Source organism: Planomonospora sp. ID82291, from assembly GCF_015711645.1.
Taxonomy (GTDB): Bacteria; Actinomycetota; Actinomycetes; order Streptosporangiales; family Streptosporangiaceae; genus Planomonospora.
Map to the genome: position 1 here is coordinate 1 of NZ_JABTEX010000003.1, position 230,686 is coordinate 230,686.

Consider the following 230,686-nt stretch of genomic DNA (forward strand, 5'->3'; position numbering starts at 1 on the left):
CTGAACGGTGATCTTGTGACTGGCTGACACCGTCACGATCACCGTTCAGGGGCATGCCCGCCCCACGACACACCGGCAAGCACACGAGGGCGTGGGGACTTAAAACTGGCCACCAGCGGTGACCTCAACCCGGCCACCTGCGGCTACTTTTGCACGGCCACGGACATCGGAGAAGGCGCAGCAGGTCCCATTCGGTCTCGCAGACGCGGCGGCCGATCGCGGCGAGTTCGACCGACCGGGCGCCCCCGGTCATGTACCGCATGGCCTGCATGACGCAGATGACGCCCCACTTGAGCACGCCGAAGGACTCCCACCAGCGCAGCGCCTCCCGATCCACCCGGTATCCGCTCGCCTTCTCGTAGGCCTCGACGAGCTCGCCGTACTCACCGAACCCGCCGACCGGCAGGGGCGAGCCGAACCTCCATGACTTCACGCACAGCCATCCCAGGTCCTCCAGGGGGTCTCCCGCGTGGGCCAGCTCCCAGTCGAGCACCGCCCGGACGCCGTCAGGGCCGACGATGAGGTTGCCGTTGCGGAAATCGCCGTGCACGACGGTGATCCGGTCACACGGAGGGCGGGAGGAGGCCAGGCGCCGGAAGGCCAGCTCGAATACCGGGTGCGGTCGACCGGTCAGGTCCAGCAGGTCGCGCCAGGTCGTCAGCGGATCACCTGGGACGGCCTGCGGACCGGGGACGGCCCGGGGCGACGGTGCGGAGGCGTCGGGCAGGCAGGAGAGCGGCATGCGGTGGATCGCGGCCAGGATCTCCCCGCACCGGGCCGCCAGGCGCGGGCGCACGGCGGCGAACGCCTCGTCCCGGAGGATCTTGCGGGGGATCGTCTCCCCGGGCACCCGGGTCATCAGGATGTGCGCCCCACCGGCCGACAGGATCCGGGGGACCGGGACGTCCCCCGCGGTGGCGGCCCGCATCAGCGCGGCCTCCCCGGCCAGCCCGATCCCCGACCCCGGAGCGGAACCGGGTGAGTCGAGGCGCAGGATCAGCTCGTGGACGCCTCCGGCGGGGTCCACCGCGTCGAGCGCCCACGTCTCGCGGGACGCCCCGCCCGGCAGCCGGACCTCCGCCGTGACCGTCGTTCCCTCGCCGAGCGCGTCGGCGAGGATCTCGTCTCTGTCCATCCGTCCTCTCCTCGTGGAGTGCCCGGCCCCGCACAGCCCGGCCCCGCACAGCCCGGCCCGGTGCCCGTCGGTCGCTCCCGCAGGGCGTGCCGGTCGCTCCCGCAGGGCGTGCCGGCCCCTACCGGAGGCCGAACTCCCAGTTGCCGCCGGCGGCGTACGCGCCGAGGATCCGGCGGCCGACCGAGTCGATGTGCACCTCGTCGGGACCGTCGTAGATGCGGCCGGCACGGGCGTGCCGGTACATCCGGTCCAGCGGGGTGTCGGGCGTCAGGCCGGCGGCGCCGTACACCTGGACGGCCCGGTCGATCACGTTGTGCAGCATCCGCGCGGCGGCCACCTTGACGGCGCCGATCTCCACCCGTGCCTGCTCTCCCCGGTCGATCGCCTGGGCGGCGTGCAGGGTCAGCAACCGGGCCGACTGGATCTCGGTGTAGGAGTCGAACACGTGCTGGCGCATCAGCTGCCGGTCCGCCAGCGGCCGGCCGGAGGCGCTGCGCTCGTGCAGGCGGCGGCACATCAGGTCGAAGGCCCGCTGGGCCTGGCCGAGCCAGCGCATGCAGTGGAAGATCCGGCCCGGGCCCAGCCGCCGCTGCGCGATGAGGAACCCTTGACCGCGCGGGCCGAGGAGGTTGGCGGACGGGACGCGGACGTCCTCGTAGCGAACCTCGCAGTGGCCGCCGTCGAGGCCCAGCACGGGTGTGTCGCGGACGATCGTGTACCCGGGCGTGTCGGTCGGCACGAGGATCATCGAGAACGCCAGGTGCGGCGGCGCGTCCGGCTCGGTGCGGCACATGACGGTCGTGTAGGCGGCCCGGTTCGCGCCGGTGGTGAACCACTTGTGCCCGTTGATCACCCACTCGTCGCCGTCCAGCACGGCCTCGGTCCGCAACTGGGTGGGGTCGCTGCTGGAGACGGCCGGTTCGGTCATCGCGAAGCTCGGCCAGATCTCCGCCCGGACCAGCGGTTCGAGGAACCGCTCGCGCTGCTCGGGCCCGGCGAACTCGTGGAGCATCAGCGAGTCCTGCAGGGTGAACGTGCCGAGCGCCAGCTGGCCGAACTCGCTGCGCCCCTGGACCTCGTTGACGTAGACGTAGTCGAGGAAGGGCAGGCCCCCGCCGCCCAGCTCGGCCGGGTGGCCCAGAGCCCACAGCCCGGCCTTCCGCGCCTCCTCCTGGAGCTCGCCCAGGACCGCCGAGGCCTCGGGCCCGCCCCGGTGCAGGACGCCCTCGGCGGGCTCGACCCGCTCGGTCATGAACGCGTGGACGGCGTCGCGGAGCGGGCGCACGCTGTCGGGAACGGCGAAGGTCATGCAATGATCTCACCGGAGATTCGTTGCCCAGTCAACGGATAAGGAGTCCTTTATGTCGCAGCCCGGAGCGCCGCAGGATCCGCAGAGCGCGGAACGGCCATCGGCCGGTCCCGCTCCCGGTCCCGCTCCCGGTCCCGGTCCCGGTTCCGGTCCCGGTTCCGGTCCCGGTCCCGGTCCCGGTTCCGGTTCCGGTTCTGTTCCCGGTTCCGGTCCCGGTCCTCATGACGTTCCGTCGGCGGCCCGGCTCGTCGCCGCGGTCCGTGACTTCCTGGAGGACGACGTGCTCCCCGCGGTCCAGGGCAGGGTGCGCTTCCACACCAGGATCGCCGTCAACGTGCTCGGCATGGTCGAGCGGGAGCTGGAACTCGGCCCGGGGCAGGCGGCCGGGCACGCGGCCCGCCTCGGCGAGCTGGGATTCGCCTCCGACGCCGAGCTCGCCGCCGCCGTCCGCGAAGGGCTGGACCATCCCGCGCTCGTCGCCGCCCTGATCGAGGCCGTCCGGGACAAGCTCGCGGTGGCGAACCCGGCCTACCTGAACGGCTGACGCGCCGCGGCGGGGCCGGCCGGGGAACGCCGCGGCGCTCCCCGGGACGGACGCCCGCCGCGTCGCCGGTACGGCCCGGATGACCGGGGGTACGGCTCGCGCCGCCGCCGCGAGGCGCGAGCCGTACCCCGTCGCGGAGCGGGTCAGTGGGCTCCCGGCGTGAGGTCGAGGTCCTTGATGCGGGGGTCGCCCTCGTCGGCGAGGTAGTGGTCGGGGTGGGTGGCGTCCTCGCCGTCGGCGAGCCCGGCGGCGCGTGCGACGAGCGTGCCGAGGGCCGCGACGGCCAGGTTGACGGCCAGGGCGAGGACGCCCGCGTAGACGGTCATCTTCGTGTCCAGGCCGAGTTTGCCCAGCGGGAACGCCGATCCGGCGAAGTGCAGCTTGCCGGTGGCCGGGTTGCCGATGTTGTAGAGCAGCAGCATGCCCGCGCCCATGCCGGCGATCCAGCCGGCGATCAGGCCGACGCGGTGGAACCAGCGGGTGTACAGGCCCAGTGCCACGGCCGGGAGCGTCTGCAGGATGATGACGCCGCCGATGAGCTGGAGGTCGATGGAGAAGCCGGTGTCCAGGAAGAGGATGCAGGCCACCGCGCCGACCTTGACCAGCAGTGAGGTGATCTTCGAGACGCGGGCCTCGTCGGCGTCGCTCGCGTCCGGCTTGAGGTACTCCTTGTAGACGTTGCGGGTGAACAGGTTCGCCGCGGCGATCGACATGATCGCTGCGGGGACCAGGGCGCCGATGCCGATCGCGGCGTAGGCCACGCCGGTGAACCAGTCGGGGAACATCTGGTCGAACAGCCGCGGCACGATCGTGTTGTTGTCCTTGCCGATCGGCGTGGTCCCGGCCGCGATGGCCATGAAACCGAGCAGCGCGATCAGGCCGAGCAGCAGGCTGTAGGCGGGCAGCGCGGACATGTTCCGCTTGATCACGTTGCGGTTCTTCGACGCCAGCACGCCGGTGACGCTGTGCGGGTAGAGGAAGAGCGCCAGCGCCGAGCCGAAGGCCAGTGTGACGTACTGCAGCTGGTTTCCGGCGTTGAGCAGGATGCCGTCGCCGGGTGCGGGGGAGGCGGCGAACTTGGCCTGCGCCCTGTCGAAGATCACGTCCCAGCCGCCCAGCTTGGCCGGGATGACGATGACCGCGGCCAGGATCACGACGTAGATCAGCGTGTCCTTGACGAAGGCGATCAGCGCGGGGGCGCGCAGGCCCGACTGGTAGGTGTAGGCGGCCAGGATCGCGAACGCGATGATGATCGGCAGGTGCCCGGTCACGCCCATCGACTTCAGCACGGCCTCGATGCCGACGAGCTGCAGGGCGATGTACGGCATGGTCGCGACGATGCCGGTGATCGCGATCAGCAGGGCGAGGGTGGGGGAGCCGAAGCGGGCCCGGACGAAGTCGGCCGGGGTCACGAAGCCGTGGATGTGCGAGACCGACCACAACCGGATCAGCACCAGGAACACCATGGGATAGATGACGACGGTGTACGGCACGGCGAAGAAGCCCATCGCGCCCGTGCCCCACAGCAGGGCGGGCACGGCCACGAAGGTGTAGGCGGTGTAGAGGTCGCCGCCGACCAGGAACCAGGTGACCCAGGAGCCGAAGCTCCGGCCGCCCAGGCCCCACTCGTCGAGGCTGGCCAGGTCCTTGGGCCGGCGCCAGCGCGAGGCGACGAACCCCATGCCGCTGACGACCAGGAACAGGACGGTGAAGATGACGATCTCGGTCAGGTGCTCCTGCACGACGTCACCGCCCCCGCTTGGTCATCTGGTAGACGATCGTGGTGCACGTGACGCCGACCGCGATGAAGGCGAGCTGGAGCCAGTAGAACATCGGGAAGCCGAGCAGCCGGGGCTCGTCCGAATTGAACAGGAAGGGGAGCAGGGGCAGGACGATCGGCACGATCAGCAGCCAGTTCCACGGACTGCGGTCGCTCCGATCCTGCTTCGGTGCGGTCAACACGAGCTCCTCGTGACGGAGGGAACCGGTCGGCCGGAGGCCGACCCTTCGGGGTGACCGGCAGGGTAACCACGTGATCATTTCATCGCGGTCACCGAGCGCCGAACGGACCCGTTGGCGCGCCGAGTGGTCGGTCGTCCCGGTCCCGGGTGCGCCCAGGAGGTCGGCCGGCGCCGGCGTCGTCGGCGTGCCGGCCGTCCAGATGCCCGCGGCACGGTCGGCGTGCCGGCCGTCCAGATGCCCGCGGCACGGTCGGCGTCGAGCGTGGCGGGGTAGAGCGGTCTCCGGCCGAGTGAGATCGGAACGGGTGAGATCGGAACGGGTGAGATCGAGGGCTCCGAGGTCCTCGCCGGAGCGCCGGTCCCACGGCCGCATCCGCTGGTGGGATGAACCTCGGTACCGCCATGATCCCCCTTTTGTGTGACATCCGAATGATCGGGGCGACACGTACCGTTCGGCTATGGCATCCCCTTCCCGGGCTCCGAGCCGTCATATCGCTCCGCGCACTCCCTACGAGGAGGTCATCGCGGGAATCTGGCGCGATGTCCTCGACCGTTCGCATCTGGGCGTGTCCGACGACTTCTTCGAACTGGGCGGGCACTCTCTGCTGGCGCCCAAGGTGACAGCGCGCATCAGGAAGATCCTGGGTGTGCGGGTCTCCGTGAAGGAGTTCTTCGCCGCTCCCACCGTGGCGGGGCTGGCGGCGGCGGTGGCGGCGCGGGCGTCGTCCGGGGCCTCCGCCGCCGAGCCGCGGGCCGCGGATGCCGGGCCGCGGGCCGCGGACGCCGAGCCGGTGCTCTCGTTCGACCAGGAGCGGCTGTGGCTGGAGAACCAGCTTCGGCCGGGGACCGCGTACAACGTGCACGGGCGGCGGCGGCTGACCGGGCCGCTCGACGTGGCCGCGATGGAGGGCGGCATCCGCGCGATCCTCTTGCGGCACGAGACGCTGCGCACCCGCTTCCCCACGGTGGACGGGCGGCCGGTCCAGGTGGTGGACGACCTCGGCGAGGACTGGCGGCTGGAGGTCGTCGAGGGCGCGGACGAGGACGAGGCCCGCCGGCTGGCGGACGAGCAGGCCACCGCTCCTTTCGATCTGGCGCGGGGGCCGCTGTTCCGGTGCCTGCTGGTCAAGCTGGGCGACACCGAGCACGTGCTGGCCGTCACCATGCACCACATCATCTCCGACGCCTGGTCGGTCGGCCTGCTCGTGCGCGAGCTGTCGGCACTGTACGAGGCGGGCGGTGACGCGGAGCGGGCGGGGCTGGCCGAGCTGCCGATCCAGTACAGGGACTACGCGGTGTGGCAGCGGGCCGCGCTGACCGGTGAGGCGCTCCAGCGGGAGGTGGGCTACTGGCGCGAGCACCTGGCCGACGCCCCGCCGCCGCTGGTGCTGCCGCTGGCCCGGCGGTTCTCGCCGGCCCGGGGCGCGCGGGGGGAGCGGCTGCGGTTCGACCTGTCTCCGGAGGAGACCGGGGAACTGCACGCGCTGTGCCGTGAGCACGGTGTGACGCCGTTCATGGTGGTGCTGGCGAGCCTGGCGACCACGCTGAGCCGGTGGTCCGGACAGCGGGACATGGTGATCGGCGTGCCGGTCGCCGGCCGGACGGACGAGGGAACGGACCGGCTGATCGGGTTTTTCGTCAACACGCTGCCGTTCCGCGTGGACCTGTCGGGCGAGCCGACCTTCGCCGACCTGCTGGGCCGTGTGCGCCGGGTCGCGCTGGACGGGTACGCGCACTCCGACGCGCCGTTCGACGTGCTGGTGAAGGAGCTGCGGGTACCGCGGGACCCGCGCCGGACGCCGCTGTTCCAGGTGCTGCTCAACGTGATCGACGGCCCCGTGACTGAGGAGATCACCGGTGTCGCGGTCGAGCCCATGGAGACGCCCGCGCTGGACAGCAAGTTCGATCTCATGGTCAGTGCGCAGGAGGTCGGGTCCGCGCTGCAGGTCCATCTGGAGTTCAACGCCGAGCGGTACCAGCCGGCGATGATGCGGGTGCTCGCGGAGCATCTGCGCGTGTTCCTGCGCGCCGCGGTGGAGGATCCCGCACGGGAGCTGCCGGACTACCCGCCGCACGCGGTCGAGGAGGCGCCCGCCGGCGACTGGCCTGTGGCGGAGCCGCATCGGGCCGTGGATCGGTTCGCGCGGGGCCGGGATCGCGTCGCGGTGGTCGACCGGGACGGCGAGTGGAGCTACCGCCGGCTGAGCCGGGCGGCCGATCGGGTGGCCCGGGTCCTGTCGGAGCGCGCCGCGTCGCAGACGGAGCATTTCGGGGTGGTACGGCGGGCCTCCGCGGCATTCGTGGCCGCTGTCCTGGGCTGCGGGAAAGCGGGTGCGACCTTCTCGGTGATCGAGGAGGCGGGCCCGGTCGCGGCGCGGTACCTCGGGGTCTCCGCGGTGGTCGACGTGCGTCCGGGGAGCGAGGCGGACATCGATCTCAGTCCGATCTTCGCCGACGTGAACGACACGGACGGCACGCCGGCGCCAGGGGATCCGGGGCGGGCGGAGACCGACTGGGCGGTTCGGCGGTTCGGGCTGGACGAGGACGATCGGTTCGCGGTGCTGTCGGCTCTGCCCGGCCACCTGGCCTCGGCGATGTCCAGCGCGTTGAGCGCCGGAGCGGTGCTGCTCCTGCCGGAGCGCGGCGACCTCGCCTGGCTGAGGGAGAACGCCGCCACCGTCGCCTACCTGACCCCGGCGATCCTGCGCGGTCTGGACGCCGCCCACGAGACGCTCCCGGCGCTGCGGTACGCCTTCATCGAGAACTCCGGCGAGCTGATCTCCCACGACCTCGTGGCGCTGCGCCACCTGGCGCCCCGCTGCCGGGGGGTCGGCGTCCACCGGGTGGGCCGCGACGGGCGGCCCCTCGCCGCATACCCGGTCCCGGCCGACTGGCAGCCGCAGACCGCGGGCGTGCGGGTGCCGCTGAGCGGCGATCCGGCCGACGACCGGGCCGAGCTGCGTCACCCCGGCGGACGGCCGGCCGCGGTCGGGGAGGTGGCCGAACTCTGCTCCGGCTCCCAGCGCACCGGAGACCTCGCCCGCCGCTGGACGGACGGCACACTCGAATTCGTCGGACGGGCGGACGCCGATCCCGTCGAGACGCTGGCCGCGCTGCGCGACGGGCCGGACGTCCGCGACGCGCTGGTGACCGAGCACGTCGCCGCGGACGGCCGGATCGTGCTCGTCGGCTACCTCGCCGGCCCCGACCCCGCGCTCGGCACCGTCAGGATCCGGCAGTATCTCCTCACGGTGCTGCCCGACTCCTCGATGCCCGAGCGGCTGTTCGTCCTCGACCGGCTGCCGCGCACCCGCGACGGCGACTACGACCTCGACGCCCTTCCCGTTCCCGACGGCAGCGGCCCGCCCGACGACTACGCGGCCCCGAGCACGCCGATAGAACACCGCCTGACCGCGATCTTCGAGGAGCTTCTCGGCATCGATCGGGTCGGCGTCCACGACACCTTCTTCGAGCTGAGCGGCTTCTCGCTGCTGGCCACCCAGCTCGCCTCGCGCATCCGCGACACGTTCGGCATCGAGCTGTCCCTGCGGGAGGTCTTCGGCTCGCCGACGGTGGAGAGCCTGGCCCAGCTGGTCGTCCGCGCCCAGGGGGAGCTGTACGGCGCCGACGACCTCGAAGCGCTGCTGAACGAGATCGAGTCGGCCGACCGGGAGCACGACCGGTGATGACACGGGAACCGGTGACGACACGGGAACGGCCCGCACGGGAGACCGAGCACCACACGCCGCTGGGCGGGTCCGGCTGGCTGCTGTGGCGGGAGTGCGCGCTGCGCGGCACGGGGTTCCCGGCTGACTGGTTCGCCGAGCTCTGCGACGCCGAGCTGGCCGCCGCGGCCGACCGCCTGGACGAGCGGGTGCCCGCCACCGGGGAGCAGTGGGAGAAGACCTTCGCCGCCGCGGCCGACCGGCGGACCGCCGTCATGCGCCGGGCCGCCGCCGACCCCCTGTTCCGCGAGGCGGTGGCGTGGCAGAACCCGCAGGTGGTCCGGGTCTGCCTGGACAAGACGGCCGGCGGTGAGCCTCGATCGCAGCGCGAAAGCCGCCGCCACGAGCTCACCATCACGACCTACCTGCAGCGCTACTGCCTCAAGAACGACACCGTGGGCTTCTTCGGCCCCCTCGGCTGGGCCCGGATCGGCGCCGAGGACACGGGCCTGGAGCTGGCTCCGGGACCCGGCCTGCTGGCCCGGCGCACCGTCTACTTCGAGGGCTGGGCGATCGACGCCGTCGCGGAGGCGGTCGCGGCCCGCCCCGAGGTGTGGCCCTGGCTGCGCCCCAGGCGGGACTCGGCCGCGACGCTCACCAAAGGGGTGCTCCGGTTGCCGTTCCGCAAGCCGGTCACGCTGCAGGCCGCTGAGCTGCGCGTCCTCGGCCGCTGCGACGGCCGTCACACGATCCGCGACATAGCGGGCGACCCGCCCGACCCGGCGGCGGTCGCCGTCCTGCTGCGGCTCCGCGAGTGCGGGGCGGTGCGTCTGGACTTGAACGGCAAGCTGGTCACCTGGCCGGAGCGGGAACTGGCCGAGCGCATCGACCTGATCGCCGACCCCGCGGTACGCGCCCGTGCCCGTGCCTCACTCGACGAGCTGGTCGGTGCGCGTGATGCCATGGCGGCGGCCGCCGGGGACGCGGAGCGGCTCATGGAGGCGCAGCGGGAACTGGCCGAGACGTTCGAGCGCATCACCGGCCGCCCGGCCGTCCGCCGCTCCGGCGGCGTGTACGCCGGCCGTACCCTCGTCTATGAGGACACCGTCCGCGACCTCGGCGTACGGCTGGGCCGGAAGGCGACCGACGCGCTGGCCGCGCCTCTCGGGTTGGTGCTGGACAGTGCGAGGTGGCTGGTCAACAGCGTCGCCGAGCGCTACGAGGCCGGAACGCGCCGGTTGCTCGACCGCGAGACGGCGCGCACCGGTGCCCGCACGATGCCGTTGCTCCAGGTGCTGACCTCGGTCATGCCCGAGCTGGGCGCGCTCACCCTGGCGCCGGGGTCGGAGGTCGTCGACGAGGTCGTGGGGGAGTTCCGCCGGCGCTGGCGGCGGGTGATCGGCCTGCCGCTGGAGGAGTTCGGCCGGACCCGGGACGTTCGTCTGACCGCCGAGGCGATCGCCGGCCGAGTGGCCGAGGAGTTCGCCACCGGCGCGCCGCGCTGGAGCGCCGCACGCTGCTTCTCGCCGGACCTCATGCTGATGGCCGCCGACGAGGCCGCCCTGGCCCGCGGTGACCTGGACTTCGTGCTCGGCGAGCTGCACTGCGCCGCCAACACGCTGGAGAACAAGGTCTTCGTCAACCAGCACCCCGACCCGCGCCGCCTGCACGAAGCCGCCGTCGCCAGCCGCCTGGACGAGCGCGTGGTGATCGTTCCGCGGGTCGACTCCCCCCTGGCCACCACGCGGATGTCGCGGGCTGACGAGGTGATGCTGCCGAGCTACACCTACCTGTGCATCGGCGCCGAGTCGTTCGAGCCGCCGCCGGGTTCTCCCCTGGTGTCCGTACTGGACCTGGTGGTGGAACGCCGCGGTGACGATCTCATCGTGCGGCACCGTTCCGGGGGCGGCCGCGAGCACTCCTTCCTGGAGGTGGCGGGCGACCTGTTCAGCGTGCTGGTCGTCGACGCGTTCAAGCCGTTCGACGGCGCGCCGCACCGCCCGCGCATCACCGTCGACCGCCTGGTCGTCAGCCGCGAGGCGTGGACGTTCCCGGTCGCCGACGTGGCGTGGGCCTTCGTCAAGGACGAGCGGCGGCGTTACGTGCAGGCACGCCGCTGGCACGTCCGGCACGGCCTGCCCGAACGCGGCTTCGTCCGGCTCTCGATAGAGAGGAAGCCGATCGCCGTGGACTTCAGGAGCCTGTCGCTGGTGAACCTGCTCGGCAAGTTCGTCCGCCGCACCGCCGAGGCCGGATCCGGCGCGGTCACGATCACGGAGATGCTGCCGGACACCGACCGCCTCTGGCTGCGCGATGCCCGCGGTGCCCGCTACACGGCCGAACTGCGCATCATGGCCCTCGCCCACGCGTGACACGCGCCGCTCCGGCGGCGCGTGTCCGCGGTGCGGTCCCTCAGGGGTACGGCAGAGCCGCCCGGTCGACCTTGCCGGTGAAGGAGAGCGGAATCGCCGCCAGGGTCTCGTAGCGGGCGGGCACCATGTAGGCGGGCAACGACATCCCGCACTCCTCGCGCACCCGCCGGGCGTCGTAGTCGTCGCCGGCCACCACATAGGCGACCAGGAGATCCCCCAGCGCGCGGTCGGTGACCAGCCGCGCCACGGCGTCCCGCACCCCCGTGCACCTCCGCAGCACCGCCTCGATCTCCCCGAGTTCGACGCGCAGCCCGCGCAGCTTCACCTGCCGGTCGGCCCGCCCGAGATACTGCAGCTCGCCGCCGGCCGTCCGGCGCGCCAGGTCTCCGGACCGGTAGCAGCGCACGCCGTCGACGACGACGAACCGCTCGGCCGTCAGGTCGTCCCGGCGCAGATAACCCGCGCCGACCCCGCCGCCGGAGACCCACATCTCACCGACCTCGCCTTCCGGCACCTCCACACCGGCCTCGTCCCGCAGCACGACGTCCAGATGCGGGAGCGGGCGGCCGATCGGCGACCGGTCGGAGCCGCGCAGGACGTCCGGACCGAGCTCCTTGTAGGTGACGTGCACGGTGGTCTCGGTGATGCCGTACATGTTGACCGCCACAGGCCTGGCGTTCTCGGGCAGCGCGTCCAGGAAGGCGGCCGTGACGTCGAGGTCCACGGCGTCCCCGCCGAAGATCACGTAACGCAGCGCCAGCGGCGGGTGTCCCGCGTCGGCGTGCGCCTCCGCCAGCACGCGGAAGACCGGAGGCACCTGGTTGAGCACGCTCACCCGCTCCCGGATCAGCAGCTCCAGGAACTCCTCCGGGTCCACGGAGGTCTCGGCGTCCACGATCACCAGGGTTCCGCCTGTGACCAGCGCCCCCCACAGCTCCCACACCGAGAAGTCGAAGTTGATCGAGTGGAACAGGGTCCACCGGTCGTCGGCCCCGACGTCGAAGAGCGGCAGCGCGCCCGCGAGCAGGCTCAGGACGTTCGCATGGGTGATGACGCAGCCCTTCGGCCGCCCGGTGGAGCCGGAGGTGTAGATCACGTAGGCGAGGTCGCCGGAGGACAGCGGGGGCAGGCCGCCCGCCGGGGCCGGGCCGTGGCCGCGGACCGGCACGCTGCGCTGGACGGCCATGCCTTCACCGCCCACCACGTACCGGATCCCGGACTCCTCCACCATGAGCCGCAGCCGCTCGGCCGGGTGCTGGGGATCGAGGGGTACGTACGCGGCGCCGGCCAGCATGATCCCGAGCACGGCCACCGGAACGTCGGCGGACCGGCTCACCCGCAGGCCCACCGGTTCCCCGCGCTCGACACCCTGGCGCACGAGTTCGGCGGCGAGTGAGCGGGCTGCCGCGTTCAGCTCGCCGTACGTCAGGCTGCGCTCACCGCACACGACCGCGACCCGCTCCGGCTGCCGCGCGCTGACCTCCGCGAACAGCGCCGGGACCGAGCCGTCCGGCACGGCGGCACGGAGCCGATCAGCCGGTGCGGCGGGGGGAGGGGAGCCGCTCACAGCGGTACCCTGTCGTCCGCCGCCGGCGCCACCAGCTCCTCCACGGACGCCTCCGGCCGCGTGACGATCGCCCGCAGCAGCGCGAGGTAGCGGTCCAGCATCCCGCGCACGGTCGCCGCGTCGAACAGGTCGGTGCTGTACTCCAGCAGCACCGTGATCGTCTCCTCGCGCGACTCGGTCCCGGCGTCCTGGAAACGGTTCTCGGCATGCGGGATGATCACCGCGTTCAGGTCGAACTTGGCCGAGCGGTTGTGCGCGTTGAGGACCTCCAGCCGCACCCCTGGCAGCCGCAGCGTCGGCATCGGCGTGTCCAGGAAGCTGAACATCACCTGGAACAGCGGGGTGCGGCTCAGGCTCCGCACCGGTCGCAGGTGCTCGACCAGCTTCTCGAACGGCATGTCCTGGTGGGCGTAGGCCTCCAGGCAGGTGCCCCGTACCCGCTCCAGCAGCTCCGGGAACGTCGGCTCCCCGGACAGGTCCACGCGCAGCAGCACGGTGTTGATCATCATGCCGAGCAGGTTCTCCAGCTCGGTCCGCTGCCGGTTGGCGATGCCGCTGCCGATGACGATGTCCTGCTGGCGGCCGTCGCCGTACAGCATCATCGCGAACGCCGCGAACATCGTCATGAACAGGGTGGCGTCGCGGTCCCGCCCCAGGTCGCGCAGCTCCCGCGCGAGGTCCCCCCCGATGACCAAGGTCTCTTCACCGCCGCGCAGGGTCGGCACCTCAGGTCTGTCGCGGTCGGTTCTGAGCCGCAGCAGGGGCGGTGCGCCGTCGAGCCGGCGGCGCCAGAAGTCCAGCAGGGTCGTCAGCCGCCCGCCCTCGATCGCGCGGCGCTGCCAGACCGCGAAGTCGGCGTACTGGACGGGCAGCTCGGGCAGGCGCGGCTCGCGGCCGGTGGCGTGCGCCTCGTACAGTTCCAGGAAGTCGCGGAGGAACACCCCCTGCGCCCACCCGTCGTGGATCATGTGATGCTCCACGACGACCAGCACGTACTCCTCGGGCGTCAGGCGGACCAGCGAGACCCGGAGCAGCGGGCCCTCCGCCAGGTCGAACGGCTCCTGCCCGGCGGTCAAGATGTACTCGCGGATCCAGGCGTCGCGCTCATGCTCGGGCAGCCCGGTCTGGTCCAGCGTCGTCACCGGGATGCCGCGCGGCTCGTGGACCTGCTGCACCGGCTCGCCGTCGAAGTCGGGGAAGGTCGTACGGAGGATCTCGTGCCGCTCCTCGAGGTCGGCCAGCGCCCGGGTGACCGTCTCCAGGTCCACCTTCCCCCGCAGGCGCAGGGCGCGGGGCACGTTGTAGTTGGTGCTGTCCGGCTCGACCTGCTGCAGGAACCAGATGCGCTCCTGGACGAAGGACAGCGGCAGCGGCCGGTCCCGCGGGGCTCGCGGCACCCGTTCGGACCGGGCGGGCGGGGCGTCGGGGAGGCGGGCGGCGAGGGCGGCGAGCGTGGGCGACTCGAAGACCGCGCGCAACGGCAGGTCGAGACCGAGCGTGTCGGCCACCCGGGCCAGCACCTTGGTGGCCAGCAGAGAGTGGCCGCCCAGCGCGAAGAAGTCGTCGTTCCTGCCGACCTCCGGCACGTTCAGCACCTCGCGCCAGATCGCGGCCAGCGCGGACTCCTCCGGCGTGCGCGGCGGCTCGGCGGGGCCCTCCTGCACGGGGGCGGGGTCGGCCGCGGGCAGCCCGGCATAGTCGATCTTCCCGTTGACGGTTCGGGGGAGCGCGGGCAGGGAGACGTAGTGGGTGGGAACCATGTACCTGGGCAGGACGGCGCAGAGCGACGCGCGCAACTCCTCGGCCGGCGGAGTCGCCGCTCCGGCCGGCGTCACGTAGGCGAGCAGCCGGCCGGGGGCGTCCCGCCGCACCACGGCCGCGTCGGCGACGCCGGGCAGCCGGCGCAGCGCCGACTCGATCTCGCCCGGTTCGACGCGGTAGCCGTTCAGCTTGATCTGGCGGTCGGCGCGTGCGACGAACGCGAGCGAGCCGTCGGGAAGATGCCTGACCAGGTCGCCCGTGCGGTACAGCCGCCCGCCCGCGGGGCCGAACAGGTCGGCCACGAACCGCTCCGCGGTCAGACCGGGCCGGTTCAGGTAACCGCGGGCCAGCCCGGTGCCGCCGAGGTACAGCTCGCCCACCACGCCGGCGGGCACCGGCCGGCACGCGTCGTCGAGCACGTAGGCGCGGACGTTGGCGATCGGGCGGCCGATGGACGCTCCGGCCCCGGTCAGCTCGCCGGCCGTGGCCACGACGGTCGCCTCGGTGGGCCCGTAGGTGTTGACGAGCCGCACTCCGCCGCCGACCCGCTCGTGCCAGGCGGCGACCCGGTCCGGCAGCGCGCGCTCGCCGCCGATGACGACGAGCCTGAGCGTTCCGGGCAGTACGGCGCCGCCGTCCTCGAGCGCGCCGACGAGGTCGTGCCAGAACCCCGTGGGCAGGTCGAGCACGGTCACCCCCTCCGCCGCGCACGCGCGCAGGAACCCGGCCGGGTCGGCGAGCATGCGGTCGGTGCGCGGAACGAGGCAGGCGCCCCGGACGAGTGCGGGGTAGATCTCTTCGGCGCTGGCGTCGAACCCGATCGAGGCGAACTGCAGGACCCGGTCGCCGGGGCCGATGCCGTACATCTCGGCGGCGTGCAGCGTGTGGTTGGTCAGGGCCGCGTGCGGCACCTCCACGCCCTTGGGCGTCCCCGTCGAGCCCGAGGTGTAGATGACGTACGCCGCGTCACCGGGCTCGGCGCGCGGCGCCGTCGCGGGCCGCCGCAGGATCTCCGGCCGGTCCCCGTCGAGCAGGATCACCGGCGGCTTCGAGCCGGGCAGCCTGCCCGCCAGGCCGCGCTCGCTCAGGACGGCTCCCACGGAAGCGTCGGCGAAGGCGGCGGCGACGCGCTCCGGCGGGTTGAGCGGATCGAGCGGGACATAGGCCGCACCCGCCTTGAGGACCGCGAGCAGCGCCTCGAACACGGCCGGGCCTCTGTCCAGGTGGATCCCGACCCGGTCGCCCGGACCGACCCCCCTCTCGCCGAGCAGGTGCGCGAGCCGGTCGGCGCGCTCGTCCAGTTCCCGGTACGACACCCGCTCGCCGCCCGCCGCGATGGCGGTCGCGTCAGGGGTACGGCGGGCCTGGCGCTCGAACAGCTCCGCCACGGTCGCGCCCGTGTCCAGGGCGCGTTCCGTGGCGTTCCACTCCTCCAGGACCCGGACGCGCTCAGCGCCCGTCGCGGGCAGCAGCGTGCCGAGCCGGGCTCCCGGGTCGGTGGCGGCGGCCTCCAGCAGGGACAGGAACCTCTCGGTGAACCGCTGCGCCTCCGGACCGTCGAACACGCTGGTCCGGTAGCGGAGCAGTCCGTGGATCCCCCCGTCGATCTCGGAGAGCGACAGCTCCACGTCGAACGCGCTCTCCCGGAACTCGACCGGCAGCGACTCGGCCACCAGGCCGCCGCCGAACGGCCTCCGCACCCCCGGGTGCCCGAGCAGCACCGCGGGGAAGCACGACAGGTCGGCCGCGCTCGGCTGGTTGAAGACGAACATCGTCTGGAACAGCCCCCGGCGTGCGGCGGCGTGCCGCTCGGCCAAGAGCGCGCTGGGCAGGTCCTGGTGCTCGATCGCGCCGATGATCCGGCTCCTGGTCTGCTCCAGGAGCCGCCGGAAGGTCGGCGACCCGTCGGCGCGGCTCCTGATCGGCACCGGGTTCATGAGGTAGCCGACGATCTCCGCGAAACCCGGGCGGGTGCGTGCGGCCACCGGTGTGCCGACCACGATGTCGTCCTGGCCGGTGAGCCGGTGCAGGAGCGCCTGGTAGCCGGTGAGCAGCAGCACGTTGAGCGTCACGCCCTCGGCGGCGGCGCACCGCTTCAGCCTGCGGGCCAGCGCGTCGCTCATGCGGAAGCGCCGGACCTGACCGCGGCTCGACGCACCCGCCGAACCGCGCGGCGAGAGCTCCATCGGGGGAGCGCCCTCGCCCGCCTGCCGTTCCCAGTAGCGTTCCAGCTCACGTCCGGCCGGGCCGGCGATCAGCGCGTCCTGCCATGCGAGGACGTCCTCGACGTCCGCGCCCGGCGGGGCGAGCTCCGCGGGCGGGCCGCCGGTCCGCTCCGTGTACAGCGCCGCGAGCTCCCGGCCGAGGATCATCGTCGACCAGAAGTCGGTCACGATGTGGTGCGCCGTCACCAGCGCCACGTGCTCGTCGTCCGCACGCCGGTACAGGCGCAGCCGCACGAGCGGGCCGGAGGCGAGGTCGAAGGGCCGGTGCGCGTCCTCGGCCAGCCGCGCCGCCAGCGCCTCGTCGTCGAGCCCGTCCGCTTCGATGCGCTCGAAGGACCCGGGCAGGTCCGGCCGGATCATCCGCACCGGTTCGCCGTCTCTGCCGGCGAACACGGCCCGCAGCGCGTCGTGCCGGGACACGAGCGCCTCGAAGGCCCCCCGCAGCGCCGACGGGTCGAGCGGGCCGGTCAGCCGGAAGGCCGCCACCGTGGTGTGCGCGGTGCTCTCCGGCGCGAGCTGCTGCAGCAGCCACAGGGTGCGTTGGCCGGGCGTGAGGCCCGCCGGTGACGCCGCCGCCGTCCGGGCGGGCGGGCCCGGTACGGCGGCGGCGTCACCGGCGGACGCGGTGATCCGGGAGGCGACCTCCGACAGCGGGGCCCCGCTGAGGACGTCGGCGAGCGGAAGGCGCAGTCCCAGCCCTGTCTCGATCTCCTGCCGGAGCTGCTGCGCGCCCAGCGAGTCCAGCCCGGCGGCCGGCAGCGGCAGATCCGGCGTGAGGTCGGCGGCGGGCACGGCGCAGAGCGCGGCCAGCCGGGCGCGCAGGTACCCTTCGACGGCGCGGGCACGCCGGTCGGCGGGCATGGCGAGCAGCGCCTCCCGGTTCAGGACCGCTGCGTCGTCGTCCAGGGCCGGTGCATCGTCCGCCCGGTCCGGGGGACCGGAGCCGCCTCCGCTCCGGCCGATCTCCGGCAGGTCCCCCGCCAGGAGCCGCTGACGGCAGGCGTCGCGCCGTACTTTGCCGCTCGTGGTCTTGGGCAGGGCCCCGGCCGGGATCAGCACGACCAGGTCGACGGTCACCCCGTGTTCCTCCGCGACCCGGCGGCGGACCTCCCGGGCGACGGTGGCGACGTCCGCGCCGCCTGTGCCGCCTGTGCCGCCTGTGCCGCCTGTGTCGCCCGCGCCGCCCGTGTTCCGGGCGAGTTCGTGCACGAGGGTCAGACGCTCCCCGTGCTCGTCCTCGGCCAGGAAGGCGGCGGCCCCGCCGGGCCGCAGCGCGGGGTGAGCCCGCTCGGCGGTGGCCTCAAGGTCCTGCGGGTGGTGGTTGCGGCCCCGGATGATGATCAGGTCCTTGATGCGCCCGGTGACCACGAGCTCGCCGTCGCGCAGGAAACCGAGGTCGCCGGTCCGCAGGAATCCGGGGCCGTCGGAGCCCGCCATCCGCGCCTGGAAGACCTCGCGGCTCAGCTCCGGGCGGCCCCAGTACCCGTCGGCCACACTCGGGCCCCGCACCCACACCTCGCCCACCCGGCCGGGCGGGCAGGGGCGGCGCGTGTCGGGGTCGACGATCTCGAGCCGCTGGTCGGGCGCACCGCGGCCGCTGCCGACCTGGTCCCGTACGGACGAGGCGAAGCCGCCGCTGACGATGAGCGTGGCCTCGGCGAGGCCGTAGCAGGGGAAGAACGCCTCCGCGACGAAACCGGCGGGGGCGAAGGCCTCGGCGAAACGCTCCAGGGTGGCGCGCCGGATCGGCTCGGCGCCGTTGAAGGCCACCCGCCACGAGCTCAGGTCCAGCCGTTCCCGCTCGCTCGCCGTCGTCTTGCGGACGCACAGGTCGTAGGCGAAGTTGGGGCCGCCGCTGACCGTCACGCCCACCCGCGACAGCGTCTCCAGCCAGCTCAACGGCCGGCGCAGGAAGTCCAGAGGGGACATCAGCCACACCGGGAAGCCCGCGAACAGCGGCTGGAGCAATCCGCCGATCAGGCCCATGTCGTGGTAGGGGGGCAGCCAGCTCATGCCGCGGCTGTCGGCGGTGGTGCCGAAGAACCTGTGAATGAGCCGGGAGTTGTGCAGCAGGTTGCCGTGGGAGAGGATCACGCCCTTCGGCTCGGAGGTGGAGCCGGAGGTGTACTGCAGCACGGCGGTGGAGGAGGCGTCCGCCCCGGGCGGGGTCCACGAGGCCGCGTCATCCGAAGGGAGCGCGTCGGTCGCGATCCAGGCCGCCGGTCCGGGCAGGCCGCCGGGCAGGCCGCCGGGCAGGCCGCCGGGCAGGCCGCCGGGCAGGGCCAGCAGCGGCGTGATGGTCAGCACCACGCTCGGCTCGGCGTCCGCCGCGGTCGCCAGCAGCCGCGGCAGCGTGCGATCGAACCGGAGCGGGTCGGGGGGGAACGCGGGGACGGCGACCACGCCGGCGTAAAGGCAGCCGAAGAACGCCGCGAGGAAGTCGGGGCCGGGGGGGTAGAGCAGCAGCGCCCGCTCGCCCTCGGCGACACCCGCCCGCCGCAGCCGGACCGCGATCGCGCGGGCCCGCAGGTCCAGCTCGCCGTAGGTGAGGGGGCTCTCGGTGCCGTCCTCGGCGAGGAAGACATGGCCGACCCGCTCAGGCCGGCGTGCGGCCCGCCACCGGAGCAGCCACGCCAGCGTCTCCACCTCGGCAATCGTGCGGACGTCGGGGAAGTCGTCTCTGATCACGGGCCCTGTCCTCCGCGGCGGGGTTCAGTAGATGATGCGGTTGTCGGCAGCCGGCCGCCATGCGCGAGAGCCGCGGATGTTGCGGGTGACGTTGAGCCGCTTGAGCCACCGGTCCGACCCGTCGTAGCGGGGGCGGAACGACCTGCGGCCGTGCACGGCCCGGAAGTTGTCGATGAACACGCAGTCGCCGGGCCGCAGGCGCACGTCCTTCATGTTGGCCTCGATCTGGTCGCACAGCCCCTGGAAGGCGCGCAGCGACGGCTCCGGCCAGCCGTCGGTCTTCATGTGGTACGGGTCGAGCGCCATGTACGGCTGCGTGCGGTCGCCGAACAGGACCGGCCGCTTCACCGGGTGGTCGTTCCACGACTGGATGAGCGCGAAGCTCCTGGCCCGCAGCCGGTCGATGGTCGGGTCGCCGGTGGATACGGCGGCGTTCTGCGGCTGGTGCGAGTTGTCGGGCATCTGGGTGAACTCGGCGGCGAACAGCGCCTCGACGTCCACGGCCGACCAGTCGAGGTCGGCGGCGTCGCAGACCATCGTCTCCACCGCGTCCGGATTCTTCAGGCACATCAGCGCCACGTAATCGCCCCGGCAGGGATGGAACGCGTCCTCGGTGTGCCACGACAGGTGCTGCAGGCTGTTGGAGCCGATCTCGTAGTGCTCGTGCCCCTTGATGGGAAGGACGTCGTGCATGATGCGGCCGTCCTGCTGGGTCGCCCAGCCGAACACGTCGCCGAGCACGGAGGCGCACAGCAGGAAGACCACCTCCTGCGGAAAGGCCGACGAGTCGTACTGGCTGTCGCGCCAGTGCTCCGGGGTGGGGCCGAGCCGCGACTCGTCGACGTCGAGCCCGGAGATCACGCATAGGGCCGACGGCTCTCCGATCCGGTACTCCTCCAGGAACTCCAGCAGGTGGATCGGCAGAGAGCGGGCGAGCACCGGCGCCCGGCGGATCAGCTCGGGGTTCTCGATCGTGTCGTAGGCTTTGGTGATTTCGGCGACCAGCGGAGACAGCTCCGCGTTGTCCTCCGGCGTCAGCGTCAAGCGGTGCACCGCAGCGTCCTTCCGTATCGGTGACATTCCGGAGTGTAGGAGCCATTCACGTCCCGTATGGGTCCCCGTTAGAGGGGACATCCGGGTGAGCGCCGTCCTCGTTAGCTTTGCTGGTGGAGCGTAAGGAGAGGACGTCATGAACCCGTTCGATGACCCCGAGGGCAGCTTCACCGTGCTCGTCAACGACGAGGACCAGCACTCCCTGTGGCCGGCGGCGCTGGACGTCCCGGCCGGGTGGAGGGTCGTGCACGGAGAGGACACACGCCAGGCGTGCCTGGACTACATCGAGGCCAACTGGACGGACCTGCGCCCGCGCAGCGCCCGTCGCGAGCACCTCGCGGGCACCGCCCACGACTAGGAGTGGCGATGACCGACGCAGGAGCACCGCGGTGCGTCCACGAGATGGTGGCCGAGCAGGCCGCGCGCACGCCTGACCGGGTCGCGGTCGGTTTCCGCGGCGGCACCCTGACCTTCCGGAGGCTCGACGAAGCCGCGGACGCCCTGGCGCAGCGCCTGCGGACGGCCGGGGTCGGCGGCGGGTCGGTGGTCGTGGTGGTCCTGGGCCGCACGCCGGAGCTCATCGTCACCCTGACCGCGATCCTCAAGGCGGGCGGCGCCTACCTCTATCTCGACCCCGCGGAGCCGTCCGGCCAGCGGGCGCGGATCGTGTGCGACGCGCGGGCGCGTTTCGCCGTCGTCGGCTCGCGCTTCCGAGAGCAGGCGCCCGACGTGGAGCACGTCCTCTACGTCGAGCCCGACATGACCGAGGCGCCGGCGCCGGAGCGCGCCGGAGCACCCGAGCGGTTCCACCCCGACACCCCCGCCTACGTCTGCTACACCTCGGGCTCCACCGGCGAGCCCAAGGGCGTCGTCGTCTCCCACCGCGCGGTCTGGCGGCTGGTCAACGCCCCCACCTGGATCGACGTCCGCGACGACGACGTCTTCCTGCAGCTCACCCGGGTCGGTTTCGACGTCTCCACCTTCGAGATATGGATGCCGCTGGTGAAGGGGTGCAGGCTCGCGCTCGCGCCGACCGGGCACGCCGACCTCGAAGAGATCACCGCGACGCTCCGCGACGAGGGCGTCACGGTGCTGTGGCTGACGACAGGCCTGTTCCACAAGATCGTCACCCACCATCTCGACGGGCTGTCCGGCATCCGCCACCTGCTGGCCGGAGGCGATGTCCTGTCTCCCGCGCACGTGCGGCGGGTGACGGCCGCCTACCCCGGCTTGATCTTCACCAACGGCTACGGACCGACGGAGAACACCACGTTCAGCACGTGCTGGACCACCCGCACCGGCGGCGACGCCGTACGGGTGCCGATCGGCGTGCCCGTCGACGGCAGCACGGGCAGGGTCCTCGACGGGCGGTTGAACGAGGTCGCGCACGGGGAGGTCGGTGAGCTGTGGGTGGGCGGCGACGGCGTCGCCATCGGCTACCTCAACCGGCCCGGCGCCACGGCTGAGCGCTTCGTCGCCGACCCCGATCCGTCCAGGCCGCCGGGCAGCCGCATGTACCGCACCGGTGATCTGTCCCGCTGGACCGAGGACGGCGTGCTGGACTTCCTCGGCCGCTCCGACCGGCAGGTCAAGATCCGCGGCTACCGGGTCGAGCTGAGCACGGTGGAGATGGAGCTGCTGAGCCAGCCGGGCGTCGAGCAGGCCGCCGTCCTCACCCGTACCAACGGGGCCGGTGACACCCGGCTGATCGCCTATGTGGCCGTGGGCGGTATGGATCCGGCCGAGTGGGCCTCTTTCGGCACGGCGCTGCGGGAGAGACTGCTGGCGACCGTGGCCGCCCACCTGGTGCCGTGGGCCGTCATCGTGGTGAGCGACATCCCGCTCAACCCCAACGGCAAGGTGAACCGCTCGGCGCTGCCCAGCGAGAAGATCCCGCGCAACGTCTGGAACGACTACGTCGAGCCGAGCCGCCCGGTCGAGCGCCGCCTGGCCGAGATCTGGAGCGACGCGCTGGACATCGAGCCGATCGGGGTGGACGACAACTTCTTCGACCTGGGCGGGCACTCGCTGCTGGCCGCCGAGCTGCTGTCCGCGCTGCAGGCCGAGTTCGACGTCAACCTGCCGGCCCGCATCCTCTACCTGCGGCCGACGATCGCCGCCCTCGCCGAGGAGCTGCGACTGAAGCAGCGGCCCGGCACGACCAGGAAGGAAGGCGCGGATGCAGCAACCCCGTAGGGCCGACGAGCAGGCCGCGCCCGGCTGTCCCGTCGGCGCGGCCGCGCGAGGGCTGGCCGACCCGCTGCTCTACGCCGGCCTCGACTTCCGCTTCCGGGAGAAGTGGAAGGACCTGCGGAACCTGGATCGCCTGGAGTGGGAGCAGGTCGACGAGCGGAACGGGTTCTGGTCGGTGGTGAAGTACCACGACGCCGATCGGGTGCTGCGCGACGCCCACACGTTCACCTCCGAACGCGGCACGCTGCTGAACATCCTCGGCGTCGAGGACCCGGCGGGCGGTCGCCAGATCGCCGCGACCGACCCGCCCCGGCACACGGTCATGCGGGCCCGCCTGCAGAAGGCGCTGGCCATCAAGTCCATCGAAGCGCAGCGGGACCTGATCCGCGACCTGGTCCTGGAGGTGATCTCCCCGCTCGCCGACGGCGGCCCGTTCGACTTCGCCCAGGCGATGCTGGCCCTGCCGGTCGCGGTGGGCGGCGAGTCCATGGGGCTGCCGAGAGCCGACTGGCCGATGCTCGGCCACCTGCTCAACGCCTCGATCGCGGCCGAGGATCCGGAGTATCGGGTGCCCGGCGGCGCGCAGGCCACCCTCGACCGGGCGCACCGCGAGCTGTTCGCCTACTTCCAGGACATCTACCGGGAACGCCGCCGCAACCTCGGCGACGACCTCATCAGCATCCTGATCACCACTGAGGTGGACGGGCGCACCATGTCGCCCGGCGAGGTCATGTCCAACTGCTACAGCGTGCTGCTGGGGGCGGTGGTCACCACCCCGCACTCGCCGAACCACATGATGGCCGAGCACATCGGCGACGGCCTGCTGGACCGGTGGGCGGCCGACCTGAGCGTCACCCCCACCGCGGTCGAGGAGGGCCTGCGTCTGGGCTCCCCGGTCAGCCACTTCATGAGGTACGCCGTCCACGACACCGAGGTGCGCGGTACCGAGATCAAGGCGGGTCAGGCGGTGGTCACCTGGCTCGGCGCGGCCAACCGAGATCCGGAGGTCTTCCCGGACGCCGAGACGTTCGACCTGCGCCGCAAGCCCAACAAGCACGTCGCCTTCGGGATCGGCCCGCACTACTGCGTCGGCCACACCGTCGCCCGGGTCACCCTGCGGATCCTGTTCGACGAGCTGCTGTCGCGCTTCACCGCCTTCGAGCCGGCCGGTGAACCGATCCGCCTGCACTCCAACTTCATCTCCGGCTACAAACACCTGCCGATCACCGCTAAGACGGTCTGATTCCCGGAGGGCCGCACATGGCGAATCGTCCGAAGCGCCGCAATCCATGGCTGCCGCACGAGCCGTCGGCCACGGCGACCGGCCGGATCTTCCTGATCCCGTATTCGGGCTGCGGCGCCAGCATGTACCGCCAGTGGCCGCGGCGGCGCGCCGGCGTCGAGTTCCTGCCGGTCGAGCTGCCCGGCCACGAGACCCGCTTCGCCGAACCGAACTTCGAGACCTACCAGGAGCTCGCCAAGAGCATGGTGATCGGGCTCGGAGACCATCTCGACGTGCCGTTCGGCTTCTTCGGCCACTGCGGGTCCGCGCTGGCGGCCTACGAGGTGTCGGCGGAGCTGATCAGGAGCGGCATGCCCGCGCCCGCCCGGGTCTACGTCTCCTCGGAGGTCGCCCCTCAGGACGGGCCCGCCGGCCGGTTCCTGTCCATGGACGACGCCGAGCTCGGCGCCGAGCTGGCGAAGCTGATCACACAGCTCGGGGGCAAGCCCGGCGCGGAGCTGATCGAGCTCTACCTGGAGGTGCTGCGGGCCGATGTCGAGACCAACAAACGGTATGTGATGCCTGAGCCGTACCGGCTGTCCTGCCCGATCACGGTGATCGGCTGGACCGAGGACGACGAGATCCCGTTCTCCACCATGGGCGGATGGGGGGAGTGCGGTGAGACGACCTCGGTGCTCCTGGACGGACGCCACCACCGCTTCATCGAGGCGCCCGAGGATCTGCTGGACGTGATGTGCTCCGGGCTCGGGACGGCGTAGGGAGGACAGGCGCGTGCGCGACGGTGACCCCCGCTGGCTGAAGCGTTTCGGGCGCGGCGCGCCCGCCGAGGTCCGGCTCCTGTGCTTCCACCACGCCGGCGGCGGCGCGGCGATGTACCGGCACTGGCCGCAGCTCATGCCGGGCTACGTCGAGCCGATCGCGGTGCAGCTCCCGGGCCGGGCCGACCGGTTCGCCGAGCCGCCCTTCGACCGGATGGCGCCGCTCGTGGACGAGCTCATCGCGGTGATCACGCCCTTGCTCGACCGCCCGTTCGCCTGCTACGGCGTCAGCATGGGGGCGCGGGTGGCCTGGGCGCTCGCGCACGAGTTGCGGGACCGCGCGCTGCCGTCGCCGCGCATGCTGTTCGTGGCGGCCAGCATCGCCCCCTGCCTGGACGACGGCACCTGGGCGTGGGAGGGCCGCGACGACGGGCTGGAGGGCTACGTGCGCGAGATGGGCGGCACGCCGGCCGAGGTGCTCGCCGAGCCCGAGCTGCTCGCGGGCCTGCTGCCCACGCTGAGCGCCGACCTCACCGTGCTGAGCACGCACGGCTTCCACCCGGACAAGCCGCTGGAGATGCCGATCCGGGCCTTCGCCGGCACCGAGGACGCCGAGTCGCCCCCGCCGCGGATGGACGGCTGGCGCGCGGAGACCTCGGCGCGCTTCGACCTCGACCCGGTGCCCGGCGGGCACTTCTTCGATTTCGACGGCGAGCAGCAGGTGATCAGGACGATCAGCCACGACCTCGCGTGAGCGGACGGTCCTGAGCGGACGACGAGCGGACGACGAGCGGACGGTCCTGAGCGGACGACGAGCGGACGACGAGCGGACGGTCCTGAGCGGACGACGAGCGGACGACGAGCGGACGGTCCTGAGCGGACGACGAGCGGACGACGAGCGGACGGTCCTGAGCGGACGACGAGCGGGCCGTGCCGACCAGGCCGGCCGGACCGTGCCGTGCGCGCGGGTGCGACCGGGCCGCCTCACCCTCCGGGAGGCCGCCTCACCCTCGGGGAGGCCGGGGAGCGCGGCGGCGGGTCACCGTGCAGGGCAGCGAGGTGAACCCGCACTGGTGAGGCGAGTGCGCCCGCCGCGCACCGGCCGGATCGATCTCGTATTCCGAGATCAGCGCTCCGATCTCCTCCAGCGCGATCCGCATCTCGAGCCGGGCCAGCGCCGCACCGAGGCAGTGGTGCGGTCCGTGGCCGAAGCTGATCATCCGCCTGGTGTCGCGGTCCAGGTCGAAGGCGTCGGGGTCGGGAAAGACCCTCCGGTCCCGGTTGGCGGAGGCGGGCAGGAGCGCGATCCGGGCGCCTTCGGGCAGTCGGACGCCGTGGACGACGGTCTCCTCGGTGAGCACGCGCGCCACCATCTGACTGGAGGAGTCGTAGCGCAGCGTCTCGCCGGCCCAGGCGTCGGCCCGCCCGTTGAGCCCCGCCCGCTGCACGTCCGGCCGGAGCCAGCCGTGGTACCAGGCGTTGCCGAGCGTCTTGCCGGTGGACTCGTTGCCCGCGCCGATCATCACGAACAGGAACGCGACGATCTGCGCGTCGGTGAGCCTGGCCCCGTCGACCTCCGCCTCGATCATGGCCGAGGTCAGGTCGCCGCCGGGGCGGCGGCGCAGCGAGGCGACCAGGGGGACGAAGCGGCCGGCCAGGCGCAGGGCGGCCATCGCCGACTCCGGGCTGCGGCCGTCCGAGCCGTCCACGTGGTGGTTCAGCAGGTCGGTGTCAGCGCGGACCTGGTCCCACTCGTCGGGCGGGAAGCCGAGCATCTCGCAGAGGACGTCGTTCGGCAGCGCGGCGGCGTAGTCGGCGCAGAAGTCGAACGCCGGCTCGTCCCGCAGCCGCTCCAGCCGGGCGCGGGCGAGCTCGCGGATGCGGGGTTCGAGCGCGGCCACCCGGCGGGCGGTGAAGGCCGATGTCACCAGGCCGCGGTACAGGCCGTGCTCGGGGGGGTCCATGGCCAGGAACAGGCTCGTCTTCTTCGCCTGCGGTCCCCACAGCTCCGGCTCCAGCGAGATGCCGCAGCCGTTGGAGAAGCGGAGCGGCTCGCGCAGCGCGGCGTGGACGTCGGCGTGGCGCGACAGCGCCCAGAAGTCGCGCTCCTCGTTGCGGTAGACCGGCGCGTGCTCACGCATCCACGCGTAGACGGGGTGCGGATCCTCCTGCACCTTGAAGTCGAACGGGTCGTAATGCGGCATCACCACTCCACTGCTGTCAGGGCGACCGTACGGCGGGGCCGCGGGTTCGTCGCGTCCCCGGAATCCGGGACCGCCCGAGCATGATCGGCGGAGGGCCGCAGTCGCTACACTCGCCGCCTATGAGCGACGTGGACGAGCACGGACGGCCCTTTCCTCCTCCGGCGGGCGACGAGACCGAGACTCTTCTGGGGTTCCTCGACCACCAGCGTGCGACGCTGGCCTGGAAGTGCCGGGGACTGGACGCCGCGGGGCTGAAGGCGACGGTCGGCGCCTCGTCGATGACGCTGGGCGGGATGCTCAAGCATCTGGCCTATGTGGAGGACGACTGGTTCTCCCGGTGGCTGCACGGGCGGGACCGGTCCGCTCCGTGGAACGCGGTGGACTGGCGCGCCGACCCCGACTGGGACTGGCATTCGGCCGCCGGCGACTCCCCGGACGAACTGCTGGCGCTGTGGCGGGAGGCCGTGGACCGCTCGCGCGAGGCGGTCGCCGAGGCGCTGGGCGACGGCGGGCTGGACCGCCTGGCCCGGCGGTCCTGGCCCGGCGGCCGGGCGCCGAGCCTGCGGTGGATCGTGGTCCACATGATCGAGGAGTACGCGCGCCACAACGGTCACGCCGACCTCATCCGGGAGTCGGTGGACGGGGAGACGGGGGAGTAGCCCGGGGTCACGTCAGCCGCGCGGACATCTCCGTGTACGACCGGACCAGCGTTCGCGCCGCCGCCTCCACCGTGCTGTACGGCCGCGCCAGCGACACCCGGATGAACCGCAGGCCGCCGTCCGGGTCGGCCCAGTGGAACGGCGCGCACGGCAGCACGTGGACTCCGCGCGCGACCATGTCCTTGTACAGCAGCGAAGAGTCGGGCCCGTGCGCGGGAAGCGCGATCCGCGCGACGCTGATCTGGGAGGCGGGGTCGGCCAGCTGCAGGTCGACCCCGCCGATCGTCTCCTGGAGGATCGCGCGGTTGCGCGTCACCAGTTCGCGGGCGCGCTCGTAGCCGCCGCTCACCCAGTCGCGGGCGAGGCCGGTGACGAGCAGGAGGACCACCGGCGAGGCGGACAGCAGCGACTCGGAGAACGCCCGGTAGACGGGCAGCTTCGTCCGCGCGCTGTAGGCCAGGAGCCCGACCTTGAGCTCGTGCGTGGGCCACAGCTTGCCGGTGTCCTCGATGACGATCCAGTCCGCCCCCGCCTTGTCGAGGACCGCGTAGGTGTCGTACTGCGCGTCGCGGACCTGACCGCGGAAGCTGGCGTCCACGATGACCGTCTGGCCGTGCCGTGCGGCATGCTCGGCGAGCGACCGCAGATGGCCCTCGGGGGTGACCAGCCCGGTCGGGTTGTTCGGGTGCGTCACGACGACGGCGTCGACCGGCGGCCCCGGCCAGTTCATGTCGAGGAGCGCCTCCTCCGTCAGCGGCACCAGCTTCAGCCCGCGGGTGAGGAACAGGTCGGCGATGTTGTCGAAGGTGGGGTGCAGCACCGCGATGGTCGACCCGGCCGGCAGCGCCCGCGCCACGATGTCGGTGGCGAGCGTCGAGGAGTAGCAGCTCAGGATGCGCCCGGTGCCGACCGGGGCGCTGTGCTGCCCGATCGCCTTCAGGAACGTGCCGTGCGCCTCGCGCTCGATGCTGGAGAAGGGGCGGCGGGACGCTTCGGCGAACATCTCGGGGATCCGCGCGACGACGGCCGCCTGCTGCTCGGAGAGGACCAGTCTCGCGTGGCCGTCGGTCAGATTGAGGCCGCCGTCGACGTCGGTCAGCGCGTCGACTTCCATCGTGGTGAGGTTGCCGACCTCGATCATCTGTGGCCCTCCCAGCGGCATGACATGGGGCTTCGCGGCAAGTGCCGCCGCACCGGCAGCCTAGGCGCGGTCGTGGTCGCCCACCTGTCCCCTCTACTGGGGACCTACCGGGGAGCCGCGGGGGGCCGCCGGGGAGGCGGCGGCTGAGACAATCCCGGAATGAAGCTCACCGCGCGGGCGCTCAACCGGGCCACACTCGATCGTCAGCTGCTGCTGCGGCGGGAGCCGCTGGACGTCGCCGAGGCGGTGCGCCGTGTGATGGCCCTGCAGGCGCAGCAGACGGCCTCGCCGTACCTGACGATGTGGAACCGGGTCACCGACCTGGACCCCGCGGACCTCGACGCCGCCTTCGCCGGGTACACGGTCGTCCGGGGGACGATGATGCGGATGACGCTGCACACCGTGCACGCCGACGACTACCCGGCCTTCCGCGACGCCATCGAGCCGACCATGTACGCCACGCATCTGGACGGCCGCTTCACGCCCGCCGGTCTCACCGTCGAGGCGGGCCGGACCCTGGTCGGGGACCTGCTGGAGTTCGCCGCCGAGCCGCGGACCGCGGAGGAGATGAAGGGCTGGCTGGAACCGCGTCTGGGCGGCCTGTCGGCGGCGGGCGTCTGGGCGATCCTGCGCTCGTACACGCCGCTGCTGCGGGTGCCGACCGGCGGGCCGTGGTCGTTCACCGCGCGAGTGTCGTGCGTGGCGCCCTCGCCGCGGCCCACGCTCGACCTGGACGCCGCGGCCGGGGCGCTGCGGGTGCTGACGCGGCGTTATCTGGAGGCGTTCGGGCCGGCGTCGGTGGCGGACGTCGCGCAGTTCGCACTCGTCCAGCAGGCCAGGGTCAAGGGCGCGCTGCGTGCCATGGACGGAGAGGTCGAGCAGGTGGAGGGACCCGACGGCAAGGTGCTGTGGGACCTGGCGGGTGCGCCCCGCCCGTCCGAGGACACCCCGGCGCCGCCCCGGCTGATGGCCATGTGGGACAACACGCTGCTCGCTCACGCGGGCCGCGACCGTCTCCTTCCGCCCGCCTACCGCGCGTTCGTCATCCGCTCCAACGGCGACGTGCTGCCCACGCTGCTCGTCGACGGTTACGTCGCGGGCGTGTGGCGGACGGTCGAGGGGGGGATCGAGGCGGCCGCGTTCCATCCCCTGCCCGACGAGGCATGGGAAGGGCTCGCCGCCGAGGCCGAAGGGCTGGTGGCGCTGCTGGCCGAGCGCGAGCCGCACCCCTACCGCCGCTACGATCGCTGGTGGGCCAAGCTGCCCGAGCTGGAGACGACCCTGCTTCCCGGATAGCCCCTCGTTCGGGTGACAGGCGACACGATCGGCATATCTGTACGTTCCGGATATGCGCAGTCTGGCACCGCAGACGGGTGAGTTCGTCTATGACCCGTTCTCCTACCGGATCCACGAGGACCCGTATCCGGTGTACGCCTGGATGCGCGACCACGCGCCGCTGTACCGCAACGCCGAGCGCGGCTTCAGCGCGTTGTCCCGCTACGAGGACGTGCTGCTCGCGCTGCGGGACCCGGCGCTGTTCTCGAGCCGCAACGGCATCTCCCTGGAGCCCGACCTATGGGGGCCGACGGCGGTCAAGACCAGCTTCTTCCTCGCCATGGACCCCCCCGACCACGGCACGATGCGCCGCCTGCTGGGCACCGCGTTCAAACCGCGGTGGGTGGCCGCGATGGAGCCCCGGGTGCGCGAGCTGACCCGGGCGAGGCTGGCACCCGTGCGGGACGGCGGTCCGTTCGACTTCGCCGACTTCGCGGCGGCCGTGCCGAACGACGTGATGTGCGACGTGGTCGGCATCCCCGCGGCCGACCGCGATCGGATCCGCGCCGACAACGACCTGCTCAACCACTGCGAGGACGGCACCGACGAGAGGTCCGGGGAGACCGTCGCCGCGGGGCTGCGCCTCGCGGTCTACTACGTGAACCTGATCGGGGAGCGGCGCAAGCGGCCGGCCGGCGACCTCACCTCCGCCATGATCGAGGCCCGGGCCGGAGGGGAGCCGCTGACGGACTCGCAGCTCGTCGCCTTCCTCTTCCTGCTCGTCAGCGCGGGCAACGACTCGACCGGCAAGCTGATCGGCAACGCCTGGTACCACGGCCGGCGCCTTCCCGACGTCGGGCGCGCGGGCCTGAACGGGCGGGCGGAGGCGTGGGGGGCCGAGACGCTGCGCTACGACTCGCCCAGCCAGATGACGGCCAGGACGCTCACCCGGGACATCGTCGTCCACGGGACCCGGCTCCGGGAGGGGGAGCGGGTGGCGCTGCTGCCCGCCTCCGCCAACCGCGATGGACGGGTCTTCCCCGACCCGGACACCTTCGACCTGGACCGTGATACGGGCAAGCACATCGCCTTCGGCCACGGTCCGCACTTCTGCCTCGGCGCGGCGCTCGCCCGGCTGGAGATCACGGTCGTGCTGCAGGAGGTCGGCGCGGTGGTGTCGGACTACGACATCGACCTGTCCGCCGCCCGGCGCGTCCACTCCCCGCACCAGCGCGGATTCGCCTCGCTGCCCTCCGAGGTCGCTCTCCGCCCCAAGCCGTTGCCCGCCGTCTGACCACTGCCCGCCGTCTGACCACTGCCCGCCGTCTGACCACTGCCCGGCGTCTGACCGTTGCCCGGCGTCTGAGGAGAATCTCCATGTCCACCTCGCCGATCTCCTTCGAGATCCGCCCCAGCGACCACCCCGTGCCGGACGCGGAACGGCGGGCCGTGCTGGCCTCGCCGGGATTCGGTGAGCACTTCACCGACCACATGGTCACGCTGCGCTGGTCGACCGAGCGGGGCTGGCACGACGCCCGCGTCGAGCCGTACGGGCCGCTGAGCCTCGATCCGGCGACCGTGGTCTTCCACTACGCCCAGGAGTTCTTCGAGGGCATGAAGGCGTACCGGCAGGACGGCGGGGCGATCGTGATGTTCCGGCCGGGGTGGAACGCCGCCAGGTTCAACCGGACGGCACGGCGGCTGGCGATGCCCGAGCTTCCCGAGGAGGTCTTCATCCGGATGCTGGAGCTGCTGGTCGTCCAGGAGCGCGACTGGGTTCCGTCCGGCGACGGCAACAGCCTGTACCTGCGCCCATTCATGATCGCGACCCAGCGCGGCCTCGGGTTCACCCTGCCCTCGCGCAGCTATCTGCTGTGCGCGATCGCCTCGCCGTCGAGCTATCTCGGCGGCGGGGACACGCCGAGGCCGCTCACCGTGTGGCCGTCGGAGGACTACACGCGCGCCGCTCCCGGCGGCACCGGAGACGTCAAGGCCTCCTGCAACTACGCGCCCGCGTTCGCCGCCCAGCAGGCGGCCGCGGCGCGCGGCTGCGACCAGGTGGTCTGGCTGGACGCCGCCGAGCACGTCTGGGTCGAGGAGATGGGCGGGATGAACCTGTTCTTCGTCTACGCCGCCGGGGGCGGCGGCCGCCCCCGGATCATGACGCCCGCGCTGACCGGCACGCTGCTGCCGGGGGCGACCCGCGACTCGCTGCTCCGGCTCGCGCCCACGCTCGGCATCGACGCGGAGGAAGGGCGGATCTCGCTCGACCAGTGGCGCGCGCAGTGCGAATCCGGGGAGATCGTCGAGGTGTTCGCCTGCGGCACGGCGGCGACCGTGATCCCGGTCGGCAGGGCCAGGAGCGCTTCCGGCGACTGGCTCGTCGGAGACGGCGGCGCGGGGCCGGTCACGCTCAGGCTGCGCCAGAGCCTCATGGACATCCAGTACGGACGCGGTCCCGATCCGTTCGCCTGGATTCATCAAGTTTGTTGATCTATGTAGTGATTACGGAGTGTCTGCAGATAAATGTCCCTCAAAGGAGGGACTGACCTTTTCTCGCGGCACCCGGGAAGCCCAGCGCATCATGAAGGGAGCATCGCGTGCGACTGAGTCCTAGGACGGTCCACCAGATCGACTCGCCGTTCGGCGCGGCGCGCGAACTGGCAGCCCGGCGGTGCGGGAGACGCGAACTGCTCGACCTGTCGCAGGCGGCGCCGCGGTATCCCGCGGCGCCGGCCGTGGTCGAGCACACCGCCTCCGTCGCGCGGGACGCCCACGGCGGGGAGTACACCGACATCGCCGGGCTGCCGCACCTCCGCGAGGCCTTCGCCGCCGAGCTCTCCCAGAGCTACCTCGGCCACGTGCGCGAGGAGCAGGTCGTCGTCACCGCGGGCTGCAACCAGGCCTTCTGCCTCGTGGTGTCCGCTCTCGCGGAGGCGGGCGACGAGGTGGTGCTGGCGCTGCCGTACTACCCCAACCACGACATGTGGCTGCGCCTGAACGGCATCCGGCCGGTCTATCTGGACCCGGGACCGGATCTCGTACCGGGCCCGGAGGCGGCCGAGGCGCTGATCACGCCGCGGACCCGGGCGATCGTCCTGGTGACTCCGGGCAATCCCAGTGGGGTGACGGCCGGTCCGGACGCGATCGAGCGCCTGGCCGAGGTGGCCGGGCGGCACGGCATCGCGTTGATCCTCGATGAGACCTACCGCTCGTTCCGCGACACCGCCGAACCGGCGCACCGGCTCCTGTCCGACCTGCGGTGGGAGCAGACGGCGGTGAGCCTGCACAGCTTCTCCAAGGACTATGCCATCCCCGGCTACCGCGTGGGGGCGGTGGTCGCCTCGCCGCGGCTCAACCGCGAGGTGATGAAGCTGCTCGACTGCGTGGCGATCTGTGCGCCGCGCATCGGGCAGGAGGCCGCTTGGGCGGGCGTGACCCGGGCTCAGGAGTGGCGGGCCGCACGGGCGTACGAGGTCCGGGAGAAGCGGCGGCACTTCGCCGCCGTGATGGCGGAGCGGCCGGGCGGATTCGAGCTGGTCTCCGCCGGAGGGTTCTTCGCCTGGGTGCGTCATCCGTTCGCCGGGCGCTCCACCGAGGAGGTCGTCCATGATCTCGTGATCACGTACGATACGTTGGTCATTCCCGGCACGGCATTTCTTCCCGAAGACGACCGGATGTTTCGGGTGAGTTTCAACAATGTCGATCGAAAATCATTTTCCGACTTCGCCGAACGCCTGACCGCCGCGGGAATTCCGCATGCCGCGGCACACCTGGAGTGATCACATCCGCAATCGCCGTACGGCGGCGCCGTTGCGTGATGGTGTGCACCGATCGGTCTTTCTGAATTCGCTCAAGAGAAAGTCTGCGGTGACCTGTGCCCGATATCGGCTGCGCGGACTGTACCACCTCCCGCGTGCCGTCGTCCATGGACTCCCGACCCGGTGCGACGGACCCTTTCCTGCTCGTCGGCGGGGGTCTCCGTGGGGGCGGGCCCCGTGAGCGGGGTGAAAGAACCAATGGTCTTCCGCGGCGTCACCGACCGACTCCAAAGAATCACCCAACGTGAAATCCGGTGCACGGCGGGGCCGGTCCCAGCGGTGAGAACGGCTCCCGGCGCCCCGAAAATCGATCATGGAAAAAGGATGTTTCCAAGGTTAAAGAAAGCCGATAAGGGCATTTCATGACTCATGGTGTCAAGTTGGGATACTGTCGGATTGACGGGATGTGCGGGGGCCCTGTGATCAGAGTCGACGTTCTTACTAGTTCGCCAATCTTCCTCGCCGGGATCGTCCAGGTTCTGACAAGCGCCGGTATTCAGGTGGTCGCCGAGAGGACCTCTCCCGACATGGAACCGTCCTGGATAGCCGACGCCGCCCTCATCGACGTGGAGGGGCTCCCGCTCTCCGACGACCTGGCCTACATCAGGGAGACGGCCAAGCACACCGAGGTCCTGGTCCTGAACAACGGGGACGGTACCGACAGCTATCTTCACGCCGGAGCGCTGGGCGTCATCGGCAAGCAGGAGACGGCTGAGCGGGTGGTCTCAGCGGTGCGCGCCGTGGCCTCCGGTTCCCGCGTCCTCCCCGGGGAGCGCGAGGCGCGGCTCATGCTCGGACACGGCGGCGAGGAGCCCCGCCACCACCTCTCCGAACGGGAGGAGCAGGTGCTCCGCCAGATCTCCAGGGGCCTGACGCATGGGCAGATCGCCACGCGGCTCGGCATCAGCCCGCACACGGTCGACACCTACGTCAAGCGGATCAGGACCAAGCTGGGGGTGGGCAACAAGGCCGAGCTCACCCGTGCGGCGCTGCTGGGCCGGCGGGCCGGCAGCGAGAGCGGAGGACCGAGAACGGCCGCGTGAAGGGCTTCGCGGTGGCGCACGACGGCTCGGCGAGCCGGGCCCGACGGCCCGCGTCCACCGGCCTGACGGGGGTCCCCCGGCTCCGGCGGCGAGGCACCGAGGGCCTCGGCCGCCGCCACGGCGGGCGGGAGCAGCCGCTCGATCACGCCGGCCCGGCGGAGCGGGGAAGGACCCGGAGCGGCGCGGTGCCGTCGGGCCCGCCGCGTCTGGCCCACTCGCGCGGATAGCCCACGGAGACCTCCATGAACGGCACGCCGTCGTGCCAGGTGGTCCTGCGGATGTGCAGGTGGCCGTAGACGACGGCGACGGCGTTGAAGCGCAGGTGCCAGTCGGCGGTGCGCCGCGTGCCGCACCACTGTGCGAACAACGGGTGGCGCAGGACCCGCGTGGGGTCGCGCACCAGCGGGAAGTGGTTCACCAGCACCGTGCGGACGCCGGGGCCCAAGCCGGCCAGGCGCTTCTCGGTCTCCTCGACGCGTGCCTCGCACCAGGCCTCCCGGCTCGCGTACGGGTCGGGGTGCAGCAGCAGCTCGTCCGTGCAGACGACACCCGACTCGTAGGCCTGTTCGAGCGCCTCCTCCTTGGTCAGCCCCTCGGGCAGGAAACCGTAGTCGTACAGGAGGAACATCGGCACCACCGTCACCGGCCCGCCCGGCCCCTCCCAGACCGGATAGGGGTCCTCGGGGGTGACCACGCCCATGCCCCGGCACATCTCGACCAGGCTCCGGTAGCGGTCTTCGCCGCGAGGGCCGTGCAGGTCGCCGGGCAGCGTCCACAGCTCGTGGTTGCCCGGCGCCCAGATCACCCGGGCGAACCTCTCGCTGAGCAGCCGCAGCGCCCACTCGATCTCGCCGGGCCGCTCGGCGACGTCGCCGGCGACGATCAGCCAGTCACGGGGTGAGCCGGGCCGGAGGTCGAGGAGCAGCCTGCGGTTGTCCCGGTGCCCGACGTGAAGATCGCTCACCGCCAGGAGCCCGGGGCCGGTCACCGCGTCCCCGCGATCGGCGCGGTTCCGAGCAGCGACCGCCGCACGCTCGACAGCCCGGCCGCCAGCTCCGCCGTGGTGCCGCCGAAGCCCAGCCGCGCGTAGCCGGTGAAGGCGTCGCCGAAACACTCGCCGGGAACCAGCAGGACCCTGTCCCGTTCGGCGAGACGGCGGCACAGCGCGGTGGCGTCGGGGTGGCCGGGGAACTCGACGAACGCGGTCACCCCGCCGTCCGGCGGGTTCACCCGCACCAGGTCCGGCAGGCCCTCCGCCCAGTCCATGAGCAGCCGCAGATTGCCGTGCGCGTGCTCGCGCTGCATCGCGACGATCCGGTCGGCGTTCCTGACCGCCTTTTCGGCGAAGAACTCCAGCACCGGGGAGACGTACAGCGCGATGTAGTCGCGCAGCACCGCCATCCGGGCCAGCAGATCGGGCGGCGCCAGGCACCAGCCGACCCGGAGGCCGGCCAGCCCGTAGCTCTTGGAGAACGTGCCGAACGTGATGCACTTGTCGTAACGGCCGAAGGGCAGCGGCAGCGGGGCCGCCGTGTGGGTCAGCTCGCCGAAGGCGTGGTCCCACACCAGCCAGGCCCCGGCCCCGGCGGCGATGTCGATCAGCTCCTGCTGCTGGGCGGGGGTGATGGAGACGCCGGTCGGGTTGTGCGGGAAGTTCACCACGATCATCCGCGGCCCGTTCGCCGCCAGCTTCCGCAGCAGCGGCAGGTCGGCGGCGAATCCCTCCTGCGCGCGCAGCGGCCACGGGGTGATCCGGCAGCCCATCCCGGCGGCGATGTCGTAGAGCTGCTGATAGGCGGGATCGACCACGATCACCTCGTCACCCGGGTCCAGCAGCGTGTGCATGACGATGTAGATCGCCTCGCTGGAGCCGTGGGTGACCATCACGCCGTCCGCGTCGCCGCCCGTCCACCGGTCGGCCAGTGCCGCCCGCAACGCGCCGCCGCCGAAGCTCTCGCTGTCATGAAAGATCATCGGGTTGAGCTCGGACAGGTCGAATCCGCAGATCGTCCCCAGCTCGCCGACGGTCAGGTCGCGCACGCCGCTGCTGCCGATGTCGTGGTCGACGTTGTGGTAGTAGAGGCGCATCCACTCTTCGAGCCTGGCGATCGCGAGTCGCATGAAGTGTCATCCTTTACCGGTCGGCACCAGGACGAGGACGTTCTCCGCCGTCGCCTCGATGCGCTGCCTCGTCCATTGCATGGGGATGTCCCGCCCGGTACGCCACAGATCCAGTTGGTCGTCGAAGTTGGGGTGGAACGCGTGCCCGGAGTTGCCGGCGAGCTGAACCCATCGCGACCCGTCGGGGTCGGCCATATCGACGATCATCCGCATCGTGGGCACGAAGACGACGTCGTCGTACCCGCCGGCGGCCGACCAGCTCGTGGAGTTGACGGCGTCGCCGCCGCCCGCGATCGGCACCGGGCCGCGGTTGAAGAGCCACTCCACCGGCGCGATGCCGGACCGGCCGGGGCCGTCCCCCTTCAGCGTCAGCGTGTGCAGGTCGCCCCAGCGCCAGGCGGCCGGGTCGTCGCCGAGCCGCTCGGTGAGCTCGGCCGTCGCCTCCTCCATCGCCGCGGTGAGGATGTCGGTCATCGACTCCCTCCTCCCGGTGCGCCGGTCGTCCCACCACGGCGACCCGGGCGACGCCAGCAGCGCGGCCATGACCTCCCACCAGCGGTCGCCGCCGCCCGGCTTGCGGTCCCCGGGCAGTTCGTCGAAGGTGCGCGCGAGCAGATGCCGCCAGGTGGCGTTGTAGAAGGCCGCCGCCGCCGACTCGGTGCCCTGCTGGAAGTCCCAGCCCTTCAGCAGGTCCCTCGCCACGGCCGCGGCGCTGTCGCCCAGGGGCACGGCCAGCAGCGCGCCCACCACCGCGGGGGCGCCGCCGTTGCGGTTGTCGAACTGCATCCGCCGCATGTCCGCGACCCCGAGCCCCCCGCGTGCCGACCGCTCGGCGATCAGGTCGAGGACGCGCCGGCCGCGGTAGCCGTACGTCCAGTCGGTGGTGATGACGTGCGGGTAGGACGGACCGGCCACCGCCTGGTTGGCGGTCACGATGGCACCGCCGGGCGGGTCGAACAGCGTCGGCAGCTCGGCGAACGGGATGAAACCCGTCCACTCGTAGGAGGGGTCCCAGCCCGGGACCGGCCAGGCGCCGTCGCCCTTGCCGCGGACCGGGACGCGTCCCGGCGCCTGGTAGCCGATGTGGCCGTCCACGTCGGCATAGACCAGGTTCTGGGCGGGCTCGTCGAAGAGCGCCGCCGCCGCCCGGAACTCCGTCCAGTTCGCCGCCTTGTTGATGCCGAAGAGCGCGTCCATCGTCCGGCCGGGTTCGAACGCCGTCCACCGCAGCGCGACCGCGTACCGCTCCGCCGCCGCCGGCGCGGGCACGCCGGGCTCGCCGGGGTCCAGGCTGGGCAGCGGTCCCGGTGCCGCGCTCTGCACCGCTCCGCCGGCCGGGTCCAGGGGAGGGCGGGCGGCCACCCCGAGCATGTCGGCCCGCCGGTCCGACAGCAGAGGGCCGTGCCCGGTGGCGCGCACCGTGATCGTCACCGGTCGGCCGCCCGCCACTTCGATGACCTCCTGCCGCGATTCGAGCGGGCGCCACGCCTTGCCGTCGAAGTACCGTTCGCCCTCGACCTTCTCCAGGTACAGGTCGGTCACGTCGGCGGGCAGGTTGGTCAGCCCCCAGGCGATCCGTTCGTTGCGTCCCGCGACCACGCCGGGCAGGCCGGGCATCGTTAAGCCCTGCACGTTGTACGAGCAGGTGCACCGCAGTCCGATCTGGTACCAGGTTCCCGGCAGCGACGCCGCCAGGTGCGGGTCGCCGGCCAGCATCGGCTTGCCCGATGCCGTCAGCGAGCCGCTCACCACCCAGGAGTTCGAGCCGATGCCCGCCGTGTCGCCGCCGGTCCGGAGCGGAAGCGAACGCAGTGCGCCGAGCGCGGGCGCGGCCTCCCGCCACACGTCGTCGGGAACCGGCCTGGCGGGTGCGGGCCCGGGCACGTCCACGATCGGATGGTTCTGAGCATACGGGTAGGGCGGGTAGAGCTGCTCGATCTGGCTCCTGCTCAGCCCCTGGGCCAGCAGGAGGGACCGGTCGATCTCCGCGTCCATGTTGCCCAGCAGTTCCCAGGCCATCGCCTTGAGCCACGCGAGCGAGTCCACCGGGTCCCACGGCTCCACCGTGTAGCCGGGGTTCTGCAGGCCGAGGACGGTGTACTCCAGACTCTTCGCCCCGGACGCCGCGGCGGCTCCGTTCGCGGCGATCCAGGCGTTGACCCCGTCGGCGTAGGCGCGCAGGTGGCTCCTGGCCTCCGGCGAGATCCGCCGCCACTCCCGTTCCGCGGTCCGCCGCCAGCCGAGCGTGCGCAGGAAGGCGTCGGTGGGGACGAGCGAGGGGCCGAACAGCTCGGCCAGGCGGCCCGAGGTCAGGTGCCGCCGGTAGTCCATCTCCCAGAAGCGGTCCTGGGCGGTGACATACCCCTGGGCCCTGAACAGGTCGGCCGCCGAGCCGGCGTACACCTGGGGGACGCCGTACGCGTCCCGGAAGACCGTCACCGGCGCGGAGAGACCGGGCAGCGGCGACCTTCCGTCATGCTGCGGGAAGCCGCGGCGCACCGACCACACCGCCAGCCCGGACGCCACCAGCGCGAGCACCGCGACCACGGCGCCCGTCCACCGCGCCACCCGTCGCAACCGGCGGCCGAGGCCGCCGCGGCGGCCCGGCACCGTGCCGGGGCCAGGCGGCTCGGGGCCGGCCTCCGGCCGGGTCCCGTCCGGGATCACGCGCGCCCGCCTCGGAGGGCTCTCACGTCTCGCCCGCATCGGCGACGAGCCGTGCGAGCTCGTCCACGGTCGGGGCCGCGAGCACGTCCACCAGCGACACGTCCACCGCGAACACCTCGCGGATCCGGGCGGCCAGTCGGGCCGCCACGATGGACGAGCCGCCCAGCGCGAAGAGGTCGTCGTGGATCCCGACCCCGCCGACGTCGAGGAGATCGGAGAAGAGCTCCGCCAGGCGACGCTCCACCGGCGTGCGCGGAGCCAGGCGGGCGCCGGCCGGGCCGAGGTCCGCGTCCGGCGTCGGCAGCGCGCTCAGGTCGTACTCGCCCTCCGGCGTCAGCGGGAGCGCGTCCAGCACGAACAGGTGCTCCGGTATCAGGTAGCCGGGCAGCCGGCTGCTGAGGTGCTGCCGGATCCGGACGGTGCCGGCCGCCGGATCCGGACCGGTGACGTAGCCGAGCAGCATCGCCCGGCCGTCCGCGCCGACGTACCCGGTCACCACCGCGCCGCGCACCTCCGGCACGCGGCGCAGGGCGGCCAGGGTCTCGACGGTGCCCGCCTGCGGGCCGGTGTGGCTCACCACGGGATCCCCCCTCCCCTCCGGCGGCGTTCTTCACCGCACCCTGCCGACGAACTCCAGCGTCCCGTCGGCCCAGCGGCGGCCCAGGTCGCCGGTGCGGTGGCCGCCGAAGCAGATCTCGGCGACCTCGCCGGTCGCGACCGGCCGGCCCGACGGGCGCCGCAACCGCGCGGGCAGGCCGTCCAGCGCCGTTCCGAGCGGCACCCGCAGGGGCGCCGCGTCGAGCCGCCAGTCGTCCGGCACCGCATACGCGGCCAGCGGCCGGCCGTCGAGGCCCGTCCGATAGACCGCGACGTACCGGCAGTCCGGCGAGAGCCGCCGCAGCGCGTCCAGATCATGGGAGATGAGCTCTCCCGGGTTGTCCACGAACACGCACCGCAGTCCCGGCAGCTCCGGCAGGCTCCCGCCGGCGGTGATCGTTCGCAGGATCGGCGCGTCGAGGTAGACGACGCTGACCGAATTGTCCTCCAGCCATGCCGCCAGCGCGGCGGGATCGCCGATGAAGGAGCGGTCCGGCACGACCAGCGTCGCCCCGGCGTGGAACGCGCTCGACATCGCCGACACCAGATGGGCGGAGCCGCCCGACAGCACCGCGAACCGGTCGTCGCCGCCGAGACCGAACCTGTCGACCGCCCAGTCCCCCTCCGCGGTGTCCCCCGTGGCGTCCTCTGAGGGCCGCCGCTCCGCCGCCGCGCGGTCGGCAGGGGAGCCGGGGGCGGACGTTCCGGCGGCCACGTCCAGTACCGCCGGGTCCCGCGCGTCGGCCGTGTCCACCACGGTGAACGCGGCCCCGGCCTTCATGCACCCCAGGATCGCCGCCACGAAAGCCGCCGTGGGCCGCCGGACGACGCGGATCCGCTCCGCGTCGGGGAGCGCCTGCGCGATGCGCCCGGTCGCCGCGCCGAGCCACCGGTAACCCCACTCGCCGTCCCGGTCCGCCACCGCGACCCGATCAGAGGTACGGCCGTGCCGCTCGACGGCCAGGTGCGGTGCGGGCGGCGGCCGGTCGCCGGGCGGAGCGACGGCGCCCTCCTCGGCCTCCTCCAGCGGATAGTCCAGGATCCCCTTGGACGGGTCGCGCACCACCGCGTTCAGCATCGTGCGCAGATGCTCCAGCAACGTGTCCATCATCGGCGCCTGGTACCGTTCGGCGTCGTACTCCAGGCGGAGCTGGAACGCCCCGAACGCCTCCAGCGCGGTGAAGACGAGGTCGAAGCTGCTGAGCAGCTCCGGCAGCGGCATCACCTCGAGGCCGACGTCCCCGATGCGCCGGATGGGCGGCAGGTCGAACACGTTCAGGACCACCTGGAAGATCGGTGTCCTGCGGGGGTCCCGGGGTATCCGCAGTTCCTTCACGAGCACGTCGAACGGCGTGTCCGAGTGGGCGTGGCCGTCCACCGCGACCTGGCGCGCCCGCCGCAGCAGCTCGGTGAAGTCAGGGTCGCCCGACAGATCGAGGTGGAGCGGCATGGTGTTGATGAAGCAGCCGATGAGGCTCTCCAGCGCGACGTCGGTCCGCCCGCTGACCGAGGTCCCGATCACGATGTCCGACTGCCCGGACCAGCGCCGCAGCACCGTCCCCAGGCACGCCAGCACCAGCATGAACGGGGTCACGCCGAGACTGCGGCACATCTTGTGCAGCGCGGCCGTCTGCTCCCCGGTCATCTTCAGAATGCTGCGGCCGCCCCCGGCTCCCAGGGTCCGCGGCGCGTCCGGCATGGTGATCGCGGGCGGCGCCCCGGCCAGATGGCCGCGCCAGTACTCGACCTTCTCCGCGAGCACGTCCCCGGTCAGGCGCTCGCGCTGCCACACCGCGAAGTCGCGGTACTGGACGGGCAGCTCGGGCAGGTCCGCCCGCGCCACGTCCCCGCCGGCCTCGTACAGGGCCAGCAGCTCCCGCCCGAACAGGCCGATCGACCAGTTGTCCGAGACGACGTGATGCGAGGTGATGTTGAGCAGGTGCTCGGTGTCGCTCAGCCGGACCAGCGTGCAGGTGAACAACGGACCGGCGGCCAGGTCGAAGGCGGCACTGAACTGCTCGTCCAGCATGCGCGTGCCGGCTTCGAAGCCGTCCTGGGCGTCGGAGAGGTCCACGAGGTCGAGCCGCCAGTCGTCCACGTCGCCGACGACGGGCACCGGCCGGCCGTCCACGATCGGGAACGTGGTGCGCAGTACCTCGTGGCGGGCGACGATCGCGCGGATGCCGGCCTCCAGCACGTCCACCTTGAGCGGGCCGGTCAGGCGGTAGCGCCCGCCGACGTGGTAGGCGGTCTTGGGCCGGAGCTGATGCTCCAGCCACAGGCGCTCCTGGTCGAAGGAGAGCACCGGCTCGGCGTCGGCCGGCCGCGGCCGGACGGCCCGGTCCGGGCCGGCGTCGGTGGCCGCCTGCGCCAGCAGCGCGATCGTCGGCTGCTCGAAGAAGTCGAGCGGCGACAGGCCGATCCCCTCCTCCTGGGCCCTGGCCACGACTTGGATGGCCTGGATCGAGTCACCGCCGAGCTCGAAGAAGTTGTCGTGGATGCCGACTTCGTCCACGCCGACGACGGCGGCCACGATATCGGCCAGCCTCCGCTGCAGCGGCGTGCTCGGCGCGACGTAGTCCTCGACCAGCTCCGGTCTGCCGCCGTCCGGAGCGGGCAGGCGCTTGCGGTCGAGCTTGCCGTTGGGGCTGAGGGGAAGCGCGTCGAGCTCTACGAGCGCCGAGGGCACCATGTAGGCGGGCAGCTCGCGTTCGAGGTACCGGCGCAGCTCGGTGAGGGACGGCGCGGCCCCGGCGCCCGCCGGGACGACGTAGGCGACCAGGCGGCGGTCGCCGGGCACGGGCTCGTACAAGGCCACCACGGACTCGCCGACCCGCGGGTGCCTGCCGAGCACCGACTCGATCTCCGCAGGCTCCACCCGGAAACCGCGGATCTTGATCTGCGTGTCCACGCGGGAGATGAACTCCAGGTTCCCGTCGGGACGCAGGCGGACCAGGTCACCGGTGCGGTAGAGCCGCTCGCCGGAGTTCGAGGGGTCGGCGACGAAGCGTTGCGCGGTCAGGCCGGGGCGGCCGAGGTAGCCGCGGGCCAGGCTGACGCCGCCGATGTACAGCTCGCCGACGCCGCCCTTGGGCACCGGCGCCAGCCGGCTGTTGAGGACGCGCAGGTCGGCCGAGGGCAGGGGGGTGCCGATCGGCAGGTTCGGCCAGTCGAAGTCGTCGTCCGGGTCGAGGCGGAAGAAGGTCGAGCTGACCGTGGTCTCCGTCAGCCCGTAGACGTGCATCAGAGGTACGCCGAGCCGCGGCCACATGGCCAGCCGTTCCGGCAGGACGCGCTCCCCGCCGATGATCACCAAGCGCAGGCAGCGCGGCAGCTCCCGGCCCAGCCGGTCGAGCTCGCGCACCCACTCGTGCCAGTACGCGGTCGGCAGTTCCATCACGGTGAGCCGCTCGCGCTCGACCAGGTCGACGAGGTCGGCCTCGCCGCTGACGAGGTGCCGGGTCGGGATGACCACGGCACCGCCGGCCAGCCAGATCGGGAACAGTTCCTCCACCAGTACGTCGAAACTCGGAGAGGCGAACTGCAGGAACCTGTCACCGGCGCCGAGCCCGAGCCGCTCGACGATGTCGCGGGCGAACGTCACCAGCGAGCGGTGCTCGATCATCGCGCCCTTGGGCCGCCCGGTCGAGCCCGAGGTGTAGACGATGTAGGCCAGCGAGGCGGGGTCCGGCGTCCCGTCCAGGTCGTGATCGGCGTGGCCGTCGGTGGCGGGGCCGTCGAGGAGGACGGTTTCGGCGGGAGGATCGGCCACGAGCGGTGCCAGCCGTTCCTGAGTGACGAGAACCTTCGCGCCCGCGTCGGAGAGGAGGAGGGAGATGCGCTCGGGCGGGTACGACGGGTCGATGGGGACGTAGGCGCCGCCGGCCTTGAGCACGCCGACGATCGCCACGGCCAGCGCGGGGGAGCGCTCCACCAGGATGCCGACGGGCGTCTCGCCGCCCACGCCTCTGGCCCGCAGCTCGCGCGCGAGCCGGTTGGCGGCCCGGTTGAGGTCGGCATAGCCGGTCGCGACGCCGTCGCAGACGACGGCCGGCGCCTTCGGCGCGAGTTCGACCCGGCGCTGGAACAGCTCGACGAAACCCACGTCGGCCGCAGGCGGACGGGCCTTCCGCACCGGGGCGGAGGCCGGCTCCACCTGGCGCACCGCGATGTCAGGCGAGGCGACGAGCCGCTGCAGGATCTCCTCGAACTTCCCGGCCAGCAGGACGATGGTCTCCCGGTCGAACAACTCGGTCATGTAGTGCCACTGGAGCTGCAGCGAGCCGGGGCGGGGGACGGCGGACAGGGTGAGGTCCACCGACACCAGCCCGAGATCGATCGGCTCCGGGGTGATGCGCAGGCCGGGCACCTCCAGGCTCTCGCCGGGCACGGTGAGGACGTTGATCCACAACCGGCTCAGCGAGGTCTGCGACGCCTCCCGGCCGAGGTCCAGCAGCTCGATCACGCGCTCGAAGGGCACGTCCTGGTGGTCCATGGCGGTGGCCATGGCCTCGCTCGCCCGCCGCACGACCTCGCGCAGCGTGAGATCGCCGCTCAACCGCACGCGCAGCGGGAGCGGGTTGGCGAAGCAGCCGATGATCTGCTCGGTCTCCAGCCGGTTGCGCCCGGAGACCAGTGAGCCGACGACGAGGTCGTCCTGCTCCAGGTAATGGTGCAACAGGATGGAGCAGCCCGCCAGCAGGATGGAGACCAGCGGGGCGTTCTCGCGCTCGCCGAAGGCGCCGAGCTCGGCGGTGAGCTCGGCGGAGAGGTCCACGATGTGCACGTCGCCGACGAACGACGGCCGCGCCGGGTAGGGCCGGTCGGCCGGCAGCTCGGGCGGCGCCGGGATGCCGTCGAGGGTCTCCCGCCAGTGCTCCAGCTCGGCGGCCACCCGCTCCTCGTCGAACTGCTCCCGCTGCCAGGCGGCGAAGTCGCCGAACTGGATGTCGGGGAGGGGCAGGCCGCCGCCGCCGTTCTTGAGCAGGCCGTACAGGGTGACGAGCTCGCGCACGATGATCGACAGCGACCACGCGTCAGAGGCGGCGTGGTCGGTGGTGAACAGGACGACGTGCAGATCCTCGGCCAGGCGCAGCAGCGTGACCCTCAGGCGGTGCGCGTCCCGGGAGTCGAAGGGACGCATGATCTCGGCCTTGCAGTGCCGGCGCACCGCCGCCCCCTGGTCCTCGGGCGCAACGTGCGTCAGGTCCACCACGGGGGTGAGCACCGGACCGGCCGGATGCACGATCTGCACCGGCGTCCCGTCCGCCCCGAGTTCCACGGTGGAGCGCAGCACCTCGTGCCGCTCGACGACCTTCGCCAGGACATCGTTCAGCAGCCCGGGATCGAGCCGGCCCTCGACGCGGAAGGCGCGGCTGATGTTGTTGGCCGACCGGAGGCGCTCGATGGCCCATTCCCGCTGCTGCGCGATGCCCAGCGGGGTGGGGAGGGAACGGTCGCGTGGCCGGATCCGTGCCTCGCGGGCGGGTCCGCGGGCCGCCATCAGGTCCGCGACCCGCGACTCCAGCGTCGCTCTCTGCTCCGGCGAGAGAGCCGCGATCCGGCTGTGCAGGTCGGTCACCAGGCCACACTCCTTACGGCATCGCAGCCTGAAGTCGACACAGGGAGGGTCATGAGATCTTCCCGTCCGCGCGTTCTTGCGCAAGAGCCATTACCGATGATTCGGGCTCGTTCTCCTTCGCGCCGCCGGAGGGCCGGTCGGGCAGGGCGCGCAGGTCGGGCTGCCGGTAGGCGACGAGCGCCGTCACGATCACGGCCAGACCGCAGATCAGGAGGAGTAGAGCCGTCCCCCTGCCCGGGCCCACCCCCAGGAACGTCCCCACGGAGCCGGTGAGCGCCCCGCCGTCCCGCAGAAGCGGCTCGAAGACCTGATCGGCCAGCGGGCCGGCGAGGGCGAAGGCCGCACACTGGACGGTGTTGGCCACCATGTTGAAGAAGGCGAACACCCGGCCCTGGACCTCCGGCTCGACCTCGACCTGGAGGACGCCCCTGGCCGTGCCGTCCACGATGGTGGAGAACAGCGAGTACCCGAAGGCCGCGACCATGATCAGGGTGACGCTCGGCCGCGCCACTCCCAGGCAGATGAACGCGCCGATCGGCAGGGTGAGGCCGGCCAGGGCATGGATGCGGCGGCGCGGGCCCCCCCAGACGGCCAGCACCAGGCTGCCCGCCACCGCGCCGAGGCCCGCGCCGCCCAGCACCAGGCCCAGCACCTCGGGGGAGGCGAAGGAGAGCACCACCGGCGTGATCAGCACGTCGGCGGGGGCCACCGCGACGCCGACCGCGCCGTACAGGACGACGAGCGCGAGCAGGCCGCGGCGCGCCAGCAGGTAACGCCAGCCCTGCCGGATCTCGCCGCCCAGGCCGCCTCCGCCGGCCGGGTCGGCGGCGGTCCTGCGCTGGTGCGGGACGGGGACGAGCAGCACGGCCAGCATGCTGACGACGAAGGAGGCGCAGTCGAGCAGGAGCACGCCGCCCAGCCCGACGGCCATCAGCAGCACGCCACCGGCGGCGAAGCCCAGGGTGCCGCCGAGGGCCTGGGCGAGGAGCACCATCCCGTTCGCGCGGCCGACCTGCTCCTTCGGCACGAGCAGGATGACGACGGAGTTCATGGCCGGCACCGTGAAGGCACGCAGCAGCGACTGGACGCCGACGACGATGAAGATGTGCCACGGCTGGAGTGTCCCGCTCAGGAACAGCCCCGCCAGCGCGAAGATCGTCACCGCGGACAGCGCGTTGCTCGCCGCCAGGGTGCTCCGCCGGCTCCAGCGGTCCACGAGCGCCCCGGCCGGTGGCGTCACCAGGATGCCCGGCAGGAAGCTCATGACGATGACCAGCCCGTACTGCGTGGCCGATCCCGTCTGCTGGAACACCCAGACACCCAGTGCGAGGCTGGTGAGCGAGGAACCGAGCACCGAGACCAGGTAGCCCGCCCAAAGGGTGGTGAATCCACGCATGATCGGTCGCTCCGTCCGCCGTCGGTAGCCGTCGCACGCGCCCATGCTCGTGGATCCGGCGGCCGCAATCACCTCCCCCCTTCAGGGGACACCCGTCCCGCGCGTAACCGGTGGCCAACCGCCGCGGCCTAGCCTCGGTGCGGCCACGATCCGTGAACCGCAGAGGCAGACCCATGGCGACAGCGCTCATCGATCTCGACGATCTCGATCTGTTCGTTTCCGGCGACCCGCACGCCGCCTGGGCGTGGCTGCGCGAGCATGCGCCGGTCTACTGGAACGCCACCGCCGACGGCGGTTACTGGGCCCTGACCGCGTACGCGGACGTGAGCGCGGTGTACCGGGACCCGGTGACGTTCTCCTCCAAGGACGGCACCGTGCTCGGCGGCTCGTTCCGCAGCGCGACCGACACCGCGTCCGGGCGGATGCTCATCTGCTCCGACCCGCCGGAGCACCGGCTGCTCCGCCATCACGTGCACAAGGCATTCGACCGGCGGATGATGGGAGAGGCCGCCGGGCACGTGCGCGCCTACCTCACGGAAGCACTCGACCGCCTCGCCGCGGACGGCGGCGGCGACTTCGCCGCGGACGTCGCCCCCACGCTGCCCGCAGGGCTCCTCGCGGCCATGTTCGGGATCGGCCGCGCCGACGCGCTCCATCTCCTCCGCCTCACCCGTACGATGATCGGTTTCCGCGACGGGGAGTACGTCAGGGGCAGCGGTGAGGCCATGACGCTGGTCGGCGCCCAGGTGGAGATCTTCGATTTCCTCACCGAACTGCTCGCCCGGCGCCGCGCCGCGCCGGGCGAGGACCTGATCAGCATCCTGCTCGCCGCCGAGACGAACGGGCGCGGCCTGACCGAGGACCAGATCCTGTACAACGCGCTCAACGTGGCCGTCGGCGGCAACGAGACCACCCCGTTCACCGCCTCGGCGATCGTCGAGACGCTGATCGGCCATCCCGAGGAGGAACGCCGGCTGCACGACGACCCGAGCCTGATCGGCACCGCGGTGGACGAGTTCTTCCGGTGGACCTCGACCAACGCCTACGTGCGCAGGACCACGACCAGGGACGTGACGCTGCGCGGCGTCCCGATCCCGGCCGGGCAGACGCTGACGCTGTGGAATTCCTCGGCCAACCGCGACGGGAGCGTCTTCCCGCACGCCGACCGGCTCGACCTCGGCCGGACCCCCAACCACCACCTGGCCTTCGGCGTCGCCAACCACCGCTGCGTCGGCATGCCGGCGGCTTGGACGGAGATCACCCTGCTGGTCGAGGAGCTGGTACGGCGCCGCCTCCGCTTCGCGCTGTGCGGTGACGTCGAACGGCTGGCCTCGAACTTCATGCTCGGCATCAAGCACCTGCCCGTCGAGGTGGTGGCCTAGCGGCCGGGCGTCAGGCGGTCGGGCGCAGCAGCGAGGGCCGGCCTTCCGGCTGCAGTTCGCGCCGCCACACCTGGGGGTCGATGGCGCGGCCGGTGAACGTGCCGTGCGCCGCGCGGGTGTAGAGCCGCCGGGTGGCCGGGTCCGGCGCCATCTGCAGCCGGTCGTGCAGCCGCCCCGCGCACAGGCGGTACCAGCGCTGGACCTGCTCCAGCTGCCCGAGATGACCGTGGACCAGCATCAGCGCCCGGAAGGCCTCCTCGTGGAACGGCTCCACCTCCAGCATCCGCTGGCACCACCTGATGACGCCGACGTGGTCGCCGTGCAGGATGTTCGTCTCCGCCAGGTAGGTCAGGCCGCACAGCAGCCGGCTGCGCAGCCATTCCCGCTGTGCCGCCGCCCACTCGTACGGCTCGTCCGGCAGGAAATCACCCGCGTACAGCCCTTCGGTCCGCAGATACAGCGCCGCCGCCTCCGCCCGGTCGCCGCGGAGCTGCGCCGCGTGCGCCTCGTCGGCCAGGCGGATGAAGACCTCGAAGTCGAGCGGCACGTCGACCGCCTCCAGGAGGTAGCCGGACTCGCGGGTGAGCAGGCGCAGCGCGGGGCCGCCCACCGGCTGTCCTGCCAGGATCTTCCTGAGCATGTGCGCGGCGACCTTGAGCGAACTGGAGCCCTTGGACCACGAGGCGTCGGGCCACAGAGACTCGTGCAGCACGTCGCGCGAGACGATCCGACCGTGCCGCAGGAGGAGGAACTGCAGGAGGCTGCGGGCCTTGCCCGCCTTCCACCGCTCCACCGGGTGGCCGCCGAACGCCAGCTCGAACGTGCCGAACGTGCGAACAGAGATGGGTTCTTCCACGTCTTCTCCCCGTCTCGCCGGGGACTCGAAGCTACCCGCGGGCACGGGGCCGTGGATGTCACATGAAGAAGGGATGCCTGTGGGACAGGGCCGCGGTTCATCCTGTGCGTATGTCATACGTACCGCAGTCGCCTGTCAGCCCGATACAGGCCGGCGGCGAGGAGCGGGACGGCCACCCCGGCCGTACTACCCGTCAGCGGCGGCTCGGCGGTCGCATCGCCCTCGGAGTGCTCGCGATCGCCGTCTGCGTGTTCGTGGGCCTGTCGATCCCGCGATATCTCACCTTCGACCCGGACGTGGGCAGGCTCTCGCCGGAGGAGCACCCCCTGTTCTTCCCGGTGCTCATGACGCATGTGCTCGGCGCGACGGTGGCCATGACCGGCTGCGTCTTCCAGATGTGGCCGTGGCTGCGCCGCCGGCACCCCCGGGCGCATCGCCGCATCGGCCGGGCCTACGTCGTCGCCGGCGTGTGGCCGGCCGCGATCGCCGCGCTCGTGATCTCGGTGGTCTGGCCGTTCGGCCCGGTCAGCGCGCTGAGCGACATCGTGCTGGCGCTGCTGTGGTTCAGCGTCACGACCTACGGCTTCGTGTACGCCCGACGGGGCCGCTACGCCGCCCATCGCCGGTGGATGGTGCGCAGCTTCACCCTGACCATCTCGATCATCTTCAACCGGCTCCTCGGCCTCCCGATCGGAATGATCCTCGCCAACCAGCTCGACACGACCTTCGGCGGTGACAGGCACGCCCTGGAGCAGGCGGTCTCGGCCAGCGTCACCTGGCTGCCGTGGACGCTCGCCTTCATCTTCGTGGAGTGGTGGCTGGACCGTGAACAACGCCGCACCGTACGGGAGATGTGATGAACGGGCTCGACTGCGTGGTGATCGGATACAACGAAGGCGACTTCGACGACTACCGGATCATGTGCGAGCGGGCCGGCCCCGGGACGCCGGAGTTCCAGATCATGCGCTCCGAGCACCTGGTGGTCGACGGTACGGCGATGCCGTGGCTGGACGCGTTCAGCCGGATCAGGAACCGCGGCACCGGCCGCGCCGACAGGTACCACGTCGGCGAGGTGTTCAACCTGGCGGCGCTGTATCTGACCAGCTACCTGCGCAGGCGCGGGCTGCGCGCCGAACCCGTCTCGCTGTTCACCGGCGAGCGGGATCGGCTGGCCGCGCTGCTCGCGCAGCGGCCCGCCGTCGTCGCCGTCACGACCACCTTCTACGTCAACATCCTGCCGGTCGGACCGATCGTCGAGTACATCCGGCGGCTGTCGCCGACCAGTCACATCGTGGTCGGCGGCCCTCTCATCGACAACCTGTGCCGGTCGGGCGTGAACGGCGCCGTGCAGGACTTCTTCTTCGCCATGGGCGCCGACTCCTACATTCAGGAGTCGCAGGGCGAGCACAGCCTGGCCCAGCTCTGCCACGCCGTACTCGCCGGCGGCGACCTCGCCGGCGTGGACAATCTGATCTTCTGCCCGGAAGACAGGTGGGTGCGCACCAGACGCCGCCCGGAGGCCAACGACCTCGACGAGTGCTCGATCGACTGGGCCGGCTTCGGCTCCGACCTCATCGGCCCGACCGCGCAGCTTCGCACCGCGCGCAGTTGCGCGTTCACGTGCAGCTTCTGCGACTATCCGACACGTGCCGGCGCGCTCGCCACGGCGTCGGTGGAGACGGTGCGCAAGGAGCTTCGCGCGCTGGCCGAGCTCGGCGTCCGCAACGTGGTCTTCGTGGACGACACCTTCAACGTGCCGCCGAAGCGGTTCAAGCAGATGTGCCAGATGATGATCGACGAGGACCTCGGCCTGCGCTGGTACTCCTACTTCCGCTGCTCCAACGCCCGCGACGAGGAGTCGTTCGACCTGGCCGCCGCCAGCGGATGCGCCGGCGTCTTCCTGGGCATCGAGTCCGGCGACAGCGACGTGCTGGCCAACATGCACAAGCTCGCGCAGGACAGCCAGTACAGGACCGGCATAGCCCGGCTCAAGGAGCGCGGCGTCACCACCTTCGCCTCGATCATCGTCGGATTCCCCGGCGAGACCGAGAAGACGGTGGGCAACACCATCGACTTCCTCAACGAGACCGCCCCCGACATGTGGCGGGCTCAAGCGTGGTGGGCCAACCCCCGCTCACCGATCTACCGGCAGAAGGAGCTGCTGGGCATCGAGGGCGAGGGCTATGACTGGTCGCACTTCAGCATGTCCTCCTCACGGGCCGCCGACCTCACCGACGAGATGTTCGAGCGCGTGACGGAGTCGGTGTGGTTGCCGTTGTACGACTTCGACTTCTGGTCGCTGCCCTACCTGGACGGCAAGGGCGTCAGCGTGCAGGAGCTCATGGGGCTTCTGCGGACGGGCCAGGAGCTGATGGGGGTGCGCAACCGGGGCGGTGACCCGGTACGGCTGGCCGCCCTGGAGCAGCGATTCGCCGACGGCGTGGCCGCGCTGGACGTGGCACCGGCCAAGTTCGGCTACTGACGCCCGGGAGGGCCGTATGACCTTGCCCGCGACCGCCGCGACCGCCGCGACCGCCGCGACCGCCGCGACCGCCGCGACCGCCGATCCGGCGGCCCGGGGCTGGCGTTCGGTGGTCAGCCGTTTCGAGGAGGTGGCGGCGGCCTGCCCGGACCGCACCGCGCTGGTCCACCGCGGCGGCGCGCTGACCTACGGCGAGCTCGCCGCACGCAGCGCCGCGGTCGCGGCCGGGCTGATCGGCCGCGGAGTCGGCGCCGAATCCCTGGTCGGACTGCTGCTTCCGCGCGGGGTCGACCTCGTGGTCGGCCTGCTCGGCGCGTTGCGCGCCGGAGGCGGCTACCTGCCGATGGACCCGGCACTGCCCATCGACCGCCTGCGCTACATGTGCGAGCGGTCCGGCACCGCGCTCGTCCTCTCGGACGCCGCCACCCGCCGCCGCGTCTCGCCCGCTCTCGGCAGGCGGGTGCTCACCGTGGACACGTGTGCTCGCACCGTGGGCGGAGCGGTGCCCGCCCGCGCCGCGATCCTGCCCGGAGACCGGGCTTACGCGATCTACACCTCGGGCTCGACCGGGCGCCCGAAGGGCGTCGAGGTCACCCACGGATCGCTGGCCGCGCTGCTCGACGGCCTCGCCCACGTCGTCGGGCCGACGCCGGCCAGGATCGGCTGGAACGCGAGCCCGTCGTTCGACGCCTCCGTGCAGCAGTGGTCGCGCTTGTGCCGGGGCGACACCGTCGTCCTCGTGGACGACCGGGTGCGCGGCGACCCGCAGGCGCTCGCGGCGCTCATCGCCGAGAAGCGGCTGGACGAACTCGACATCACCCCGTCCCACCTGGCGCCGCTGCTCGACCATCTGCCGGAGCGCGCTGACGGCCCGCCGCTGCGGCTGCTCATCGGCGGGGAGGCCGTCACCCCCGCGCTGTGGGACCGTCTGGCGGAGCGGCGCGCGGCCGGGACCCTGGCACCGGTCAACCTGTACGGCCCGACCGAATGCACGGTCGATGCCACGTACGCGCCGATCGACCAGACCGGCGGACCGCACCTGGGCGACCCGCTGCCCGGCGTCCGGGTCCACCTGCTCGACGAGAAGCTGAGGCCGGTCGGCTCCGGCGCCGAGGGCGAGCTCTACGTGGCCGGCACGGGGGTGTCCCGGGGCTACCTCGGCGCTCCGGCGCTGACCGCGCAGCGGTTCGTCCCCGATGTGATCGCGGGAGACGGCCGGCGCATGTACCGGACCGGCGACCGGGTGCGGATGGGCCGCGACGGACGGCTGGAGTTCCTCGGCCGCAGCGATGACCAGGTGAAGCTGCGCGGGTACCGGATCGAGCTGGGCGAGGTGGAGGCGGTGCTGAGCCGTTGCCCCGGGGTGGTCCAGGCGGTCGCCGTGATCCGCGACGACCTGCCGGGCGGCGCCGGTCTCGTCGGCTACTGCATGCTTGAGCGGGCCGGTTCGTTCGACGCGGATCTGGTACGGCGCGCCGCCGCCGCCTCCCTGCCCGAGTACATGGTGCCCACCGCGCTCGTCGGGCTCGACCGCTTCCCCCTCACGGTCAACGGCAAGGCGGATCGTGCGGCGCTGCCGCCGCCGGCCAGGCCGGAGGGCTCCGCATCGGCGGATGCGGCGCCGATGACCCCGACCGAGCGGCTCGTCGCCAAGGCGTGGCGCGAGGTGCTGGAGATCGAGCACGTGGGCGTGGACGACAACTTCTTCGAGCTCGGCGGCCAGTCGCTGCTGGCGATCCGGCTGATGGCGCACCTGCGCCGCAAGGGCGTGGGGGCGATCCCGATGGTGGCCGTCTTCCAGCGGCCCGTGCTGAGCGCTCTCGCCGCCTACCTCGACGAGGTCAGCCTGACCGGCAGGTTGCACGTGCCGCCGAGGAAGTTGGAGTAGACGCGCCGGGGGTCACCCGTCACCTCGATGCCGCCGACCAGGTCACGGAGGGCGGCCAGGGTCGCTGCGAGCTGGATGCGGCCCAGCCGCGCCCCCAGGCAGAAGTGCGGCCCGTAGGCGAACGTCAGGTGCCGGTTCGGCGTGCGGTCCAGCAGGAACCGCTCGGAGCGGGCGAACTCCCGCTCGTCGAAGTTGGCCGAGGCCAGCCAGACCGTGACGATGTCACCCGCCTCGATCCGCCCACCGCCGATCTCCGCCGGCTCCACCGCGAGCCGGCCCAGATGCCGCGACGGCGTCGTCCAGCGCAGCACCTCCTCGACCGCGCTGCCCAGGCCGACCCCGCCCGCGCGCAGCGCCCGCCACTGCCCCGGATTCTCCACCAGTGCGAGGACCGCGCCGGTCATCGCCAGCCGGGTCGTCTCGTCACCGCCCAGGATGAGGCTGTAGCAGTTGAAGACGATCTCGTCGGTGCCGAGCGGCCGCCCCTTCACGCGGGCGTTGGCCAGGATGCTGACCAGGTCGTCGGCGTCGCCTCCGCGCCGCTCCTCGGCGAGTTCGATGAAGTAGGCGAGGAGCTCGTTCTTGGAGTTCCAACCGTCGGCCGAGGTGTGGGCCGGCCCGTGCGAACTGACCGAGTTCGAGCCGAGCCGATGGATGTAGGCGCGGTCGGAGTCGGGCACGGCGAGCATGTCGCAGATCGTGGCCAGCGGTACCCGGGCGGCCACGTCATCGCCGAAGTCGCAGTCCTCGCGCTCCAGCGCGTCCACCACGAGCTGTCGTACCTGCTCCTCGATCCGCCGGGCCAGCCGGTCGAAAACGGCCGGGGTCAGCGCGCCGGTGATGAGACGACGCACCTCGGTGTGGCGGGGACCGTCGGTCACCGCGAGCATCTTGCCCGTCGCGGAGTCGCCGCCCACGAGCAGGGTCTCCAGCACGTTGCCCGACGTCGAGGTGAAACGTTGGCCGTCGCGGAAGACGCGGACGGCGTCCGCATGCCGGGTGACGACCCAGAAACCCGGATTGCGGTTCATCGGCGGATGCCGGTAGAGCGGGTGCTCCGACCTCAAGCGCCGCCATACCGCGGACAGGTCGCGCTCGGCGTGCACCTCGGGGGAGGTCAGGTCCAGGGTCTCCACCTGGTCCGGGTCGAGTACGGGCAGCACCTGGGACACCTCGCATCCGCCTCCGGTTCGTGTGCCCACAACCATGACCCACCCCGGTTAGCCGCCGGTTACGCCGGTTCTCTCATGCTCGCACGCGTAACCGGCGGCTAACCCCTCCCGGCTAGCGTCTGCCGGCAGCCGATACTTCTGGAGGACCCGTGCGCCGACCATCCACGCGCTGGCTGCTGCAGGAGCCGTCGGCCGGAGGCGGTCTCCCGCTGTTCGCCTTTCCCTACGCCGGCTCCGGCGCGGCCTCGCTGCGCCGGTGGCCGGGGCGGATCGGGGAGGCCGAGGTGCATCCGGTGCAGCTCCCCGGCCGGGAGTACCGGATCAAGGAAGAGCCGTACCGCGACTTCGAGACGTTCGCCAGGGACGCGGTCGAGGCGCTCGGCCCCTACCTGGTGCGGCCGTACGCGGTCATCGGCCACTGCATGGGCGCACTGCTCGCGCACGCCTTCACCGCCCGCGTCCGGGAGATCGGGGCGCGGCCGCCTGAGCGGCTGTTCGTGTCGGCGTCCCTGACACCCGACCGCGGCTTCTACGGCTACTACCACCCGTGGATGTCCGACCGCCGCATCGAGCAGGAGCTGCGGCGCGTCGCCGGCGACCTCGGTGACGGCGCGATCCCGGACGAGCTGGTGGCGCTGTCGGTACGGGTGCTGCGCGGGGACGTGCGGATGTGCCTCGACCACGCGCCCCCGGCCAAGGCGATCGGCGCGCCGGTCAGCGCCATCGGCTGGGAGGACGACCTCGACGTGGGACCGGACGACCTGGCCGGGTGGCGGGAGTACGGCGAGACGCGCGTGCACGTCCTTCCCGGGGACCCGCTGAACTTCCTGGCCGCTCCCAGCGGGCTCAGGAAGGTCATCGAGGACGACCTCGAACTGTGACCGGACCCTGCTCCGACCCGACGACCCCGTTCTGCGAAGAGGATGAGCCCGTGTCTGTACCCGCGACGATCCACGACCTTCTCGCCAGGACCGTCGGCGCCCATCCGGACCTGAGCGCCGTCAGCGACCAGGAGACCAGGCTCAGCTACGCGGAGCTGGCCGACCGGGTGGACGCCGTCGCGCATGAACTGGTCAGGCTCGGCGTGCGGGCGGAGGACCGGATCGGCGTCTACGTGCCGCGTGGCGTGGGCGCCGTGGTAACGGTGCTCGGTGTGCTGCGCGCGGGAGCGGCGTACGTGCCGATCGACGTCGGCTATCCCAAGCGGCGGCGGGAGCGGATGGTGCAGGCCGGCCGCCTGCGCCTGCTGCTCGCCGATCCCGACACGGCCCGGCGGGCGGCCGGGTCGCCCGTGGAGGTGGCGGAGCTGGACTGGCGCGTGCTCGCCCCGGCCCCCGCCCCGGCGGTCCACGTCGATCCGCGGAGCGCGGCCTGCGTCCTGTTCACCTCGGGATCGACCGGACGGCCCAAGGGCGTCGTGCTGGAGCACCGGCACATGGTCGCTTTCGCGGAGGACGCGGTTCTCCCCGCGGTGGGCCCGGGCGACCGGATGGCGCAGGCGTCGAACCTGTCCTTCGACACCTTCACCTTCGAACTGCTGCGCAGCATGGCCGGCGGTGCCGAGCTGGTGGTGATGCCCGCCTTCGCCGATCTCCTCGGCGCCGATCTGCGGCGGCAGCTGCGGCGGTACAGGATCACCGTGATGCTGGCGCCGGCCATCGCGCTCAACCACGTGGCCCGCCACGACCGCGAGGCGTTCGCCTCCCTGCGGGTGCTGTGCTCGGGTGGGGACGTGCTGCTCGCCGACACCTGCCGTGAGCTGCGGGAGGGGGGTTTCGACGGCGACCTGCTCAACCTCTACGGCCCGACCGAGGCCACCGTGGCCTGCACCGCCCAGCGGGTCCGGAATCCGCCTGAGGACTGCACCCGGGTCCCCATCGGGCACCCGACGGCCTCAGCCCGTCTGTACGTACTGGACGACCGGCTCGCGCCCGCGTCCAGCGGGGAGCTGTACGTCGGCGGTGCCGCCGTCGGCCGCGGCTACCTGGATCAGCCCGGGCACACCGCGCAGCGCTTCATCGCCGACCCGTTCGCCGCGGACGGCAGCCGCATGTACGCCACGGGCGACCGCGTGCGGACCGGCCCCGACGGAGCCCTGGAGTACCTCGGCCGCGTCGACGACCAGGTCAAGATCTCCGGTCACCGGGTCGAGCCCGCAGAGGTGGAACGCGCGCTCTACGAGCACCCGCAGGTGCGGGAGGCGGCCGTGGCGGCGGCGGGGGAGGACGGCGGCCTGCGCCTGGTCGCCTTCGTCATCCCGGCGGCCGACGAGTTCTCACCGGCCCGCCTGCGCGCCTTCCTCACCGAACGCCTGCCCGCCGCCTACGTCCCCGCCGAGATCGTCGCCCTGGACGCCATGCCACTGGATGCGAACGGCAAGCGCGATTGGGCGCGGCTGCGGGAGGTGGCCGAGGACCGGTCTCGGAGACGGCGCGCGTACGAACCGCCGCGCACCGCGACCGAGCGATACCTCGTCCGGCTCTGGGAGGAACTCCTTCGGGTGGAATCCATCGGCGTCCGCGACGACTTCTTCGGCTTGGGCGGTCACTCCCTCCTCGCCGCCCGCGGCCGCATGTGCATCCGCCGTGATCTGCAGACCGATCTTCCCCCCGAGGTGGTCTTCGAGAACAGCGTGGTCGAAGACCTCGCCAAGGCGATCGACCAGGTCAGATCCGATCCCGCCGGAACCGCGGATGCGGCTCGCCGCGGCGGGGCGAGGGGCCGCTCGCTCCATACGCCTTGACCATGCGTGCCGACGCGTGCGGCGGGGCGCGGGCTGTTCGGGCTGCCGGGCGGCCGGCGCCTGCTGCTCGCCCCGGCCGGTGAGCACGTATGCCGTCGTCGCGGCGCCGGCGGTGACCGCGACGGCGGCGAGCACGGCGGGAGGCATCCGGGTGCGTCGATTCTCACGTTTCATCCATGGCCTCCGTGAGGATGGTCAGGGCGCGCAGCACGCCGGCGCGCTCGCCCTCGGGGACGCGGTCCAGAATGGCGGAGAACCGCTTCGCTCGGGCCTCGGCCAGCCGGCCTGCGGCCTGCACCCCGTGCGGAGTGAGCCGGACCAGCACGCCGCGCCCGTCGTCGGGCGCGGGGGTGCGCTCGGCCCAGCCGCGGTTGATGAGCTGCGTGACCAGGCGGCTGGTGGTGCTCTTCTCCAGCCGGAGCCGGTGCGCCAGATCGCTCTGGCGCAACGCGCCGTCCCTGGCCAGTTCGCCCAGCGCGTGGGCCTCCGAGGTCGGGACGGGCTGCCCGCAGGGGGTCTTGTCCGGCTGGTGGAGGCCGAACGCCCGGACGAACCGGACCACGGCCTCCTGGAGTTCGCGATCATCCGCCACGGTTCGACCGTACAACCAGATGGTTCGATGATGCAACCATACGTGGGAAGGGGCCGCTCCGGGCCGGGGTTCGGGAGTCCTCCGCCGGCGTGATCTCCGGCCCCACCCCGTCCTGTTCGAGGTGGCCTCGGCCGTCGCCACGGTGGGATCGTCCACCGGCATCACCGCCGACCTCACCTCCGCCTGGGCGGATCCTCGTCGCCGCGCTGATGTTCGCCGGACGGGTCGGCCCGGCCGCGCTGTTCTCCGCGCCGGCGCTGCGCGACCGCAGACGCCGCTACGAACCGCCCGAGGAGAAGGTCATCGCCGGCTGATCCCTGCGGCCGGCGGTGACGCCGGTCCCGGTCGCCGGCGTCACCGCCGGCTGAACGTCAGCCGGAATCTTCGGGGGGACGCCGGAGTCTTTAGGGTGATCGGTGTGGAATGTCGAACCGCTGGCCCGGCCGGCGCCGTCGACCGGCTGTGGCGGAAGCGGATGACGGACGTCCGGCAGCCGCGACGGCACTACGGCGAGGACGGCTCCTGATGGCGAGGCGCAGTGCGCGGGCCGCCCGGTCGATCGACGTGACCCGTCTTCCCGAGGACGTCGCGGCGCTCGTCGACGCCCTCGAACCCGGCGAGGAACTGGTCGTCACGCGGGGCGGCGAGCCGATCGCCGCGATCACCGGCACCCGGCGCGTGCTCCGCGGCGCCGTCGTCGATCCCGGAACCCCGAGGGAGGCCGACGAGCCGCCTCCGGCCGACTACGACGAGGCGACGGTCGTCGCCACCGCCATGAAGCTGTCGGCGTCTGCCCGGGTGGCGCTGGCCGACCGGCTCGGCCCGGACTACGTCGTGCTCGACATGCACGCGGCTCCCACGACGGCCGACGTACTGCTGACGCCGCCGGTCAGCCCTCAGCTGATCGCGAACCTCCGGTCGATGTTCCCGAAAGCCCGGGTCATCATCACCGAGATCGACGACGACGAGCTCGGGGTCAGCTACCACGGCCCGGTCCGGCGCCTGCTCGACGCCGGCGCGGAGGCCTATCTGCCGCCGGCCACCATCCCCCGCCTGGCCGGGCAGCTCGATCACATCACCCGGCTGCGCCGGCTCGCCGCCGACGACGCCGCGCCACCGGAGATCGAGCCCGCCACGGGACCGCCGGGCGACGACGGAGACGCGAGGTGAACGGATCACGGGCGCGGACTCCGCGCCCCCCGCCCGCAGGTGAGGCCTCCCCGGCGTGCCGGGCCCTGCGCGTCACCGGGAGGGCGGGAGCCCCCGGCCGGGGATCCGCCACCCGCTGAGGCGGTCCGCCGGGCGAGGCTCAGAGCCGCAGCCGGGCCAGGTGGTAGTCGAGCGTCTCGGCCGCCTCCTCCGCCGAGGTGTCCCCCATGAGCATGCCCGAGCTGAGCCCGCCCGCCAGCGCCAGCAGGACCCTCGCCTCCTGTTCCACGGCGATCCCGGCGGCGAGCTCTCCGGCCTGCCGGGCATCGCGCAGACAGCGGCTGATCGTCTCGAGCAGTTCGGCGGAGCCCTGCCGGAACGCGCCGGACAGCGCGGGCGTGGCCAGGGCGCGGATGAAGAACGCCACGTTGACCAGCGCACCGGTGCGGCTCTCCTCGTCCACGGGCAGAAGCGCCACGAGGAGCGCCCGCACCGCGGCCATCGGCGGGGGAGCGGCCTGCCCGGCCAGCTGCCGTCGCACGCGCTCGCGCAGCCGGTCGGCGGCGTGGCCTGCCGCGAAGAGCAGCATCTCCTCCCGGCTGGCGAAGTAGTGCTGCAGTCTGCCCTTGGAGACGCCCGCCTCGGCCGCCACCGCCGACAGGCTCACCGCCTCCAGCCCCTGGCGCATGGCCAGGCGCCACAGCGCTTCGGCGATCTCGCGCCGCCGCTCCCCGGCGTCCACGATCTTGGGCATTCCCGCCGTCCTTTCGCAATCCGATCGGATTGCCATAAGGTGGAGTCATTTCACAATCCGATCGTATTGCAAAGGGGTGCCATGAGTGCCACCCGCTCGCCCGTCATCACCCTGTTCCTGCTCGCACCCCTGGTGGCCGAGGTGCTGTCCGGCTCCACACCCCTGACGGGCATCGCCGGGCTGGTGTTCTTCGTCCCCATGTACGGCGGAGCCGCCGTGCTCATCCGCGAGACCGCCGTCCGCCGAGGGGGCGGCCGGTCGGCCGTCCTGCTCCTGGGGCTCGCCTTCGCCCTGCTGGAGGAGGGCCTGGTGGTCCAGGCGATCTTCCATCCTCAGGCTGTCGAGGCGGCGAGCTGGGGCGCCGCCGGAGGGCGCCTGCTCGGCGCCCACGTCACCTTCACCCTGGCGGTACTCGTCTACCACGCGGTCTGGAGCATCGCCCTGCCGATCCTGCTGTGCGACCTGATCTTCCCCGCCACCCGCTCGCGGCCGCTGCTGGGCCGTACCGGGCTGGCGGTGACGGCGGCGGCCTTCACGGCCGGGGTGGTCCTGGTGGCCGTGCTCGTCCGCAGCCGCATCGCGCCGGGCCTCCCCGTCCCGGTGGCGCGGTCCCTGGGCGTCGCGCTCGCCGTCGGGGCGCTCGTCCGCATCGCCGTCCGGCTCCCGGCGCGCGGCGGGCGGCGCGCCTCCCGCGCGGCGCGCGCGTCGAGGACCGCCCGGGGGACGGCCCGGACGCCCGCCCCCTGGGCGGTCGCCCTGGCGAGCGCGGCCGCGGGGTCGACGTTCCTCCTGGTGCTGATGGTCCCCGCCGCGTCCGGCCACCGCCCGGTGCCCGAGCCGGTGTCCGTCGGGGCGGCGGTCGCGATCGCCGCCGCCGCGCTGGTTGCGTCGCATCGGCGGATCGGCGACGGCGGCTGGGACGAGCGGCGCCGTTTCGCGCTGGCCGCCGGGCTGCTTCCCGTGCCGCCCGTGATCGGCCTGGTCCAGGCGGCCCTGCACGGCTACGGCACCGTCGCCGACCGGGTGGGGCTGGTCGCCCTCGAAGCCGGAGTGATCGCCCTGCTGGCCTGGACGGGAACCCGGAGCCCGGCCGGTGGCCGGCGGGACGGGCCGGAGGCCTGCTGACCGGAGGGGGCCGTGCCCGGCCGGTTTTCAGGCGAGGGCGGCCAGTGCGGCCAGCGCGGCCTCCACGGCGGCGGGCTTCACCTCCTCCAGGGGGAGGGGGGCGTGCTCCACCACGCCAGTCGGACATGCCGCCGAGCGCCACGGTCGCGTGGATCCGCGCGGCGGTGGAGGGAGCGGCTCGTGTTCCGCTCCGAGGACGACGGGCGCCCGTACGAACTGGAGCTGTCCAGGCTGATGCGCGCCGTCTCCGACCGGCACGTCGAGATCATGCGCGACGACCTCGCGGAGATCCTCCACCAGGCCACCCGGCACGACGCCGAGTACCTCTTCGACGACTCCGTCACGGCCCTGGCCGAGGACCCGGAGGGCGTCGACGTCACCTTCGAGCGGGCGCCCGCCCGCAGGTTCGACCTGGTGATCGGAGCCGACGGACTGCACTCCGACGTCCGGCGCCTGGTCTTCGGCCCCGAGTCGCGCTTCTCCACCTGGATCGGGGCCTACCTGGCCGTCATGTCGATCCCCAATTACCTGGGCCTGCGCAACCGGGTGGAGGGCGTCACGGGCGTGAACAGAATGGCCGCCGTGTACGGCGCGGCGCGTTCGGACGATGCCCGCGCGTTCTTCCTGTTCCGTCCCGGCGCCGAACTCGACTGCCACCACCGGGACGTCGACCGGCAGAAAGAACTGCTGCGCCGGCACTTCGCCGGGATGGGCTGGGAGGTCCCCCGGCTGCTGGGCGGGGAACCGGAGCGCGCCTCGGCGTTCTGCTTCGACTCGGTCACCCGGCTGCGGATGGCCGCCTGGTCGCGCGGCAGGGTGAGCCTGGTGGGCGAGACGCCGGCTACCGCCCCGGTCCCGCGGTCGGCGGCAGCACCAGCCTGGCCGTCGTGGGCGCCTACGTCCTGGCCGGTGAGCCGGCCGAGGCGGGCGGTGACCACACGCGCGCCTTCGCGGCCTACGAGCACCGGATCGGCGACTACGTGCGGGGCAGCCGGGCCTTCGCCGTCCGCGCCGCCGGACGGCTCCTGCCCGGCGGCCGCATGGGGCCGTGGGGCCTGATCCAGGGGGTGCGGTTGGTCGGCCATGCGCCCGTACCGCTCGTCCGGGCACTGGTGGGCTTCAACGGCAAGGGCGTGCGCCTGCACGACGAGGTCGCCCCGAAGGACTACCCGCACGGCGCCGCACGCCCGTCCTCGCGGGAGCGGCTCCCGAGGGAAACATGACACTAGGTGGCCTCTTTTCCCGGTGGCATCGTCGACATGGACACACCACTCAAGGGAAAGGTCGCCCTGGTCGCCGGGGCGACGCGGGGAACGGGCCGGGCGGTAGCGGTGGAGCTGGGCGCCGCCGGGGCCGTCGTCTACTGCACCGGGCGCACCACGCGGGAGCAGCGCTCGGAGATGGACCGGCCGGAGACCATCGAGGAGACGGCCGAGCTGGTGACCCGGGCGGGCGGCGAGGGGATCGCCGTCCAGGTGGACCACCTGGAACCGGAGCGGGTGCGGGCGCTGGTGGAGCGGGTCGACCGCGCGCACGGCCGGCTCGACGTGCTGGTCAACGACGTCTGGGGCGGAGACCGGTTCGCCGCCTGGGACACGCCGCTGTGGGAGCACCCGCTGGACGACGGCCTGCGCCTGCTCCGGCTGGCGGTCGACACCCACCTGATCACCAGCCACTTCGCGCTGCCGCTGCTGACCAGGAACCGCGGCGGCCTGGTCGTGGAGGTGACCGACGGCACCTGGGAGTACAACGCCGGCCACTACCGGGTCTCCTGCTTCTACGACCTGGCCAAGATCGCGGTGAACCGGCTGGGCTTCTCCCAGGCGCACGAGCTGCGCCCGTACGGCTGCACCGCGGTCTCCCTGACCCCCGGGTGGCTGCGCTCGGAGGCGATGCTGGAGATCTACGGTGTACAGGAGGCGAACTGGCGGGACGCGCTCGACAAGGAGCCGCACTTCGTGATCTCCGAGTCGCCCGCCTTCACCGGCCGCGCGGTCGTCGCGCTGGCCGCCGACCCGGAGCGGGAGCGCTGGTCGGGGCAGTCGCTCTCCAGCGGCGGGCTCGCCCAGGTGTACGGCTTCACCGACGTCGACGGCACCCGGCCGGACGCCTGGCGCTACCTGGTCGAGGTGCAGGACGCGGGCAGGCCCGCCGACGCCACCGGCTACCGCTGATCCGCTGAGCCGCCCGGCCGGGCCGCGCCGCCGGGACGCCGCTCCCCGGGGTCGCCGGCGGGCGGACCGTACAGGCGGGACATGCGGACGGCGGCCCCGGCCAGGAGGGCGCGCAGGGCGGGCGGATCGAGGACCTCGGCCTCGGGGCCGAAGCGCAGGAGCTGGCCGTAGGCGACCTCGGGGGACTCGACGGGCAGGACGAGCGTGGTCCGGCCGTGCTCGTCGGGCTCCCCGGCCGAGGCCAGGGCCTCGTCGAGGGCCGCCGGATCGGCCACGTGCCGGAGCAGGCGCAGGCCGTCGGGGCTGAGCCGTACCGTGACGCGGGCGGTGAGCAGGGAGCGGGTGAACTCCGCGGCCCGTGCGCTCCAGAAGGCGGCCAGGTCGAAGTCGCGGTCCCGGGCGAAGCGCCGGTCGGCGTGGACGGCCACGGTGGAGAAGCGGTCCACCCGGTAGATCAACGAACGGGTCGCCAGGTACCAGACCCCGGCCTTGAGCACGAGGCCGTACGGCTCCAGCGTGTGCTCGGCGCCGCGGTAGCGGGCGGTGACCGGGTGGTCGCCCCAGACCGCCCTGGCCAGCGGGACCAGTGCTTCCGGAGGCGGGCGATCGCCGGCGAACCAGCCGGGGGCGTCGAGGTGGAAGCGCTGCGCGGCGGACACCGGGGCGTCGCGCAGGCCGGGGGAGAGCGCCGCGGACGCCTTGAGCCTGGCGGCGGCCGCGACCCCGCCCAGGCCCATCTCCCGCAGCGCCTCCGGGACGCCGGACAGGAACAGGGCCTCCGCCTCGGCCCGGTCGAGGCCGGTGAGGCGGGTCCGGTAACCGTCCAGCAGCCGGTACCCTCCGCCGCGTCCCCGGTCGGCGTAGACCGGGACGCCCGCCTCGGACAGCGCGAGCACGTCCCGGTGCACGGTCCGCTCGGACACCTCCAGCTCCCGGGCCAGCTCGGCCGCGGTCATCCCGCCGCGCGACTGGAGGAGCAGCACCAACGACATCAGCCTGGCCGCACGCACCCGCCGACCCTAACGCCCCGATGCGCGCCGCGCGGCCGGGCGCGGTTCAGCGGGGGACGAGCGGGCGCGGTTCAGCGGGGGACGAGGGGCAGGACGACCGCCGAGGGGCGGGACGGGTCGTGGAAGACCTCCTGGTCGGCGATGACCATGGCGCTGCCGGTGCCCAGGGGGTCGCCGGTGCCGAGGTTGCGGGCGACGCGGGGGTAGGCGCCGCCGGCCACGTGCACCCGGATGCGGTGGCCGCGCCGGAAGCGGTGGCCGATCGGCCACAGGTCCACCTCGACCCGGCGGACGCCGTCGGCGTCGGCCGCCGGGTCGCCGGGGGTGAGCCGCCGCACCCCCTCGCACACGTTGTACGACGCGCCGCCGGGGTGCACGTCGCAGACCCGGACCACGACGTCGGTGTGCCCGGTGCTGGAGCGCAGGTACAGCTCGGCGGAGACGGGGCCGATCATCTCGGTGTCCTCGCGCAGCTCGGGGCCGGTGTAGACGAGCACGTCGCGCCGGGTCTCCAGGCGCCGGTTGTCCCGCGGCTCGGAGTTTCCCAGCAGCACCGGGCCGCCCAGCGCCGGGGTGGGGTGCGCCGGGTCGTAGCGGTAGCGGTCCGGCTCGGAGTCCTCCGGGCCGCCCGGGTCCAGCCCGCCGCCGGCCCGCAGGTGCCAGCGCTGCGGGCGCATGCCCGGCACCGGCCAGTCGGGGTGGTCGCGCCACTCGTCCGCACCGGTGACGAAGATCCGGACCGGCTGCTCCCGCAGGCCCGACAGGTCGCCCATGAGGTGGGCCCGGAACCAGGCCAGCGCGTCGGCGTTGGCCGCCCGCGTCTGCCGCACGTCCGCGTGGTACCACGGGCCGATGGTCAGCTGCGGACGCCGTCCCGCGGCCCGCATCGCCAGGTAGTCCTTCACCTGCCAGGGCAGGAAGACGTCGTACCAGCCGCCGACCATGGTGACCGCGGCCTCCACCTCGCCCACCGAGGCGGAGAAGTCGCGCCTGCCCCAGTAGGCGGCCGGGTCGGCGTGGTGGGTCAGCAGGTCCTGGAAGAAGGGCACGGCCCGGCCCGCCGACAGCACGTCCAGCTCCGCCAGCGGGCGCCCCGACAGCGTGGCCCGCCGGGTCCTGCGCGGGGCCGTCAGCGCGCCGAAGGGGCTGTCGATCGTGGCGGTCAGCGTGGTCCAGATCAGCGACGACTCCAGCGCGAACGCCCCGCCCACGTAGGCGGCGTCCCGGAACTGCGAGGCGGTCACCGAGGTGGCCATGGCCCTCAGGTCGGGCCCGGCCTCGGCGGCGATCGCCCACTGGGCGTAACCGAGGTAGGAGGGGCCGTGCATCGCCAGGCTCCCGCCGTACCAGGGCTGTCCGCGCAGCCAGGCCAGGGTGGCCAGCCCGTCGTCGTGCTCGTCGAGCGGGCTGGGCAGGCCGCCGGAGCCGAAGCTCCCGCGGCAGCTCTGCATGACCACCTGGAAGCCCCGCCGGGCGAAGGCGCGGCCGTACATGAGCCCGAACATGCCGCGCCTGCCGTACGGCGAGCGGATCAGGACGGTGGGCGGCCGGACGGCTCCCCGGGGGACGTAGCGGTCGGCGAGCAGGACCACCCCGTCCGGCATCGGGACCGGCAGGTCGCGCTGGACCTCCACCCGATGCGCGATCCGGGGCCCGGTGGACCGGCCCGGCCAACTCGACCATGTCGTAACCATATGTCCTCCTCATCCCGTTTCTTACCCGCTAGTAATAGAACAAAGCTCGCGGCGGGGGAGGTGAACCGGCAAGACATGGTGGATGATTTCATTTCAACATTCAGAGAATTGTAGTGCCTCCGTGATGACGCCGGGTGATCGGTGCAGGTCCGTCGGCCGCGCTCCGGCGGTGGCGCCGCCCTGGGGGCCTACGGTCGCGTAGGGAGCCGGCGTCGCGGCAAACTACTGCGCCATGTCATCGATAACCTCGTATGTCGCTCTTGGGGACAGCTTCACCGAGGGCTTGGACGACCACCTCGGCGACGACCGCTATCGGGGCTGGGCCGACCGGCTGGCCGAACTGCTGGCGGCCCGCGAACCGGGGTTCCGCTACGCCAACCTGGCGATCCGGGGCCGCCTGATCGCCCGGATCGCCGACGAGCAGGTGCCCCAGGCCGAGGCCCTGGCGCCGGACCTGGTCTCGCTCTGCGCCGGAGGCAACGACATCCTGCGCCCCGGCGGCGACCCCGACGCGATCGCCGCGCAGCTCGACGCCGCCGTGGCGCGGCTGTGCGCCACCGGCGCCCGGGTGCTGCTCTTCACCGGCTTCGACCTCCGCCAGGTCCCGGTGATGCGCCTGGTCCACCACAAGGTCGCCGTCTACAACCTGCACATCCACGACATCGCCACCCGGCACGGCTGCACCCTGGTGGACCTGTGGGCCATGGACGTGCTCCGCGACCGCCGCGCCTGGAGCGAGGACCGCCTCCACCTGTCGGCCGACGGCCACCGCAGGATCGCGCTGCGCGCCGCCGAGGCCCTCGGCCTGCCCGTCGAGGAGGACTGGCGCGAGCCGTACCCGCCGCTGGGACCGCCGGTGTGGGCCGAGGCCCGCCGGCAGGACCTGCGCTGGGCCCGCATGTTCCTGGCCCCGTGGGTCAACCGCCGTCTGCAGGGCCGCTCCTCCGGCGACGGACTGGACGCCAAGCGACCCGAGCTCGCTCCCGTGGGCGATGATGTTGCCTGACCACGGCTGACGCCGGTAGTCTGCGGGCATGCGAAACCCCGGAACCCTTCAGTGGTGGCGCCGCTTCTAGGCGGCGCAGGTTTCGCACACGCGAGCAGAGGGACGGCCGCCCGGGGAGGCGGCCTTTTCTGCGTCCGCCCCCCTGGCATCGGAAGACACCAACGAGGGGCGAGGCTGCAGTGGAGACGAGCGGATACACCACCGCCGGAGGCATCAGGGTCGAGGTCGCGACGGCCGACGTCCCGGAGACCGTGCTCGACGACGTCGTCGGCACGCTGGGCGAGCGGCGCGGCGGCGTCCTGTCCTCCGGGATGGAGTACCCCGGCCGCTACAGCCGGTGGCACCTGGCCTACGTCGACCCCTGCCTGGAGATCGTGGCCAGGGGCCGCACCGTCACCGCCCGGGCGCTGAACGCCCGGGGCCGCGTCGTGCTGCCCGCGGTCGCCTCCTGCCTGCTCGCCGCGGGCGAGCCCGTCTCCGCGCCGGCCGCCGACCGGGTCGAGGTGCACGTGCCGGAGTCGGCGGAGATCCTCCCCGAGGAGATGCGCAGCCGCCGCCCCACGGTCTTCACCGCGATCCGCGAGGTCATCGCCGCGTTCAAGGGCGAGGACGAGCACCTGGGCCTGTACGGCGCCTTCGGCTACGACCTGGCCTTCCAGTTCGAGCCGATCCGGCAGGTGCTCACCCGCGCCGCCGACCAGCGCGACCTGGTGCTGCACCTGCCCGACCGGATCATGGTGATCGACCGCAAGCGGGAGACCAGCAAGGAGTACCGCTACGAGTTCACCGTGGACGGCGTCTCCACCCGCGGCCTGCCCCGCGACGGCGAGAGCGTCCCGCTGCCGCCCGCCCCCGCCGAGCTCCCGGCCGACCCGGCGAAGGGCGCCTACGCCGAGGTCGTCGCCGCGGCCAAGGAGAAGTTCGTCCGCGGGGACCTGTTCGAGGTCGTCCCCGGGCAGGTCTTCCACGCCCCCTGCACCGACCCGGCCGCCTTCTACCGGGGGCTGCGCACGGCCAACCCCGCGCCGTACGAGTTCCTGTTCAACCTCGGCGAGGGCGAGCACCTGGTCGGCGCCTCCCCGGAGATGTACGTCCGGGTCAGCGGCGACCGGGTGGAGACCTGCCCGATCTCCGGCACCATCGCCCGCGGCGGCACCCCGGTCGAGGACGCCGAGGCGATCCGCACCCTCCTGTCGAGCGTCAAGGAGGAGTCGGAGCTGACCATGTGCACCGACGTGGACCGCAACGACAAGTCCCGCATCTGCGTGCCGGGCAGCGTCCAGGTCATCGGCCGGCGGCAGATCGAGATGTACTCCCGCCTGATCCACACCGTCGACCACATCGAGGGCCGCCTGCGCCCCGGGTTCGACGCCCTCGACGCCTTCCTCACCCACATGTGGGCCGTCACCGTCACCGGCGCGCCCAAGACCTGGGCCATGCAGTTCATCGAGGACCACGAGGCCACCACCCGCCGCTGGTACGGCGGGGCGGTCGGCTACATCGGCTTCGACGGCTCCATGAACACCGGCCTGACCCTGCGCACCGCGCAGATCAGGCAGGGCGTCGCCACCGTGCGGGCCGGGGCCACGCTGCTGTTCGACTCCGACCCCGACGCCGAGGAGCGCGAGACCGAGCTCAAGGCCAGCGCCCTGCTCGGCGCCCTGGCCGCGGTCGGTGCCCGGACCGCCGGGGAGGACGGCACGGCGCCCGCGTCGGCCGCCGAGCAGGACCGGGAGCGGCCCGGCGAGGGCATGAAGGTGCTCCTGGTCGACCACGAGGACTCCTTCGTCAACACCCTGGCCGACTACTTCCGCCAGCAGGGCGCCGAGGTCGTCACCCTGCGGCACGGCTTCCCGGCCGAGATGATCGACGAGATCGACCCCTCGCTCGTGGTGCTCTCGCCGGGCCCCGGCTGGCCGTCGGACTTCGGCCTGCCCGCCCTGGTCGACGCGCTCTACGCCCGCGACCTGCCCGTCTTCGGCGTCTGCCTCGGCCTGCAGGGCATGGTGGAGCAGGCGGGCGGCACGCTGGAGCTGCTGTCCTACCCCGAGCACGGCAAGCGCGGGCAGGTCAAGCGGCTGGGCGAGAGCGCCCTGCTGGACGGGCTCCCGGAGGAGTTCGTCGCCGCCCGCTACCACTCGCTGCACGCCAAGCAGCCGGGGGTCGACGGCTTCGCCGTCACCGCGCTCACCCCCGACGGCGCGGTCATGGCGATCGAGGACGTGGCGCGGCGCCGCTTCGCGGTGCAGTTCCACCCCGAGTCGATCCTCACCGCCGAGGGCGGCGCGGGCGCGCGCATCATCGCCAACGTCCTGAGGCTCTCCCGGCCGGTGGCCTGAAACGACGGCGCGGGCAGGTCCGGTGGCCTGAAACGGCGGCGCGAACACGCGGCGTGGTCGTACAGTTACTCCTGCAATGGGACTGCGGGCGGACCGGTCGGACCGGTCCGCCCGCGGGCGTATGAGAGGAGCCGACGATGCGACCGCAGGACGCGCTGCCCGACGGACTGCCCGTCGCTCTGCCCGACGCCGTCCGGGAGGCACTGCTGGCGCCGCTCGTCGACCACCACTGCCGCGGCGTGCGCCGCGACGACCTGGTGCGGGCCCGGTTCGAGCTGCTGATCACCGAGGCGGACACCCCCGCGCCACCCGGCACGACCCACTTCGACACCCCCGCCGGCGCCGCCGTCCGGCGCTGGTGCGCCCCGCTGCTGGACCTGGAGCCGCACGCCCCGCCCGCCGTCTACCTGGCCCGGCGCGCCGAACTCGGCGCGGAGGAGGTGAACCGCCGGATGCTGTGCGGTGCGGGGATCGCGGCCTTCCTGGTCGAGACCTCCCCGGAGGCGCCGGAGCTGCTGTCGGCGGCCGAGACGGGCCGGCACGGCGACGCCACGGCCGACGAGATCGTCCGGATCGAGCAGATCGAGCACGAGGTGGCCGAGACCTCGGGCGCCGGCGTCTCCTACATCTCGGCTCTGGAGAGCGAGCTGGCCGACCGCGCCGCGCGGGCCGCCGCTCTCGCCTCGGCCATCGCCCACCGGTACGGCCTCGACTTCGACCCGGCCCGGCCGAGCCGGGGCGCCGTCATCGCGGCGGCCAACCGGCGGCTGTCCGACCCCAAGGAACCGCTGGCCGATCCGGTGCTCCTGCGCCATCTGCTCTGGACCGCGGCGGAGGCGGCCCGGGCGGGCGGCCTGCCGCTGCAGTTCCACGCCGGGCACGGCGGGCCGGAAACGGCCCCGCACCGGGCCGACCCGGCGCTGATGGCCGGGTTCATCCGGGCGCTCCAACCCATGGGCGTGCCCGTCGTCCTGCTCGGCTGCCGCCCCTTCCACCGCCAGGCCGCCCACCTCGCCGCGGTCTTCCCGCACGTCTACGTGGACGTCGGAGGCACCCCGGCCCGCGCCGCCGCGGACGGCGTCGTCGGGGAGCTGCTGGAGCTGGCGCCCTTCCACAAGCAGCTGTTCGGCTCCCACGGCCGGGGTGTGGCCGAGGCCTGCTACCTCGGAGCGCTGCAGTACCGCAGGGCCCTGGCCGGAGCCCTGGCCCTCCGGCTGGCGGCCGGCGAGTGGAGCGCCGCCGACGCGGCCCGGGTGGCCTACATGATCGGCTCGGGCAACGCCCGCCGGGTCTACCGATTGTGACGGCCTTCTCTGAGGTGCTCAGGTGCGGCTCCGTCTCCGACGCAGGTGACGGGTTTCCCGAGGGCGAGGTCGTTCCTCGAGCGATGAGTCCCGAACCAGAAGTGATATCCGAGAGTGCCCTGGCGGTCACCGTGGGTTGTCAATGGTCGGCGCTAGGCTTGCCAACGTCCTGACCCCGACGCCGGAAGGCCTTGTCGTGCACGAAAATCAGCCGCACTTTCTCGATGATGTGACCGTGGAGTTGGTCAAGCACAGTGCTTCGGACGCCGACGTGCTGTGGGCGGCTCGCGTGTCCACGGCGGGAGAGCAGTCTCTGGAGGAGATCGGCAAGGATCCCGAGCGCTCCAAGGGACTGATCAACTATCTGATGCGTGACCGGCACGGCAGTCCGTTCGAGCACAACTCGATGACGTTCCTCGTCAGCGCGCCGATCTTTGTTTTCCGCGAGTTTCATCGTCACCGGGTCGGATGGTGTCTTCCTGGAGATTCTCGAATCCCCGTGGGAACTCTAAAGAACACCAACAACAAGAAGATCAAGGATATCTATTCGGATTGGCATGAAGGGGTCCGGGACTCCATGGGCCGCACCCGTATGCTTTCTTCATGCCGACATCTGAGCACTCGCACGGTGAATCTCGAGACGGGTCTCATCGAATGGACTCGCATGGTCGACGTGTTCAAGAGCGGAGTCAAACCCATCTTGAAGATCGAAACGGCTGCCGGAAAGACGCTGCGGTGCTCTCCTGACCATGCGATCTTATCGCGGGGCGAGTGGGTCAAGGCGAAAGACCTGACCTCTGGGGACCTCGTTTCGGTGCAGGCCACCGTACCTGTCGGAGAGTCCACCGGCATCCCCCGCCGCCTACGGGAAGAAATCCAGTTCTGGACCACTCGGATGAAGCCGGAAGTGGTGAGCGCGATCGATGCGTGCCATGTCTGCGGTGGAATTTTCGACTTCGGAGACCTTGAGGTCGATCACGTCGTTCCGGTGAGTCGGGAAATCAAGCTCGCTCTGGACAAGGACAACCTCGCTCCGATCTGTGCTCCGTGTCATGAGACGAAGTCCAGCAGAGAAGCATGGGAAGTCGAGCGTCGACCGTCCAGGCTCGGTATCCGCGACGAAAAGATCATCTCGGTCATGGCTGATGGCGAGGAGGAGACCTACGATATCTCCATGCCCGGCCCCTGGCACAATTTTATCGCCGATGGAATTGTGGTGCACAATTCGTACAACGAGGAGAGCGGAAGGTATCGCGAGCTTCAGCCTAAATTCTACGTTCCGGGCATAGAGCGCAAACTGGTACAGGAGGGGCGGCCGGGTAAGTACGTCTTCGTGGAGGGGAGCGCGGAGCAGCACAAGGTCGTCTCCGAGGCGATGGAGTCGGCCTACCGGCAGTCGTACGCGGCCTACCAGGAGATGCTGGAGGCCGGGGTCGCCCGCGAGGTGGCCAGGGCGGTGCTGCCGGTCGGGCTGTTCTCCTCGATGTACGCCACGTGCAACGCCCGCTCGCTGATGCACTTCCTGTCGCTGCGCACCAAGAGCGAGCAGGCCAGGGTGCCGTCGTTCCCGCAGCGTGAGATCGAGATGGTGGCCGAGAAGATGGAGGCCGCCTGGGCGGAACTGATGCCGCTCACCCACGCGGCCTTCGTCGCGAACGGCCGCGTCGCCCCGTAGGAGATCGCCGGAGGAGCGGGACGAGGCCGCCGGGAGGCGGTCGCCGACCGGCCGGTCGGCTCGCGGGGCGGCCTCGGCCGGGAACCTGGTGGTACGGACGGAACGCCGCGCTCAGCGCCGCGGGGAGGGCGCGGGGCTCCGCACGGCGGGCCGTACGGAGGACATGACGAAGCCGCCGGCCAGGCGGGCGGGGACGCGCCGCAGGGAGATGCCCAGGTCCTGGTCGGGGACGCGGTAGTCCAGGCGGGCCAGCCGTACCACCAGTGCCTTCAGCAGCGCGACGGTGATGGCCTCGCCGGGGCAGCGGTGTCCGGTGCGCGGGTCCCCGCCGCCCTGCGGGATCAGGTCGAACTCGCCGATCTCCCGGCCGGTGAAGCGCCCCGGGTCGAAGGTGTAGGGGCTCTCCCAGAGCCGGGGGTCGTGGTTGTGCCCGTAGACGTCGAGCAGCACCAGCGCGCCGGCGGGAATGCGCTCCCCCCGCCAGGTCAGGTCCCGCAGCGCCCGGCCGCCCACCAGGGGCGCGAACGGGTAGAAGCGGCGGACCTCGTGCACGAAGGCCTCGGTGAAGGCCTCGTCGCCGCCCGCCAGCGGCGCGCGGTGCCGCGGCCACCGGTGCAGGGCATGGGCGGCGAAGGTGACGAACCAGCACACGGCCACGGTCGGGCGCACGACGTTGAGCAGTTCCACCGCCGCCACGCGCGGGTCGAGCAGCTCACCGCCGGCGTCGTGGTGGAAGGCGACGACGTCGAGCGCGGAGCCCCGTGGCGCGGTGGCCGCGCCGTCGCGCACGTCCCGCACGAGGCCGCCCAGCCACGCCTCGCGGCGCGCGCGGGCCCGCCGGGCCCGCCAGTGCCGGGCTCCGGGGCCGCCGAACCCGTCCACCAGCGCCACCAGGTCCGACGCCGCAGCCGGTGCGTCGGCGTCGCGCAGGGGGATGCCGGCCCACCGGCACACACCGCGGGTGATGACCCGGGCGGCCTCGTCGAAGAGCACGACCTCCGGCGCGCCGGCCCAGGAGGCGACCGCCTCGTCCCAGGCCGCGGTGGTGCGGTCGACGAGGTCGGTGACGCCCTCGTCCGTCATCAGCGACATGAACATCGCCTTGCGCACCCGGTGGTCGGCGCCGTCGAGGGTGTGGACCGCCCCGTGGCCGAACAGGGTGCTCTTGACGGGGCCGGGCAGGGCCGTGTGCCGCTCGATGTGCTCCTCGTCGTAGAAGAACCGCGCCGCCTCCGGTCCGCCCAGTCCCACGGCGCGCTGACCCATCACCCGGGTGTGCACGACCTCGCCGGGGGCGCGCCGCCGCTGGGCGGGCAGCCAGCCGTAACCTTCGAGCAGCAGCAGAAGCGTGTGATCCGCGATGGGCATGGCGTACGGCCTTCCCGTGGCTCCCGGTGCGAAACCACCGGCCCGTCGAGCGGAGGCCCGCCGATCCGCGGAACAGGGGGGCTAGAGCACCGCGGCGCGTACGGTCAGCACGTCCGGCAGGTGCCGGGCGACGGTGAACCAGCTCTCGCCGTCGTCGCGGGAGCCGTACACCTCGCCGTCGCGGGTGCCGAAGAAGACACCGGCGGGCGAGGCGCACATCGCGTCGCGCAGCACGGTGGAGTGGACCGGGTCCTCGGGCAGGCCGGCGCTCAGGGCCTGCCAGGACCCGCCCGCGTCGTCGCTGCGGAAGACCCGGCAGCGGTGGTCGACCGGGGTGCGGTCCATGTCGGCCGTGAGCGGGAAGACGTAGACCGTGTCGGGCCGCTCGGGGTGCACGACGATGGGGAAGCCGAAGTCGGACGGGAGCGGGTCGCCGATCGAGGTCCAGGAGCCGCCGAAGTCGTCGCTGCGGTAGACGCCGAAGTGGTGCTGGAGGAAGAGCCGCTCGGGCCGGGCGGGGTGACCGGTGACCTTGTGCACGCACTGGCCGAACTCGGGGTACTGCGACCCCTCGGGCAGGAACGGCGCGCGGATCCCCCGGTTGGCCGCCTCCCAGGTGGTGCCGCCGTCGGTGCTGCGGTAGAAGCCGCCGGTCGAGACGGCGGCCCCGATGGTCTTCGGGTCGCTGGGATGGGGCAGCACGGTGTGCATGCAGAGCCCGCCGCCGCCGGGGTGCCACTGGGGCCGGTGCGGGTGGTTCCACAGCCCCTCGACCAGGGAGAACGTGATCCCGCCGCCCTCGGAGCGGAACAGCGCCCCCGGCTCGACCCCGGCCCAGACGACATCGGGCTCGCTGGGGGAGGGCTGGAGCTGCCAGACGCGCTCCAGCGTCGCGCCGGTCTCCTCGGGGAAGGCGATCGGGGCCTGCTCGGCCTCCTGCCAGGTGCCGCCGAGGTCGTCCGACCACATCACGGACGGACCGAAGTGGCCGTATTCGATGCCGGCGAGGAGGCGGGGCGCCGGGCCCCGGGTGTCGATCGCGACCGCGGCGACCCCGATGGTGGAGAAGCGGACCGGATCGGCCTCGAACGGGCCGCCGGCGGTGGAGCGGGCCAGGAACAGGCCCTTGCGGGTGCCGATGGCCAAGAGTGCATCGCGCATGTCGTCTCCTTGATCTCTTCGGCCCCATGGTTTCACGGCGCGAGCGATATCGCACGCTTTATCGGATCGGCGTTCCGGATTCGAACGGAAAGTCGTTTCGGAGGGGGAGGGAAAAGCGCGGGATGCGGTCAGAGCGCGCCCAGGGCGACGTCCCGGTGGATGCGGGCCGGAGGCACCCCGCCGCGGCGCAGCCGCCGGGCGGTCTCCTCGACCATGGCGGGAGGCCCGCAGACGTAGACCTCGTGCTCGGCCCACGAGTGGAACCGCTCCACCACCTCGGCCACCCGGCCGCGCATCCCGTCGTACCCGGGCTCGTCGGAGACCACGGGAAGCACGCGCAGCCACGGGAAGCCCGATTCCATCCGGATCAGGTCCGGCAGGTCGTAGAGGTCGCGCGAGCGGCGCACGCCGTGCAGCAGGTGGATGTTGGGCCGCCGGCCCGAGGCGATGACGTGCTCCACGATGGCCTTGATCGGCGCCAGGCCGGTGCCGCCCGCCACGCACAGCAGGTCGCGGCCGGAGTCGACGGGCGTCATCGTGCCGACCGGGGGGCCGAGCATCAGGGTGTCGCCGATCCGGGTGTGCTCGACCAGGGCGGTGGACACCCAGCCTCCGGGGACCGCCCGGACGTGCAGCCGGACGGTGTTGTCCTCGCGGGGGGCGTTCGCCAGCGAGAACGCGCGCCACACCCGGGGCCAGCGCGCGGTCTGCACGTTGACGTACTGCCCCGGCAGGTACGGCATGCGCCGACCAGGCTGGAGGGTGACCACCGCGATGTCCGGCGTGCGGCGCTCGTGGTCGATCACCTCTGCCGGCCACCAGGCGGGGGAGACCCCGGCGGCGGCCTCGGCGGCCTCGATCATCGTGTTGGCGGCGGCCGTGTAGGCGGCGACCCAGGCCGCCTCGATCTCCGCGTTCCAGATCTCGGCGGCGAAGCGCCTGATCGTGGCCAGCAGGGCGTTGCCGATCGCGGTGTAGTGCTCGGCGAGCACGCCGTACTTGCGGTGGTCGCGGCCGAGCTGGCCGAGGAAGGACGCCAGGCCGTCGGGGCTGTCGATGCTCCAGACGATCCTGGTCAGCGCGCTGAAGAGCCGGTCGCGCTGGACGTCCATGGCCGGCGGGAACATGCCCCGCAGATGCGGGTTCTCGGCGAACAGGCGGCCGTAGAAGTACGCCGCGGCCTTGTCCGCGACGGGCTCGACGAGGGAGAAGCTTTCTTTGACGAGACGCGGATTCAATGACATGTGACGGAACCCAACCTCATTGACCGGACCGGTGCCCGGTCGTGCGGATCCACCTCTCTGGCGGTTCCGGGTGAGAGCGGCCCGCGGCCCCGGCACCCCTGGTCGCTCGAATTTAAGTCTTCCATCACCCCCTTGGGCGTCACAACCGTTTCCCGGCAATATGATGCGGAAACTAACGACGCGTAGCCGATTGATCATTATCCGTGATAAGCCTGATCGATTTCTAGAAATAAGGGAATAAGAATCGCATTCGGCTGATAAGTGGTGAATTCATCCATGAGGAGAATGATCACCGGATCCGTCGAAACGCCCTTCGCGCCCGCAACCCCTCGCGGGCGGCGACGGAGGCGGCTTCCCGGCGAGACGACACCGATACCCGGGATGTGTGACATAGCGCAAATACTGTGCGCCATGATGGGAGGTGCTGCTGGAGAGGGGATGGGCACCGCCCGCGCCGGGCGGTGTGACCCCGCGCATGGCCCTGGAGGACGCATGTCCCGACCCCTGATCGGTATCACCGCCTACCTCGAGGCCGCCCGCTGGGGCGCCTGGGTCCGCGAGGCCGTCCTGTCGCCCGCGTCCTACGTCCGGGCGGTGGAGAAGGCCGGTGGCGCCCCGGTGCTGCTCCCGCCGCTGGGCCTGGGCGGGGTCGACGACTACACGGCGGGCCTGTCCGGGCTGATCCTGGCCGGCGGCACCGAGCTCGACCCCGGCCTGTACGGCGCCGCCGCCGACGACCGGCTGGACGCGCCCCAGCCGCACCGCGACCGCTTCGAACTGGCCGCGGCCCGCTCCGCCGTGCAGGCCGGGCTGCCGCTGCTCGCCGTCGCGCGGGGCATGCACGTGCTGAACGTCGCGCAGGGCGGCACCCTGATCCCCTGGCTCCCCGAGGTGGTCGGGCACGACCGGCACGGCGAGCCCGGCCGCCCGCACACCGTCCAGATCAGCGTCTCCAGCGTGCTGGGCAAGGCGCTCGGCGACCGGGCCGAGGTGACCGCGCCGCACCGGCAGGCCGTCAAGCGGCTCGGGACGGGCCTGCTCGCGGTGGCCTGGGCCGACGACCAGATCGTGGAGGGCGTCGAACTGCAGGGGCACCCCTTCGCGGTCGGCGTGCAGTGGCACCCGGAGCGGGGCGACGACAACCGCCTGATCGAGGCCCTGGTCGAGGCCGCCGCCCACTGAGCATTCCACCGGGCGTGTCACCGGGCACGCCACCGGGCGTGTCGCCGGGCGTGACCCCGGATGCGGCCCCGGGCGCGCTCCCCGGAGCCGCCGCCGGGAGGCCCCGCCCGCCGCGCCGGATCCCGGCGGGTAGGGTGCGGCCATGGCGTTGCATCCCCAGGCCGAGGCCTATCTGAAGCTCTTCCCCACCGACCTCGGCCCGCCCCTCGCCGAGCTCACCCCCGCCGTGATCGCCGAGATGCGGGCCCTGGACGGGTTCGCCGAGCAGCGGGGGCCGATCGTCGCGCTCCCGGTCGTGCGGGACGGGAGCGCGGGCGGCGTGCCCGTGCGCGTCTACCGGGCCGACGACGGCGACCGCCCGCTCCCGGTGATCGTCTACTTCCACGGCGGCGGCTGGGTGTTCGGCAGCGTGGCCCGCAACGACGCGCTCGCCCGGGACCTGGCCGTGCGCACCGGCGCGGTGGTGGTCTCGGTGGACTACCGGCTCGCTCCCGAGCACCCCTTCCCCGCCGCGGCCGACGACGCGCTGGCCGCGGTCCGGGACGTCTTCGCCCGCCCGGCCGCCTACGGGGCCGATCCGGAGCGGATCGCGGTCCTGGGTGACAGCGCGGGCGGCAACCTCGCCGCCGTGGCCGCCTGGCGGGCCAGGGACGCCGGACTGCGCCTGGCCCACCAGGTGCTGGTCTACCCGATCGCCGACGTCGCCATGGACACGCCCAGCTACCGGACCTACGCCTCCGGGTTCGGGCTGGGCGCCGACGAGATGGCCTGGTTCGCCGCGCAGTACGGCGGCGACCCGGCCGACCCCCGGCTGGCCCCGCTCCGCCTGGCCGACAAGGCGGGCCTGGCCCCCGCGACGGTGCTCACCGCCGAGTGCGACCCGCTCTGCGACGAGGGCGAGGCGTACGCCGCCGGGCTCGCGGAGGCCGGGGTCCCGGTCGAGTACCGGTGCTACGCCGGGGCGATCCACGGCTTCTTCGGCCTGCCCGGCTTCTTCGACCAGGCGGCCGAGGCGCGCGAGTACGCGGCCGCGCGGCTGAAGGAGGCCTTCGCCTGAGACGCCGGGCGGCGAGCACCCGTCAGAAGCTCCGCGGCAGGCCGAGGACCTGGGTGGCCAGGTAGTTGAGCAGCAGTTCCTCGGTGACCGGGGCCACCTTGCCGATGCGGGCGTCGGCCAGCAGCCGGGCGACGGGGTACTCCAGCGAGTAGGCCATGCCGCCGTGGGTCTGGAAGGCGTGGTCGGCCGCCTCCCAGGCCGCCTGGGAGGCGGTCAGCTTGGCGATGTTGGCCTCGGTGCCGCACGGCCGCTGCTCGTCGAAGAGCCAGGCGGCCTTGTACAGCATCAGCCGGGCCAGCTCGATCTTGGCCTTGACCTGGGCGAGGGGGAAGGCGACGGCCTGGTTGGCGCCGATCGGCCGGCCGAAGACCTCGCGCTCCTTGGCGTACCGCACGGCCGCCTGCAGCGCCACCTCGGCGCCGCCGACCGCGGAGGCGGCCAGCAGGATGCGCTCGGGGTTGAGGATGTCCCACAGCACCTGCGCGCCCCGGTCGACCTCCCCGACGACGTTGGCCGCCGGCACCCGCAGGTCGTCGATGAAGACCATGTTGGACGGCGTGGTGTTGGCGCCCATCTTGGGGATCGGCCGGTAGGAGAGCCGGCCCGCGGCGACGGCCTCGGGCACGTTCACCAGCAGGACGGTGATGCCGTGGGTGCGGGGGCGGGCCTCGGCGGCGGGGACGGTCCGGGTGACCAGGAGCATCCAGGTGGCGCGCTGCACGCCGGTGATCCAGATCTTCTGGCCGTTGACCACGAACTCCTCGCCGTCACGGCGGGCCGAGGTCGAGATGCCGAGCGCGTTCGAGCCGGCGTCGGGCTCGGTCAGGGCGAAGCAGGTCTCGATCTCACCGGTGGCCATCGCGGGCAGCAGCTCCTCGCGCTGGCGCGCGCTGCCGTGCCGGGCCAGGGTCATCGCGCCGAAGCCGGGGGTCAGGACGTAGGTGAACGCCGCCCCTCCGGCGGCGCCGGAGGCGGAGAGGGTCTCGGTGGCCACGGCCAGCTCCAGCAGGCCCTGGCCGCCTCCGCCGTACTCCTCGGGGACGGCCAGGCCCAGCCAGCCGCCCTTGGCCAGCTCCGCCCAGACCTCCTCCGGCCAGCGCTTGTCGGTCTCGCAGCGCTGCCAGTAGTCGAGGTCGTAGCGTGCGCAGATGTCGGCGACGCCGCGCTGTACGGCCAGCGCGCTCTCCGGAAGAGTGAAGTCCACCCTGGTCGGCTCCGTTCTGGTTGCGTGTGCAAAGAACCGGTTGCGCACGCAATAATAGAACGAAGTTCGGTCAGAAGGCGAGGGTCATCCGCGGGGACGTCGCGCGTGGTACACGAAGGCCGGCGGGACGTTGCCCCACACCGTGCGGCCCGTGACGACCTCCTCGAAGGTGTCGTGCAGGCGCCGCCGGAAGCGCCGCGCGGGCGGCAGGTGCTTGGCGAAGCTGTAGGCGAAGGTGGTGAAGGCCGTGTTCGGCCCCATGACGGCGGCGACGGCGTTCAGCAGGCTCGCCTGGGTCTCCTCGGAGAACGCGGCCCAGGGCAGGCCGCTCACGACCGCGTCGGCGTGGAGGAGGCCCCGCTGCTCCAGCAGGCCCGGCAGCCCCGCCGCGTCGGCGACCACGACGTCGACCTTGGGGTGGCGGTCCGCGAGGAAGTCCGCCAGCTTCGGGTTGATCTCGACCGCCAGATGGTGCCCCCGGCCGCCCAGCCGCCGCTGGATCTCCGCGGTGAACGCGCCCGTGCCGGGGCCGAGCTCGACGATCACCGGGTCGCCCCGGTGGGGGACCGGCGCGGTCACGGCCGCGGCGAGCCGGCGGGAACTCGGGGCCACGGCTCCGGTGGTCCCCGGAGCCCGCATCCACTGCCCCAGGAAGACCGCGGTGTCATTGGTCATGGTGTGAAGGTTAAGGGTTCTTTGGCCGTCCGTTACCGGTCATCCGGCCGATCTTCCGGCCAGTAGGAGGAGGCGCCGCCCTCCCCGGGGACGAGCGGATCGCCTGCGCGGGCGGATACCGTTTCGCTATGAGATCCCGCGGTCCGGTGCCGGACGTCCTCCTGGCGCTCGCCGGGGTCGCCCTGGGCCTCGTCGTCTCCGGCAAGACCGGCGAGCCCGCGCCGTGGCCGGCCGCGGTGGCGCTCGCCCTGTCGGCCGGGGCCCCGATGGGGTTCGTCCGGCGCGCCCCGCTGGCGGTCTGCGCCTACTACGCGGCCTTCCTGGTCGTCGGCGACCGGTTCCCCGCGTTCACCACCGACACCGCGCAGATCCTGCTCCCGGTGGCCGTGGGGATCCTCTCCCACCGCGGCACCTGGCGCCGGATCGTGCCCGGCGCGGTTCTGGCCGGCGCCGCCACCGCGGTCAACCTCGCCGACCCGGGGGCCGTCTCCACCTGGTACTTCCTGCTCGGGATGAGCGCCGTCCCGGTCGTGGTCGGCCGCTACCTGCGCAGCCCCATCGAGGCCGTGGCCGAGGTGGAGCGCCGCCCCGGCCTCGACCTGCTGCTGGCCGGCGGCGGGGTGGCCTTCATGGTCCTGGACACCTGGACCGGCTGGGACGCCGGGCCGTGGCCCGTCTGGGGGGTGGGCTGGTTCGTGATCGGCTGCGGGCTCACCGCCGGGCTGGTCCGCCTGCTGCCCGGCACGGCCTTCGCGCTGCAGGCCGTCCTGGTGCTGCTGGCCGACCAGAACGCGCAGTTCGCCGCGAACTCGCTGCAGGGCCTGTTCCTGGTGACGCTGGGCGCCTTCGCGATGTACGCCTCGTGGTCCTGGACGGCGGTCGCCTACCTGCTCGCCGCCGCGGTGACCGCGCTGAACGTCGTCGACGGCCTGCTGGTCGAGGTGACCCCGCCGCGGATCGCCGCCCTGATGGCGATGGTGGCCGCGCCCGTCATCATCGGCCGCTACCTCGGCATCCGGCGGTCCGCCGCGGACCTGCAGCTGGCCATGGCCGAGGAGGCCAGGCAGCTGGCCGCCGAGCGCGCCCGCGCCGACCTGCTGGCCGAGCGCGAGCGCATCGCCCGCGACGTCCACGACATCGTCGCCCACCACGTCGGCGCCATGGTGCTGCGGGCCGGAGCCGCCCGGTACGCCGCGCCGTCGGGACCGGTGGCCGAGGCGCTGGCCGACATCCGCGCCACCGGCCACCAGGTGCTGGAGGACCTGCGGGGCCTGCTCAACGTGCTGCGCGACCCCGAACTCGCCCACCTGCCCGTCGCCGACCCCGAGGAGGTGGTCCGCGACGCGGTGGAGCGGATGAGCGCCGCCGGTCTGGAGGTCGAGCTGCGCCTCCACCCCGGGGCCGAGTGCATCCCGCTGGTGACCCGCGCCTCGGCGGCCAGGATCGTCCAGGAGGGCCTGACCAACGTCCTCAAGCACGCCGGGCCCGGCACCCGCGCGACCGTCGAGCTGCGGGACGCCGGCGGCGCGCTGGAGGTGAACGTGCTCAGCGGTCCGCCGCCCGGTCCGCGCGACACGCCGGAGGCGGACGCGCTCAGCGGCCCGCTCGCGCATGCCCGCGACGCGCTGCCCTCCTCCGGCCAGGGCATCGCGGGCATGCGCGAGCGGGCCCGCGCCCTGGGCGGGGACCTGTCCGCCGGTCCCGGCCCGGACGGCGGCTGGCGGCTGACGGCGACGCTCCCGGTGGAGCGCCCCGGCCATCCGGCCGGACATTCGTGCGGGATGACGCCGCAGTACAGACTGCTGCCGTGGCGTCGCGAGGAGGAGGAGACGGCGTGAGCGGGCCTGCGGGCGGACGTATGGCCGGGTGTGCGGGCGGACGTGCGGGCGGGCGCGGTGCCGCCCCGTCCCGGCGGCCGGAGGAGGAGGCCCCGTGATCCGGGTCGTGGTCGCCGACGACCAGGCGCTCGTGCGCGCGGGCGTGCGGATGCTCCTGGAGGCGGCGGGGGAGATGGAGGTCTGCGGCGAGGCCGTGGACGGCGCGCAGGCCGTGCAGCACGCCGAACGGCTCCGCCCCGACGTGCTGCTGATGGACCTGCGCATGCCCCGGGTGGACGGGCTGGAGGCCACCCGGCGGATCCTGGCGGCCTGGCCCGCCGCGCGGATCGTCATCCTGACCACCTTCGCCGAGGACGAGAACGTCTACGCCGCGCTGCGGGCCGGGGCGATCGGCTTCCTGGTCAAGGACGACGAGCCGGAGCGGATGGTCGACGCCGTGCGCCGGGCCGCCGCCGGGGAGCCGCTGCTGGCCCCCTCCGTGCTGCGCCGCGTGGTGGAGCGCGCCCTGGCGGCCGAGGAGCAGGCCGTCCCGCGCGTCCCCGCGGGGCTCACCGACCGGGAGCTGGAGGTGCTCTCCCTGGTCGGGGCGGGGCTGTCCAACGGGGAGATCGCCGACGCCCTGCACGTGGGCGTGACCACCGTCAAGACCCACGTCTCCACCGCCATGGACAAGCTGGGCCTGCGCAACCGCATCCAGGCGGCGGTGGTCGCCCACCGGATCGGCCTGGTCGGCGCGGACTTCCGCCCGGTGCGCACCCCTCCCCGGAGCGGACGGAGCGGCCCGCCCCCGGCCTGAGGCCGGAGGCGGGGGAGGAGCGGGGCCGGAGGCGGGGAGGAGCGGATCAGACGCTCTCGACGGGCAGGTAGACCCGGCCGCCCTCGCGGGCGAACTCCTCGGACTTCTCCCGCATCCCGGCCTCCACCGCCTCGTCGTCGCTCAGCCCGCGCTCCTCGGCGAACCGGCGCAGGTCGTGGCTGATCTTCATCGAGCAGAACCTCGGGCCGCACATGGAGCAGAAGTGGGCGGTCTTGGCCGGGGCGGCGGGCAGGGTCTCGTCGTGGAAGGACCGTGCCGTGTCGGGGTCCAGGGACAGGTCGAACTGGTCCTCCCAGCGGAACTCGAACCGCGCGTCGGACAGGGCGTCGTCCCAGGCCTGCGCCCCCGGATGGCCCTTGGCGAGGTCGGCCGCGTGCGCCGCGATCTTGTAGGTGATCACGCCGGTCTTCACGTCGTCCTTGTCCGGCAGGCCCAGGTGCTCCTTGGGCGTGACGTAGCAGAGCATGGCGGTGCCGTACCAGCCGATCATCGCCGCGCCGATGGCCGAGGTGATGTGGTCGTAGCCGGGGGCGACGTCGGTGGTCAGCGGGCCGAGGGTGTAGAACGGCGCGTCGTCGCAGAGCTCGCGCTGCAGGTCGACGTTCTCCTTGATCTTGTGCATGGGCACGTGGCCGGGCCCTTCGACCATCACCTGGACGTCGTGCGCGTGGGCGATCGCGGTGAGCTCGCCGAGCGTGCGCAGCTCGGCGAACTGGGCCTCGTCGTTGGCGTCGGCGATCGATCCCGGGCGCAGGCCGTCGCCGAGCGAGAACGCCACGTCGTAGGCGGCCAGGATCGCGCAGATGTCGGCGAAGTGCTCGTACAGGAAGCTCTCGCGGTGGTGGGCCAGGCACCAGGCCGCCATGATCGAGCCGCCCCGGGAGACGATGCCCGTCTTGCGGCCCACGGTCAGCGGCACGTGGGCCAGCCGCACCCCGGCGTGCACGGTGAAGTAGTCCACGCCCTGCTCGCACTGCTCGATCAGGGTGTCGCGGTAGACCTCCCAGGACAGCTCCTCGGGGCGGCCGTCGACCTTCTCCAGCGCCTGGTAGAGGGGGACCGTCCCGATCGGCACCGGGGAGTTGCGGATGATCCACTCGCGGGTGGTGTGGATGTTGCGGCCGGTGGACAGGTCCATCACGGTGTCGGCGCCCCACCGGGTCGCCCAGGTCATCTTGTCGACCTCCTCGGCGATGGTGGAGGCCACGGCCGAGTTGCCGATGTTGGCGTTGATCTTCACGAGGAAGTTGCGACCGATGATCATCGGTTCGCTCTCCGGGTGGTTGACGTTGGCGGGGATGATGGCCCGCCCGGCGGCCACCTCGTCGCGGACGAACTCCGGGCTCACCCCCTCGCGGACGGCGACGAACCGCATCTCCTCGGTGATCACGCCGCGCCGGGCGTAGGCGAGCTGGGTCACCGGGGCGCCGGCCGCCCGCAGCGGCCGGTGGTCGTGCCCGTTCCGCGCCGGGTCCGCGCCGTGCCCGTTCCGCGCCGGGTCCGCGCCGTCGCCGGTGAAGACGGCGTCCAGCGAGCGCAGGTCGCGCGACCGGGACTCGGCGTCCCGGTGACCGTCGTCGCCGGGCGCGACCGGGCGGCCGTCGTACCGGACCACGTCGCCCCGGCCGGTGATCCACTCCTCGCGCAGGCGGGGCAGGCCGCGGGTGACGTCCACGGTCACGGCGGGGTCGGTGTAAGGGCCCGAGGTGTCGTACAGCGTGACGGTCTCGCCGTTGGTCAACCGGATCTCGCGCATGGGGACGCGGAGGTCACCGATGTAGATCTTGGAACTGGTCGGGCGCGCGTCGGACATCGCGCAAACTCCCTTCGCCGGCATTACCCGGAGCAGGTTCTGGCGGTCGGCGGCCGTTCCAGCCGTCCTCTCAGCCCGGTTCTCCGGGCTCCCGCGTTGGTCGGCGAAACCATAACGCGATCTTCCCGCCGACCGCCAGCCCGCGCGGCGGTGAGGGATATGTCACTCCTCTCAGAGAGAGGGACCGGTCCTGCTTCCCCGGGGATCGGCCCGCGAGGGGGCTCCGGCGTCTGGACCGAGGAGCGCGCGCAGCGAAGCGAGCACGCGACGAGGGAAGACGGCGGTCACCGGCCCCCGAGCCGCGGCGCTCAGCGTCGCCATGTCACAGCGAGCACGCGACGAGGGAAGACGGCGGTCACCGGCCCCCGAGCCGCGGCGCTCAGCGTCGCCATGTCACAGCGAGCACGCGACGAGGGAAGACGGCGGTTACCGGCCCCCGAGCCGCGACGCGTCAGCGTCGCCACCAACACAGTAGTGTCACCCTCAGGTACGGGGAGGGGGACGAACGGGTGAATGCGGAAGTTTCGGCGGCCGAGGACCGGATCTGGACGGTTCCCAACGCGCTGAGCCTGGCCAGGCTGCTGGGCGTGCCCGTCTTCCTGTGGCTCGTGCTCGGCCCCGAGGCCGACGGCTGGGCCGTCGCGCTGCTGATGCTCGCCGGGTTCTCCGACTGGCTCGACGGCAAGATCGCCCGGGCGTGGAACCAGACCAGCAGGCTCGGCCGGCTGCTGGACCCGCTGGCCGACCGGCTCTACATCCTGGCGACCCTGCTCGGCCTGGCGCTGCGCGACATCATCCCCTGGTGGCTGGCGCTGGTCATCCCGCTGCGGGACGTCATGCTGCTGGGCATCCCGCCGATCCTGCGCCGCCTGGGGTACGGCCCGGCGCTCCCGGTGCACTTCCTGGGCAAGGCCGCCACCGCCAACCTGCTCTACTCCTTCCCCCTGCTCTTCCTCGCCCACCACGACGCGTGGTACGCCGGACCCGCCCGGATCGTCGGCTGGGCGCTGGCCGTCTGGGGCGTAGGGCTGTACTGGTGGTCCGGGGTGCTGTATTGGGTACAGGTGCGGCAACTTCTCAAAGGAGCGGGAACGCCTTAATGAGGTGATGCGTGAAGGCCGTCGTGATGGCGGGCGGGGAGGGGACACGGCTCCGGCCGATGACCGCCAACCAGCCCAAACCGCTGCTGCCCGTGGTCAACCGGCCGATCATGGAACACGTGCTGCGGCTGCTGAAGCGGCACGGGTTCACCGAGACCGTGGTGACCGTGCAGTTCCTGGCCGCCCTCGTGCGCACCTACTTCGGCGACGGCGACGAGCTCGGCATGGACCTGTACTACGCCACCGAGGAGATGCCGCTCGGCACGGCCGGCAGCGTCAAGAACGCCGCGGACAAGCTCCGCGACGACCGGTTCCTGGTCATCTCCGGCGACGCGCTCACCGACATCGACCTGACCGACATGGTCCGGTTCCACCGGGAGCAGGGCGCCCTGGTCACCATCGGGCTCAAGCGGGTGCCCAACCCCCTGGAGTTCGGCATCGTCATCGCCGACGAGCGGGGCCGGGTCGAGCGCTTCCTGGAGAAGCCCACCTGGGGCCAGGTCTTCTCCGACACGGTCAACACCGGCATCTACGTGATGGAGCCCGAGGTCCTCGACGAGGTCCCGGCGGGGGAGGCGGTCGACTGGTCGGCGGACGTCTTCCCCCGCCTGCTGGCGCGCGGCGCCCCGATCTTCGGCTACGTGGCGGAGGGCTACTGGGAGGACGTCGGCACCCATGAGAGCTACCTGGCGGCCCACGCCGACGTGCTCTCCGGCCGGGTGGCGGTGGACCTCGACGCCTTCGAGCTCTCACCCGGCGTCTGGGCGGCGGAGGGCGCCGTGGTGGACCCGGAGGCCGTGCTCAAGGGCCCGCTGTACATCGGCGACTACGCCAAGGTCGAGGCCGGTGCCGAGCTGCGCGAGTACACCGTGCTGGGGAGCAACGCGGTGGTCCGCGAGGGCGCCTTCCTGCACCGGGCCGTGGTCCACGACAACGTCTACGTCGGCCCGGGAGCCCATCTGCGCGGCTGCGTCATCGGCAAGAACAGCGACCTGATGACGGGCTCCCGGGTCGAGGAGGGCGCCGTCATCGGCGACGAGTGCATCATCGAGGCCGAGGCCTACGTCTCCTCCGGCGTGAAGGTCTACCCGTTCAAGACCGTCGAGGCCGGGGCGGTGGTCAACACCAGCGTCATCTGGGAGTCCCGCGGCCAGCGCAGCCTGTTCGGCCCCCGCGGGGTCTCCGGGCTGGTCAACGTCGAGATCACCCCTGAGCTGTGCGTACGGCTGGCCAGCGCCTACGCCACGACGCTGCGCAAGGGCGCCTCGGTCGTCACCTCCCGCGACTCCTCGCGCGCCGCGCGGGCCCTGAAGCGGGCGGTGGTCAGCGCGCTGAACGCCAGCGCCATCAACGTGCTGGACCTGGAGGCCACCCCGCTGCCCGTCTCCCGCTTCCACACGGCCAAGGAGAGCGCCGTCGGCGGGATCGCGCTGCGCACCACCGCGGGCGACCCGCAGAGCGTCGACATCGTCTTCATGGACGACAGCGGCGCCGACCTGTCGCAGTCCGCGCAGCGCAAGCTGGAGCGGGTCTTCTCCCGGCAGGAGTTCCGCCGCGCCTTCCCCGGAGAGATCGCCGAGCTCGGCTTCCCCCCGCGGGTGGTCGAGGACTACACCCACGAACTGCTGCGCCGGGTGGACATGACCGGGGTGCGCGACGCCGACATGAAGGTCGTGGTCGACTGCGCCGGGGGCACCTCCTCCCTGGTGCTGCCGAGTCTGCTGGGCCGGGTCGGGGTCGACGTGCTGACCGTCAACAACCGGCTGGACGAGGCCTCGCCCACCGAGACCTTCGCCGAGCGCCGCCGCGACCTGCAGCGCCTGGCGGAGCTGGTCGGCTCCTCCCGGGCGGCGTTCGGCGTGCGGTTCGACCCGGTGGGCGAGCGGGTCGCGCTGGTCAACGAGGCGGGCCAGCTGATCAGCGAGGAGCGCGCCCTGCTGGTCGTGCTGGACCTGGTCGCGGCCGAGCGGCGCGGCGGCCGGGTGGCGCTGCCGGTGACCACCACGCGGGTGGCCGAGCAGGTCTGCCGCTTCCACGGCGTGCAGGTCGAGTGGACCTCCACCGCGCTCGACGCGCTCACCGCGGCCTCCCGCGGGCCGGACATGGTGTTCGCCGGGGACGGGCGCGGCGGGTTCATCGTGCCGGAGTTCGGTCCGACGGTGGACGGGGTGGCGGTCTTCCTGCGCCTGCTCGGCCTGGTCGCCAGGACCCGGCTCTCGCTCAGCCAGATCGACGCCAGGATCCCCGTCGCCCGGCTGCTGCGCCGTACGGTGCCGACGCCCTGGGCCGCCAAGGGCGCGGTGATGCGCTCGGTCATCGAGGCGGCCGAGCGCCAGCGCATCGACACCACCGACGGCGTGCGGGTGGTGGGCGAGGACGGGAGCTGGACGCTGGTCCTGCCCGATCCCGCCGAGGCGGTCACCCACCTGTGGGCCGAGGGGGCCGACGCCGACTCCGCGCAGGTCCTGCTGGAGCACTGGGCCCGGATCGTGGAGCGGGCGGCCGGCCCGTGAACCGGGACACGGGCCGGTCCGGATCCGGGACCCGCGGGGCGCGCGGGCCATGGGGCGGCCCGGAGGCGGGGCGGCCGGGGAGGCGGGGGAGTCCGGAGGCGGCGCGACGCGCCCGGCTTGGCGAAGATATGGACCTTGGGCCTTCCCCGCCTGTAACTTTGTCCCCGACCGAACCCGCGGTCCAGTGCTCGCCTTGACCTTTGCGCCTCAGGGGCGTAAGTTGCGGCATTCGCAGTTTGAGCAAACACTTGAGAAGCGAAGAAGCGAGGCGCGCATCCCCGAGCACCGTTGCCGCGCCTTCGCGGTAGGAGGCCGAGCCGATCGATGCCGAGCGTCTACTGCACGCAGTGCGGTCATGCCAACCCCGAGGACGCGCGTTTCTGTTCTCGATGCGGGTCGCCGCTGACCAGAGCCGAGACACCCGGAGACAGCACGTCGACGATCTCCCTCTCCGGGATCGAGGCCTACGAGGCGGAGACAGGGGAGGCGCTCCTCGCCGAGCGGCACGCCGTCGAGCAGTTGCCCCCGGGCACGGCCCTGTTGGTCGTCCAGCGCGGCCCCAACGCCGGCAGCCGCTTCCTGCTGGACAGTGACCTCACCACGGTGGGCCGCCATCCGGAGAGCGACATCTTCCTGGACGACATCACCGTGTCGCGGCGCCACGTGGAGTTCTACCGGCGCGGCGGCGGCGTGTTCACCGTCCGCGACGTGGGCAGCCTCAACGGCACCTACGTCAACCGCGAGCGGATCGAGGAGGTCCCGCTCTACGGCGGCGACGAGGTGCAGATCGGCAAGTTCCGGCTGGTGTTCCTCACCCGCGGCGCCGCTGGAGGATGATGAGCTCGCAGGCCGCTCGTGCGCACATGAGCATCGGGGAGGTGCTCGCCCTGCTGCAGGGCGAGTTCCCCGACGTCAGCATCTCCAAGATCCGTTTCTTGGAGGGCGAGGGGTTGATCGAGCCGGAGCGCAGTCCCTCCGGCTACCGCAAGTTCACCTACGCCGACGTCGAGCGGCTCCGCTACATCCTCAGCGAGCAGCGTGACCGCTACCTGCCGCTGCGCGTGATCAAGGACCGGCTGGAGGAGGCCGACCGCGAGGAGCGGCCCGTCGCCCGGCCGCGCGCCGTGCCGTCGGAGGCGCAGCCGGAGATCCGGCTCAGCCGTGCGGAACTCCTGGCCGCCGCCGAGATCGACGAGGAGACCCTGGCCGAGCTCGAGGACTACGGGCTGCTGGCGGCCGTGGCCCGGCACTACGACGCCGAGGCGCTGGCCGTGGCCCGCAGCGTCGGCGCACTGGCCGCCTTCGGCCTGCGGGCCCGCCATCTGAGGGCGGTCAGGGCCGCCGCCGAGCGGGAGGCCGGGCTCGTGGAGCAGGCCGTCGCACCGCTGCTGCGCCGCCGCGCACCCGGCGCGATCGACCGGGCCGACGAGACCGCCAGGGAGATCTCCGGCCTGCTCCTGGAATTGCACGCCTCGCTGCTGCGTTCCGGTGTTCGTGGGGTCCTGGGCCGGTGAGGGCCTGACCGGGCGCCCGCGCCTGCGCGGGTGTTACGTTGAATGAAACGGTTGAACCCAGCGAAAACGGAGCAGCCCGTGTTGCAGATGGAGGTCGTGGGCGTCCGGGTCGAGATGCCCTCCAACCAGCCGATCGTCCTGCTGAAAGAGGCACACGGGGAGCGCTACCTGCCGATCTGGATCGGGATGACCGAGGCGACCGCGATCGCCATGGCGCAGGCCGAGGAGCCGCCGCCCCGGCCGCTCACGCACGATCTGTTCCGTGACGTCATCGACGCGCTCGGCGCCCGGCTGACGACGGTGAACATCGTCGCGCTGCGGGAGGGGATCTTCTTCGCGAACCTGGTGTTCTCCAACGGGGCCGAGGTGAGCGCCCGGCCCTCGGACTCGATCGCCCTGGCGCTGCGCACCGGCGCCCGCATCTTCGCCAGCGAGGACGTGGTCAGGGAGGCCGGGGTGATCATTCCCGAGGACCAGGAGGGGCAGGAGGACGAGGTGGAGAAGTTCAGGGAGTTCCTTGACCAGATCTCGCCGGAGGACTTCGGCCGTGCGGGGTAGGAATTTCGGTGCATTTACGCTTCACGACGCGCCGAGTGGGGTCGTTGACTGAGGCAGATCCCAGTCTTACGGTGCGAGTGAACCTGTGGCCGTGTACAAACCCCCAGATCAGGCCACGGGATGAGAGAAAGCCGGAGGTCCGCAGTGGCGGTCAGCAGCGGCGAAGGAAAGGCGGCCGGCCAGGATGATCCGGGGCGGCGCCGGTCGGCGCGCCAGCGCGCCGGAGAAGAAGGCCTGCTGTTCGACGGGCGACCGGTGAGCCCGCCCGCCGACGTCGGCTATCGAGGCCCCACGGCCTGCACCGCTGCCGGGATCACCTACCGGCAGCTGGACTACTGGGCGCGCACCGGCCTGGTCGAGCCCACCGTCAGAGCCGCGCACGGCTCCGGCACCCAGCGGCTGTACGGCTTCCGCGACATCCTGGTGCTCAAGGTCGTCAAACGCCTGCTCGACACGGGCGTCTCCCTGCAGCAGATCCGGATCGCCGTGCACCACCTGCGCTCCCGCGGCGCCGCCGACCTGGCGCAGATCACCCTGATGAGCGACGGGGCCAGCGTCTACGAGTGCACCTCGCCCGACGAGGTCATCGACCTGCTCCAGGGCGGTCAGGGCGTGTTCGGCATCGCGCTGGGCCGGGTCTGGCAGGAGGTGGAGGGCTCCCTGGCGGAGCTTCCCGGCGAGCGCGCGGAGAGCGACCAGGGCCCTTTAGGCGGTCACCCCGGCGATGAGCTGGCCCGCCGTCGGCAGGCTCGGCGCACGGGGTAAAGTTGGTCGCGCTGACGACCCTGTGCGGGAGAGACCCCGACCACGATCGGGGCGCCGAAGGAGCAACCTCCCCGGAATCTCTCAGGCACCCTGTACCGCACGGACGAGGCAACTCTGGAAAGCAGGTGCGTCCGCCAGGCGCGTCTCACCGACGGTGAAAACCTCCCCGCCCGGGGCAGGTGAAGCTCTCAGGTCGAGATGACAGAGGGGGAGATCCGGCCCCGTACGCCCGCGCCCAGCGCCGGTCTCCACCGCCTCGGGAGGCTTTCCATGACCGACCTGTCGCCCCTCAGCGACCTCGTCCCCCCGCCGTTCGCCACCCGCCACATCGGGCCTGACGACGCCGACCGGACCCGCATGCTGGAGGCGGTCGGATTCGCCTCCGTCGCCGACCTGACCGCGGTGGCCGTGCCCGAGGCGATCCGCTCCGCGGACCGGCTGGAGCTGCCCCCGGCGGCGAGCGAGACCGAGGCGATCGGGGAGCTGCGCGCGCTGGCCGCCCGCAACACGGTGCTCACCTCGATGATCGGCCTCGGCTACCACGACACGGTCACCCCCGCGGTCATCCGCCGCAACCTGCTGGAGAACCCCGGCTGGTACACCGCCTACACCCCCTACCAGCCGGAGATCTCCCAGGGCCGGCTGGAGGCCCTGCTCAACTTCCAGACCGTCGTCTCCGATCTCACCGGCCTCGGCATCGCCGGCGCGTCCCTGCTGGACGAGGCCACCGCCGCCGCCGAGGCGATGACCCTGGCCCGCCGCGCCGGCCGGGCGAAGTCGGACGTGTTCGTGGTCGACGCCGACGCGCTGCCGCAGACCAAGGCGGTGCTGCGCACCCGCGCCGAGCCGCTCGGCATCGAGCTGGTCGAGAGCGACCTGTCGGCCGAGCTGCCCGAGTGCTTCGGCGTCCTGGTGCAGTACCCCGGCGCGAGCGGCCGGATCCGCGACTTCCGGGCGGTCGCCGAGGCCGCCCGCGCCCGCGGCGCCCAGGTCGTGGCCGCCGCCGACCTGCTGGCCCTGACGGTGCTCACCCCGCCCGGCGAGCTCGGCGCGGACATCGCGATCGGCTCCTCCCAGCGGTTCGGCGTCCCGCTCGGCTTCGGCGGCCCGCACGCGGCCTACATGGCGGTCCGCGAGGGCCTGCAGCGGCAGATGCCCGGCCGGCTGGTCGGCGTCTCGGTGGACGCCGACGGGCGCCCCGCCTACCGGCTCGCGCTGCAGACCCGCGAGCAGCACATCCGCCGGGAGAAGGCCACCAGCAACATCTGCACCGCGCAGGTGCTGCTCGCCGTGATCGCCGGCATGTACGCCGTCCACCACGGCCCCGACGGCCTGCGCCGGATCGCCCGGCGGGTCCACCGGCACGCCGTCGTGCTCGCCGAGGGCCTGCGCCAGGGCGGCGTGCAGGTCGTGCACGACGTCTTCTTCGACACGGTGCTCGCCCGGGTGCCCGGCCGCGCGGAGCGGGTCGTCGCGACCGCCCGCGACAACGGGGTCAACCTGCGCCTGGTCGACGCCGACCACGTGGGCGTCAGCTGCGACGAGAGGACCGAGATGCTCCACCTGGAGCAGGTCCTGGCCGCCTTCGAGGTCGGCGGCGCGGTCCTGGCCGACCTGGACGCCGCCGCGCACGACGCGCTCCCCGCCGAGCTGCTGCGCACGAGCGACTACCTCACCCACCCGGTCTTCCACGCCCACCGCTCCGAGACCGCGCTCCTGCGCTACCTGCGCCGGCTCCAGGACAAGGACGTCGCGCTCGACCGGTCGATGATCCCGCTGGGCTCCTGCACCATGAAGCTCAACGCGACCACCGAGATGGAGCCGATCACCTGGCCGGAGTTCGCCAGCCTGCACCCGTACGCGCCCTCAGACCAGGCCGAGGGCTACCTGGAGCTGATCAGGGAGCTGGAGCGCTGGCTGGCCGAGGTCACCGGCTACGACGCCGTGTCGATCCAGCCCAACGCCGGCTCCCAGGGCGAGTTCGCCGGGCTGCTGGCCATCCGCGCCTACCACCGGGCCCGGGGCGAGGCCGGGCGCGAGGTCTGCCTCATCCCGTCCTCGGCGCACGGCACCAACGCCGCCAGCGCCGTCATGGCGGGCATGAAGGTGGTCGTGGTCGCCTGCGACGACGACGGCAACGTCGACCTCGGCGACCTGACCGCCAAGATCGAGGCGCACCGCGACCGGCTCGCCGCGATCATGGTCACCTACCCGTCCACGCACGGCGTGTACGAGGAGGGCATCACCCGGGTCTGCGAGCTGGTCCACGAGGCCGGCGGCCAGGTCTACGTCGACGGCGCCAACCTCAACGCGCTGGTCGGCCTGGCCAGGCCGGGCGAGTTCGGTGCCGACGTGTCCCACCTGAACCTGCACAAGACCTTCTGCATCCCGCACGGCGGCGGCGGCCCCGGCGTCGGCCCGGTCGCGGTCCGCGCCCACCTCGCCGACTACCTGCCCGGCCACCCGCTGACCGGCGGCTCGCCGGTCGGGCCCGTCTCGGCCGCGCCGTACGGCTCGGCGGGCATCCTGCCGATCTCCTGGGCCTACATCCGGATGATGGGCGGCGAGGGCCTCAAGGCGGCGACCGAGCAGGCCATCCTGTCGGCCAACTACCTGGCCCGCCGGCTGGCCCCGCACTACCCGGTGCTGTACACCGGCCGGGGCGGGCTGGTCGCCCACGAGTGCATCGTCGACCTGCGCCAGATCACCAAGGAGACCGGCGTCACCGTCGACGACGTGGCCAAGCGCCTGGTCGACTACGGCTTCCACGCGCCGACCATGTCCTTCCCGGTGGCCGGGACGCTGATGATCGAGCCGACCGAGAGCGAGGACCTGGCCGAGCTCGACCGGTTCTGCGACGCGATGATCGCGATCCGGGAGGAGATCGGGAAGGTCGCCTCGGGGGCCTACGACCGGGCCGACAACCCGCTGCGCAACGCCCCGCACACCGCCGACTGCGTCGCCGCCGACGAGTGGTCCCACGCCTACACCCGCACCGAGGCCGCCTACCCGGTGCCCTCGCTGCGCGAGGGCAAGTACTGGCCGCCGGTGCGCCGCATCGACCAGGCCTACGGCGACCGCAACCTCGTCTGCTCCTGCCCGCCGCTGGAGGCCTACGAGGACTGACCCGCCCCCCCGCGCGGCCCGCGCAGGACCGCGGATCACCGTGTACGCCGAGACGCGGACGGCCCCGAGTCGTTAGGCTCGGGGCCGTTCCTTACCCGGGGAGGATCCCGAATGCCGGACGTCGACACACACCCCCTGGAGGTCGCCCGCAGGCTGGCCGAGCACGGCGACCTGGACGGCGCCGCCGCGATCCTCGCCGAGCTGGCGGCCGACGCCGACGGGCCCGACCGGGCCCAGGCGGCGGTGGGGCTGGCCGTGGTGCTCCAGGAGCGGGGGGACGTGCCGGGGGCCCGTGCCGCCGCGCGCACCGCGCTGGCGACGGGGCATCCGGAGTTCGCCGCCCAGGCGGCCTGCCTGCTCGCCGAGAGCTTCGAGAGCGAGGGCCGGACCGATCAGGCCCGCGCGGCCTGGCAGGCCGCCCTGGGCCTCGGGAACCCCGGCTACGCGCCGCCGGCGCACATGGCCCTGGCCCGGCTGGCCGCGGACGAGCGGGAGGCGGAGGAGGCGCTGCGGGCGGCGCTGGCCACCGGCGATCCGGAGATCGCCTCCCGGGCGGCCCAGCGGCTGGCGGAGTTCCTGCTGGAGGAGGGGGAGCCGGGGGAGGCGGCCGACGTGCTCCTGGAGGCGCTGGCCGTACCGGAGGTGGCGGATCCGCCGCGGCTGCGGGTGCTGCTCGGCGTGGCGCACCTGGAGCTGGCGTGCGCGGAGTTCCAGGGAGCGGTGGAGGAGGGCGGCGACGTGGAGACCAGTGCCCTGGCCATCGAGTTGCTGGCCCGGACGCTCCCGCTGCGGGGCCGCGACGAGGACGCCGAGCGGGTCTGGGACTACGGGCTCGGCCACGCCGACGAGCGGCTGGCCGTCCAGGTACGGCTGCGCCGCGACCGCGACCTGTGAGGGCGTCCGGCCCGGGGACCGGACGGGCGGCCCGGCGGCGGTCTCTCCTCCGCGGGACCGCGTGGCGCAGAGCGGCGCCGGGGCGGGATCAGTAGTCGCGGTGGTCGCGGAGGCGCCAGTTGCCCAGTGCGTGGGCGAGGTTGACCGCGACGATGCCGCCCCAGGCGAGCAGCAGGCCGACGATCCCGGCCTCGTTCGCGGCGATGCCGGTCAGCGGGATGCCGATGCCCAGCGAGCCCAGCGCGATCGCGGCCGGGGAACCACCGCTCCGGCGCTGCTTCCTCAGAGGCGGTTCGTACGGCGAGGGGCCGGCGGCGTGGACCTCGGCCCGCACGCGGGCGGCGATGGTCGCGTCCAGCCGCTCGACGAACGACTCGACGAGCGCCGCTTCGTACTCGGGGCCCAGGTCGCGCCGGGCGTCGAGGGTGGCGTGCATGTCCTGGCGGATGTCGTGGTTTTCGTGCACGTCCCCAGTCTGCATCCCGGAACGGGCCGCGGCATCGGCCATCTGGACGAGATCCGCGGGCGGCACCGGTAGCGTTCCACCGTGGAGATCCTGACATGGAGATCGTGACGCCGCACGGCCCGGCGCGGGCCGAGATCGACCGGGTACCGGATCCGCGGTTCCTGCTGGTCCTGACGCACGGCTCGGCCGGGGGAGTGGACGCACCGGACCTGCTGGCCGTACGGGACGCCGTGCTGGCGATCGGCGGCCTGGTCGCCAGGGTGACGCAGCCGTTCCGGCTGCGCGGCGCGCGGGCGCCGGGCTCGGCCGTCAAGCAGGACGAGGCGTGGGCGGCGGCGGTGGCGGAGATCCGCGGTCGTCGTCCCGGTCTGCCGCTGGTGCAGGGCGGGCGGAGCAACGGGGCCAGGGTCGCCTGCCGTACCGCCCGCACGGTGGGGGCCCGGGCGGTCGTCGCGCTGGCCTTCCCGCTGCACCCGCCGGGCCGGCCGGAGCGTTCCCGCGCGCAGGAACTGCGCGCGGCGGGCGTGGACGTGCTGGCGGTCAGCGGGGACCGGGACCCCTTCGGCGTGCCCGCGGTGGAGGACGCCGAACGGCTGGTGGTGCTGCCGGGGGAGGGACACGACCTGAAGAAGGACCCCGCCCGGGTGGGCGAGGCCGTGGCCGGGTGGCTCGACGCCAGAGCGTGGACCCGGCGCTGATGGGGTAGCGCGCGGACCCGGCGCTGATCGGGTAGGGCGCGGCCCGCCCCCGGATGACGCGGATGCTCAGAGGACGCCGGCCAGGGGGCGGTGCGGCTCGATGACGGCGCCGTCGGGCAGCAGCTCACCGGTGTCCTCGAACAGCACCACGCCGTTGCAGAGAAGGCTCCACCCCTGCTCGGGGTGGGCGACCACGGTGCGGGCGGCTTCGCGGCCCGGCCCATCGGCGGACGGGCAGGACGGCTCGTGCGGGCACATCGGCGTGCCTCCAGATCTCTCGTGTCGGCTCGCGGGGGTCGACATCGGCGATCGGTGGGCACCGTCACCGATGGGACCCCGTTCCCACGTATGACGAGGGGCGAGCGTTTGCGGTTGACATATGACGGCGCGCGCCTCGAACGGGGTGAGGCGCGCACACGGAACAGCTCAAGTGTGCGACGGGTCACACCCGTGCGACATAGTCAGTTAGGACCGTTTGAGGACCATTGGACGTGGCCCTCTGGTCCCGTTCGGGGGTGTGACCTATGACACAGCGTGCCGCATCCCCTGATAACCGGCCAAGTGCGACACGCCGGAGATTGTGTAAACGATCGGTTGCGAATCGGAGACCGGCTCCGCGCCTCCGGTGCCGCGAGGCGCCCGCCCGGGGTCGGGGCGGTCGGGACCCGGGCGGGAAGGCCCGGCTCCGGGCGGGCGGGCTCAGCTCCGGGCCAGGCCCGCCAGCAGGGCGTCGAGCCCTCGCTCGAAGTCCGCGTCGGCCGCCGCGTTGCCGCCGCCCCGGGAGGGCGGCAGCCACGGCTCGGCGTCGTCCTCCGGGCCGGCGGGCTCGGCCCAGCCCGACTGCTGCACCTCCACCGCCACCGCGCCGAAGACGTAGGCGCGCAGCGCCCGCACGGCCTCGGGCGCGTCCGGCAGCCCCGCCTCGGCCAGTTGCCCGGTCTGCTCCCGCACGGCCATCGCGGCCCGTCCCTTGGGCGGCTTGGTCAGGGCGAGGGCCAGCACCCCGGGGTGCTCCCGCAGCGCGGCCCGGCTCGCCCGGCACCACGCGCGCGCGGTCTCCCGCCAGTCGGCGCCCGGCTCGACGTGGACGGTGGTGACGTGCTCGGCCAGGGCGTCCATCAGCGCGTCCTTGCCGCGGGGCAGGTGGTGGTAGATGGCCATCGCCTCCACCTGGAGCGCGTCGCCCAGCCGCCGCATGGTCAGCCGTCGCAGCCCCTGGCTGTCGGCGATGTGCAGGGCCGCCTCGATGATGCGCTCCCGGGACAGGGGGATCGGTGGTCGCTTGGCAGGCATGGGGCCATCCTGCCATCGCCTGCCTTACTGCGTAAAGGACATCGCCGGTCCGATCGGCGGGCGTGTCGGCCGGACCCGGCCCGTCGGCCGCCCGCGGTGTCGTCCCCTGCGTGCGGGAGCCCGCGGCGGACGGCGTAGGCTACCGCTGTCACCAGCCGGGCAGTCAGGCGAGAGAGGGTAGAAGATGGCGTTTTTCCGACCGAGAGTGAGCCGGGAGGCGGAGGTTCGCCACCACGCCGACCAGGAGGTCGGGAAGGGCTTCCCCGAGCTTCTGCGCAAGGCCCGCCTGGCCGAGGCCGCGCTGCGCGAGGTGCAGGCCGCCACGTCCTCCTCCGCCGAGCGGCGGGCCGCCGCCCTGGTCCTGGACAAGGCCCTGACCGAGGTGCTGCGCGCGGCCGAGGCCAATCAGCGGGTGGCCTTCGGCATCCGCTCCTACGACGACCGGCTCCGCCGCCGCAAGGGCAGGGCGACCCCCGAGGGGGTCCGGTGGACCACCGAGGTCGAGCGCCTGCGCACGCTGCGTGAGCGCAACCGCCTCCTCGACATGCCGCGCGACGTGCTCCCCGTCGGCACCGCGCACCGCGCGGGCGCCGCGCACTGAGCACGCACTGAACGGGCGCTGAGCGCGCGCCTGAGCGCGGGCGCCGCGAAGCGCACCGGGTCCCGGTACGGCAGGCCGTACCGGGACCCGGTGCGTCGCGGGTTCAGCTGGCCCAGTCGAGCAGCGGGCGGGTGTTGCTGGGGTGGCGCAGCTTGGACAGGGACTCCTTCTCCAGCTGGCGGATGCGCTCCCGGGTCAGGCCGAGGTGCTTGCCGATCTCGTCGAGGGTGTGGGGCTTGCCGTCGACGAGGCCGAAGCGCAGGGCCATGATCCGGGCCTCCCGGGGGGAGAGGTTGCCGAGCACGCCGCGCAGCTGCTCGCCCAGCAGCTGGCGGTCCACCACCTCGGAGGCCTCCGGGGAGTCGACGTCCTCGATGAGGTCGCCGATGGTGGTCTCGCCGTCCTCGCCGATGGTGGCGTTGAGGCTGAGCGGCTGGCGGCTGGTGCGCAGCAGCTCCTCGATCTGGTCGGGGGTCCGATCCAGCTCGACCGCCAGCTCCTCGGGCGTGGGCTCGCGGCCCAGCCGCTGGTGCATGTCGCGCTCGACGCGGGAGAGCTTGGAGAGCATCTCCAGCACGTGCACGGGCAGCCGGATGGTGCGGGCGGAGTCGGCGAAGCCGCGCTGGATGGCCTGCCTGATCCACCACATGGCGTAGGTGGAGAACTTGTAGCCCTTGGTGTAGTCGAACTTCTCCACCGCGCGGATCAGGCCGAGGTTGCCCTCCTGGACCACGTCGAGCAGGGCCATGCCGCGATCGGTGTACTTCTTGGCGACGGAGACGACGAGCCGGAGGTTGGCCTCCAGCATGTGGTCCTTGGCGCGGCGGCCGTCCTCGGCGATCCACTCCAGGTCGTCGCGGACGTCGGCGGGCAGACCGGGCTCGGACTCCAGCTTGGCCTCGGCGTACAGGCCGGCCTCGATCCGCTTGGCGAGCTCGACCTCCTGGGCGGCGGTGAGCAGCGTGCGGCGGCCGATCGACTTGAGGTAGGTGTGCACCGAGTCGCCCATGACCGACGACTGGTCGTCCAGGTCGGCGGCCTGCTCCACCTCGGCCTCGAGCTCCGCCTCGTCGGGGGCGGTCCAGCCCTCCTCGGCCAGCTTCGCCTCGAGGTTCTCCGGCACGTCGTCCGGGCCCGGCGCGGCCCTGTCCGCCTCGTCCGCGAGGAGGCCCTGCGGAGCGGCCGTGCTGGTGTCCTCCGCGGTCTCCTCCGCGCCCTGCCGCGCGCCCTGCTGTGCGCCCTTCCCGGCGGTCCTGCCGCCGGCGGCCTTGGCCGTGCGCGGGGAGGTCGTCTTGCGGGCCGCCGTCTTGCGGGCGGCGGTCTTGGCCGCGGCCTTCCTGGTGGCCGCGGCGAGCGTGGGCTCGTCCTCGGCGGCCAGGCTCACACCGGCCTCGGTGAGCTCGCGCAGGATCGTCCGGCCCTCGGCCGGGCTGATGCCCGCGTCGGCGAAGGCGTGACGCAGCTCCGCGAGAGAAAGGTGACCCTGAACTCGCCCTCGGTCAAGGAGCTGCTCGAGGGTCGTCGGGGCCTCGGTCGAGGTCGCGGCGGCGGTTTGGGGCATGAGGACACCTCCTCCGTTACGGAGTCGTCTGTTTTCAGGCTGTGGGTGTTGACACGTTGCGGAGTGGGGCGGCCGGGGGGGCCGCTCAGCGCACCAGTACCAATAACCCCGTCGGCGACCTTTCTGTTCCCGGCTTGACGGGGAAAATATGATGGGATGGGCCGGTTCCAGCCGGACCATCCCATTCGACGTCGGTCTCGGCCGCCCGGAGCGGCCTAATCGGTCGAGTCGACCGGGCCCTCGGGGGCGTCCCCGGCCGGGCCCTCGACCGCGGGGAAGGGCCCCTCGACCACCGGGAGCGGCATCGGCAGGGCGTCCTCCATCCGGTGCTCGGTCCAGTAGCGCGCCGCCTTCTCGGGTTCGGGGTCGACCTCGGTGGAGACCACGAAGTCCTCCGGCGGGGCGGTCCGCTCCGGCGGGGCGGGCGGGACGGAGGCGGTCGGCGGGACCGGGCCCGCGGGGACCGGCGCGTTCGGCTCGACCGCGGGCACGGGCACGGGCACGGGCTCACCGGCCCGCTCGATCCCGCCGGCGGAGGCGGCCGCCGCGACGGACGCGCCGCCGGTGAGGATCACGGCGACGACTCCGGCGGAGGCCCACGTCTTGCGGGTCGGCTTCATCGGGCCCCTCCTTCCTGGTCGTGTCATCCCTTCGACGCTCCGGAGCGCCTCACGGTTCCCGCCGCAGACCGCGGCGGAGCGCGGCGAGGTCCGGCTTGCCGTTGGGCAGGAGCGGTATCCCGGGGACGACGACCACCTCGGCCGGGGCCGCGTAGGCGGGCAGCCGCTCCTTGACGAAGGCGCGGAGCTCGGCCGGCGACGGGGGCGCGGAGGAGACCACGACGGCGACCACCCGCTCGCCCCACTCGGGGTCGGGGCGGCCGACCACGGCGGCGTCGGCGATCGCCGGGTGCTCGGCCACGACGGCCGCCACGGCCGCCGCGACGACCTTCTCGCCACCGGTGTTGATCACGTCGTCGGCCCGGCCCAGCACCCGCAGCCGGCCGCCTTCCAGCGTGCCGAGGTCGGAGGTGACGAACCAGCCGCCGTCGCGGGCCGCGGCGGTCAGGTCGGGCCGGAGCCGGTAGCCGGAGAAGAGCACGGGGCCGGCGATGCGGATCCGGCCGTCCCGGGACCCGCCGCCGATCTGCAGATCTACATTGTCAAGGGGCCGGCCGTCGTAGACGCACCCGCCGCAGGTCTCGCTCATGCCGTAGGTGGTGACGACCCGGGCGCCGACCGTCCGGGCCCGGTCCAGCAGCCCCGCCGGGGCCGCCGCCCCGCCGAGCAGGATCGTCCGGAACGCCGACAGGTCCGCCGAGACGTCGAGGAGGCGGTGCAGCTGGGTCGGGACCAGCGAGACGTGGTCGGCCCCGGAGGCGAGCACCGCCTCCGGGGAGAAGCCGTCGTGGACGACCGGCTCGGTCCCGCTCAGCAGGGACCTGACCAGCACCTGCAGGCCGGAGACGTGCGAGGGCGGCAGGCAGCAGAGCCACCGCTCGCCGGGCCGGGCGCCCAGCCGCTCCAGGGAGGCCGAGGCCGAGGCGCGCAGCGCGGCGGCGGACAGCTGCACGCCCTTGGGGGCGCCGGTGGTGCCGCTGGTGGCGATCACCACGGCCACCTCCGCGGGGACGGGCTCGCCGCCGGCCTGCCGTACGCCGTCCAGCCGGGCCGGGCGCAGGGCCTCCAGCGCCGCCCGCAGCGCGGGACCGGGCAGGTCCGGCGGCAGGGGCAGGATCGCGGGGCCCGTGAAACCGGCGTCGAGCGCCGCGGCGACCGCCTGGAACAGCGCGGGTCCCGGCGGCAGCGTCACGGCGTGCAGCTCCCGGCCGGGGCCGGCGGCGGGCCGTCCGGCGGGCGGCTCCTCGTGCACGGGACCGGTCATCACGGTCGTAAGGTTAGTGCCGATGAGCCGGACGACGACCGAGGGGCCGGTGCAGCGGAAGGGGACGGAGCGATGTCGGCGGGGGCGGCGCTGCGGGTGTTCCGGATTCCGATGCGGACCCGCTTCCGCGGGCAGACCGTCCGCGAGGGCGTGCTGCTGGGCGGTCCGGCCGGGTGGGGGGAGTTCTCCCCCTTCCCCGAGTACGGCCCGGCCGAGTGCGCCCGCTGGCGCGCCTGCGCCGAGGAGGCGGCCTTCACCGGCTGGCCCGCGCCGCTGCGCGACCGGATCCCGGTCAACGCCATCGTCCCCGCCGTCGGCCCCGAGCAGGCGCACGCGATGGTACGGCGGGCCCGCTGCGGCACGGTCAAGGTGAAGGTCGCCGAGCGGGGCCAGGGCTTCGCCGACGACCTGGCGAGGGTCGAGGCCGTCCGTGACGCGCTCGGCCCGGCGGGCCGGATCCGGGTGGACGTCAACGGCGCCTGGGACGTCGAGGCGGCGGTGGCCCGGATCACCGAGCTCGACCGCCGCTTCGGCCTGGAGTACGCCGAGCAGCCCTGCGCGACCCTGGACGAGCTGGCCCGGGTCCGCAGGCGGGTCGAGGTGCCGATCGCGGCCGACGAGTCGATCCGGCGCGCGGAGGACCCGCTGAAGGTCAGGGCGGCGGAGGCGGCCGACATCGCGGTGGTGAAGGTGCAGCCGCTCGGCGGCGTGGCGGCCGCGCTGCGGGTGGTGGAGGCGTGCGGGCTGCCCGCCGTGGTCTCCAGCGCGGTGGAGACCTCCGTCGGCCTGGCCGCCGGGGTGGCGCTCGCCGCGGCCCTGCCCGACCTGCCCTACGCCTGCGGCCTGGGCACGCTCTCCCTGCTGGAGGGGGACGTGGTGGCCGACCCGCTCGTCCCGGTCGACGGGATGCTCCCGGTGCGGCGTCCCGACGTGGACCCCGGCGCCCTGTCCCGCTACGAGATCGAGTCCCCCGCCTGGGTGCGACGCCTGAAGGAGGCACGGTGAACCCCGCGACCGCGCTCGCGACCGTCCTGGTCGACGAGCTGGTGCGCTGCGGCCTCACGGACGTGGTGCTCGCGCCCGGTTCGCGCTCCGCTCCGCTCGCCCTGGCCGTGCACGCCGACAGCCGGGTCCGGCTGCACGTGCGCATCGACGAGCGGTCGGCCTCCTTCCTGGCGCTGGGCCTGGCCCGGCGCGGCGAGCGCCCGGTGGCCCTGGTCTGCACGTCGGGCACGGCGGCGGCGAACTTCCACCCGGCGGTCATGGAGGCGCACCAGTCGGGGGTGCCGCTGCTGGTGCTCACCGCCGACCGCCCGCCCGAGCTGCGCGACACCGGCGCCAGCCAGACGATGGACCAGCTCAAGCTGTACGGCACGGCGGTCCGCTGGTTCGCCGAGGTCGGCGCCCCCGAGGAGCGGCCCGGCCAGGTCGCCTACTGGCGCTCCCTGGCCTGCCGGGCCTACCAGCGCTCGCTCGGCCCCGCCGACCCGGGTCCGGTTCACCTCAACCTGGCCTTCCGGGAGCCGCTGGTCCCCGACGGCGACGACTCCTGGTGCGAGCCCCTGGACGGCGGTGCGGACGGGCCCTGGGTCCGTGCGCGGGTGGCGCCTCCGGCCGCCGCGCTGCACCTGCCGAAGACCCGCAGGGGCGTGCTGGTGGTCGGCGACGGCGCCGTCGGCACGCGCCGGTACGTCGCGGCGGCCGGCATGGCGGGCTGGCCGGTGCTGTCGGAGCCCAACGGCGGCGCCCGCTACGGCGACCACACGATGTCGGCCTACCACCATCTGCTGAGCACCCCGGAGTTCACCGAGGCGCACCGTCCCGAGGTGGTGGTCACCCTCGGCCGTCCCAGCCTGTCGAAGTCGCTGCTGCGGTGGATGGGCCGGGTCGGGGGCGAGCACGTCGTGGTCGCCCCCGACCTGACCCGCTGGCCCGACCCGACCCGCTCGGCCACCCAGGTGGCGCAGGCCGTGGAGATCCCGATCGCGGCCGGGGACGACGCCTGGCTGCACTCCTGGCGCCGCGCCGACGCGGCGGCCCGGGCGGCGATCGACGAGGTGCTGGACGACTCGGGCCTCAGCGAGCCGCGCCTGGCGCGGGACCTGGCGGACCTGCTGCCCAACGGGTCGCTGCTGACGGTCGGCTCCTCCATGCCGATCCGCGACCTGGACCAGGCGATGCGGCCCCGACGGGGACTGCGGATCCTGTCCAACCGGGGCGTCGCCGGGATCGACGGGGTGGTCTCGACCGCGATGGGCGCGGCGCTGGCCCACAACGGCCCGGCGTTCGCGCTGATGGGCGACCTGACCTTCCTGCACGACCAGAACGGGCTGATCCTCGGCCCGCTGGAGCCCCGCCCCGACCTGTGCCTGGTCGTGGTGAACAACGACGGGGGCGGGATCTTCTCGCTGCTGCCGCAGGCCGCGTTCCGCGATCCGTTCGAGCGGGTCTTCGGCACCCGGCACGGGGTGGACCTGGCCTACGCGGCCGCGGCCACCGGCACGCCGTACACCGCCGTGAGCGAGCCCGGGCAGCTGGACAAGGCGCTGCGCGGGCAGGGCGTGCGGATCGTGGAGGTGCGCACGGAGCGGGAGTCCAACGCGGCGCTGCACGTCACCATGCGGGAGGCGGCGAGCGCGGCGGTCCGCGCGGCCATGGCGGGGTGACGGGGGAGGCCCGACGCCCGTCCGACGGGCCGGCGGTGTTCCCGAGGCGGGCGGGCCGGCGGTGTTCCCGAGGCGGCTTGCGGTGTCCTCCCCGGGCCGGGATCGGACCTGTCCCGTCGGCGGCCGCAGGAATTGCCGGATCATTCCTGCCCGGCCCTGGAAATCGTGAAGGACCGTCCGCCTGTAAATGCTCACCCGCCGTATCTCATGTCACGCGGGCACCTGGCTCCAGAGAACATCCGACATTTCTATCAGGACGGTCCGGCGCGCGCCACGGGTGGATAAACGCAGTCGGCCGGTCGCGGACGGTGAGCCTCCAGGCCGGGGAAGGGGGCCGGGTTGACCGGTGTCTCCGCCCTCGTATAGGGTGCCCGAATTTTTTTCGGATATCCGGCCCGACCTTCTGGGACGGCCCCCGTCGGCGCATCCCCGTTGGGTGATCGCCTGGTGGCGGTGCGTCAGGTTTCGGTGCTTGTGCGATCTTCGGTCCGCCGTAACCCCGATGGATGCCTGGTTTTTGTCGTTCGGAGGCTGTCCGATTCGAGTGGGGGTCGAGGAAGGGGGCCGGTGGAGCCCGACATGACAGCCCGCTGCCGCGTATTGTTTCCAAGTCTGTAAACACCGGGTTCCGGTCATCCGTAACAGGGTCGTCAACGGTTCTCCGAGGTCGCGGCGGGAATCTTGACGCCTTCCCTTCCGGGTGTATATAAGAGTCATTGTTGTTTATGAGAGGTATGTAACAGGGTGGGGTACGACCCCGTATCACATCTGAATTCCGGGGCGTTTCAGCCTTGCAGGAGGGCGCCGTACATGGCGACCGGTCACCCGCCGCAGTCGACTCATGAATCTCCTCCGACATTGTTCTGCCTGCCCTATGCCGGAGGCGGCGCGAGCGCCTACCAGAGCATGCGGGCGGCGCTCTCGGGCACCGCGGAGGTCGTCGCGCTCAACCTGCCCGGCAGGGAGGGGCGCATCGCCGAACCGCCGCGCGTGTCGATCGGCGAGATCGCCGACGAGATGGCTCCCGCCACGGGCCGGCCGTACGCGGTCTACGGCCACAGCATGGGCGCGCGGATCGCGTTCGAGGTGGTCCGGGAACTGCGTCGCCGGGCGCTGCCCATGCCGGTGCGCCTCTACGTCGGCGGGGCGCATCCGCCGGACCGCCGGGTCCCGCTGGCCGCGGCCGTGGGACTCGCGGACGAGGCGTTCATCGAGCAGCTGGTCCGCCGCGCCGGTGCCCTGACGGAGCTGCGGGACGTGCCGGAGCTGCGGGAACTGCTCCTGCCCCTGCTGCGCAGCGACTTCACCTGGATCAAGGAGTACCGGTACGCGCCGGAGCCACCGCTGGACGTGCCCCTGGTGGCCTTCGCCGGCCTCGACGACGCGGAGGTCCCCGCACCCGTGATGCTCGGGTGGAGCCGGCACACCCGGTCCCGGTTCCGGCTGCGCACCGTGCGCGGCGGCCACCTGTTCCTGGCGGACGCGCACGCCGATCTTCCCCGGCTCATCGCCGAGGACCTGGCGGCGGGCGACCCGGCGGGCGGGCGCGCGGAAGGCCCGCCGGGTGCGGCGCCCCCCGCCGAGGACGAGGTGCACGTCTGGCTCGCCGCCCGGGAGACGTCCCCGGGACGCCTGGTGGAGGAGGTCCTGCGCCGGTACGGCACGGCCCGGCGGTCCCTGCGCCACGGCGCCGACCGGCACGACGGCCTGGCGCTGGCCGCCGTCTCCCGGGACTGCGCCGTCGGGGTGGCGGTCGAGCGCCTGCGCGTGCCCGGCGTCCCCGGTGACGCCTTCGACGACGCCCTCCTCCATGCCGACGAGCGGGAGCAGATCGAGGACGCCGCCGAGGAGGACCGGCCGTGGCTGGCGCTGCGCGCCCGTACGGCGAAACGGGCGCTCGCGGAGGGGAGCGGGGCGGCCCCGGACCGGATCGGCTTCGCCGACCTCACCGCCCCCGGTCCGTGGCGGCCCTTCGCCCACCGGGTCCCCGGGCCGCCCCCGCCGGACCGCGACACCCGCGCCGCGGGCGTCGCGGATCCCGTGCCCCCGCCCGGCGACGGCCCGCCCGTCCCGGACCTGACCGGGTGGCAGGTCGTCCACCTGCCGCTCCGGGTCCCCCGCGGGGAGGCGGTCGCGGCCGTGGCGCTGCCGCGCGACCGGATGCGGCTGCGCTTCGACACCCTGACGGACGGCCTGCGGTGAGCGGAGGCACGGCGGCGGCGCTTCTCCACGAACTCGTCGCCGTCCAGGCCGCCCGCACACCGGAGGCGACGGCCGTACGGCAGTGGCACCGGCGGCTGAGCTACCGGCAGCTCACCGACGCCGCCGACGCCTTGGCCGGACGGCTCCGCCGGGCGGGCGTGGGACCGGAGGTGCGCGTCGGCGTCTGCGCCCGCCGCACCCCCGAAGCGCTGGTCGCGATCCTCGGCGTCCTGCGGGCCGGGGGCGCGTACGTGCCGCTGGACCCCGGGCACCCGCCCGCGCGGCTGGCCGGGGTCGTCGAGGACGCGGGGATCCGGCACGTGGTCGCCGGTCCGGAGGCGGGCGAGCTGCTGGCGGGGGTCCCGGTCCGGCTCTTCCCGGCCGACGGCGACGCGGACGGCGCGGGTGGCGGCGCGGGCGGTGACGCGGACGGCGCGGGCGGCGACCCGGCGGCGCCCGATCGCGGGTCCGGCGGGAGCGGGGACGGGCCGCCGGCCCTCCACCCGTCCAACGCCGCCTACGTCCTGTACACCTCCGGTTCCACGGGCCGGCCGAAGGGCGTGGTGGTCAGCCACGCCGCCGCCGTCGCCTTCGTCGGGATGGCCGGTGCGTTCTTCGGCCTCGACGCCGCCTGCCGCAGCATCGGGTTCGCCGCGCTGGGGTTCGACGTGTCGGTGCTGGACGTCTTCGCCCCGCTGGCCAGGGGCGGCTCGGTCATGTTCGTCCCGGACGAGGACCGGGTCGATCCCGTGCGCCTGCAGCGTTTCCTGGAGGCGCACGAGGTCAGCTGGGGGACCGTTCCGCCCGCGCTGCTGCCCCTGCTCGACCCGGACCGGCTGCCCCGGCTGCGCGACGTGCTCACCGCCGGCGAGCCCGCGGGACCGGAGCAGGTCGCCCGGTGGGCCCGGCCGGGCCTGCGGCGCTTCCACAACTGGTACGGGCCCACCGAGACCACGGTGTGCGTGGTCGGGACCGAGCTGTCCGGCGTGTGGGACCGGCCGCTGCCGATCGGCCGCGCCCTCCCGGGGTGCACGGCGCACGTCCTGGACGACCGGCTGGAGCCGTGCCCGCCCGGCACGCCCGGAGAGCTGTGCATCGGCGGCCCCCAGCTGGCCCGCGGCTACCTCGGCCGGCCCGGCCTGTCGGCCGAGCGCTTCGTGCCGGACCCGTACGGCCCGCCGGGCGCGCGGCTCTACCGCACGGGGGACCGGGTCGTGGAGGAGCCCGGCGGGCGGATCGCGTTCCTGGGGCGGATGGACCGGCAGGTGAAGATCCAGGGGCAGCGGGTGGAGGCCGGCGAGGTCGAGTCGGTGCTCCGCACCCACCCGCACGTGCGCCAGGCCGTGGTGGACGTCGCCGACGGCGCGTCGGGACTGAGGCACCTGGTGGCCTACCTCGCACCGGAGGAGGCGGCCGATCCGGCGGCGATCCGCGAGCACTGCCTGACCCGGCTGCCCGCCTACATGGTCCCCACCCGGGTGGTCGGCCTGCCGGCGCTGCCTCTGACGACGGCGGGGAAGGTCGACATGGACCGGCTGCGCGCCCTCGGGCCGACCGGACCGGTGGGGTCCGCGGAATCCGCCGGGGCGGCCGTCGCCGTCGCCGACGCCGGGGCCGGGACCAGGGCCGATGCCGACGCCGGGGCCGACGCCGGGGCCGGGGCCGGGAGCGCGCCCCGCAGCGCGACCGAGCGCCGGGTCGCCGCGGTGTGGGCGCGGACCTTCGGAGGCGCGGAGCCCGGCGGCGACGAGGACTTCTTCACCGCGGGCGGCCACTCGCTGCTCGCGATGCGCCTGGTGGCGGCCCTGCGGGCGGAACTGGGCAGGGAGATCGGCATCGAGGACGTGCTGTCCGGCCGTACCGTGGCGGGCCTGGCGCGGCGCGTGGCGGCGGCCCCGCCGGCCGGCGACCCGCCCGCCCTCCCCCCGCCCGACGCCCCGCCCGCGCTCTCGGCGATCCAGCGGCGCATGTGGTTCGTGGAACGGCTCTCCCCGGGCACGCCCGCGCACAACATCGCGATGGCGCAGCGGCTGTCCGGCCCGCTGGACACCGGCGCGCTGCGCGACGCCCTGTCGGCGGTCGCGCTCCGCCACGAGGTGCTGCGCTGGCGGATCCCCGAGGCGGGAGGCGTCCCGGCGGTCGCCGTCGACCCGCCGGGCGAGGTGCCGCTTCCGGTGGAGGACCTGACCGGAGGTTCCGCCGGGAGCGCCGCCGAGGGCACCGCGGGGGAGGCCGCCGGGGTCTCCGCCAGGAGCGCCGCCGGGGACGTCCTGCGCCGACGGCTGGAGGCCGAGGCGCGCCGCACCTTCGACCTCGCCGCCGGACCGCTGTGGCGGGCGCGGCTGTTCCGCCTCGCCCCCGACGAGCACGTGCTCGCGGTGACCGCCCACCACATCGTCTTCGACGGCCTGTCCCAGGCGGTGCTGTACGACGACGTCGCACGGGCCTACCGGGGCGCGCCGCACCCGCCGCTCGCCACGTCGTTCGGCGGCTACGTCGCCTGGCTCGCCGGCCGGGAGACCGCGGCGGACCTCGACTGGTGGGCCGAGACGCTGGACGGGGCGCCCACCGTGCTGGAGCTGCCCGGCGACCACCCGCGCCCGGCCGTGCAGACGTTCGAGGGCGCCGAGTCGCGGGCCGAGACCGACGCCGGCACCGGTGAGGGCGTGCGCCGGCTCGCCGCCCGGCTCGGCGTCACGCCGTACGCCGTGCTGCTCGCCGCGTTCGCCCAGGTGCTGCGGAGGCTCGCCGGCACCGACGACCTGATCGTCGGCACCCCGGTCGCCGACCGGCGGGACCCGGCCTTCGAGCCGCTGGCGGGCTGCTTCGTGCACGTCCTGCCGCTGCGGCTGACCCTGCCGGACGCCGAGACGTTCGCCGAGCACGCGACCCGCTGCCAGCGGGCGCTGTCGGGCGCCTTCGCCCACCTCGACGTCCGGCTGGAACGCCTGGTGGAGCGGCTGGGGGCGGGCCGGGACCTGTCGCGCAACGCCCTGGTGCAGGTCCTGTTCAACATGTACGACTTCGCCGAACCCCGGCTCGACCTGCCCGGGATCACCGCCCGTCCGCTGCCTCCCGGGCTGCCCGGCTCGCTGTTCGACCTGACGATGTACGTCGCCGAGCGCGACGGCCGCTACGTCGTGCACGCGGTGCACAACCCCCGGCTCTTCCGCGCCGACCGGATCGAGGCCCTGCTCGCCGGCTACCTGCACCTGCTCGGCGAGCTGGTGGCCGCCCCGGACCGGCCGGTACGGTCGGCACGCCTGAGGCCGCCGGCGGTCCCGCGGGCCGGGCGTGCGGACCCGCGGGCCGGGCGTGCGGCGCCACCGGACGGGAGCGCCGGCCTGCCGGACGGGAGCGCCGGCCTGCCGGATGGGAGCGCCGGCCTGCCCGGCTGGGACGGGCCCGGACTCGTCGAGCGCGTGCTGCGCCGGGCGGCCGCGCACCCCGACCGGATCGCGATCACCGGCCGGGACGGCTCCCTGACCTACGCCGGGCTGGCCGGGGCGGCCGAGGGGACGGCGCGGGCCGTGGCCGCCGCGGGGATCGCCCCCGGGCAGACGGTCGCGGTCCTGGCCGCCCGCCACCACGAGCTGCCCGCCCTGCTGCTCGGGGTGCTGGCGAGCGGCGCGCGGTGGGCCGTGCTCGACGCGGCGCTGCCGCCCGCGCGGCTGGCGGCCCAGGCCGAGGCGGTCGGCGCCCGGGCCCTGCTGTGCTGCCCGGGCACGGCACCGCCGCCGGAGCTGGCACGGCTCCCGGTCCTCCGGCGCGGCCCGGCGGACGGACCCGCGGGCGGCCCGGTGAACGACCTCGCGGACGGCCCGGCGGACGGCCCGGCGGACGGCCGGGCGGGCGGATCCGCGGAGACGGGCGGGGGGCCGGTCCCGGCCGTGCCGCCGGAGGAGCGGGGCTACCTGTCGTTCACCTCCGGCACCACCGGGGAGCCCAAACCCGTGCGCACCGGCGAACGGCCGCTGGCCCGCTTCCTCGACTGGTACCCGCGCGCCTACGGCCTCACCCCGGACGACAGGTTCGCGCTGCTGGCCGGGCCCGCCCACGACCCGCTGCTGCGCGACGTCTTCACCCCCCTGGTGACCGGTGCGGAGCTGCGGGTCCCGGACCAGGACGCCGTCCGCGACCCGGCCGCCCTTGCCGCCTGGCTGCGCGACGGCCGGATCACCGTGGTCCACCTCACCCCGCCGCTCGCCGCGCTCGTGGCCGCCGCCCGCGTCCCCCTGCCCGACCTGCGGCTGGTGCTGTTCGGCGGGGACCGGCTCACCGGGGCCGACGTGGCCCGCTTCCGGCAGGTCGCGCCGGCCGCCCGGCTGGTCAACACCTATGGGACGACCGAGACGCCCCAGGTGCAGGCGGTGCACGAGATCACCGGGGACCCGGCCGGCGCGGGATCCGTGCCGGTGGGCCACGGGGTCGACGGCGCCGAACTGCTCGTCGTGACGCCCGGCGGCGCGCCGGCCGCCGTCGGAGAGCTCGGCGAGGTGGTCGTCCGCAGCCGCCGGCTGGCCGAGGGGTACCTCGACGGGCGGCTCACCCGCGAGCGCTTCACCGCGGAGGGCGGCGGGACCGCGCATGCCGGGGACGCCGGGGACGGGCATGCCGGGACCGCGCGAGCCGGGGCCGGGGGCGCGGGGAGCGCGCGCATCGAGGCCGGGGACGGCGGGATCCGCCGCTACCGGACGGGGGACCTGGGCCGCTACGACCCCGACGGCCGGGTCGTCCTGGCCGGGCGGCGCGACGGGCAGGTCAAGATCCGCGGTTACCGCGTCGAGCTCGGCGAGATCGAGAGCGTCCTCGCGGCGCACCCGGGGGTGCGGGCCGCAGCAGCAGCCGCCGCCGACCAGCCGGACGGGCCCGTGCTGCGCGCCTACGCGGTGCCCGCCGTGCCGGCCGTACCCGGGACGACCCCGGACGGGCTCCGGCGCCACCTGCGCGAGCGCCTGCCCGGCCATGCCGTGCCCGCGGAGGTGATCCTGCTGCCGGCCCTCCCGCTGACCCCGAACGGGAAGGTCGACCGGGCCGCGCTGCCCCCGCCGGCGCCGCGCCCGGCCCGGCCGCACCGCGAGGAGTCGGCGACCGCGACCGAGCGCCTCATCACCGCGGTGTGGCGCGAGGTGCTCGGGGTGCCGCGCGTCTCGGCGGAGGAGAACTTCTTCGACATCGGCGGGCACTCGCTCGCCACCGCCCAGGTCCAGGCACGCCTGACCGCCGCGCTCGGCCGCCAGGTGCCGATCGTGGACCTCTTCCGCTTCCCCACCGTCCGCGCCCTCGCCGCACATCTCGACGGCGACCGGCGTCCTCCCGGATCGGAGCGCGCCGCCCGGCGGATCGCCGCGCGCCAGGCCCGCCCCTCGTCGCGACGGCCGCACCCGGCCAGACAGGAGAACAAGGAATGACCGACCCGATGAGCACCGAAGGGGACCATGCGGTCGAACCGATCGCGGTCATCGGCCTGTCCTGCCGGCTGCCCGGCGCGGGCGACGTCCCGGCGTTCTGGGGCAACCTCGTGGACGGCGTGGAGTCGGTCAGGTTCTACACCCGGGAGGAGCAGGCGGCCCTCGGCGTGCCCGACTACCTGCTCGACGACCCGACGTTCGTCCGGGCCGCCTCCATCGCGGCCGACTACGGCGCCCTGGACGCCGCGTTCTTCGGCATGTCGCCGCGCGAGGCCGAGACGCGGGACCCCCAGCACCGGATGTTCCTCGAACTGGCCCACTCCGCCCTGGAGGACGCCGGGTACGACCCGGCCCGCTACGCCGGGGAGGTGGGCGTCTACGGGGCGGTCGGTTCCGACGAGTACCAGTGGATGTACATCCGGCGCGACAAGGGCGTGCACTCCTCCGTCGGCAACCTCGGCATCTACGTGGGCAACCACCCCGACTACCTGGCCACGCTGGTGTCGTACAAGCTCGACCTGCGCGGTCCGAGCCTGACCCTGCACACGGCCTGCTCGTCCTCGCTCGTCGCGGTCCACGTGGCGTGCGAGGCGCTGCGGGCCGGGGAGTGCGACATGGTGCTCACCGGCGGCGTGTCCATCGAGATGCCCCCCGAGTGGGGCTACCAGTACCACCAGGACGGCATCTACGCCGCCGACGGGCACTGCCGGGCCTTCGACGCCTCGGCGGCGGGCACGGTGTGGGGCGGCGGGGGCGGCGTCGCCGTGCTCAAACGCCTGTCCGACGCCGTCGCCGACGGCGACCACATCCGCGCGGTCGTGATCGGCAACGCCATCAACAACGACGGCGCCACCAAGGTGGGGTTCTCCGCGCCGAGCGCGGAGGGGCAGGCCGTCGCCGTCTCGCAGGCGCTCGGCGTGGCCGGCGTCGGCCCCCGCACGGTCACCTACGTCGAGGCGCACGGCACCGGCACCTCCATGGGCGACCCGATCGAGGTGGCGGCCCTGTCGACCGTGTTCGGCCGGGACACCGGCGAGGCGGGCTGGTGCGGGATCGGCTCGGTCAAGACCAACATCGGCCACCTCGGCCCGGCCGCCGGCATCGCCGGGTTCGTCAAGACGGTCCTGGCGCTGGAGAACCGGCTCATCCCGCCGAGCATCAACTTCGAGCGGCCCAACCCCGCGATCGGCTTCGGCACGAACCCGTTCTACGTCGTCAGCGCCCCGACGAAGTGGGAACCGGAGGGTTTCCCGCGCCGCGCGGGCGTCAGCTCCTTCGGCATCGGCGGCACGAACGCCCACGTCGTCCTGGAGGAGGCGCCGGCCGCCGAACCGCCGTCACCGCGGGACGGCGAGCGCCGTCCCGCCCACCTGCTGCGGCTGTCGGCCCGCACCCCCACCGCCCTGGCGGCCATGGCCGAGCGCCTGGCCGACCGGCTGGCGGAGCCGGGCCGCGACCTCGACCTGGCGGACGTCGCCTTCACCCTCGCCGTCGGCAGGCGGGAGATGAGGCACCGGGCCGTCGTGGTGGCCGCGGACGCCGCCGACGCGGTGAGCGCGCTGCGCGATCCCCGGCGGCTGGTCCGGGGGAGCGCGGGACGGCCGCGCGTGGCCTGGCTCTTCTCCGGCCAGGGCGCGCAGTACGCGGGCATGGGCGCCGGGCTCTACCGCACCGAGGAGGTCTTCCGCGCGGTCGTGGACGAGTGCGCGGAGATCCTGCGCGGGGAGATCGGCCTGGACCTGCGCACCCTGCTGATGCCCGCCGAGGGCGACCGCGAGGCCGCCGAGGAGCGGCTGCGCCGCACCGAGTTCACCCAGCCCGCGCTGTTCACCGTCGAGTACGCGCTCGCCCGCCTGTGGCGGTCGTACGGCGTGGAGCCGTCGGCGATGATCGGCCACAGCATCGGCGAGTACGCGGCGGCCGCCTGCGCCGGGGTGTTCGACCTGCCCGACGCGCTGCGCCTGGTCGCGGCCCGGGGCAGGCTGATGCAGGAGATCCCGCCCGGGTCGATGCTCGCGGTCCGCCTCGACCGGGACGAGCTGCGCGGTCGCCTGCCCGACGGCCTGTCGATCGCCACCGTCAACGGCCCCGGCGCCTGCGTGGTGGCGGGCCCGACCGACCTGGTGGAGGAGTACGCCGCCCGGCTGGAGGAGGAGGGCGCCGGGCACACCCGGCTGCGCACCTCGCACGCCTTCCACTCGCCCATGATGGACCCCGTCCTGGCGCGGTTCCACGAGCTCGTCGCGGGGGTGGACCGGCACGCGCCCGCCCTGCCCTTCCTGTCCAACCTCACCGGCACGTGGATCACCGCCGAGGAGGCGACCGACCCCGCCTACTGGACCCGCCACCTGCGCGAGACGGTGCGCTTCGGCGACTGCGTCGCCACCCTCCTGGCCGAGGGCGACTGGACGATGGTCGAGTGCGGGCCGGGCCGCCAGCTCGCCGGCCTGGCCAGGAGCCAGGTCCGGCAGGGCGGTACGGCGCCGCTGACGAGCCTGCCGGGACCGTCGGACACCAAGACGGACCTGCAGGTGCTCCTCGCCGCCGCCGGCGCCCTGTGGACGGCCGGCGCGACCGTGGACGCCGAGCGGCTGTGCGGGCCCGGCCGCCGTGTCCCGCTGCCGGGCTACCCCTTCGAGCGCTCCCGCCACTGGGTGCCGATCCTGCCCGACCCGGAGATGGTCTACCCCGCCCCGGCGCGCACGGGCGCGCTCCCGGTGGACGAGTGGTTCGGCGTCCCGGTCTGGCGCCAGCTCCCCGCCCCCGCCACCGGCACCGCGCCCGTCACCGGGCGCCTCCTGGTCTTCGCCGGGCCGGCGGCCGACCCGCTGGTCGCGGCGGTGCGCGCCGGGGGCGGCGACGTGGTGCGGGTGACGGCGGGGGACGCCTACGGGCGCGCGCCGGACGGGTCGTTCACCGTCCGGCCCGGGGTCCGCGAGGACTACGACGCGCTCGTCGCGGAGACCGGCGTCCCGCAGCGGGTGGTCCACGCCTGGGCCCTCGACGGTCCGTCCGGTGGTCCGGGCGAGGGTCCGTCCGGTGGTCCGGGCGACGGTTCGGGCGAGGGTCCGTCCCGCGGTCCGGGGGAGGGGGCGGCCGGCCGGATGTGGGCCGCGCAGGACCTCGGCTTCTTCAGCCTGCTCACCCTGGTGCAGGCGCTGGCCCAGGCCGACCGCGGGGCCGACCGCGAGACCGGGGCCGAGGCGGGCGTCCGCCTCGACGTGCTCACCTCGGGCACGCAGTCGGTCACGGGCGCGGACCTGTCCCGCCCCGAGCACGCCACGGTGGCCGGCATCGCCAAGGTGGTCCCGCTCGAGGCGCCCTGGCTGTCGGTGCGCCACATCGACCTCGCCGCCCCCGAGGCCCCCGGCGGCGCGCCGTACGACTTCGCGCCCGTGCTGGCCGAGCTGGCCCGCGACCCCGAGCCGGACCGGTCGCAGGAGGGCACGCCGCCCTCGCCGGTCGCGCTGCGCGGGGGACGCCGCTGGGTCCGGGGGTACGAGCCGCTCGACGTGGCCGCCGCACCGGGGGAGGCGGGCCTGCGGCGCGGCGGCGTGTACGTGATCACCGGGGGTCTCGGCGGGATCGGCGTCACCCTGGCCGAGGACCTGGCCGTGCGCCTGCGGGCCCGGCTGGTCCTGCTCGGCCGTTCGGGCCTGCCTCCGCGCGAGGAGTGGGACGCCCGCGCGGCCGGCGGTGACCGTACGGCCCGCGCGATCGCCGCGATCCGCCGGATGGAGGCGGCCGGGGCGCAGGTGGCGGTCCTGGCGGCCGACGTCACCGACGCCGCGGACCTGCGCCGGGTCCGGGAGGAGACGCTCGCCCGGTTCGGCCGGGTGGACGGGATCGTGCACGCGGCCGGACTGCCCGGCGGCGGCATGGCCGAGGTGAAGGAGCGCCGGGCGGCGGAGGAGGTGATGGCGCCCAAGATCCTGGGCGCGGTCGCGCTCCGCGAGGCCTTCGGCGACCTCGACCCGGACGTCGTCGTGCTCTGCTCCTCCGTCACCGCGGTCGCCGGCGGTTTCGGGCAGGTGGACTACTGCGCCGCCAACAACTTCCTCGATGCCTACGCCCAGACCTGGCCGGGCCGGGTGGTCTCGGTGAACTGGGGGGCCTGGCTGGAGGTGGGGATGGCGGCGGAGGTCGCCGCGCCGGTGGCGTTCCGCGCGCTCCAGCGGGGCGACCGGGTCGGCGCGCTGGAGCACCCCGTGCTCACCCACCGGCACGAGCCGTCCGCCGACCGGCTCCCCTGGTGCGGCGGCCGGATCTCCCCCCGGACCCACTGGCTGCTCGACGAGCACCGGATCTCGGGCGTGGCGGTGCTGCCCGGCACCGGCTACCTGGAGATCGCGCGGTGCGCCTTCGAGGAGACCGTGCCGGCCCCCGCCCCGGGCCACGTCGTCGAACTGCGCGACGTGGCGTTCACCACGCCGCTGTCGGTGGCCGACGAGGCGGAGACCGAGATCCGCGTCGGGTTCGCGCCCGGAGGCGACGGACTGGAGTTCGAGGTGACCAGCGTCACCGGCGGGCGGCCGGTCTCCCACGCCCGCGGCACCGCCGCCTGGGTCCCCGCCGCGGACCGCGCCGCCGGCGCCGACGGGCTCGCCGAGGCGCGCGCCCGGTGCGCGTACGGCACCAGCGCCGCCGCCGACGGCATGTTCGCCGCGTCCGCCTCCGGCCTGGTCTCCTTCGGGTCCCGCTGGAGCAGCCTGCGCGCCGTCCACCTGGGGCAGGAGGAGCAGCTGGCCCGGCTGGAGGCGGGTCCGGAGACGGCGGCCGAGCTGGACCGCCTGCCCCTGCACCCGGCGCTGCTGGACGAGGCGACCGCCTTCGTCAGCGCCACGGTCGGCGGCCGGTACCTGCCGCTCGGCTACGGGTCCGTGACCGTCCACGCCCCGCTGCCCGCCGCGCTGTGGAGCCACGCCCGGCACCGCGACACCGGGGGAGGCGAGGTGGTGGCGGTGGACCTGACGATGTACGACGACGACGGCGGCCTCGTGCTGGAGGTCACCGACTTCGTGCTCCGGCGCGTCGACGCCGGCGACGTCGCCCGCACCGTCGACGAGGCCGCCCGTGAGACCGCCGAGCTGCCGGCCGTCGACGAGCAGTCGGCCGCCGCCGGGGCGGCGCTCGACACCGAGGGGGCCAGGCGGGGCATCGCCCCGGCGGAGGGGGCCGACGCCTTCCGCCGGCTGGTCGCGGTGGACCTCGGCGGGCAGGTCGTGGTCAACGCCACCCCGCTGAAGGAGTTCGTCGCGGGCGTCCGCGGGCTGACCCAGGACACCGTCGCCGAGGAACTGGGCACCACCGCCGGGGAGGCCGCCGCGGACGACGCCGCGACGGGCCACGTCGCCCCGTCCGGGGAGCTGGAGACCGTCCTGGCCGGACTGTGGTGCGAGGTCCTGGGGGCCCGGCGGGTCAGCGTCGAGGACGAGTTCTTCGAGCTCGGCGGCAACTCGCTGGTCGCCGTGCAGCTCATCGCGCTGCTGCGCAAGAAGCTGGGCGTCCGGCTGCCCATGCGGAGCCTCTTCCAGGTGCCGACGGTCAGGGGGATGGCCGCGCTGGTCGAGGAGATGCGCGCGCAGAGCGCAGGCGCGGGCGGGGACGGCGACCGGGCCGCGGACGGCGGAGACGGAGGGCAGCGGGGCATCACCCGGCTGCCCCGGACGGAGAGGGCCTGACATGCGGGACGGGATGTACAAGGTCGTGGTCAACCACGAGGAGCAGTACTCGATCTGGTTCGCCGACCGGCCGGTCCCCGAGGGGTGGCGGGAGGCGGGCTTCTCGGGCGAGAAGCAGGACTGCCTCGACCACATCGACCGGGTGTGGACGGACATGCGGCCGCGCAGTCTGCGCGAAGCCATGGACGGATAGGGGCGGAGGGGCGGCAGGTGACGCGCCGTCACGTCCTGATCTCCCTGGAGACGGCGCGGCGGCTGCGCCGGGAGGGGCACGACGTCCCGCTCGTCGTGCTCTTGGGTGACCTGGTCGCCCGGTCCGGGGTGGACCATGACCAGCAGGTGCTGGGGGTGAAGACATCCCCGTCGGGTCTGCGGTAGTGCACCCGTACGCGGTAGCGGCCCGCGCCGGCCACGGCCAGGTCGGGCAGCTCCGGCGCGGCCAATGGTCGGAGATCCGCAGGTGGTCCGGCACACTGCCCACCAGGTCGCCGTGGATGACGGGCTCCTCCCGCGAGGTGTCCGCATGGTTCTCGTAGGACTCCAGGCCCATCTCGAGGAACTCGCGGCTGCGGACCGCGCGGACCGCCGTGATCCGGGGCCGGCGGCGGAAGCGGTCGCAGGCGGCCTGGCCGGCGGCCTCCCGGCGGGCGACCTCGGCCTCCGCGGCGTCGATCTCGCGCTGCACGTCGGCTGCGGCGGGCGGGCGGGAAACCCAGCCAGCCATCGACGACCGGCTCCTCGAACGCCGAACGCGGCTCCACGTCGTGAACCGCGAGCCACTCCTCACTCCAGCGCTTCAAGAAGGGCTTCCATGCCTCGCGGTCCACGCGGCACTCCTTCACCTCGATCATGCCGCGTCCATTCCAGCAGCGACCACTGACATTCAGCGTGCCGCTCATCTCCGCGGGCGCGGCAGAGCCGACCGCGGCGGGCGGTCGGGCTGCGGCCCGCGCCTGCTCGGTCGACGCGATCGGCAACGTCGACACCCTGCTGCAGACGCTGAACGGGCTGTCGGCCATGTTCGACGAGGACTGATCCGTCCCCGCGCGAAGACATGAGCGACACACCGCCTCGGGGTCCGCCGGTCGCGGCCGTTTGCCGTTTAGCCTGCGAAAACAGGGTCGGCTTCAGACTCCTGGCCGTGTGAGTCCCCGCTGGGCGGTCGACCTGGTGCAGGCAGGTCCTATACGGAGACGACTTTGATCAAGAGGTTCACCGCCGGTGCCGTCATCACCCTGGTCGCGTTGTCCGGGACCCAGATGATGGCTCAGCCGGCCAGCGCCGCCAAGCGGTACAGCAGCCCCTGCGAGGGCATCCGCAACTGCCAGGCAGGGTTTCAGGACGGCGAGGGGTGGATGGTGATAACCCCGAAGAAGAACTGGAAGAAGGCCATCTACCGGTTCAAGCGTTTGAAGAAGAGCGCCAAGCGGGTCTGCCCCCACGTGTATCCGAAGCTCACCATGTCCCTCAACAATCCGAGCTCCACCCGGCACAGAGCCGTCACGATCAAGGCGTCGGGCAAGCTGCCCCGCTCCCGATGCTTCACCTGAATCGCGTTCTCGCAGCTGCCGCGCGATCCCGTCGGTCTCCAGCGCCACCCAGGCCCGGTGCCGAGGCCGTCCTCATGCTTCGGGCCGCTCAGGAGTTGAGTTCGGCGAGCCAGCGGAGCTGTTCGAGGCGGTCGTCCAGGGTGGGCGCGTTCAGCCCGGCGATCAGCGTGGTGACGCCGGCCGCGCGGTAGGCGGCCAGCCGATCGCGCACCCGCGCGGGCGTGCCGCACAGGCTGAGCGTGTCCACCAGGGCGTCCGGGATCTCCTCCATGGCCTCGCCCAGGCCGCCGTCGAGGTAGGCGTCCTGCACGCGGGCGGCGTCGGCGGCGAAGCCCAGGCGGTGCGCGAGCCGGTTGTAGAAGTTCACCTGCCGGGTGCCCATGCCGCCGAGGTAGAGCGCGAGCATGGGCCGCACCAGGTCGCGGGCGTAGTCGGCGTCGTCGTCCACCACGGCCATGACCATGGGGGAGACGGCGATGCGCGACGGGTCGCGTCCGGCGCGGGCCGCGCCCTCGCGCAGGTATCGAAGCGAGTCCGCGACGTGCTCGGGCGGGAAGTGGATCGGCAGCCAGCCGTCGGCGACCTCCCCGGCGAGGGCGATCGCCTTGGGGCCCATGGCGGCCAGATGAACGGGGAGCGGCCGGCGGACCGGCTCGACCGCCAGGGTCAGCTCCTTGCCGCGGCCGCCGGGCAGGGGCAGCACCAGGGTGGGACCCTCGTGGCGGACGGGCCGGCCGTCCAGGGCCGTGCGCACGACCTGGACGTAGTCGCGCAGGTGGGCCAGGGGCCGCTCGTAGCGGTGGCCGTGCCAGCCCTCCGCCACCTGCGGCCCGGAGGTGCCGAGGCCCAGCCGGAACCGTCCGCCGGACAGGCGGTCGATCGTGGCCGCGGCCATGGCGGCGGCGATGGCCGTACGACCCGAGATCTGCAGCACGCCGGTGCCGAGGCCGATCCGCTCGGTGCCCGCGGCCAGCCAGGCGAGGGTCGTCGCGGGGTCGGCGCCGTAGCCCTCCGAGCTCCACACGGACTCGTACCCTAACCGCTCCGCCTCCTGGACCAGTTTCAGTTGGTCGTCGGGGGTGGACGCGGCGGATCCCAGGGTGCCGAGACTGAAGCCCAGACGCACGGTCGCCTCCTCGACGGGACATCTCGTGATCGCATCATCCCCGACGGAGACCGTCCGCGACAGCCCCCAGCCCCGGTCCGCTCTCGGTCCGCTCCCGCTCTCGGTCCGCTCCCGCTCTCGGTCCGCTCCCGCTCTCGGTCCGCTCCCGCTCTCGGTCCGCTCCCGCTCCCGCTCCCGGTCTCGCTCCGCTCCCGCTCCCGCTCCCGGTCTCGGTCCGCTCCCGATCCGCCGCCGCCCTTCCTCCGGGACGGCGGCGGACCGCGGCGTCAGCGGCGGGGGTGCCAGCCGCGGGTGTCGACGGCCAGGCCGTGCAGGCGGGCGACCGCCTCCCACCTGACGAACTTGAAGCCGGTGCTCTCCCGCTCGCCGTCGGCCGGGGTCTCCTGCCCGTCGTGGACCACCAGCAGGCCCTTGCCGAACCCCCTGCCGAGCGGCGCGTTCAGCACCATCGCGCCGTCGCTGTGCTCGGCGCCGTCCAGGCCGCCGCCCGCGCCGACGCGGAACCGCCCCAGGTGGGCGTTGGAGCCCTCGCGCCGGTAGACGGAGAAGGTGCTGTCGCCCTGGCCGGAGGCGAGCAGGTAGCCCTTGCCGCCCGCGCGGTGGTAGATGGTCAGGCCTTCGGCGTCGGCCGTCAGGTGCTCGCCGCCGAACCCGGGGTCCTCACCGTAGGTGCACTCCTCGGTCGCGGCGTCGTAGGTGCCCGGCACGCCGTACCCGCGGACCCGGTCCATGAGGACCGGCGCACCGGTCAGGTCGGCGCGCATCCTCCAGATGCCCACGGTCTCCTGGGCGGCGTAGAGCACGTCCCGGTCGGCGTCGACGACCATGCCCTCGACCTGCGGCAGCTCCCCCGGCTCCAGGCACGGGCTCCAGGAGGCGCCGCCGGGCAGGGTGAAGGAGGAGGGCAGGTCGATCTGGCGGACCTTGTCGTAGCCGACCCGCCCGCCCGCGGTGGTCTTGAGCCGCAGCAGCGCGACGGTGGTCGTGTGCCGCCGGCTGACCAGCACGTAGGTGCCGGTGGCGTCCTTCCAGGCGGCCAGGCCGTAGGCGGTCTCGGCCTCGTTGACCTGCCGCTGGGTGGCGTTGAAGACGAACGGCACGGCCGGGTCGGTCACGTCGGCCAGCGGGGCCCGGCCCGCGGCGGCCCGGCGGGCGTCGACGGCGTAGAAGCGGACGTGGTCGCGGCCCCGGTCGGAGACCACGGCCAGGTCCCGGCCGCCGAAGCCGTAGACGACGTCGACGTTGTTGAACCGGCCCGGCTCGTCGTCCGCGGCGGGGGCGGCCGGGGCGGGGACGTGCTGGACGCGGGAGGCGGACAGGTCGTAGGCGTACAGCCCGCCCTCCTTGGCGGTGGCGATCACCAGGCTCCGGGCCGGGTCGGCGGGGTGCACCCAGATCGCCGGGTCGTCGCCGTTGGCGTTGCCCCCGGCCTCGTCGTCGAAGAGCGCGGGGGTCTCGGCCACCGGGTGCACGGCGGGCACGTCCGCGGCCCGGACCGGTACGGCGAGCACGGTCAGGCCGCAGACCAGGGCGGTGGCGGAGGTCAGAGCGAGGCGGGGCAGGGGACGCATGGCGCCTCCGGGATGAGGGATCGGGTCGGTCGGCGCCCGATCATCGTGACCGGACGTTAACGTCCGGCCGACGACCGGGCAACGAGGCGGGCCGCCGCCGTGACGCGGTGATGAACATCGGGCGGCCCGGTGGCCCGGACCGGTGCGGCCATCCGGGCACGAGGCCGCCCGCGCCGGCCCGGCGCGGCACCCGGCCGGGCGGTCAGGACGGGCAGGGGGCGTTCGCGGTGGGGAACCGGAAGGCGGTGCGCGCCGGGGCGCCCACCAGGTTGTCCCAGAACCGGCCCGGGGTGAGCGGGGCCCGGGTGGCGTCCAGCAGGTCCCGGAACCGGCCGCGGGCCAGCTCGCCCCTGATCCGCTCCACCTCGGCCTGGAACCGCGCGTCCGGCAGCCGGGTCGCGGGGTCGGCGTAGTCGGCGAAGACGTACTCGGGGGGCAGCGGCTTCTCGTGCCCGACCCGCTGCCCGCACGCCGTCTCCATGTGGCTGCCGAGGGCGTTGGCCAGGCCGAGCCGGTCGATGACCAGGGCGTCCAGCGGGAACGACGCCCCCAGCGTGCCCATCACGTTGCCCGATATGCCCAGGCGCGCGGGCTGGTCGGCGCGGAGCGGGACGGGGCCGAACGGCGTGCCCGGCACGTACAGGCCGGTGGCGCTCTGCGTGCTCAGCGGGTCGGCGGCGGCGCGGACGTAGGGTTCGGCGCCGATCGGGTGGGGGTCGCCGGTCCAGGCCACGTAGAAGCCGCGCTCGTCGGCGATCCCGTCCGGGCCGATGGCCTGGCCGTACGGCACGTGCAGCGCGGTGGCGCAGAGCGCGGCCCACATCGCCACGGCCGTGCACGCCAGGGTGGTCACCGCGTGCAGCGGCAGGACCAGGGCGGGCAGCAGGACGAGCAGCAGGACCGGCAGCATCATCCGGCCGTGCATGAAGTCGCCGCCGACCCGCAGGACGTACAGCAGCATCAGCACCCCGGCGGTGAGCGGGGCCGCCGCCAGGACGAGGTCGCCGCGCCTGCGCAGGGCCCACAGCGCCAGCGGGACGACCGCCAGCAGGGGACCGGCGAGCTGGTAGGTCAGCACGGTGTCCCCGGCGTACAGCAGCCCGCGCGCCCACCGGCTCGCGCCGGCCTCCTTGGCCAGGGCCGTGTTGGGCACCAGGAGCCCGTAGTAGCCCATCCGGAAGACCTGGTAGGCGACCGGCAGCGCCGCGGATACGGCGAGCCAGCGGGCCGTGGCGCGCCATCCCGGCCGCCGCAGCACGAGCAGCGCGCCGAAGAAGACCGGGTGGACCAGGGCCAGTTCCGGCCGGACGAGGGGCGCCAGACCGAGGACGAACACCAGCGGGAGCACCGGCCCTCCCCGGGCCGCCCGGACCAGCAGCCACCAGGACGCGCCGATCCACAGGAACACCGGCCCGGTCTCCAGGCCGGAGGTGGCGAACTCCCGGAACGGCGGCAGCACGAGGACGACCAGCACCCCGGCCGGCAGGAACCAGTGCGCGCCGCCGTGCAGGAGCATGGCGCCGGACAGGGCGAACGCCACGGCGCCGACCGTGCACACCAGGCCGAGCACCACCGAGACGTGGGCCGGGTCCGCCCGGCCCAGCCAGGAGACCAGCGCGACCAGGTAGGTCCAGGCGGTGCTGGTGTTGGCCTCGACGCGCTCACCGGCGTTGAAGACCGGCCCGTTGCCCGCCAGCAGCTGCCGGACGGTCCGCACCGCGATCAGGCCGTCGTCGCTGATCCAGCGGCTCTGCCATCCGGTGAAGGCCGTCACGGCCGCGGCCGCCACCGTGATCGCGCCGTTCCACACCCGGGTCGGCTGCGACAGCCACGCGGCGGCGGAGGCCGGATCGGCGTACGCGGGCGGGAGCACGGCGCCCCGCGTGCCGGTCACCCCGTCGGGCACGTCGCCGGCCACCGCGTCGGTCACCCCGTCGGGCACGTCGCCGGCCACTCGTCGGTCACCTCGCACCGGTCCGGGGTCAGCGGGGGAACAGCTCGAAGCTCACGGCCGGCCGGCCGCCGAAGCGGGCCGAGGCCTCGGAGGTGGCCTGGCCGATGAGGGTGCGGCAGTACTCCTCCGGGTTCCGGTCGGTGAGCGCCTCAATGTAGGTGCGGTGCGCCAGCAGCGAGCGGACGGCGCGTTCCAGGTGGTCGCTCACGTCGACGGCGTGGGTCGGGTGGGGGGAGCCGTTCACGGCGACCCAGCGCACGCCGTTCCAGGGGGTGAAGCCCTCGGCGGCCAGTTCGGAGAAGATCCACCGGTTGCCCGCGTCGGCGGCGGCGTCCAGGACCGCCCGGCCCACGGCGCGGTGGTCGGGGGTGTTCCAGGAACTGCGGCCGTCCCAGGTGTCGTGGTGGTTGAGGGTGATCAGCAGCTCCGGACGGCGGCGCCGGATCTCCCGGGTCAGGTCCCGGCGCAGGGCGGGACCGTACTCGATCACCCCGTCGCGGTGGTCGAGGAAGTCCACCGCGGTGACGCCGACCACGGCGGCGCCGGTCCGCTGCTCGCTCTCCCGCAGGGGGGCGGCCTGGCCGGGGGGCAGCGTGTCGATGCCGGCCTCGCCCCTGGTGACCAGCAGGTAGGAGACCTCGCGGCCCTCGCCGGTCCAGCGGGAGATCGCCGCGGCCGCGCCGTACTCCAGGTCGTCGGGGTGGGCGACGATGGCCAGCGCCCGGGTCCAGTCGCCGGGCATCGGCTCGAACTGCTCGGTCATCGGTCCTCCCATAGTGGATCTACATCCTAAAGGCAGGGGGCGGCCCCGGCGCGAGATCGGGCGGTCCCGGGGTCCCCGTGCCGGGGCGGGGGTGCGCCCGCCCCGGCACGGGAGCGGGACGCCCGGCAGAAGTGAATCTACGTTGTAAAGGAGTGGGGCTGGATACCCTGATCCGGTGGCCGAGCCGTACCTGACCCTGAACGACCCCGTCGAACACGAGACCGAGATCAAGCGGTCGCGGTTCATCTGCGCGATCGCCCCGGCCTCCTCGGAGGAGGAGGCGCGCGGCTTCGTCGCCGGGCGCAGGGCGCTGCACCCCGACGCCACGCACAACTGCTCGGCCTACGTGGTCGGCGGCCGGCGGCTGCAGAAGGCCGACGACGACGGCGAGCCCGGCGGGACGGCGGGCACGCCGATGCTGGAGACCCTGCTGCGCCGGGGGCTCGGCGACGTGGCGGCGGTGGTCACCCGCTACTTCGGCGGGGTCAAGCTGGGCGCGGGCGGGCTGGTCCGCGCGTACGGCGGGGCGGTCGGCAGGACGCTGGACCTCGTCGTGCCGGTGGAGATGGTGCCGGCCAGGATCATGACCGTGACCGTGGACCACGTCCGCGCCGGGCGGCTGGAGAACGACCTGCGGATCTCGCCGTACGAGGTGCGTGCGGCGTCCTACGGCGCGCAGGTGGGGCTGCAGGTGGCGGTGCGGGAGTCGGAACTGGAGGTCTTTCCCGACTGGGTCGCCACGCTGACGGCGGGCCGGGCCGTCATCGAGCCAGGTGAGACGGTGTACCTCCGAAAAATCTGACGGATGCCTCCACGGGCCGTCGTCGGGGAAACTGTGAGATGAGTCACACCGGTCCGCCGGACGATCCGATGATCCGCCGCCCGGACCGCCCGGCCGTTCTTCCGCGGAGCGGAACGGCGGTCGGCCCGCCCTCCCCGTCCTCACCGCTTCCGTAAGGCCCTGACCTGGGAAGATGTCAGGAAGCGGGCGGCCGTTCCGGTGGACCGCCGAGGCGCAGGCGCCCGGTGGCCGGACCCTGGGGTTTTCCGCACCCTCCGGTTGCGGGCCGCGCCACCGGATGACGGCGCTCGGCCTCATGCATGGCATATCCCGCGTTCCCTAGCCTTGTCCCCATGAGTTCAACGACTGTCGACGGAGTCGCCGGGTGGGCGATCAACCTTATGGAGACCCTGGGAGCGCCCGGGGCCGGGATCGCGATCGCGCTCGAGAACCTGTTCCCGCCGCTGCCGAGCGAGGTGATCCTGCCGCTGGCGGGCTTCACCGCGAGCCGGGGGAACATGACCCTGTTCGACGCCGTGCTCTGGACCACCCTGGGGTCGGTGATCGGCGCGCTGGCGCTGTACGCGGTCGGCGCGCTGCTCGGCCGGGAGCGGGTGGTGTTCATCGCCTCGAAGCTGCCGCTGGTCAACGTCTCCGACATCGAGAAGACCGAGGCCTGGTTCGCCCGGCACGGTAAGAAGACGGTGTTCTTCGGGCGGATGATCCCCATCTTCCGCAGCCTCATCTCGATCCCGGCGGGCGTCGAGCGCATGCCCATCTCGATCTTCACCCTGCTCACCCTGATGGGCAGCCTCATCTGGAACACGGCCTTCGTGATGGCCGGGTACGCGCTCGGGGAGAACTACCACCTGGTCGAGCGGTACATGGGGATCGTCTCCAAGGCCGTGCTGGGCGTCGTCCTGCTGGCCGTCGTGGTCTTCATCGCGGTCCGGCTGATGGACCGGCGCAAGGGCAAGCACCACGCCGGATGACGGCGCGGACGGTCGGGCGCCGCGCCCGGCCGACGACGGGCGCGGCGCCGACGCGGCGGGGAGCGGCCCGGCGGGGGCCGGGCGGATCGCCGCGTCGGACGGATCGCCGCGCGTGGCGGTCACTCGTGGGCGGTGACCAGGGCCGTGGGGGAGGACCGGGTCGCCGCCAGGGCGGTCAGGGCGGCGGCGACGGCGGTGACGGCGAGCGAGGCGACGATCAGCAGGCCGAGGAGGGACCAGGGCACGGAGAGGACGCGCACGCCTCCCGGGCCCGGGTGGAAACCCGCCAGCGCGGCCGCGGCGACCAGGGTTCCCAGGAACAGGCCGATCAGGGTGACCGCGGCGGACTCGATGACGGCCATCCGGACGACCTGCCCGCGGCTCAGCCCGGTGACGCGGGCGACGGCGAACTCGGTGCGGCGTTCGGCGCCGGCGATCACGACGGCGTTGACCACCGCGATCGCGGCGTACAGGCCCGACATGCCCATCAGGACGGCCATGATCCCCGTGGTGCCGCGCTGCTGGGCCGCCACCCTGGCGTCGGCCCACTGGCGGAGGGTGTGCACCTCGCCGATCCCGGCGGCGCGGATCCGGTCGGCGACCGCCTGCGGTGAGGTGCCGGGGGCGACCTGGATCAGGGTCTCGGTCGGCGCGCCGGCGAGCATCTCGGCGGGGATGAGGTCGCGCGGCACCAGGAAGGTGTCGCTGCCGTTCTCCAGGACCTCCGGCAGACGCGCGACGGTGCGCAGCGTGAGCGTACGGGGGCCGATCCGCGCGGTGACCGCGCCGTCGCGGACGCCTTCGCCGGCCAGTCCGGGGCCGATCGCGACGGTGCGGCCGTGCAGGGCGTCCAGGGAGCCGGAGCGCAGGGTGAGGCGGTGGGTGCGCCGGTAGGCGGCGGCGTCGACCGCGGTGATGCCCGAATGGTAGGTCTGCCGGTAGGAGCGGTGGTCCACGCGGTGCCGGGCCGTCACCGACATCTCCACCCGGCTCTGCGGGGAGGCCAGGGCGACGCCGGGGATCCGGGGGATCCGGGCTGCGGCCGCGCCGGTCGAGGTGACGACCAGGTCGGCGGCGGTGGTGCGTTCGAGGTCGGCGCCGGTGGCGCGGGCCAGCGAGTTCAGCGCGCCGGTCAGGCCGACCAGCAGGCCGACCAGCACGATGACGGGTGCGGCCGTGGAGGCGCTGCGCCGTACCGCGTCGCGCAGGCCGGCCTGCGCCAGTTCGCCGAGAGTGCCGGCCCGCAGCACCGTCCCCAGCAGCCGGCCGACCAGCGGAACGGCCAGCGGGCTCAACGCGCTGAGGGCGATCGATCCGAAGACCGGGACGGCCATCGCGACCAGCAGGGCGCCCAGCAGATTCGCCCCGTGCCCTGCGGTGACGAGCATGACGGTCAGCGCGAGTGAGGACACGCCCCACAGCCAGCGGCCGACGGTCATCACGCGAGCGGCGCGGGGGGCGTTGCGCAGGGCGTCCAGCGGGCGCACCCGCGCCGCGCGGTAGGCGGCGGACAGCACCCCGAAGACCGCCACGCCGATTCCCACGGCCGGCGACAGCAGCAGCACCCCGGTGGACCAGCGGGCGGAGAAATCGCCGGGAAGCAGCCCGATCCCGATCAGCAGCCGGGCCTGGACCCAGGTGGCCGGCACGCCCAGCAGGATCCCGAGGGCGCTGCCGGCCAGCCCCAGCAGGAACGCCTCGCCCAGCAGCAGCCTGATCAGCTGGAGGCGGCTCCCGCCGAGCATCCGCAGCAGGGCCAGTTCCCTGCGCCGCTGGTCGACGGAGAAGGCGAACGTCGAGCCCACGATGAACACCGCCAGGAACATCGCCAGCGGTGTGGCCATGCCCAGCAGCGTCGCGGCTCCGACGTACCCCTCCCTGATCTGCTCGGCGACCCTGCCGGAGGCGCCCGGCGGGATCACGGGCTCGCTCGTGGAGACCAGCACGAGCACCGACGACTGGACCAGGGCCACGCCGAGGGTGACCGTCAGCAGGCCCCCGGCGAACAGCGGCCAGCGGTCGCGGACGGTGCCGGCGGAGATGCGCAGCACGGATCAGCCCTCCAACCGGGTGAGTCGTTCGGCCACCTGAGCGGCGGAGGGGCGCAGCAGACGGTCGGCGATCCGGCCGTCGGACAGGAACACCACCGCGTCGGCGCTCGCCGCCGCGACCGGGTCGTGGGTGACCATGACGACGGTCTGCCCGGCGGTGTCGACCATGCGGCGCAGCAGGCCCAGGACCGTGCGGGCCGAGCCGGTGTCCAGGGCGCCGGTGGGTTCGTCGGCGAACAGCACCGAGGGCCGCATCACCATCGCGCGGGCGATCGCCACCCGCTGCTGCTGCCCGCCCGACAGCTCCCGCGGCCGGTGCCGCGCGCGGTCGGCCAGTCCCACGTCGGCCAGCGCGGCCTGCACGTCACGGCGCGACGGCCGGGCCCCGGCCAGCCGCAGCGGGAGCGCGACGTTCTGCTCGGCGGTCAGCGAGCCGATCAGGTTGAAGTTCTGGAAGACGAACCCCACGGTGCGGCGGCGCAGCGCGGTCAGCGTCGCGTCGGTGGCGCGGGTGATGTCCTGCCCGGCCAGCAGGACGCGACCGGAGGAGACCTGGTCCAGGCCCGCGGCGCAGTGCAGCAGGGTGGACTTCCCCGACCCGGACGGGCCCATCACGGCGGTCCAGGAGCCGGCCGGGAAGGTCACGCTGACGTCGGCCAGCGCCTGCACCCGCGCCTCACCGGCCCCGTAGTGCCTGTTCACCTGGTGCATCTGCACCGGTGCGACGGGGACGCCGGCATGCGGATCCGCGGCGGCAGGGGTCCTCATCGCGAGGCCTCCGGGTCGATGCCGTGCGCCGGCGCCGGGAACCGCGCGTCCACCGGGCCGTCGGCCGGCGCCGCCTCGGCGGGGGCCGGCGGGGGAGCGGTGACGCGTACGGGAAGCCTTCGTCTCATGCCCCCCATCCCACCGCCGCGGCACCGGCGCCCGCATCACGGTGGTCCACCGACTTGGAGGTATGCCCAGCACTACCTCGGCGCCGGAGCGGACCGGCCGGGGCGCGGGGTCGACTAGCGTACGCCTGTGCCGAATGATCCACCGCCCACCCCGCTGGCCGCGATGCGGCGCCGCGGGTTCCTGCTGACCTCCTGGCCCTGGCGCGCCGCCGGCTACCTGCTGTCGACCGTGCCGGTCGTGCTCGCGGTGAGCCTGCCGCCGGTGCTGCTCGCACTGCCGGTGCTGCCGGCGGTCGCACCGGACGCCGCCTTCGGCGAGCGGGCGTTCCTCGCCGTCCTCGGCGTCCTGCTGGTCGCGGGGCTCGGGCCGATGGGGACCATCCCGCTGGCCGGGCTGGAGCGGCGCCGGCTGCGCCTGGTGGATCTCCGCTCGACGGGCTCGGGCCATCGGCGGCCGCCGGGCCGGGGCGTCCTGCCGTGGCTTCGCACCCGCTACACCGAATCGGTCACCTGGCGCGAACTCGGCTACTTCCTGCTGCTGGCCGCCACGACCCCCGTCCTGTACGCGGCGCTGCTGTCCGCGCTGGCCTTCCAGGTCGGCGCCGTCGCCGCCCCGCTGATCCTGCTGGGCGGCGGTGGCCCGATGGCGCTGGGCCCGGTGAAGGTCGCCGCCCCGGAGGCCGCGCTGCCGTACGCGCTGGCCGCGCTCGTGCTGCTGCCCGCCGTTCCGTACCTGCTGGCGCTGACCGCCGGTGCGCAGGCCGCGCTCGCCCGGGCGCTGCTCCAGCGCGGGTCCGGTGAACGGCTCCAGGCCGAACTCGTCGAGGTCGCGCGCTCGCGGGCCCGGCTGGTCGACGCGTTCGAGGCCGAACGCCGCCGCATCGAACGCGACCTGCACGACGGCGCCCAGCAGCGGCTGCTCTCACTCACGATGAAGCTCGGGCTGGCCCGCGTGGACCTGCCGCCCGGGTCTCCGGCCGCCGACAGCGTGGCCGACGCCCACCAGGAGGCCAAGCAGCTCATGACCGAGCTGCGGGAACTGGTGCACGGCATCCATCCCCGTGTCCTCACCGACCGGGGACTGGCGGCGGCGCTGGGCGAACTGGCCGACCGGTCCCCCCTGGCGGTCGCCGTCGAGGCCGACCTGCCCGGACGGCCGCCCCGCCACGTCGAGAGCACGGCCTACTTCACCGTCGCCGAGGCGCTCACCAACGCCGCCAAGCACAGCGGTGCCGATCGGGCCGGGGTGGCCGCGCGCTGGGACGGCGGTATCCTCACCTTGGAGATCATCGACGACGGCGTCGGCGGTGCCGATCCCGGTCGCGGCACCGGACTGACCGGGCTGGCCGACCGGGTGGCGGTGATCGACGGCAGACTGCTGGTGTCGAGCCCGGCCGGTGGCCCGACCCGTGTCCGTGTGGAGCTTCCGTGCGATCTGAACCGACCGCCGTCCGGGTAGTCCTGGCCGAGGACGGGGTCCTCCTGCGGGAGGGTCTGGCGGGCCTGCTGGCCAGGTTCGCCTTCGACGTCGTGGCCGCCGTGGGCGACGCCGCGGCCCTGCACGCGGCCGTCGCCGAGCACCGCCCCGACCTGGTGATCACCGATATCCGGATGCCGCCGGACTTCTCCGACGAGGGGCTGCGGGCGGCCGTGGAGCTGCGCCGCGCGGATCCGGACCTGGCGGTGGTGGCGCTCAGCCAGTACGTCGAGCTGAGCTACGCCGCCGACCTGCTGGACTCCGGCGCAGGCCGCCGGGTCGGCTACCTGCTCAAGGACCGGGTGGTCGACGTCGCCGACTTCGTCGCCGCGCTGCGCCAGGTGCTGGGCGGCGGCACGGTGGTGGACCCGCAGGTCATCCGCCAGCTCATCGCCCGGCGACGGGACCCGCTCGCCGCGCTCTCCCCGCGCGAGCGCGAAGTGCTCACGCTCATCGCCGAAGGCCACTCCAACGCCGCCATCGCCCGGCGGCTGGTCGTCACGGACGTGACCGTGGGCAAGCACGTCCGCAGCATCCTCGCCAAGCTCGACCTCCCCCAGACCGCCGACACCCACCGCAGGGTCCTCGCCGTCCTGGCCTATCTGCGCGGCCGGCCCGCGGACCCGGAACCCGGCCGGTCCGCCGCGGCGGGTCCCGCCGGATCCGGCGATCGGAGGCATGCGGGACTCCGGACCGCGGGGGACCCCTGAACCGCGGGGGAGGGACGTGACATCGCCGGTGCTCAGCCCTCCAGGGCGTACTGCATGACGCGGAACTTGGCCTGGGCCTCGGCGAGTTCGGCGGCGGGGTCGGAGTCGCCCATGATGCCGCAGCCGGCGAAGAGCCGGGCGCGGGCGCCGTCGACCTGGGCGCAGCGCAGGGCGATGCCCCACTCGCCGTCGCCGCGGGCGTCGATCCAGCCGACCGGGCCGGCGTATCCGGCGCGGTCCATGCCTTCGAGCTCGCGGATGACCTGCAGGGCGGTCCGGGTGGGGGTGCCGCCGACGGCCGCGGTCGGGTGCAGGGCGGCGACCACGTCCAGGACCGAGAGTCCGGCCGAGAGCCGGCCGGTGACCGGGCTGGCGAGGTGCTGGACGTTGGGGAGCACGAGCAGCTCGGGCTCTTCGGGGACCTTCAGCTCGGCGCAGAGCGGGGTGAGGGTCCGGCGGACGGAGTCGATCGCGCAGGCGTGCTCGCGGCGGTCCTTGGCGGAGGCGAACAGGGCGGCCGCGCGGGCCGCGTCGTCGGCCGGGCCGGTGCCGCGGGGGGTGGTGCCGGCCAGGACGAGGGACTCGACGGTCTCGCCGGTGCGGCGGACCAGGAGCTCGGGGGTGGCGCCGACCAGCCCGGAGCAGGAGAAGGTGTAGCACTCGGGGAAGCGCTCGGCCAGGCGGGACAGCAGGAGCCGCACGTCGATGGGGTGTTCGGCGACGGCGGTCAGGTCGCGGGCGAGCACGGCCTTCTCCAGGCGGCCGGACCGGATCCGGTGGGCGGCCCGCGCGACGGCGTGCTGCCATTCGGGGGCGGTGAGGCTGCCGTCGCCGTAGCTGATCCGGCCGGGGTCGCGGAGGGCGGTGATCTCGTCGAGACGTCCCTCGCCGATGGTGGTGAGCCAGGCCAGGCCGTCGCGGCGGGCGAGGACCGTCCGGGGGACGACGAGGACGGACCCGGGGGAGGCGGGGTCGAAGGTGAAGGAGCCGAAGGCGACGGGACCGGAGCCGGGGGTGTGCGCCTCGTCGTCGACGGCGGCTCCGTCGAAGACGGACGCGAGCCAGTCGCGGGCCCAGTCGAAGCGCCCCGGGCCGGGCGGCACGTTGACCCGTGCGGCCTCCCCCCAGGCGACCATGCCCTCGCCGTGCCGGACCCAGGCGTACGGGGCGGCGGAGGGAAGCCGTGTGAGCAGATCGCCGGGGTCGGCGACGAGGGCGGTTCTCACCACGAGGGGACGGGTCGATCCGAGCGCGGCTCTCACCCCTGACACTCTATGCGGAAACTGAACGTGTTCGACGGCCGCCCCCCGGGGGGCGGGCACGGCGTCGGCGGCCGGTCAAGGGAACCAAGGGAGTCGGTCAACCGGGAGCGCCGCCCTGGACTGCGGTGATAGATCGGGGAGCGGATGCGATCCTTCACCCGGAGGTGCCATGGCGCGCAGGACTGTGACCGTGTTCACAGGGAGGTCCGTACGGAGGCCCGCGGTGGGACGCGCGGCGGTGAGGTCCGCAGCGGCACGGACGACGGCACGGACGGCGGCGGCGGTGCTGACGGCGGCGGCCGTGCTGACGGCCGGGTGGGCGGGTCCGGCGGGGGCAGCGGCGGCGGAGGCGGCCGTGCCGTGGCGGCCGACGGTCATGGCCGCGCTGGGCGACTCCATCAGCGCCGGGTTCAACGTCTGCGGCTGGTACGTCCCGTGCACCTCGCGCTCGTGGGCGGCGGGGGACCACGCCGGGGTGCGCAGCCACTACCTGCGGCTGCTCGCCCGCGACGAGGCGGTCGAGGGGCACAACCTCAACCTCGCCGTCCCCGGCGCGACCAGCGCCGACCTGGCCGGGCAGATGGCGCGGGCGGTCGCCCGGCGGGCCGACTACGTGACGGTCCTGGTCGGCGCGCAGGACGCGTGCGTGCCGGAGGAGCGGCGGATGACGCCGGTCGCGGTCTACCGCGCCCGGGTGGCCGCCGCGCTGCGCCTGCTGAAGGAGCGGCGGCCGACGGCGCGGGTGTTCCTGGCCAGCGTCCCCGACCTGAAGCGGTTGTGGCGGGTGGGCAAGGACAACGTGGCGGCCCGCGGCTTCTGGGCGGTGGGCCGCATCTGCCCGACGATGCTGGCGCGGCCGGTCTCCGCCGCCCCGGCCGACCGGGCGCGCCGCGACCGGGTGCGGGCGCGGGTCGCGGCCTACAACGGGGCGCTGGCGGATGTCTGCGCGGAGTACGGCCGGGCGTGCCGGTTCGACGGCGGGGCGGTGTTCCGCCGGCCCTTCACGCTGGAGCACGTCAGCGGATGGGACTTCTTCCATCCCAACGCCGCGGGGCAGCGGCTGATCGCCAAGGTGACCTTCGCCGCGGCCCGCGGGTGGATCGACGAGCCCGTCCGGGAGCCGGCCGGAGAACGCTGACAGCGTCTGATCTACTTTGTACAGGCGCTGGCCGTTTGAAAAAACACCACCACCACGACCCCCGGAAAAGACCCTCAACACGCCCCGAGAACCCGCCCCGGCGCAGCCGCCTGCGGAGGAGGTCGCGATGGCTCATTCGTACGGCTCGTCCGGCGGGGCCGTCCGCTCGACGCGGGAAGCGGCCAGCTCAGGCGGAGTGTAGGCGTCCGTCGTGTGGTTCTTCCGCGGGATCCAGGTCCCGGTGACGCGCACCCAGGAGTCCGTCTCGGGTGCGGGAACGCCTCTCACCACGACCTGCATCGCCAGGGCGTCGGCGGCGCAGCAGCCGATCCGCATGCGCGTGAGGTGCCACGCGTCGCGTCGCCCGGACGGGACGACGAACCCGGTCAGCCGGACGGTCTTGCCCCGCAGGGAACCACCGGGGTCGTCCCAGTCCAGGTTGGCGAATTCGATCATGCTCAGATCGTTCACCCGGCCGTTCTCCAGCGTGACGGGGTCGGCCTCGACGATGACGGGCGGGGGCGCCTGGGGGGTCTGCTCGGCCTGCCGGACGGCGAACGAGCCGAGGGCCGGGGGCGCGGCCAGGAAGGCCACCGCGATCGGCACCGTCAGCAGCCAGGCCACCCGGCTCCCTCCCCGGTGCTCATGCCCGTGCTCATGCCCGTGCCCATGTTCGGGCTCGGGCTCGGGCTCGGGGGCGCGGGTCTGCGGTGACGCGGCGGGTTCTCGGCCGACCAGCAGGGCGAGGTGCCTCTCCTCCGCCGCGCGGGCGTCCTCCTCCTCCGCCGCGCGGGCGCGGCGGAGGTCGGCCCGGCGTGCGGTGCCCGTGCCCCTGTGCCGGTCGAGGGCCAGGGCGGCCACGGACAGGAGGACCAGCACCGCGCCCGCCGCGATCAGCAGCGGCCGGAATCCCGGCTTGACGTAGTTGGCGAAGTCCGCGGAGAAAGCGGAGATCTTCACCAGTGCTCCACCGAGCAGGAGGAGGACCAGGTTCTGTCCGGTCCGGTTCACCGGGACCTCCGGGGGATGCCCCGGCCGTCGGGGCGGGGGGCGGTCAAAGGAGCACCCAGCCCGCGGCGGAGCTGACCGCCGTCGCCAGGAGCAGGGTGAGCGGGGCGAACCGCCGGGTGAAGGCGCGGCCGAAGGTGCCCGCCTGCAGGGCGATGAGCTTCAGGTCCACCATCGGGCCGACGACCAGGAACGCCAGCTTGGCCGTCGGGGAGAAAGCGGTGAGCGAGGCCGCGACGAAGGCGTCGGCCTCCGAGCAGATCGACAGCAGCACCGCCAGCAGGGCCGACACCAGTACGGACACGACGGGCACCTCCGCCACGGAGGTCAGCCAGGACCGGGGGATCGCCACGTTCAGGGTCGCCGCGGCCAGGGCGCCGACCACCAGGAACCCGCCGGCGTGCATGAGGTCGTGGTGCATCGCGTCCAGGAAGGCGACCGCCCTGCTCCGGCCGGGCCCGGCGGTCCGGCGTGGCGCCGGCTGCCATGCGGTGCGCCCGAACCGCGCCCAGATCCAGCCGGCCAGTACGGCCGCCGTGAGCGAGGCGGTGAACCTGGCGACCACCATCGCGGGATCGTCCGGGAAGGCGACGGCGGTGGCCACCAGCACCACCGGGTTGATCGCCGGGGAGGCCAGCAGGAAGGTCAGCGCGGCCGGCGGCGCCACGCCTCGCGCCATCAGTCCCGAGGCCACCGGTACCGACGCGCACTCGCAGCCGGGCAGGATCGCTCCGGCGATGCCCGCCACCGGCACCGCCGCGTAGGTGCGCCGGGGCAGCGCCCTGGTCCAGAACGAGGCGGGCACGAAGGCGGTGATGGCCGCGGACAGCGCGACCCCGAACACCAGGAAGGGCAGGGCCTGCGCGCACACCGCCATGAAGACGGTCGCCCATGTCCGCACCGCCGGATCCGTCGGGTGCGGCGCCGTCAGGAGGCGTCCCGCCGCCGGCAGGGCCACGATACCGAGGAGGACGGCGAGGACGGCGAGGACGGCGAGCGCTCGGGGCGGCCGGAACCCCCCGGGGCGCCGGTCGGCTCCGGCCTCCGGTGGCGGGCCGTCCTGCGGGCCCGGCCGGTTCGCGGTGCTCGGCTGGGACATCACCCTCCCACCCGCATGCGGTCGCGGAGCGGCGGACCGGCTGGATCTCCCACCGCTTTCGCCCCGAGCGGGGACGGGGCATCCGTGATCGTACAGCTTTTCGGGAATGATTCTCATTCCATCGCGTACCTCGGAGAGGGGGCCGGGGACGGGCGACTGCTTGGCGCCCCGGTCGGGGGCGGGGTAGAAGATCATGAAATCCCGTACGCATCCGGACGGGTTCTGCCCGGATTCGCTCTTAATGTGGTTGCCATGACGACCTACGTACTCATCCCCGGTTTCTGGCTCGGCGCCTGGGCCTGGCGCCCGGTCACCGACGCGCTGCGGGCCCGCGGCCACGACGTCCACCCGCTGAGCCTCACCGGCATGGGTGAGCGGGCGCACCTCGCCCGGCCCGACACCGATCTGGAGACGCACGTCACCGACGTGCTCAACCTGCTGCGCTACGAGGACCTGACCGACGTCGTCCTCGTCGGCCACAGCTACGCCGGAGCGGTGGTGACGACGTCGGCCGCCGATCGCGCGCCCGAGCGCGTCTCCAGGCTCGTGTTCGTCGACACCGGCCCGCTGCCCGACGGCACGGCGCAGGCGGAGTTCGCCGATCCCGAGGAGCGGGCGCGCGACGCCGGGCTCGTCGCGCAGGCCGGTGACGGGTGGATGCTCCCGCCCCCGCCGTGGGCCGAGCTCGCCGCCGAGGTCCCGGACCTCGACCCTGCGGTCCTCGCGTCGCTGGCCGAGCGCGCGGTGCCGCAGCCGTGGGCGACGGCGACGACGCCGGTACGGCTCACCGGCGCGTGGGAGAAGCTGCCGCGCCTGGGCGTCCTGTGCGGGTTCACCGCGGAGCAGGCGCAGGGGATGGCGGCGGCCGTCCCGATGTTCCGGCACATGGCCGGCGAGCAGTGGCGGTACGAGGAGCTGCCGACCTGGCACTGGCCGATGTTCAGCAGACCGCTGGAGCTGGCGGAGATCCTGCATCGCGCGGGCTGAGCCGTGACGGCCGCGCGGGTGCTGGCGCTGCTCGAACTGCTGCAGGCCTCGCCCGGCCTGACCGGGCCGGAGCTGGCCGCCCGGCTGGAGGTCGACGAGCGCACGGTGCGCCGCTACGCGGTCCGGTTGGGCGAGCTCGGCGTGCCGGTGCAGGCCGAGCGGGGGCGTTACGGCGGGTACCGGCTGCTGCCGGGCTACAAGCTGCCGCCGCTGATGCTCACCGACGACGAGGCGACGGCGGTGGTGCTGGGGCTGGTGGCCGGGCGGCGGACCGGGCTGGCGGTGGGGGAGGCGGCGACGGAGAGCGCGCTGGCCAAGATCCAGCGGGTGCTGCCGCGGGCGCTGCGCGAGCGCGTCGACGCGGTCGCGCAGACCCTGGACCACACCCGCGCCCCGGCGGGCACGCCGGTCCCGAAGGCCGGGCCGCTGCTGGTGCTGGCCGACGCGGTCCGGCACGGGCGCACGGTACGGCTGGCCTACCGGTCGTGGAAGGGGGAGCCGTCGGAGCGGGAGCTGGACCCGTACGGCATCGTCTTCCACTCCGGGCGGTGGTACGTCGCGGGGTTCGACCACCGCAGCGGCGAGGTCCGCACCTTCCGGGTGGACCGGGTGGCGGACGCCGAGCGCACCGAGCGGGTCTTCGCGGTCCCGGAGGGCTTCGACGCGGCCGGGCACGTGACGCGGTCGCTGTCGGCGGTGCCGTACCGGCACGAGGTCCGGGTGCTGCTGGCCACGACGCTGGCGGAGGCGCGCGGGCGGGTGCCGGCGTCGGTCGCGGCGCTGGCGGAGACGCCCGAGGGGGTGCTGCTGACGACGCGGGCCGAGCGGCTGGACGGCATGGCGCAGCTGCTGGCCGGGCTCGGCTGGCCGTTCACGGTGCTCGAACCGGAGGAGCTGCGCGGGGAGGTGCGGGCGCTGGCCGCCCGGCTGGCGGGGTGGGCCGCGCTCTGACCTCCGTACGGCGGTCCGCGGCCGGGGCCGCGCGGGCGTGTGCGGTCGGCGGTTGCGCGGGTGTGCGGTCGGTGGCTGCACGCGTGTGCGGCGTGCGGCGGTCCCGGGCGCTCAGCGCGGCGGGAGCGGGGGGATGGAGAGCCGGGGCCGGTCGGCGGGGTTGGGCGTGTGCGGCGGGTGGGCGGCCAGCCGCTCCAGGGCCATCCGGATCGCGGTGTCCAGCTGGGTGTCGATCCCCGCGGCGTAGTCCTGCGGGGTGATGTCCACCTCGAGGTCGGGGTCGGTGCCGTAGTTCTCCACCCGCCAGCCCACGTCGTCGAAGGCGAAGGAGAACTCCGGCTGGGTGGTGACGGTCCCGTCGGCCAGCTGGTGGCGGGGCCAGATGCCGATGACCCCGCCCCAGGTGCGCTTGCCGATCAGCGGGCCCAGGCCCAGCAGTTTGAAGGTGTGGCTGAAGATGTCCCCGTCGGAGCCCGCCCACTCGTTGGTGATCGCGACCATGGGGCCGCGGGGCGACTCCTCGGGGTAGGGCTCGGGCATGCCCCAGCGGGGGTGGTTGTAGCCCAGGCGGCGCCGGGACAGCTTCTCCAGCAGCAGGGAGGAGACGTGGCCGCCGCCGTTGAAGCGGACGTCGACGATCAGGCCCTCGCGGTCGTACTCGGCGAGGAAGCCGCGGTGGAACTCGGCGTAGCCCTCCGGGCCCATGTCGGGGATGTGCAGGTAGCCGATCCGGCCGCCGGTGCGCTCGTGGCAGCGGGCGCGGTTGGCGCGGACCCAGTCGCGGTAGCGGCCCGGCTGCTCGTCGGCGATGGCCCGCACGGTGACGGTCCGCCGCTCCTCGCCGCGGGCGACGGTGAGCTGGACCTCCTCGTCGGCCTGGTTGACCAGGTGCTCGGCGGGCCCGGTGGCGGAGTTGACGCTCTGGCCGTTGACGGCGAGGATCGCGTCGCCGGGGCGGACGTCGACGCCGAGGCGGTGGAGCGGGGAGGTGGCCGCGGGGTCCCAGCGGTCGCCGTCGACGATGCGGGTGATGCGGTGCAGGCCGTCGGCGAAGGACAGGTCGACGCCGAGTTTGCCCTGGCGGTAGTGGGGGCGGGCGCGGTAGGCGCCGCCGCTCTCGTAGGCGTGGGAGGTGCCGAGCTCGCCGAGCAGTTCCCACAGCAGGTCGGAGAACTCCCCGCGGGTGGTGACGCGGTCCACCAGCGGCAGGTAGCGGCGGTAGACGCCCTCCCAGTCGATGCCGGACATGTCCTCGGCCCAGAAGTGCTCGCGCTGCAGGCGCCAGGCCTCGCGGAACATCTGCCGCCACTCGGCTTCGGGGCAGACGGAGACCTTGACGCGGGACAGGTCGATCCAGCCGCTCTCGCGGCCGGGGCTCTCGTCGTCCTCGGGGGTCTCGCCGGCCTTGACGACGCGCAGCCGTGAGCCGGAGCGGTAGAGCAGGGTGGCGCCGTCGCGGCCGAGCTGGAACTCCGACACGTCCGTGACCAGGGTCTCGTGCTTGTGCTTGGTGAGGTCGTAGGCGCACAGGGTGCCGTCGGAGGAGTCGGCGTGCTCGTCGCCGAGGGCGCCCTCGACGGGGTAGGTGAGGTAGACGACCTTGTCCTTGATCGCGGCGATGGCCTCGTAGCGGCATTCGGGGACGGGGAAGGCGGCGATGCGGTCCTCCAGGCCGTCGGTGTCGACGGTGAACTCGACCTCCTCCTCCTCGTCCTCCTCGTCCTCGTCGTCCGCGCCGGACAGGGGCCGGGGTTCGGGGACGAAGGGGGAGCCGGTGCCGGTGCGCAGGGCCAGGGCGTAGAGGCGGGAGCCGAGGGGGAAGCCCAGGTCGAAGCCGAGCTCGTCGTAGACGGGGTTGAAGACGCGCTGGCCGATGAAGTAGAGGTAGCGTCCGGCGGGGTCGAAGGCGGGGCAGGAGTCCCGCAGGACGGGGCGGGTGGCGGGGAAGGTCTCGCCGGTGGCGGCCCGGCACAGCCGGATCGCCATGGTCTGGGCGGTGTCGCGGAAGGCGTAGGCGAGCCAGCGGCCGTCGGGGGACCAGGCAGGGTCCTCGACGGCGCCGAACCGGCTGGAGTCGATCACGGTGGCCGTGGCGGGGTCGGCGGCGAGGTCGACGAGGAGCAGTTCGTTGCGGTGGTCGGTGACGGCGACGGTGTCGGCCGTGGGGGAGACCTGCAGGGCCGTGATCCGGCCGGTGTCGAGGTGGTCGAGTCGCAGGGGCGGGGCGGTGCCGTCGGCGGTCAGGACGGTCAGGGTCTCGCGGTCGCGGTCGTCGCTGGCGGCGGCGATCAGCCGCAGTCCGTCGTTGAGCCAGGTCAGCAGCCGGTAGCGGACGCCGTAGGGGGCGCCGTGCTGGCGGACGGGGCCCTCCCAGGCGGCGAAGGAGAACGCCTTGCCGCGGGTGGTGATCGCCAGACCGGTGCCGCCGGGGTCGAGGGTGGCGCTGTCGAGGAAGCGTCCGGCGGGGACGAAGCGGCGGTTGCGCTGGGTGCGGGAGCTGCGCAGGCTGACCTCGACGCGGTGGGACTCCCCGTCGTCGATCAGGTAGAGCTCGCCGCCGGCGTGGTAGACGAGCCGGCGGCCGTCGCCGGACAGGTTGCGGGCGTAGTAGTCGGTGTGGTCGGTGTGCCGGCGCAGGCCGGTGCCGTCGGCGGTGCAGGAGTAGACGTTGCCGACGCCCTCGTGGTCGGAGATGAAGTAGACGCGGTCCCCGGCCCAGCAGGGGGAGGCGAGGTTGCCGGGCAGGGCGATGAGCCGCCGGAAGGTGTCGTCGCCGATCCACAGGTCGCCGACGGTGCCGCCGCGGTAGCGCTTCCAGCGGGCAGGGTCGGCGGTGTTGCGGCCGATCACGATGCGCGGACCGTAGGAGATGGAGTTGGCCGGGCCGTACGGCAGGCGTTCGGGGACGCGGTGCGGCAGGACGCGGTGCAGCCATTTCTGGCCGTGGAAGGGCTGTCCGGCGTCGCTGGCGTAGAGGATCGCCTCCTCGGGGTCCCAGCCGGTGACGGTGGAGCGGGTGCCGTGGTAGGTGACGCGCCGGGCGGAGCCGCCGTCGGCGGGCATCACGTAGACCTCTTCGGGGCCCTCCTCGCGGCCGGCGAAGGCGATGCGGTCGCCGCGGGGGGAGAAGCGCGGGTAGCCGGCTTCGGCGACTCCGGCGGTGAGGCGGAAGGCGCGGCCTCCGGTGGCGGGCACCAGCCACAGGTCGTCCTCGGCCGCTAGGACGATGACGTCGCCGAAGACCGTCGGGAATCGCAGGTAGGCGGACATGGTGGCTCACTCCGTGGTCAGGTGCTCGGAAACGTCTCGCCGTGCGGCGCGGGCGTCTTCCGGCCGCCCGATCGGGTCCCGCGTCCGCGACGGGGAGGAGACGTTCCGGGGTGTCCCGGGATGTCGCGCGGCGCGACGCCGGTGGCCCCGGAGCGTCCCCTGGCGTGCGGTGTTATTCCGTGTTGTCCCGCGTCATCCGGTCATCCGGGGTCATTCGGCGCCCTCGGGACGTTTGCTCTGCCGTTTGGCCTGCTTGGCCTCGCGTGTGGCCTTGATGGCGGCCTTCTTCTGCTTGCCCGACGCCTTGGTGGGCTTCTTCTTCTCGGCCATCTTCTCCCCCTGATTTTTTGTACTGTGATGCGCCCGATCGGGAGCATCCAGCCTGTTCGTACCCTTTATAGGGGTCGGCCATCCATCGTCGGAGAGGGGACGGGCGATGCCTCCGGATCCGTCCCGTGATGTCGCCGGCCGTGCCCCGGTCATACTCCGATCGTGCTCCGGCGGGGACGGGAGCGGCTCCGTCGGCGGTCCCGCGCCGGGTGCGGCCATCAGGCAAAGAAGAGGTAAATCGCAGCCCTCGGAACGGATAACGATCTTCATGATTGGGCAGAACGTCGGCACACGCCTTGCATTCCGGGGAGGTGCGGCATGGCCTGGTCGAAAGACGAGGAGCGAATGCTGCTGCAGATCGAGCGTCACCTCGTCGACGAGGACCCGCGGCTGGCCGCGCGGCTGGAGTCGTTCAACGAGCGCGTCCAGCGCAGAGAGGGGGGCCGCCGCCGGGGGGACCCCGGGCCCGGGGCCGGGAGGTTGCTCAGGCGTCCGCGCCGTTCGACGGTCATCATCATGGTCAGTTGGCTGCTGATCGCGACTCTGATCGCGACGCTGCTGATCCTGGTCCTGAGGCACGACGCCGCCGCGCTTCCGCTCTGAGCCGCTGATCTGAGCCGCTGAATCGCCGCGCCCCCGGGTCACGGCGTCGCTGAAGTCTCCGAAGTCTCCGCGTCGCTGAGCGGAGACGCGCGGGACGGCCGGAGCGGGTTCAGTCCAGGGCGCGCAGGAACGCCGCGGCCACCGGGGCCGCGTCCGTGCCGCCGCCCGCACCCTCCTCGACGATCACGGCGAAGGCCAGGTCGCCCTTGAAACCGATGAACCAGGCGTGGGTCTTCAGATCGTCCTGAGGGCCGTACTCCGCGGTGCCGGTCTTGCCGCGGGTCCCCGCGGGAAGGCCCGCGCCCTCAGCGGTGCCCTTGGTGACCACGGCGGACATCATCCGGTGCATCGGGCCGACGACGCCTTCGGGCAGGGCCCGGGCCTGGAGCTTCTGCTCGGCCGACGGCACGAGGGTCGGCGGACGCCAGGTGCCGTCGGCGAGCGCGGCGGCGACCGAGGCCATCATCAGCGGGCTGGCGGTGATGCGTCCCTGGCCGAAGGACTCGGCGGCCAGTTCGGCGTCGCTCTCGGCCCGGGGGATCCTGCCGCCGTGGACCTCGGGGACACCGATGTCGAGTTCTTCGTTGAAGCCGAACAGCTCGGCGGTCCGCACCATCTCGTCGGCGCCCAGCCGCTCCTTGGCCAGCGGGGCGAAGGTGGTGTTGCAGGAGTGGGCGAAGGAGTCGGAGAAGGTCACCGAGCCGTAGGCGGCGTGGTGGGAGTTGCGGATCGGCAGCCCGCCGACGTTGACGTCCTTGGGGCAGGTGACCCTGTCGCCGGGGCCCACGCCGGCTTCGAGGAGTCCGACGGCGGTGACCGCCTTGAAGGTGGAGCCGGGCGGGTAGGCGCCGCTCAGGGCGCGGTTGAAGCCGCCCTTGTTGTTGACGACGGCGAGGATCTCGCCGGTCGAGGGCTTGACCGCGACCATCGAGGCGGTCTTGTCGAGGTCGCGTACGGCTCCGGCCGCGGCGTCCTGCACCCGCAGGTCCAGGCTGGTCTCCAGGGGCTCGCCCTTCTCGCCCTCGATGGTGCCGACGGTCGTGGCGGCGGCGGACGCGCCTCCGGTGCCGACGATCTGGATCTCGGTGCCGGGGGTGCCGGCCAGGCGCTGCTGGAAGCTCTCCTGCAGCCCGCCCCGCCCGATGGCCTGGCCGGTCTTGTAGGAGGGGCCGAGCTTCTTGACGTCCTTGTCGGTGGCCTTGTCCAGGAAGCCGACGAGCTGCTGGACCGAGCCGCCCACGCCGCCGCCGTCGATGCGCTCGCCGTCGGCGGCGGTGACGGCGGCCCGTTCGGGCCAGGTGGTCTTCAACGCGAAGGAGGACCCGGCGGTGAAGCGGGGGTGCAGCGCGGCGGGGGACCAGTCGACCTTCCAGTGCCGGTCGACGACCGCCAGGTCGATGGTCCCGGAGTAGCTCCACTCGCCGACGTTCTTCAGCCGGAGGGTGGCGGTGTAGGCGGCCTGGGCGGTGTCGTCACCGGTCGTGCGGACCGCGTCGAGCCGGATCGCGGTGCTCTCCACCGCCCAGCCCGTGCGCATGTCGTCGTAGGCGCGGGGGAAGGCGGGGTCGGGGGCGCCCAGCTCGGCGCGCATGGCGGCCTGGTCGCCGCGCTGCCAGGCCTGGGTGAAGCGCTGCGCGGTCTCCTGCGGGGTGCCGCGCGTGTGGAGGTACCACCAGGCTCCGCCGCCGGCGGCGCCCGCCACCAGCACGGCGGCCGTCGTGGTGATCGCTATCGTCCTGCCGCGCGGCATCTGGCCACCCCCGTTCGCCGAAGCTCAGCGCACCACCCTAGCGCGACCAATCCGACATATGCCGAAATATGATCAATTGTCGGTGGTGCGGCGGGGGGCGTAGGCGGTGACGTACTCCTGACCGGAGAGGCTCCGGATCGCCGCCATGATCTCGTCGGTCACCCGGCGGCGGTCGCGGGCGCTGGCCTCCGAGCCGGTGAAGGTCATCGGCTCGCCGATCCGCACCCCGACCCGGCCCAGCCGGGGGAGCGAGGCGCCGATCGGCAGCACCCGGTCGGTGCCGGACATGGCCACCGGGAGCACCGGCGCCCCGGTGGCCAGGGCCAGCCAGGCGACGCCGACCTTGCCGCGGTAGAGGCGGCCGTCGGGGGAGCGGGTGCCCTCGGGGTAGATGCCGAACAGGCCGCCGTCCTTGAGCACCCGGGCCGCGGCGTCGAGCATGTCCTGGGCGGCGGTGGGGCTCTGCCGGTCGATGGCGATCTGGCCGGTGGCCCGCATCCACGCGGCGGTGACGGGGTTGCCGGTGAAGTACTCCTGCTTGGCGACGAAACGCACCTGGCGGGGGACCACCAGCGGCAGGAAGGTCGAGTCGAGGACCGACAGGTGGTTGGAGGCCAGGATGGCCGGTCCGGCGGCGGGCACGTGCTCCACCCCCGTGGCCGTGGTCGGCCAGAGCAGGTGCAGGAAGGGAGAGCTGACGGTCTTGGCCAGGCGGTAGAGCACGGACTCTCCTCACGGTACGGAAGAACACCACAGTAGGCGGTGGCCTGGTGACCGGCGGGTGTGGACATCCTCACAAGCCAAGCTTTGATGTTTGTAGCCCTGGTCCAAAGCCGGGAACCCGAGGGGGCGCAGAAAGGGCACAGGAGGGCACTGCGGACGTCGAGGGAGAGGAAAACGCCCCGCGGGCGCCGGGCGCCCGCGGGGCGGAACGTTTAGTGCCGATGTGGCGGTCGCCTCCTCGGCGAGAGGCACAACACGGCTCCAGCCGAACGGTATTCCGTGAAGGCGGTAATTTGCGGCCCGGGGGACACAAACCACATCGGCACGATGACTCTAACGGACGCGGGGGGGTGGTTATTCCACTTCCCGGTTACCGGTGGGCCGGATGTTCCCGGCCACCGGTGGGCCGGATGCGCCGGATGCGGCGGTCCGCGCCGGTTCAGGCCGGTTCAGGCGGGGGAGGGGCCCACGGGCAGGCGGACGGTGAAGACGGTGCCGCCGCCCTCCCGGGGCGCGGCGGCCACGCTCCCGCCGTGCGCCTCGACGATCGCCCGGGTGACGGCCAGGCCCAGGCCGGTGCCCTTGATCCCGGCCTCCTGCGCGGTGGAGGCGCGGAAGAACCGGCCGAACAGGTGCGGGTACTCCCCGGCCGGGACGCCGATGCCGGTGTCGGCCACGGTGACGACGGCGGCCCGGCCCGCGTCGTCGCCGTGCAGGCCGACGGTGACGGCGCCACCGGCCGGGGTGTACTTGACGGCGTTGGACAGCAGGTTGTCGAGCACCTGGCGGAGCCGTACCGGGTCGGCGTGCACCGGCAGGTGCGCGGCCAGGTCGGTGGTGACGGTCAGGTCCTTGGCCGCGGCGGCGGCCCGGTGGTCGTCGACGGCCTGGCGGACCAGCCGGGTCAGGGAGACCGGCCGCGGATCGACGGCCACCTGCCCGGCGTCCAGCCGGGCCAGGTCCAGCAGGTCGTCCACCAGGTCCAGCAGGTGGGCGCTGGTCCGCTCGATGACGTCGGCGAACATGCGCTGGGTGCCGGTCAGCCCCGGCGCGTCGACGAGCATCTCGACGTAGCCGCGGAGCGTGCCGATCGGGTTGCGCAGCTCGTGGCTGACCAGGGCGACCAGTTCGTCCTTCATCCGGTCCCGCTCCTCGGCCAGGCGGTGGCGCTCGGTCACGTCGGTGGAGATGCCGTCGGCGAACAGCCGGCCGTCCTCGCGGCGCGGAGTGCTGCGGATCCAGATCCACCGGGTGGCGCCGTCCAGGCCCGTGACGCGGCACTCGATCTGCGCCGGAAACCCGGCGCGGACCTTCTCGTCGAAGGCGGTGTAGGCGGGCAGGTCCTCGGGGTGGACGTGCCGGAGCAGCAGGTCGGAGATGTCGGCGCCCGCGGGGACCCGGTCGCCGAACACCCCGGCGGCGTCCTGGCTCTGGTAGACCGAGCGGGCCCGGCCGTCAGGGGTGATCTCGATGCTCCACACGTTGTCGTCGATCTGGGAGACGACCTGGTCGAAGTGGCGGCGGCTGGCGGCCAGGGCCAAGGCGAGCTCCTCGGCCCGGCGGCGCTCCAGGTAGCGGCCGACGTGCGCGCAGACGCCGTCGAGCAGGGCGATCAGGTCGCCGTCGGGCTCCTGTACGGCGTCGCCGCAGAAGACCAGCACCCCCAGCACCTGGTCGCCGCTGCGGACCGGCAGGGCGACGGCCGAGAGCAGGCCCGCCTCCAGCGCGTCCCGCCTGTGCGGGAAAGGGCGGGGTTCGGTCCTCAGATCGCTCATCCAGACCGTCCGACCGGTGGCCCACACCCGCCCCGGCAGCCCCTGGCCCCGCCGGACGGTCTCCGCGGGGTCGCCGGTGAAGGCCAGCCCGGGCCTGTGCCACGCGCCGACGCGCACCAGCACGCTCCGGTCGGGGTCGATCTGCCAGTACTCCCCGTAGGACCAGTCCAGCGCCCGGGCGACCGCGCTGATCACGCGGGTGGCCGCCTGCTCGCTGCAGACCGCCTCGGCCAGCGCCTGCGCCACGGCGTGCTGGGCCTCGCGCAGCACTTGGGCGCGGTACTGGTCGGTGATGTCGTGCAGAGCGGAGACCGCGCCCAGGCGGCGACCGTCGGGAGTGGTGATGGGGCGGCCGTTGACGAGGCAACGGCGCGGTTCGCCCTCCGGAGGGCGGACCACCAGGTGCTGGCCGTCGACGTTCTCACCGGCGTGCGCCCGGGCCAGCGGTGCCTGCTCGGACCGGAGCCGGGTGTGTCCGTCGGGGGCGAACAGGTTGCGGTCCTGCGGCCAGTCGCCGTCGCCTCCGGCCGGCCGGTCGCCCGTCACGTGGTGCAGCTCGCGCGCCGCCCGGTTGAACAGGGTCAGCCGGCCGTCCCCGTCGCAGGCCATCACGCCGACCTGGAGGCTGTCCAGCAGCGCCCGCAGGAAGGTGCGTTCCTCCTCCAGTCGGCGCCGGGCCTCGTGGCGGTCACTGATGTCGTGCACGAACGCGTGCAGGAGCGGCCCGCCGTGCCGGTCGTCGACCTGCAGGGCCATCTCGATGGGGAACTCCCGGCCCGCGCGGTCGACGACGGCCAGCTCCAGGCGGTGGTCGGGCAGGTGGGAGGGGCCGTGCTCGCGAAGGCGGGCCAGGCCCTCGTCGTAGCGGCGGCGCAGCGAGGGCGGGGCGATCAGGGCGGTCACGCTCCGGCCCAGGGCCTCGGTCGCCGACCAGCCGAACAGCCGTTCGGCGGCGGCGTTCCACGCGCGCACGGTCCCGGCGGCGTCGAGGGAGATGAAGGCGTCGCGGGCCTGTTCCAGGATCGCCTGCAGTGCCTGCGCGTCGCCCAGATGCCCGACCGCTCCCATGACCCCGTCCTCTCCGGTTCCCCCGGCTGCGCCCGCCGTGTTCCCCTGTCCGATGTCACGTTATGCGCAAATCTCGTCTCCTGGAGTGACGGGGTCGCGGTGGGCGGCTTTCGCGTCCCCCGCCGGCATCTCCCCGCCGCCGGCCTCCCGCCGGCCCCCGCCGGCCGACGGCGGGGGCCGGCGGGAGGCCGGCTCGCGGCCGACGACCGCGGCTCCGGTGCGGCGGTCAGCGTTCCGTGCGGCGGAAGCCCGCTCGGTAGGCGCTGGGGGTGAGCCCGACCTTGCCGACCAGGTGCTTGCGCAGGGAGTCGGTGCCGCCCAGCCCGCTCCTCCAGGCGATCTCGTCCATCGGCAGGTCGGTGGTCTCCAGCAGCTCCCGGGCCCGGTCGACGCGCCGGTGCAGCAGCCACTGCAGGGGGCTGAGCCCGGTCTCGGCGTGGAAGCGGCGGGTCAGGGTGCGCACGCTGGTGCCCGCGTGCGCGGCGAGGTCCTTGAGGGTCAAGGGCCGGTCCAGGCGCGCCAGCGCCCACGCCCGGGTCTCCGCCAGCCAGGTGCCGCGCTCGGGTGGCAGCGGGGTGGTGATGAACTGCGCCTGACCGCCGGGCCGTACGGGGGAGACGACCGCGGCCCGGGCCGCGGCGTTGGCGGCGGCCGCACCGTGGTCGAGCCGCACCAGGTGCAGGCACAGGTCGATGGCGGCGGCCGCGCCCGCCGAGGTCAGCACCTGGCCGTCGTCGACGTAGAGCACGTCGGGGCGGACCTCGACGGCGGGGTGGCGGGCGGCCAGCGCATCGGCCAGGGCCCAGTGGGTGGTCGCCGGGCGGCCGTCCAGCAGACCCGCCTGCGCCAGCACGAAGGCGCCGGTGCACAGGGAGGCGATGCGCGTTCCGGCGGACGCCGCGTCCCGCAGTGCGCGCAGGGCCCCGGGGTGGGCGGGCCCGCCGCCGCTGCCGACCGCGATCACGGTGTCGGCCCCCGGCACGGCCTCCAGGCCGTGCGGGATGAACAGGTCGGGGCCGCCGGCCGTGGGCACGACGCCCGGCTCGGCCGTGCAGGCCTGGACGGTGTAGCCCGGGACCCCGTCGGCCTCGACGCCGTCGAAGATCATGTACGGCACGGACACGTCGAAGCCCAGGACGGGGGTCACGACGACGAGCACGATGTGATGCACTGGCCGGATCCTCCGGATATTTGGTATTCTGGCCACTGCCGTCAGCCTAGGCGGGTGGTGGACGGTGGGTCCATGACCTTCCACGTGATCATCGGCGCCGGTGCCGCCGCCTCCCGCACCGCCCTGCTGCTCGCCGCCGACGGCGAGCACGTCACGATCGTCAGCCGCGGCGGCGGCGGGCCCGACCACCCCCTGGTCGAGAAGGTGGCCGCGGACGCCGCCGACGCCGACCGGCTCACCCGGCTGCTGGAGGGCGCCGCCACCCTGTTCGGCTGCGCCGCACCGGCGTACCACCGCTGGCTGCAGGAGTTCCCGGCGCTGGCCGACGCCATGCTGACCGCCGCGGCGCGCACCGGCGTGCGCTACGTCATGCTGGGCAACCTGTACGGCTACGGCCTCGTGGAGGGCCCGCTCCACCCGGGGCTGCCCCTGCGGGCCGCCGGGCCGAAGGGCCGTCTGCGGGCCCGCCTGTGGGAGGAGGCCGCCGCCTCGGGTGTGCGGGCCACCGAGGTGCGGGCCGGGCAGTTCTACGGCGCCGGCGCGGTGTCGGTCTTCAGTCTCATGGTCCAGCCACGGGTGCTGGCGGGTGCGCTCGCCCTGGTGCCGCAGGAACTCGACCTGCCGCACAGCTATTCCTCCATCGGTGACACGGCCCGCACGCTGGTCGCCGCGAGCCGCGACGAGCGTGCCCCGGGGCGGGCCTGGCACGTGCCGGTCGTCACGCCGTCGGCGCGCGAACTGGCCGCGCGGCTGGCCCGGCTGGCCGGGGCGCCGGAGCCTCGGCTGGAGAGGCTGACCGAGCGGGACCTGGCGCTGCTGGCGCTCACCGACCCGTTCTGGGCCGAGCTCACCGAGGTCCTGGAGACTCCGGGCCTGCCGTACGTCTCGGATTTCACCGAGACCGAGAAGCTCCTCGGCGTCACGGCCACGCCGGTCGACGAGGTCCTGGCCGAACTGCTCTGAGGTCCGGAACCGGCCCCGGCTCCCGATTCCCCGTCGCATCCGGGCCTCCCCTCCTGGTACCGTCTCGATCATGATCTAGGAACTCGCCTGTCTCCGGGCCGTCTGAGACGGCGTCTCGCCGGACTCACCCGGTGATCGGCGGCGGCCGGGGCGGTCCCGGCCGCCGCTGGGCGCCGCGGACCGGACGCCTCGTTCCGCCCGACCGGCGCGCGACCGCGGCCGGTCCCCGGCGGACCTCCGCGGTCCGGACCTGCGCCCCCCGCGTCCCCGGTCGCCCGTGCCCTTCACCGGTTCCGACGGCCCGCCGACGGGACTCCGCCGCCCCACCGCGGGCGGCTCGACGCTCCGGCATCCGGCGCCACGCCGCATCCGCCGGTTTTCCAGCTGATTATCGATCTGATCGGACTGATCCGCATGTCATCCATCCCGACCGGCTCGCCGCACCCCCGACCGGAAGCCGGTGCCGCTCCCACGTTCGTGCTGGTCCACGGGTCCGGCTCCAACTCGTTCATGTGGTCCTCCGTCCAGCGCGAACTCGCGTTGCTCGGCCACCGCAGCTTCGCCGTCGACCTGCCGGGGCACGGCCTCGACGCGCAGTACCCCGTCGCCTACCAGGCCCCGCAGGACCTCGACGCGTGGGCGGCCGAACCGTCGACCCTGGCCGGGGTCACCCTGCAGGACAACGTCGACATGGTCGTCGACGTCGTCCGCCGGGTGGCCGAGCACGGGCCGGTGGTCCTGGTGGGCGCCAGCCTCGGAGGGACGACCCTCACCGGGGTCGGCAACGCGGTCCCCGGCCTGGTGGACCGGCTGGTGTACATCTCCGCCTGGGCGTGCGTGCAACTGCCGAACCCGATCGAGTACATGCAGGAGCCCGAGTTCGAAGACAGCCTGATGCCGTCTCTGTCCGCGTTCAACGTCGGGGATCCGTCGCGCCTCGGCGTCGGCCGGGCCAACTACCGCACCGCCGATCCGGAGCTGCTGGCCGGCCTCAAGGCGGCGACCATGGCCGACGTCACCGACGAGCGGTTCCGGGCCTTCCTCAACATCCTGCAGCCGGACGAGTCGCTGGCGGTGATGACGGCCGACGCCCGCGGTCACGCCGACACCTGGGGCACGGTCGCCCGCACCTACGTCCGCCTCACCGGTGACCGGTCCATTCCGGTCGCCATGCAGGACAGGCTCATCGCCGAAGCGGACGCGCTGACCCCCGGCAACCCCTACGACGTCCACACTCTGGACACCACGCATGCGGGGTTCGTGTTCAGAGCGGCGGAAGTGGCGGCCGTCCTCGACAAGTCAGCGGTCTAGCGGCACCTCTCAGAAGCAGATCAGCGGGACGGCCCGCGCCTGCAGGATGAAGGCCAGGCCGAGGCACCGGTTCCGCCCGATTTAATATAAATATCCACCGAAATATGAGTTTCGGTGGATATTTATATTTTTACTACCTTTGCGAGGTCGACGCAGCGGCCGGGCGGGCGATCGTCCCGTTTTCGGGTTTGAGTGACTCGTGTTGAATGTCCATTCGTGTCTAGGATGCGGACGAAATCCCCGCGGCCGAGAAAAGATGGCTGCCCTTTCCTTCCGGAACCGGATCCGGCTCCGGAAGGATCACCTCGAAGGGGGCTTGGCCTGGGTGTGGACGCCACATATTTCTTCCCTCTGTGCACGTTAGGGGGTAATTATGTGGCGCTTTGTCCGACATGATATACGGCTTTTGTTTCCCCTATCCATCGCGAGCCGCCGACTGTCTGGATCGGTAAAGGGTCTGGACGGAATCGAGGGACGGCTGTGAAACTCGGCCGTGTTCCCCGCACCACCGCCGGCGATCCCGGGTCGGCCGGCCGGTCGCGCGGAATCCGTCGGCATCCGCCGGCGTCCACCCGTTCGAGAGAAAGGGAATCGCATGAAGCGTTACGAGAAGCCCCGCCTGACGGCCGCCGGCTCCTTCCAGCAGGTCACCGGCCTGCTCGGGTTTTCGGGCAACGACCGGCTGATCCTCAGCAAGAACTGAGATCGGACACTCGTTGACCCAGCCCCTGCTGAGTCGGCCCGGCCACGGCGAGGCGTACTTCGCGGTCCTTCCCGACCGCGAGTCCGCGCCCGCCGTGGCCGCGGCCCTGCGCACCCCGACCGCCCGCATCCTGCACCACGCCTCCGGGCGGCCCTGGCTGATCGGGCACTGGCCGGATGACGGCATCACCCTGGCCGAGGCGGGCGCCACCCGGCTGGCGGTGATCGGCTCCTGTCCGGTCGGCGCCGAGCGGCTGGCGGCCGAGGCCCGCCGCCTGCGCGACCTGGCGCAGCTGGACCGGCTGGCCCGGTCCCTGCCCGGCAGCTTCCACCTGGTCGCCGCCCTGGACGGCCGGCTGCGCGTCCAGGGCACCGCCTCCGGACTGCGGCTGGTGTTCCACGCGCGGGTGGGCGATATGACGGTGGCCGCCGACCGGGCCGACGTCCTGGCCGCCGCCACCGGCGCCGAGCCGGACCGCCGGCAGGTCGCGGTGCGGCTGCTGTGGCCGGTGCCGCACCCGCTGCAGGACACGCCGCTGTGGCGGGGGGTGAGCGCCGTCGAACCCGGTCACTGCCTGCTGGTCCACGCCGACGGGCGGACCGCCCGGCACCGGCGCTGGTGGACCCCTCCCGAGCCGGTCCGCCCCCTGGCCGCCGGCGCCGAAGCCGTACGGCACGCGCTCGACGAGGCGGTCGCCGCACGCACGGCGGGCGGCGGCACGGTCAGTTTCGACCTGTCCGGAGGCCTGGACTCCACCTCGTTGTGCTTCCTGGCCGCGGCCCGGCCGCAGGCCCGCCTCATCGCCTCCACCTGGCCGGGCCGCGACCCGGCCGACGACGACCTGCTCTGGGCGCGCCGTGCGGCCGCCCACCTGCCCGGTGTCGACCACGTCGTGTGGCCGGCCGAGGAGTCGCCGCTGGTCTACGCCGACCTGCTGGACATCGACGACACGCTGGACGAGCCGACCATCGGGGTCATGGACCGCGCCCGGGCGCTGGCGCACGTGCCGCGGCTGGCCGCCCGGGGCAGCCGGCTGCACGTGACCGGGATCGGGGGCGATCACGTCGCCTGGTGCTCGGAGGCCGCCTACCACGGGTTGCTGCGGCGGCGCCCGCTGCTGGCGATCGAGCGGTTGCGCGGGTTCCGGGCGCTGTTCCACTGGCCGGCCGGGCCGATGCTGCGGGCCCTGGCCGACCGCCGCCCCTACCGGCGCTGGCTGGCCGACGCCGCCGCCGGCCTGCGCTCTTCCGCACCGCCGCCGGTCACCGCCGCACTCGGCTGGGGGACGCCACCGCGGATGTTCGGCTGGGTCACCGAGGAGGCGGTGGGCATGGCCGCCGAAGCGATCGCCGAGGCCGCGCGGACCGCCCGGCCGCTGGCGCCCGACCGGGGACGCCACGCCGACCTGCACGCCATCCGCGACACCTGCCGGATCATCCGGCAGTGGGAGCAGATGAGCGCCCGCGCGGGCCTGCCCATGGCCTCCCCCTTCCTGGACGACCGGGTGATCGAGGCGTGCCTGGCCGTGCGCCCGCAGGACCGCGTCACGCCCTGGCGCTACAAGCCGCTGCTGACGGCGGCGATGCGCAGCACCGTTCCCGACGAGTGCCTGCGGCGCACCAGCAAGGCGGAGGCGTCGATGGACGCCGCCGACGGGCTGCGCCGCCACGGCGGCCAGCTGCACGCGCTCTGGGAGGACTCCCGGCTGGCCGAGCTCGGGCTGGTCGACGCCGCCGCGCTGAAGGACCTGGCCGGCCGCCCGGACGCCCCGCACCTCCGTCACGCCATCGTGTATTCGACCATCGGCTGCGAGGTCTGGCTTCGGACCCTGCGACCGGCGACGAGAAAGGTCCCGTCATGACCCTGCGGCTGCGCGCCGGTGTGGCCACCACCGCCACCGACTACGGGGCGGTCCTGCTCGACGAACGCAGCGGTGCGTTCTGGCAGCTCAACCCGACCGCGGCCCTGGCCGTCTCACGGCTGTCGGCCGGTGACACGCCCGAGCAGGCCGCCGCGGCGCTGGCCGCCGAGTTCGAGATCGGACCCGAGCAGGCGCTGGAGGACGTGCAGGCGCTGGTGGAGGACCTGCGGGCCGCCGGGCTGGTGGGGCCGTGACCGTTCCCAGCGCACTGGAGCGGCCCTGCGGGGTGCCGTTCATCCGCCGGATGACGGCCCGGATCGCGGTCGCCGCGGCGTTCGCGCTCAGCCTGCTGCCTCCCGGACGGCTGCGCGCGGTCCTGGCGCTGCTGAGCAGAGGGGCCGGGCCCGCGCGGTACGTCCACGCCAAGGCCGCCCGGGACGCGGTGCTGGCGGTGAGCCTGACCTGCCTGGGCTCGCACGGCTGCCTGCCGCGATCGCTGGCCACCGCCCTGCTGTGCCGCATCTGGGGGGTGTGGCCGACCTGGTGCGCGGGGGTGCGGACGCGACCGCCGTTCGCGGCGCACGCCTGGGTGGAGGCCGACGGCCGCCCGGTGGACGAGGCCGCACCGCCGGGCTATCTCAGCCCGCTGATCACCGTCGCACCGCGCCCCTGACCGGTGACGCCGACGGGTTCCGGGGTCCAGACGTCTCCTCGGTGCCCGGCGGTGTGGCGGGCGGCTCCGGGGCGGCCGCGGCCGGCCGCGGGGACGACGGTGATCCGCCGCTCACAGGGGCTCGGCGGCGGGGAGGGTGATCCGGTCGACGGCCTCGCGGCGGCGCCGCTCGGGGCGGCGGTCGTAGCGGGCGGTGGTGGCGGGTGAGGCGTGGCCGACCAGGGCCTGGGCGGTGGCGAGGTCCACGCCCGTGTCGAGCAGCTCGCCGATGAAGGTGCGGCGGAAGTCGTGGGGGGTGCGCGGTGCGGCTCCGGCCTGGGTCAGCCGCCGGGCCAGGATGTCGGCGACGGCCTGGCCCGTCATGGCCGCCGGCCCGCCGTCGCGGAACCGCAGGAAGCCCGCCCTGCCGATGGGGCAGAACAGCGCCCCGGAGACGCGGCCCCGCACGGCCAGCCAGCGCTCCAGGCGGCCGACGGCCTGGGGGGTGAGATAGACCAGGCGCTCCTTGTCGCGCTTGCCGCGCACCCGCAGCGAGCGGGAGGCCGGATCGTAGTCGTCCAGCGTCAACCCGGCGATCTCCGCGCGGCGGCAGCCGGTGGAGTACAGCGCGGCGAGCAGGGCGGCGTCGCGGATGCCGGCGGGGGAGTCGTCGGCCTCGCAGGCGGCCAGGGCCGCGCCGACGACCTCGGCGGGAACGTGCTGGCCGGTGGGCAGACGGGTGTGCTCGACGGTCGGCAGGTCCGCGGCGCGCTGGTATTCCTCGGCGGTCATCCGCCCGAGCCGCCAGGCCTCCCGCAGCACCCTGCGCAGCGCGACGAGGTGCTTGTTGACGTAGGAGGGGGACCAGCCGCGTTCGGTCATCAGTGCACGCAGGCGCACGGTGTGCTCGTAGCGCAGCAGGTGCCAGGGCTGGCCGGCGCCGGAGACGGCCTCGTCGCCGGAGATGAGGACGGCCAGGCGGTCCAGGCAGCCCCGCATCGCGCGGCGGGACTCGGGACTGGCCAGGGAGTCGAGGTAGACCAGGTAGGGGTCGCGCGCGGGCTCGACGACGGGCCCGGTCGCTGCGGGGGGAACGGCTGGCAGGCTCATCGGGGAGATCCTAACCCTCGACGCGCGGCGTGATCCGGCGGTCCCGGCTCTCGGGAAAGAGCTTTCATAATCTACAATGTAAAGGAGCTTGGTACGAGCAGAAAGTCGATTCCTCACGTCTAAAAAACCCCGACGACCAGCACCCAGTCGATTGTTCGCCCTATTGGGGCTTGTAGTGAGAGAACACCTCCCGCACCTCCTGGGGTGAGCAGGCCAGTGCGGCCTCGTCGGGGTCGGCGCCGGTGACGTGGGGCAGATGGACGACGATGTCGTACGCGTCCAGCGCGTTCACCGGCGCGTAGAACGCGCCCAGGCCGGCGCGTTGCACGCTGGCGGTCCGGACGGCGTCGGCGTCGGCGGGCGACAGCCGCCGCAGGTCGGTGGCGAAGGGGCCGTCGTGGCTGGCGTGCAGGAGGGCGTCGAGGCTGCCGGGCTCCGGGGCGGGCATCGGCGCGAAGAGCGTGCCGGCCATGAACGCGGCGGCGTCGGAGTTGAGCATGTCGCCGGTTCCCGACGTGGTGCCCATGACCAGGTAGTCCTCGCCCAGCCGGTCTGCCAGGTGCATGCCCGCCGGGGTCACCGGGTCCATGCCGGGGAGTACGGCGGGCCCGCGCTGGATGTGGGCGTTGTGGGCGGCCAGGACGATCCGGTCGTGCCTGCGCAGAATCCCCTCGACCGTGTCGGCGATCTCGGCGTCGCGGTTGTAGAGCACGCTTTGATGGTCACCGCCGGTCATGCCGCGGATGACGGAGTCCAGGGTGAGCGCGTGGCGCATGGAGCACAGTGCGCGCTCGTATGCTTCGGCGGTGGTGCGCCTGATGTACTCCAGACGCCGGCCCTTCATGCGCGCGGCGAGGCCGGCGAGGCCCGCTGTCAGTGCGTTCTTCGTCTCGGGCGGAAGCTGCGCGTAGGCGGCCATGGTCGCGGGCGCGACGAACGGGGACGTGGCGGAGAAGGCCGAGGCCGTCTCCCGGATGGCCGGGTCGGCCTCGAAGCCGGGATCGGCCTGCGCGAGGAAGGTGAGCGCGGCGTCCAGGGCGGGGATCAGGGAGGCGTTCTGGCCTCCCAGGTCGATGCCGTAGAAGCCGACCGGGTGCTCGGCGGAGGCGTTGTGCTCGCGCATCCATTCCAGGTGGCTGCCCATCTGGCGCCACAGGCCCATCAGTGAGGTCAGGCCGCCCGCCATGACCTCGCCGAGCCGGTCGTGGCCGCCGCCGCGGACCCAGGTGTCGGCCTGCCATCCCTCCGTGAAACCGGTCTCCATCGCGTAGGCGCCGAAACCGTGCCGCTCGGTCAGGTGGCGCAGGAGGCGGTGGCGCAGTTCGTAGGACTCGCGGTTGTAGTGCGCGCTCTCGCCGATCGCCACCACCCGCGCGTCCCCGATCGCCTCGTCCAGCCATTCCAGGTCGTCCAGCGCTGCGGCCGGATCGAGCGTGCGCAGGGGGGTCACGGCTGCGTTGCTGAGCCGGGTCGGCGGTGCGGTCGTGTGTGCGGTCATCGAGATCCTTCGAATAGTTCCAACTTTGGGAACAGTACCATATATGGGAGTATCGGTTCGTGGACACCCTTGAACTGATCTTGCATCCGGTCCGGTTGCGCATCATGTGGGCGCTGTCGGGTGGTCGCACCCGGACCACGTCCGACCTGTGCGAGAGCCTGACCGATGTGCCGAGGACCACCCTGTACCGGCACGTCGGCATGCTCGCCGACGCCGGGCTGCTGGAAGTCGTCGGCGAGCAGCGGGTGCGAGGGATGATCGAGCGCCACTACCGCCTCCGGCGCGACGCCCTCCACGTCGACCTCGACACGGCCCGGGCCATGTCGAACGAAGACCACCGTCACGGGTTCGCGGTGGCCATGGCGGCGCTGCTCGCCGAGTTCAACGCCTATCTCGATCGGCCGGGAGCCGATCCGGCCGCGGATCGGGTGGGGTATCGGCAGGGAACGTTGTGGCTCAGCCCGGAGGAGATGGAGGAGGTCGCGGGTGAGTTGCTGGAGGTGCTCAGAGCCCGGGCGGGGAACGGGCCCGCACCGGGGCGTCGACCGCATGTGATCAGCGCGATCTTCTTCCCGACGGAACAGCGGAACCAGGAGGACGGGGGCTCGTGAACTCAGGCGATCGAGCCTCGCCGGCCGATTGGAAGGGATGTTTCGGTCCGATATGGTCTCCGGTGGCCGATCGAGAGGGGTCTCATGCCGGAGACGCTGAGCAGGCGGGCGCTCAACCGGGCGACGTTGGAGCGGCAGTTGCTGCTCTCCCGGGCGGGGCTGAGCGCCCTGGAGGCGGTCCGGCACCTGTACGGCATGCAGGCGCAGGCTCCCGCCCCACCGTACGTGGGGTTGTGGAGCCGGTTGGAGGGGTTCGCGCCCGATGACCTGTCGCGGTTGCTCTACGACCGGCGGGTGGTGCGGCTGGCGCTGATGCGTTCCACCATCCATCTGGTGACGGCGGAGGACTGCCTGGTGCTGCGCGCTCTGCTGGCGCCGACGCTGGAGCGGGGGCTGCGGGGGCGGAAGGGGCTGGCGGGTCTGGATCCGGCGGAGGTCGCGCGGGTGGGCCGGGAGCTGGTGGAGGAGCGTCCGCTGACCTTCCGGGAGCTGGGGGCGGCGCTGGCCGGGCGGTGGCCGGAGCGGGATCCCGCCGATCTGGTGGCGGCGGTGCGGGAGACGGTGCCGCTGGTGCAGGTGCCGCCGCGGGGCGTGTGGGGGGTGGGCGGGCAGCCGGCGCACACGAGTGCGGAGGCGTGGCTGGGCCGTGCGCCGGACGGGGCGGCGGGGCCGGCGGAGATGGTGCGGCGGTATCTGGCGGCCTACGGTCCGGCGTCGGTGATGGACGTGCAGCAGTGGTCGGGGATGACGAGGCTGGGAGAGGTCGTCCGGGGGATGGGGCTGCGGGTCTTCGCGACCGAGGACGGCGTCGAGGTGGTGGATCTGCCGGAGGCGGTGCTGCCGGATCCGGATGCGCCGGCGCCGGTGCGTTACCTGGCGGAGTTCGACAACGTGCTGCTGTCGTTCTCGGCGCGGACGCGGACGCGGATCATGGCGGACGAGTACCGGCGGCGGGTGTTCACGGTGAACGGGATCATCAGGGCGACGGTGCTGGTGGACGGGTTCGTGCGGGGGTTGTGGCGGGTGGTGTCGGGTCGGGGTGAGGCGGTGCTGGAGGTGGAGCCGTTCGCGCCGGTGACGGCGGTGCAGCGGGGGGAGCTGGAGGTGGAGGGGCTGCGGATGCTGGAGCTGTTCGCTCCGTCGGCGGAGGTGCGGGGGGTGCGGTTCGTGTGATCGGCCGCGTCTGATCGGCAGGGCCAATTGTGGGAATTGGCCGTTCTCCGGGTCGTGGTTCCCATCCATGATGGGCGCATGGTCTCTGCGGGCGCGGTGGCGGGCATGGCGGCGGTGGCGTTGGGGATGGTGCTGACCCCGGGGCCCAACATGATCTATCTGGTGTCGCGGTCGGTGGCGCAGGGGCGCCGGGCGGGGCTGGTCTCGCTGCTGGGGGTGGCGGGGGGTTTCCTGGTCTACCTGGCGGCGGTGGTCGCGGGGATCACGGCGGTGTTCGCCGTGGTGCCCGCGGCCTACACGGCGGTCAAGCTGGCCGGGGCGGCGTATCTGCTCTGGCTGGCCTGGTGCGCGGTGCGGCCGGGCGGGGGGTCGGTCTTCGCGCTGCGGGAGCCGGCGCCGGACCGGCCGGCGCGGTTGTTCGTGATGGGGCTGGTCACGAGTCTGCTCAATCCGAAGCTGGCGGTCATGTACGTGTCGCTGCTGCCGCAGTTCGTGGATCCGGCGCGGGGGGACGTGGCGGGGCAGAGCCTGGTCCTGGGGCTCACGCAGATCGCGGTGGCGGTGTCGGGCAACGGGATGTTCGTGCTGATGGCGGGGTCGGTGGCGGTGTTCCTGGCCCGTCGGCCGGTGTGGGCGCGGGTGCAGCGCCACCTGATGGGGGCGGTGCTGGGCGGGCTGGCGGTACATCTGATCGCGGACCGCTCCCCGGCGGGGGGCTGATCGCGGGCCGTTCCCCGGCGGGTGAGGGGCCTGGGGTCGCCCGGCCACCGGGGCGACGCGGCGGCGGCGGTGATGGCGGCGGCGGTGATGGCGGCGGCGAACGGATGTTACCAACAAGTCAGTAACTTGTAATGCGAGCTTGTAAATCCGGTGGTGCGGGCGGACATTCTGAGCATCCCAGCTGATCGGGGAGGACCCAGGAGGCCAGATTGAAGCTCCCGCGCCGGGCACTCGTCCTGCTCACCGCACTGAGCGCCGCGCTCGCCCCGGGGGCGGTCGCGGCGGGGACCGCGCAGGCGTCGCGGGCCGTCACGTCGATGGCCTCGATGGGCGACTCCATCACGCAGGGGTTCAACGCCTGCGGTTTCTACGTCGACTGTCCGTCCAGGTCCTGGTCAACCGGCTCGAGTTCGTCGGTGCGCAGCCACTATCGGCGGCTGCGGGAGGTCAACGCCGATCTGGTGGCCCACAACGTGAGCCGTTCGGGGGCCAGGGTCGCCGATCTGCAGGGTCAGGCCGAGCGGGCCGTCGCGGCCGGGGCGGGGTACGTGACGGTCCTGATCGGCGCCAACGACGCCTGCACGTCGTCGGAGGCGGGGATGACGTCGGTGGCCGACTTCGAGGCGAGGTTCCGTACGGCGATGCGGACGCTCGCGCAGGGGGTGCCGGAGGCGACGGTGTTCGTGGCGAGCATTCCCGACGTCAAGCGGTTGTGGGAGGTCGGGAGGGGCAGTTCCTCGGCCCGGGCGGCGTGGGCGGCGCTGAACATCTGCCAGTCGATGCTGGCGCGGCCGCGTTCGACGGATCAGGCGGATGCGGAGCGGCGGGATCGGGTGCGCCAGCGGGTGGCCGATTTCAACGCGGTGCTGGAGCGGGTCTGCGCCGAGCAGGCCGGGTGCCGGTACGACGGCGGGGCGGTGTTCGGTTATCCGTTCGAACTGTCGCACATGAGCCGCTGGGACTACTTCCATCCCAACGCGGCCGGGCAGCGGCTGCTGGCCGAGGTGACCTATCCGCCGGCGGGGCTCGACGGGTGATCCGCGGGCGGGTGCGTGCGGTGGTCGCCGGGTGCCGCGGGGCGGCGTTCAGCCGGTCGCCTCGCGGTAGCGGTGGGCGAGGGTGCGCAGGAGGTCGCGAAGTTCGGGCGGGTCCAGGACGGTGAAGGGCAGGCCGAGGGTGCCGAGGAAGGCGGCCACGTGGTGCAGGGACTCGCCGCCGGTCTCCAGGACGCCGTCGTCGTGCAGGAGGCCGGCGGTGGGCGGCAGGACCTGGGAGATCTGGTCCAGGGGGGCGTGCAGGCGGACCCGGGCCGGGTGGCTCCAGGCGGTGGAGGCGACGCCGCGGACGACGTGGGTGGCGGCGTCGTCGGGGGGAGTGCGGGGGGTGAAGCGGGGGCCGTTGGGGGTGCGCAGGGCGATGCGGTCGGCGCGGAAGGTGCGCCAGTCGGCACGGCCGGTGTCCCAGGCGAGCAGGTACCAGCGGCGGCCGGTGTAGACGAGGCGGTGGGGTTCGGCGGTGCGCGGGCCGGTGGTGCCGTCGTGGCTGCGGTAGTCGAAGCGCAGCTGCTCGTGGTCGCGGACGGCGGCGGCGACGGCGGTGAGCGTCGCGGCGTCGACGGTGGGGCCGCGGCGGGCGACGGAGACGGTGGCCGCGCCCACGGCGTCGATGCGGTGCCGTAGCCGGGAGGGGAGCGTCTGCTGGAGTTTGGCCAGGGCGCGCAGCGCGGTCTCCTCCAGCCCGGTGACGGTGCCGGCGGCCGCGGCGTGCAGGCTGACGGCCACGGCGACGGCTTCGTCGTCGTCGAGGATCAGCGGGGGCAGGGTGGCGCCGGCGCCGAGGCGGTAGCCGCCCGCGGGGCCGGTGGCCGAGTGGATGCGGTAGCCGAGGATGCGCAGCCGTTCGACGTCGTTGCGCACGGTGCGGGTGGTGACGCCGAGCCGGTCGGCGAGTTCGGGACCGGGCCAGTCGGGGCGTGACTGCAGCAGGGCCAGGAGGCGCAGGAGCCGGACCGAGGTTTCCACCACTTCTTCAGTCTGCCAGGAGTCGAGGAACCGTATGTTCCTCGATCGTTCCTAGAGTCCGGGGAGGGACAGCGAGAGGGGCAGTCGTATGTTGCGAGGACCGGCCACCGTCAACATCTGGGCCGACGACCTGGAGGCGGCCAGGACGTGGTACGCCGAGCTGCTGGGCGCGGAGCCGTACTTCGAGGCGCCGGGTGGCGGCCGGCCGGCCGCCTACTACGAGTTCAGGATCGGCGACCACCTGACCGAGCTGGGGTTGATCGACCGGCGCTACGCTCCGGCGGGCGCGGACGGCGCGGGTCCGGGGGGCGCGGTGCTGCACTGGCACGTCGACGACGTGCGGGCGGCGCTGGACCGGCTGCTGTCCATGGGGGCCGTGCCGTACATGCCGCTCACCGAGCGCGGTCCCGGGTTCGTCACCGCTTCGGTGGTCGACCCGTTCGGCAACGTGCTCGGCGTCATGTACAACCGGCACTATCTGGAGGTCGTGGGCCGATGATGCGTTTCGCGGATGCCGCGCAGTGGGAGTCGTGGCTTGCCGTGCACCACGCGACCGAGGGCGAGGCCTGGCTGGAGATCGCCAGGAAGGGGTCGGGTGAGGAGCTGGTCGCGATCGGGGAGGCGCTGGAGGTGGCGCTGTGCTACGGCTGGATCGACAGCCACCGCAGGTCCTGCGACGAGCGGCGCTTTCTGCAGCGCTACTCGCCGCGGCGCAGGCGCAGCCCGTGGTCGCGGGTGAACGTCGAGCGGGTGGAGGCGCTGACCGCGGCGGGGCGGATGCGTCCGCCGGGTCTGGCGGAGGTCGCCGCGGCGCAGGCGGACGGCCGCTGGGCGTCGGCGTACGCGGCTCAGCGGGAGGCGGTCGTCCCGCCCGATCTGGCCGAGGCGCTGGCGGCCGACGCGCGGGCCGCCGCGCGGTTCGAGGTGCTCGGTGCGACCGGTCGCTACCGGCTGGTGCTGCCGTTGCTGAAGGCCAGGACGGCGGCCGGGCGGGCGGCCCGTCTGGAGCGGGTGGTACGGGGGCTGGGCGGGGGGTGAGGGGAGGGCCGGTGGGCGGGGGTGCGGCACCGCGGGAGCGGGGCCGGGGGCCGGGGGTCGCTGGGGTCGGGGCGGGGCCGCGGGTTCGGCACAATGACCGGTGTGCGAGTCGAATTGCTCGGGCCGTTCGAGGTCCGCAGCCCCGAGGGGGCCGTGCTGCAGGTTACCGGGGTCCGGTTGAGGGCGTTGCTGGCCGCCCTGGCCCTGCAGCCGGGGCGGGTGGTGGCGCGGGCGAGGCTGGTGGACTGGATCTGGGGGCGGCGGCCGCCTGTGGACGAGGTGAACGCGTTGCAGGCGTTGGTGTCGCGGTTGCGCCGGGTGCTGCCGGGCGGTGTGGTGGAGGCGGTCCCGGGCGGGTACCGGCTGGCGGTGGCCGCTGACGCGGTGGACGCGTGCCGGTTCGAGGATCTGGTGGGCCGGGCCCGCGGCGCCGGGCCCGCGGCGCGGGCGGACCTGCTGCGTTCGGCGCTGGCGTTGTGGCGGGGCGCGGCCATGGCGGACCTCGCGCTGCCGGACAGCGACGCGTTCGCCGCCGCGGTGGCGCGGCTGGACGAGCTGTACGTCGCCGCGCTCGGGGACCGGGTGGAGGCGGACCTGCGTCTGGGGCGCGGTCCGGAGCTGGTCTCCGAGCTGACCGGGCTGGTCGCGTCGTATCCGCTGCGGGAGGGGTTCGCGGGGGCCCTGATGCGGGCGCTGGCCGAGGCGGGGCGGGGGAGTGAGGCGCTGGCGGTGTACCAGCGGACGCGTGAGCGGCTCGCCGAGGAGCTGGGCGCCGATCCGTCGGCGGAGCTGGCCGCGCTGCACACCGCGCTGCTCCGTGGTGAGCTGGGCGGGCGGGCGCAGGGCCGCAGGACGAATCTGCGCGCCGAGTTGACGAGTTTCGTGGGCAGGGACGCCGACGTCGGCGCGGTCGCGGATCTGGCCGCGGGCCACCGGCTGGTCACGTTGACGGGGGCGGGCGGCTGCGGCAAGACCAGGCTGGCCGGGGAGGTCGCGCGGACGATGCTCGCGGGGCTGCCGGACGGGGCGTGGCTGGTCGAGCTGGCGTCGGTTCCCGCGGGCGGCGAGCCGGTGCAGGCCGCTCTGTCCGCGGTCGGGCTGCGGGAGCAGGCGCTGCTCGGTGACGCGCGGGGCGGGGAGCCGATGGATCGGCTCGTGGCCGCGCTGCGTGAGCGTGCGATGCTGCTGGTCCTGGACAACTGCGAGCACATGATCGAGGCGGTCGCGGTCTTCGCGGACCGGCTCCTGGGGGAGTGCCGGGGGCTGCGGATCATCGCCACGAGCCGGGAGCCGCTCGGCATCACCGGGGAGGTGCTGTGGCAGGTCGAGCCGCTCGGGCTGCCGGCCGAGGGTGCGGGCCCGGCCGAGGTCGGGGCCTCGCCCGCGGTACGGCTGCTGCGCGACCGCGGGGGTCTGGTGCGCAAGGGCGTCGGGTCCGATGCGGCCGCGCTGTCGGCGATGGCGCGGATCTGCCGGGTGCTCGACGGGATGCCGCTGGCGATCGAGCTGGCCGCGGTACGGCTGCGCACCATGTCCGTCGATCAGCTGGCGCGGCGGCTCGATGACCGGTTCCGGTTGCTGACGGGCGGCAGCCGTACGGCGCTGTCGCGGCACAGGACGCTGCGTGCGGTCGTGGACTGGAGCTGGGATCTGCTGACCGAGGCCGAGCGCGGTGTGCTGCGGCGGTTGTCGGTGTTCTCCGGCGGGGCGGGCCTGGAGGCGGCCGAGCGGGTGTGCGGGGAGGGGCTGCCCGCCGGTGAGCGGGTGTTCGAGGTGCTCACCGCGTTGATCGAGAAGTCGTTGGTGCTCGCCGACGGCGGGGACGTGCCGCGTTACCGGATGCTGGGCACGATCAGGGAGTACGCGGCGGACCGGCTGGTCGAGGCGGGGGAGGGCGAGTCGGCGCGCCGGGCGCATCTGGCCTGGTTCACCGAGCTGGCCGAGACGGCCGATCCGCACCTGCGTGCGGCCGGGCAGTTGGAGTGGCTGGCGGTGCTGGAGGCCGAGCACGACAACATCGCCGCGGCGCTGCGCGGGGCGATCGCCGAGGGGTGGGCGCAGGAGGCGATGCGGCTGGTCGCGGCCGTGGGGTGGCACTGGTTCCTCAGTGGGCGCCGGGCCGAGGGCACCGGGTTGGGCGTCGCGGCGGCCTCCTTGGAGGGGGAGGTCTCCGATGGGGTGCGGGCGGTGGCGTACACCATCGTGGCGGTGTTCGTGTCCTCGGGGGTCGGTGGTGATCAGTATCAGGCGCGGGAGTGGATCCAGAAGGCGTCGCGGTTCGCGCGGCGCAGCGGGCGTCGTCATCCGGTGCTCGGGTTCGCCGCTCCGCTGGAGGCGATGCTGCGCGGGCCGGAGGAGTTCCTGCCGGCGTTCGAGCCGCTCATCGCCGATGGTGATCTGTGGGTGAGCGCGCAGGCCAGGCTCGCCCGCGGCCGGTTGCGGCTGGTGCTGGACGGTGATGAGACCGGTGTGGACCTCGACGCCGAGGTCGCCCTCGCCGCGTTCCGCCGGGTGGGGGATCGGTGGGGGATCGCGCTGTCGCTGGGTTTCCTGGGTGATCGGCTGGCCATGCGCGGTGAGTTCGCCCGGGCGTGTGAGCACTGGGAGGAGGCGGTGGCGGCGCTGGCCGAGCTGGGCGCGACCGAGGACCTGGTCGGGTTGCGGGCGCGGCAGGCGCAGCTGTACTGGCTGCTGGGCGACGAGCGGTCCAGTGCCTGCGCGATGGCGCAGGCGCAGCGGTACGCGGAGGGGATCGCCTGGCCGGACACGGTCGCCGAGTTGGCGATCGCGAAGGCGGAGCTGGCGCGCTGGCGCGGTGAGCCGGAGGTGGCGCGCCGGCACCTGGCCACGGTGCGGGCGATGCTGGACGATGAGCGGATCGGTCGGATCCGCGCCAAGGCGATGGACATGTACGGCTATCTCGCGGAGGATCTGGAGAGTTCCCGCGCCTATCGGGCCGAGGCGTTGCGCGCGGTGGCGGGGACGGCGTTTCCGCCGATGCTGGCGGGGGTGCTGGTCGGGATCGCGGATCTGGCGCTGCGCCGGGGGCAGGACGAGCAGGCGGTGCGGTTGCTGGCGGCGGGTGACGCCGTGCGCGGTGCGCCGGATCGTTCGCAGCCGGACGCTTGCAGGATCGCGGCGCAGGCGCGCGGTCGTCTCGGTGAGGCGCTGTTCGCCGAGGCGGTCCGTGAGGGTCGGCGGCGGGACTGGCGTGAGCTGGCCGAGATCGCGCTCGCTCCGTGAACGTCGTGCGTGCCGGCGGGCGGGTGCCGGCCCGGTGAGCGCGGTGAGGGCGGTGCGTGCGGTGTGTTCCGGCGGGCGGGGTGACCAGGTCCTCGCCTGCCGGGTTTCTGTCGGGGGAGCGGTCCGGTGTTAGAAATGCCGCGGTGCTGGTAGAAAAACAAGCGCCTGCCCTGGAATCCGCAGGTGTGAGGAGGGCCCGCCATGCTGTTCGCACCCGATCACGGCCCGGCGTTCACCGTCTCGGCCGGTCTGTACAACGATGCGGTCGTCGTGCGCGCCTGCGGGGCGCTCGACGCGGCCGGCGCCCCGGTCCTGCGTGAGCAGTTGCATCGTCTGTGGGGTCTGTCGGAGTTGCCGGTCGTCGTCGTCGATCTGACCGAGACCACGTTCTGCGACTCGACGGGGCTGGGTGTGCTGGTCGCCGCCCTGCAGCGCTGCGAGGGGCGGGGCACGCGGTTGGTGCTGGCCGGCGTCGACGGGGTGGTGGCGCGTGTGCTGGCCATCACCGGCCTGCGTACGACGTTCGAGATCTGCCCGACTCCCGCCGACGCCCTGCGGGTGGCCGCCCGCCGGGACACGCGGTCCGGTGAGGGGCACCTCAGTTCCGCGTAGGCGCGGGGGCGGGTGAGGGGCTGCTTGCGCCGTCAGGCGCCGGTCCGGTTCCGGGCCGCAGGGGGCGGAAGAAGGCGCGCACGTCGTGGACGAGCAGTTCCGGTTCCTCCATCGCCAGGAAGTGGCCGCCCCGGTCGAGTTCGGTCCACCGCACGATGGCGTGGTCGCGTTCGGCCCAGCGGCGGATGGTGACGTCGTGGGCGGAGACGAGCACTCCGGTGGGCACGGTTCCGCGGGAGGGGGCGGTCCAGGCGGCGGTGTCGCCGGAGGGGCCGTCTCCGCCTGGACCGGTTGCGGCGGTGTCGCCGGAGGGGCCGTCTCCGCCTGGACCGGTTGCGGCGGTGTCGCTCCAGGAGGGGGCGGAGATCTCCTCGTAGTAGATCTGCGCCGCCGATCCGGCGGTGCCGGTCAGCCAGTACAGCGAGACGTCGGTCAGGATGCGGTCGCGGTCGACGCTGTCTTCGGGCAGTCCCTCTTCGGGGTGGGTGAGCTCCTTGAACTTCTCCACGATCCAGGCGAGCTGGCCGACGGGTGAGTCGTGCAGTCCGTAGGCCACGGTCTGCGGCCGTTTGGCGTTGCACTGCAGGTAGCCGTCGTTGAAGTCCTGCATGGCCTGCCAGCGGCGCTGCTCGGCCGGTGTCAGGCCGTCGGTCTCGCCCTCGGCGCCGGTGGGGAAGGCGAGCAGGGCGTTGAGGTGGATGCCGGTGACGCGGTCGGGGTTCTGTTCGCCGAGGTGGGGGGCGACCCAGGCGCCGGTGTCGTAGCCCTGCACGCCGTAGCGGTGGTAGCCGAGCAGGTCCATCAGCCGGGCCAGCAGCGCGGCCATCCTGGCGGCGTCCATGCCGGGTCCGGCCAGCGGGGTGGAGAAGCCGAAGCCCGGCAGGGACGGGATGACGAGGTCGAAGGCGTCGGCGGCGTCGCCGCCGTGCGCGCGGGGGTCCGACAGCGGGCCGATGACGTCGAGGAAGTCCACGACGCCGCCGGGCCAGCCGTGCAGCAGCAGCAGCGGGGCGGCGCCGGGTTCGGGGGAGCGCACGTGCACAAAGTGGAGGGTCTGCCCGTCGATGGTGGTGCGGTACTGCGGGTGGGCGTTGAGGGCGGCTTCGTGTGTCCGCCAGTCGTAGCCGGTGCGCCAGTATGCGGCGAGGTCCTTCAGGTAGGCGACGGGCACGCCGCGGCTCCAGCCGACGCCGGGCAGTTCGTCCGGCCAGCGGGTGGCGGTCAGGCGGGCGGCGAGGTCGTCCAGGTGCGCCTGGGGGACGTCGATGCGGAAGGGCAGGATCTGCGGCCGGGGGCTTGCGGGGGCCGCGGGGCCGGTGGTGTGGCGGGGGTTGGTCATGCCGGAGAAGCTACGGGGCGCTTAGGACGGATCCGGTCCTAAGGATCGGGCAGTCTGGCAGGCATGGTGGACACCTCCGCGCGGCTGCTCCGGCTGCTGTCGCTCCTGCAGACCCGCCGGGAGTGGTCCGGCGCCGAGCTGGCCGGGCGGCTGGAGGTGAGCGTGCGCACGGTCCGCCGGGACGTGCAGCGGTTGCGCGGGCTCGGCTACCCGGTGCACGCCGTGCAGGGCTGTGCCGGTTACCGGCTGGGGGCGGGCGGGGCGCTGCCGCCGTTGCTGCTGGACGACGACGAGGCGGTGGCGGTGGCGGTGGGGTTGCGCACGGCGGCGGATGGTTCGGTCGCCGGGATCGAGGAGACCTCGCTGCGGGCGCTGGCCAAGCTGGAGCAGGTGCTGCCGTCCCGGTTGCGGCACCGGGTGGATGCGTTGAACGCGGCGACCGTGCGGGTCGGCGGCGTCGGGCCCGCGGTGAGTCCGCAGGCGCTGATGGCGATCGCCGAGGCCTGCCGCCGCCGTGAGCGGCTGCGTTTCGACTACCGCGGTCCGCGCGGCGGTGTGACGGTGCGGTGCGTCGAGCCGCACCGCCTGGTCAGTTTCGGCCGGCACTGGTATCTCGTGGCGTGGGACGCCGACCGCGATGACTGGCGGGTCTTCCGGGTGGACCGGCTGGCGCCCCGCACGCCCACCGGTCCGCGGTTCGCGCCGCGCGAGCCGCCCGACGGCGATGTGGCGGCCTATCTGGCGCGGCGGTTGTCGTGGCGGACCTGGCCGTGGCAGGCGAGCGTGGTGCTGCACGTGCCGGCGCAGGCCGCGGCGGGGCGGGTCTGGCCGGGCATGGGGGTGATCGAGGCGGTCGACGGCGACCGTTGCCTGCTGCACGTCGGTGCCGAGAGCCCGGCGGACCTGGTGTGGATGATCACTTCGGTCGGCGTCGGTTTCACCCTCGTCGAGGGTCCGGCCGAGCTCGCCGAGGAGCTGCGGGCCCACGCCGAGCGCTGCCTGCGGGCCGTGCGGGCGAGGTAGGGCGTGCCCCGTACGGCCCGCGGCGCCGGTCGTGGTCGCAGCGGCGGCCGGGGGTGGCCCACGGGGCGGGGCACGGGGGTGCGCGGCGGGCGGGAGGCGGGCGGGCGGGGTCCTCAGTCGTGCCAGGCGGGGGAGAAGCGCGCCCGCCAGCCGCCGGGCAGCTTCACCGTGCGCCAGCCGGCGGCGTAGCGGGGCGGGGCGGCGCCCCGGTAGACCAGCAGCAGCCGCTCGCCCGCGTCGATGGCCCGCCGGACGGGGGCCGGCGGGGTGCGGGGGAAGCCGCGGGCCAGTCCCCGCGAGCGGCAGCCCAGCAGGTAGCCGATCTGGACGCCGGACTGGCCGTAGACCGTGCACGGGGCCCGTACACCCCGGCGGCGCAGGTCCTCGGTGGCCAGCCGTACCCGTTCGCGGCCTTCGTGGGCGATGGCCGCCATGCGGTGCGCGTAGGCGCCCTGGAGCGCCAGGTGAGCCAGCAGGCCGGTGGCGGTGAACGCGATGGCGGTACGGCGCAGCGGCGGGCGGCTGCGCCGTACCAGGGCCAGGGCGCCCGCGGCGACGGGCAGGGCCAGCAGTGCGTAGGCGGGCATGAGGAAGCGGGGGGCGGCGTAGCCGACGTAGAACAGGTACGGCGCGGTGAGGGCGGCGGCGACGAGGGTGGCCAGCAGCAGGGGGCCGGGTCGGCGGCGGTCGCGCCAGGCGGTCCGCAGGCCGACCGCGGCCATCAGCGGGATCGCCAGCCACCAGGCCAGCGCCACGGGGGAGACGTCGCCGCAGTCGGCGCCCCACCGGCACAGGGATGGGCCGTCGAGCGCGGCGGCGTGCTCGGCGATCGAGACGGTCAGGCCCGTCAGGTTGGCCTGCCCGGCGGCGTGCAGGCGGGCGGCGGCCCCGCCGTGGCGCAGTTCGGCCTCCACCAGCCATTCGCCCCAGCCGACGGCCAGTCCGGCGGCGATCGCGGCCAGGGCCGCCGGGCGGCGCGGGCGGGCCAGGAGCGCCGCGGCGGCCAGGGGCACGGCGGCGACGAGCGCGTCGGAGGGGCGCAGCAGCGCCATGGCGGCCATCACGGCGGCCAGGCCCGCGAGCGCGGCCCGGGAGCGGCGCGACAGGCAGAGCAGGCCGGTGGCGGCGACGGCGGTCAGCGCCACGTACAGGTTGGGCATGGCCTCGTTGCCGTAGAACAGCGACAGCCAGCAGCCGGCGAACAGCAGCGCGGCCAGCGGGGCGGTGTGGCCGGGGCGCACCCGCGTCCAGATGAGGAAGGCGCCGTACAGGGCCAGGCACGACAGCGCGGTGAGGTACAGGCGCAGCGCGGTCACCGAGTCGGTCAGCGCGGTGACCGGGGCGACCAGCAGGGGGACGCCCCGGGCGCGGGGGGCGCTGAACTCGGCGGGCGGCGCGTGCGCGGCGAACTGGCTGGCGTAGATCGCCTCGTCCCAGCCGATGCCCATGCGGGGGGAGACGATCGTCAGCTGGGCCGCGCCGTACAGCGCGGTGACGAGGGCGAGCAGGACGGCGGGGCGGGGCAGCGGCGGGCGCGGCGGGGTGGGGGAGGAGGGCGTGCGGGCGAGGGTGCTCGTCATCGTGCCGGTCCGGTGCCGGGCCGCCGGCGGGGTGTCGCAGAGGGCGTCATGTCCGGTGTCTCTCCTGGTCGTCGGCGGTGGCCCGGCGGGCGCGGCGGGAGGTCCGGGCGGATGGAGGGATACCCGGGCGGCGCGGGGCGCACGGGGCGGGGCGCGTCAAGATTGGAGAAAACGGCTGGGAGCGGAGTCGGCGTCGGCCCGGCGGGCGCGGCGGGAGGCCGCGGCGGCGCTCCCCGCGGCCACGGCCAGGGCCAGGGCGGCGAGGAGCGCCGCGGCGGCGAAGGTCCAGCGGGTCGCGCGCGCCACGTCCGCCGCCGCGGCCGTGGCGACGTCATCGGTGCCGGAGGCCAGGGCGAAGAGCGCGCCCATGACCGACGCGCCGGTGACGAGGCCGAGGTTGCGCGAGAGGTTCAGCATCCCCGACGCCAGGCCGCGCCGGTGCGGGGGGACGTCCTTCATGACCGCGGTGGTGTTGGCCGCCTGGAACAGGGCGTAGCCGGCGGTGACGGTGACCAGGGGGATGACGTATCCGGGGACGCCGGCGAGGGCGGGCATCGCGGAGAGCGCCGCGGCGCCGCCGAGGACGCCGCCGAGCCCGGCGATCGTCGTCGCCCGGGTTCCGAAGCGGTCGGCGGCGCGGCCCGCGGGGACGCCGGCGAGGGCGGCGACCGCGGGACCGGCCGACATCACCAGGCCGACGGAGGCCGGGTCGAGGCCGAGCACCCGGGCCAGGTGGAAGGGGCCGACGACGAGAGTGGTCATCATGACCGTCGAGACCAGCGCGCTCGTCGTCAGGCCCGCGGCCAGGACGGGGTCGCGGAGCGCCGAGGGGCTGAGCAGCGGGGAGGCGACCCGGTTCTCGGTGGCGACGAACAGGCCGAGGCCTGCCCCGGAGGCGATGAGCAGTCCGATGGCGAGCGGCCCGAACGCGTTCCCCTCGACCGTCATGGCCAGGGCGTAGGTGCCCAGGGTGATCGCCAGCAACGCCGTGCCCGCGATGTCGAAGCGTCCTCGGGCGGGTCCGGCCGCCGGCGGGGCGCCGGGCAGCGCCCGTGCCGTGAGCGTGAGCGCCAGGAGGCCGAGCGGCACACCGGCGAGGAAGATCGCCCGCCAGTCGAAGGCGGCGATGAGGACTCCGCCGAGGGAGGGGCCCGAGGCGGTGCCGGCCGCCGACATCGCGCCGAGGAGCCCCATGGCGCTGCCGGTGCGGTCTTCGGGCACGGTCTCGCCGACGAACGCCATCGTCAGCGCCGTCATGCACGCGGCGCCGGCGCCCTGGAGCGCTCGGGCGGCGGCCAGGAGGGGAAGGTCGGGGGCCAGACCGCACAGCAGCGTCGCGATCGTGAACACGGTGATGCCGCCGAGCAGGAGACGGCGGCGGCCGAGGAGGTCTCCGAGCCGGCCGGCGACGGCGACCAGTGTCGTGACGGCCAGGAGGTAGGCGATCACGACCCACTGGACCTCGTTGAAGGGGGCGTCGAGGGCCGCGGCCATGTCCGGCAGGCCGACGTTGGCGATGCTGGTGCTCAGCGAGGGCAGGAGCACGGACAGCGACAGCGCGGTCAGCGCCCGGGCCGGCGACGGACGGCGGGCGGGGGGTGTCGGCTCGTGCGCGGCGGCCGGGTGCGTCGCGGGTCTCATGAGGGTGGTCTCTTCCTGGAGTCGAGGGGCGGCGGGATCACCAGGGTCCGCCGGGGGTCACCGGGGGGTCGTGACGACCGTAGGTCCCTCCGTGATCCGGCGGAAGGCGCAAAGATGGAAAGCCATCTGTGCATGGGACGCAATGCCCGGCGGGTCCGTGGGATCATGTGTGCATGGCGCGGCCCGATCTGAACCTGCTGGTCACGTTGGACGTCCTGCTCCAGGAGGGCAGCGTGACGCGGGCGGCGGAGCGGCTGGCGCTGAGCCCGTCGGCGATGAGCCGGGCGCTCGCGCGGTTGCGGAGGGCCACCGGTGACCCGTTGCTCGTGCGGGCCGGGCGCGGTCTGGTGCCCACGCCGCGTGCCGTGGAGCTGCGTGAGCGCGTGCGCGGCCTGGTCCGGGACGCCGAGGAGGTGCTGCGGCCGGCCGCCGGGCTCGACCTGGCGGCGCTGGAGAGGACCTTCGTGCTGCGCGGCAGCGACGGGTTCGCGGAACGGTTCGGGCCCGAGCTGGTGGCCGTGGTCGGCGCCCAGGCGCCCGGCGTGCGGCTGTGGTTCGTGCAGAAGACCGCGAAGGACACCGGTTCTCTGCGGGGCGACGGCGTCGACATGGAGACGGGCGTCGTCGAGGACGCCCTGCCGCCGGACGTGCTGAGCGAGCCGCTGTTCACCGACCGGTTCGTCGGGGTGGTGCGGAGCGGTCACCCGCTCAGCACCGGGAGGGTCACGGCGGCCCGCTACCTGTCCGCCCGGCACGTGCACGTCTCGCGGCGCGATCCGGCAGAGGGACTGGTGGACGAGGCCCTTCGCGCCGAGGGCCGCAGGCGGGAGATCGCGGCGGCCGTGGGCGGCTTCGGCGCGGCCCTGGCGCTGGCGCGGGCCTCGGACCTGGTCGCCACGGTTCCCGAGCACCACACCGCCGGCCTGCGGCGGGGGATGCGCTCCTTCGCGCTGCCCTTCCGCGCTCCCGAGGTCACGGTGTCGCTGCTGTGGCACGCCCGGCTCGACGCGGACCCGGCGCACCGGTGGCTGCGCGAGCGCGTGGTCGGTGTGTGCCGGCGGGTGATCGACCTCAAGGCGCCGGCGGCGGTGGCCGCCGCGGAGCTCCGCGACTGATCGGCGGGGCCGCCGCACGGTGATCCGGTGATCGCCGGCGGACCGCCGCGCCGGGCGGCCCGCCGTACGGCCGCGTGTCGTCCGGCGGACGATCGAGCCGACCGGATTTTCGGTGTTTTTCCGCCGGGTGGATCTCCGGGGTGAGCTGGTGGAAGGCGGCGGACGCCCGGAGCCGGCCGCCGGAGCGGTCGCATGGGCCGCGCGGGAGGGGGAAGTGCCTGCGGGTGCCCGCCGAAAGATCACTGTTACGGCGGATCCGCCGCGGTCGTCCTCCGCGGGGGAGCGAGCAGGCGGTGGTCGCGCGCCGTCCCGGCCGGCGGGCGTTCAACCGGATACCGCAGACGGGAGAACCTGGTGACACCGACCGATCACGACAGACGGAACGGGCGGAAGCGGGCCGGCGCGAGCGGGGCCCGCCGCGGGCTTCCACGGCCGCTGATCCTCACCACCGCCGCGGCGCTGCTGGCCTCGGGCGGCCTGGGAGCGGCCGCGGCCTCGGCGGCCACGCCCCCGCCGCCGCAGAGCCCGGCTCCGACGGGCACGTCCGCTCCGACGGGCACGCCCGCCCCGCCGCCGTCCGGCACCGCGGCGCCGGACCCGACCGCGAGCCCGACCGGCCCCGGGCGGACCGCCGTCCCCCTGCCTCCCGCGCCGGCGCCCGTGCCCCCGCTGCCCACCGTGCACCCGCTGGAGTTCGCGGGCGCGGCGCACGGCGAGTTCGTGGTGGGCACGGCGGATCCGTGCGTGTTCACGACGGTCTTCGCCCAGACCGGGCAGGCGACCGCCGTGTCCGACGGCTCGCTCACGGTGCGCAGCGCCGACGGGTTCGAGCAGGTGTACGCGCTCACCGACGACACCCGCGTCGTCGCCGGCAGGCGCGGCGACGGCCGGATCCGCCGGGACGACTGGGTGGCCCTGACCGCGACGCGCGGCGGGACCGGCGGGGCCGACGGGGCATCGGCCACGGCCGCCTACGTCTACGACCTGTCCCGGCCGGCCAGGAAGGACCGGCGCGGCTGGTGGTACCAGCGGCAGTGGCCGCCCGGCGCGGTCACGTGGCGGACCCCCGCGCCCTGCCCCACGCCGCCGCAGACCCCGCTCCCCACGCCCAGTACGACGCCCACGGCGATGCCGACCGCGACCCCGACGGTCCCCCCGGAGGCGACTCCCACAGCGACCCCCACCGCGACCCCCACGGGGTCCTCCACGGCGACCGCCCCGCCGTCTGAGCCCGGCCGAACCCCGACCGCGACCCCCGCCTTCTGACCCGGATCACGAGCCCCGCTCCCTGAGGCCGTACGCCCCGCAGGGCTGAAGGGCGGCCCGCACCCGCCGGGGTCCCGCTCCGCTCCGCCGCCGCGCGGTCAGTCGTCGTGCTCGGCGGCGGAGCGGGCCTCGGCGGCGGGCGCTCCGGACGGGCACGTCACGGTGACCGTGGTCGTGCGGTCGTCGGATTCGAAGACCACCGATGCGGCCGGAGCGGGGCCGCGCTCGACCTCCTCGACGCCGTGGCCCGGGGCGGGCGTCCACGACAGCAGCAGGGCCCGGCCCGCGTCGCAGGCGGCGGTCACCGACCCCTCGGCGTAGGAGAAGCCTCCGGTGGCCGCGTACGGCCCGTCCGCGGCGGCAGGCGGGACGGCCGGGGCCGCCGAGGCGGTGGCCAGGGCCTGCTCGACCTCCTGCAGGGTCATCGAGCGGACGGCCTGGCCGGTCAGGCCGGCGCCTGCCAGGGACAGGGCCCACAGGCCGGCGGCGGTGGCGGCGGCGGAGGCCGCGAGCCAGCCGCCCACGGCCGGCAGTGCGCGCAGGCTCGCGCGCAGGCTCGCGCGCAGGCGCGTCGGCGATGCGGGGTCACGCCGTATGCCGCGCCGCGTGCGGGGGTGCGCCGCTCCGGTCGCCCCGTCCGGTGCCGTCATCCGCCTGCCCGTCCGCATCGATCGGCCGCCCTTCGGTGTCGTCCGCGTTCCACGGGGAACTTCCCCTCCTCGTCGGAATCATCGCCGTTCTCGGAGAGGCGGGCGTGTCGCCGTGGTCCACCTGCTGCTCGTCGAGGACGACGCCCGGGTGCGCTCGGCGCTGACCCGCGCGCTGAGCGGCCACGGCCATGCCGTGACCTCGGTGGGCGCGGGGATGGCGGGGCTGACCCGGGCGCTGGAGGACCGCCCCGATCTGGTCGTGCTCGACCTGGGCCTTCCCGATCTCGACGGTTGCGAGGTGCTGCGCATGCTCCGGGCCGTCAGCGCCGTCCCGGTCATCGTGGCGACCGCGCGCGACGCCGAGCCGGAGATCGTCCGGGCGCTGGACGCCGGAGCCGACGACTACGTCGTCAAACCGTTCGGTGCGGCCCAGCTGGACGCGCGGATCCGGGCGGTGCTGCGTCGCGGTCGCGCCGCCGGGGCCGAGGCGGCGCCGGTGCGGGTGGGCGGGCTGCTCATCGAGGAGGCGGGCAGGGAGGCGTTCCTGGACGGGGTGCGCCTGGAGCTGACGCCCCGGGAGTTCGACCTGCTGCGCTACCTGGCGGCCCGGCCCGGCCAGGTCGTCTCCAAACGGGAGCTGCTGGCCGAGGTGTGGCGGATGGCCTACGGCGGCGGGGACAAGACCGTGGACGTCCACCTGTCGTGGCTGCGCCGAAAGCTCGGTGAGAGCGCCCACCGGCCCCGCTACCTGCAGACCGTCCACGGGGTCGGCGTCAAGCTCGTCGACCCGGGGGCGTGAGGAGCACGCGATGAGGCGACGCGTGAGGGGCACGCGATGAGGCGACGCGTGAGGGGCACGCGATGAGGCGACGCCTGGCCCTGCTCGCGGTGGCGACCACCTCGCTGGTCCTGATCGCCTTCCTGGTGCCGCTGGCCGCGCTGGTGCGGACGCTGGCGGCCGAGCGGGCCACGGCCGCCGCGACCACCTGGGCGCAGTCGGTCGCCACCGCGGCCGCCCTGGGCGGACGCGAGGCCCTGGAGGCCACCGTACGGCAGGCGCGGGGCTCCGGCGGTGTGCCGATCACGGTCTTCCTGCCCGGCCACGGATTCGTCGGGGTTCCCGCGCCCCGGGGCCCCGGAGTGGAACTGGCCGCGCGCGGGCGCAGCCTCACCGTCGACACCCCGCAGGGCAGGGAGATCCTGATCGCGGTGCAGGGCGGGGCGCGCGGTCCCGCGGTGGTGCGCGCGTTCGTCGCCGCCGACCGGCTGCGGCAGGGCGTCGGGTGGGCGTGGCTGGTGCTCGGCCTGATCGGGCTGGCGCTGCTGGCCGTCGGCCTCGCCGTCGCCGACCGGCTCGCGCGCTCGCTGACGGGGCCGGTCGGGCAGGTCGCGCAGGTCTCCCGGCGGCTGGCCCGGGGCGACCTGGCCGCCCGGGTGGAGCCGGCGGGCCCGCCGGAGGTCCGCGAGGTCGGCGCCGCCCTCAACCACCTGGCCGCCCGGATCCGGGAGCTGCTCGCCCACGAGCGTGAGGCGGTGGCCGACCTGTCGCACCGGCTGCGCACGCCGGTCGCGGCGCTGCGGCTGGAGGTCGACATGATGCGCGACCAGGAGGAGGCGGCCCGGGTGGGGCAGGCGGTGGCCGGCGTGGAGCGGATGGTCGACCAGGTCATCAGGGAGGCGCGCCGGTTCGACCGGGACGGGGCGCGGGGCTGCGACGCGGCCCGGGTGGTCGCCGAGCGGGTCGCCTTCTGGTCGGCGCTGGCGGAGGACCAGGAGCGGCCGCTGCGGTCCGACCTCGCCGACGGGCCGATCGCCGTGGGGGTCAGCGGGCCGGAGCTGGCGGCCTGCGTCGACCTGCTGCTGGAGAACGTGTTCGCCCACACCCCCGACGGCACGCCGTTCGCCGTCGTGCTGCGGGCCCGGCCGGAGGGCGGGGCCCGGCTCGTGATCGCCGACCGGGGGCCCGGCTTCCCCGATCCGGCCCCGCTGGGCCGCGGGGTGAGCGGAGGGGCGTCCACCGGTCTGGGGCTGGACATCGCACGCCGCACGGCGGAGGACTCGGGCGGGTGGCTGCGGGTCGGCTCCGCGCCTCCGGGGGGAGCCGAGGTGACCCTCGACCTCGGTCCGGGGGCGGCTTAACGATTCGTTAGGGACTCCGCAGCATCCCGCTATCGCCCGGCAGGGCAGTCTCGGAGGGTCGGTGCGGATCGCGGCAGGCCGGGGCGGGAACGCACCGGGGCCGCGGCCCCGCGGGTCGCTCCCGCGGACCCTTCTCGCCGATCTTTCACGGGCCCCTCTCACGAACTCTTCCCACGAACACGGAGAAACCCTGATGCGCAAGCCAGTGATCGTCTTTTCCGGTCTCGCCCTCGCCGCTCTCGTGGTCGGCGGAGGCGTCGCCTTCGCCGAGCGGGATGCGGCCGGCCCGGCCGCGGCGGCGCCGGCCGCGTCGGTCTCACCGGCGCCGCAGGCCGATGACGACGCGGCTCCCGCGGTCAAGCCCGCCGTGTCGGCGGAGCAGGCCCACAGGACCGCGCTGTCCCAGGTGAGCGGCGGCTGGGTCGTCTCCTTGGAGCTGGAGGCCGAAGGCGGGGCCGCCACCTGGGAGGTCGAGGTCGTCGACGGCAAGGGCGCCGAGCGGACGATCGCCGTCGACGCCGCGACCGGAAAGATCGTCCCGGTGGCGGCCGACCCCGAGGACGCCGGGCAGGACGACGACTGACCCGGCCCCGTCCGGCCCTCCCGACGGACCGCCCGCCCGTCCCGCCTCCCGCGGGGCGGGCGGTTCAGCCTGCCAGCTGCGTGCGGGCGGCCCGGATCAGGGACGAGTCGGCGTCGGGGGTCGCCACGGTGAGGGCGGTCGCGGGGGTGCGCTCGCGCACGTCTTGGGCGCGGATGGCCAGCACCGCGGGTGCGCTGCCCAGGTCGCCGTAGGCGGCGGCGACGGCCGTGGTGATCACCGTGCGGGCGGCGGCGAGCACGTCCCTGGCCGTCAGGCGCGAGGTCTCGGGTGCGGCCGACAGGAACCCGAGCAGTGCGGCGAAGCGCAGGTCCGCCGGGGCCGGGGCCGGGGCCGCGGGATCGGCCGGGGGCGTCGGCCGGTCCAGCCAGAACACCCGGCCGTGCAGGTGGCCGGGGTAGGGCGCGCCGGTGGGCGAGGGCAGGGCGGCGACCGCGCCGGCCAGCACGCGCCCGAAGACCGCCAGGTCCGTCTGCGGCGGCAGATCCGTGGTGACCAGCACGGGAACGCTCAGAAGATGGGTCATGGCGGCCTCCTCGTCGTCAGGACGCCGATGTTACCGACCGTCACCGACAACACGGCGTGAGCACGGCGTGCGGCCGGACGGCGCCGCCGGGCGGGGGTGCGGGCGGCTCGCCGCTCACCGCTTCAGGACTCCTCAGGATGCACGGCCATCTGCCGAAAAAAGGTCGTATATCAATTTTTTAGACCTGAGGAGACATTCGTGGTACGGCTATCCGACCTGGGGGTGGCGAAGCGGCTGGGACTCATCGTCGCCGTCGGCATGCTCAGCCTGGGCACCGTCGCCGGCATCGGCGCGGTGAGTCAGGACAAACTCAGCCACCAGTCCGAGCTGGTCAGCACCTTGGAGGCCGCCACCGCGGCGCTCAACCACCTGGACACCCGCGCGGTCGAGCTGAAGGTCGGCGGTTATCTCGCACTCGGCGGCAGCGACATCGGCCAGCTGGTCGACGAGGAGGTGCCCGGTGACATCGACAGCCTGAACAAGGCGGTGGCCGCCTTCGAGGAGCTGGAGCTGCCCGCCGATCTGGAGGCGAAGTTCGAGGAGGTGCGCCGCAACGTCGAGCCGATGAACCGGTTCATGACCGCGTTCGTCGCCGCGGCCCAGCGCGATCCGGCCTCCATGCAGGGCCGGATGGACGACATCCACGCGCAGAACGACCTCATCGACACGCCGCTGGACGCGTTGAAGGAGGAGCTCGGCCCGCGCACCGAGCAGGCTCAGAGCGAACTGCACGACATGGTCGCGTTCATGCGGACGCTCTCGATCGTGGTCGCCCTCGCCGCCGCGGCGCTGCTGGTGGGGCTGTCGGTCCCGCTGGTGAGGTCGATCACCCGGCCGATCGAGCGGGTGGGCCGGGTGGTGACCGCCCTGGCCTCCGGCGACCTGACCGTCCGCTCGGAGGTGTCCAGCGCCGACGAGTTCGGCCGGATGGCCGCCGGGCTGGACGGGGCGATCGAGGCGCTGAGCGCGTCGATGCGCCAGATCTCGGGCAGCGCGGCCACGCTGGCCGGCGCGTCGGCGGAGCTGACCACCGTGGCGAGCGGCATCGCCGGAGCGGTGAACGACACCAGCACCCGTACCCGCGCCGCCTCCGCGCAGTCGGAAGAGGTCTCCCGCCACGTGCAGACGGTCGCGGCCGGCTCGGAGGAGATGGGGCAGTCCATCCGGGAGATCGCCCAGAGCACCAGCGAGGCGGCGCGGATCGCCGGATCGGCGGTGAGCGAGGCGGAGCGGGCCACCCGGACGATCGCGGCCCTGGGCGAGTCGTCGGCCCAGATCGGGCAGGTGCTGAAGCTGATCACCTCCATCGCCGAGCAGACGAACCTGCTCGCCCTGAACGCCACCATCGAGGCCGCCCGTGCCGGTGAGATGGGCAAGGGCTTCGCCGTGGTCGCCGGCGAGGTCAAGGAACTGGCGCAGGAGACGGCCAAGGCCACCGACGACATCAGCACCCGGGTCGCGGCGATCCAGCGCGACACCGAGGGCGCGGTCGAGGTGATCGACAAGATCAGCAACGTCATCGCGAAGATCAACGAGTATCAGACGACGATCGCCAGCGCCGTGGAGGAGCAGACCGCCACCACCCAGGAGATGAGCCGCGGGATCACCGACGCCGCCACGGGATCGGACCGGATCGCCCACGACATCAGCGAAGTGGCGTCGGCCGGCGACCGATCCCTGCAGGGCGCGCTCCAAGCCGAGCAGGCCAGCGGGGAGGTGGCCCGCACCGCCGACGAGCTGCGGGAGCTGGTCGGGCGCTTCCGGCTGGGCTGAGCGGGGACGCCCCCCTCCGGCGTCACCGCCTCGGAGACGCCGGAGGGGGGCTGACGGCGGCCAGGGGCTCGGCCGGCCACCCGGGCGGCAGGTCGCCGCGGGTGGCCGGCCCTTCGTTTCCCCGGACCGGGTGACGGACCGGGTGACGGACCGGTTCCCCCGCCCCCGGCCCGGGGGCGGGGGAACCGGTTCTTTCGGCCGCGTGTCAGGCGGCGGTCAGGTCATTCCCCGGTGTCCACCACGCGGTACGTGATGGTGTACTCGCCCTCGCTCCCGGAAAGGGACTTGGTCTGCGTGGTGCCGTACTCTGCGCCGAAGGCGTCGAAGGTGCCGAGGGCGTCGTCCCCGCTCGTGGTGTCGTAGTCCCACAGCGAGAAGGACTTCATGGCGTACTTGGGGAACCGGAACGCCTCGATGCCGTTGGCGTCCTCCAGCGAACGGGTGTAGCCGGTGCCCATCGTCTGGTATTTCCCGGATCTCGGCCACACCTTCCCCCGGCCCATCTTCAGGTACGCCTCGTCGTGGTCGCCCTCGCTGTTCTTGACGCAGTAGATGCTGACCAGCTCCAGCGTGACGTAGTCGGTGCCGGGGTCCAGGGACTCGATCGGGTCGTCCTGGGCGGCGGCCGGTCCGGCGAGCATGATCGAGGTGGCGAGCGTGGCCGCGGCCGCCGCCGCGATGCGTCGGATGCGCATTGTCTTCCTCCGTCTGTGTGGTCGGAACGAACTTTCACCACGACCGTAGAAACGGCTTCTTGGAATGCACATGGAAGGCGCTTGGACATGACTGGACCGCGCCGGAGAAACGGCGGAATTCCGAGTCGTCCGGGCTCGTCAGGCATGCCGGGCCGCCCGGGGAGCGTGAATCCGGCGCAATTCCTGATGCGGTTTCCGGACGTGCGGCGGCCCTTGTATCGGATCGGCCCGAAACCGGTCCTGTGAATCTTCCCGTCAGAGGGCCGCCCGCGATTCGACGCCCCTTTTCCGTCGTCGGGATCGGTGAGGCGGCGGCACGGGCAGGCGGCGCATCCGCTATCCCGCGAAACTCACGACGAGTTCCAGCCCTCCCCCCGGGTGGGGGCTCGCCCGCACGTCGGCCCCGTGCGCCCTCGCGATCGACGCGACGATCGACAGCCCGAGCCCGGCGCCCTGCCCCCGCGTCGTGTGCAGTCGCCGGAAGGGCTCGAAAAGGTCGCCGAAACGTTCCCGGGGCACGTGCGGGCCGGTGTTGCGGACCGTCAGGACCCCGCCGGAGAGCGTCACCTCGACGGTTCCGCCGGGACGGTTGTAGCGGACCGCGTTGTCGAGGAGGTTGGTGACGAGCCGGTTCAGCAGGACGGGGTCCCCCTCGACGACGAACGGCTCGGCCTGCACCGTCACGGTGACGCCGGGCGAACCTCCTTCGGCCACGACGAGCCGTACCACCTGGTCCAGGGCCACCGGGCTCTTGTCGTCCAGGCCGTGTTCGGCCTGGGCCAGGACCAGCAGGGCGTCGATGAGGTTCTCCGCGCGGCGGTTGTGGAGCAGGAGCGTGTCGCGGATCTCGCCGACGTCCTGGGGCAGGCCGATCTCGATCGCCGCCCGCTGGACGGCCAGCGGGGTCCGCAGCTCGTGGGACGCGTTCGCGATGAACCGGCGCTGCCCCTCGACGGAGCGTTCGAGCCGGTCCAGCATCGCGTCGAAGGTGTCGGCCAGTTCCTTCAGCTCGTCCTGCGGCCCGCTGAGGGCGATCCGCTCGTGCAGGGTCGACAGGGACAGCCGCTGCGCGGTGGCGGTGATCCGGTGGATCGGCCGCAGGATCCGCCCGGCGACCAGCCATCCGACGACCAGCGAGACCAGTGTCAGGACCCCGACCGTCAGCCCGGTCACCTCCCACTGGTAGCCGATCACGTCCTCCACCAGATCGGGCAGCGGCGACCGGTGCGGCAACCGCTCGACCGGCCCCCCCTGCCCCCCCGGCGGCGGCGCCGCCGGGGCCACCGCCACTTCGGGCAGCCGCGCGATCCGCGTGGACAGCGCCCGGCGCAGCAGGAGGTTGACCGTGACCAGCAGCACGACCGAGGTCAGCAGGAACAGTCCCGAGTAGATCAGCGTGAGCCGTACCCGGATCGTCGTCACAGCAGGTATCCCGCGCCGGGGACCGTCCGGATGCACGGCGGGTCGCCCAGCTTGGTCCGCAGGCGGCTGACGACGACCCGCACCACCGTGGTGAACGGGTCGGTGTGCTCGTCCCACGCCTCCTCCAGCAGCCGTTCGGAGCTCACCACCGCGCCGTCCGCCCGCATCAGCACCTCCAGGACGGCGAACTCCTTGAGCGACAGGTGCAGGTGCCGGCCGTCCCGCGAGGCCTGCAGCCGGTGGGTGTCGAGCACGATCCCGTGCCGGGTCAGCACCGGTGGCGCCTGCGCCCGGCTGCGCCGTCCCAGGGCCCGCACCCGGGCGACCAGCTCGGCGTAGTCGAACGGCTTGGGCAGGTAGTCGTCGGCCCCCATGCCGAGGCCCGCCACCCGCTCCGGCACCGACGCCGCCGCCGTCATCATCAGGATCCGGGTACGGCTCCCGCGCGCCACCAGCTCACGGCAGACGAGGTCGCCGTGCACCTCGGGCAGGTCCCGGTCCAGCACCAGGACGTCGTAGTCGTGCACCGCCAGCCGCTCCACCGCGGCGGCTCCGTCATAGGCCACGTCGACGGCCATGGCGTGGCGGCGCAGTCCCACCGCCACGAGATCGGCCAGATCGCGTTCGTCTTCGACCACCAGAACCCGCATGCCGACGTTCTTACACGAACGGCGGTGACAGCGGTGTTAACGGGTGCGTTCACGGCCGTGCAACCCGCCTCCGGCCATGCTGGCGGCCATGATCAGAACACTGTGCGCCGCCGTACTGGTGACGGCCTGCTCCATGTCCGCGTCCGCGCCGGCCCTCCCGCCGGTCTCCGCCCCGGTCCTCCAACCGGTCTCCGCCCCGGTCCTCCAACCGGTCTCCGCCCCGGTCCTCCAACCGGTCTCCGCCCCGGGCGCCGGCTGCGCCGCCGTCACGGGGCCACCGCCGCGATCGGCGCCGGCGACCTCGGTGAACACGCTCCGGCAGGCGTACTTCTGCGTGCTGGACAACTACCACAGCGGCCCGGTCATGGATCCCCGGGCGCTGCTGAAGAGCGCCCTGGCCGCCTACACCCAGGATCTGGTGCGGCGCGGCGCCGACCGGGCCGACCTGCGGTCGCCCGCCCTGACCGGGAACCGCGACACCGACTGGGCCGCCTTCGCGAAGGTCCTCGGCACCGGTGACCCCGCCGCGCTGCGCGCCGCGATCACCGGCATGGTCGCCGGACTGCACGACAACCACGCCCGCTGGGTCGAGCCGACCCCGCCACCGCAGGGCGAGCCGGTCGGGATGGGCATCGCGGGCGTGTCGGCCGAGCAGGGCCCGCGGTTCGACCCGGCGGCCCGGCCGCCGCTGTTCATCACCCGGGTCCTGCCCGGCAGCCCCGCCGCCAAGGCCGACATCCGGCCCGGCGACATCATGGTCAAGGTCAACGGCGTGCCGACGGTCATCGGGGACACCGTCAACCACGGCATCATCGACCTCTTCGCCGCCGACCCGGTACGGCTCACGCTCAAGCGCCCCACGACGGGACGGACCCGCACCGTCGAGCTCAGGAAGGGCCCCATCACCCGGCGGCCCCCGAAGGTGACGTCCACGACGCTCCCCGGCGGCGCCGTCCACGTCCGGCTGCCCGGATTTCACGAAGGCGCCGCCGACGAGGTCATCGCCGAGCTGAAGGGCAGGCCGAAGGCGGTGGTCCTCGACCTGCGCGGCAACGGCGGCGGGTCGCCTCGCGAGGTGACCCGGCTGCTCGGCGCGTTCGCGCACGGCAAGGTCACCAGCTACTTCTGCCCGCTCAAGGGCGACTGCGTGCCCAACCGGACCGACGACGGCGTCCCGCTGCTCGGCTCGCGCCTGATCGTCCTCACCGACCGCGCGTGCGCCTCGGCCTGCGACGACTTCAGCGCGGCGGTCAAGGGCAACGGCCTGGGCACCCTCGTCGGGACCCGCACCGCCGGGGCCGTCTCCGGCCCCGGCGAGGGGTACCTCCTCGACGACGGCAGCGTCCTGATCCTGCCCAAGGTCCGGCACCTCGGCCCCGCCCGCGAGATCATCGACACGATCGGCGTACCGGTCGACCACTACGCCCCCATGACCGCCCTCGACCTGGCCACGGGGCGCGACCCGGCTCTGGCCAAGGCGCTCACGCTTCTTTGACCCGCTCGCCGGGGGAAGCGTGCTCGATGAGGATGACCCGGCCGTCCCCGCGTCCGCCCCGCCGCAGGGCGGGCGCCGGGCCGCACCCCGCAGATATGACAGCGCTATTGTATTTTGGGGCGATGTATCCACCCATCGAGCCCTACGACCACGGCCACCTCGACACCGGCGACGGCCACCTCGTCTACTGGGAGGCCTGCGGCAACCCCGCGGGCAAACCCGCACTCGTCGTCCACGGCGGTCCCGGCGCGGGCTGCACGCCGAACCAGCGCCGCGGCTTCGACCCCGAGCGCTACCGCGTCATCCTGTTCGACCAGCGCAACTGCGGCCGGAGCCTGCCGCACGCCGCCGACCCCGCCACCGACCTGACCGCCAACACCACCGCTCACCTGGTCGCCGACATGGAACGCCTGCGCGAGCACCTGGGCGTCGACCGGTGGCTGCTGTACGGCGGGTCGTGGGGGTCGACGCTGATGCTCGCCTACGCGCAGGCCCATCCCGAGCGGGTGTCGGAGATGGTGGTGTGCGGCGTCACCATGACCCGCCGCTCCGAGATCGACTGGCTCTACCGGGGCGTTGGGCGGTTCTTCCCCGAGCAGTGGGAGCGCTTTCGCGACGGCGCCTCCGCGGCCGGCCGCGGCGACCGCTCCCTGAACCGCCCGGACGGCCTGAACCATCCGGGCGACCCGGACGACCCGGACGGACTGTTCGGCCTGCTGGCGGCCTACGCGCGCCTGGTGGCCGATCCCGACCCCGCGGTGCGGGCCAAGGCCGCCCACGACTGGACGGCGTGGGAGGACACGGTCATCTCCCTGGAGGTCAACGGCAAGCCGGACGCCTACAGCGACCGCCCGCCCGCCGACCTGCTGGCCCTGGTCCGCATCTGCAGCCACTACTTCTCCAACGCCGCCTGGCTGGAGGAGGGGGTGCTGCTGCGCGAGGCGCACCGGCTGGCCGGCATCCCCGGCGTGCTCATCCACGGCCGCTTCGACCTGGGCTCGCCGCTGCGGACCGCCTGGCAGCTGGCGCGGGCCTGGCCCGAGGCGCGGCTCGTCGTCGTGGAGGACTCGGGCCACACCGGCAGCGGCACGATGGGCAAGGCGGTCCGCGCCGCCCTGGACGGCTTCGCGGACCGGTAGGCCCGGCCGGCTTCACCGGAGGCGGCGGCGTGCCGGTCCACGGCATGGCGGGGCGCCGCCGCCGGGCCCCGCCGGTCGCCGATCGACCCGTTCCGCTCGGGCGCCCGGCCCACCGCCGATCAGCCGGGTCCGCCCGGGCGCCCGGCCCAGGCGGGCGGGTCGCCTCCCCACCGGCCCGGCGGGCGGCTCCACGTCCGGGGTGCGCCGTCGTAGGCGACCGGGGGCAGAGCGTGGCGCAGCGCCCCGTACGGCGAGGCGGTCTCGGCCAGCCAGGGCCGCGGATCGTAGGAGCCGTCCTCCGCCGGCGCGCGGGGGACGCCGTGCAGGAGCCAGGAGGCGGTGCCCGCCAGGGAGAGCCGGAGCAGTCCCCCCTCCCCGGTGAGCTGCCGGTCGCTCAGCGCCCGCAGGATCGCGGCCGCGAGCAGGTAGCCGGTCCCGTGGTCCAGGGCCTGGGCGGGCAGCACGCCGGGGCGGCCGTCGGCCGCCGACTCGATCGCGGCGATGCCGCTCGCCGCCTGGACGAGGCTGTCGAAGCCGCGCCGGCCGGCCCACGGCCCCGTCCAGCCCCAGGCGCACAACTGGGCGACGATCAGGCCCGGGCGCCGTGCGAGCAGCGCGTCGGGGGCCAGGCCGTACCGGTCGAGGCTGCCGGGGCGGTAGCCGGTGACCACGACGTCGGCCGCGCCCAGGAGGCCGTCGAAGGCGCGCCGGTCCTCGGGGAGCGACAGGTCCAGCAGCGTCGAGCGCTTGCCCATGCCGGTGTCGGCGTGGGAGTCGGCGTCCTCCGGGATGCCGGGAGGGTCGACGCGCAGCACGTCGGCCCCCAGCAGCGCGAGCGTGCGCGTCGCGACGGGGCCGGCGATGACCCTGGTCAGGTCCAGCACCCGTACCCCGCCGGCCGGCAGCGGCGCGGCCGGCAGGACCCGCGGCCCGCTCCCGCCGGCGGCCCGGATCTCGGCGAGCGGGTGGACCGCGGCAGGGGAGGGGACGGCCACGGCCACGGCCAGGCCGCCGGCCGCGTAGGCGGTCTCCTGGACCTCCCGGGCCGGCCGCGTCGCGATCCGCGCGGCCAGCGCCTCGGTCAGCGCCCGGTCGTCCCCGGCGTCGTCGAGGTCCAGGGCGCGCAGCAGCCGGGAGCGGTGGTGCGGGTAGTTGGCGTGGGTGCGCACCCAGCCGTCGGACGCGCGCCAGAACCCGGAGAGCGGGGCGAAGGACGTCGGGGCCCGCCCGCCGATCCGCAGGCGCCGTTCGCTGGTGAACGCCGTGGCCACCGCCGCCTCCCGCACCCGCACCGCGGGGACCGGTACGGCGTTGCGCCGTGCCAGCAGTTCCGCGGCGGCCAGCGAGCACACGCCCACGCTCGCCCGCGCCAGTTCGCGGACCGGGAGGCGGGAGGCCAGCACGCCGCCCGCCCCTTCGTAGGACACCGCTCCGGCCGGTCCGTTCCGGCCGCCGAGGGCGGCCCACGCGTGGACGGTCGCCGCGTCGTCGCTCCATGCCATCGGGTCAGTCTGCCCGACCGGCCCGCCGGGGCTCCGCGGACCCCGGCGGGCCGGCGGGGCCCCGGCGGGCCGGCAGGGCCCCGGCGTGGTGACGGGCGGCGGCGCCGGTGACGGCGGCCCTTCGGCCCGGCACCGGACTTCAGCCCATCGGCAGCCGGAACTCGTGCACGGTGCCGTACCTGCGGCCGGTGGCCAGCCGTACCTCGCCGCTCCTGCCGCCGTAGACGATCGACCACTGGGTGTGGCCCTGCCTGAGGCGGGCGAGCAGGTCCATGGCCCGGTCCGCCGGCAGCCTGCCTCCGGCGGCCTCCAGCGCCCCGGCGGCCGTGCGGTAGCGGTGGTCGGCCTGCCGGCTCTGCTCGGTGGAGCCGGTGACGGTGAAGTTCACCATGGCCTGCCAGGGACCCCGCCCCCGGTGCACCACCATCTCGCCGCCGACGAACTCGATGATCGCCGACCGGCCGGCGGCGTCGGCGACCATGTAGTGCAGCGGCGGGCTGTCGGAGGGGTCGACGTTGTGGCGTCCGAAGACCGCGACGGCCTCGTCCACCGTCGCGGCCCCGTCCAGCACCAGCCGCATGATGCGGACACTGCCCACCGTGCGTCGCGCGGGGTCGGAGCCCGGCTCCCACGCCGGGACGGTGGCCATGCCCACGACCAGGCCCTTGGCGTTCATGCCGTCGAACGGCAGCAGCGGGGCCTTCAGCAGCGCCTCGCGGCCGGCGGCGGTGGTGAAGTCGGCCTCGGACGTCAGGCCGAGGTAGGAGACGTCCACCATCGACACCGACGCGTGGCCGTCCGGCGGCGCGGTGAACAGCAGCAGCGCGGGCTGGTGGGCGTAGTCGAAGTTGCGGCCGAACACCGGGGCGGCGGGGTCGCCGTGCGCGGCGAACAGCGAGCATCCGAAACCGGTCGGCGTCGGTTCGGGCGCGAGCTCCGCCAGGCGGTCGTAGCCGCCCTGGTAGCGCATGGTCCACAGCGGGTGGTCGTCGACCTTGCGCAGGCTCGCCAGGGTAGCGGCGTGCGCGGCGGACGGGGTCGTCCGGCCGCTCGCGGAGCTGTGCGGATCCGGAGCCGGGGGCCCTTCCCGCGGCGGCGCGGCCGCTCCGGTCGTGCAGCCGGCGAGCAGCGCGGCGGTGAGCAGGAGCACCGCCGCGGCCCGTGGGCGTCCGGCGGCCGCTGAGGACCCGGCCGGTGAGGGTTCGGCCATCGATGAGGGTTCGGCCATCCCGCCATGGTGACCCGCCACGGCGGGCCCCGCCAGACCCGTGCGGTGGATTTCCCGGACGGTGCAGTCGGTGGGGGAATCGGGTCCGCGCCCCGGGGGCCGGTGCGGCAGGCTGAAGGAGTGCGGTATGCGGACTGGGGTGAACGTTGCCCGCGGTGGGCCGGAGTCCACAGCCGGGTGATCGACGTCGCCGGCACCGAGGTCCACTACCTGAGCGCCGGCGAGGACCAGGGCGGGCCCACCCACCTGCTGATCCATCCCATGGCCGCCAGTGCGTCGATGTGGATGGACGCCATCGCCGAGCTGGGCGCCCACGCTCCGGTGATCGCGCCCGACCTGCCGGGCTCGGTCTTCGGCCACACCGGATCACCGCACCCGCGCGCGTCCACGGCCGGGCCGAGCGCGCGTTTCCTGCGCGCGTTCACCGGCCGCATGGGGCTCGAAGCCACCGTCACCCACGGCTGGTCCATGGGCGGCCTGGTCGCGGTGCACTTCGCGGCCTGCACGCCGGAGCGGGTCGATCGTCTGGTCCTGGCCTGTCCGGCGCTGCCCGGTCCGCTCGCGCCGGACGAGGTCGTCTTCTGGCGCGTTGCGGGCCGCCCGCTGCTCGTGGTCGGGCCCGGGCTGCTGCGGGGCGCGCTGCGGGTGGCCGGTCGGCGCATCATCGATGCCAAGCTGCGCGCCTACGCCGATCCCGGTGCCTGGTCCGGCAGCGTGGTCGGTGACGACCTCGAACGGCTCTCACCCGAGATGCTGGCCTTACTGGGCGACGAACTGCGGGCCACCGACCCGCGCCGCCTCGGTGACGCCGTCGCGGCCTTCACCTCGGTGATCTCCGCCCTCTACGTCAGCCGGAGCACGGTCCACCGGATGATCGACCGGCTCGGCGCGCCCACGCTGCTGCTGACCGGGGCGCAGGACAAGCTGATCACCGCGGCCACCGCCGGAGACCTGGTCGCCCGCCGGCCGGACTGGGCGTACCGCGCATTCCCGTCGGCCGGGCACCTCCTGCCCCTGTCGAACACGCGCGACTACGTCGCGACGGTCACCGACTGGCTGAATCGATCCGGCGGGGGACGGTGAGGCGCCTCGGCGGTGCAGCGGTGCCCCCGCGCCGGGCCGCCGATCGCCGGGATGTCTCGCCGTTTGAAGGTTAGACCCGGTGGAGCGGGAACGTCACGGGGAAACTTTAAACCATATCGTTCAACGATACCGTTGAAGGCATGGACATCGGGAACATGGCCAGGCCGTTCGACGGCGCGGGAGTCTCGGCGTTTCTGCGGTCGCTTCCCGCCGAGCCCCTGCTGCTCGGTCTGGGGGAGGCCAGGCACTTCGTGGAGGAGTTCGGCGAACTGCGCAACGAGCTCTTCCGGTACCTGGTCGAGCACGAGGGCTACCGGTCGTTCGCCATCGAGAGCGACTGCCTCAGGGGCCTCGTGGTCGACGACCACATCACGACGGGCGCCGGCGCGCTCGACGACGTCATGGAGCGCGGCTTCAGCCACGGTTTCGGCGCGCCCGCGGCCATCCGCGGGCTCGTGCGCTGGATGCGGGCCTACAACGACGAGCACGAGGAGAAGCTGCGGTTCTTCGGGTTCGACGGGCCGCTGGAGTACTGGGCCGAGAGCCCGCGCCAGGCGCTCACCGCCCTGTACGGGCTCCTCGACGGCCCGCTGCCCTGCACCCGGGAGACCCTCGACGCGCTGCTCGGTCCGGACGAGCGGTGGACGGACGAGGCCACGGTCATGGACCCGTCCCGGTCGATCGGCCGGTCCGCCGACGCCCGGCGGCTCCGGGTGATCGCCGACGACCTGGTGGCGCTGCTCGACACGCAGGTGCCGCGGCTGAGCGCGGCGGACCGGGAGCGGGCGGCGCTGTACGGGCGCACCGCCGTCGGGCTGCTGCGCTACCACGACGGGATGGCCGACGCGTCCCCGGCGCGGATCGCCAGGCTGTCGGGCCTGCGGGACGCGATGATGGCCGCCAACCTGCGGGCCGTGGCCGAGCACGGCCCTGCCCTGGTCTTCAGCCACAACCTCCACCTGCAGCGCAACAGGAGTTCCATGTCGTTGGGCGACCAGCCGCTGGAGTGGTGGAGCGCGGGGGCGATCACCGCGGCACACCTGGGCGACCGGTACGCCTTCCTGGCCTCGGCCCTCGGCACGGTGGCCGGCCGTGTCCCGCCCCCGGACACCGTCGAGGGCGTCCTGTCCGCCCTGCCGTGGGACCGCTGCCTCGTCGACGCCCGGAGCCTGGCCGAGGCCGTCGCGACGTCCGCCCCGCGCGTCTCCCACGATTTCGCCTACTTCCCGCTGGACCCGGCGCACCTCGGCCTGATCGACGGTCTCGTCTTCCTCAAGCGGGTCACCCGGCTGGGGTGACGAGCGCGTACGGGCGGACCCGCGTGGTCCGCCGCCCGGCGCCCTCGGACCAGCAAACAACTCCCAAACAAGTAGATAGTTCGCAAAAGGGACGTATAGTAATTAAAACGACTTCAATCGTCTGTCGTCGCCGCGGGTCCCCGCCGCCCCGCGCGTCCGGGGCCGCCTGAGGCGGTCCCGGACGCGCGAAGGGCTCCGGGCGCGCCGCGCAGGAGGAGACGGCAGACCGCGACCCCGAGGAGGCCGCCCATGCCGCCGCGTCCACCCGACCGTGTCCTCAGCCGCCGGGAGCGGTCGCGGAGCGGAGCCCGCGGCCGTTGCGGCGGCGGCGCGCGCCGGGTCCGGGGCGTCATCGCCGCCGGAGCGGCCGCCCTCGTGGCGGCGTCGGCGCTGGCCTGGCTGGCGACGGTGCTCCCGCCGCTGCCGGCGGACGGCGCGCGACCGCTGACCGACGCCGCCTGGACGCGGGTCTTCACCCGTCCCGTCCACGCCTACCTGACCGAGCACGCGGGCGGGCTGGTCGTCACCGTGGAGCAGATCGAGTGGGCCTGGGTGGTGACCGGCTGCGCGATGTGGCTGCCGGCGGTGCTGTGGCGGTCGTGGGGCACCCGGGCCGGATGGACGCTGTACGGGATCGCGGGCCTGACGATGGTGGCCGCCGGAAGCCCGCCGCAGACCCGCTGGGCGGCGACCGGCGTCACCGCGGCCTACTGGGCGATCCTCACGCTGCCCATGCTGTGGCGGGGCTCCCTGCGGGTCCCTGCGGGACGTCGTCGCTCCTCCGAGCCGTGGGCGGTCGCGCGCCGCCATCGGGAACTGGCCGCCGTGCACCGGCGGCTGGACCGGCTGGAGGCCACCGCCTGGCTCCCGGCTCCCGGCGCGCCCGCCGTACAGGCCCGGCACGTCTGGCCGTCCGGCCGCGCCGCCGCGGCGGGACCGGGCGCCATCGGGCACGACGCGGGGGAGACGGGCGCCGCGGGCGGGCTCACCGGCGGCATCGTGGCCGGGACCGCCTACCTGGTGCGCGTGCCCGACGAATTGTCACCCGGCGACGACCCGCACGGCGACCTGGGCGCCGCACTCCACCGGGAGTACGGCCCGCTGCGCGGCGGCACCTTCACGATGACGGTCACCGCCTGCGGCCCGCGCCTGGCCGAGGGGGTGCGCGTGGTGGAGTCCGGCGGCGTCGACCTCGCGCTCACGCCGGAGCAGGTCGACGCCTTCGGCCTGCAGCCGGGCGTCGCCTACCGGGTGCGGGGCGAGCTGTGCGACGACGCCGGCCGGGTGGTGGAGATGCCGCTGGCGGTGACGGTCCGGGTCCCCGTCCGGTGGCTGTACCCGCTCGGCGCCGTCTGACCGGCGCCGCGGTACCTGTCGAACCGGTTGGAACATCCGGCTACATGTGGTGTTCGTGGTGAGGCCCTGCGCCGGGCCATGGAGTGCTCACCGACCTCGTTGAGGACCACGAGCTCCTGTGCGCCGATGCCCCCGACGACAGGCAGCGTGCCTTCCTCACCCGGCTGGCCGAGTTCCGCACCTGCATCGACCGCAACCAGGAGGAGATCCCCAACTACGGCGAACGCCACCGCTGCGGCGAGGCCGTCTCCAGCGCCACCGCCGAAGCCACCGTCGACCACGTCATCAGCCGCCGCACGGTCAAGAAGCAACAGATGAGGTGGACACCCCGCGGCGCCCACCTGCTCCGGACGCCGCCGGCCTCGTTGTGGTGGAAGCGCGGCGCTGGGAGGATCTTCGCCATGCCTGTCTTCTCCGCATATGACGGAACCGATCTCGCCTACCACGTGTTCGGAGAGGGCACCCCGGTGGTCTGCCTGCCGGGCGGCCCGATGCAGGACTCCGCCTACCTCGGCGAGCTCGGCGGCCTGTCCGCGCACCGCCGGCTGCTCATGGTGGACCCTCGGGGCACCGGCCGGTCCGCGACGCCGGAGGACGCCGCCTCCTACCGCTGCGACCGGCTGGTCGGCGACGTCGAGGCCCTGCGCGCGCACCTCGGCCTCGACCGGCTGGACCTGCTCGCGCACTCCGCCGGCGCGAACCTCGCGGTGCTGTACGCCGCCCGGCACCCCGAACGCGTCGGCAGGCTCGCTCTGATCACTCCGAGCACCTTCGCCGTCGGCATCGCCGCCACCGGGGCGTCGCGGCTCCAGGTCGCGCGGCTCCGCGGGGACGAGCCCTGGTTCGGGCCCGCCTTCGCGGCCCTTGAGGCCGTCATGGCCGGGGACGCCACCGAAGCGGACCGCAAGGCGATCGATCCCTTCTTCCACGGGCGGTGGGACGCGGCGGCGCAGGCCCACCAGGCGGCCCAGGACGGCCGCCGGAACAGGGAGGCGGCGGCGGTCTTCGGCGCCGAGGGGGCGTACGACCCGGACGCCACGCGCGCGGCGCTCGCCGCGTTCGGCGCGCCGGTGCTGCTGCTCGCCGGAGAGGTCGACCTGAACACGCCTCCGGGCGTCGCGGCCGAGTTCGCCGGGTTGTTCCCGGACGCCGAGTTCGTCGTGCAACCGGGAGCGGGCCACTTCCCGTGGCTCGACGACGCCGACCGGTTCGTGGCGACGGTCGCGAGGTTCCTGGGGTGACGGAATCTCGGTCACATCGCGTCACCAAACGGGTATCGAAGGGATCATGCTCCGGGCGACGGATATACGGATACCGAGGCAAACCGTGCGAGTCGGCCCGAGGGCATAGAGGACTTCATCTCACCAGACGCAGCAAAACGCCCTCTGATAGGACCGCTGACCTGCAGCCGGCCCCTTTCCGGCTTACTCGGTCCGCCCCCCGTCGGGTCGCTGCGCGTGAGGGGGCCCGGGAGCGGGCGTTTCGGGGGTCCTGCCCGAAGACCCCATGGGGCCCGGCCGTCACGCAGTGGCGCCGACACGGACGCCCTCGGGAACACCGGGCCTGTCACCTGCGCGCGATGACGAGGAACTCCCCGTTCCCCTCCCCGACGGGCTGCCGATCCCATCCGCCGTAGATGCGCTCGACGCCGAACCCGGCCCTCCGCAGCGAGTCGTGCAGCTCACCTTCGGCCCGGAAGCGCAGGGTCATGACGCTGAGGAGTTCCTCCTCCGGGAAGACGTAGTGGTGGGTGAAGTCGACGACACCGTCCCGCACCGCGGTCACCTCGGTCCAGGTCTCGACCTCGCAGCCGTCCGGCAGGCGCACCCGGCGCCGGGAGTCGGCCGGGGTCCACCGCTCCCACCGGCGGTCGGCGGGATCGCGCGTGTCGAACACCAGTCGGCCGCCGGGCACCAGTGCGCGGACCAGGTCGGCGAGGACACGGTCCCACTCGCCGTCCTCGACGAAGAACTGCGCCACATGGCTCGTCATGACCGCCACGTCGAAGGTCCGCTCCGGCAGCGACGCCGAGGTGCCCTCGATCCACGTCACGTGCTCGGCGCCCGGCTTGGCACGGGCGGCCTCCAGCGACGCCCGGGCCGGGTCGACGCCGGTGACCGCGTGGCCGGCCGCCGCCAGGCCCAGCGCCAGCCGTCCGGTCCCGCAGCCCAGGTCGAGCAGCCGGGCGCCGGGAGTCTCGCCGACCACGGACAGGAAGAAGTCGTCGTCGCGGCCCCAGCCGTACTCGGCGTCGTAGACAGCGACCAGCCGGGGGTCGTTGAACTCCGCGTTCTTCATGGCCGGATCGTAGCCGCGTACCGGAGACGCCCTGAGTGCTCTGGCGGCGGCCCTCGACGCCGCCGCGTCCGCCGCCTCCTTGAGCGGCGCCAGGACATCCGCCGTGACGCCCTCCCCCGTCCGAAGAACCCTTCGCCACCCGCTCCCGGCCCGGGAGGATCCGTCATCCCCAGGTCGCATCCCGGGTTCCGCCTGTGGAATGATCCCGTCCCCAAAAGATCATCCCGATAGGTCATAAAAGTGGACAAGCCGCTCTTTAGGTTTGGATCACATCGGGGGCCACGGGGGCGGTATGAGGGGCGTGCGCAGCATACGCACGGTGATCGTGATCGCGGTGATCGCCGCTCTGGCGCCACCGCTCATGCTGTCGCCGGTCCGGGCGTACGGGCCGGGCGCACTGCTGCAGGACGCGGACGCGGCCGACAGCGGCGGCTCCTCCCTCCAGGTGGTGGCGCATCCCGACGACGATCTGCTGTTCATGAGCCCTGACCTGCTGCGGGGGATCGCCCGGGGGAGGAGCGCCGTCACGGTCTACCTGACCGCGGGGGAGGCGGTGGCCGGGCTGGAGGATGACCGCGATCCTGTCGGCTACATCGAGGACCGGGAGCGGGGCGTGCGGGCGGCCTACGCCTGGGTCGCCGGCTCCCCTGACCGCTGGCGGCGCGAGACGACGCGCCTGGGCGGGGTCCGGGTGGCCGTGGACACGCTCGTGGAGCGGCCTCGGATCAAGCTGGTCTTCGCCCGGCTGCCCGACGGGGGCGACCCCCGCGCGGACGGAGGCCGGAACGCGCTGGCGCGGCTGTGGGCGGATCGCTCCGGTACGGCCTGCGTGCGCGCCGTCCCCCCCGGCCCGGCCTGCCTGCGCCGGGCCGACGTGCTGGGCATGCTGCGCGCCGCGATACGGACCTTCCGGCCCGCCGTACTGCGCAGCCTGGACCCGGATCCGCCCGCCGGGCGGCGGCCCGACCATCCCGACCATGTCGCCGCGGCCCGGTTCGCCGCCGAGGCGGCGCCCGCGGACATCGAGGTGATCTCCTACCGCGGTTACCCGATCACATCGCTGCCGCCGAATCTCGACCTCGCCGAGCGCGAGGTCAAGCGGCGGGCCTTCGCCCTGTACCGGCGGCACGACTACCGGGTCGCCGGGCCCGGCTACGACGCCTGGATCGGCCGGATGTACCGCGGTCCCGCGGGACGGGGCCCGGCGTGAGAGGGGCCGGCGGGCCTCTGGCTCCGGCGCGCACCCGGACGGGGCGGACGCGAAGGCGCGCCTTCGCGTCCGCCCCGTCACAGGCATACGTCGATCGTGAGCGGTGCCGCGTCCGCCCGGACGCCGAGCCTGCAGGTCCCTCGGGGGGCAGGATCGGCCGGAGAGGGAGGCGGCGCCTGCGGCTCTGCGGCCGGATCTGCGGCCGGAGGGGGAGGCGGAGCGGTCGCGGGGCGCGAGGGCGCGTCCTGTTCACGCTCGCGTTCCGGCGGGTGCTCCCTGCCGGGCTCTCGCCCCCGGTCACGTTCGCGATCGGGTTCGCGATCGGGCTCTCGTCCCCGGTCGTGTGCGCGATCGGGTTCGCGGCCGGGCCCCGGCACCGGACGGGGAGCGGGACCCGGCCCGGCGGTGGAGGGCTTGGCCGGACGCGCGGCGGGAGAGGCCGCCGCCCTGGACGGGCGCGGTGAGGGCCGGACCTCGTCGGCGTTCTTCGGCAGGAGCACGGTCCCGGGCACGCGGAAGGGGTGGGGGGCGGGCGCCGGGGCGCTCGCCGGCACCATGGGGCGGTGCTTCCGGACCGCCGGCCCGGGAGGCGGGGGCGTCGGGACGGCGGCCACCGGGAGGAACGGCGGCGCCGCGGTCGCCCGGGCGGGAACAGGGCCGGAGACGGGGCCGGGGCCGGAGACGGGGGCTGACCCCGCAGGCGGGGGCGGTTCGGCGCCGCCGGTGGGGACGAGCACGCCCGTGCAGACGACGGCCGCCCCGGCCAGCACGGTGGCGGCCACGGCGCCGGCGCTCACCCGGGCCGGACGCCGATGAGCTCCCCGCCCGGTCGCCGTGCGCGGCGTCCGGGCGATCGGGACGGCGGCGGAGGGTTCCTCACCCGGAGAATCTGACATGAGCACCTCGAGACCCGATGGGACTGGGAGGGTTTCACTTTTGCCGCGTCGGCGGAACGTTGCCCACGAAGAGGACTTCTTGTAATCAGATGGTTACCTGGAGTGTCACGGGTCCGCCGACCGGGTCCGCCGACCGGGGGCGGAGGCCCGCGGACGGCGACGGCCCTACGGTCAAGCGCCCGCAGCCGCTCCCCGTCGCGGTCCGGTCCGCGGAGGGCGGGCCGGACGCGGTGCGGTGATCAGGGCGGTGAGCGGGCGGAGGCCGGCCGCGGCAGGGACCAGCGGCACACCGGCGCGAGGTGGAGGCACGGTCGGCGCCTGCATCCGCCGGGGCCATCCCGAGCCCTGCGTTTTACGTTCTCCTGGGCCGCCCCGCCCGCCCTCGGTCGTGCCCGCGTCAGGGTTCCGCCACCTGTCCGCGCGGCCCCGTGTCGCGCTTGAGCGCGGAGCACGGGTACACGACGATCACGCGTGACGGTGCGGCCTCCACCCGTCTCCCGCGAGCGGGACGGACGGGTGCGGGGACACCCGCCCGGCCGCCGCGCCGGCCGTCCGGATCCCGCTGATCGCGCCGCCCGTCCGGGCGGCCCGTCCAGGCGGGCCGGACCGTTCAGACGACCCGTCCAGACGACCCAGAAAAGGTGCCCGCAGCATGCGCCTGACCGTTCTCCGCCGAAACATCGCCATCGCCACGGCCGTCGCCGTCGGGGCGATCGTCGTTCCCGTCACGATCGCCTGGAGCACCTCTCCCGGCGGCTCCGTCGCGGTCGTACGGAACGCCCCGAACGCCGCCGCGCCGGACGCGCCGCGTGTCGCCGCGCCGCGTGTCGCCGCGCCGCGTGCCGCCGCGCCGACCGCATCCCGCGCCGCCGCACCCCGGAGCCGCCACGGCCACGACTCCGACCTCCAGCCATACCCCACCCCGCCGAGGGCCTACGACTTCGGGGAGACCCTGGCCGAACTGGAAGGCGATCTGCTGGAGATCGCGTTCTTCGCGCAGATGATCCCGCACCACCGCGCCGGGGTTGAGATGTCCCGATTGCACCTCCGTCGCGGCGTCGACCCGCAGCTGCGCACCCACTCCGAGAACATCATCGCCTTCCAGGACTTCCAGATCGGGCAGTTCACCCGCTGGCTGCGCGACTGGTACGGGCTCACCCCGCGGCAGGCCGTGCAGCGGCTGCCCCGCGAGGCCCGCCGGGAGGTCGAGGAACTGGACGAGGAACTGGCGATGATGGTCGCGGAACTGCGATCGGTCCCCGCGGGCAGGCGGTTCGACGTCGAGTTCGCACGGCTGATGATCCCGCACCACCTGTGGGGCATCCTGGAGTTCCTGGAGCCGGAGGCCCGCGCCGTCCACCCCGAGCTGCGGGTGGCGTCGTCCACCGGGATCGTCGCCCAGCAGGCGCAGGTCGCCGACCTGCGGACCTGGCTGGCCGGCGGGCGGGACGGACACGGCGGGCGGGACGGGCGCTGACGCGCCGGGCCGGGGAGGAGCGGGGATCCGCCCGCCGCCCGCGTCCTCGCGGTCGGGCCGGACGCCGGGATCCGCCCCTCAGGCGTTCGTCCGCGTCCTCGCGGTCAGCGCAGGTACCGGCGGACGGCGTGGCGGATCTGCTCGCGCGTCATCGGGTCGGTCGACAGGGCGCTGTGCAGCACGAGCCCTTCGATGAGCGCGTCGAGTTCCCGGGCGGTGGTGGGGTCGAAGTGGCGTTCCAGCGCCCGGCGGCTGCGCGCCATCCAGTCCTGGGTGACGGCCTTCAGGGCGGGGGTGCGCGCCGCGGCCCCGTACAGCTCCACGGCCAGGACGAGGTCGCGCTCCGAGCCGAGCAGGTCGTCCGCGATCAGCGCGATGACGGCCTCGATCGCCGCCTCCCGGTCCCGCGCGGCGCCCAGGCGTTCGTCGAAGAGGCGGGCCGCCGCCTCGGCGTGCCGGGTGAACGCCTCGATGAGGACCTCCTCCAGGGAGGCGAAGTGGTAGGTCGTCGACCCCAGCGGCACGTCGGCGGCGCGGGCGATCTCCCGGTGCGTCGTCGCGGCGACGCCGCGCTCGGCGATGACGGCCAGGGCCGCGTCGATCAGCCGGTCCCGCCGGCCGGGATCATGCCGCCGGGGCCGCCGCGGGGCCGGCGCGGGACCGCTCACGCCGTGCCCGGTGCGCCCGTCCCGGCGCCCGGCTCGATCGTGCGGATCACACGGGCGGGGTTGCCCACCGCCACGACGTTCGCCGGCAGGTCGCGGGTGACCACCGCACCGGCTCCGACGACGGTGTTCTCCCCGATCGTGACCCCCGCCAGGACGATCGCCCCGCTGCCCAGCCACACGTTGTCGCCGATGACGATCGGCGCGGCGGCCTCCCACTTGGCCCGGCGGGGCTCCGGATCGACCGGGTGCGTCGGGGTGAGCAGCTGGACGTTCGTGCCGATCTGCACGTCGTCGCCGATGGTGATCGGTGCGACGTCCAGCGCGACGAGGCCGAAGTTGGCGAACGACCGGGCGCCGATGCGGAGGTGGCCGCCGTAGTCGACCCGCAGCGGCGGCCGGATCTCGGTGCCCTCGCCGACGGCGCCGAGCAGTTCGGTGAGCAGCCGGCGCCGCTCCTGCGGATCGCGGGCCGACGTCGCGTTGAACGCGTCCATCAGGTCCATGGCCCGCAGGCTGTGCTCGGCCAGCTCCGGGTCGTCGGCGATGTACAGGTCACCGGCGAGCATGCGCTCGCGCATCGAGCGGCCGTCCCCATCGGATGTCATGTGTACCAGTGTACGCATGATGTGTACGGAAGTACATAAACGAGGGCCGGGTCCCAGGACCGGCCGCACGCCGCGGGTGGCCTGCTTCTTGCGCTCACGGCGGCCGGGGAGCGGCGCCGCGGAGTCCGCCGCGGCCGGGTGGTCGTCCCCGCCGCCCGCGGTGCGCCGGTCCGCCGCGCCCTTCCCCGTCACGGTCTTCATCGTGGGCGTTCAGGACCAGGCGACCGGCAGGGAGTGCACGCCGAAGATGAGCATCTCGTCGCGGAGCGGCACCTGGTCGGCGGGCACGGCCAGGCGCAGGCCGGGCAGGCGGGTGACGAGCTCGGCCAGGCCGATGCGCATCTCGACGCGGGCCAGGTGGTGCCCCAGGCACAGGTGCGCGCCGTACCCGAAGGCCAGGTGCGGCACGCGCGGGCGGCCGAGGTCGAGCCGGTCGGGCGTGGACCACTGCCCGGGGTCGCGGTTGGCCTCGGGGGTGGCGATCACCACGGTGGCGCCGGCGGGCAGGTCGACCCCGCCCAGGGCGACGGCCTGCGTGGTGACCCTGCTGACGCCGAGCTGGATGATCGACAGGTGACGCAGCAGCTCCTCGACGGCGTTGTCCGTCAACGACGGGTCGGCGCGCAGGGCGGCGAGCTGGTCGGGATGCTCCAGCAGGGCGAACGTGCCGAGGCTGAGCATGTTGGCGGTCGTCTCGTGGCCGGCGCCGAGCAGCACGAGGGCGATGTCGACGAGCTGGGCGTCGGTCAGCGGCGGGTCGGCGTCGTGAATGAGGCCGGACAGCAGGTCGTCGGCGGGACGGGCGCGTTTGCCGGCCACCAGCCGCTGCATGAACGCGTACAGCTCGGCGCCCGCGGTGGCCCGCTCCTCTGCGGTGGCGGTGGCGTTGAGGGAGACGGCGGTGCGTTCCTGGAACTCGGCCCGGTCGGCGTAGTCGACGCCGAGCAGCTCGCAGATGACCAGCGAGGGCAGCGGCAGCGCGAACGCCGGCACCAGGTCGGCCTCGGTGCCGGCCGCCTTCATCGCCCCGATGAGCCCGACGGCGATCTCGGTGACCCGCGACTCCAGCGCCCGCATCCGCCGTACGGTGAACTGGCCGGTCAGCAGCCGCCGGATCCGGGTGTGCTCGGGCGGGTCCATGAAGACGAAGAAGCCGTCCTCCCGGGCCGCGGGGGCCGTGTCCGGCGGGGGCGCCGTACCGGACGCGGACCCCACGGCGGCCATCTCGGCCACCTCGTGCGGCTGCAGCGACGTGGCGTCGCGGTGGCGGACCTTGTCGGCGCTGAAGCGCGCGTCCGACAGGACGGTGCGGGCCTCTTCGAAACCGGTCACCAGCCAGGCCCGGGCGCCGTTCAGCAGGTGCAGCGGCTGGACCGCGCCCCGGCCGCGCCGTGCGCGCAGGCCGGGCGGCGGGTCGAACGGGCACCGGCCGCGCTCGACCATGTCCGCGGGCAGGATCCGGCGCATCGCCGTGGGGCCCGCGCCGGGCGACTCCTCGACCACGCTGTCGTCGTTCATCGGCGCATCCTGTTCCCGGGCGCACCCGCTCACCGGCCCGCCCGTCGACGAAAGGTGTGCCTCGAAAATACACGGCGCGCATCGATGCGCGCCGTGCATGAATCTCCCGCGCTGCGCGCCCTGCGGCGCCGGCCCCCTCGCGTACGGCCCGACCGGGTCCGTGAACCGGAGCGGTCGCCGGGCTCGCACCCGGCGCCGGCGGCGGGCTCCCGGTGCGGGCCCGTCAGAGGGTCTTGACCAGGGCGACGAGCTGGTCGAGCGCCGCGCCCCAGCCCTCGATGAAGCCCATGTCGGCGTGCTTCTTGTTGTCCTCGGGGGTCTGGTGCATGGCGATGGCCCGGTAGCGGGTGCCGCCGGAGGCGGTCGGCTGGAGCTCGATGATCGCGGTGAAGGCCATCTCGCCGGGCTGCGGGCGGTAGCCGGGGGCCAGGGCGCTGGTCCACACCAGCCGCTCCTCGGGGATCACCTCCAGGTAGCAGCCGGCCCCGTCGAACTCCGCGCCCTCGGGGGAGCGCATCACGGTGCGGAAGACGCCGCCGGGGCGCAGGTCGATCTCGCAGTGCGGCGTCTCGTAGGGCTTGGGCGCGAACCACTGGGTGAGGAGCTCGGGCGTGGTCCAGGCCTTCCAGACGAGCGCGGGCGGCACGTCGACCTCCCGCTCGAGCTGGAGGTCGAGGTCGGCGTCGAGGGTGTGCGGCGTGAACGTCATCACTGCTCCTTCAGGGTGGTGAGGAAATGGTCGAGTTGGTCCAGGCGGCGTTGCCAGAGGCGGCGCTGCCGGGCCAGCCAGCCGTCGGCGACTTCGAGTGCGTCAGGGGTGAGCCGGTAGGTGCGGGTCCGGCCCTGTTTGGTCGAGGAGACCAGCCCGGCGCGCTCCAGCACGGCCAGGTGCTGGGTGAACGACGGGAGCGCCATGGCGAACGGCCGCGCCAGCTCCGAGGTGGTGGCCGGACCGGCGGCGAGCCGTTCGATCACCTTGCGTCGCGTCGGGTCGGCCAGCGCCTGGAAGACCTGGTCGAGCCGCGCCTGTTCGTTTAGGCACACACCTGAGTATGGCTCCTCCTGATACTTAGGTCAATACCTAAGTATCAGGAGGAGCCGGCCGCGCCGGCGGTCCTCTGCGCCTCCGGCGACCCTGCCGCTGCGAGCCGCCGCCGGTCTCGATGCAGAGCGGATCGGCTGTGTCGAGGGCGAGGGCGAGCCGGTGGCCGACGCGATCATCTCGGCCTCCCGGTGCAGCTCCGAGCGGACGGTACGCAGTACCGTGTCCGGCAGCCTCCCCAGAGCACGTGTCGTGACCGGACCGGAGCGAACCGGCCGGATCTGACGCCAGACCAGAACGGTGACCGTGGTGAACCTCGATGTGATCATGTGGCCGGACTCGCCGTGGCCGGCGATGCGCCAGGAGTGGCTCAGAGCGGAGGAGCTCGGCCTCGGCCGGGGCTGGCTGTACGACCACCTGAATCTGAACGGCCGGCCGGTATGGCACGAGGCCTACACCACGCTCGCGGCCGTCGCCGCGGCCACCTCGCGCATCGGGATGGGCACCATGGTGACCGCACCGAACTTCCGTCATCCCGTCACCTCCGCCAAGGCCGCGCTGAGCCTCGACGCCCTGGCCGAGGGCCGATTCGTGATGGGCGTCGGCGCCGGAGGGCCCGGCGGGGACTCCGACGCCCTCGGCGGCGGCCCGATCGGCCGCGCCGACCGCACGGCGAGGTTCGCCGAATGGGTCCGGCTCGTCGACCTGCTGCTGACCCGGGCCGAGACCGACTTCAGCGGTCGCCACTTCACCGCCCACCAGGTCGCCCTCGGCGGCGGCGAACCCCGCAGGCCGCCGCTGGCGGTCGCCGCCACCGCCCGGCGCGGCATGGAACTGGCCGCGCGCTTCGCCGACCTGTGGATCACCCAGGACGTCGGCCAGAATCCGGCCGTCTACGCCGGCACGCCCCACGCCGAGGTGCGGCGGCAGATCGCCCTGCTGGACGAGGTCTGCGCGGAGCAGGGGCGCGACCCCGGCACGCTGCCCCGGCTGGCGGTGCTGGGATACGGCGGCGAGCGCCCGCTGGCCTCGATCGAGGCGTTCCGCGACTGCCTGGGCCGGTACGCGCGGCTCGGCGTCACGACGCTGGCGGTCCTGTGGCCCCGCGGGGACCGGGCCCGCGCCCAGCTGGCGGTGCTGGAGCAGGCCGCCGCCGAGTGCCCGCGGCCGTGAACGGGACCGGGCGCACCGCCGGCCCGTCGAGTACGGCCTGCGGACCCTCGACAGGCCGGAGGCTCGACAGGCCGGAGAGCCGGTTTCTCCGCCCGGGATCGGTCGTGCGCCGGGGCGCTCCTCAGGCGGCCGACCAGCCGCCGTCCACCGGCAGGATCGCGCCGTTGACGAACGAGGCGGCGTCCGAGGCCAGGAAGAGGGCCGCGTCGGCCATCCGCTCGGGCTCGGCCATCCGCTCGCCGAGGGCCAGCACGGGGCCGAGCCGGGCGGCGCCGGCCGCGTCGAAGACCGCGTTCGCCGCGATATTGGTCATGGTGGGGCCCGGCAGGATGGCGTTGCAGCGGATGCCGTCCTTGGCGTAGGCCCAGGCCACGCTTCGGGTCAGGCCGACGACGCCGTGCTTGGAGGCGGTGTAGGCCGCCCCGGCCGCGCCGCCGCGGATGCCGGCCTCGGAGGCGGTGTTGACGATCGACCCGCCGCCCTGGCGCAGCATGTGCGGCAGCACCGCGTGGGTGACCAGGAACGTGCCGGTCAGGTTGACGCGCAGCACCCGTTCCCACAGCTCCACCGGGATGTCGGCGGGCAGGGCCATGGTGTCCATGATCCCGGCGTTGTTGCACAGGACGTCGACGCGGCCGTACGCGCCGAGCGCGGTCTCGGCCAGCGCGGCGACCGAGGCCTCGTCGGCGACGTCGGCGACCGCGGCGACGGCGCTTCCACCGCCGTCCGCGATGTCGGCGGCGGTCCGCTCGGCGCCGGCGGCGTCGATGTCGCAGGCCACGACACGCGCTCCGGCGGCGGCGAAGGCGACGGCCATCGCACGGCCGATCCCGGAGCCCGCGCCGGTGACGAGGGCGACGCGGTCGTGGAGGGGGGTGGCGGTCAAGGGGATCCTCTCGGTCGGGGCGGTCGCCGCCCGCCGGATGCTCGGCGGGCGGTGGGGGTGCCGGGGTCGGGACGGGTGCGGCCCGCAAGAGGGGCGGTGGACCGGTGATCGGGGAAGAGGGGAGCGGGGCGGCCCCACCCAACCGGACGGCTGTGTCCGGTTGGGTCGTAGTGTGCGCGATGACCGCTCGCCGGGTCAACAACCCGCACGGACCGCACCCGTGACGTCGGCGTCCACGGGTGCGTCCAGGCGGGATCCGCCCCATTGCCGCACCGGTACGGCGGTGTTAGCGTCTGTCCGCGGCAGCTGTGCACGCGTTGGTTCCATGTCGTCCGAACGATCCGCTCAACCGGAGAACACGGCGCCGGTTCTCTCCCGGTGCGCCGGGAAACGCGCCCTGTGTCCGTTGTGCGGGTGCCAGAGCACGTCTTCCGGCGAAACCGCCCCGCCCCGGCGGTCCGGCGTCTTTCCAGGAGGTCACGCGGATGGAACGGCTCACCGACCGGCGGATCCTGATCACCGGTGCGGCCTCCGGCATCGGCCGGGCGACGACGCTGCGCCTGCTCGCCGAGGGCGCCCGCGTGGTCGCCGCCGACATCGCCGAGGAGGGCCTGAAGGAGACCCTGGCCCTGGCCGGCACCGACCGCCTCACCGCCCGGGTGCTGGACATCGCCGACGAGGCCTCGGTGAACGCCGTCGTCGACGCGGCGGCGGCCGAGCTGGGCGGCCTGGACGCCCTGGTCAACACGGCGGCGATCCTGCGCGGCGCGCACACCCACGAGTGCTCGCTGGAACTGTGGAACCGCGTCATCGGGACCAACCTGACCGGCACCTTCCTGATGACCCGGGCGGCCCTGCCGTACCTGCTGGACAGCGGCAGGGGAGTGGTGGTCAACTTCAGCTCCACCGCCGCGTTCTTCGCCCACCCGCTCATGGCCGCCTACTCGGCCAGCAAGGGCGGGGTCTTCTCCTTCACCCACAGCATCGCCCAGGAGTACGCCAGGCAGGGGCTGCGCGCGGTGAACGTGGTCCCCGGCGGGATCCGCAGCGGCATCACCGACAACATCGGCGGGTCCGTGCCGAAGGACACCGACTGGGACATGTTCCTCAAACTCACCCCCGCCCTGCCGGGCGGCATGCCGGGGCCGGAGAAGGTGGCCGGGGTGGTGGCGATGCTGGTCTCCGACGACGGCGCGTTCATCACCGGCACCGAGATCCGGATCGACGGCGGCGCCCACCAGTAGCGGACGCCGTTCCGCCTACCGCAGAAGTCTCATGCAACGGCAGGGGAAATCAATCTGCAGGTTCATGCCCCCGATGTTTTGCTGAGATATTTTGAGCACCGAAGACATCCGCAAGCCGTTCGCCGCTTCTCGGCATGATCCACCAGGCCTTCCCTGCGCTCCACCCGCACCCGGAAACCGATCCGGCGAGCACGCGCGCCCGAGGGGCCACCATCGAGCCGCAAGGAACGCCTTTCGCCTGGTCGCTCCGTGCTCATCTTCGAGGGAGGCTTCATCCGGATGCGCGCCCTTCGTGCAACCGCCTTGTTGCTCACCGCGGTCCTGGCCGGTGCGTGCGGGGCCGGGGAGACCCCGGCCGGGCGGGCGGGGGAACCCGCCGTCCCGCCGGTGAACACGCCCGCTCCCGCCCGGTACGTGACCGAGGGGACGGTCGGCTTCCACACGGCGGAACCCTTCACGATCGCCGTCATGCCGGTCGAGCGCCACCCCGGGCTCACGGTGCTCCGCATGGAGATCACGACCACCGCCGACCGGAGCGCCAAGGGCGACTTCGGCTACGGTTCCGTGCCCAGCGACTTCGCCAGGTTCCGCCTGCTGGACCCGGTGGGCAGAAAGCTCTACAACACCCTGCGCGAGAAGGACGACAGCGGTGCGGCCTTCGGCACCAGGCACGTCCTGGCGACCTCCGGATATCCCGAGGACTTCACGCCCGGCGTGCGCTACCCGGTCGAGGTGTACTTCCCCCCGCTGCCCGGCGCCGTCGAAGCCGTGTCGGTCGTACCCGACATGCCGATCGGCCCCCTGACCGGCATCCCCGTCACCGACGGCGACGCCGCTCCGGTCGCCAGGGAGCGGGACCCGTCCGCCGCGCCCACGTCCGGCCAGGTGTTCCGGTGGCCGGTGGTGCCGCCCTCCGGCGAGGTCTGGTCCTGGGTCACCGACCTGACCGAGCTGGTGGAGAGCCCGCAGAAGACCACCACGCAGGAGGGCCCCAGGGAGACCGTCGGCCTCCGCACCGACGTGCTGTTCGCCTTCGACGAGGCCACGCTGAATCCCACGGCGGCCGCCGTACTGGACGAGGTGGCCGCCGAGACCCGGCGGCGGGCCGACCCGGACGAACCTCCGATCACGATCACCGGCCACACCGACGACAGGGGAGACGAGTCCTACAACATGGACCTGTCGCTCGAACGGGCGCGGGCCGTCAGGGACCGTCTCGCCGCCAGGCTCGGCGCCGGCTACCGGTACAGGACCGAGGGCAAGGGCGAGACCGCGCCGATCGCCGAGAACAGGAAGCCGGACGGCGGTGACGACCCCGCCGGGCGGGCCCGCAACCGGCGGGTGGAGGTCTCCTACACGATCAAACAGCAGGGGCCGGACACGACCGCGACCGCCCCTGCCGCCGGAGACGTGCGCGGCTCCGCCCTGGCCCCCGCGCCCTTCCGCGCGACCCCGGGGCCCGCGGCGGCGCACTTCGACTGGACGCTTCACGGAACAGAGCAGGCGATGGGGGTGGACGTGTTGCCCCTCTACCGCGACGGCGCCTACCTGGTGGCCTCCTTCGACATCACCAACCAGCGGCAGGAGGGCTTCACCCTGGTGGCCCCCCAGCCGTTCGGCAGGTGGGGGCACGAGTTCTCCGCCGGGGCGAATCTCAGCGCGTTCACTCTGCTGGACCCGCAGACCCAGACCCGGTACCACCCGGTGAAGGCGCACGGCTTCTTCGTCGAGAACGCGGTGCCCGCGCTGGATCCCGGCGAGGTCAGCCGCGCCTACGTCTACTTCCCGGCGCCTCCCGATGATCGCACCTCCATGACCGTGGAGGTGGCCGGCGGCTCGGCGTACCCCGGCATCCCGATCAGTCGCTGACGGTCTCGCCCCGCCGCCGGGGCACGGAGCCGGGCCGCCTCCAGCGGGTCGAGACGGCGGACGTCATCGGCGCATGGCGCGTGTCCGCCCGCTCGGGGCAGTCCTCCTCATCGGCCGGTCCCGTCCACCGGAGCCGGGTCCGGATCCTCGGCAGGCCCCTTCCCGCCGCCGGTCCGGGCGAGAGGAGGCTCGGGCGCCCCGAGCAGGGAAGCGCCGAGGGCGGTCGTCACGTACACGACGGCACGCCCGGACCGTTCACGCGCCACCAGTCCGCTCTCGCGCAGCACCCGGAGGTGCTGCGTTGCTCGGTCCGCCAGTGGGCTCCCTGCAGCAGCCGGCCACTGCGCCAGCGCAGGGCTAAAAGCTGTCACGGTGAGGCCCGGTGCCGGAGGATCCCGGCATGACATCGGATGCGACACCGGCGGCCTGACCGCCGCGCACATCATCGGCCGGGCCGGGGCGCTTCCCGCGCTGCTGGCCGGACTCGCGGTGAACGCCGCAGTCTTCGTGCGGGCTGGTGGCGCACGCGTTCGGGCTGCGCGCGCCGTACCCCGTCGCAGGCGTGCTGCGCGGGATCGCCTTGCTGATCGCGATGCCCGTCCTGATTCGCGCTCTCCGGAATCAGAGCCGGGCGCCGGCCGCGGTCGGCGTGGCTTCGGCCGTTGGAGGACGCTGTTGGCGAACATCTGCGGTTCGACCGTGTACTGCGGCTGCTCGGCGGCGTCGCCGGTGAGGAGCGCGGCCGAGTCCGCGGTGGATCAGGAAGGGGAGAAGGAGCCTGAAGGCGGCTGCGAAGGCAGTCCGACCTCGACGGCCGTGCCCTCGCCCGGAGCGCTGCGGATCCGTGCCGACCCTCCGTGGGCGTGAGCGATCGCCGCCACGATCGGCAGTCCGAGCCCGCTCCCGGACGACCCGCCGCGGCCGGCCGGCGCCACCCGGTAGAAGCGGTCGAAGGCCCGGTCGAGAGCCTCGGGCCCCATGCCGGGCCCCCGGTCGACGACCTCGATGACCGCCCCGTCCGCCGAGGTTCGCAGGACGATGCGAGCCGGCGTCCGGGGCGGTGTGTGCGCGCGGACGTTGCCGAGCAGGTTGGCGAGGATCTGCCGGACGGCGTCCTCGTCGGCGACCAGCGTGCACACCGCCGGCGCGTCGAGCGTGATCGGCCGGTCGGGTTCCACGGTCAGGGCGTCGGCCACCGAGTCGGCCGCGACCCGGCGGAGGTCGACGGGGCCCGGCTGCAGCCGGGGTTCCTGATCCAGGCGGGCGAGGTAGAGGAGACCGTCGATGATCTTCGCCATCCGGGCCGCCTCTTCGTCGGCCCGCCGCACCGCGTCCGGGCGGCCTTCCGGGGTCACGATGCCCTGGCGCAGCAGCTGCAGGTAGCCGCGGACCGAGGTCAGCGGGGTCCGCAGCTCGTGGGAGGCGTCGGCGACGAACCGCCTCAGGCGCTCCTCCGACCTGGCGCGGGCCGACAGGGCGCTTTCGATGCGGGCCAGCATCCCGTTGACGGCCTGTGCGAGCCTGCCCGCCTCGGTCCGGGGCGAGGTCTCCGGCACCCGGCGGCTCAGGTCGCCGTCGGCGATGGCCCCTGCCGTGTCCGCGATCCGGTCCAGCGGCCGCAGCCCGCGGATGATGGACAGCCGGGCGGCGGACGAGAGCACGAGCAGGACGGCCAGCGCGGTCAGCGACTCCACCAGGAGCAGCCGTACGACGGCGTCGCGCACCGGCTGGAGGGGCAGCGCGACGACCGCCCGGACACGGCCGCCGGGGCCGGTGAACGAGACGGTCCGGTACCGTCCGGCAGCACCGGTGTCGATCGTCTCGGGAGCCGAGCTCCCCCCGGCGGGTGGAACGGGTGCCCGCTCCAGGAGCGCGCCCGGCCGTAACCCGCCGGTGAACGCGGTGCCCGTGATCACCCCGTCCTCGCGACGGAGCTCCACCAGGTACTCGGTCGGGGCGATGGCCGTGCGCAGCAGTTCGACCCGGTCGGCGCCCGCCAGCAGCGGGCTCTGGCGCGCGATCGACGCGGCCCCCTGGAGCTGATCGTCGATCCGGCCGACCAGATGGGAGCGCAACGCGAACACGCTGGCCGCGCCGGTGACCGTCAGCGCCAGCGCGGTCAGCGCCACCATGAGGAGCAGCAGCCGGACGCGCAGCGTCATCCCGGCCTCCGCCCGGGAGCGCGCATGATGTAGCCGAAGCCCCGCTGGGTGTGGATGAGCGGCGGTCCCAGCGGGTCGAGCTTGCGCCGCAGGTAACCGACGTAGGTGTCCACCACGGTGGACATCCCGCTGTAGTCGTAGTCCCATACCGCGTCCAGGATCTGGGCGCGGGAGAGCACCCGGCCCTCGTTGGCCATCAGGAAGCGCAGGAGCTTGAACTCCGTCGGCGACAGCCGCAGCGGAACGCCGTTCCGGCTCGCCTGGCAGGTGTCCTCGTCGAGTTCCGCGTCCCCCACGCGCAGCGTGGCCGATCCGGGCCGGTCCGGGGCCGTCCCGACCCGTCTCAGGACGGCCCGGACGCGCGCCAGCAGTTCGTCCAGGGCGAAGGGCTTGGTGATGTAGTCGTCCCCGCCGTAGGTCAGCCCCGACACCAGGTCGGAACGGGAGTCTCGGGCGGTCAGGAACACGATCCCGGACCGGTGGCCCCGGGCCCGCAGGTCCCTGCACACGCTCAGCCCGTCGGCGTCGGGCAGCACCAGGTCGAGGACGATCAGCGCGGGCGCGTAGGCCTCGGCCTTGGCCAGCGCCTCCACGCCTGTGGCCGCGGTGGCCACCTCGAACCCGTGGAACTCCAGCACCGTCGTCAGGACGTCCCGGATGTTGGGCTCGTCGTCCACCACGAGGATCTTCTCTGCAACCATGACGCCCCCATGAAACCAGTGATTCATGGGAGAACGATGTGAGCTCGCGCCGAGGACGCGTGCAGGACGCGGAGCGGATCCCCCGCGGGGCCCGGCCACAGGCGATCCGCGACGACCTCACACGGAACTCCGGTGTTCCTCCCATGAGACGCACATCGCGGTCTGCTGGACTCCCGTGCCATGAGATCCCTCCCCCCTCCGCCGGGCCGGCGTCCGGCCACAGGCGTCGCGCTGCTGGCCGGAGCCCTTTTACTGAGCACCGGTGCCGCCCGCCCCGTTCCGGCCGAGCTCGTCGCCGCCACGCGCGGCTCGATCGAGACCCCGCCGGTCCAGCCCCCGCCCTTCGAACCGGTCGAGGTCGACCGGGAGATCGCGCTGCCGGCCGGGGTGCGGCTGTCGTCCTCCCAGGGCGTCAAGCTCGCCCCGGACGGCCGGCACCTGGTCATGGGCATCGTCTACCGGGGCGAGGAGCAGGTCGGCGTGATGCTGCCGGACGGCTCCGGCTTCTCCTGCGTCACCTGCGGCAGGCTGAAGACCGCGCGCGGCACCGAGATCTTTCCCGACGGCGGGAAACTGTGGGTGGAGCGGGTTCCGGCAGGCTCCGGCGCGCCCGGCGCCAGCGGCGGGACCGGCGACATCCACTACTCGGTGCTGGAGTGCGCGCCCAGCGTCTACGACTGCCGGACGTCGGAACTCGTCCCCGTCCGCTTCCCCGTCCCCGGTCTCAAGCAGGGCGCCCAGAACCGCGCCGTCCAGATCCACCCGGACGGGCGGCACCTGCGATGGACGGAGGTCCGCGCCCTCGAAGGCGCCCGCATGACCATCGGGCGGCTGGAGCGGCGCGCGGACCGCTACGTCGTGACCGGGCCGCGCGTGGCCAACCCCGCCTTCACACTGGGCGACGATCCCGCGGACTGGGTCGCGGCGGGCAGCTACTACGAGGCCGGGCAGTGGCTCGACGGCGGCAGGACCTTGAAGATCGGCGCCACCGGCAGCGCCCTGAACTACGACATCTTCACCCTCGATCTGGCGACCGGCGAACGCCGCCGGATCACCACCGACACCGACTACAACGAGGGCACCGACGGCTCGCCCGACGACCGCTGGCTGGCCTACACCTCGGCCCGCGGCCTGGACCGCATGGACGTCTTCACCCAGCTGCGGCGACCGCCGTTCATCGACATGGCGTCCTTCGCCCAGATCGGCCGTGTCGGGCTGTGGAACAACCGCCGGTGCATGAACGAGCGCTGGCTCATGGACCGCGAAGGCCAGCGCGGCACCTACGGCGGCCAGCCCGTCATCACCGAGGACGCGTGGGCCATCCGCTCCTGGTCGTGGTACCCCGACGGCACCCGCGCCCTGATCGCCGAAGAGCACGTCACCCCGCGGACGGGGACGGCCGGCCACCGGCCGGACATCCGCGTCCGGGTCCTGCGCCTCCCCTCCCGCACGCCGACCGAGCCGACCCCCGTCGTCGACCTCGACGACATCGACCTGGCCAGGTCCACGGTTCCCGCCGGCGACTACACGGCGGTCGCCGCACGCCAGGTCCGCGGCGAGGTGGTGCACGGCGAGCACTCCGGAACCGCGGAGCCGACCTTCACCGGCACCTTCCTGGCCGGGCGGTGGGCGGTCCGCTACGAGCGGTATTCCGATGACGGGCGCAGCTTCGTCACCGGCACCGAGTCGCTGACGACTCCGCTGGCGTCGTCGGTCGCGACCTGGAAGGCCGACCTGAAGGTCACCGGACGCGACAACGGGTACCTGCGCGGTGACCTGACCGTCCGGCGGCCCGCCACGTTCAGCGGCACCGTCGAGAGCGAGGTCAACGGCAGGCGGCTCGAAGGCGTCCCCACCCAGGCCGACTGCCCCGGCATCCAGCAGCCGCGGCTCTCCGTGACCCGCGCGGGCACCGGCCCCGGCGACACCGTCCGGGTCCGGGTCACCGCCCAGGTCGCCGAGGATCCCGTCCCCCGCCCCGTCCGCGACGCGCGGGTGACGGCCCAGGGCGCCACCGTGCGCACGGACGGCGACGGCCACGCCCTCGTTCCCGCGACCGCCCGGAGCGTGGCCGCCGCCGCGGGCGGCTTCAAACCGGCCGTCCTCCCGCTTCCCTGACACCCAGGAGCCGTCATGCGACCACGACACCGCCCGCGCATCGGCCGCACGGCCGTCGCGGGGATCCTCCTCACCGCCCTGGCCGCGTGGCCCCAGCCGGGCGCCTTCTCCGATTCACCGGCACCTTCCTGGCCGGGAGATGGGAGGTCCGCTACGACCGCTACTCCGACGACGGCCGGACCTTCCTCACCGGCACCGAGTCCCTCACCACGCCCGGTCCCACGCTCCTCGGCATCTGGCGGGCCGACCTCCAGGCGACCGGACGCCATTCCGGCCGCCTGCGAGGCGAGCTCACCGTCACCAGGCCGGCGAAGGTCACGGGCACGGTCACCAGCGACGTGGACGGCGTGCGCTCCAGCGGGCTGCCCACCCAGGCCGACTGCCCCGGCACGAAGCAGCCGCCGCTGATCCTCGGTCCCATCCGGATCGGCGATCCCGCGAACGGAAGGATCCCCCTCACCGTCGAGGTCACCGCCAGGGTCCCGGAGGATCCGACGCTCCGCCCGGTGACGGGCGCAACCGTCACGGTCGGCGGCGCCCAGGCCACCACCGACGATCAGGGCGTCGCTCGGCTCGTCCTCCCCGCAGGCGAAAGACTCCGCCTCACCGCCGCGGCGGGAGGCTTCCGCCCGGTATCCACCGAGCTGGGAGAGTGAGCCGGCGCCGTCCACCGGACGGCTCTCCTCGCGAGGGACGGTACCGCTTCCCGTCCCGGCCTCGGCCGCCGCTGGGACGTCCCGATGCCCTCATGTCAGGCGGGCGCGGTCGCCGCTGCTCAGTGGTCTTGTACAGACAACAACAACTCTGTCCTGTAATCGGACAGAACGCAGGTTTCGGTGGATTCGGCGGGCGGGTATCGCTCTCCTGCGTCCGGTCGCCGCCTCGCCCGAAGCCGACCGGGACGGACACCGGATGCGGTCCGGGTCCCGGCCGAACCAGAACGAGAGAAGGAAGTCCCATGGGCAGGATGTCGCGCATCACCCTCTTCGGGATCACCATGACGGCGCTGGCTTTCCAGCTCCCCGCCGCGGCCGCGGCGGGGGCCGGTGCCTCCTGCCACGGGAAGAGCCCGCTTCGCCACCTGTGCGGAAGCGACGGTCCCGCCCCCGGGACGGCGACCGGCCGCGGTCCCGAAAGCGGTCCCGAAAGCGGTCCCGGCCGCGGGGCGGGGACCGGCGGCGCTCCCGCCTCCGGTACGCAGGGCGCCGATGAGGGGCGGGACGCCGGCGGGGAGCAGGACGACGACGAGCCCACCAGCCGCAGCGGCGACGACTTCTACGATTCGTCGTCCACCACGGCGGGTCCGGACCGCGCCTCCAACTGACCCCTCTCCCGAGGCGGCCGTGGCGGGGCGTCGCAGGTCTCGCCCCGCCGAGGCGGCCGGGGCCGGTCAGCTCAAAGCGAGCTCCGTGACCAGCGGATCGCCCCTGAGCGCGGTCGCCGCCTCGTCCGGGTCGAGGGCCTCCGCGGCCAGGTGGACCCCGGGAGGGATCCGACCGGCGAGCACGGCCCGTGCGGCCAGCGCCGTCACCACCCCGCTCAGGGCGTAGGAGTCCTCCGCGGTCAGGAGCATGCGGGTGGGGCCCGCAGGCGCGCCACGGTGGGGGCGGGCGGTGAACAGCATCACGTAGAACGCCCCGACGTCGGCGTTGTCCAGCCGGGAGGCGTCCACCACCTGCGTGGCGTACGGCCGGAGCGTCTCCAGCGGAGCGGCGTGGACGTCGGGGACGTCCGCCCACGCGCCGGAGAGCGCCTCGGGGATCCTGCCGGAGACGAACACGTTGTAGCAGCGCACCTCGTCCGCGCCGCACGCCGCGGCCAGGGCCTGCGCCTCGGTGGTGAGGTACGGCCAGGCGTGCACCGGCACCGGGAATCCCGGCAGCCGCACCCCGTGCAGCGGCGCCAGCGGAGTGGCGGCTCCCTCCCGCCAGGCGGCCATCGGCACGCCGAACCTCGGGCCGCGGGTCAGGAGCGCGTCCACCGCGGACAGCGGGGTGAACACCGCCGCGCCTCCGACGTAGACGTCCAGCCTGCGGAGCGGGCGCCCGTTGGCGAGCAGCCGGGGCAGCAGACCGGACAGCCCCGGCATCACCCCGGCGGAGAACACCGCGGTCCGCTCCCCGGGGACGGCGGAGCCGGAGAGGGCGTCCTTGGCGGCGAGTTCCCCGCCGATGTCGACGTAGTCGGCGCCGGCCGCGAACGCGGCCCGCGCCACGGTGTCCAGCACCCGGTAGGTGGGGCCCGCGCAGTTCACCACGATCGTGCAGCCCGCGCAGAACCGGGCGAGGTCGTCCGGGTCGGTCAGATCCACCCGCACGGCCTCGGCCGGCGCGGGCAGCGTCCGCGCGAGGTCCGCGGCCCGCGCCGCGTCGCGTCCGCCGAGCCGCAGCCCGCCCGGCCCGAAGGCGGCCAGGCGCTCGGCCGCCGTGCGGCCCACGGCCCCGGTCGCGCCCAGCACGCCGATCACCGGGGGTCCTCCGTTCATCGGGAGTCCTCTGTCCTGGTGCGGGCGGCGTGCGCCACGCCGGCCACCGTCGGATCGGCCAGGAACTCGCGCACGGGCACGGTCACGCCGATCTCCTTGGCCAGCCGGACCACCGTCCGCACCGCGAGCAAGGAGTCGCCGCCGAGGGCGAAGAAGTCCGCGCCGCGGTCCAGTACGGGCACCTCCAGCAGTTCTTCGAACACCTCCGCGACGGTCTGCTCCAGTTCGTCCGCCGGCGGACCGCTGTAGCGCTCTGAGGCGGCTTCGGGCAGCCGGCCCAGCCGCGGCCCGTCCTCTTGGGCGGGCAGATCGGCGGGTTCCGGCAGCCGCGGCACCAGGTCCCAGCCGGAACCGTCGGCGAGGCCGTCCACCACCGCGACGAACTCGGTGAACGCCGCGGTCACCGCCGTCGCGTCGAACAGCTCGTCGACGAGCGAGAACACCGCGACCGCCTCGTCGCCGATCTCGAAGCAGCGCACCTCCAGCGCCACCTGCGGCGTGCGCAGCTGGTGGAAGTAGTCGCCCGCGATGATCCGGCCCAGCGGCCCGGCCTCCTCCGGAGGGCGGCCGCCCATGGCCGCGTCCACGCCCAGCACGCTCTGGAAGACCACCGGTCCCACCGGCCGCCACGTGCCGCGGCGCCGGGCCAGTTCGCGGCCCACCTCGACGCCGGTGACGAGGTTGTGCGCGGCGTGCTCGCCGGAGGTCCGCTGCGCGGCGGCGGCCAGTTCGGCGAAGGTCGCGCCGTGGGCGAGCTCGACGGGCAGCAGCATCGTCGAGGCGAAGGCCCCGACCACCCGGTGCAGATCGGGATGCAGGGGGAGCCGGTTGAGCTGGAGGGAGGTGAGCAGCATCCGGCGGTGGCCCGACCAGCGGGCGAGCACGATCGCGAACGCGGTGAACATGGCCGTGGAGGGGGTCACCTCCCGGCGCGCGCACTCCCGGCGCAGCGCGCTCCAGCGCTCGGCGCTCCAGCGGTGCTCGCGGTTGCCCATGGTGACGGGCCGCACGTCCTTCGGGTCGGCGGCGAGCGGCAGGGCGGGCGGCAGGGGCAGGTCGTCCAGCCGGGAGAACCACCAGTCGCGGTCGGCCCGCCACGCCTCGGTCTCCGGCAGGCCGGCCAGGGCCGTGACGTAGTCGCCGAAGTCCACCTCCAGCGGCGGCAGCACGGCGTTCCAGTCCGCCGCGTAGGCGAGCAGGTCCCTGCTCAGCACCCCCGACGACCAGCCGTCGAAGGTCAGCAGGCTGAACCCGAGGTGGAGCCGCCCCTCACCGCCGGGCAGCAGGGTCAGGCGGACGTCGAGACCGGGCCCGCCGGTGGGGTCGGGGCCGCGGACGCTCATCTCGTGCCGCACCCCGGCCAGTGCCGCCGCCGCGTCCTCGGGGGAGGACGCGCGCAGGTCGTACACCGTCAGCCGGGGAGCGCCGTCGGCCAGGATCCGCTGCCGGCCCTCGGGCGTGACCCTGACCCGCAGGGCGGGCTGGTGGACGGCGAGCCGTTCGATCGCGTCGGACAGGGCGTCGGCGGCCTCGTCGCCGTCCACGCCGCGCAGCGCGTAGTCCAGGTAGTAGTGGGCCGAATCGTAGGACAGCTCCCAGCCGTCCTGCTGGCCCACGAAGTAGCCCTGCTGCAGGGGGAGCAGGGGGAACTCGGCGTACGGGTCGGGGCGCCTGGTCACCTGGAGCGGCAGCGTGCGGGCCATCGGCTCGTCCGAGGCGCGCCGCCGCACCAGGTCGGCCAGCTGGTTCAGGGTGATCTCCACCCGCACGTCCGACAGCGCGAGCACCACGTTGAGGCGCCGGCGCACCAGCGCCGACATCCGCACCGTCAGCACGGAGTCACCGCCCAGCCGCAGGAAGCTGACGTCACCGGGCACGGCGTCGGGGGACAGGGCGAGCAGTTCCGCCCAGATGGCGGCCAGCTCCTCTTTCAGGTTCACGCTCTGCGGGGCGGTGGTCACGAGGGCTCCATCGGTACGGTGGCGACGAACAGACGCTGGGAGAGCGGAGTGAGCGGATCGCCGTCGGGGGGCAGGTCCGCCTCGACCCGCAGCCCGGCCCGGGCGAGCCGGTCCCGCCACTCCGCGCGGGTCAGGTAGGTGCGGGTGGTGCCGGCCCGCCCGTCGTGCCGCGGCGGCGGGCCGGGGCCCTCGCGCGGGGACAGCGCGGGCGGCATCGTGGTCAGGGACTGCGCGTGCTCCCTGACGGTCTCGATGAGCAGCACCCGCCCGCCCGGGGCGAGCCGCCGGGCCACCTGGTCGAGCAGCCGGCCGACGTGGGGCGCGTTGTGCGCCGCGGTCGCCGCCACCACCAGGTCCAGTCCGCCCGGCCGGCCCGGGAGCCCTCCGGCGAGGTCCAGCAGTCCGTAGCGGAGGAAGGGCGCGTCGAACCGGCGCCGGGCGACGTCGAGGAAGAACGGGGACAGGTCGGTGAACAGGTAGGACTCGACCGGTCTTCCGGCGAGCGCGGGCAGCAGGTCCGCCGTGGTCGCGCCGATCCCGGCGCCCAGCTCCAGCGCCCGCAGCGGTCGCGGTGAACGCTCGGCCAGGTCGCGGACCGCTTCGGCGGCGGCGAGGTTGAGGTAGCGGCTGACCGTGTTGTCCCGGTAGACGGCCTCGGCCGTGGCCGGTTCCCCGTCGGGGTAGAGCAGGGCCTGCACCCCGACCTCGTCCCGCAGCAGCTCGGGGATCAGGCGCAGCGAGCGGAGCAGCATCCCGGCCAGCGCGGGAGGGTAGCCGAGGACGGCTGCGGCGTTCTCCATGCGGGTGCGGGCGACGGCCAGCTCGGCCCGGGAGGGGCGGTGCAGGCCGTGGTAGCGGCCTTGCGCGTCCCGGCGGGCCAGTCCCGCCTCGTGCAGCGCGGCGAGCCAGTGGCCGACGATCCAGCGGTGCCGCACCGCGGCTCCCAGGTCCTCGGCGGCCGGCTCGGGCCGGTGCGCGCCGGGGGCGCCCAGCCGAGTGGCGCGGTGGAGCTCGGCCGCGATCCCGAGGAGGACGAGCCGGTCGAGGTCCTCGACCGCGGTGGAGACGGCGGAGGCGTCGATGCCGGTGGTCGCGGCCGAGCCCGCTGCGTGCGCGCGGGCGGACAGGTCGGCTGGCATGAGGGCCCTTCTGCGGAGTCCTGCTGTGGAGTCGTGACCGTGGAGTCCTGCTGTGGAGTCGTGACCGTGGAGTCCTGCTGTGGAGTCGTGGCGGCGGGGCCGTGACGGCGGGGCCGTGCCGCGGACGGCGGTCGGCCACACGCTAGACAAAACGGTAATCATTTTCAAGATCTAGACATGTCGGGATCGCAGTGCAAAAATGAAAACCGTTTTCGTACTCGGGAAGGACTCAGCGTTGGGTGAAAGCCAGCCCGCATCCATCGACGACGTGCTCGTCTGCCTGGCCGACGTGCTGGAACGCAGGCCGGAGGAGATCGACCCGGACGCCGACCTCATCGCCCTCGGTCTGGACTCCTTCACGGCCGTACGGCTGCGCCGCCGGCTCCGCGAGGACGTCGGACTGGACCTCCCGCTGACCGCGTTCCTCGACGCGGCCACCGCGCGCACCGTCGCGGCCGGGACGGTGCCGGACTCCGGCGCGTTCCCCCTCACCCCCATCCAGGCCGCGTACCTGGTGGGCCGCGACCCGGCCTTCCCGCTCGGCGGCGTCGCCACCTTCTACTACCAGGAGTTCGACCGGACCCCCGGCGGCGATCCCGAAGCCGACCTGGCCGGGCTCGCCGCCGCCTGGAACCGGCTGGTGCGCCGGCACCCGATGCTCCGCATGGTCATCGGACCCGACGCCCGGCAGCGGGTGCTCGCCGAGGCGCCCGACTACGCCATCGCCGTCACCGACCTGCGGCTCGCCGCGCCGGAGGCGGTGCAGGAGGCGCTGTACGCGCTGCGGGCCGAGTGCTCGCACCAGGTGCGGCCCACCGACCGGTGGCCGCTGTTCGACCTGCGGGCCGCGCTGCTGCCGGACGGACGGACCCGGCTGTTCGCCGGTGTCGACGTGCTCGCCCTGGACCTGATGAGCTGGATGCGGCTGATGCGCGAATGGGGCGCCCTCGTCGCCGATCCCGCTCTGAACCCGCCCGCCCCGCCGCTGACCTTCGCCGACCTCGTCCGGCGCCGCCTCGACGACCCGGCCGAGCAGCGCCGCCGGGAGACGGCCGCCGCGTACTGGGAGCGCCGCGCCCCCACGCTGCCCGACGGGCCCGGACTGCCCTGGACCCGCGGGCCGGCGGAGCTGGGCGTGCCGCACTTCACCCGGCACGAGGCCGAACTCGACGCCGATCAGTGGGACCGGCTGCGCAAGCAGGCCGCCTCCCACGGCCTGAGCCCCACCGGCCTGCTGCTGGCGGCGTTCGGCCTGGTGCTCCAGCGCTGGGGGAGCCACGACTCCTTCTGCCTGAACACCACGCTCTTCGATCGCGACGACTTCGCGACCGGCGACGACACCCCGGGGCTCGACACCGTCGTCGGCGACTTCACCAGCACCGTGCTCGTGGAGATCCCGGTCGCCGACCCCGGCGGCTGGTACGGCTTCGCGAGCTACGCCGCCGCGGTCAACCGCCGGTTCTGGGCGGACATGGACCACCGCGCGGTCTCGGGGATGGAGGCCCTGCGCGCCGCCGCCGAGTCGGGGCGGCGCGCCCGGAGCGTCGATGCGGCCACCGGCCTGCCCGTCCCGGTGCATCCCGTCGTCTTCACCAGCGGGATCGGGCTCGCCGGCGAGGGCGAGCCCCCCACCGCCTGGCTCGGCACGGAGGTGTTCGGCGTCTCCCAGACCCCGCAGGTCCTGCTCGACCACATCGTCCGCGAGGAGGGCGGCCGGCTCCGGATCGCCTGGGACGCGGTGGACGGGGCGCTTCCCGACGGCTTCGTCGACGGGATGCTCGCCGCCCACGCCCGGCTGCTGCGGCTGCTCGCCGCCGATCCCGGCGCGTGGACCGACCCCACGCTGGGCTGGGACCCGTCCTTCCGGCGGGACGAGAACCCGCCGGACGGCGCGTTCGGCGGGGCGGGCCCGCTGCTGGACGACCCGCTGCGGGCCCGCGCCGTACGGGCCCCCGCCGCACCCGCGCTGATCGACGCGACGACCCGGGTGGACGCCGGCCGCCTCGCCGAGCGCACCGAGCGCACCGGCCGGGCGCTCGCCGGAGCCGGCCTCGGCCCCGGCGACCTGGTGGCCGTGGCGGCCGACAAGGGGATCGCGCAGGTCACCGCGCTTCTCGGCGTGCTCGCCGCCGGCGCCGGATACGTGCCCGTGGAGCCGTCCTGGCCGCGGGCGCGCGTCACCGCCCTGTGCCGGCAGGCGGGCGTACGGCACGCGCTCGCCGCTCCCGGCACCGACGTCTCGGTCTGGCCCGAGGAGGTGACCGTGCACCGGCTGGACGCCGACGGCGTCCTCGCACTCCCGGCGGAGGCCGAGCCGCGCCGTCCCGCGCCGGACGACCTCGCCTACGTGATCTTCACCTCGGGCTCCACCGGGAGGCCCAAGGGCGTCGCGATCGAGCACCGGGCCGCGCGCACCACCCTCGACGACCTCGCCCTGCGCTTCCCGCTGTCCGGCGACGACCGGGTGCTCGCCCTGTCGGCCTTCAGCTTCGACCTGTCGGTGTACGACGTCTTCTCGGTGCTCGGCGAGGGAGGCGCCGTCGTCCTGCCCGACGCGCACCGCCAGCGCGACCCCGGGCACTGGCTGGAGCTGATGGCCCAGCACCGGGTCACGGTGTGGAACACCGCGCCCGCGCTGCTGGAGATGCTCGTCGAATACGCCGAACTGGAGCCGGAGGCGGTCCGGCGCGCGCTGTCGAGCCTGCGCCTGGTGCTGCTGTCCGCCGACTGGATCCCGGTCACCCTGCCCGACCGCCTGCGCGCCCTGGCCCCGCAGGCCGAGGTGGTGAGCCTCGGCGGCGCGACCGAGGCCTCCATCTGGTCGATCTGCCACCCGATCGACGCGGTGGACCCGGCCTGGCCGAGCATCCCGTACGGCAGGGCGCTGCGCGGCCAGTCCTTCCAGGTGCTCGACCCGCAGGGGCGGCCGTGCCCGGTCGGCGTCCCCGGGGAACTGCACATCGGCGGCGGCGGCCTGGCCCGCGGGTACGTGGGCGACCCCGTGCAGACCGCGGAGCGGTTCATCGTCCACCCCGTGCTCAGGCGCAGGCTCTACCGGACCGGAGACCTCGGCCGGTGGCGGCACGACGGGACGATCGAGTTCCTCGGCAGACTGGACCGCCAGGTCAAGATCCGCGGCCACCGCATCGAACTCGGTGAGATCGAGTCCACCCTGGACCGGCTGCCGTCGGTACGGCAGGCCGTGGCGCGCGCGGTGCCCGGGCCCGACGACCGGCCCCGGCTGGTGTGCTACCACGTGCCCGCCGATCCGGGCTCCCCGCCGGCGGACGACGCCCTGATCGAGGCGCTGCGGGAGAACCTGCCGTCGTTCATGGTGCCGAACCGGTTCCTGGTGATGGACGCGTTCCCGATCACCGCCAACGGCAAGATCGACTACGCGGCGCTGCCCAACCCGTACCGGCGCGCAGCCGGACCCGCCCCGGACACCGCGCCCGCCCCGCAACCCGCCCCGGACACCGCACCCGCCCCGCAACCCGCCCCGGACACCGCACCCGCCCCGGGGACGCACCCGGCGACACCGCCGGTTCCCGCGCACGGCGTCGCCGCGCCCGCCTCCCCCGGTCCCGGGCTCGCCGGCCTGCTCCACGCCCCCGGGCTGGAGGTCCGGCTGACCGCGTTCCGCGGGACGCTGTCCGCGAGCGACGCGCTGACGGCGGCGGGGGACTGGGCGCGGCGGCTCACGGCGGCGCTGGCCCCGCACGGCTTCACCGTGACCGGGCGCCTTCCCGCCGACGGCCTGATCGAGCTCGCCGTGACGGCCGGACCGGCCGGCGACCCCGGCGGGTGGGCGGGCGGCGCCGTTCCCGTGTCCGGCGCCGCCCTCCACCCCTCGGGGGGCGTGTCCGGTGCCGTCCTCCGCCCCGCCGAGGGAGAGGCGGTTCTCGCGCCCGCTCCCGTACCGGAGGCCGGGGAGGGACCGGACCCGCAGGTGGAGCGCGCGGTGGCCCGGGTGTTCAGCGAGCTCCTCGACGCGCCGGTGGACGTGACGACCCCCTTCTTCCGGCTCGGCGCCTCGTCGCTGACCGTCGTGCTCGCGCACCGCAGGCTCCGCGCCGAGCTGGACGCCGACCTCACCGTGGTGGACCTCTTCGCCCGCCCCACCGTCCGCGAGCTCGCCGCGTTCGTCACGACCCGCCGGGAAGACGGGACACGGGGGCCTGCCGCCGGGGATCCGGCGCCCGGCTCCGACGCGGACGCGGCGCCCGCCTCCGATACGGCCCCCGCGCCGGCCGGCGGGTCCCCCGGCCGGGCCGCGTCCCGCAGAGCGGCCCGTGCGCACGCCGCGGAGCTCGCCCGATGAACCCGACGAATCCGACGAACCCGACCACTCCGGTGAACCCGACCACCCCGACGGACCCGATGAACCAGACGGACCGGCAGCACCCGATGAACCGGCGGAACCCGACGGACCCGCAGGCCCCGCAGCGCCGGGAGAGCCCGCCGGACCCGGTGCGGCCGGGTCAGCAGGCCGCGGAACCGATCGCCGTCGTCGGCCTGGCCTGCCGCTTCCCCGGCGCGGCCGACGCCGACGCCTACTGGGAGCTGCTGCGCGACGGCCGCGACGGCCTGACCCGGTTCACCGACGAGGAGCTGATCGGCAGAGGGGTGCCCGCCGGTCTGCGCGGCGACCCCTGCTTCGTCCCCGTCGGAGGCCTGATCGAGGGCCAGGCCGACTTCGATCCGGCGCCCTTCGGGTTCACCGACGCCGAGGCCGCCCTGCTCGACCCGCAGCACCGGCTGTTCCTGGAGTGCGCCTGGCACGCCCTGGAACACGCCGGGCACGGGGGCGGCAGGGACGCCGGTGCGGTCGGCGTGTTCGCCGGCGCGGCCCAGAGCGCCTACCTCGCCGCCAACCTCGCCGGCCGCTGGGACCCGACCGGCGGCGGCGCCGACCCGCTCGGCAGCTTCCAGACCGCGATGGCCACCCAGACCGACTACCTGCCGCTGCAGACCGCCTACCGGCTCGATCTCACCGGCCCCGCGGTCGCGGTGGCCTCGACTTGCTCCACCTCGCTCGTCGCGGTGCACCTGGCCGCCCAGTCCCTGCTCGCCGGAGAGTGCGACACGGCCCTGGCCGGCGGCGTCTCGCTGATCGTTCCGCAGGGCCGCGGCTACCTCCACGTGCCCGACGGCATGTTCTCCGCCGACGGCGCGGTCCGCCCGTTCAGCGAGCGGGGCACCGGAATCGTCTACACGCAGGGCGTCGGCGTGGTCGTGCTGCGCCGCCTGTCGGACGCCCTGGCCGACCGCGACCCGGTCCTGGCCCTCCTGCACGGCTCGGCGGTGAACAACGACGGCGCCGCCAAGGCCGGATTCACCGCGCCCTCGGTCGGCGGCCAGGTCAAGGTGCTGGCCGAGGCGCTGGCCGTCGCCGGCGTCACCCCGCGTGAGATCGGCCTGATCGAGGCGCACGGCACGGCGACCCGGATCGGGGACCCCATCGAGGTGACCGCGCTGCGGCGGGCGTTCGGCCGCAGCGGCCCCGCCTGGTGCGGCCTGGGCTCGGTGAAGGGCAACATCGGCCACGCCAACACCGCCGCGGGCATCGCCTCGTTCATCAAGGCGGTCCTGGCCGTGCACCACCGGGTGCTGCCCGCCTCCCTGCACGCCCGTCCGCTCAACCCCCACCTCGGCCTGGCGGACTCGCCGTTCGAGGTGGTCACGGAGACACGGGGGTGGGACACCCCGCCCTACGCCGGTGTCAGCTCCTTCGGCATCGGCGGCACCAACTGCCACGCCGTCCTCGGCCCCGCGCCCGACCCGCCGCGGCCCCCCGCCGACACGCGGCCGCAGCTCCTGACCGTCTCGGCCGCCACCCCGCAGGCCGCGGTCGCGGGCGCGGCCGCCGTCGCGGACGCCGTGACCGCGGACGGAGCCGCCGACCTGGCCCACACCCTGGCCGCCGGGCGGGCCGCACTGCCCCACCGCGTCGCCGCCGTGGGACCGGAGCGGCTGGCCCGCACCGCGCCGGTCCAGGCCCTGGTGCCCGCGCCGCGCGTCGTGCTGGCCTTCCCCGGGGCGGGCAGCCCCTACCCAGGAATGGGCGGCGGCCTCCACCGCGACGAGCCGGTGTTCGCCGCGGCCTTCGACGCGTGCGCCGACCTCCTGCGCCCGCTGCTCGGCGCCGACGTCCGCGACGTCCTCGATCCGGGCCTGGAGCCGGAGCGGGTGCGCGACGCGGCCTTCGGGCTGCCCGCGCTGTTCGCCGTCTCCTTCGCGCTGTCGCGGCTGCTCGCCTCCTGGGGCGTGCAGCCGCAGGCCCTGGTCGGGCACAGCCTCGGCGAGTGCACCGCCGCCGCCGTGAGCGGGGCGCTGCCGCTGCCGGAGGCCGCCCGGCTGGTCGCGGCGCGCTGCGCCGCCGCCGCCCGCGCCGCCGGCGGCGGGTCCATGCTCGCCGTCCCCCTGGGCGAGGAGGCGGTGCGGGAACTGCTGCGCCGCCACCCCGACGTCGACCTCGCGGCGGTGAACGCCCCCGGAGCCTGCGTGGTGTCGGGCCCGGCGGCGGCCGTCCGGGCGTTCGCGGCCGGACTGCGCGGCGGGGGCGTGCCGCTGCGCGTGGACGCGGCGATGCACTCGCGGCTGATGGAACCCGAGCTCCCCGCCCTGCGCGCCGCGCTGGCCGGGATGACCGGCGGCGTGCCGCGGCCCCCCGTCTTCAGCACGGTCACCGGCGGTCCGGTCGGCGCCGAGCTGGCCGATCCCGAGCACTGGGTGCGGCAGCTGCGCAGCCCGGTGCGCTACTCCGACGCGCTGCGCGCCGCGCTCGGCGAGCAGCCCGCGCTGCTCGTCGAGGCGGGACCGGGCACGGCGCTGTCCACGCTGGCCAGGAGGCACGCCCTCCCCGGGCTGCGGGCCACCGTGAGCACGCTGACCCCCGACGAGCCCGAAACGGTCACGGTACGGCAGGCGCTCGGCGTGCTGTGGGCGCACGGCGTGCCGGTCGATCCGGTGGTGCTCTCCGGTCCGGGCCGGCGGCGGGTGGCGGCGCCCGGTTACGCCTTCCAGCGGCGGCGGCTGTGGATCGAACCGCAGGCGCCGGCCGCGCCGGACCCCGGGGTCGGCGCCGACGAGCCGCTGCAGCTTGCCGCGTGGCGGCAGGAGCCTCCGGCCGAACCCGCCTCCGCGCCCGCCGGCCGCTGGCTCGTGGCGGGGAGCGGTGAACTGCCGGACGCGATCCGCGCGGCGCTGGCCGCAGGCGATCGGCAGGAGGAACCGCTCGCCGGACTGGTGATCGTCGCGGCCGGGCCGGGCGGCGCGGACCGCCCCCTCGGCTCCGATCCTCTCGGCGCCGATCCCGTCGGCGCGGTCGTCGACGGCATGCTGGAGTTCGGCGCGCACACCGCCGCGCTGACCGGGAGCATGACCGGGAGCATCGTCGGCGGCACGACCGGCGGCACGGCCGGGGAGATGACGGAGAGCGCCGCGCCCGCCGTTCTCCTGGTGACCCGCCACGGCGAGCGGGTGGGCGACGACCCGGCTCCCGACCCGCGGCAGGCCGCGCTCCGGGCCCTGCCGCGCGTGCTCGGCCAGGAGCACCCCGGACTGCGCTGGGCCACCGTCGACCTCGGCGCGCCCGCCGCCGCACCCGCGGAGGCGTCCGCCGTACTGGGGGAGCTCGCCGCGCTCGCCGCCGGGGACGGCACGGGCGCGGAGTCCGTCCTGCGCGGCGGGGCGCGCTGGCGGCGGCGGCTGGTCTCCTGGCGGCCCCCGCCGACCGGAGGGACCGGCAGCGGGACCGGTGACGGCACCGGGACCGGGACCGCGCTGATCATCGGCGGACTCGGCGCGGTCGGACGGCTGTTCGCCCGGCACCTCGCCGGACGCGGGCACCGGGTCGTCGTCACCTCGCGCACCGGCGCCAGGACCGACGCGGCGCTCACGGAGGCGGGCGTGGAGGTCCGCCGCTGCGACGCCACCGACCCCGTCGCCACCGCCGGACTGATGCGGGAGCTGTCGCAGGACGGGCCCGTGGAACTCGTCGTGCACGCGGCCGGCGTCGTGGCGGGCGCCGAGCTGGACCCGGTGCGGGCGCTCGACCCCGGGCGGACCGCCGCGCAGGTGCGCGCCAAACTGGGCGGTGCGCTGGCGCTTCGCACGGCGGTCGAGGCGCTGCCCGAGGAGCGCCGTCCGCGCACCGTGGTGCTGATGTCGTCGGTCACCACACTGGTGGGCGGGATCGGCATGGGGGCGTACGCCGCCGCCAACGCCGCGATGGACGCCTTCGCCGCCTCCGCGGCCCCGGCTACGGCCCCGGCCCGGTGGTGCAGCGCCGTCTGGGACGGCTGGCGCGTCGGCGAGGAGGCGGTGGTGCTCGCCGAGGCCCTGGACGCCGCCACCGGCGTCCGCGCGCTGGACCGGCTGCTGGAGGCGGGCGCCCGCGGGGTCCTGCCGCCCGCCGTGGCCGTCGCGACGACCGACCTGAACCCGCGGATCGCCGCCGGCGGGCGGCCGAGGACGCCCGCCGGCGGTACGGGCGCCGAACCGGCGACCGCGGTGCAGGAGGCGATCGCCGCGCTCTGGTCCGACCTGTTCGGCACCGGCGTCGGCACCGCGGACGCCGACTTCTTCGCCCTCGGCGGGCACTCACTGCTGGCGGTGCGCATGCTCGGCGCGGTGCGCGACCGGTACGGCGTGCGGCTGGGGCTGCGGGACCTGCTGGAGGCCCCGACCGTCGCGGCGCTGGCCGGGCTCGTGGAGGCGAGGAGCGGGTCCGCGGCGGCGGACGCCGGAGCGGGCGGACGCCTGCCGCACCGGCCGTCCTCCGAACCCGGCCCGTCCTCCGAACCCGGCCCGTCCGCCGAACCCGACCCGTCCGCCGAACCCGACCCGGGCACCGGGCCCGGCGGCGACGGCACCTTCGCCATGACCCGCGTGCAGCACGCCTACTGGGTCGGGCGGGGCGGCGGCTACCGGTGGGGCGAGGTGCCCTGCCACTTCTACCTGGAGTACGACTGCCCCGGACTCGACCCGGACCGCTACGAGGACGCCTGGAACGGCGTGATCGCCCGCCATCCGATGCTGCGCGCGGTGACCACTCCCGAGGGGCGCTTCCGCGTCCTGGACGACCTGCCCCGCTACCGGATCAGGGTGCACGACCTGGCCGAGGCCTCCGAGGAGCACCGGGCCGCCAAACTGGCCGCGCTGCGCGACCGCCTCTCCACCCGGCCGGGTCCGCCGGACCGCTGGCCGCTGGTGCAGGTCCAGGCCGCCCGGCTGCCGGACGGGAAGGTGCGGCTGTTCATCGGCGTGGACGTGCTCGTCTGCGACGCGGCGAGCTGGTGGATCGTCGAGGCCGAGCTGCGCGCCCTCTACCGGGACCCGCACGCGCAGCTGCCGCCGATCGACGTGCACCCGGCCGAGTGCGCCCGCGCGATGGACGGCCGGGCGGACGGCGCCGCGGCCGAGTACTGGCGCGCCCGGCTGCCCGCCCTCCCCGGGCCGCCCGCGCTGCCGGTCGGCGCGCCGCCGCCGGGCCGCCCGCGGTTCGTCCGCCGCTCGGCGCGGCTGAGCCGCCGGGAATGGACGGCCCTGCGGGAGCTGGCCGCCGAGCACCGGGTCACGCCGACGGCGGTCCTGCTGACCGTCTACGCCGACGCGCTGACCCGCTGGTCGGGCTCGCCGGGGTTCAGCCTGACGCTCACCCTGTTCGACCGGCCGCCCGTCCACCCGCACGTCAACCGGGTGGTCGGGGACTTCACCTCGCTGGTGCTCCACGAGGTCCCCGCGGCTCCGGCCGCGGGCTTCGCCGAACGGGCCGGGGCCACCCAGGCGCGATTGTTCGAGGATCTGGACCACCGCGGGTTCTCCGCCCTGGACGTGCTCGCCGAGCAGGGCGCCTGCACCGGCGAGGTGCGGCCGGTGCCGGTGGTGTTCACCAGCGCCCTGGGCATGGACGGCCTGCTGGAGGAGCCCGGTGCGCTGGAGTGGGCGGGCGAGCAGGTGTACGCGCTCTCGCAGACCCCGCAGACGTGGCTCGACCACCAGGTGCTGGAGCACGACGGCGAGCTGCGCCTGCAGTGGGACGCGCTGGAAGGCGTGCTGCCCGCCGGTGAACTCGAGACGGCCATCGCCGACCACGTGGCGCGGGTGCGCGCGCTGGCCGCCGACCCGGGCGCGTGGACCGGCGCGCCCGCACGACCGGCCGCCGACCGCGCAGCCCGGGTGCGGGAACCCGCCGCCGACCGCGTGGCCCGGGTGCGCGAGCCGGCCGCGGACGCCCGCGCGCGGACCGGCGGGGCCGCACGGCCGGCGATCCAGGACATCCTGCTCCCGCTGCGGACGGATCCGGCGCCCGGGGACCGCCCCACCCTGTTCCTCGCCCACCCCTCGGGGGGCGACGTGCTGTGCTACGTGGAGCTGTCCACGCTCGTCGACCCGCGCGTGGACGTCGTGGCGGTGGCCGATCCCGAACTGTCCGGGGACGGCTCCGCGGGCCCCGAGTCGATCCCCGCCATCGCCGAGCGGTACGTCCGGGCCGTCAGGGCCGCCGGCCGCGGGCCGTGGCTGCTGGGCGGCTGGTCCATGGGCGGTTCGGTCGCCCAGGAGATGGCCGGGCGGCTGCACCGGGACGGCGAGCGGGTCGCGCTCCTGGTGATGCTCGACTCCAACGACCCCGCCCTCATCAGGCCGGTGCCCGGACGGAACGCCCGAGAGGTCGAACTGGCCGTGGCGCTGCGGCACGTGCACGCCCTGGAGGCCTTCCTCGGCATCGACCTGGACGCCGGTGACGCGCTCACCGCCCTGCCGGAGGAGCGGCGCCTGGCCGCCATCGAGGACCGGCTGCGCGCGCACCGCCTCCTCGGGCGGGGCGACGGCCTGGAGGCGCGCCTGCGCGTGTTCGCCCGGCACCTGCGGGCCCTGGCCGCGCACACCCCCGCCCGGGGGGGCGACCCGGCGATGCGCACCCTGCTCGTCCGCGCGGACAGGCCCTCCCCGCGCAACTCGGGGATCGGGATGGGCGTCGACGACACCCCGCCGGGTCGGGCGGACCTCGGCTGGGGCCGGTACCTCTCCGGGCCCGTCCGGGTCGCCGGCGTCGACGCGCACCACTACGGCCTGCTGCACCCGCCCGTCCTGCAGTGGGTCGCCCGGCTGATCAACGACGAGCTCGACCGCGTGCTCCCTTCAGAAAGGTCATGATGTCCCCCCGACTCTCCCGCCGGATCAGTGCGGCGGTCGCAGCGGCGACGCTGCTGACCGGTTGTTCCTCCGGCGGCACCGACACGGCCGCATCTCCGGCCGCGTCCCCGTCCACCGCGTCCGGTACGGCGTCGGACACGGTCCGCTACGCCGCCCCCGGCTCCCCGTCCAACGCCCCCCGCGACCCGCACGGCCTGCTGCCGGGCGAGAGCGACCTGGTGCGGATGGCCCTCACCTACGACGTGCTCACCCTCCCCGGGCCCGGCGGACGCACGCTGCCCCGGCTCGCGACCGCCTGGGAACCCGACAGGTCCCTCACCCGCTGGAAGATCACGATCCGCGGTGACGCGACGTTCTCCGACGGCCGGCCCGTCAGGGCGGCGGACGCGCTGTTCTCACTGCGCCGGATGGGGGAGAAGGCCGCGGAGAACTTCGGCCGGATGGAGATGTTCGACCTGGACGCCTCCACGGTGCTCGGCGCCACCTCCTTCGAACTGGTCACCGAGAAGCCCTACGCCGAGGTCGGCAAGGCCCTGGAGGGGGCGACCTTCGTCGTCCCCGAGGGCAGCACCGACTTCACCCGGCCCGTCCCCGGCTCCGGGCCGTTCCGCCCCGCCGGCGGTGACGCGCAGGCGGCGGTGTTCGAGCGCAACGACGACTGGTGGGGGCCGAAGCCGCCGAGCCGCCGCATCGAGGTCCGGGCGGTCCCCGACCCCCAGGCGCGGGGCGAGGCGCTGCTGTCCGGCCAGGTGGACCTGGCCGCGGCGGTGCCGGCCGCACTGGTGAGACAGCACGCGGAGAACCCCTCGGTGACGCTGGTCCGCAGACCCGGGGCGACCCTCTACCCGCTGGTCATGCGGACCGACCGCAAGCCCTTCGACGACCGGCGCGTCCGCGAGGCGGTACGGCTGACGCTCGACCGCGAGCAGTTGCTGCAGGTCGCCTTCCTCGGGTTCGGCGAGGTGGGCAACGACCTGCTCACCCCCAAGGACCCCACCAGCCCCGCCGGGCTGCCGCAGCGCACCCGCGACGTCGAGCGCGCCAGGAGGCTGATGGCCGAGGCGGGACACGCCGGCGGCGTCGACCTCACCCTGCACAGCACCACCGCCTACCCGGGGATGGACTCCGCGGCGACGCTGATCGCGCAGCAGCTGGCGGAGATCGGGATCCGCGCGAAGGTCGAGCTCGCCCCCGCCGACACCTATTTCTCGACGGTGTGGGGCAAGGAGCCGTTCTACCTCGGCTACCTGGGCGGCATCCCCTTCCTCGACGTGGTCCGGGTCGCGCTGAAGCCCGGCTCGGCGACCAACGAGACGGCCTGGGAGGACGAGACGTGGCACGCCGGCCTGGAGGCGGCCCTGGCCGAGGCGGACGAGTCCGAGCGCCGCACCCGGCTCGGCGCACTGCAGTCCCGGCTGCGCGACGAGGGCGGATACGCCGTGTGGGCGCTCAGCGACCGGCTCGACCTGGCCAAACCGGGCCTGACCGGGGTGCCCGAGGGGATCGGCTTCTCGGCGGGCTTCATCGACCAGGTGGCTCTTGGCGGCTGACCGGGCGCGGCTCGGCGGCGTTCTCCGGCTGATCGTGCGGGCCGGGGCGCCGCCGGCCTGCGCCTCCGTGGTGATCTTCCTGCTCGCCGAGGCGCTGCCGGGGGATTCCGCCGTCGTGCTGGGCGGCGGCCGGGCCACGGACGAGCAGCTGGCGCGGTTGCGCGCCGCCGCCGGGCTGGACCGGCCGCTCGCCGAGCGGTACGCGGACTGGCTCGCCGGGATGCTGTCCGGCGAGCCGGGGCACTCGCTCCTCACGGGTCGGCCGGTCGCCGAGCTGATCGGCGGGCGGATCCCGGTGACGCTCACGCTGGCCGGGGCCGCGCTGGCGCTCGCCGTACCGCTCATGGCGCTCCTCGCCTGGTCGGCGGTGCGGGGGCCGCGACCGCTGCGCCCAGTGATCACCGGGCTCGTCGTGGGCGGGGCGGCGCTGCCCCAGGTCGCGCTGGCGGCGCTGCTGGTGGCGCTGCTGTCCGCGGGGTGGCGGCTCGTGCCGCCCGTCTCGCTGCTCCCCGTCGGCGTGCCCGCGTGGAGCCGTCCCGACCTGCTGGTGCTGCCGGTGCTGACCCTCGCCCTGCCCGCCGCCGCCTACGGCGCCGCCCTGCTGCGCGGCGCGGTCGCCGACGCCGTCTCCCGGCCCTTCGTCCGGGACGCCGACCTGCGGGGGATGTCCGCGACCGCCGTCGCACTGCGATACGTGCTCCCGGCCGTCGCGCCCGCCGCCGCCCGGCTGCTCGCCGTGGTCGGGGGCGGGCTGGTCGCCGGGACGGCGGTGGTGGAGACGCTCTTCGGCCTGGCAGGACTGGGTGAGCTGCTGGTCTCGGCGATCGGCGGCCGGGACCTGCCCGTGGTGCAGGCGGTGGCCATG

At 73.9% G+C, this 230,686-nt stretch carries 172 protein-coding genes and 2 riboswitches (1 of these 174 cut by a window edge); of the genes, 99 read left to right on the forward strand and 73 right to left on the reverse strand.

The features are described from left to right. Nucleotides 1-124: 124 nt before the first annotated feature. Both HS045_RS19470 and HS045_RS19475 read right to left on the reverse strand, forming a co-directional pair. Complete coding sequence (locus HS045_RS19470; protein WP_196452887.1) at nucleotides 125-1,135, reverse strand: phosphotransferase family protein; 1,011 nt, start codon at nucleotides 1,133-1,135, stop codon at nucleotides 125-127. A 118-nt stretch (nucleotides 1,136-1,253) separates the two neighbouring features. Then, complete coding sequence (locus tag HS045_RS19475; RefSeq protein ID WP_196452888.1) at nucleotides 1,254-2,444, reverse strand: acyl-CoA dehydrogenase family protein; 1,191 nt, start codon at nucleotides 2,442-2,444, stop codon at nucleotides 1,254-1,256. A 280-nt stretch (nucleotides 2,445-2,724) separates the two neighbouring features. Between HS045_RS19475 and HS045_RS36220 the strand changes: the two genes are divergently transcribed. Beyond that, complete coding sequence (locus HS045_RS36220) at nucleotides 2,725-2,988, forward strand: DUF6285 domain-containing protein (RefSeq protein WP_307827607.1); 264 nt, start codon at nucleotides 2,725-2,727, stop codon at nucleotides 2,986-2,988. 143 nt (nucleotides 2,989-3,131) lie between these two features. Here HS045_RS36220 and mctP read toward each other — a convergent pair whose 3' ends face one another. Both mctP and HS045_RS19490 read right to left on the reverse strand, forming a co-directional pair. Further along, on the reverse strand, nucleotides 3,132-4,730 hold the full coding sequence (mctP, locus tag HS045_RS19485; protein WP_307827608.1) for a monocarboxylate uptake permease MctP: 1,599 nt from the start codon (nucleotides 4,728-4,730) through the stop codon (nucleotides 3,132-3,134). A 4-nt stretch (nucleotides 4,731-4,734) separates the two neighbouring features. Further along, a complete protein-coding gene (locus tag HS045_RS19490; protein WP_230884492.1) occupies nucleotides 4,735-4,947 on the reverse strand; it encodes a DUF3311 domain-containing protein in 213 nt (70 codons plus the stop codon). A gap of 460 nt (nucleotides 4,948-5,407) precedes the next feature. Between HS045_RS19490 and HS045_RS19495 the strand changes: the two genes are divergently transcribed. Then, nucleotides 5,408-8,635 carry a condensation domain-containing protein gene (locus tag HS045_RS19495; RefSeq protein WP_196452890.1) on the forward strand — a complete coding sequence of 1,076 codons (3,228 nt, stop codon included), beginning with the start codon at nucleotides 5,408-5,410 and terminating at the stop codon, nucleotides 8,633-8,635. A gap of 14 nt (nucleotides 8,636-8,649) precedes the next feature. Continuing rightward, nucleotides 8,650-10,986: a lantibiotic dehydratase gene (locus tag HS045_RS19500; protein WP_196452891.1), complete on the forward strand. Its 2,337-nt coding sequence runs from the start codon at nucleotides 8,650-8,652 to the stop codon at nucleotides 10,984-10,986. A 40-nt stretch (nucleotides 10,987-11,026) separates the two neighbouring features. Here HS045_RS19500 and HS045_RS19505 read toward each other — a convergent pair whose 3' ends face one another. Genes HS045_RS19505 through vioC form a run of 3 tightly spaced genes read right to left on the reverse strand, consistent with a single transcriptional unit; the run spans nucleotide 11,027 to nucleotide 20,280 of the window. Next, nucleotides 11,027-12,553, reverse strand: coding sequence for an amino acid adenylation domain-containing protein (locus HS045_RS19505; RefSeq protein WP_196452892.1), 1,527 nt, complete (start codon nucleotides 12,551-12,553; stop codon nucleotides 11,027-11,029). Then, on the reverse strand, nucleotides 12,550-19,227 hold the full coding sequence (locus HS045_RS19510) for a non-ribosomal peptide synthetase (protein ID WP_196452893.1): 6,678 nt from the start codon (nucleotides 19,225-19,227) through the stop codon (nucleotides 12,550-12,552). Before HS045_RS19510 ends, HS045_RS19505 begins: the two co-directional genes overlap by 4 nt. Nucleotides 19,228-19,251: 24 nt before the next feature. Next, a complete protein-coding gene (gene vioC / locus HS045_RS19515) occupies nucleotides 19,252-20,280 on the reverse strand; it encodes an arginine beta-hydroxylase, Fe(II)/alpha-ketoglutarate-dependent (RefSeq protein ID WP_196452894.1) in 1,029 nt (342 codons plus the stop codon). 136 nt (nucleotides 20,281-20,416) lie between these two features. On the opposite strand from vioC, the gene HS045_RS19520 reads away from it, so the two are divergent. Genes HS045_RS19520 through HS045_RS19540 form a run of 5 tightly spaced genes read left to right on the forward strand, consistent with a single transcriptional unit; the run spans nucleotide 20,417 to nucleotide 25,228 of the window. Continuing rightward, a complete protein-coding gene (locus HS045_RS19520) occupies nucleotides 20,417-20,638 on the forward strand; it encodes an MbtH family protein (RefSeq protein ID WP_196452895.1) in 222 nt (73 codons plus the stop codon). A gap of 8 nt (nucleotides 20,639-20,646) precedes the next feature. Continuing rightward, nucleotides 20,647-22,476, forward strand: coding sequence for a non-ribosomal peptide synthetase (locus HS045_RS19525; protein ID WP_196452896.1), 1,830 nt, complete (start codon nucleotides 20,647-20,649; stop codon nucleotides 22,474-22,476). Further along, the gene (locus HS045_RS19530) at nucleotides 22,460-23,716 is read left to right on the forward strand and encodes a cytochrome P450 (RefSeq protein WP_196452897.1); all 1,257 of its coding nucleotides are present in this window, start codon (nucleotides 22,460-22,462) and stop codon (nucleotides 23,714-23,716) included. Before HS045_RS19525 ends, HS045_RS19530 begins: the two co-directional genes overlap by 17 nt. 17 nt (nucleotides 23,717-23,733) lie before the next feature. Next, nucleotides 23,734-24,474, forward strand: coding sequence for a thioesterase II family protein (locus HS045_RS19535; protein WP_196452898.1), 741 nt, complete (start codon nucleotides 23,734-23,736; stop codon nucleotides 24,472-24,474). A gap of 13 nt (nucleotides 24,475-24,487) precedes the next feature. Next, entirely contained in the window at nucleotides 24,488-25,228 is a 741-nt protein-coding gene (locus HS045_RS19540) for a thioesterase II family protein (protein ID WP_196452899.1), read from the forward strand. 250 nt (nucleotides 25,229-25,478) lie between these two features. Here the strand turns inward: HS045_RS19540 and HS045_RS19545 are convergent, their stop codons facing one another. After that, complete coding sequence (locus tag HS045_RS19545) at nucleotides 25,479-26,678, reverse strand: cytochrome P450 (RefSeq protein WP_196452900.1); 1,200 nt, start codon at nucleotides 26,676-26,678, stop codon at nucleotides 25,479-25,481. A gap of 119 nt (nucleotides 26,679-26,797) precedes the next feature. On the opposite strand from HS045_RS19545, the gene HS045_RS19550 reads away from it, so the two are divergent. After that, a complete protein-coding gene (locus HS045_RS19550; RefSeq protein WP_196452901.1) occupies nucleotides 26,798-27,337 on the forward strand; it encodes a DinB family protein in 540 nt (179 codons plus the stop codon). A gap of 7 nt (nucleotides 27,338-27,344) precedes the next feature. On the opposite strand, the gene HS045_RS19555 is transcribed toward HS045_RS19550, so the two are convergent. Further along, nucleotides 27,345-28,478, reverse strand: a complete 1,134-nt coding sequence (locus tag HS045_RS19555) for an aminotransferase class I/II-fold pyridoxal phosphate-dependent enzyme (protein WP_196452902.1) — start codon at nucleotides 28,476-28,478, stop codon at nucleotides 27,345-27,347. Nucleotides 28,479-28,637: 159 nt separating this feature from the next. On the opposite strand from HS045_RS19555, the gene HS045_RS19560 reads away from it, so the two are divergent. The 5 genes from HS045_RS19560 to HS045_RS19580 all read left to right on the forward strand — a co-directional run bounded on the left by HS045_RS19560 (nucleotide 28,638) and on the right by HS045_RS19580 (nucleotide 34,617). Continuing rightward, nucleotides 28,638-29,774, forward strand: a complete 1,137-nt coding sequence (locus tag HS045_RS19560) for a winged helix DNA-binding domain-containing protein (RefSeq protein WP_196452903.1) — start codon at nucleotides 28,638-28,640, stop codon at nucleotides 29,772-29,774. 52 nt (nucleotides 29,775-29,826) lie between these two features. Next, nucleotides 29,827-31,047: a cytochrome P450 gene (locus tag HS045_RS19565; protein ID WP_196452904.1), complete on the forward strand. Its 1,221-nt coding sequence runs from the start codon at nucleotides 29,827-29,829 to the stop codon at nucleotides 31,045-31,047. Nucleotides 31,048-31,130: 83 nt separating this feature from the next. Next, nucleotides 31,131-32,246, forward strand: a complete 1,116-nt coding sequence (locus tag HS045_RS19570) for a branched-chain amino acid aminotransferase (RefSeq protein ID WP_196452905.1) — start codon at nucleotides 31,131-31,133, stop codon at nucleotides 32,244-32,246. Nucleotides 32,247-32,353: 107 nt separating this feature from the next. Continuing rightward, nucleotides 32,354-33,535, forward strand: coding sequence for an aminotransferase (locus tag HS045_RS19575; RefSeq protein ID WP_196452906.1), 1,182 nt, complete (start codon nucleotides 32,354-32,356; stop codon nucleotides 33,533-33,535). A 566-nt stretch (nucleotides 33,536-34,101) separates the two neighbouring features. Continuing rightward, on the forward strand, nucleotides 34,102-34,617 hold the full coding sequence (locus HS045_RS19580; RefSeq protein ID WP_196452907.1) for a response regulator transcription factor: 516 nt from the start codon (nucleotides 34,102-34,104) through the stop codon (nucleotides 34,615-34,617). Between the two features lie 142 nt (nucleotides 34,618-34,759). Here HS045_RS19580 and HS045_RS19585 read toward each other — a convergent pair whose 3' ends face one another. From HS045_RS19585 to HS045_RS19610, 6 genes are read right to left on the reverse strand one after another with little or no spacing between them, the layout of a single operon-like run. Further along, nucleotides 34,760-35,605, reverse strand: a complete 846-nt coding sequence (locus HS045_RS19585; protein WP_196452908.1) for a metallophosphoesterase — start codon at nucleotides 35,603-35,605, stop codon at nucleotides 34,760-34,762. Next, on the reverse strand, nucleotides 35,602-36,738 hold the full coding sequence (vioD, locus tag HS045_RS19590; RefSeq protein WP_196452909.1) for a capreomycidine synthase: 1,137 nt from the start codon (nucleotides 36,736-36,738) through the stop codon (nucleotides 35,602-35,604). The genes HS045_RS19585 and vioD overlap by 4 nt, the downstream gene beginning before the upstream one ends. A 6-nt stretch (nucleotides 36,739-36,744) precedes the next feature. Beyond that, nucleotides 36,745-39,405, reverse strand: coding sequence for a penicillin acylase family protein (locus tag HS045_RS19595; RefSeq protein WP_307827609.1), 2,661 nt, complete (start codon nucleotides 39,403-39,405; stop codon nucleotides 36,745-36,747). Between the two features lie 22 nt (nucleotides 39,406-39,427). Next, on the reverse strand, nucleotides 39,428-39,985 hold the full coding sequence (locus tag HS045_RS19600) for a phosphopantetheine-binding protein (RefSeq protein ID WP_196452911.1): 558 nt from the start codon (nucleotides 39,983-39,985) through the stop codon (nucleotides 39,428-39,430). Between the two features lie 30 nt (nucleotides 39,986-40,015). Then, nucleotides 40,016-45,583, reverse strand: a complete 5,568-nt coding sequence (locus tag HS045_RS19605) for a non-ribosomal peptide synthetase (protein ID WP_196452912.1) — start codon at nucleotides 45,581-45,583, stop codon at nucleotides 40,016-40,018. A gap of 49 nt (nucleotides 45,584-45,632) precedes the next feature. Next, on the reverse strand, nucleotides 45,633-46,979 hold the full coding sequence (locus HS045_RS19610) for an MFS transporter (protein WP_196452913.1): 1,347 nt from the start codon (nucleotides 46,977-46,979) through the stop codon (nucleotides 45,633-45,635). Between the two features lie 173 nt (nucleotides 46,980-47,152). Between HS045_RS19610 and HS045_RS19615 the strand changes: the two genes are divergently transcribed. Continuing rightward, nucleotides 47,153-48,361 (forward strand): cytochrome P450, encoded by a 1,209-nt coding sequence (locus HS045_RS19615; RefSeq protein ID WP_196452914.1) that lies wholly within the window; start codon nucleotides 47,153-47,155, stop codon nucleotides 48,359-48,361. A gap of 10 nt (nucleotides 48,362-48,371) precedes the next feature. On the opposite strand, the gene HS045_RS19620 is transcribed toward HS045_RS19615, so the two are convergent. Further along, complete coding sequence (locus HS045_RS19620; RefSeq protein WP_196452915.1) at nucleotides 48,372-49,217, reverse strand: BTAD domain-containing putative transcriptional regulator; 846 nt, start codon at nucleotides 49,215-49,217, stop codon at nucleotides 48,372-48,374. Between the two features lie 110 nt (nucleotides 49,218-49,327). Between HS045_RS19620 and HS045_RS19625 the strand changes: the two genes are divergently transcribed. The 3 genes from HS045_RS19625 to HS045_RS19635 are packed head-to-tail and all read left to right on the forward strand — an operon-like array spanning nucleotide 49,328 to nucleotide 53,587. Then, the gene (locus HS045_RS19625) at nucleotides 49,328-50,074 is read left to right on the forward strand and encodes a DUF2306 domain-containing protein (RefSeq protein WP_196452916.1); all 747 of its coding nucleotides are present in this window, start codon (nucleotides 49,328-49,330) and stop codon (nucleotides 50,072-50,074) included. Further along, a complete protein-coding gene (locus HS045_RS19630) occupies nucleotides 50,074-51,699 on the forward strand; it encodes a PhpK family radical SAM P-methyltransferase (protein WP_196452917.1) in 1,626 nt (541 codons plus the stop codon). Before HS045_RS19625 ends, HS045_RS19630 begins: the two co-directional genes overlap by 1 nt. Before the next feature lie 16 nt (nucleotides 51,700-51,715). Beyond that, complete coding sequence (locus HS045_RS19635) at nucleotides 51,716-53,587, forward strand: non-ribosomal peptide synthetase (RefSeq protein ID WP_196452918.1); 1,872 nt, start codon at nucleotides 51,716-51,718, stop codon at nucleotides 53,585-53,587. On the opposite strand, the gene HS045_RS36225 is transcribed toward HS045_RS19635, so the two are convergent. Then, on the reverse strand, nucleotides 53,527-54,759 hold the full coding sequence (locus HS045_RS36225; RefSeq protein WP_196452919.1) for a cytochrome P450: 1,233 nt from the start codon (nucleotides 54,757-54,759) through the stop codon (nucleotides 53,527-53,529). The genes HS045_RS19635 and HS045_RS36225 overlap by 61 nt on opposite strands. A 149-nt stretch (nucleotides 54,760-54,908) precedes the next feature. On the opposite strand from HS045_RS36225, the gene HS045_RS19645 reads away from it, so the two are divergent. Both HS045_RS19645 and HS045_RS19650 read left to right on the forward strand, forming a co-directional pair. Continuing rightward, on the forward strand, nucleotides 54,909-55,640 hold the full coding sequence (locus HS045_RS19645) for a thioesterase II family protein (protein WP_196452920.1): 732 nt from the start codon (nucleotides 54,909-54,911) through the stop codon (nucleotides 55,638-55,640). A 50-nt stretch (nucleotides 55,641-55,690) separates the two neighbouring features. After that, nucleotides 55,691-57,502 (forward strand): non-ribosomal peptide synthetase, encoded by a 1,812-nt coding sequence (locus tag HS045_RS19650; protein WP_196452921.1) that lies wholly within the window; start codon nucleotides 55,691-55,693, stop codon nucleotides 57,500-57,502. A gap of 163 nt (nucleotides 57,503-57,665) precedes the next feature. Here HS045_RS19650 and HS045_RS19655 read toward each other — a convergent pair whose 3' ends face one another. Further along, entirely contained in the window at nucleotides 57,666-58,094 is a 429-nt protein-coding gene (locus HS045_RS19655) for a MarR family winged helix-turn-helix transcriptional regulator (RefSeq protein ID WP_196452922.1), read from the reverse strand. A 525-nt stretch (nucleotides 58,095-58,619) separates the two neighbouring features. On the opposite strand from HS045_RS19655, the gene HS045_RS19660 reads away from it, so the two are divergent. Further along, a complete protein-coding gene (locus tag HS045_RS19660) occupies nucleotides 58,620-59,264 on the forward strand; it encodes a hypothetical protein (protein WP_196452923.1) in 645 nt (214 codons plus the stop codon). Between the two features lie 139 nt (nucleotides 59,265-59,403). Here HS045_RS19660 and HS045_RS19665 read toward each other — a convergent pair whose 3' ends face one another. After that, nucleotides 59,404-59,997 (reverse strand): TetR/AcrR family transcriptional regulator, encoded by a 594-nt coding sequence (locus tag HS045_RS19665; protein ID WP_196452924.1) that lies wholly within the window; start codon nucleotides 59,995-59,997, stop codon nucleotides 59,404-59,406. A gap of 81 nt (nucleotides 59,998-60,078) precedes the next feature. On the opposite strand from HS045_RS19665, the gene HS045_RS19670 reads away from it, so the two are divergent. The 4 genes from HS045_RS19670 to HS045_RS19685 all read left to right on the forward strand — a co-directional run bounded on the left by HS045_RS19670 (nucleotide 60,079) and on the right by HS045_RS19685 (nucleotide 63,296). Beyond that, complete coding sequence (locus tag HS045_RS19670) at nucleotides 60,079-61,122, forward strand: hypothetical protein (RefSeq protein WP_196452925.1); 1,044 nt, start codon at nucleotides 60,079-60,081, stop codon at nucleotides 61,120-61,122. 180 nt (nucleotides 61,123-61,302) lie between these two features. Then, a complete protein-coding gene (locus tag HS045_RS19675) occupies nucleotides 61,303-62,181 on the forward strand; it encodes a hypothetical protein (protein ID WP_196452926.1) in 879 nt (292 codons plus the stop codon). Then, the gene (locus HS045_RS19680; RefSeq protein WP_196452927.1) at nucleotides 62,163-62,345 is read left to right on the forward strand and encodes a hypothetical protein; all 183 of its coding nucleotides are present in this window, start codon (nucleotides 62,163-62,165) and stop codon (nucleotides 62,343-62,345) included. Before HS045_RS19675 ends, HS045_RS19680 begins: the two co-directional genes overlap by 19 nt. A 36-nt stretch (nucleotides 62,346-62,381) precedes the next feature. Next, nucleotides 62,382-63,296, forward strand: coding sequence for an SDR family oxidoreductase (locus HS045_RS19685; protein ID WP_196452928.1), 915 nt, complete (start codon nucleotides 62,382-62,384; stop codon nucleotides 63,294-63,296). On the opposite strand, the gene HS045_RS19690 is transcribed toward HS045_RS19685, so the two are convergent. Further along, nucleotides 63,287-64,306, reverse strand: coding sequence for a YafY family protein (locus HS045_RS19690; protein ID WP_196452929.1), 1,020 nt, complete (start codon nucleotides 64,304-64,306; stop codon nucleotides 63,287-63,289). The genes HS045_RS19685 and HS045_RS19690 overlap by 10 nt on opposite strands. Before the next feature lie 71 nt (nucleotides 64,307-64,377). Then, on the reverse strand, nucleotides 64,378-66,000 hold the full coding sequence (locus tag HS045_RS19695) for a CocE/NonD family hydrolase (protein ID WP_196452930.1): 1,623 nt from the start codon (nucleotides 65,998-66,000) through the stop codon (nucleotides 64,378-64,380). A gap of 232 nt (nucleotides 66,001-66,232) precedes the next feature. Here HS045_RS19695 and HS045_RS19700 point away from each other — a divergent pair, with 232 nt between their 5' ends. The 4 genes from HS045_RS19700 (at nucleotide 66,233) to thyX (ending at nucleotide 72,324) form a co-directional block, all read left to right on the forward strand. After that, a complete protein-coding gene (locus HS045_RS19700; RefSeq protein ID WP_196452931.1) occupies nucleotides 66,233-67,006 on the forward strand; it encodes an SGNH/GDSL hydrolase family protein in 774 nt (257 codons plus the stop codon). Between the two features lie 179 nt (nucleotides 67,007-67,185). Beyond that, nucleotides 67,186-69,345: an anthranilate synthase component I gene (locus HS045_RS19705; protein WP_196452932.1), complete on the forward strand. Its 2,160-nt coding sequence runs from the start codon at nucleotides 67,186-67,188 to the stop codon at nucleotides 69,343-69,345. Nucleotides 69,346-69,482: 137 nt separating this feature from the next. Then, a complete protein-coding gene (locus HS045_RS19710) occupies nucleotides 69,483-70,649 on the forward strand; it encodes an amidohydrolase family protein (RefSeq protein WP_196452933.1) in 1,167 nt (388 codons plus the stop codon). 235 nt (nucleotides 70,650-70,884) lie between these two features. After that, the gene (gene thyX, locus HS045_RS19715; RefSeq protein ID WP_196452934.1) at nucleotides 70,885-72,324 is read left to right on the forward strand and encodes an FAD-dependent thymidylate synthase; all 1,440 of its coding nucleotides are present in this window, start codon (nucleotides 70,885-70,887) and stop codon (nucleotides 72,322-72,324) included. A 111-nt stretch (nucleotides 72,325-72,435) separates the two neighbouring features. Here the strand turns inward: thyX and HS045_RS19720 are convergent, their stop codons facing one another. From HS045_RS19720 to HS045_RS19730, 3 genes are all read right to left on the reverse strand, one after another. Continuing rightward, on the reverse strand, nucleotides 72,436-73,692 hold the full coding sequence (locus HS045_RS19720) for a cytochrome P450 (RefSeq protein ID WP_196452935.1): 1,257 nt from the start codon (nucleotides 73,690-73,692) through the stop codon (nucleotides 72,436-72,438). A gap of 81 nt (nucleotides 73,693-73,773) precedes the next feature. Next, on the reverse strand, nucleotides 73,774-74,853 hold the full coding sequence (locus HS045_RS19725; protein ID WP_196452936.1) for an exo-alpha-sialidase: 1,080 nt from the start codon (nucleotides 74,851-74,853) through the stop codon (nucleotides 73,774-73,776). Between the two features lie 128 nt (nucleotides 74,854-74,981). Next, nucleotides 74,982-76,097 (reverse strand): globin domain-containing protein, encoded by a 1,116-nt coding sequence (locus HS045_RS19730; protein WP_196452937.1) that lies wholly within the window; start codon nucleotides 76,095-76,097, stop codon nucleotides 74,982-74,984. Between the two features lie 492 nt (nucleotides 76,098-76,589). On the opposite strand from HS045_RS19730, the gene HS045_RS19735 reads away from it, so the two are divergent. After that, nucleotides 76,590-77,279, forward strand: a complete 690-nt coding sequence (locus HS045_RS19735) for a gamma-glutamyl-gamma-aminobutyrate hydrolase family protein (RefSeq protein ID WP_196452938.1) — start codon at nucleotides 76,590-76,592, stop codon at nucleotides 77,277-77,279. 142 nt (nucleotides 77,280-77,421) lie between these two features. Then, nucleotides 77,422-78,336, forward strand: a complete 915-nt coding sequence (locus HS045_RS19740) for an alpha/beta hydrolase (RefSeq protein ID WP_196452939.1) — start codon at nucleotides 77,422-77,424, stop codon at nucleotides 78,334-78,336. A gap of 22 nt (nucleotides 78,337-78,358) precedes the next feature. On the opposite strand, the gene HS045_RS19745 is transcribed toward HS045_RS19740, so the two are convergent. Together HS045_RS19745 and HS045_RS19750 are read right to left on the reverse strand one after the other, a co-directional pair. Next, complete coding sequence (locus HS045_RS19745) at nucleotides 78,359-79,540, reverse strand: acyl-CoA dehydrogenase family protein (RefSeq protein ID WP_196452940.1); 1,182 nt, start codon at nucleotides 79,538-79,540, stop codon at nucleotides 78,359-78,361. A gap of 84 nt (nucleotides 79,541-79,624) precedes the next feature. Beyond that, entirely contained in the window at nucleotides 79,625-80,215 is a 591-nt protein-coding gene (locus HS045_RS19750) for a class I SAM-dependent methyltransferase (RefSeq protein WP_196452941.1), read from the reverse strand. Nucleotides 80,216-80,343: 128 nt separating this feature from the next. Between HS045_RS19750 and HS045_RS19755 the strand changes: the two genes are divergently transcribed. Then, on the forward strand, nucleotides 80,344-82,053 hold the full coding sequence (locus HS045_RS19755; RefSeq protein ID WP_196452942.1) for a sensor histidine kinase: 1,710 nt from the start codon (nucleotides 80,344-80,346) through the stop codon (nucleotides 82,051-82,053). A gap of 94 nt (nucleotides 82,054-82,147) precedes the next feature. After that, the gene (locus HS045_RS19760; protein WP_196452943.1) at nucleotides 82,148-82,849 is read left to right on the forward strand and encodes a response regulator transcription factor; all 702 of its coding nucleotides are present in this window, start codon (nucleotides 82,148-82,150) and stop codon (nucleotides 82,847-82,849) included. 46 nt (nucleotides 82,850-82,895) lie between these two features. Here the strand turns inward: HS045_RS19760 and thiC are convergent, their stop codons facing one another. Continuing rightward, nucleotides 82,896-84,683 carry a phosphomethylpyrimidine synthase ThiC gene (thiC, locus tag HS045_RS19765; RefSeq protein ID WP_255531891.1) on the reverse strand — a complete coding sequence of 596 codons (1,788 nt, stop codon included), beginning with the start codon at nucleotides 84,681-84,683 and terminating at the stop codon, nucleotides 82,896-82,898. Further along, nucleotides 84,676-84,788, reverse strand: a riboswitch (TPP riboswitch). Its footprint overlaps the gene before it by 8 nt. A 404-nt stretch (nucleotides 84,789-85,192) precedes the next feature. Here thiC and HS045_RS19770 point away from each other — a divergent pair. From HS045_RS19770 to HS045_RS19805, 8 genes are all read left to right on the forward strand, one after another. Further along, complete coding sequence (locus tag HS045_RS19770; protein ID WP_196452945.1) at nucleotides 85,193-85,783, forward strand: CDP-alcohol phosphatidyltransferase family protein; 591 nt, start codon at nucleotides 85,193-85,195, stop codon at nucleotides 85,781-85,783. An 11-nt stretch (nucleotides 85,784-85,794) separates the two neighbouring features. Further along, entirely contained in the window at nucleotides 85,795-88,296 is a 2,502-nt protein-coding gene (locus tag HS045_RS19775) for a mannose-1-phosphate guanyltransferase (RefSeq protein WP_196452946.1), read from the forward strand. Between the two features lie 324 nt (nucleotides 88,297-88,620). Further along, nucleotides 88,621-89,133 carry an FHA domain-containing protein gene (locus tag HS045_RS19780; protein WP_196452947.1) on the forward strand — a complete coding sequence of 171 codons (513 nt, stop codon included), beginning with the start codon at nucleotides 88,621-88,623 and terminating at the stop codon, nucleotides 89,131-89,133. A 26-nt stretch (nucleotides 89,134-89,159) separates the two neighbouring features. After that, entirely contained in the window at nucleotides 89,160-89,810 is a 651-nt protein-coding gene (locus HS045_RS19785) for a MerR family transcriptional regulator (protein ID WP_230884495.1), read from the forward strand. A gap of 78 nt (nucleotides 89,811-89,888) precedes the next feature. After that, a complete protein-coding gene (locus HS045_RS19790; RefSeq protein ID WP_196452948.1) occupies nucleotides 89,889-90,368 on the forward strand; it encodes a bifunctional nuclease family protein in 480 nt (159 codons plus the stop codon). A gap of 144 nt (nucleotides 90,369-90,512) precedes the next feature. Beyond that, on the forward strand, nucleotides 90,513-91,133 hold the full coding sequence (locus HS045_RS19795) for a MerR family transcriptional regulator (protein ID WP_307827610.1): 621 nt from the start codon (nucleotides 90,513-90,515) through the stop codon (nucleotides 91,131-91,133). Between the two features lie 15 nt (nucleotides 91,134-91,148). Then, nucleotides 91,149-91,241: riboswitch (glycine riboswitch) on the forward strand. A 162-nt stretch (nucleotides 91,242-91,403) separates the two neighbouring features. After that, complete coding sequence (gcvP, locus tag HS045_RS19800; protein WP_196452950.1) at nucleotides 91,404-94,259, forward strand: aminomethyl-transferring glycine dehydrogenase; 2,856 nt, start codon at nucleotides 91,404-91,406, stop codon at nucleotides 94,257-94,259. Nucleotides 94,260-94,370: 111 nt separating this feature from the next. After that, a complete protein-coding gene (locus tag HS045_RS19805; protein ID WP_196452951.1) occupies nucleotides 94,371-95,153 on the forward strand; it encodes a tetratricopeptide repeat protein in 783 nt (260 codons plus the stop codon). An 88-nt stretch (nucleotides 95,154-95,241) separates the two neighbouring features. Here HS045_RS19805 and HS045_RS19810 read toward each other — a convergent pair whose 3' ends face one another. After that, nucleotides 95,242-95,619, reverse strand: a complete 378-nt coding sequence (locus HS045_RS19810; RefSeq protein WP_196452952.1) for a hypothetical protein — start codon at nucleotides 95,617-95,619, stop codon at nucleotides 95,242-95,244. Between the two features lie 95 nt (nucleotides 95,620-95,714). Here HS045_RS19810 and HS045_RS19815 point away from each other — a divergent pair, with 95 nt between their 5' ends. Then, nucleotides 95,715-96,317, forward strand: coding sequence for an alpha/beta family hydrolase (locus tag HS045_RS19815; protein ID WP_196452953.1), 603 nt, complete (start codon nucleotides 95,715-95,717; stop codon nucleotides 96,315-96,317). A gap of 66 nt (nucleotides 96,318-96,383) precedes the next feature. Here the strand turns inward: HS045_RS19815 and HS045_RS19820 are convergent, their stop codons facing one another. Next, complete coding sequence (locus HS045_RS19820; protein WP_196452954.1) at nucleotides 96,384-96,575, reverse strand: DUF5999 family protein; 192 nt, start codon at nucleotides 96,573-96,575, stop codon at nucleotides 96,384-96,386. Between the two features lie 441 nt (nucleotides 96,576-97,016). Further along, on the reverse strand, nucleotides 97,017-97,610 hold the full coding sequence (locus HS045_RS19825) for a TetR/AcrR family transcriptional regulator C-terminal domain-containing protein (protein ID WP_196452955.1): 594 nt from the start codon (nucleotides 97,608-97,610) through the stop codon (nucleotides 97,017-97,019). A 184-nt stretch (nucleotides 97,611-97,794) separates the two neighbouring features. On the opposite strand from HS045_RS19825, the gene HS045_RS19830 reads away from it, so the two are divergent. Next, complete coding sequence (locus HS045_RS19830; RefSeq protein ID WP_196452956.1) at nucleotides 97,795-98,211, forward strand: hypothetical protein; 417 nt, start codon at nucleotides 97,795-97,797, stop codon at nucleotides 98,209-98,211. 103 nt (nucleotides 98,212-98,314) lie between these two features. On the opposite strand, the gene HS045_RS34755 is transcribed toward HS045_RS19830, so the two are convergent. The 3 genes from HS045_RS34755 to HS045_RS19845 form a co-directional block, all read right to left on the reverse strand. Further along, complete coding sequence (locus HS045_RS34755; protein ID WP_230884496.1) at nucleotides 98,315-99,772, reverse strand: RNA polymerase sigma factor; 1,458 nt, start codon at nucleotides 99,770-99,772, stop codon at nucleotides 98,315-98,317. A 215-nt stretch (nucleotides 99,773-99,987) separates the two neighbouring features. Next, complete coding sequence (locus HS045_RS19840; protein WP_196452957.1) at nucleotides 99,988-100,392, reverse strand: hypothetical protein; 405 nt, start codon at nucleotides 100,390-100,392, stop codon at nucleotides 99,988-99,990. Between the two features lie 49 nt (nucleotides 100,393-100,441). Further along, nucleotides 100,442-101,656 (reverse strand): AMP-binding protein, encoded by a 1,215-nt coding sequence (locus HS045_RS19845; protein ID WP_196453727.1) that lies wholly within the window; start codon nucleotides 101,654-101,656, stop codon nucleotides 100,442-100,444. A 72-nt stretch (nucleotides 101,657-101,728) separates the two neighbouring features. On the opposite strand from HS045_RS19845, the gene HS045_RS19850 reads away from it, so the two are divergent. The 9 genes from HS045_RS19850 (at nucleotide 101,729) to HS045_RS19890 (ending at nucleotide 119,166) form a co-directional block, all read left to right on the forward strand. Then, nucleotides 101,729-102,661 (forward strand): o-succinylbenzoate synthase, encoded by a 933-nt coding sequence (locus HS045_RS19850; RefSeq protein WP_196452958.1) that lies wholly within the window; start codon nucleotides 101,729-101,731, stop codon nucleotides 102,659-102,661. Beyond that, entirely contained in the window at nucleotides 102,658-104,322 is a 1,665-nt protein-coding gene (gene menD, locus HS045_RS19855; RefSeq protein ID WP_196452959.1) for a 2-succinyl-5-enolpyruvyl-6-hydroxy-3-cyclohexene-1-carboxylic-acid synthase, read from the forward strand. The genes HS045_RS19850 and menD overlap by 4 nt, the downstream gene beginning before the upstream one ends. A gap of 810 nt (nucleotides 104,323-105,132) precedes the next feature. Further along, entirely contained in the window at nucleotides 105,133-106,524 is a 1,392-nt protein-coding gene (locus HS045_RS19860) for a thioesterase (RefSeq protein WP_196452960.1), read from the forward strand. Continuing rightward, the gene (locus HS045_RS35555) at nucleotides 106,521-111,935 is read left to right on the forward strand and encodes a non-ribosomal peptide synthetase (RefSeq protein WP_196452961.1); all 5,415 of its coding nucleotides are present in this window, start codon (nucleotides 106,521-106,523) and stop codon (nucleotides 111,933-111,935) included. The genes HS045_RS19860 and HS045_RS35555 overlap by 4 nt, the downstream gene beginning before the upstream one ends. 8 nt (nucleotides 111,936-111,943) lie before the next feature. After that, complete coding sequence (locus tag HS045_RS19870) at nucleotides 111,944-117,616, forward strand: type I polyketide synthase (RefSeq protein WP_230884497.1); 5,673 nt, start codon at nucleotides 111,944-111,946, stop codon at nucleotides 117,614-117,616. Nucleotide 117,617: 1 nt separating this feature from the next. Then, entirely contained in the window at nucleotides 117,618-117,809 is a 192-nt protein-coding gene (locus HS045_RS19875) for an MbtH family NRPS accessory protein (protein ID WP_196452963.1), read from the forward strand. A gap of 17 nt (nucleotides 117,810-117,826) precedes the next feature. Next, on the forward strand, nucleotides 117,827-117,994 hold the full coding sequence (locus HS045_RS19880; protein WP_196452964.1) for a hypothetical protein: 168 nt from the start codon (nucleotides 117,827-117,829) through the stop codon (nucleotides 117,992-117,994). A gap of 510 nt (nucleotides 117,995-118,504) precedes the next feature. Continuing rightward, complete coding sequence (locus tag HS045_RS19885) at nucleotides 118,505-118,651, forward strand: hypothetical protein (protein WP_196452965.1); 147 nt, start codon at nucleotides 118,505-118,507, stop codon at nucleotides 118,649-118,651. A 164-nt stretch (nucleotides 118,652-118,815) separates the two neighbouring features. Continuing rightward, nucleotides 118,816-119,166, forward strand: coding sequence for a hypothetical protein (locus tag HS045_RS19890; RefSeq protein WP_196452966.1), 351 nt, complete (start codon nucleotides 118,816-118,818; stop codon nucleotides 119,164-119,166). An 88-nt stretch (nucleotides 119,167-119,254) separates the two neighbouring features. On the opposite strand, the gene HS045_RS19895 is transcribed toward HS045_RS19890, so the two are convergent. From HS045_RS19895 to HS045_RS19910, 4 genes are all read right to left on the reverse strand, one after another. Further along, the gene (locus HS045_RS19895; RefSeq protein WP_196452967.1) at nucleotides 119,255-120,292 is read right to left on the reverse strand and encodes an LLM class F420-dependent oxidoreductase; all 1,038 of its coding nucleotides are present in this window, start codon (nucleotides 120,290-120,292) and stop codon (nucleotides 119,255-119,257) included. A 266-nt stretch (nucleotides 120,293-120,558) separates the two neighbouring features. Beyond that, entirely contained in the window at nucleotides 120,559-121,863 is a 1,305-nt protein-coding gene (locus tag HS045_RS19900) for a phytase (protein WP_196452968.1), read from the reverse strand. 202 nt (nucleotides 121,864-122,065) lie between these two features. Beyond that, nucleotides 122,066-123,817, reverse strand: a complete 1,752-nt coding sequence (locus HS045_RS19905) for a hypothetical protein (protein WP_196452969.1) — start codon at nucleotides 123,815-123,817, stop codon at nucleotides 122,066-122,068. 28 nt (nucleotides 123,818-123,845) lie between these two features. Next, nucleotides 123,846-124,580 (reverse strand): PIG-L deacetylase family protein, encoded by a 735-nt coding sequence (locus tag HS045_RS19910; RefSeq protein WP_196452970.1) that lies wholly within the window; start codon nucleotides 124,578-124,580, stop codon nucleotides 123,846-123,848. Nucleotides 124,581-124,755: 175 nt separating this feature from the next. On the opposite strand from HS045_RS19910, the gene HS045_RS19915 reads away from it, so the two are divergent. Together HS045_RS19915 and HS045_RS19920 are read left to right on the forward strand one after the other, a co-directional pair. Continuing rightward, nucleotides 124,756-125,382, forward strand: coding sequence for a YigZ family protein (locus HS045_RS19915; RefSeq protein WP_196452971.1), 627 nt, complete (start codon nucleotides 124,756-124,758; stop codon nucleotides 125,380-125,382). A gap of 332 nt (nucleotides 125,383-125,714) precedes the next feature. Next, nucleotides 125,715-126,353 carry a DedA family protein gene (locus HS045_RS19920; RefSeq protein WP_196452972.1) on the forward strand — a complete coding sequence of 213 codons (639 nt, stop codon included), beginning with the start codon at nucleotides 125,715-125,717 and terminating at the stop codon, nucleotides 126,351-126,353. A gap of 119 nt (nucleotides 126,354-126,472) precedes the next feature. Here HS045_RS19920 and HS045_RS19925 read toward each other — a convergent pair whose 3' ends face one another. The 3 genes from HS045_RS19925 to HS045_RS35560 are packed head-to-tail and all read right to left on the reverse strand — an operon-like array spanning nucleotide 126,473 to nucleotide 129,300. Then, nucleotides 126,473-128,404, reverse strand: a complete 1,932-nt coding sequence (locus tag HS045_RS19925; protein WP_196452973.1) for an FtsX-like permease family protein — start codon at nucleotides 128,402-128,404, stop codon at nucleotides 126,473-126,475. A 3-nt stretch (nucleotides 128,405-128,407) separates the two neighbouring features. Further along, a complete protein-coding gene (locus HS045_RS19930; protein WP_230884602.1) occupies nucleotides 128,408-129,115 on the reverse strand; it encodes an ABC transporter ATP-binding protein in 708 nt (235 codons plus the stop codon). A 53-nt stretch (nucleotides 129,116-129,168) separates the two neighbouring features. Continuing rightward, a complete protein-coding gene (locus tag HS045_RS35560) occupies nucleotides 129,169-129,300 on the reverse strand; it encodes a hypothetical protein (RefSeq protein ID WP_255531892.1) in 132 nt (43 codons plus the stop codon). A 127-nt stretch (nucleotides 129,301-129,427) separates the two neighbouring features. Between HS045_RS35560 and HS045_RS19935 the strand changes: the two genes are divergently transcribed. Further along, complete coding sequence (locus HS045_RS19935) at nucleotides 129,428-130,759, forward strand: sensor histidine kinase (RefSeq protein WP_307827611.1); 1,332 nt, start codon at nucleotides 129,428-129,430, stop codon at nucleotides 130,757-130,759. Then, complete coding sequence (locus tag HS045_RS19940) at nucleotides 130,729-131,487, forward strand: response regulator transcription factor (RefSeq protein WP_196452975.1); 759 nt, start codon at nucleotides 130,729-130,731, stop codon at nucleotides 131,485-131,487. The genes HS045_RS19935 and HS045_RS19940 overlap by 31 nt, the downstream gene beginning before the upstream one ends. A gap of 32 nt (nucleotides 131,488-131,519) precedes the next feature. Here HS045_RS19940 and HS045_RS19945 read toward each other — a convergent pair whose 3' ends face one another. Further along, nucleotides 131,520-132,749 (reverse strand): isochorismate synthase MenF, encoded by a 1,230-nt coding sequence (locus HS045_RS19945; protein WP_196452976.1) that lies wholly within the window; start codon nucleotides 132,747-132,749, stop codon nucleotides 131,520-131,522. A 238-nt stretch (nucleotides 132,750-132,987) separates the two neighbouring features. Between HS045_RS19945 and HS045_RS19950 the strand changes: the two genes are divergently transcribed. Next, entirely contained in the window at nucleotides 132,988-133,887 is a 900-nt protein-coding gene (locus HS045_RS19950; RefSeq protein WP_307827612.1) for a GDSL-type esterase/lipase family protein, read from the forward strand. Between the two features lie 132 nt (nucleotides 133,888-134,019). On the opposite strand, the gene HS045_RS19955 is transcribed toward HS045_RS19950, so the two are convergent. Next, a complete protein-coding gene (locus HS045_RS19955) occupies nucleotides 134,020-134,898 on the reverse strand; it encodes a TIGR03943 family protein (protein WP_196452978.1) in 879 nt (292 codons plus the stop codon). Nucleotides 134,899-134,941: 43 nt separating this feature from the next. Continuing rightward, nucleotides 134,942-135,994, reverse strand: a complete 1,053-nt coding sequence (locus tag HS045_RS19960) for a permease (protein ID WP_196452979.1) — start codon at nucleotides 135,992-135,994, stop codon at nucleotides 134,942-134,944. A 252-nt stretch (nucleotides 135,995-136,246) separates the two neighbouring features. Here HS045_RS19960 and HS045_RS19965 point away from each other — a divergent pair, with 252 nt between their 5' ends. Next, nucleotides 136,247-136,981 carry an alpha/beta fold hydrolase gene (locus HS045_RS19965; RefSeq protein WP_196452980.1) on the forward strand — a complete coding sequence of 245 codons (735 nt, stop codon included), beginning with the start codon at nucleotides 136,247-136,249 and terminating at the stop codon, nucleotides 136,979-136,981. Nucleotides 136,982-136,984: 3 nt separating this feature from the next. Further along, nucleotides 136,985-137,932 (forward strand): YafY family protein, encoded by a 948-nt coding sequence (locus HS045_RS19970; RefSeq protein ID WP_196452981.1) that lies wholly within the window; start codon nucleotides 136,985-136,987, stop codon nucleotides 137,930-137,932. Nucleotides 137,933-138,043: 111 nt separating this feature from the next. Here the strand turns inward: HS045_RS19970 and HS045_RS19975 are convergent, their stop codons facing one another. Beyond that, nucleotides 138,044-141,202, reverse strand: coding sequence for a S41 family peptidase (locus HS045_RS19975; RefSeq protein WP_196452982.1), 3,159 nt, complete (start codon nucleotides 141,200-141,202; stop codon nucleotides 138,044-138,046). 648 nt (nucleotides 141,203-141,850) lie between these two features. On the opposite strand from HS045_RS19975, the gene HS045_RS19980 reads away from it, so the two are divergent. After that, nucleotides 141,851-142,135: a DUF3040 domain-containing protein gene (locus HS045_RS19980; protein WP_196452983.1), complete on the forward strand. Its 285-nt coding sequence runs from the start codon at nucleotides 141,851-141,853 to the stop codon at nucleotides 142,133-142,135. Nucleotides 142,136-142,244: 109 nt separating this feature from the next. Here the strand turns inward: HS045_RS19980 and HS045_RS19985 are convergent, their stop codons facing one another. The 4 genes from HS045_RS19985 to HS045_RS34760 form a co-directional block, all read right to left on the reverse strand. Then, on the reverse strand, nucleotides 142,245-143,885 hold the full coding sequence (locus tag HS045_RS19985) for a penicillin-binding transpeptidase domain-containing protein (RefSeq protein WP_196452984.1): 1,641 nt from the start codon (nucleotides 143,883-143,885) through the stop codon (nucleotides 142,245-142,247). A 72-nt stretch (nucleotides 143,886-143,957) separates the two neighbouring features. Further along, complete coding sequence (locus HS045_RS19990) at nucleotides 143,958-144,608, reverse strand: 1-acyl-sn-glycerol-3-phosphate acyltransferase (protein WP_196452985.1); 651 nt, start codon at nucleotides 144,606-144,608, stop codon at nucleotides 143,958-143,960. 449 nt (nucleotides 144,609-145,057) lie between these two features. Continuing rightward, nucleotides 145,058-147,451 (reverse strand): PAS domain S-box protein, encoded by a 2,394-nt coding sequence (locus tag HS045_RS19995; RefSeq protein WP_196452986.1) that lies wholly within the window; start codon nucleotides 147,449-147,451, stop codon nucleotides 145,058-145,060. 226 nt (nucleotides 147,452-147,677) lie between these two features. Further along, nucleotides 147,678-148,622: a helix-turn-helix domain-containing protein gene (locus HS045_RS34760; RefSeq protein ID WP_307827613.1), complete on the reverse strand. Its 945-nt coding sequence runs from the start codon at nucleotides 148,620-148,622 to the stop codon at nucleotides 147,678-147,680. Between the two features lie 72 nt (nucleotides 148,623-148,694). On the opposite strand from HS045_RS34760, the gene HS045_RS34765 reads away from it, so the two are divergent. The 6 genes from HS045_RS34765 (at nucleotide 148,695) to HS045_RS20025 (ending at nucleotide 154,133) form a co-directional block, all read left to right on the forward strand. After that, complete coding sequence (locus HS045_RS34765; RefSeq protein ID WP_230884498.1) at nucleotides 148,695-149,585, forward strand: NAD-dependent epimerase; 891 nt, start codon at nucleotides 148,695-148,697, stop codon at nucleotides 149,583-149,585. 414 nt (nucleotides 149,586-149,999) lie between these two features. Next, nucleotides 150,000-150,896, forward strand: a complete 897-nt coding sequence (locus tag HS045_RS20005; RefSeq protein WP_230884499.1) for an alpha/beta fold hydrolase — start codon at nucleotides 150,000-150,002, stop codon at nucleotides 150,894-150,896. A gap of 595 nt (nucleotides 150,897-151,491) precedes the next feature. Next, nucleotides 151,492-151,599, forward strand: coding sequence for a keywimysin-related RiPP (locus HS045_RS20010; RefSeq protein ID WP_196452988.1), 108 nt, complete (start codon nucleotides 151,492-151,494; stop codon nucleotides 151,597-151,599). A gap of 13 nt (nucleotides 151,600-151,612) precedes the next feature. Further along, the gene (locus HS045_RS20015) at nucleotides 151,613-153,460 is read left to right on the forward strand and encodes a lasso peptide isopeptide bond-forming cyclase (RefSeq protein WP_304609620.1); all 1,848 of its coding nucleotides are present in this window, start codon (nucleotides 151,613-151,615) and stop codon (nucleotides 153,458-153,460) included. After that, nucleotides 153,457-153,714 (forward strand): lasso peptide biosynthesis PqqD family chaperone, encoded by a 258-nt coding sequence (locus HS045_RS20020; RefSeq protein ID WP_196452989.1) that lies wholly within the window; start codon nucleotides 153,457-153,459, stop codon nucleotides 153,712-153,714. Before HS045_RS20015 ends, HS045_RS20020 begins: the two co-directional genes overlap by 4 nt. Further along, entirely contained in the window at nucleotides 153,711-154,133 is a 423-nt protein-coding gene (locus tag HS045_RS20025; protein WP_307827614.1) for a lasso peptide biosynthesis B2 protein, read from the forward strand. Before HS045_RS20020 ends, HS045_RS20025 begins: the two co-directional genes overlap by 4 nt. A gap of 111 nt (nucleotides 154,134-154,244) precedes the next feature. Here the strand turns inward: HS045_RS20025 and HS045_RS20030 are convergent, their stop codons facing one another. Next, entirely contained in the window at nucleotides 154,245-155,222 is a 978-nt protein-coding gene (locus HS045_RS20030) for a tyrosine-type recombinase/integrase (RefSeq protein WP_196452990.1), read from the reverse strand. Nucleotides 155,223-155,382: 160 nt separating this feature from the next. Next, nucleotides 155,383-156,720, reverse strand: a complete 1,338-nt coding sequence (locus HS045_RS20035; protein WP_196452991.1) for an erythromycin esterase family protein — start codon at nucleotides 156,718-156,720, stop codon at nucleotides 155,383-155,385. Nucleotides 156,721-156,779: 59 nt separating this feature from the next. Here HS045_RS20035 and HS045_RS20040 point away from each other — a divergent pair, with 59 nt between their 5' ends. From HS045_RS20040 to HS045_RS20055, 4 genes are all read left to right on the forward strand, one after another. After that, nucleotides 156,780-157,331 (forward strand): helix-turn-helix domain-containing protein, encoded by a 552-nt coding sequence (locus HS045_RS20040; protein ID WP_307827615.1) that lies wholly within the window; start codon nucleotides 156,780-156,782, stop codon nucleotides 157,329-157,331. Nucleotides 157,332-157,415: 84 nt separating this feature from the next. After that, nucleotides 157,416-158,504: a winged helix DNA-binding domain-containing protein gene (locus HS045_RS20045; protein WP_196452992.1), complete on the forward strand. Its 1,089-nt coding sequence runs from the start codon at nucleotides 157,416-157,418 to the stop codon at nucleotides 158,502-158,504. 78 nt (nucleotides 158,505-158,582) lie between these two features. Beyond that, nucleotides 158,583-159,224, forward strand: coding sequence for a LysE family translocator (locus HS045_RS20050; RefSeq protein ID WP_196452993.1), 642 nt, complete (start codon nucleotides 158,583-158,585; stop codon nucleotides 159,222-159,224). 209 nt (nucleotides 159,225-159,433) lie between these two features. Then, nucleotides 159,434-160,261, forward strand: coding sequence for a GDSL-type esterase/lipase family protein (locus HS045_RS20055; protein ID WP_196452994.1), 828 nt, complete (start codon nucleotides 159,434-159,436; stop codon nucleotides 160,259-160,261). Between the two features lie 48 nt (nucleotides 160,262-160,309). Here HS045_RS20055 and HS045_RS20060 read toward each other — a convergent pair whose 3' ends face one another. After that, on the reverse strand, nucleotides 160,310-161,248 hold the full coding sequence (locus tag HS045_RS20060) for a YafY family protein (RefSeq protein ID WP_196452995.1): 939 nt from the start codon (nucleotides 161,246-161,248) through the stop codon (nucleotides 160,310-160,312). A gap of 85 nt (nucleotides 161,249-161,333) precedes the next feature. Here HS045_RS20060 and HS045_RS20065 point away from each other — a divergent pair, with 85 nt between their 5' ends. From HS045_RS20065 to HS045_RS20080, 4 genes are all read left to right on the forward strand, one after another. Continuing rightward, entirely contained in the window at nucleotides 161,334-161,744 is a 411-nt protein-coding gene (locus HS045_RS20065) for a VOC family protein (protein ID WP_196452996.1), read from the forward strand. Continuing rightward, nucleotides 161,741-162,283 (forward strand): YdeI family protein, encoded by a 543-nt coding sequence (locus HS045_RS20070; protein ID WP_196452997.1) that lies wholly within the window; start codon nucleotides 161,741-161,743, stop codon nucleotides 162,281-162,283. Before HS045_RS20065 ends, HS045_RS20070 begins: the two co-directional genes overlap by 4 nt. Nucleotides 162,284-162,376: 93 nt before the next feature. Continuing rightward, nucleotides 162,377-165,526: a BTAD domain-containing putative transcriptional regulator gene (locus tag HS045_RS20075; protein ID WP_196452998.1), complete on the forward strand. Its 3,150-nt coding sequence runs from the start codon at nucleotides 162,377-162,379 to the stop codon at nucleotides 165,524-165,526. A gap of 201 nt (nucleotides 165,527-165,727) precedes the next feature. Then, nucleotides 165,728-166,138, forward strand: coding sequence for an STAS domain-containing protein (locus HS045_RS20080; protein ID WP_196452999.1), 411 nt, complete (start codon nucleotides 165,728-165,730; stop codon nucleotides 166,136-166,138). Here HS045_RS20080 and HS045_RS20085 read toward each other — a convergent pair. Next, a complete protein-coding gene (locus tag HS045_RS20085) occupies nucleotides 166,125-167,477 on the reverse strand; it encodes an epoxide hydrolase family protein (protein ID WP_196453000.1) in 1,353 nt (450 codons plus the stop codon). The genes HS045_RS20080 and HS045_RS20085 overlap by 14 nt on opposite strands. A 63-nt stretch (nucleotides 167,478-167,540) precedes the next feature. Between HS045_RS20085 and HS045_RS20090 the strand changes: the two genes are divergently transcribed. Further along, nucleotides 167,541-168,500, forward strand: coding sequence for a YafY family protein (locus HS045_RS20090; protein ID WP_196453001.1), 960 nt, complete (start codon nucleotides 167,541-167,543; stop codon nucleotides 168,498-168,500). A 113-nt stretch (nucleotides 168,501-168,613) separates the two neighbouring features. On the opposite strand, the gene HS045_RS20095 is transcribed toward HS045_RS20090, so the two are convergent. Both HS045_RS20095 and HS045_RS20100 read right to left on the reverse strand, forming a co-directional pair. After that, on the reverse strand, nucleotides 168,614-170,080 hold the full coding sequence (locus HS045_RS20095; protein ID WP_196453002.1) for a hypothetical protein: 1,467 nt from the start codon (nucleotides 170,078-170,080) through the stop codon (nucleotides 168,614-168,616). A 156-nt stretch (nucleotides 170,081-170,236) separates the two neighbouring features. After that, the gene (locus HS045_RS20100) at nucleotides 170,237-171,721 is read right to left on the reverse strand and encodes an MFS transporter (protein WP_196453003.1); all 1,485 of its coding nucleotides are present in this window, start codon (nucleotides 171,719-171,721) and stop codon (nucleotides 170,237-170,239) included. Nucleotides 171,722-171,894: 173 nt separating this feature from the next. Between HS045_RS20100 and HS045_RS20105 the strand changes: the two genes are divergently transcribed. Together HS045_RS20105 and HS045_RS20110 are read left to right on the forward strand one after the other, a co-directional pair. Beyond that, nucleotides 171,895-172,836: a LysR family transcriptional regulator gene (locus HS045_RS20105; protein WP_196453004.1), complete on the forward strand. Its 942-nt coding sequence runs from the start codon at nucleotides 171,895-171,897 to the stop codon at nucleotides 172,834-172,836. 354 nt (nucleotides 172,837-173,190) lie between these two features. Continuing rightward, complete coding sequence (locus HS045_RS20110) at nucleotides 173,191-174,102, forward strand: hypothetical protein (protein ID WP_196453005.1); 912 nt, start codon at nucleotides 173,191-173,193, stop codon at nucleotides 174,100-174,102. Nucleotides 174,103-174,200: 98 nt separating this feature from the next. Here the strand turns inward: HS045_RS20110 and HS045_RS20115 are convergent, their stop codons facing one another. Then, a complete protein-coding gene (locus HS045_RS20115) occupies nucleotides 174,201-174,752 on the reverse strand; it encodes a hypothetical protein (RefSeq protein WP_230884500.1) in 552 nt (183 codons plus the stop codon). A 112-nt stretch (nucleotides 174,753-174,864) separates the two neighbouring features. Here HS045_RS20115 and HS045_RS20120 point away from each other — a divergent pair, with 112 nt between their 5' ends. The 3 genes from HS045_RS20120 (at nucleotide 174,865) to HS045_RS20130 (ending at nucleotide 177,474) form a co-directional block, all read left to right on the forward strand. Further along, a complete protein-coding gene (locus tag HS045_RS20120) occupies nucleotides 174,865-175,551 on the forward strand; it encodes a response regulator transcription factor (protein ID WP_196453006.1) in 687 nt (228 codons plus the stop codon). Nucleotides 175,552-175,613: 62 nt separating this feature from the next. After that, a complete protein-coding gene (locus tag HS045_RS20125) occupies nucleotides 175,614-176,891 on the forward strand; it encodes a HAMP domain-containing sensor histidine kinase (RefSeq protein WP_196453007.1) in 1,278 nt (425 codons plus the stop codon). Nucleotides 176,892-177,084: 193 nt separating this feature from the next. Next, nucleotides 177,085-177,474 (forward strand): PepSY domain-containing protein, encoded by a 390-nt coding sequence (locus HS045_RS20130; protein WP_196453008.1) that lies wholly within the window; start codon nucleotides 177,085-177,087, stop codon nucleotides 177,472-177,474. Nucleotides 177,475-177,538: 64 nt separating this feature from the next. Here the strand turns inward: HS045_RS20130 and HS045_RS20135 are convergent, their stop codons facing one another. Next, a complete protein-coding gene (locus HS045_RS20135) occupies nucleotides 177,539-178,018 on the reverse strand; it encodes a hypothetical protein (protein ID WP_196453009.1) in 480 nt (159 codons plus the stop codon). 198 nt (nucleotides 178,019-178,216) lie between these two features. Between HS045_RS20135 and HS045_RS20140 the strand changes: the two genes are divergently transcribed. Next, complete coding sequence (locus HS045_RS20140; protein ID WP_196453010.1) at nucleotides 178,217-179,791, forward strand: methyl-accepting chemotaxis protein; 1,575 nt, start codon at nucleotides 178,217-178,219, stop codon at nucleotides 179,789-179,791. A 221-nt stretch (nucleotides 179,792-180,012) separates the two neighbouring features. On the opposite strand, the gene HS045_RS20145 is transcribed toward HS045_RS20140, so the two are convergent. From HS045_RS20145 to HS045_RS20155, 3 genes are all read right to left on the reverse strand, one after another. Next, nucleotides 180,013-180,486 carry a hypothetical protein gene (locus HS045_RS20145; RefSeq protein ID WP_196453011.1) on the reverse strand — a complete coding sequence of 158 codons (474 nt, stop codon included), beginning with the start codon at nucleotides 180,484-180,486 and terminating at the stop codon, nucleotides 180,013-180,015. Nucleotides 180,487-180,822: 336 nt separating this feature from the next. Further along, nucleotides 180,823-181,908, reverse strand: coding sequence for an ATP-binding protein (locus HS045_RS20150; protein WP_196453012.1), 1,086 nt, complete (start codon nucleotides 181,906-181,908; stop codon nucleotides 180,823-180,825). After that, nucleotides 181,905-182,558, reverse strand: a complete 654-nt coding sequence (locus HS045_RS20155) for a response regulator transcription factor (protein WP_196453013.1) — start codon at nucleotides 182,556-182,558, stop codon at nucleotides 181,905-181,907. The genes HS045_RS20150 and HS045_RS20155 overlap by 4 nt, the downstream gene beginning before the upstream one ends. Nucleotides 182,559-182,646: 88 nt before the next feature. On the opposite strand from HS045_RS20155, the gene HS045_RS20160 reads away from it, so the two are divergent. Together HS045_RS20160 and HS045_RS20165 are read left to right on the forward strand one after the other, a co-directional pair. Further along, nucleotides 182,647-184,053, forward strand: a complete 1,407-nt coding sequence (locus HS045_RS20160) for a S41 family peptidase (protein ID WP_196453014.1) — start codon at nucleotides 182,647-182,649, stop codon at nucleotides 184,051-184,053. 122 nt (nucleotides 184,054-184,175) lie between these two features. Next, the gene (locus HS045_RS20165) at nucleotides 184,176-185,192 is read left to right on the forward strand and encodes an alpha/beta fold hydrolase (protein WP_196453015.1); all 1,017 of its coding nucleotides are present in this window, start codon (nucleotides 184,176-184,178) and stop codon (nucleotides 185,190-185,192) included. A gap of 119 nt (nucleotides 185,193-185,311) precedes the next feature. On the opposite strand, the gene HS045_RS20170 is transcribed toward HS045_RS20165, so the two are convergent. Both HS045_RS20170 and HS045_RS20175 read right to left on the reverse strand, forming a co-directional pair. Further along, nucleotides 185,312-186,694, reverse strand: coding sequence for a CoA transferase (locus HS045_RS20170; RefSeq protein WP_196453016.1), 1,383 nt, complete (start codon nucleotides 186,692-186,694; stop codon nucleotides 185,312-185,314). Between the two features lie 139 nt (nucleotides 186,695-186,833). Continuing rightward, entirely contained in the window at nucleotides 186,834-187,922 is a 1,089-nt protein-coding gene (locus HS045_RS20175; RefSeq protein WP_196453017.1) for a linear amide C-N hydrolase, read from the reverse strand. Nucleotides 187,923-188,099: 177 nt separating this feature from the next. Between HS045_RS20175 and HS045_RS20180 the strand changes: the two genes are divergently transcribed. The 4 genes from HS045_RS20180 to HS045_RS20195 all read left to right on the forward strand — a co-directional run bounded on the left by HS045_RS20180 (nucleotide 188,100) and on the right by HS045_RS20195 (nucleotide 192,900). After that, nucleotides 188,100-189,005 carry an alpha/beta fold hydrolase gene (locus tag HS045_RS20180; RefSeq protein WP_196453018.1) on the forward strand — a complete coding sequence of 302 codons (906 nt, stop codon included), beginning with the start codon at nucleotides 188,100-188,102 and terminating at the stop codon, nucleotides 189,003-189,005. 140 nt (nucleotides 189,006-189,145) lie between these two features. Continuing rightward, nucleotides 189,146-190,303, forward strand: a complete 1,158-nt coding sequence (locus HS045_RS20185) for an erythromycin esterase family protein (protein WP_230884501.1) — start codon at nucleotides 189,146-189,148, stop codon at nucleotides 190,301-190,303. Nucleotides 190,304-190,552: 249 nt separating this feature from the next. Continuing rightward, nucleotides 190,553-191,659, forward strand: coding sequence for a hypothetical protein (locus tag HS045_RS20190; protein ID WP_196453019.1), 1,107 nt, complete (start codon nucleotides 190,553-190,555; stop codon nucleotides 191,657-191,659). An 83-nt stretch (nucleotides 191,660-191,742) separates the two neighbouring features. After that, nucleotides 191,743-192,900: an alpha/beta fold hydrolase gene (locus tag HS045_RS20195; RefSeq protein WP_374191395.1), complete on the forward strand. Its 1,158-nt coding sequence runs from the start codon at nucleotides 191,743-191,745 to the stop codon at nucleotides 192,898-192,900. A 325-nt stretch (nucleotides 192,901-193,225) separates the two neighbouring features. On the opposite strand, the gene HS045_RS20200 is transcribed toward HS045_RS20195, so the two are convergent. Beyond that, the gene (locus HS045_RS20200) at nucleotides 193,226-193,957 is read right to left on the reverse strand and encodes a class I SAM-dependent methyltransferase (RefSeq protein WP_196453020.1); all 732 of its coding nucleotides are present in this window, start codon (nucleotides 193,955-193,957) and stop codon (nucleotides 193,226-193,228) included. A 301-nt stretch (nucleotides 193,958-194,258) separates the two neighbouring features. Between HS045_RS20200 and HS045_RS20205 the strand changes: the two genes are divergently transcribed. Then, the gene (locus HS045_RS20205) at nucleotides 194,259-195,167 is read left to right on the forward strand and encodes a PIG-L family deacetylase (RefSeq protein ID WP_196453021.1); all 909 of its coding nucleotides are present in this window, start codon (nucleotides 194,259-194,261) and stop codon (nucleotides 195,165-195,167) included. A gap of 1,548 nt (nucleotides 195,168-196,715) precedes the next feature. Further along, complete coding sequence (locus HS045_RS20210) at nucleotides 196,716-197,540, forward strand: DUF305 domain-containing protein (protein ID WP_196453022.1); 825 nt, start codon at nucleotides 196,716-196,718, stop codon at nucleotides 197,538-197,540. 104 nt (nucleotides 197,541-197,644) lie between these two features. Here the strand turns inward: HS045_RS20210 and HS045_RS20215 are convergent, their stop codons facing one another. The 5 genes from HS045_RS20215 to HS045_RS20235 all read right to left on the reverse strand — a co-directional run bounded on the left by HS045_RS20215 (nucleotide 197,645) and on the right by HS045_RS20235 (nucleotide 201,375). After that, nucleotides 197,645-198,208 carry a TetR/AcrR family transcriptional regulator gene (locus HS045_RS20215; protein ID WP_196453023.1) on the reverse strand — a complete coding sequence of 188 codons (564 nt, stop codon included), beginning with the start codon at nucleotides 198,206-198,208 and terminating at the stop codon, nucleotides 197,645-197,647. Then, a complete protein-coding gene (locus tag HS045_RS20220; protein WP_230884502.1) occupies nucleotides 198,205-198,813 on the reverse strand; it encodes a sugar O-acetyltransferase in 609 nt (202 codons plus the stop codon). The genes HS045_RS20215 and HS045_RS20220 overlap by 4 nt, the downstream gene beginning before the upstream one ends. A 210-nt stretch (nucleotides 198,814-199,023) precedes the next feature. Further along, nucleotides 199,024-200,331: a cytochrome P450 gene (locus tag HS045_RS20225; RefSeq protein ID WP_230884503.1), complete on the reverse strand. Its 1,308-nt coding sequence runs from the start codon at nucleotides 200,329-200,331 to the stop codon at nucleotides 199,024-199,026. A 223-nt stretch (nucleotides 200,332-200,554) separates the two neighbouring features. Further along, nucleotides 200,555-201,040 (reverse strand): SRPBCC family protein, encoded by a 486-nt coding sequence (locus tag HS045_RS20230; protein WP_196453024.1) that lies wholly within the window; start codon nucleotides 201,038-201,040, stop codon nucleotides 200,555-200,557. Beyond that, nucleotides 201,040-201,375, reverse strand: coding sequence for a helix-turn-helix transcriptional regulator (locus HS045_RS20235; protein WP_196453025.1), 336 nt, complete (start codon nucleotides 201,373-201,375; stop codon nucleotides 201,040-201,042). The genes HS045_RS20230 and HS045_RS20235 overlap by 1 nt, the downstream gene beginning before the upstream one ends. A 298-nt stretch (nucleotides 201,376-201,673) precedes the next feature. Between HS045_RS20235 and HS045_RS20240 the strand changes: the two genes are divergently transcribed. Beyond that, complete coding sequence (locus HS045_RS20240; protein WP_196453026.1) at nucleotides 201,674-202,546, forward strand: LLM class flavin-dependent oxidoreductase; 873 nt, start codon at nucleotides 201,674-201,676, stop codon at nucleotides 202,544-202,546. A 121-nt stretch (nucleotides 202,547-202,667) separates the two neighbouring features. Here the strand turns inward: HS045_RS20240 and HS045_RS20245 are convergent, their stop codons facing one another. Next, complete coding sequence (locus tag HS045_RS20245; RefSeq protein WP_196453027.1) at nucleotides 202,668-203,432, reverse strand: SDR family NAD(P)-dependent oxidoreductase; 765 nt, start codon at nucleotides 203,430-203,432, stop codon at nucleotides 202,668-202,670. Between the two features lie 485 nt (nucleotides 203,433-203,917). Between HS045_RS20245 and HS045_RS20250 the strand changes: the two genes are divergently transcribed. Together HS045_RS20250 and HS045_RS20255 are read left to right on the forward strand one after the other, a co-directional pair. Then, nucleotides 203,918-204,676 carry an SDR family NAD(P)-dependent oxidoreductase gene (locus HS045_RS20250; RefSeq protein ID WP_196453028.1) on the forward strand — a complete coding sequence of 253 codons (759 nt, stop codon included), beginning with the start codon at nucleotides 203,918-203,920 and terminating at the stop codon, nucleotides 204,674-204,676. A gap of 279 nt (nucleotides 204,677-204,955) precedes the next feature. Then, nucleotides 204,956-206,545, forward strand: coding sequence for an OmpA family protein (locus HS045_RS20255; RefSeq protein WP_196453029.1), 1,590 nt, complete (start codon nucleotides 204,956-204,958; stop codon nucleotides 206,543-206,545). A 758-nt stretch (nucleotides 206,546-207,303) separates the two neighbouring features. Here the strand turns inward: HS045_RS20255 and HS045_RS20260 are convergent. Then, the gene (locus HS045_RS20260; RefSeq protein WP_196453030.1) at nucleotides 207,304-208,707 is read right to left on the reverse strand and encodes a cell wall metabolism sensor histidine kinase WalK; all 1,404 of its coding nucleotides are present in this window, start codon (nucleotides 208,705-208,707) and stop codon (nucleotides 207,304-207,306) included. After that, complete coding sequence (locus tag HS045_RS20265) at nucleotides 208,704-209,408, reverse strand: response regulator transcription factor (RefSeq protein WP_196453031.1); 705 nt, start codon at nucleotides 209,406-209,408, stop codon at nucleotides 208,704-208,706. The genes HS045_RS20260 and HS045_RS20265 overlap by 4 nt, the downstream gene beginning before the upstream one ends. A 180-nt stretch (nucleotides 209,409-209,588) precedes the next feature. Here HS045_RS20265 and HS045_RS20270 point away from each other — a divergent pair, with 180 nt between their 5' ends. The 3 genes from HS045_RS20270 to HS045_RS20280 all read left to right on the forward strand — a co-directional run bounded on the left by HS045_RS20270 (nucleotide 209,589) and on the right by HS045_RS20280 (nucleotide 212,850). Next, nucleotides 209,589-211,526 carry a hypothetical protein gene (locus tag HS045_RS20270; protein WP_196453032.1) on the forward strand — a complete coding sequence of 646 codons (1,938 nt, stop codon included), beginning with the start codon at nucleotides 209,589-209,591 and terminating at the stop codon, nucleotides 211,524-211,526. Between the two features lie 86 nt (nucleotides 211,527-211,612). Continuing rightward, nucleotides 211,613-212,182 (forward strand): hypothetical protein, encoded by a 570-nt coding sequence (locus HS045_RS20275; protein WP_196453033.1) that lies wholly within the window; start codon nucleotides 211,613-211,615, stop codon nucleotides 212,180-212,182. 302 nt (nucleotides 212,183-212,484) lie between these two features. Further along, the gene (locus tag HS045_RS20280) at nucleotides 212,485-212,850 is read left to right on the forward strand and encodes a hypothetical protein (RefSeq protein WP_196453034.1); all 366 of its coding nucleotides are present in this window, start codon (nucleotides 212,485-212,487) and stop codon (nucleotides 212,848-212,850) included. Nucleotides 212,851-212,916: 66 nt separating this feature from the next. Here HS045_RS20280 and HS045_RS20285 read toward each other — a convergent pair whose 3' ends face one another. Genes HS045_RS20285 through HS045_RS20295 form a run of 3 tightly spaced genes read right to left on the reverse strand, consistent with a single transcriptional unit; the run spans nucleotide 212,917 to nucleotide 217,111 of the window. Then, nucleotides 212,917-214,011 carry a saccharopine dehydrogenase NADP-binding domain-containing protein gene (locus HS045_RS20285; protein ID WP_196453035.1) on the reverse strand — a complete coding sequence of 365 codons (1,095 nt, stop codon included), beginning with the start codon at nucleotides 214,009-214,011 and terminating at the stop codon, nucleotides 212,917-212,919. Beyond that, complete coding sequence (locus tag HS045_RS20290) at nucleotides 214,008-215,972, reverse strand: phosphopantetheine-binding protein (RefSeq protein WP_307827616.1); 1,965 nt, start codon at nucleotides 215,970-215,972, stop codon at nucleotides 214,008-214,010. The genes HS045_RS20285 and HS045_RS20290 overlap by 4 nt, the downstream gene beginning before the upstream one ends. Then, a complete protein-coding gene (locus tag HS045_RS20295; protein WP_196453036.1) occupies nucleotides 215,969-217,111 on the reverse strand; it encodes a class I SAM-dependent methyltransferase in 1,143 nt (380 codons plus the stop codon). Before HS045_RS20295 ends, HS045_RS20290 begins: the two co-directional genes overlap by 4 nt. Nucleotides 217,112-217,346: 235 nt before the next feature. On the opposite strand from HS045_RS20295, the gene HS045_RS20300 reads away from it, so the two are divergent. The 4 genes in view from HS045_RS20300 to HS045_RS20315 are tightly spaced (each overlapping or abutting the next) and all read left to right on the forward strand, a layout consistent with a single transcriptional unit that may run on beyond the window. Further along, nucleotides 217,347-221,432: a non-ribosomal peptide synthetase gene (locus HS045_RS20300; RefSeq protein WP_196453037.1), complete on the forward strand. Its 4,086-nt coding sequence runs from the start codon at nucleotides 217,347-217,349 to the stop codon at nucleotides 221,430-221,432. Beyond that, complete coding sequence (locus HS045_RS20305; protein ID WP_196453038.1) at nucleotides 221,429-228,271, forward strand: type I polyketide synthase; 6,843 nt, start codon at nucleotides 221,429-221,431, stop codon at nucleotides 228,269-228,271. The genes HS045_RS20300 and HS045_RS20305 overlap by 4 nt, the downstream gene beginning before the upstream one ends. Further along, the gene (locus tag HS045_RS20310) at nucleotides 228,271-229,821 is read left to right on the forward strand and encodes an ABC transporter substrate-binding protein (RefSeq protein ID WP_196453039.1); all 1,551 of its coding nucleotides are present in this window, start codon (nucleotides 228,271-228,273) and stop codon (nucleotides 229,819-229,821) included. Before HS045_RS20305 ends, HS045_RS20310 begins: the two co-directional genes overlap by 1 nt. Then, on the forward strand, nucleotides 229,811-230,686 hold the 5' portion of the coding sequence (locus HS045_RS20315) for an ABC transporter permease (protein WP_196453040.1). Its footprint extends 87 nt past the window's final position; 876 of the gene's 963 nt are visible here — the first part of the coding sequence; it begins with the start codon at nucleotides 229,811-229,813; its stop codon lies beyond the right edge, outside the window. The genes HS045_RS20310 and HS045_RS20315 overlap by 11 nt, the downstream gene beginning before the upstream one ends.

Coding starts and splice junctions, on each gene's coding strand:
- HS045_RS19470 (WP_196452887.1), bottom strand. CDS start 1,135: ATGGACAGAGACGAGATCCTCGCCGACGCGCTCGGCGAGGGAACGACG.
- HS045_RS19475 (WP_196452888.1), bottom strand. CDS start 2,444: ATGACCTTCGCCGTTCCCGACAGCGTGCGCCCGCTCCGCGACGCCGTC.
- HS045_RS19495 (WP_196452890.1), top strand. CDS start 5,408: ATGGCATCCCCTTCCCGGGCTCCGAGCCGTCATATCGCTCCGCGCACT.
- HS045_RS19520 (WP_196452895.1), top strand. CDS start 20,417: ATGAACCCGTTCGATGACCCCGAGGGCAGCTTCACCGTGCTCGTCAAC.
- HS045_RS19525 (WP_196452896.1), top strand. CDS start 20,647: ATGACCGACGCAGGAGCACCGCGGTGCGTCCACGAGATGGTGGCCGAG.
- HS045_RS19530 (WP_196452897.1), top strand. CDS start 22,460: ATGCAGCAACCCCGTAGGGCCGACGAGCAGGCCGCGCCCGGCTGTCCC.
- HS045_RS19535 (WP_196452898.1), top strand. CDS start 23,734: ATGGCGAATCGTCCGAAGCGCCGCAATCCATGGCTGCCGCACGAGCCG.
- HS045_RS19545 (WP_196452900.1), bottom strand. CDS start 26,678: ATGCCGCATTACGACCCGTTCGACTTCAAGGTGCAGGAGGATCCGCAC.
- HS045_RS19550 (WP_196452901.1), top strand. CDS start 26,798: ATGAGCGACGTGGACGAGCACGGACGGCCCTTTCCTCCTCCGGCGGGC.
- HS045_RS19555 (WP_196452902.1), bottom strand. CDS start 28,478: ATGATCGAGGTCGGCAACCTCACCACGATGGAAGTCGACGCGCTGACC.
- HS045_RS19560 (WP_196452903.1), top strand. CDS start 28,638: ATGAAGCTCACCGCGCGGGCGCTCAACCGGGCCACACTCGATCGTCAG.
- HS045_RS19565 (WP_196452904.1), top strand. CDS start 29,827: ATGCGCAGTCTGGCACCGCAGACGGGTGAGTTCGTCTATGACCCGTTC.
- HS045_RS19570 (WP_196452905.1), top strand. CDS start 31,131: ATGTCCACCTCGCCGATCTCCTTCGAGATCCGCCCCAGCGACCACCCC.
- HS045_RS19580 (WP_196452907.1), top strand. CDS start 34,102: ATGGAACCGTCCTGGATAGCCGACGCCGCCCTCATCGACGTGGAGGGG.
- vioD (WP_196452909.1), bottom strand. CDS start 36,738: ATGCGACTCGCGATCGCCAGGCTCGAAGAGTGGATGCGCCTCTACTAC.
- HS045_RS19610 (WP_196452913.1), bottom strand. CDS start 46,979: ATGCGTGGATTCACCACCCTTTGGGCGGGCTACCTGGTCTCGGTGCTC.
- HS045_RS19615 (WP_196452914.1), top strand. CDS start 47,153: ATGGCGACAGCGCTCATCGATCTCGACGATCTCGATCTGTTCGTTTCC.
- HS045_RS19625 (WP_196452916.1), top strand. CDS start 49,328: ATGTCATACGTACCGCAGTCGCCTGTCAGCCCGATACAGGCCGGCGGC.
- HS045_RS19630 (WP_196452917.1), top strand. CDS start 50,074: ATGAACGGGCTCGACTGCGTGGTGATCGGATACAACGAAGGCGACTTC.
- HS045_RS19635 (WP_196452918.1), top strand. CDS start 51,716: ATGACCTTGCCCGCGACCGCCGCGACCGCCGCGACCGCCGCGACCGCC.
- HS045_RS19660 (WP_196452923.1), top strand. CDS start 58,620: ATGGCGAGGCGCAGTGCGCGGGCCGCCCGGTCGATCGACGTGACCCGT.
- HS045_RS19665 (WP_196452924.1), bottom strand. CDS start 59,997: ATGCCCAAGATCGTGGACGCCGGGGAGCGGCGGCGCGAGATCGCCGAA.
- HS045_RS19670 (WP_196452925.1), top strand. CDS start 60,079: ATGAGTGCCACCCGCTCGCCCGTCATCACCCTGTTCCTGCTCGCACCC.
- HS045_RS19680 (WP_196452927.1), top strand. CDS start 62,163: ATGGGGCCGTGGGGCCTGATCCAGGGGGTGCGGTTGGTCGGCCATGCG.
- HS045_RS19685 (WP_196452928.1), top strand. CDS start 62,382: ATGGACACACCACTCAAGGGAAAGGTCGCCCTGGTCGCCGGGGCGACG.
- HS045_RS19695 (WP_196452930.1), bottom strand. CDS start 66,000: ATGGTTACGACATGGTCGAGTTGGCCGGGCCGGTCCACCGGGCCCCGG.
- HS045_RS19700 (WP_196452931.1), top strand. CDS start 66,233: ATGTCATCGATAACCTCGTATGTCGCTCTTGGGGACAGCTTCACCGAG.
- HS045_RS19710 (WP_196452933.1), top strand. CDS start 69,483: ATGCGACCGCAGGACGCGCTGCCCGACGGACTGCCCGTCGCTCTGCCC.
- HS045_RS19720 (WP_196452935.1), bottom strand. CDS start 73,692: ATGCCCATCGCGGATCACACGCTTCTGCTGCTGCTCGAAGGTTACGGC.
- HS045_RS19725 (WP_196452936.1), bottom strand. CDS start 74,853: ATGCGCGATGCACTCTTGGCCATCGGCACCCGCAAGGGCCTGTTCCTG.
- HS045_RS19730 (WP_196452937.1), bottom strand. CDS start 76,097: ATGTCATTGAATCCGCGTCTCGTCAAAGAAAGCTTCTCCCTCGTCGAG.
- HS045_RS19735 (WP_196452938.1), top strand. CDS start 76,590: ATGTCCCGACCCCTGATCGGTATCACCGCCTACCTCGAGGCCGCCCGC.
- HS045_RS19740 (WP_196452939.1), top strand. CDS start 77,422: ATGGCGTTGCATCCCCAGGCCGAGGCCTATCTGAAGCTCTTCCCCACC.
- HS045_RS19750 (WP_196452941.1), bottom strand. CDS start 80,215: ATGACCAATGACACCGCGGTCTTCCTGGGGCAGTGGATGCGGGCTCCG.
- HS045_RS19755 (WP_196452942.1), top strand. CDS start 80,344: ATGAGATCCCGCGGTCCGGTGCCGGACGTCCTCCTGGCGCTCGCCGGG.
- thiC (WP_255531891.1), bottom strand. CDS start 84,683: ATGTCCGACGCGCGCCCGACCAGTTCCAAGATCTACATCGGTGACCTC.
- HS045_RS19780 (WP_196452947.1), top strand. CDS start 88,621: ATGCCGAGCGTCTACTGCACGCAGTGCGGTCATGCCAACCCCGAGGAC.
- HS045_RS19785 (WP_230884495.1), top strand. CDS start 89,160: ATGAGCATCGGGGAGGTGCTCGCCCTGCTGCAGGGCGAGTTCCCCGAC.
- gcvP (WP_196452950.1), top strand. CDS start 91,404: ATGACCGACCTGTCGCCCCTCAGCGACCTCGTCCCCCCGCCGTTCGCC.
- HS045_RS19805 (WP_196452951.1), top strand. CDS start 94,371: ATGCCGGACGTCGACACACACCCCCTGGAGGTCGCCCGCAGGCTGGCC.
- HS045_RS19815 (WP_196452953.1), top strand. CDS start 95,715: ATGGAGATCGTGACGCCGCACGGCCCGGCGCGGGCCGAGATCGACCGG.
- HS045_RS19820 (WP_196452954.1), bottom strand. CDS start 96,575: ATGTGCCCGCACGAGCCGTCCTGCCCGTCCGCCGATGGGCCGGGCCGC.
- HS045_RS19825 (WP_196452955.1), bottom strand. CDS start 97,610: ATGCCTGCCAAGCGACCACCGATCCCCCTGTCCCGGGAGCGCATCATC.
- HS045_RS19830 (WP_196452956.1), top strand. CDS start 97,795: ATGGCGTTTTTCCGACCGAGAGTGAGCCGGGAGGCGGAGGTTCGCCAC.
- HS045_RS34755 (WP_230884496.1), bottom strand. CDS start 99,772: ATGCCCCAAACCGCCGCCGCGACCTCGACCGAGGCCCCGACGACCCTC.
- HS045_RS19840 (WP_196452957.1), bottom strand. CDS start 100,392: ATGAAGCCGACCCGCAAGACGTGGGCCTCCGCCGGAGTCGTCGCCGTG.
- HS045_RS19845 (WP_196453727.1), bottom strand. CDS start 101,656: ATGACCGGTCCCGTGCACGAGGAGCCGCCCGCCGGACGGCCCGCCGCC.
- HS045_RS19850 (WP_196452958.1), top strand. CDS start 101,729: ATGTCGGCGGGGGCGGCGCTGCGGGTGTTCCGGATTCCGATGCGGACC.
- HS045_RS19860 (WP_196452960.1), top strand. CDS start 105,133: ATGGCGACCGGTCACCCGCCGCAGTCGACTCATGAATCTCCTCCGACA.
- HS045_RS19870 (WP_230884497.1), top strand. CDS start 111,944: ATGAGCACCGAAGGGGACCATGCGGTCGAACCGATCGCGGTCATCGGC.
- HS045_RS19875 (WP_196452963.1), top strand. CDS start 117,618: ATGCGGGACGGGATGTACAAGGTCGTGGTCAACCACGAGGAGCAGTAC.
- HS045_RS19900 (WP_196452968.1), bottom strand. CDS start 121,863: ATGCGTCCCCTGCCCCGCCTCGCTCTGACCTCCGCCACCGCCCTGGTC.
- HS045_RS19910 (WP_196452970.1), bottom strand. CDS start 124,580: ATGACCGAGCAGTTCGAGCCGATGCCCGGCGACTGGACCCGGGCGCTG.
- HS045_RS19920 (WP_196452972.1), top strand. CDS start 125,715: ATGAGTTCAACGACTGTCGACGGAGTCGCCGGGTGGGCGATCAACCTT.
- HS045_RS19930 (WP_230884602.1), bottom strand. CDS start 129,115: ATGCACCAGGTGAACAGGCACTACGGGGCCGGTGAGGCGCGGGTGCAG.
- HS045_RS35560 (WP_255531892.1), bottom strand. CDS start 129,300: ATGAGACGAAGGCTTCCCGTACGCGTCACCGCTCCCCCGCCGGCCCCC.
- HS045_RS19960 (WP_196452979.1), bottom strand. CDS start 135,994: ATGTCCCAGCCGAGCACCGCGAACCGGCCGGGCCCGCAGGACGGCCCG.
- HS045_RS19965 (WP_196452980.1), top strand. CDS start 136,247: ATGACGACCTACGTACTCATCCCCGGTTTCTGGCTCGGCGCCTGGGCC.
- HS045_RS19975 (WP_196452982.1), bottom strand. CDS start 141,202: ATGTCCGCCTACCTGCGATTCCCGACGGTCTTCGGCGACGTCATCGTC.
- HS045_RS19980 (WP_196452983.1), top strand. CDS start 141,851: ATGGCCTGGTCGAAAGACGAGGAGCGAATGCTGCTGCAGATCGAGCGT.
- HS045_RS19985 (WP_196452984.1), bottom strand. CDS start 143,885: ATGCCGCGCGGCAGGACGATAGCGATCACCACGACGGCCGCCGTGCTG.
- HS045_RS19995 (WP_196452986.1), bottom strand. CDS start 147,451: ATGGGAGCGGTCGGGCATCTGGGCGACGCGCAGGCACTGCAGGCGATC.
- HS045_RS34765 (WP_230884498.1), top strand. CDS start 148,695: ATGACCTTCCACGTGATCATCGGCGCCGGTGCCGCCGCCTCCCGCACC.
- HS045_RS20005 (WP_230884499.1), top strand. CDS start 150,000: ATGTCATCCATCCCGACCGGCTCGCCGCACCCCCGACCGGAAGCCGGT.
- HS045_RS20010 (WP_196452988.1), top strand. CDS start 151,492: ATGAAGCGTTACGAGAAGCCCCGCCTGACGGCCGCCGGCTCCTTCCAG.
- HS045_RS20020 (WP_196452989.1), top strand. CDS start 153,457: ATGACCCTGCGGCTGCGCGCCGGTGTGGCCACCACCGCCACCGACTAC.
- HS045_RS20030 (WP_196452990.1), bottom strand. CDS start 155,222: ATGAGCCTGCCAGCCGTTCCCCCCGCAGCGACCGGGCCCGTCGTCGAG.
- HS045_RS20035 (WP_196452991.1), bottom strand. CDS start 156,720: ATGACCGCACACACGACCGCACCGCCGACCCGGCTCAGCAACGCAGCC.
- HS045_RS20045 (WP_196452992.1), top strand. CDS start 157,416: ATGCCGGAGACGCTGAGCAGGCGGGCGCTCAACCGGGCGACGTTGGAG.
- HS045_RS20050 (WP_196452993.1), top strand. CDS start 158,583: ATGGTCTCTGCGGGCGCGGTGGCGGGCATGGCGGCGGTGGCGTTGGGG.
- HS045_RS20065 (WP_196452996.1), top strand. CDS start 161,334: ATGTTGCGAGGACCGGCCACCGTCAACATCTGGGCCGACGACCTGGAG.
- HS045_RS20070 (WP_196452997.1), top strand. CDS start 161,741: ATGATGCGTTTCGCGGATGCCGCGCAGTGGGAGTCGTGGCTTGCCGTG.
- HS045_RS20075 (WP_196452998.1), top strand. CDS start 162,377: ATGACCGGTGTGCGAGTCGAATTGCTCGGGCCGTTCGAGGTCCGCAGC.
- HS045_RS20080 (WP_196452999.1), top strand. CDS start 165,728: ATGCTGTTCGCACCCGATCACGGCCCGGCGTTCACCGTCTCGGCCGGT.
- HS045_RS20085 (WP_196453000.1), bottom strand. CDS start 167,477: ATGACCAACCCCCGCCACACCACCGGCCCCGCGGCCCCCGCAAGCCCC.
- HS045_RS20090 (WP_196453001.1), top strand. CDS start 167,541: ATGGTGGACACCTCCGCGCGGCTGCTCCGGCTGCTGTCGCTCCTGCAG.
- HS045_RS20095 (WP_196453002.1), bottom strand. CDS start 170,080: ATGACGAGCACCCTCGCCCGCACGCCCTCCTCCCCCACCCCGCCGCGC.
- HS045_RS20100 (WP_196453003.1), bottom strand. CDS start 171,721: ATGAGACCCGCGACGCACCCGGCCGCCGCGCACGAGCCGACACCCCCC.
- HS045_RS20105 (WP_196453004.1), top strand. CDS start 171,895: ATGGCGCGGCCCGATCTGAACCTGCTGGTCACGTTGGACGTCCTGCTC.
- HS045_RS20115 (WP_230884500.1), bottom strand. CDS start 174,752: ATGACGGCACCGGACGGGGCGACCGGAGCGGCGCACCCCCGCACGCGG.
- HS045_RS20125 (WP_196453007.1), top strand. CDS start 175,614: ATGAGGCGACGCCTGGCCCTGCTCGCGGTGGCGACCACCTCGCTGGTC.
- HS045_RS20130 (WP_196453008.1), top strand. CDS start 177,085: ATGCGCAAGCCAGTGATCGTCTTTTCCGGTCTCGCCCTCGCCGCTCTC.
- HS045_RS20135 (WP_196453009.1), bottom strand. CDS start 178,018: ATGACCCATCTTCTGAGCGTTCCCGTGCTGGTCACCACGGATCTGCCG.
- HS045_RS20145 (WP_196453011.1), bottom strand. CDS start 180,486: ATGCGCATCCGACGCATCGCGGCGGCGGCCGCGGCCACGCTCGCCACC.
- HS045_RS20155 (WP_196453013.1), bottom strand. CDS start 182,558: ATGCGGGTTCTGGTGGTCGAAGACGAACGCGATCTGGCCGATCTCGTG.
- HS045_RS20160 (WP_196453014.1), top strand. CDS start 182,647: ATGATCAGAACACTGTGCGCCGCCGTACTGGTGACGGCCTGCTCCATG.
- HS045_RS20165 (WP_196453015.1), top strand. CDS start 184,176: ATGTATCCACCCATCGAGCCCTACGACCACGGCCACCTCGACACCGGC.
- HS045_RS20170 (WP_196453016.1), bottom strand. CDS start 186,694: ATGGCATGGAGCGACGACGCGGCGACCGTCCACGCGTGGGCCGCCCTC.
- HS045_RS20175 (WP_196453017.1), bottom strand. CDS start 187,922: ATGGCCGAACCCTCATCGATGGCCGAACCCTCACCGGCCGGGTCCTCA.
- HS045_RS20185 (WP_230884501.1), top strand. CDS start 189,146: ATGGACATCGGGAACATGGCCAGGCCGTTCGACGGCGCGGGAGTCTCG.
- HS045_RS20190 (WP_196453019.1), top strand. CDS start 190,553: ATGCCGCCGCGTCCACCCGACCGTGTCCTCAGCCGCCGGGAGCGGTCG.
- HS045_RS20200 (WP_196453020.1), bottom strand. CDS start 193,957: ATGAAGAACGCGGAGTTCAACGACCCCCGGCTGGTCGCTGTCTACGAC.
- HS045_RS20210 (WP_196453022.1), top strand. CDS start 196,716: ATGCGCCTGACCGTTCTCCGCCGAAACATCGCCATCGCCACGGCCGTC.
- HS045_RS20220 (WP_230884502.1), bottom strand. CDS start 198,813: ATGACATCCGATGGGGACGGCCGCTCGATGCGCGAGCGCATGCTCGCC.
- HS045_RS20225 (WP_230884503.1), bottom strand. CDS start 200,331: ATGAACGACGACAGCGTGGTCGAGGAGTCGCCCGGCGCGGGCCCCACG.
- HS045_RS20230 (WP_196453024.1), bottom strand. CDS start 201,040: ATGACGTTCACGCCGCACACCCTCGACGCCGACCTCGACCTCCAGCTC.
- HS045_RS20250 (WP_196453028.1), top strand. CDS start 203,918: ATGGAACGGCTCACCGACCGGCGGATCCTGATCACCGGTGCGGCCTCC.
- HS045_RS20255 (WP_196453029.1), top strand. CDS start 204,956: ATGCGCGCCCTTCGTGCAACCGCCTTGTTGCTCACCGCGGTCCTGGCC.
- HS045_RS20260 (WP_196453030.1), bottom strand. CDS start 208,707: ATGACGCTGCGCGTCCGGCTGCTGCTCCTCATGGTGGCGCTGACCGCG.
- HS045_RS20265 (WP_196453031.1), bottom strand. CDS start 209,408: ATGGTTGCAGAGAAGATCCTCGTGGTGGACGACGAGCCCAACATCCGG.
- HS045_RS20270 (WP_196453032.1), top strand. CDS start 209,589: ATGAGATCCCTCCCCCCTCCGCCGGGCCGGCGTCCGGCCACAGGCGTC.
- HS045_RS20280 (WP_196453034.1), top strand. CDS start 212,485: ATGGGCAGGATGTCGCGCATCACCCTCTTCGGGATCACCATGACGGCG.
- HS045_RS20285 (WP_196453035.1), bottom strand. CDS start 214,011: ATGAACGGAGGACCCCCGGTGATCGGCGTGCTGGGCGCGACCGGGGCC.
- HS045_RS20295 (WP_196453036.1), bottom strand. CDS start 217,111: ATGCCAGCCGACCTGTCCGCCCGCGCGCACGCAGCGGGCTCGGCCGCG.
- HS045_RS20305 (WP_196453038.1), top strand. CDS start 221,429: ATGAACCCGACGAATCCGACGAACCCGACCACTCCGGTGAACCCGACC.
- HS045_RS20310 (WP_196453039.1), top strand. CDS start 228,271: ATGTCCCCCCGACTCTCCCGCCGGATCAGTGCGGCGGTCGCAGCGGCG.